Origin of the sequence: Rhodococcus sp. Q1, from assembly GCF_004153645.1 — a bacterium.
GTDB lineage: Bacteria > Actinomycetota > Actinomycetes > Mycobacteriales > Mycobacteriaceae > Rhodococcus > Rhodococcus gordoniae.
Window position 1 is genome coordinate 1 of sequence record NZ_SDMJ01000005.1, and the last position, 226,769, is coordinate 226,769.

Sequence of the window (226,769 nt, forward strand, 5' to 3'; positions counted from 1 at the left end):
TCCGTTACACAGCGGTGGTGCGTATCGCTGCGATCAATATGTGGTTGCGGAGCGCTTGCTTATGAAACAGGGCCTAGAGCCCCCTGGCGACCCGGTCCCCCTCGACGATCGCGGCGTGCAGGCGGCGTGGCGTCACCGCGTCGCCCACGCGGATCACCCTCGCGCCGCATTCCGAGAGCTCGTGCCACAGCTCGTCGACGGGATCCTGATGGGTGGCGACGACGACCGCGTCCACCGTGAGCCTCGTCTGCTCGCCGGTCGCGTGGTGGACCAGGGTGACCTCGGCGCCGTCCGGCAGGTCCACGACACCGCCGAGGGCGACGCCGGTGAGTCGTTCGATCCGCTTCTCCCGGGCGCGGCGCAACCAGCCGTCGAGCTCGAGCGTCGGACCGAGATCCTGGCCCACGACCATCCCCGGCGTGCATACCGTCACCGCACATCCCCTGTCGGCCAGCAACTCGGCGACCGAGGTGGCCTGGTGGAAGCCGAGATCGTCGACGACGAGGACGCGTCCGGAGGGTGCGGCACGACCGGTGAGCACGTCGCGCACGTCGCTCACCCGTGCCGACGCGCCCGCCCGGTCGGGCCTGCGGGGGCGCGCTCCCGTCGCGACGATCACGACGTCGGGTGCCAGCGCGTGCAGTGTCGTGGCATCGGCGGTCGCGCCGGTGCGGATGTCCACTCCCCTGCGGCGGCACTCGGCGTCGAGGTGGGTCACCGCACCCAGCAGTTCGGCGCGGTGCGGCGCGGCGGCGGCCTCGCGGACCTGGCCGCCGGTGCGCCGGCCCCGCTCGAACAGGACCACCGAATGCCCTTGTGCAGCAGCAGTCGCCGCTGCCTGCAATCCCGCGGGTCCGCCGCCGACCACGACGACCCGTTGCGGTACGGCGGGCGCGGCGGAACCGTCGGATTCGTACCCGGCGTGAGCATTGACCGCGCACGCGATGGGACGGTTGAGCCCGACCCGTCCGATGCAGTCCTGATTGCAGCCGATGCACGGCCGTATCTCGTCGTCGCGTCCGGAGAGCGTCTTGTTCGCGAAGTCCGGGTCGGCGATCTGTGCGCGCACCGCGCCGACGAGATCGCACACTCCGTCGGCGAGCGCGGCGCCGACCTGGTCGGGGCGGGTGAAGCGCCCGACCCCGACGACCGGCAGCGACACCGCTGCCCGGATGGCGTCGGGGACGAACAGCGAGTAGCCGTGAGGGGTGGACATCGGGGCTTCGATCAGATGCAACGTCTCGGTCGCGACGCCCACGGACGTGTTGAGGTAGTCGACGTCGCCACTCGCCTCGAGCATCCGCGCGACCTGCACGGCGTCGTCGATACCGACACCGCCGTCGGTGCCGTCGTGACCCGTCAGTCGCACGCCCACGACACGGTCGCGCCCGACTGCCCGTCTCACGGCGGAGACGACCTCGAGCAGCAGACGTGCCCGCCCGGCGAGATCCCCGCCGTAGCGGTCGGCGCGACGGTTCGTCGCGGGTGCGAGGAAGGCACGCAGGACGGATGCCTGGGAACACTGGATCTCGACGCCGTCGAAGCCGGTCTCGGCACAGCGGCGGGCGACGTCGGCGTAGCCCGCGACAAGGTCGGCGATGTCGGATCTCGTCATCGGGCGCGGGACCTCGCGGAAGAGTGGGTCGGGTTCGGGGCTCGGAGCCCACAACGGTTGCCCGGTGTACATCGAGGTGCCCTGCGCGCCGTTGTGGTTGAGCTGCGCGAGGATCCGCGTGCCGTGCCGGTGCACGGCGTCGGTGAGACGGCGGTAACCGGTGACGACATCCGGATCCCAGCCGCGGATCAGCTTCTCGTAGGGACGATCCGAGGGGTGCACGGTGTGCTCCTCGGTGACGATCATCGACGCGCCGCCGCGTGCTCTGGCCTCGTAGTACGCGATGTGCCGGTCGGTGACGGTGCCGTCGACCGAGAAGTTGGTCAGGTGCGCAGGGAAGACGATGCGATTGCGCAGGGTGACCGGACCGATCCGCAACGACGCGTGCGGAACGGTTCCGGCCCCCGTGCGCGACACCGTCAGACCTTCGAGTTGCCCTGGTCCACGGCCATCTGGCTGCCGGTGATCGTGGAGGCGCGATCGCTCGCGAGGAACAGGACGGCTTCGGAGATGTCGTCGGGATCGGCCGTCGGCTTGCCCTCGAGGATCGGAACGAAGTTCGGGCCCCACGAGGGATTCTTCTCGAACAGTTTCAGGACGCTGACGTCGGTGCCCATCGGGGTGTTCACGCCGTAGGGATGGATGGAGTTGACCCGGATGCGGTACGGGCCGAGTTCCTTGGCCGCCGCCTGGGTGACGCCGACGAGGCCGAACTTGGCTGCCGCGTAGTTGATCTGGCCGGGCATCGCCTTGAGACCGGAGACCGAACTGATGACGATGATCGATCCGCCGTTGCCGGCCTCGATCATGGCGGGGGTGGCGGCCTTGAGGGTTTTGAACACACCCGTCAGGTTGATGTCGATCAGTTCTTCGAACTGGTCGTCGGGCATCTCCCAGAAGCGGTTCCAGGTGCAGATGCCGGCGTTGGCGACGACCACGTCGAGCCGTCCGAACTGGGCGACACCCTCGTCGACGACGGCTTTCAACGCCGCGCTGTCGCGCACGTCCGCCACGCGGGCGAGGATCTTCCCACCGGCCTCCTCGACGAGCCGTACCGTCTCGCGGAGGTCGTCCGGGGTGGTCTGCTCGTAGGTGATGTATTCCGAGACCGGGCCCGCGATGTCGACGCCGATGACGGCTGCTCCCTCGCGGGCGAACCGGATGGCGTGGTTGCGGCCCTGCCCGCGTGCGATCCCGGTGATGAAGACGACCTTGCCGTCGAAATCTCCCATGTCGGCCCTTCCCGTCGACCCAGATTAGAACATGTTTCAGCGTGCCTCACGTTACAGCGTCACAGCCACCCGGTGTCCCTCCCGGATCGCGTCACGCATCGTCCTCGGGGCCACCCGATCCCCGATCGACCACACCCCCGGCCGCTCGGTCACTTCGCCCGGTAACAACGGTGCGCAATCGATCAGAACGGCATCCGAGACCGGCGCGGTCTCCCCGGACACACGGTCGACGAGCACGACCCCCTCGGCGTCGACCGAACCGACCCGGCACCCGAGATGTCTCGTCACGCCCGCCCGCTGCAGCCGGACGTCGAAGGCGACGAGATCGCCGGTCGGCGCGAGACGTGATCCCGCGACGAGGTCGCCGGTCGCGTAGTGGACCTCCACACCGTCCTCCACGAGCCGATCGACCACGGCGCTCGCCACCGGCCCACCCGGCGGATCCCACACCACCGCTCGCTGTGCCGTCGGCGGGCGGGTCCCCGACAGCACCTCCGCGGCGGTCGCGTAGTTCTCGGGCACGGTCACAGGGAAGGACGGTGGACGCGGAATCCCGCCCGTGGCCTGCACGACCACACGTCCGCGAGCGAGCGCGTCCTCGATATCGGCGTCGCCGGCCTCGGTGCCGGTACGGATGTCGACACCGGACTCGCGGCACTGCTGTTCGAGCCAGTCGACGAGCGCCGGGAAGTCGGGGCGGCCGGGCGAGACCACGGCGGCCGTGCCCCCGATCCGATTCGTCGCCTCGACCAGGACGACACGGTGACCGCGTGTCGCCGCCACCCGCGCCGCTTCCAGACCGGCGGGCCCGGCACCCACCACGAGCACGTCGCGAGCGGTGGCCACCGGCCCGAAGAATGCCCGGGTCTCGTCACCCACCTCCGGGTTCGCGATGCATCCCACGACCGGATTGTGGAAGTCGTCGACGAGGCACGCCTGGTTGCAGCGCACGCAGGGGCGTGGCCGGCGAGCACGACGGGCGGCTTCGACGAGGTCGGGGTCGGCGATCTGGGCGCGGGTCATCTCGACCAGATCACACGTACCGTCGTCGAGCGCGCGTTGCGCGTGCCCGACATCGACGATGCTGCCCTGCAACACGATCGGGACCGCGCTACCGGCTACCTCCCGAATACGCCGACACACTTCGACGTTGAAGCCCGCAGGGGTGTGCGTGTCGGGCCGGTACGACTCGGGGGAGAACAATCCGCCACGCACGACGGTGAGCAGGTCGATCGCCGGGGCGATCGCGGGAACGTATCCGGCGGCGAGGTCGGGAGTGATGCCCGCCCACGGCGCGTTCTCGTCGCACGAGAGTCGCAGCGCAAGAACACGATCCGTGCCCATCTGCGAGCGGACCGCGACGATCACCTCGCGGAGCAGGCGCAGCCGGTCGTCACCGTATCCGTCGGCGCGGTGGTTGGTGAGTCCCGAGAGGAACTGCCGCAGCAGCGAAGTCGGGCCGACGTCGAGTTCCACCCCGTCCAGGTCCGCGGCCACGGCGACGGCGACGGCCCGGGCGAAGGACTCGACGAGTTCGGTGATCTCGTGCTCGGTCATCTCGACGGGGAGTTCGCGTGTCGCCGGATCCGGTACGCGCGAGGGCGCCCACAGTGGTGCCCGGGTCCACGCGCTCGAACCCTGGAGCCCGCGATGACCGAGGCCCGCGAGCACGAGCGCGCCGTGCGGACGGCAGGCGTCGACGATCCGCCGGTATCCGGCTCCGCAGTGTCCGGCGAGCGGCGCGCGTTCGTACGGGTGGTCGAGCGAGTGCACCGACGCCGTCTCCGTCACGACGATCCCGCACCCACCCCGAGCACGTCGCGCGTAGTACGCGACGTGCCGGTCCGAGAACGACCGGCCGTCACCGAGATTCGTGACGTGCGGACCGAAGATCACCCTCGACGGAGCGGTGCGTCCGGCGAGGGTGATCGGTTCGGTGAGCGCGGGGCCCATGTCGTCGGCTGTGTCAGATGCCGAGGTCGCGGCGGAAACCGTCCGGCACGAACACATCGTCCGGGGTCAACTCGTGGATCGAGTTCTTGCCCAACCCCATCAAGGCGGAACCGATACCCCCGGACAGGATGTCGAGGACGTTCTCCACCCCGGCCTGACCGTTCGCGGCCAGACCCCACAGATACGCGCGGCCGATGAGCACCGCCTTCGCACCGAGCGCGATCGCCTTGACGACATCGCTGCCGCGGCGGATACCTCCGTCGAGCAGCACCTCGACGTCCGTGCCCACCGCCTCGGCGATCGCCGGCAGCGCCCGGATCGGCGCCGGGGTGCCGTCGAGATTGTTGCCACCGTGGTTGGACACCGAGATCGCGGTGACCCCCGCATCGACGGCGCGCTTGGCGTCGTCGACCCGCATCACGCCCTTGAGCATGAAGGGCGCATCACCCCACTGCTCGCGCAGCCACGCCACATCCTCCCAGGTCGGCAACGGGGTGGTCATCCACTCGCCGTAGGCACCGAAGAAGGTCGGGGCCCGGCCGCCGGGCGGGGTCAGATTCGGGGTGGTCAGATCCGGCACGGCGCCGGTCTTCGCCCATTCGAGCAGCCATTTGGGGCGGATGATGCCCTCGGGCGCGAACTTGACCATCGCCTCGAGGTTCATGCGTTCGGGGATGGCGGGGCTGCCCCAGTCGCGGCCGTTGGAGAACGACCAGTCCAGGGTCATGATCAGGCCCTTGGCACCGGCGGCGCGGGCGCGTTCCATGCGCTGGACGAGCACTTCGCGGCTGCCGACCCAGTACATCTGGAAGAAGGTCTTGTCGTTGACCGCCGCGACCTCCTCGACGGATTTGGACGCGAACGAACTCAATCCCATCGCGGTGCCGCGCGCCGCGGCGGCACGGGCGACGGCGACTTCACCGTCGGGGTGCACGGCCTGCACGCCCGTCGGGGAGATCATCACCGGCAGCGACACATCCTGGCCCAGGATGGTCGTGGCCATCTCCCGCTTGTCGGACAGTCCGGCCACGTGGGGGGCGAAACCGAGTTCGCGGAAGGCGGCGGTGTTGTCGTCGACGGTCAGGCCGGCCTCGGAGCCGGCGACGAGTGCGCCGTAGACGGACTTGGGCAGACGCTTACGCGCGCGTTGCTGCGCGACCGCGACGGTCTCGAACCACGGGTCGGTCGCCCAGGGGTTCTTCAGCCAGGAGGGCTTGGCCATGACGAATCTCCTCGGAAATCTACAGGCCTGCGAGCGGGTTCTCGTCGCAGAACTTGGCGGGGGGCTTGGTGAGCAGGGTCAACGGCACCGGCGCGGCCGGAGTGCGCCGCTCGGCGCGCTTGCCGGTACGCGAGTGGTCGACACTCGACTGCGGCACGGTGCGCTCGGCTTCGAGCGCCGATTGCCCGTAGCCCTGCACACATTCGGGATCGGGTCCGTCCATCGGCAGACCGGTGAAGAACTTCGCGGCCATGCACCCCCCGCGGCACGAGTCGTAGAAGTTGCACGAGCCGCACGCCCCGGCCGACTGCGGTTCGCGCAGTTCGCGGAACAGCTCGGAGTTCGTCCACACCGAGGAGAACCCCCCGTCGGTGAGGATGTTGCCGGCGAGGAAATTCTCGTGGATCGCGAACGGGCACGCGTAGACGTCGCCGACCGGATCGATCAGGCACACCACCCGGCCCGCGCCGCACAGGTTCAGCCCGGGCAGCGAGCCGCCGCCCTCGCCGCCGAAAGCCGACAGGTGGAAGAACGAGTCGCCGGTCAGCACGCCTTCGCCGTGGGCGACGAGCCAATCGTAGAGCTGCCGCTGCTGCTCGTGGGTGGGATGCAGATCGTCCCACACGTCCACCGCACGGCCCGACGGGCGCAACCGGGTGATGCGCAGGGTGGCACCGTACTTGTCGGCGAGGGCCTTGAACTCGTCGAGCTGGTCGACGTTCTGGCGCGTGACGACCACGGAGATCTTCGCGTCGCGGAAACCGGCCTCGGACAGGTTCTCGAGCGCGCGTACGGCCATGGCGAACGAACCCGGCCCGCGCACGGCGTCGTTGACCTCGGCGGTGGCGCCGTCGAGGGAGATCTGCACATCGACATAGTCGGAGGCGGCGAGTCGTTCGGCGACCTTGCGGTCGATGCGCACCCCGTTGGTGGAGAACTTCACGCCCACCTGGTGATCGGTGGCGTAATCCACCAGTTCCCAGAAGTCCGAGCGCACCGTCGGTTCGCCACCGCCGATGTTGACGTAGAAGACCTGCATGCGCTGCAACTCGTCGATGATCGCCTTGCACTGCTCGGTCGACAGTTCCCGCGGGTCGCGTCTACCGGACGAGGACAGGCAGTGCACACACGAGAGGTTGCACGCGTAGGTCAGCTCCCAGGTCAGGCAGATCGGGGCGTCGAGACCCTTTTCGAACTGGTCGACGAGACGACCGACCTTCGGAGGGGTGGGGGTGGTGGGCGGTTCGAGCAGCGAAGTCATGGGCTGGTCCTTCGGGCGTCGGGCAGAAACGAGCGGCGTCAGGCAGGAACGATCATGTGCGAGTCGGCCAGGGTGCCGAGAGCACGCACGTAGGGCCGCTCGGCACTCTCGTCGATCCCGTGCGCGCGCAACGCTTCCCGCACCGAGGTGTGGTCTCCGAGGGATCGGACGATCTCGACGATGACGGTGTTCTTCAGGAACGACAATTTGCGGGTGCCGAAGTGGTAGAGCAACGCCCCGAACGGTTCGGGGCGAAGCGCTACCTGCGGGTGGAGCCGCCAGCCGGCACCCGGATCGAACGTTGCTGTGCCCACAGCGTCGGGGGACACGTCGGTGGCTCCGGGCGCGGTCATGTCAGTACACGCCGCACATGCCGTCGATGGAGACCTCCTCGACGAGAGACTCCTCGATCAGATCGGATTCGATCACTGCGTTGTCACGATCGGACATGTTTCCTCCTCGGATCTTCTCTCTCCGGAATCGGAGCCCGGCTTCACAGCGGGCTTGCTTTGTGAGCCGCTTCACCACTGTAATGGCATCGAGTGCAGAATGTCACTACGGGGAGAGGAACAATGACGCGCAGCCGACGGAAACCGTCCGCTCGGGTAGGTCGCCGCCCGTCCACGTCGAAGGAGGAGCTCGCTGCTCTCGGCATCGAACTGTTCATGGAGGTCGGATTCGACGAGACGAGCATCGACGACATCGCCGAGGCCGCCGGCATCGCCCGCCGCACCTTCTTCCGGTACTTCCCGTCGAAGAACGAGCTGGCCTGGGGAAACTTCGACGAACACCTCGCCGGCATGCGCGCGAGCCTCGAGACGATTCCCGAGGACGTCCCGCTCTCCGACGCGCTGACCACCGCCCTGCACGACTTCAACACCTTCCCCGACAGCGAGGCCGAACGGCACCGGGCACGGATGGGTCTCATCCTGCACACGCCCGCACTGCAGGGCTATTCGTCGGTGATGTACCAGGGGTGGAGGCGGGTCGTCGCCGAGTTCGTCGCCCGCCGCATCGGAGCCGGACCCGACGACCACATTCCTCGCACCGTCGGCTACCTGGTGCTCGGCGTCGCGATCTCCGCCTACGAGGCGTGGCTCGACGAACCCGCATCGGATCTGCACGAATTCCTGGCCGTCGGGATGGGGACACTGACCGCAGGCCTCGACTACAGTGACCCCCACTCCCCTTTCACGCCTCCGAAAAAGGTTGCGAAACAATGACCCTGCTCGATTCGCTCGCTCCCTGCAGCCCGGGTCTGTGGACACACGACCATGTGACGGTCGAACGCGTCACCGCCGGGCCGCTGAACGTCCGGCGCGAGGACGACCGACTCCACGTCACGCATTCCCTCACGGCCGAGCAGATCAGCGAGCGACTCGTCGCCGAGGTGACCGCCTCGATCCAGGACGCCGCCTTCGGCCAGGACGAGTTCGAGCTGACGATGGTGGGACTCGTCCGCTCCACGGTGCCCGGCGCCCTCGACTCGTGGGTCACCTACTACCGCAACTCGCTCGACGAACTGCTCGACGGTACAGCCGATTTCGCGCCCATCCACGATCGTGCGGCCGAACTCGTGCGCGGGAGCGTGCTCGATCTGGGGTCGTGTTTCGGCTTCCTGCCGTTGCGGCTCGCTGCCGCCGGTACCGCGGTCACCGCCACCGACATCCTGCCCGGCACCATGCGCCTGCTCGATGCCGTCGCGCCGCGACTGGGTCTGCGCCTCGACACGCTCGTGTGCGACGCGGCGAACGTCCCGGTAGCCGACGACAGCGCCGACACCGTGACGGCCATCCATCTGCTCGAGCACGTCGACGACGCCGTGGGGGCCACGATCCTCGCCGAGGCGCTGCGGATCGCCAGGCAGCGGGTGGTCGTCGCGGTGCCGTTCGAGGACGAGGCGACGGCGTGCCACGGACACGTGCGCACCTTCGACCTGTCGGCGCTGGAGGAACTCGGACGCACCACGGGCCGGTCCTTCGAGGTGTTCGAATACCACGGTGGGTGGCTCGTCGTCGACTGATTCCGTCACCCATCCGCCTGCATCCCCGCGACGAATACCGGGTGTAGCCGGAAGGAGGTGGCACGATGAGCGAGAACGTCGAGAGCCACTTCAGCTGGACCTCACGTCGTGTCGTCCTCCCCCACTGCCCCGAGGACAGGAAGAAGGCCGGTTCGTCCGGCCTGGTGATGGACTGCCGGCCGATTCCCGAGCGACCGGACGTACGACTGCTCGTCTATCACGACGACACGGACGACTCCGATTACGACGCCGTAGCGATCGGGAAGACGGACGGCGCGAACGACATTCCGGTACTCACCACATCGGAGGAATGCCTTCTCGTCGCCGCGGCCCGGTCGAGGACCGACCCCGCGATCGTGCTTGCCGCACCGCCGGGCGACGATCGGGGTCGACGGATTCGGGAGGTCACCGGTCAGATTCTCCGAGGCGGGCCGCTCCTGTGCCTGCTGGTGTGCACCGGAGCGCTGTCGGTGCTGGTGCCGGTACATTCCTCCGTCCCGGACGACCGCTGACGAGAGGCCTCAGATGAGGCCTTGCTTGCTCGCCGCGTAGACCGCCTCCGCCCGGCGACTCACACCGAGCTTGCGCATGATGTTGCTGACGTGGAACTTCACGGTGGTGGCCGAGATGAACAGCTCCGCACCGATCTTCACGTTCGACAGGCCGGCGGCGAGGAGCTTCAGCACTTCGAGTTCGCGGCCGGTCAACTGTTCCGCGGAAGCGGCCTGCCCGTTGAGCGACCGCACCACCGCAGCCGCGCTGCGCGAGTCGAAGGCGCTCTCACCACGGGAGACGGCACGGATGGCGCGCACCAGTTCGGTGGTGTCGACGTCCTTGACGACGTAACCGCGAGCACCGGCGTGCACCGCCCGCACGACGAGTTGCTCGTCGAGGAAGGTGGTGAGCACGAGCAGCCCGATCCCCGGATGCGCGGAGGACAGCCGGCCGCACAATCCCAATCCCTCGAAATCCGATCCCGCCGAGAGCTTGAGGTCGAGCAGCACGATGTCGGGACGCATGCGGTCGACGAGCGCGAGAGCCTCCGCGTCCGTCGACGCCTCCCCCACCACTTCGAGATCCGGTTCGCGGTCGAGGATCGAGCGGAGTCCCTGGCGGAGGATCGCGTGGTCGTCGACGAGTGCGATACGCACCGTGCCGGGCCGAGCCCGGGGGGTTGCCTGCGGCGGCGTGACGGTCATGACGATTCTCCCACCTGTTGAACTACAGCGTTGTCCTGCAACGGGATCCGGGCTGCGATCCGCACTCCGCCGAGCCTGGAACGCCGCACCTCGAGAGCGCCACCGAGTTCCCGGGCGCGCGCTTGCATGTTCGCGAGGCCACGATGATTCCCGTCGAGGCCGTTGGCGGCCAGTCGCAGCATCACTCGCAGACGCGCCGGGTCGCCGTCGCCGTCGTCGGCCACGGAGAGCAGGACCGCGTCGCCTCCGTAGGCGAGCCGCAGCACCACACGACTCGCGTTGGCGTGGACCGCCGCGTTGAACAGTGCTTCGCCGGCGATCCGGAGCAGGGCGTGCTCGGCCTCACCGGTCAGCTCGACCGGCGTGCCGGCCATCCTCGTCCTCACCTCGAGTTCGCCCGGCATGTGGGCGACGCTGAGCTGTTCGAGCATCTCCGGCAACGACATGCGTTCGGCGTCCGACGGCCGGTTCAGCGCGTAGATCGCCGACCGCAACTGCTCGACGGCACCGCGCGTGAGCTCCTTGGCGAGGTCGAGCCGCTCGCTGCGTTCGGCGTCGGGGATGTCGCTGCGGCACACCTCTATCTGCATACCTGCGGAGAGCACGGCCTGGGTGACGCTGTCGTGGAGTTCGCGGGCGATGCGATGCCGTTCCTCGTCGAGCGCCTGGTTGCGGTGGGCGACGCCGAGCTGCCGCTGTGTGAGCGCGAGTTTCTCGAGGGTGTCCTCCAGTTCCTCGTTGCGGGCCTGCAGGTCGGCGGCGGAGCGGTTGGCTTCGCGGTAGGCCTGTTCGGCGCGCTCGAGGAGGAGTTGCCCGCGCTGGTAGAGCGCGGAGTTCTGCAATGCGACCGCCGTCTGGCTGGCGAGGATGGACAGGACGGCGCGGTCGGTGGTGTCGAGGGCACGGTGATCCGGCGTCCACGCGGCGATGGCGCCGACGACTCCCCCGCCCAGGACGATGGGTACGAACGCGTGGTGGTTCTCGACCAGCTCACGACGCTCGGCAGCACCCGTGCGCACGGCGTCGAGCAGCGCGACGACCTCGTCGGGCAGGGGCGGCCCCTCCACGTTGTCGACGAGGAAGGGAGTGGCGTCGGGGCCGAGCACGAGCCTGCGCGGACCGGCATCGGGCAGGACACCGTCGGCGAGGGCGAAGGCGACCCATGTCGCGCTCAGATGCGCGCGGGCGGCTTCGGCGACGGCGCAGATGAGCGTCTCCGGTCCCTCGACGGTGCGCACCAGAGCCCGGGAGATCAACTCGAGTGCGTGGACGACGCGTTCGAGGCGCTCGGCGGCGCCGCGGTACTGCGGATAGAAGGTCGACTTCCCGGAGCGGAGTCCGGTCAGTGCCGACAGGTCGGGAGCACTCACATCGCCGTCCGGAACAACTCGATCATCTGGTCGTGGGTCGCGGTGCGCGGATTCGTCGACATGCACGCGTCGCGCAGAGCGCCCTCGGCGAGTCGCGGGAGGTCTTCCTCACGCACGCCGAGTTGCCGCAGTCCACGCGGCACGCCCACCTGCCGGGCGAGTTCGTCGATGCGCGAGGCGACGGCCTCGACGGCGTCGGGTGCGGCGCCACGCGCCTCCTCCAGACCGAGGGTCGCCGCGACCTCGACGAACGGCCGGGGATCGTCGGCGCCGTTGAACCGGATGACGTGCGGCAGCAGCACCCCGTTGACGACCCCGTGCGGCAGGTCGAGCAGACCGCCGACCTGGTGACTCATCGCGTGGGCGGCGCCGAGGATCGCATTGGTGAACGCGAGCCCGGCCTCGAGACTCGCCTGGGCCATGGTGGCACGGGCAGGCATGAAGGTCGGGTCGTCGATCGTGCGCACGAGCGTGCCGGTGACCATGCCGACCGCGCGCAGTGCGTGATGGTCGGTGAGCGGGTTGTGGGCACGGGAGACGAACGCCTCGATGCCATGGGTGAGAGCGTCGAGTCCGGTGGCGGCGTTGAGGTCGGCGGGCATGGTGGTGAGCAGACGCGGATCGATGACCGTGAGGTCGGGGACGAGCGACCGCCCGATGATGGTGATCTTGCTGCCCCGCGCGGTGTCGGTGACCACGCAGAACTGGGAGACGTCGGCTCCCGTGCCGGACGTCGACGGCACCATGACCATCGGTGGGATGGGCAGCGGCGCGCGGTCGACTCCCTCGTAGTCGAGGATGTTGCCGCCGTTGGCGGCGAGGATCGCGACACCCTTCGCCGCGTCGATCACCGAGCCGCCACCCAGCGCGACGAGGACGTCGCAGCCGCGCGCCCGGTACAGCTCGTGGCCTGCCGCGACCTCGTGGTCCTTCGGGTTGGGGGTGAGACCGGCCCACACGGTGGGTTCGATCCCCTGCTCACGCAGGTGCTGCAGGAGCTCGTCGGCCCAGCCCGCCTCGATCAGCCCCGGATCGGTGACGAGCATGGGACGGACACCGCCCAGCCGGACGGCGGCGTGGGCCGCTTCGACGAGCGAACCCTCCCCGAAGACGATCTCGGGTGCGTGGAACTTGACCAGGGCGGGACCCGCACCGGAACGGCCGCCGTGAGGGGTCGCGTGAGCACAGGGAGAGGTCGTGTTCTGGTGTCCCGGCATGACGACGGCCACTGTTCGCTCCTGACGATCCGCGCACCTGCGTGATCCAGCTTACGGTGCGCGGGCTCTCGGGCGGAGCGGGCACGGGGCGCACCGGACCGATGGCGGGGTCGGCACCTGTCCGACAGGGTAGGTCACCGGCGTCCGCCTTGTCCGCGCCGAGTACGTCACTGCCCTCCGGTGTCGCCCATCACGGCGCCTTCGCGGCGGGGGTCGGCGCCCCCGATCCATCCCTCGTCCCGGCGCAGCAGCGCGCTCAGACCACTGGACTGCGGGGCGACGGACACTTCGTGACCCATGTCGCGGAGTTGCCGCACGAGCGGGTCGTTCGCTCCGTCGCCGGCCCCGTCGATCGCCGGATGTTCGCCACCCACCCCGGTGACGGGGGTGTTGGCGGCGCCGAACGACACGGCCGAAACGGCCTGCTGCGGGTCGAGTCCCCAGTCGAGGGTGTTCACGAGCGTCTTGACGACGAACTGGATGATCACCGAACCGCCCGGCGACCCGACCACCATGTGGATGTCGCCGCGACCGCCGTCGGGTGTGCGTTCGAAGACGAGCGTCGGGGCCATCGAACTCCGTGGCCGCTTGCCCGGTTCGACGCGGTTGGCGACCGGAAGACCTTCCTCGTCGACCGGTTCGGCCGAGAAGTCCGTGAGCTGATTGTCGAGCAGGAAGCCGTCGACCATGTGGAACGAGCCGAACGCCGATTCGATCGTGGTCGTCATCGATGCGACATTGCCGTAGCTGTCGGCGACCGAGATATGGCTGGTGCCGTATTCGGGACTCTGCGGCGGCATGCCGAGCGGGACCGGACCGAAGTCGCCGGGCCGCGCCTTCCCCATGCTCTTGCCGGGGTCGATCAGGGCTGCGCGTTCGGACAGGTAGTCCGGGTTCACCAGGGTGTCGAGCGAGCCGCCCGGCAGGGGGACGAAGTCGGCGTCGGCGACGTACTTGTCGCGATCGGCGTAGGCGAGTCGTTCGGCCTCGGAGATCAGGTGCACCGCCTCGGCGTCGGGCACGCCACCGTCGGTATCGACATCGTGCGGCGATATCGAGGCGAGATCGAAGTTCTCGAGGATGCCGAGCGTCGCGGCGACCGCCATACCTCCCGACGACGGATTGGGCATACCGCAGATCTCGTAGTTGCGATAGGGGGTGCACAGCGGTTGCCGTTCCTTCGCCTCGTAGGCGGCAAGGTCCTCGAGGGTCATCGTTCCGGGTGTACGCCCACCGGAGTCGGTGCCGGTGGCCTCGACGATGCCGGCCGCGATGTCGCCGGTGTAGAAGGCGTCGGCGCCACCGGTGGCGATCGCCGAGAGCGTCTTGGACATGGCGGGATTCGTGAGGGTTTCACCGGCCGGCTTGGGCGAGCCGTCGGACTGCAGGAAGTAGGCGCGGGCCTCGTCGTCGACCGCGAGTTGCGGGGCGGAATCGGCGATCGACTGCGCCAGGCGGTCGCTGATCACGATGCCCTGATCCGCGAGATCGATGGCGGGACGGAACAATTCGCCCCAGTCGGTGCGTCCGTGCTCCTCGTGGACCTTCTCGAGCATCCGTACGGCGCCGGGCACGCCGATCGACCGGCCGCTGGCACGGGCGTCGGGGCGGGGTTCGGTGCGGTCGGTGTCGCTGATCCAGCGCAGATAGTTCTCGGTCGCGGACATCGGGGCCGTCTCGCGACCGTCGTATGCCGTCACCTCGCCGGATTCGGCGTCGTAGTACACCAGGAAGGCTCCTCCGCCGATGCCCGACGACTGGGGTTCGACGAGACCGAGGACCATCTGGGCGGCGACGAGCGCGTCGGCGGCGGTCCCGCCGTCGCGCAGGACCTCGCACGCCGCCTCGGTGGAGACCGGGTTGGCCGTCGACACGGCATAGGAGGAGGTGGTCACCGGGGTCATACCGGCGCGATAACCGGTCGCGATCTCGGGATTCGTCGAGATGTCGCGATCCCCGGTCTCCGCCGGTTGCTGCGTGTCGGCGACCGGGGTGCCGTTCGGTTCCGCGGTGCAGGTCGCCGCTGCTGCGGTCTCCTGTACGTCGGCGGTGCCGTCGGGTTCCGTATCGCCGGATGCGGATGTACACGCGCCCAGGAGGGCGATCGAGACGGCCGTGGCGAAGGCCGCGCGGACACCGGACCGGACTCTCGAGGGCTGGACCATCCACCGACGGTAACCGGGCGTGTGAGTGCCCGTAGGGAATTCGACCGCGATCCGCTCACGTCCGCACACCGGACCCCTTGACACAGCCGTCGCCCGGGGAGCATCCTTTATTCAACCGGATGGTTGATAAACCGGAAGGTTCACGAAGCGGAGGCGATCGTGCACGACGACGAGACGGACGACACCGCGCTCGACCTGGCGTTCACCGCCCTGGCCGATCCGGCCCGCCGCCGCATCGTCGCCCGGCTCAGCCGGGGCCCGGCCACGGTCACCGAACTCGCGGAACCCTTCGAGATCACCACACAGGCGATCTCGAAACACATTCGGGTGCTCGAACACGCCGGTCTCGTCACGCGCACACGCGATGCCCAGCGCCGGCCCGTCCACCTGAATCCCGCGCGGTTGGAGATGCTGACCTCCTGGATCGACCGCTACCGGTTGGTGAAGGAGCAGCAGTTCCGCGATCTCGACGCCGCGCTGGCCCGGGAAGCGGCCGAACATCACCACAGGACCGAACACCATCACCGGGGCGCGTGACGCCCCGACACCGGAGGACTGTCATGAGCAACGCACTCACCCTCTCGGTCCCGGAAGGCGTCCCCTTCATCGACTACGAGCGGGAATTCGATTTCCCGGTCGCGGACGTCTTCCGCGCCCACAAGGATCCCGATCTCGTCGCCCGCTGGCTCGGCCCGCGAGCCATGGAGATCGAGATCGAGCAGTTCGACTTCCGTACCGGAGGCTCGTACCGCTACCGACACTCGGACGAGCGCGGAAGCTACCGCTTCGCCGGAGTCTTCCACACCGTGCGCGACAACGAGTTCGTCGTCCAGACCTTCGAATACCTCGGGTTCCCCGACGTGGTGAGCCTCGAGACACTCACCTTCGTCGACCTCGGCGACGGACGCTGCAAGCTCGTGGGGCATTCGGTGTACCCGAGCACGGAGGCCCGCGACGGGATGGCGCAATCGGGCATGGAGACGGGTCTGTCCGAGGGGTTCGAGCAACTCGACGAAGCCCTGGCGCAGGAGACCGCCTCGCGCTGAGCTCCCCGGACCCGGCCGCTCACCGCAGTGCGTGGCCGAGTTCGGCGGCCTTCGCGAGCAGTTCCGCACCGTCACGGGCGACGACCACCTCGTCGCACAGTTCGGCGTAGTCGGGCATCGCGCAGGTCGCCTGCGTCCAGTACCGCTCCGGTTCCGGCGTGATCCACGCGAGACGGTGCACCCGGCGACGGAGTTCCTCGAGCCGATCGACGCGCGGAGGCAGGCCGTTGCAGCGCCCGTCCCCCACCACCAGCACCGACGTCCGGCCGTCGATCGATCCGGAGTGCTCGGTGAGCAGTTCGTCGAACATCCTTCCGTAGTCGCTGCTCGCTTCGAGATCGACTGCGGGATGGGCGAGTACGGCGGCCAAGGCACCGTCGCCGTCGGCGGCGAGCAACTGTTTCGTCACGTCCACCGGACGATCGACGAAGGCGACCACCCGGCACCGATGCGCCCGCCCGTTCATCGCCTGGGCCAGCCGGAGCGTGAACGCGGTGACGGGGCGCACCGACAACGAGACGTCAGCGAGGACGAGCAGCCGCACCCGGTCGGGACGGGGCGCACGGACGACGAGCCTGAACGGCACCCCGTCGGTCCGCATCCCCGCCCGGGCGGTCCTGCGCATGTCGAGCCGTCCGCGGGTGCGCTCACGCGGATGGGGACGGACGGGACCGCGCATCCGGCGCAACACTTCATGGCACGCCAGCTCGATTTCGGCACGGTCGATGCCGGCGGTGTCGTGCGATTCGGGTGCCTCGACGCCTTCGATCCCCGGCACCGCGGCAGCGAGCGAGGCGACGAACGCTTCGACCGCGTCGACGAGGCGCGCGAGTTGCGATTCGGAGAGGGGTTCGTCGAGAACCTCTCCCCCGTACGTGCGGTGCGGGTCGTAGGCGTCGAGCCACGCGAGGATCGTCGCCGGATCGTCCCAGGACAGCGATCCGACGACCGCGGCCCCCGGTTCACCGGACAGATCGCCCACGGTCGTGGTCGCCGCGTTCTCGACGTCGACGGTGTAGGTGACGCCGCGACGACCCGAGTCCGCGCCCGTGTCCACCGACAGGTCGGCGTCGGAGGACGTCATCGACACATCGTCGTCGTCCTTGTGCGGGTTGAACCCTTTGCGGGCCTCCGGGGTGTCGAAGTGGTCGCCGACCTCGGCGGCGCGTTCGTTGTACTCGGCGTAGCGCGCGATGCTCGGATCGTCGCCGATCTCGAGCGCGGCCGGCAGCGACTCCGCGAACCGGGCCCGGGCAGGCCCGCCGCCGGTCGCGGCGATCGCGGCGTCGACAGCACCGAACAACTCGTCGAAGGCGCGCTCGAAACCGGCCCTCTCGTGCGGATACTTGGCGCACACCGCCCGCAGGCACGCGCGCAGTACGTCCCTTTCGCGGGCGGGAACCAGGTCGAGCACCCGGCGTACTTCGATGCTCTCGGCCGGCGACGCCGCGACACCGTGGCGGCGCAGGAGCATGCCGAACACCGCCGCCACCACGTCGAGCACGTAGCGGGGGCGACGCTCGTCGAGCGCGGTCACCCGTCCCACTCGGGATGTGTGCATCGCGGGGTCACCCCCGAAGTCCGCTACCCGCGGCGTCGCGACCGCCACCACCGCGTCCCCGGAAGACGGCGGTCGTGGTGTTCGCCGGGCGCGATGCGACCGTCACCCGTTCGTTCGACGGAACCGGTTCCGACGTCATCGGCTCTGCTGCAGCGGTTCCGGTTCCCCCATCGCCGAGTCGGGCCTTCACGAGGTCGACGTCGCCGGTGTACTTGAGCAGCGTCGCCAACAGCACGTCGCGCATGCCGCCCAGGGAATCCGGGTCGTCGGCGTCATGTCCCATCACCGTCGCCGCACGCGCGGCGTCGATGACCTCCGAGATCGACGGGCTCTTGCGCAGCGGCAGATCGCGCAGGGTCCGGGACAGGTCGACGATCCGGTGGGCCGTTCCCGGTCGTACGTCCGGCACCCGCGCGGTGACGATCTCGCGTTCCCGTTCGGGTGTCGGGTAGCCGACGTGGTAGTGCAGGCAGCGACGCTTGAGTGCCGGCGACAACTCGCGAGTGTCGTTGGAGGTCAGGATCACCCACGGTGTGGACCGGGCGGTGAACGTGCCGACCTCGGGGATCGTCACCTGCCGTTCGGCAAGCACCTCAAGCAGCAGCGCTTCCATGGATTCCTCGGTGCGGTCCACCTCGTCGACGAGCAGGACCACGGGCTCCTCGGAGAGCACGGCCTCGAGCAGCGGGCGGACCGACAGGAACGCCTCGGAGTACAGACCGAAATCCTGCTGCGCGAGGAAGTTCGACGCATCCGCGAGGTCGGTGTGGCCGGCGAGCAGTTCACCGATACGGTCGCGCAGCATCTGCACGTGCAGCAGTTGTCCGGCGTAGTCCCACTCGTACAGAGCGCGGCTGTCGTCGAGCCCTTCGTAGCACTGCAACCGCACCAGTTTCCGGCCACCGACCGCGGCGAGCGCCTTGGCCAGTTCGGTCTTGCCGACCCCGGCGGGCCCTTCGAGCAACAAGGGCCGCTCGAGTGCGGTGGCGAGATGCACGACGGTCGCGAATTCGTCGTCGGCGATGTAGTCGTGCCGGCGTAGCGCATCCTTCAGTTCGGCGCCCGAGGCGAACGGGGTCATCCGGAGTCTCCTTCTCTGGCGTGGTCGCGGCGGAGCAGGTGCTCCCGGGGCGCAGGGGTCGCCCCGGGAGCGCGGGTTCTCAGTAGGACCGGTTGATGCAGTGGTCGACCACCGGGATCATCGAGTCGACCGTGACCTCGCGGGGGTTGCCCGGGGTGCACCAGTCGCCCTGGATATGTTCGGAGATGGCCCGGACGGTCTTCTCGTCCCCGGTGATGACCTCGCCGCGACCGGCGTACTTGCCGGTGTTCATACGGTTCTTCTCGTACGAGTCGACTCGCACCTGGCCGAAGTTGTCGGGGATACCGACGTCCTTCGCGAGGCGGATCGCCGCGTCGACCGCGGCGTCGGCGGCCTGCACGGTGGTCATGTTGCGGGTGTCCACGCCCATCGCGCTTGCGATGCGGGCGTAGTGCTCGTACCGGGAGGGCAGGTTGTACTCCCATACCCGCGGCAGAGCGATCGCATTGTTGAGTCCGTGGTGGCTGTCGAAGAAGGCCGAGGTGGCGTGCGAGATCGAGTGCACGATGCCGAGGCCGCCGGAGTTGAAGGCCTGCGCGGCGATGTACTGGGCGTTCATCATACCTTCGCGGGCCTTGAGGTTGCGCGGCTCGAAGACCGCTTCGCGCAGGTGCTTCGCGACGAGTTCGATCGAGTACAGGGCGTTGCCGAGCGACGGGGCGAAGTCCAGTCGTGAGACGTACGGCTCGGAGCCGTGGGCGAGGACGTCGAAGCCGCAGTACGCGGTGAAGTGCTGGGGGCAGCTGTAGTAGAGCAGCGGGTCGTCGATCGCGAGGGTGACGATCGTGGCCTCGTCGAAGCCGACCCACTTGTGCGGGTGGTCCATGTCGGAGGTGTCGGTGATGACGTAGGCCCAGGACGTCTCGGAGCCGGTGCCGGCCGTGGTCGACACGGCGATGTGCGGCGGGTTCTCCTTGTTGGTGGATTTCGCGAAGCCCTCGAACTCGTTGATATTGCGACCGTCGTGGGCGATCACGACACGCGCGCCCTTCGCGGCGTCGTGACTCGAGCCACCACCGACGGAGATGATCGAGTCGCATTTCTCCTTCTGGTAGAGCGCCGCGGCTTCCATGACGTTGTAGTCCTTGGGATTGGACTCGACCTTGTCGTAGAGGACGACCTCGACACCCTGGTACTCGATCTTGCCGATCAGTTCCTCGATGATCCCGGAGCCACGCAGGCCGGTGGTCATCAGCAGCGTGCGCTCGAAACCGAGGTTCTTCGCCTCGACGCCGAGGATGTCGTGGGCGCCGACACCCATCAGCGCGCGGGGAAAGGGGTGGAACTCCTTGATCGGGAAGTCCCAGATCTGATTGAGCTCGATTGCCATGGTGTATCTCCTCGCAGAGGGGTTGTACCGGACCGGGAGTGTGATGTGGACCTCATCCGTGATTCACCATCGACCAGAGGCGAGAGAGGTGAAAGATACAGCGGCCGAAACCGTCCGGTCGCCGTGGGGTCACCACCCGTTCGGGTAGGGCGCCTCCCGCTGACCGGGTGGGCGCCACACCCACCCGAGCGGTGCCGGTACCGTTTTCCTCATCCCATACGCGCTGGTAACCTGAATTAGAACACGTTCTAGATTCGGTCGTGCGCGGCCATCTTGCAGGAGAGGACGAGAACCACCCATGACGACTGTCGAGGTGCCCCACGGCTCACGCTCGGTGATCCTCACCGTGTCCGCCGTCGTCCAGGAGACCGCCGATACGCGGTCGATCGTGTTCGCCGTCCCGGACGAGCTGCGCGACAAATTCGCCTACAAGCCCGGCCAGTTCCTCACCCTGCGCATCCCGAGCGAACAGACGGGCTCGGTGGCCCGCTGCTACTCGCTCGCGAGCTCGCCGTACACCGACGACGCCCCCAAGGTCACCGTCAAGCGCACTTCCGACGGTTACGGCTCCAATTGGCTGTGCGACAACATCGCGGCCGGACAGACCCTCGAGGTGCTCCCTCCCGCGGGTGTCTTCACTCCGAAGTCCCTCGATCACGACTTCCTGCTCTTCGGCGCCGGCAGCGGCATCACACCGGTGATCTCGATCCTCAAGTCCGCGCTCACGCAGGGCAGTGGCAAGGTCGTGCTCGTCTACGCCAACCGCGACGAGAAGTCCGTCATCTTCGCGGAGGAGCTGCGCGCGCTCGCGGAGAAGTACCCGACGCGCCTGACCGTCGTCCACTGGCTCGAATCCGTGCAGGGCCTGCCCACGGCCGACCAGCTCGCGGCGCTCGCGGTGCCCTACGAGTCGTACGAGGCGTTCATGTGTGGTCCCGGGCCGTTCATGGACACGGTCCACCAGGCACTGAACACCGTGGGCATGCCCCGCGCCCGTGTCCATGCCGAGGTCTTCAATTCGCTCTCGGGCGATCCCTTCGCCGACCAGGCACCGGTCGAGATCAGCGACGAGGAGGCGGCCGACGCCGCGACCGTCGAGGTCGAACTCGACGGCGTGGTCCACGAGCTGTCGTGGCCGCGCAAGCAGACCCTCGTCGACATCATGCTCGCGAAAGGTCTCGACGTGCCGTACTCCTGCCAGGAGGGCGAGTGCGGCTCGTGTGCGTGCACCGTGCTCGAGGGCAAGGTCGAGATGGAGAACTGCGACGTGCTCGATCCCGAGGACATCGAGGCGGGCTACATCCTGGGTTGCCAGGCCCGGCCGGTGACCGACCACCTCAAGATCGAGTTCTGAACCGGCAGGCTCACACCCCCGCGGAAGTGCCCGGCGCCGCAGAACGGACAGGCACGGGCACTTCCCGCATCCCGCTGGAGTCGGGCTTCGGCTTGCGCACGAGCACGCCGATCCCGGCCACGAGAGCCAGCACGGCGACGATCACGCCGTAGCCGACGGCAGTGGACGTCAGCCCGAACGATCCGGCCGCCACCCCGGCGGCCATCGCGGGCACCGAGAACGCGAAGTAGCAGACGACGAACGTCGTTGCGAAGATCCGGCCGCGTTCGTGAGGTCGGCCGAGCGAGCCGACCACGCCCATGGCCGCGACGAAGGTCGAACCCCAGCCCACACCGGCGACGGCAGTACCCGCGTAGTACACCGCGACCCGTCCCGTGAGGAGCGCGGTGATCACCGCGGTCAGTCCCGTCGCGAGCAGCACGGCCCCGAGGACCACGATGCGATGCGGGTCGCGGCGAGCCGTGGTGACTGCCGCAACGGTGCCCGCCGTGAACAGCGTGCCGATCGCCAGACCTGCGGCAAGGCGGTTGTCGATACCGAACACCGAATCGACGATCGACGGCCCCAGCGACATGTACAGCCCGCCGAGTGCCCACGCCGACATCAGGCTGGGCAGGATGAGCAGATAACGGCCCCGGACCTCGCGGGGCACCGACGCGCTCGGTACCAGGCTCCGCACAGCGTCGAGTCGCGACGGGAAACCCACCGACGGCGACGTCTCCGGCACGAAGACGAGCGCCATCGCCAGTACAACGGCGAGAACGCCGACCACCGCATAGCTCAGGACCGTGGGGAAGGGTGCGAACTGCACGAGCACGCCCGCTCCCGCCGCGCCGAGCGCGAGTCCGAGCGACGGCGCGGCGGTGTTGATCAGCGGACCGATGTGCCTGTTCGGCTGCATCTCGATCACGGCGGCGGCCAGCGCGCTCGTCGCCGCGCCCACCGCGAGCCCCTGCAGAATCCGCGCGAGCAGCAGCCACCCCACACCCGGGGAAGCGATGAACACGACCATGCTCACCGCGAGCAGCAGCAGGGCCGTCATGATGACGGGTCTGCGTCCGACGTGGTCGGACAGCGACCCCACCGTCACGAGGGCCGCGAGCAACGCGAGCACGTAGACCGCGAACACCACCGTCAGCATCGCGGCGGAGAATCCCCACATCTGCTGGTAGACGGGATACAGCGGTGACGGTGCCGACGACGACGCGGTGAGGGTGAACGCTCCCAGGCCGACCACGGCGAAACCGAACGAACGGATACGGCCATGGGGCTGCACGGGAGCAGTCATCGAACCTCCAGACAACGATCGGCGCGTTCCGCGCGGAAGTCGAACGATGCGCCCCCCGCGCGACTCAGGTGAACACCCCTTCACCAACATACTTCGCTCGACGAAGTATTCCTCGGGCACCTGACCGGAGACTCAGAGGGAGGTGGCGTCCTCGACGTCCTCGTCCCGCACGTCCTCGGGAGCGGCGAGCAGAGCGCGCCCCGCGGCGAAGACCGCCGCCGCCGGCGGCAGCTCGCCGGGTACACCGCTGCGGAACACGTCGACACGGCCCGAACCGGTGGCGGGTCGTCCGAGCGCATCGATCCGGCGCAGCGTCTGCCGCGCGACGGCCTCGGCGCTGTCGAACAGGCGCACCCCGGCCGGGAGATGCGCGGTGATGGTGTCGGCGACCAACGGATAGTGGGTGCAGCCGAGAACCACGCCCTGGACGTCCTGCGGGGTGCGTTCGGCCGCCGACGCGACCGCTGCGGCGACCGCCACCCGATCGCCTGCGTCGATGGCGTCGGCGAGTCCATGGCACGCCACGCCGACGACCTCGGCTCCGTTCGCGAACTGCTCGATCAGATTCGCCTGGTACCTGCTCGCCGTGGTCGCGGCGGTCGCCCAGATCGCCACCGAATCGCACGCCGCGGCCGCCGGCTTGACCGCGGGGACCGTGCCCACCACGGGCACCGACGGACCCAGATCGGCACGCACGTGTTCGAGAGCGGTCACCGAGGCGGTGTTGCACGGGAGCACGACGACCTCGGCGCCGCGATCGACGGCGCGGCGGGCGGTGGTGACGACCCGGTCGATCACCCAGTCGGACGACTTCGGCCCCCACGGAGCGCCTTCGGGATCCGTCGACAACATGAGGTCGAGGTCGGGACGCAACCGTCGCAGCCACGCGGACGTCGGCAACAGCCCCAGACCCGAGTCGATGAGCGCAACGATCACCCTACGAATCTAGCGGGTCGCGCCCGCCCGGCCCGACGGCGGCCGGGAGCGACCCGCAGGCCCACTCCCCTATGCGGCGGCTGCGAGCAGCTCGTCGATCGGGGTGCCCGCGGCGATCTTCGCGCGCGACTTCATGACCAGCGCGGGCAGTCCACCGCCCACGGCACCGACGAGTCTGCCGTCGCGCTCGTAATACGCGAGGAACTTGCGCCCGTCGTCGCGCACGACATGCACCGTGTCGCCGGCCGTGACCGCACCGAGTCCCTGGATCTTGATGTCGTACTGGTCGCTCCAGAAGTAGGGCACCTGTGCGGCCGCTCCGGCCTCGACGCCCATGATGGTCTTCGCGAGGACGGACGCCTGCTCGCCGGCATTCGTCCAGTGCTCGATGCGCCTACGTCCACCGGCCGGTACCTGCCACGACGCGACGTCGCCGACCGCCCACACGTGCGGGGTGGAGGTGCGGCCCGTGCCGTCGCACACGACCCCGTTGTCGACCTCGACACCCGATCCCTCGAGCCACTCGGTGGCCGGGATCGACCCGATGCCGAGCACCACGAGATCGACGTCGATCTCGCTGCCGTCGCCGAGGACCGCGGAGGTGACGCGCTCGTCGCCGCGGATCTCCGACAGGCCGACCCCGGCCCGCACGTCGACTCCCTCGGCGGTGTGCAGCCGGGTGACGAGAGCACCGACCTCGGTTCCGAGCACCGACGCGAGCGGGGTGGGCTGCGGCTCGACCAGTACGACCTCCACTCCGCGCGCCCGCAGGCTCGCCGCGACCTCGCACCCGATGAATCCGGCTCCGACCACCAGCGCGCGGGCACCCGGAACGATCGCCTCGCGCAGTGCTCGGCTGTCCTCGAGCGAACGCAGGACGTGGACGCCGGAGAGATCCGGGAGACCGGGGATACGGCGGGGCCGCAGGCCCGTGGCGACGACCAGTTCGTCGTATCCGAGTTCGGTTCCGTCGGTGAGCGTGAGGGTGCGCGCCACGGTGTCGACCGACCGGGCGGCGGCACCGAGCTGCAGCTCGATGCGGTTCTCGTCGAAGAACTCCCTCGGACGGAGGGTCGTGTCGTCGCGATCGCCGCGCAGGACCTCCTTCGACAGCGGCGGGCGGTCGTAGGGCAGGTGCGTCTCGTCGCCGACGAGCACGACGTCGCCCTCGTACCCGGCACGCCGCAGTTCCTCGGCGGTACGGACCGCCGCCAGACCCGCGCCTACGACGACGACGCGCTCCGGCGTACCCTCGGTCTCCCGCTCGTTCGACACCTTCGGCCATCCTTCGAATCGTCTGTGACACGAGTACCCGTGTCGTCCGGTAGTGATGTGTACCACCTGTGTGTCCCACGTTCTTACCAAACCGCGACGACGCGCGACAGACCTACGTCGGCCACTAGAGTTCGAGGCACCGTGAGGACAATGGGATCGAGCACGGAACACGACCGGTACACCTACTTGGGAGCCCTCATGACCAGCGACAGCGGCGCAGGTATCAGCCGCCTACAGTTCGGTGCCGGAACCTTCTCCGGCCCCGTCGACCCGCAGGGCCGCACCATCATCGCGGACGCCGTGGTCGCCAAGATCGCGGGACTCGCGACCCGCGAGATCAGCGGCGTGATCGAAGTGGGCGCCGGTACCGCCCGCGTGGTGGGCGCGTTGCGCGACCGCATCCCCGGTGCGCGCATCAACCACGGGCAGGGTGTGGCCGTCGAGGTCGGCGAACGCCAGGCCGCCATCGATATCGGCATCGTCGCCGAATACGGCGTGGCGCTGCACGAACTCGCCGTCGCCATCCGGCACAACGTCATCGCCGCCGTCGAGCGCATGACCGGCCTCGAGGTCACCGAGGTCAACATCACGGTCTTCGACGTCATGCTCCACGACGAGGCCGCAGCCCTCACCGACGACGTCAAACCCCGCGTGCAGTGAATCCCGGGTCCGCAGCGCAGGCGCACGCGTCCGACCTGGTCGCGGACGCCGCGCTGTCCGTTCCCGGCGTCGTGGGCCTGCACCGCGGCGCATTCGGGGAGGTCGCGACTTATCTTCCCGGGCGACGTGTCGAGGGTGTACGGCTCACGGATCAGGTCTGCGCGGTGCACATCGTCGTGCGGATCCCCGCCGATCTCCCGGCCGTCGCCGACGCCGTCCGCGTCCGGGTGTCCCCGCTGGTGACGGTGCCCGTCCAAGTGACGATCGAAGACGTCCACGCCGGTGAACGAGAAGGAGCACAATCGTGAACCACACCCCCGTCAGCAACACCGTCGTCGGACTCCTCGCCGGGCTGCTTCTCGCCCTCGCCGGGATCATCGGCGGGTTCAGCGGTCTGCTGTTCGCCGTGCTGCTCGGCGCGCTCGGTGCCGCGATCGGCGCCCACCGCGACGGCCACCTCGACCTCGGCGCCCTGCTGAGGAGCCGGGGCCGTGGCTGACCCCAGCGCGCCCGATCTCGGTACATCACCGGACGCCGTGCCCGCGGAGACCGCTTCCGGGACCGGGACGGTCCCTTCGGGCGAGCGTGGCAGCCTCGTCGTCAAGGACCGCGCGATCGAACGGATCGCCGCGGCCGCCGCGCTCGGCGTCCCCGGAGTGGTGCGACACAGCGGGGGTGGCATCCTCCGTCTCACCGGCCGCGATCTGCCCCGGGCGGACGTCACCACCGGTGCGAGGGCGGTCGCGGTGAATCTCTACATCGCAGCCGAATGGCCGTATGACGCGGCGATGCTCACCCGCCGGGTCCACGACGCGGTCGAACGTCAGCTGCGCGAACTGACGGGTCTGCGCGTCAGCGAACTCAACGTGCTCATCGTCGCCACGGCGCTCGTCGAGGACGGGGAGACCGACGAGTCGCAACCGCCCGTCGAATACCTGGAATCGGACATCGTCGCCGCGCGGACCACTCCGCACCCCGACCTCCCCATGGTCGCTCCCCTGCCGCCGCTGGCGTCGCCCGCGGCAGCACCGGCCGCCGCGATCGTCGCGATCGCGGCGCTCGCGCTGGCGTTCGTCGCCGCCCGGGAACTGCTCATCGTCAACGGGACGTATGCCGGTGCTCCGTGGCTGCGCAACTCCTTCGAATGGTTCGGCCGCCTGCACTGGCACACCTGGCTCGCCCCTGTCGCCGGTCTCTGCCTCGTCCTCGGGATCGTCCTGATCGTCGTCGCCCTCAAACCCCGACGGCGCACCCATGTTCCGCTGCAGGTCGCCGGTGCGGTACCCACGGTGTGGATGCGGCGCACCGACGTCGCCCGCATGTGCAGCGCGCACGCCTCCGCCCTCACCGGGGTACGCACCGCCCGCACCGTCGTCGATCGTCGCCGTGCCGTGGTTCGTATCGCGATCGAGGACGAGACCCCGGTCGCCGAGATCACCGCATCCGTGCGCGGCGCGGTCGCCCCGAACCTCGCGGCGCTCGCCGATCCCGTCGAACTCGTCGTGGAGGTGGCGCGGTGAAACTCCGTACCGTGCTGGCCAATCGGCTCGTCACCTTCGCGGCGGGACTCGCCCTCGCGGGCGCCGGCGCGTTCGCCCTGGCATGGGTGTGGCAGGTTCCCCTCGCCCGCGAACAACTCTCGCGGCTCGACCGTCCCCGGGTGACCGACGTTCCGGACCAGTCGTGGTGGACGCCGGCGCTGTGGTCGGTCTTCGCGGGTGGTCTCGTGCTCGGAATCGCGCTGCTCGCCGTCAACCTTTCGCGACGGCGCACGTCGACCGTGCAGCTCTACGACCAGGTCACCGACGCCACTCTCGGCGTGGAACTCGGCCCGGTCGCCGACGGGGTGGCGGCCGAACTCGCGGCCCTGCCCGGAGTGCGGGCAGCGCGCGGGCGAGCGGTCGTCGAACGCCACCTGCCGACGCTCTCGGTGGTGGTCCACGCCGACCCGACCATCGACGTCACCGAACTGACGGAAGCCGCCGAGGATGCCGCCCAGCGGGTCGCGCGGGCTCTCGGTGGGGCGCACGTGGCGACGCAGGTCCTGGTGCATCTCGACCCGGCTGTAGACGTCCACTGACTCCCTGCAGCCCGGGGCCGCTCAGCTTCGGGCCGCGTCCACGAGGTCGTGCTCGACGCGGTAGTCCACGCGCATCCGGTCCATCGCCATGTCGCGCACCGTGTAGGCCCGCTGCGTGGTGCGTTCGAGATCCGGGTAGCGGAGTTCCTCGACGCGGTTGGCGAGCGCGAGCAGCGGCCCGACGCGTCCGAGGACGTACTTGAGCGGGCTGTCGGGGATGTGCAGGGCGTCGGCGTCGGCGTCGCCGATGAACACCCGCTGCAGCGAGTGCATCACCGTGCGGGCGACCGGCGTCCGGATCGATGCGGCGCCGGGAAGCAGGTTCGCCAGCTCGGGGACGAGATACTGCTCGGTCAGTGCGGTGACGAACTCCCGGTCCTCGTCGCTGGGTCCGGGCGAGGTGAGCCGGTACAGGTCCTCGACCGCGATGTGGTCGCGTTCGGTGCGCAGGCCCAGTTCCTCGCCCATCCCGATCACGTGCCCGACATATCGCCACAGGTGGTAGATGTCGTCGAGTTCGCGGTCGGTGAAGCGCACCCCGAGGATCTGCATCGCTTCGACCGCGATGTGCCCGAACTCGGCCATCGTCAACGCCATGTAGGACTGCGGGATCGGCACTCCCCAGGCGTCCTCGTCCCACACTCCGCTCGCGAGGATGCCCTTGCGCACGTGGGCGTGGATCAGGCGCACCCGCACCGTGAACGCGAATCCTCCTCCGTCGCGGCGCATTCCACCGCGAGTGAGGACGTGCCGTAACCACTCCCCGACTTCGACCGACCGCACGGCCGGCCGACTCGCATAGCGACCCGTCAGTGCGAGCGGCTTTCCGGCGATGAAGTTCCCGGCACCGCGCAGCAGCGACGCGGCACCGAGCACCATGCCGAAGGTCGGAGTGTGCCGCACGAGCGCGTCGGCGGCGTTGTCGATGCGGTCGTGGTCGACCCATGCGGGTTCGTCGTCGAGGAAGGCGAACAACTCGCGCAGGGATTCGGGTGCGCCGGGGACCGCGTCGACGCCGTCGGCGAGCGCGACACGCACGGCGGCCGTCGCGGACGTCGAGCCGAAGTCGTCGTTCACCACCGCGTCGGCCAGGGGGTCCGCCTGCCACATGCCGTCGAGCCAGCGCTCGCCGAGATCGGCGTATCGGCGCACCGCAAGGTCGGCGTTGACGAGATCACGAGGGATGCGTCGCTCCATGAATCCATGGAAACACGAGGAATCCTCACTTACTATTCACTTTTCATGAGCTCCCCGCGCGGCACCAGAACCGCAGGCACAGCACCTCGACGGCGTCCTGTACAGCAGCGGAGTCACGACACCCGCAAGTTGCTCCTCACGTCTGCGTACGAGTTGCTCGAGCGCAGCCCCACCGGGCGGATCAGCACTACGGCACTCGCCGAGCACGCCCACGTGAGTATCGGGACGGTCTACCGGTACTTCCCCGACGTCGACGCCGTGCTCGACGAACTCCGCATGACCGCCGTCCACGCGATCACCACCTCGCTGTCCACCGCCATCGGGCGGGCGATGGGCCAGGAACCGGAGGAGGCCATGGTGACCGTCGTGGAGAGCCTCACCGCCGCGTTCGAGAAACACGCCGCGGTGCTCCGGGTGTCGTACACCTCGGAGGAGATCGAGTTCGGACTCGCGTGGGCCCAGGTCGAAGGTCCGCTGCGACCGCTGGGACGCATCATTCCGGCGCGACTGCGACCCGATCTCGACGACGCAGCACTCGACGATCTCGTGTTCATCGTGATGGGAGCGACGGCGAGCCTGTGCTCACGGATCGCGCTCCTACGCCCTCGGAGATCCGATCGGACCCGGATGGTCGCGGTGACGGCGCGGATGCTCCTCGCCGCGATCGAGAGCGCCTGACGCACGTCGTCTCGACCGGGAGAGCGCCGTGCGCCGCCTACCGATCGTGTCGTCCGCCGTGATCTTCGTCCTCGTCTCCGCCTGTGGCAGCGACACCGCCGACGAAGCGCCGTCCGCCACAGCGTCCGAAGCGACAGCGTACGTGGGGTGAAGAAGGTCGTCGGCGGATCGCCTCCGGTCCGGAAACGCCGAACGGCGCCACGCGCCGGAGCAGAAACGCCGAACGGCGCCCACCCCGGAGGGTGGACGCCGTTCGAGCGTCAGCGAGAACTAGCTCACTTGATGATCTTCGTGACGCGACCGGCGCCGACGGTGCGGCCACCCTCGCGGATCGCGAAGCGGAGGCCCTCGTCCATGGCGACCGGCTGGATCAGCTTGACGGACATCTCGGTGTTGTCACCGGGCATGACCATCTCGGTGCCCTCGGGGAGGGTCACAACGCCCGTCACGTCCGTGGTACGGAAGTAGAACTGCGGACGGTAGTTGTTGAAGAACGGCGTGTGGCGGCCGCCCTCCTCCTTGTTGAGGATGTAGGCCTGGCCCTCGAACTCCGTGTGGGGAGTCGTGGTGCCCGGCTTGACGACGACCTGGCCGCGCTCGACGTCCTCGCGCTTGATGCCGCGGACGAGGAGACCGACGTTGTCGCCGGCCTGGCCCTGGTCGAGCAGCTTGCGGAACATCTCGATGCCGGTGACCGTGGTCTTGGTCGAATCGGGGCGGATGCCGACGATCTCGACCTCTTCGTTGACGTTGATCACGCCACGCTCGATACGGCCGGTGACGACGGTGCCACGACCCGTGATGGTGAAGACGTCCTCGACGGGCATGAGGAACGGCTTCTCGGTCTCACGGACCGGGTCCGGGATGGAGTCGTCGACGGCCTGCATGAGGTCGACGATCGACTGAACCCACTTCTCGTCACCCTCGAGAGCCTTGAGAGCGGAGATCGGGACGACCGGAGCGTTCTCGTCGAACTCCTGCGAAGCGAGGAGCTCGCGCACCTCCATCTCGACGAGCTCGAGGATTTCCTCGTCGTCGACCATGTCGGCCTTGTTCAGGGCGACGAGGATGTAGGGAACGCCGACCTGGCGGGCGAGCAGCACGTGCTCGCGCGTCTGCGGCATCGGGCCGTCGGTGGCGGCCACGACCAGGATCGCACCGTCCATCTGGGCGGCACCGGTGATCATGTTCTTGATGTAGTCCGCGTGACCCGGGGCGTCGACGTGCGCGTAGTGGCGCTTCTCGGTCTGGTACTCGACGTGGGAGATGTTGATCGTGATACCACGAGCCTTCTCCTCAGGTGCCTTGTCGATCTGATCGAAAGCGAAGCTCTCGTTCAGGTCGGGGTACTTGTCGGCAAGCACCTTGGTGATCGCAGCCGTGGTGGTGGTCTTGCCGTGGTCGACGTGACCGATGGTGCCGATGTTCACGTGCGGCTTGGTCCGCTCGAACTTCGCCTTCGCCACTGGATGTCCTCCTGGACTGTTGTTGCTTGCAGTATGCAGCAGTGCGGTTTGTATTACTTGGTCGTGCAGGTGACCGAGGGATAACCCGAAGGCTACTCTCCGGTCGCCTTGGCGATGATTTCCTTCGAGACGTTCGAGGGAACCTCTGCGTAGGAATCGAACACCATGGAGAAGTTCGCGCGGCCCTGGGTCTTCGACCGAAGGTCGCCGATGTAACCGAACATCTCCGAGAGCGGAACCAGCGCCTTCACGACACGGGCACCACTGCGTTCCTCCATGGCCTGGATCTGGCCACGGCGGGAGTTCAGGTCGCCGATCACTTCACCCATGTAGTCCTCGGGCGTGGTGACCTCGACGGCCATGAGGGGCTCGAGGATCACCGGGGCGGCCTTGCGGGCCGCTTCCTTCAGTGCCTGCGAGCCGGCGATCTTGAACGCCATCTCGGACGAGTCGACGTCGTGGTACGCACCGTCGAGGAGGGTGACCTTCAGGTTCACCAGCGGGTAGCCGGCGAGCACGCCGTACTGCATGGCGTCCTGGGCACCCGCGTCGACCGACGGGATGTACTCGCGCGGGATGCGACCGCCGGTGACCTTGTTCTCGAACTCGTAGGTCGCGCCGTCCTCGCCGACGAACGGCGAGAGGCCGATGATGACCTTTGCGAACTGGCCCGAGCCACCGGTCTGCTTCTTGTGCGTGAACTCGAGCTTCTCGACCGGCTTGGTGATCGTCTCGCGGTACGCGACCTGCGGCTTGCCGACGTTGGCCTCGACCTTGAACTCGCGACGCATGCGGTCGACGAGGATGTCGAGGTGGAGCTCACCCATGCCGCCGATGACGGTCTGGCCGGTCTCGTCGTCGAGTTCGACGGAGAAGGTCGGGTCCTCTTCGGCGAGCTTCTGGATGGCCGTCGACAGCTTCTCCTGGTCGGCCTTCGACTTCGGCTCGATGGAGACCTGGATGACCGGGTCCGGGAAGGTCATGGACTCGAGCACGATCGGGGCGTCCTGCGCGCACAGGGTGTCGCCGGTCGTGGTGTCCTTCAGGCCGATCATCGCGTAGATGTGGCCGGCCACGGCCTCGTCGACCGGGTTCTCCTTGTTGGCGTGCATCTGGAACAGCTTGCCGATGCGCTCCTTCTTGCCCTTGGTCGAGTTGAGCACCTGGGTGCCCGAGTCGATCCGGCCGGAGTACACGCGGACGAAGGTCAGCTTGCCGAAGAAGGGGTGCGCGGCGATCTTGAAAGCGAGCGCGGAGAACGGCTCGTCCTTCGAGGGCTTACGACGCAACTCTTCTTCTTCGTTACCGACCTGGTGGCCGATGACCTCACCGATGTCGAGCGGGTTCGGCAGGTAGTCGATGACCGCGTCGAGCATGGGCTGGATGCCCTTGTTCTTGAACGCGGTGCCGCACAGCACCGGGTAGAGCTCGGAAGCGATGGTGAGCTTGCGGATCGCGCCCTTGATCTCGGCGACGGTCAGCTCTTCGCCACCGAAGTACTTCTCCATGAGCTCTTCGTCGGACTCGGCGACCGTCTCGAGCAGCTTCTCGCGGTACTCGGCAGCCTTGTCGGCGAGCTCCGCCGGGATCTCCTCGACCGTGGCCGCGGTGCCGATCTCGGTGGTGCCGCGCCAGGTGAGCGCCTTCATCTCGACGAGGTCGACGACACCGTCGAAGTTCTCCTCGGCGCCGATCGGGATCTGCAGGACGAGCGGCTTCGCACCGAGACGATCGATGATCGTCTGCACGGTGAAGAAGAAGTCCGCGCCCATCTTGTCCATCTTGTTGACGAAGCAGATGCGCGGCACGTCGTACTTGGCCGCCTGCCGCCAGACCTGCTCGGACTGGGGCTCGACACCCTCCTTGCCGTCGAACACGGCGACCGCGCCGTCGAGCACGCGCAGCGACCGCTCGACCTCGACCGTGAAGTCGACGTGGCCGGGGGTGTCGATGATGTTGATCTGGTTCTTGTTCCAGAAGCAGGTCACGGCTGCGGAGGTGATGGTGATACCCCGCTCCTTCTCCTGCTCCATCCAGTCGGTGGTCGAGGCACCGTCGTGGGTCTCACCGATCTTGTAGTTGACACCGGTGTAGAAGAGGATGCGCTCGGTGGTGGTGGTCTTGCCGGCATCGATGTGCGCCATGATGCCGATGTTGCGGACCTTGTTCAGGTCGGTCAGCACTTCCTGTGCCACAGGTAACCCCGCTCGTAGCTCGTGTCGGTCCTTGGGTGCGGACCACATGTTCTTGTGTTGTCAGCCGGCCTTTACGGGACCGACACAGTTGTGCGAGCAGCCGGCCGGGAGGTCCGTGATGACGGGCCTCCCGGCCGGCGTCGACTCACCAGCGGTAGTGCGCGAACGCCTTGTTGGCTTCAGCCATCTTGTGCGTGTCCTCGCGGCGCTTCACGGATGCGCCGAGGCCGTTGCTCGCGTCGAGGAGCTCGTTGGCGAGCCGCTCGACCATGGTCTTCTCGCGACGCTGACGCGAGAAGGTCACCAGCCAGCGCAGCGCGAGGGTGGTGGAACGGCCGGGACGAACCTCGACCGGCACCTGGTAGGTGGCGCCACCGACGCGGCGGCTGCGAACCTCGAGGGCGGGCTTGACGTTGTCGAGCGCGCGCTTGAGGGTGACGACCGGATCGGTGCCGGTCTTCTCGCGTGCCTGCTCGAGCGCCTGGTAGACGATGCGCTCGGCGGTGGACTTCTTGCCGTCCAGCAGGATCTTGTTGACCAGCTGGGTGACCAGCGGCGATCCGTAGACCGGATCGGCGATCAGCGGACGCTTGGGAGCGGGACCCTTACGTGGCATCAGCCCTTCTCCTTCTTCGCTCCGTAGCGGCTGCGGGCCTGCTTGCGGTTCTTGACACCCTGGGTGTCGAGCGAGCCGCGGATGATCTTGTAACGCACACCCGGGAGGTCCTTCACACGACCGCCACGCACGAGCACCATCGAGTGCTCCTGGAGGTTGTGGCCCTCACCGGGGATGTAGGCGGTGACCTCGACCTGGGAGGTCAGACGCACACGGGCGACCTTCCGGAGAGCCGAGTTCGGCTTCTTCGGGGTGGTGGTGTACACGCGAGTGCACACGCCGCGACGCTGGGGGCTGCCCTTGAGCGCCGCGCTCTTGACCTTGGCGGCCTTGTCGCGGCGGCCCTTACGGACCAGCTGATTGATGGTTGGCATTAACCGGCTTTCTTCGTTGTCTGAAGCTGCTCCCACGAGCAACCTCGGCTGTTCTGAAATTAGGGATCCATCGGTTGGGGCAAGAAAGCTGCTGCCCCTCACTCGCCCCTCGTGTGCACACGAGGTCGGGTGTGTCGCGTACCCCCACACAGGCAGCCGGGGGCTCGTTCCTGCAGATATCTACAGACCACGCGCACGGCACTACCTCGCATAGGCACACAGACCGGCCCGGGCATGCCGGACACGACCCACAACGATACCCGGCGGGCGCGCATGAGGTCAAAGCGAGGAGCGCACACCCTCCCGAGGATCCGCACACACCGTCAACTGCTGAGGTTCAGTGTGAGCCGAGCCAACGTAGCAGCAGCTTCGCAGGGGTCCACTCCTCCGGAGGTGTACTGCACCCACCAGCCGAAGATGCCGGTCGTCGACGCCCCCGAACTGACCCCGCACGACAGCGGATCGCCGGGCCGGCGCATCTGCAGGGCCCGACGACCTTCGACGGTCGTGTTCTCGACCTCGTATCCGAGCCCCTCACCGGCGGCGCGTTCGTGATCGAGGGAACCGGTCTCGAACCAGTTGAAGGTGATCTTCACGACTCCGGTGGGTCCTTCACCGTCCCATCGGCAGATTGCGCCGAAGAATCCTCGCAGGACGTAATCCGCTCCCACGGCTTCGGCGATCTTCTCGTCGGCGACCGCGTCGCACTCGGTGAGCAGCCGCGTGAACTCGGCACCCGCGCCGCCGCCGATCCCCTCCGGGACGGCTCGCCCGTCGACGGTGCGCGTGCACCCGGTGAGCAGGGCACCGGTGGCGAGGGCCGCCGTGAGCGCGGTGCCCCACCGGCGTGTGCGTCCCGCGATCACTTCTGCACCCTTTCCACGCTCGTGGTCGCGAGATCGCGGGCGACGACACACGCGTCGGCGACGGGCGTGAGGTTCGAGTACGACACCGACCAGTGGACGAAATCGCCACCGAACTCCACGCCGATCTCGCACAGCGTGGTCTGTCCCAGCTCGTTCTGGTACGACCCCATGAATCCGGCCCGTCCCCCGATCTCGACGTCGGCCGCGGGCCGGCCGATGAGATCGGAACCGGCACGTTCGCGTCCGATGGGACTTCCCCGGTACCAGGAGAAGCTCACACTGGGACCGCCGACGTAGACCTCCCATTCACAGCCCACCGAGTTGCGCGTCACCGTCGCGAACGTTCCGAGACCGAAGGCCGCGGCCACCTCGTCGTCGGACATCGCGCCGCACTCGTCGAACAACGGGCCGGGGTCGGTCACGGACGCGGTCGGCGAGGTCTCGGCCTGCCCGGCGTCGCCGGAGTCCCCGCACGCGACGACACCGAGACCGATGAGACCGGCCGTCGCCACGGCAGCCGCCGTCCTTCCGATACGCGGGAGAGGCATGGCGGGAAGACTACCGAGCCGGACCCTCCCGCGTGCGGCGACTCGAGGACTCCCGCAGCACCTCGTCGAGCTGCGCGGCCCAGTGCCGGACGATCTCACGCCGGCGGGCCGAGTCGTCCGTCAACACATCGGCCAGGCCGAGGCCGCGCGCGAGATCCAGTGTCGCCTGGACCATCCGGTGCACCACCGGGTCGGTGTCGTCGGCGGCGAGTTGCTCGACGGCCACCGCGTGCGAGACGCGTCCGAACTTCTCCTCGAGCGGCAGGAGCCTCTCGCGCAACGCCGGGTCGGCCGCCGCGGCCGTCCATACCTGCAGGGCCGCCTCGAACATGCTGCCGGTGCACTGGTCGACGATGCGCTCGACCACCGCCTCCGTGCGGCCGACGCCCGCGGGTACGTCGAACGGCTCCGTGCGGACCCGTTCGATGCGGCTGTCGAACATGAACTCGAGCGACGCGGTGATGAGATCCTCCCGGGTCGGGAAGTGGTGCTGGGTGGCCCCGCGCGACACCCCCGCCCGCTCCGCGACCACCCCCACTGTGGTTGCGGCCCAACCTGATTCGGCGAGGCAGTCGATCGTCGCTTCGAGCAGCCGCCGCCGCGTGGCGCGGCTGCGGTCCTGCTTCGGTTCTCGCCTCATCGGGCCTCCTCACCTGTCTGTCCCGTCAGGAATGATCTTTCGCCGAGCGGGTATTCGTGCGACCCCGGAACAGTACGCAAAGCTCATCATCCGTACACTCGTATAACAGGTCGGGGCGAAAGGGGGAGCACCACGTGGCGACCATCGTCAGGCGCGAGGACTACTTCGACGCCGCCCTGGCCATCCTGGCCACCAACGACCATGCCGGACTCAAGCAGGCACGCTTGTGCAGTCATCTCGAAGTGACGACCGGCTCGTTCTACAACTACTTCGAGAGCTGGGCGCAGTTCAAGACGGAGTTCCTGCAGCACTGGCTCGACAGCCAGACACTCCAGCACACCGCGGCGGCGCGCCTCGAGGGTTCCCTGCCCCGGCGGCTCCGGTTGCTCATCGACCTCGCGTGCGGCCTGCCCCACTCCGCCGAATCCGCCCTCCGCGGCTGGTCGCACAGCGATTCGGGAGTCCACGAGGTGCAGAGCAAGGTCGACGAGCTGCGCTACGCGGTGGTGGCCGAAGCGGTGGCCCAGTACATCGGTTCGAGGGAAGAGGCGGATCGGTTCGCGCGGTTGGCCCTGTACACCCTCGTCGGCTACCAGCAGACCGTGCCCCTGCAGGACGTGAGCTCGTTGCGGTGGTCGCTCGGCTACCTGCTGCGGACGCTGCTCCCACCGGACGAAGCAGACCGCCTCTTCTCCTCGAATTCCGTCTAGTACGACTTCGGCAGACCCAGTGAGTGCTGGGCCACGAAGTTGAGGATCATCTCCCGGCTGACCGGCGCCACGCGAGCGATGCGCGCGGCGCCGAGCATCGCCGCGAGTCCGTACTCCCGGGTCAGCCCGGCACCACCGTGCGTCTGGATCGCCTGATCCAGCGCGGCGATCGCGGCCTCCCCCGCGGCGTACTTGGCCATGTTCGCGGCCTCCGCGGCCCCGAGATCGTCGCCGTTGTCGTAGAGGACGGCGGCCTTCTGCATCATGAGCTTCGCGAGTTCGAGCTCGATCTTGCGCTGCGCCAAGGGGTGGGCGATGCCCTGGTGCGCGCCGATGGGTTGCTTCCAGACGGTGCGGTCGTCGGCATAGCGCACCGCGGCGTCGAGGGCGTACCGCCCCATGCCCACCGCCATCGCCGCACCCATGATCCGCTCGGGATTCAGGCCGGAGAACAGCTGCATGAGCGCGGCCTCGGGTTCACCGACGAGTGCGTCGGCGGGAAGCCGCACATCGTCGAGGAAGAGGGAGAACTGGTAGTCCGGCTCGAGGATGTCCATCTCCATCGGTGTCCTCGTGAAGCCCGCGGCGTCGGTAGGCACGATGAACAGGGCCGGGCGGAGCTTTCCGGTCTTCGCGTCCTCTGTACGGGACACCACGAGCACGGCGTCGGCCTGGTCGACCCCGGAGATGTACACCTTGCTGCCGGAGAGGATCCAGTCGTCACCGTCGCGACGAGCGATCGTGGTGATGTTGTGCGAGTTGGATCCGGCGTCGGCCTCGGTGATACCGAACGCCATGATGCGTGAGCCGTCGGCGAGTCCGGGCAGCCACTGCTGCTTCTGGGCGGCGGTGCCGTACTTGGAGATGATGGTGCCGCAAATGGCCGGCGAGACCACGACGAGCAGCAGTCCCGCCCCCTTGGCCGACAACTCCTCCTGCACCAGCGCGAGCTCGTAGATGCCGGCACCGCCTCCTCCGTACTCCTCCGGAAGATTCACACCGAGGAAGCCGAGCTTGGATGCCTCGGCCCACAATTCGGTGAGCGGCTCGTGGGCGCGCGACTTGGGGAGCACGTAGTCCACGTAGTTGTAGCGTGCGGCCAGAGCCGCCACCGCAGCGCGCAGTTCCTTCTGCTCGTCGGTCTCGATGATGCTCAAGGGAATGCCTTCCGGTCGTGTCGGGACACGCGCCGTGGTCGGTCGCGTGAGGGAACAGGTGGGTCAGGCGCCGTAACCCAGCCGCTTGGCGGCGAGTTCGGTGAGGATCTCGGTGGTGCCGCCACCGATGCCGAGGATGCGCATGTCCCGGTACTGCCGTTCGACCTCGGATTCGGCCATGTACCCGAGGCCGCCGAAGAGCTGCACGGCCTGGTGGGCGACCCATTCGCCGGCCTCGACCGAGGTGTTCTTGGCGAAGCACACCTCGGCGATCAGGTCGGTCTCACCGGCCACGGCCCGTTCGGTGACGTGCCGGGTGTAGACACGCGCGACGTCGATGCGACGCGCCATGTCGGACAGCGTGCGCTGCACGGCCTGTCGGGTGATCAGCGGCCGGCCGAAGGTTTCGCGGTCGCGGCACCACTCGATCGTCAGGTCCAGGCACCGCTGCGCACCCGAATAGGCCTGTGCGGCCAGAGCTATCCGCTCGGAGACGAAACCCTGTGCGATCTGCCAGAATCCGGTGTTCTCCGTGCCGACGAGGTTGGCGGCCGGGACGCGGACGTCGGCGAACGACAACTCGGCGGTGTCCGAGGCACGCCAGCCCATCTTGTCGAGCTTGCGCGAGACGGTGAAACCCGGTGTGCCCTTCTCGATCACGAGGAGCGAGACTCCCCCGGCCCCGGGCCCGCCGGTACGGACCGCGGTGACCACGAAATCGGCGCGGCACCCGGAGGTGATGTAGGTCTTGGCCCCGTTGACGACGTAGTGGTCACCGTCGCGCACCGCGGTGGTCGTCAGATGGCCGACATCCGAACCGCCGCCCGGTTCGGTGATCGCGAGGGACCCGACGAGTTCGCCTGCGAGGGTGGGTCGTACCCACCTGTCGATCTGCTCGGGGTCGCCCGCCGCGATGAGGTGCGGTAGCGCGATACCGCACGTGAACAGCGACGCGAACGCACCACCCGACGCGCCCGCTTCGTGGAATGCCTCGCAGACGGTCAGCGTGTCGGCGCCGTCGCCGCCGGAACCGCCGACCTCCTCGGGGAAGCCGGCACCGAGCAGGCCGATCTTCGCGGCCTCGGCGTGCAGTTCGCGGGGCAGTTCGCCGGCGCGCTCCCAGTCGTCGAGGTGGGGCAGGATCTCGCGCTTCACGAAACCGGTGACGGTTTCGCGCAGGGCGAGACGCTCGGGGGTGGTCCACATGTTCACGGTGTCTCCGAACTCACGTTGTCTCCGAGGGTGTTCCGGCAGTCGGGATCGACCTCAGGAGGTCGACGAGGTGGGTGCGCGCCCGGGGCCGGGGGCGCCGGCGAAGGCCTGTGCGAGACCGAGCCACTCCTCGGCGTCCGGGCCGTCGGCGACGAGAGCGGTGTCGTCGCGGTGGACGCGTTGGGTGACGAGCAGGCAGAAGTCGAGGGCCGGGCCGGTGACCGACTGCGTCGCATCGTCCGGTCCCCATTCCCAGCTCCCACCGTCCGGACTGGTGAGTACCACGCGGAACGGCTCGGCCGGGGGCGTCCGGTCGCGGATGACGTACGCGAAATCGCGCGTCCGCACACCCAGGTGCGCGATGTTCTTCAGACGCGCGGTGGGAGCGCGTGTGACGCCGAGGGTGTCCGCGACGTCTCCCCCGTGCGCCCAGGTCTCCATCAGTCGCGCCGTCGCCATCGAGGCAGGCGACATCGGCGGGCCGAACCACAGGATCTTCGTTCCGCGCGGCACCCCGGCGAGGGCGTCCCCGAGTTCGCGGCGAGTGTCGCGCCAGTCGGCGAGCAACTCCGCGGACGGCCTGCCCGCCTGCTCCTCGGCACCCACGTCGACGAACCCCAGCGGGTCGCCGAACGCCGCTTCGACCGTCTTCACGAAGGCGTCCGGGTCGCGGACGGCGGTGAGCGCCGCCCGGTCGGTCCACAGCAGATGGCCGATCTGGTGGGCGATGGTCCACCCGGCCGCGGGCGTGGGCAGTGTCCAGCTCTCCTCGGGCAGAGTCGCGACGAGCGCGTCGAGATCGTCGCCCTCCGCGCGCAGATCGTCGAGCACCGTGTGCAGATCGGACATGAGGCAAGCGTCACACGTCGCCCCTCTGAAATCAAGCACTTGTGATTGTTTTGGGACCGGCGCGCTCCTCGAACCCGTCGGACAGACTGACGGAATGGCCGACGACCACCGCACACGCACCGTCGCGCCTGTCGTCGCGGTCCTCACCGCGGTGCTGTCGATGCAGTTCGGGGCAGCGCTCGCCGCAACGCTGTTCGATCGGGTGGGCGCCCTCGGCACCGTGACCCTGCGCCTCCTCTTCGCAGCCGTCGTCCTCTGCGTGATCACCCGTCCTCGGCTACGGACGTGGAGGCCGGAACAATGGCGGGCGGTGGTGACACTGGGCGCGAGTCTCGCGCTCATGAACACGGCGTTCTACGGCGCGTTGACCCGGCTTCCCCTCGCCGCGACCGTCACCATCGAGTTCCTCGGCCCACTCGGACTGGCCGCATTCCTGTCCCGGCGCGTCCGGGACGCGCTGTGGGTGGTGCTCGCGCTGACCGGGGTGGTCCTGCTCGGCGTCGGTGACGGTGCCGGGCTGTCCACCGGACTCGATCCGGTCGGGGTCGCCTTCGCGCTGGTCGCCGCATCCGGTTGGGCGTGGTACATCGTGGCGGGATCCCGTGTGGCGACGACCCTGCCCGGGTCGGCCGGCACGGCCGGCGCCACGGCGATCGCCGCCGTCGTCGTCCTGCCGTTCGGCGCGGCGACGGCCGGCACGGAACTCCTCCGGCCCGACCTCGTACTCGCGGGTCTCGCCGTGGCGCTGCTGTCGTCGGCGATCCCGTACACCCTCGAGATCCGCGCACTACGCGACCTGTCGAAGGAAGTGTTCGCGATCCTCATCGCGCTCGAACCCGCCGCCGCGGCGCTCGCAGGGGTCGTGGTGCTCGGACAGCTCGTCGAACCCCTCGCCCTCGTGGGCATCGCGCTCGTCGTGATCGCCGGCATCGGCGCGCTGCGCACCTCGCGAACGTGACGTGGGCCTGCCCGGTACGCGTGGTCAGCGGATGCGCGTGATCATGCGGACCAGCTCCCCCGCGGGGCCGGGCAGGGCGCGCGGCGGCCGCCACACCGCGCGGAGCACCCGTTGCAGGTCGAGTCCGTCCACCGCGACCGCGACCAGACGGCCGGAGTCCAGATACTCCTCCACCGCAAGGGTGCTGAGCACGGCCGGTCCGGTACCGCCGAGCACACTGGTGCGGACCGCGGCGCCGCTCCCGAGCTCGAGCAGTGGTGCGGCCCGGTCGTACTCCTGCAGTGCGAGGTCGAGGGTGCGGCGCGTTCCGGATCCCTCCTCACGGACGACCAGTGGTGTCGCGGCGAGTTCGGTCACCGCGAGCGGGCGCCGTCGCCGTGCCCAGGGATGCCCCGGTGGGACGACCACGACGAGGCGGTCGCGTGCCACCGCGACGCTGTGCAGTCCGTCGGGGACGGTGGGTCCTTCGACGAAACCGACGTCGCATCCGCCCTCGGCGACGACATCGCAGACCCGCAGGGAGTTGTGGACCTGCAACTGGATCTGGACGTCGTGGCGGATCGCGCGAAAGGCGCCGAGCCATCGTGGGATGAGGTGCTCGGCGACCGTCATGGACGCCGCGACGACCAGTTCGGGCTGCTGCGCGACGCGCAATGCCGCAGCGGCGTCGAGCAGGCGTTCCGCATCGGCCAGGACTGCCCGCGCCCAGTGCGCGACCACCGTGCCCTCGGGGGTGAGCACCGAGCCCGTCCGTCCCCGCCGCACGAGGACCGCCCCGAGTTGCCGCTCGAGCCGCCGCAGCATGCGGGTCGCGTTGGGCTGGGCGAGACCGGCGGCGCGGGCGGCAGCGCCGAGCCCGCCCCGATCGTCGACCCCGACGAGCAGTTCCAGAGCAACGAGATCCGGCCAGGTGGTCATGCCCGAACGATATGCCTTTCCTTCTTCTCATATCCGATCGATATGACTTCATGCTCGATCGACGGCTGGCGCGGACACCGCGGCGACGGAAGAGTCGAGGCATGCTCACCGTCCACGCGCCCTCGTCCCGGCCGACCGTCGTCCCGGGTCTCCTGGTGGCCGCCGCAGGTGCCGTCGTCGCCTTCGCTGCAGCACACCTGATCCCGGGTGCGAGTCCACTGCTCGTCGCGATCGTCCTGGGTGTGGTGACGGCGAATGCGGGCCTTCCGGCACGGGTCGCCGGTGCGCTGGAGCCGGGTCTGGGCGCGGCGTCGAAACACCTGCTCCGAGTGGGGGTCGCACTCCTCGGGTTGCAGCTCGCGGTCTCCGATCTCGTCGGCCTCGGATGGGGCACGGCACTCGTCGCGGCGACCGTCGTCGTCGCGGGGATCGGAGGCTCGCTCGCCTTCGGGGCCTGGCTCGGTGTGGGCTGGACGCAGCGCCTGCTCATCGCGTGCGGTTTCTCGATCTGCGGTGCCGCGGCCGCGGCTGCGGTCGACGGCGTGATCGATTCGCGCAAGCGCGAACTCGTGACCACCGTCGCGCTGGTGGTCGTGTTCGGTACCGCGATGATCCCGCTCGTTCCGCTCGTCGCCGGGATGCTCGGGCTCGCCCCCGAGACGGCCGGCCTGTGGGCGGGCGCGGCGATCCACGAGGTTGCCCAGGTGGTCGCGACCGGCACCGCACTCGAGGCCACTGCCGGTGGGGTGCTCGCCGCGGCGGTGACGGTCAAGCTCGCCCGGGTGGCACTGCTGGCTCCGGTCGTGGCTGTCGTCGGGGTCGTCGCCCGCCGTCGCGGTGAGGGACGCCGCGACGGACGGACTCCCCCGATCGTGCCGATCTTCCTGCTGGGATTTCTCGCCTGCGTCGCGCTGCGCTCGGCCGGAGTGCTGGACCCGGTCGTCGTGGACGCGGCGCGGACGGTACAGAGCGCTTTGCTGACGGTCGCGATGTTCGCCCTGGGGGCGGGGGTGCGCCGGGAGGTGCTTCGCGGCGTGGGGTGGCGCCCGATCGCCCTCGCGGCGGCAGCAACCCTCTGGGTCGCGGTGATCGCGCTGGTCGGCGTGTGGTCGCTGGGTGGGCGTTGAGGATCGGCGGGCGATGAAGATCAGCGGGCGAGGAGGATCAGCACGGCCGACGAGATCGCGAGTACCACGACCGTGACGGTGACCGCGACGTTGCGCCACCAGAAGTAGGGGGCGCGACCTGCGATCAGTCCCCGTACGCGCGCACGGTGACCGGTCCGGGACGCGAGTAGCACCGCGAGTACGGGCACGAGGCAGACGAGCCCGATCGTCGCGACGACCGGGCCCGGGCCGGGAACGAATCGCATGAATCCGAGCACCACCGCGCCGAGCACCGAACCGGTACGCAGCCATGCCAGGCTCGTCCGTTCGGGCTGCAGCCCGGTGTCGCCGTGCCGCAGGTCGTCCGGCCTCACCGTGCTGCCCTTCTCACCGCACCGCCTTTCTCACCAGGCGATCGCGACGGCCAGCACGACGCCGGCCACCCCGAGGGCCGCCGCCAGCAGGTAGGCGGCCCACGGCACCGGGAGAGCACGACCCGTGCGCATCGCATGCTCGACACGGTGCCAGCGGATCAGCGCGAACACCATGAGCAGGGCGGCGAACCCGAGCAGGGTGCACGCCAGCACCGTGCGGAGCCCTCCCGAGACGATGCCGCCCCCGAAGGTCTCCAGTGCGACGGCCGCGGCGATGACACCCAGCGCGGTGCGCACCCACGCCAGGAAGGTGCGCTCGTTGGCCAGCGTGAAGCGAGGGTCGGGGTCGGTGCCGTCGCGCAGCGCCTTCGGGCGCCAGCCTTCGCGGGTCTCCACAGAGCGGACTCTATCCCGGACCGATCAGCCCACGACGAGATCCGACCCGCGTGCCGCCACGGGACGCGATTTCAGGGGCCGCTTCGCCGGTCCCTCGATCGGCACACCCTCGAGGTCGAACCGGCTGCCGTGGCACGGGCAGATGATGCGCTCGCCGTCGACGCCGCTGAGATTGCACCCCTGGTGGCTGCAGATCGCGATGAACGCGCGGAAGTGGCCCTCCGCGGGCTGGGTGACGACGAGCCTCTGCGATTCGAGCAGTACGCCCCCGCCGACCGGTACGTCCGCGACGGCAGCGACCACCTCCGCGTCGGGCCCGGGAGGAGCGGTCGTGGTGGGCGCCGGCGCTGCCGGTCGGTCCTCACCGGCGTCGCCGGACGATCCGCAGGCGGTCAGTGCCACGCCGGCCGTCACCACGCCCGCTCCGCCGATGAGTGTGCGGCGGGTCAGCGCCGTGCGGTCGAGACTGTCGCTGCTCATGCACATGTCCGTTCGGGTAGAGAACTGTTCTCCCGAGCCTAACGACGAACGTCCGGACGGGCCGCGACCTGCGTCACCCGCCACGTTCGCTACCGGCGCAGCGACGCGAGCAGCGGAAGGCGCCGGCGACGCCGGCCGAGTTCGACGAGGGCCTCACGGTCGGTGACCTTGACGCGTGGACGGCCCTGTGCGTGCCCGGCCCGTCGCTCGGCGGTGTCGATGGCCTTCCATCCGTCGAGGTCGACGCGATCGGGCCGGCGCTGCGCGAGCAACCGGTTCAGGGCATCGCGACCGCCGCGCGGGGCGGCGAGTGCCCCGGAGTCGAAGTCGGCCAGCAGCGCCGCGACGGTCTCCTTCGCGCAACCCTTGTTGGTGCCGATGACGCCGCTCGGTCCGCGCTTGGCCCACCCGGTGACATAGACACCGGTGTCGACGCGACCGCCGGTGTTGGGGACGACGCCGCGGGCGTCGTCGAAGGGCACACCCGGCACGGGGACACCGCGATAGCCGATCGATCGGAGCACGAGCGTGGCGGGCAGGTCCTCGAACCGGCCGGTGGGGTGGGCCGCGAGGCGCCCACCGTCGTCGACGAGTTCGGTGCGTTCGACCCGCACGCCGGTCACGTGGTCGTCGCCGAGCAGTTCGCTCGGTGCAGCGAGATACCGGAAGACGATGCGGCGGTGGCCCGGGCGGACGGGGCGTCCGGCGTACTCGCGGGCGAGTCGCACACGCAGCGCGGTCGCCGGATCCTCCTCCACGGCCCCGGCACTCACCGGATCGAGTTCGAGGTCCTCCTCGTCGACGACGACGTCGACGCCCGTGAGATCGCCGAGGGCGAGGAACTCCGGATTGCTGTACGCGGCCTGTGCCGGTCCGCGCCGCCCCAGCAGGACCACCTCACGGATGTTGCTCTTCCGCAGGGCCTTCAGCGCGTGATCGGCGATGTCGGTGCACGCCAGTTCGTCGACGTCCATCGTGAGGATCCGCGCGACATCGAGGGCCACGTTGCCGTTCCCGATGATCACGGCCCGTTCGCCGGAAAGGTCGAAGGCCTGGCCGGCGTGGTCGGGGTGCCCGTTGTACCAGGCGACGAACTCGGTGGCGGCGTGGCTGCCGGGCAGATCCTCGCCCGCGATCCCGAGTCGGCGGTCGGACGACGCACCGGTCGCATAGATCACCGCGTGATGGTGGTCGAGCAGCTCCGCGTGGGTGATGTCGCGACCGATCTCGGTGGCGAGGTGGAGGGCGAACTCCTCGCGCCGGAACGACCGTTCGAACGATTCGGTGACCGCTTTGGTCCCCGGGTGATCGGGAGCGACGCCGGCGCGCACGAGCCCGAAGGGGGTGGGGAGCCGGTCGAACATCTCGACCTCGACGTCGGACCGCTCGAGGAGTTCCTGGGCGGCATAGCAGGCCGCGGGACCGGCGCCGACGATCGCGACCCGCAACGTGCCGCGATCGCGCGGAGGCGCCGGGGTGGGCACGAGCGGTTGCCAGCCCTCCGGCATCGGATGGTTCTCGTACCAGGCCGCGTTGATCTCGGCGAACCGCGCCTGCGACGGACGGAGCTTGTCGTCGGGCAGGATCGCCTCGACCGGGCACGCGTCGGCGCACGCACCGCAGTCGATGCAGGTCTGCGGGTCGATGTGCAGCATCTCGGCGGTGGCGAACTCGGGCTCGTCCGGTGAGGGATGGATGCAGTTCACGGGGCAGACCGCGACGCAGCTCGCGTCGTTGCAGCAGGTCTGGGTGATCACGTAGGCCATGGGGGTCCTCGCCAGCCGGGCGGAGCGTCCGCGAAGTTCATGTAACGGTGCGTAACAGTTAACACGACTGTAGCGGGAGTCACCGCACGTTCGCAAGAGAACCTGCGACCGCCCGGCGAAACTGCGAGAATCGCACGATCGGACATCCGACCCGGGGGGACCACATGGCCACGTCGACACCGACCACCGATCTGCCTCGGACCCTGCCGCTGACGCCACTACCGGACGGCGCGGATCCCTACTCCACCGAGCGCACCGTCCGTACCGGCGACGTCGACACCGGCAAACGACTCCGGCTCGACGGCATCGCCCGTTATCTCCAGGACATCGGTACCGACAATCTCGCCGCCGTGGGGGCAGCCGATACCGACCCGCTGTGGATCGTCCGGCGCACGGTCGTCGACGTGCACCGCCCCGCCGAATACGGCCGGACACTCCGGTTGCGCCGCTGGTGCGACGCACTGTCGACGCGGTGGGCGAACGTGCGGGTCCGACTCGACGATCCCGGCGACGTGCCCGGCGGTCCGCTGATCGAGACCGCGGCGTTCTGGATCGACATCGGCCCCACCACCGGCGCACCCACCCGGATCAGCGACAGCCTGTTCGAGCACATGTCCCGATACGCGCAGGACACGCGCCTGAAGTGGAAGGCATGGCTGCCCGACCGCGCACCCGACGAGGTGGACGACGAACGCGTCTTTCCGCTGCGCGCCACCGATCTCGACCCGTTCGGGCACGTCAACAACGCCGTCTACTGGCACGGCGTCGAGGAGGTCCTGACCCTGCGGCCCGAGATCCCGGAGGCACCGTACCGTGCGGTCATCGAACATCTGCGTCCCGTGGCCGCCGGCGAGACCCTCACCCTGCGGACGACCCTGCAGGAGGACGGGCTGACGGTGTGGTTCACGGTCGCGGATCACACTCGCGCGGTCGCGTGGATCGGCCGGAATCCGGACGCTCTACGGTGGACTCCATGACCCGTACCCTGATCTTGCTGCGCCACGGCAAGTCCGCGTACCCGGACGATGTGGACGATCACGAGCGTCCCCTCTCCCCCCGCGGACGCCGCGAGGCCGGACTCGCCGGTCGCTGGATCCGGGCGAACCTGCCCGAGGTCGACGCCGTGCTGTGCTCCACCGCGACCCGTACGCGCAAGACACTCACCGAGGCCGCGGTCGAGGCTCCCGTGGAGTTCCGCGACAGCCTGTATCACGCCGACCCGAAGACCCTGGTCACCGAGATCCGGCGAACGGCCGACGACGTGCACACCCTGCTGGTCGTCGGGCACGAGCCGACGCTGTCCGCCACCGTCCTCGGGCTGATCACCGATCACGGCACCGACGCCGCCCATCAGGTCACCGAGAAGTTCCCCACCTCCGCGATCGCGGTACTCACCGTCAGCGGGTCGTGGGCCGAATTGTCGCGTGGCACGGCTGAACTCGTGGACTTCCACATTCCGCGCTGACGCGGTCCGGCCGACGCCGTCGGCACGCCGTACAGGCACGTCCTCACCGTTTCCCGTATCCGGGCCGACGGCCCCCGGGAACACCGCGCGATGCACGCGCCGAGAAGAAACGACGAAGGTCCCGCCCCCGAAGAGAAGAGGGCGGGACCTTCGTCGTCTACTACGGCAGCGAACTACCGATAGTCGTTGGAGTAACCGTAATCGTCCAGCGGCACTGCAGCACCGGTGTTCTGGCCGAAGCCGTCCGGCGAGTAGTACTGGTCGTCGTACGCCGGGATGGCGTACGCGGCCGCGCGGGCCTCCTCGGTCGGCTGGACCTCGATGTTCCGGTACTTGTTGATACCGGTACCGGCGGGGATCAGCTTGCCGATGATCACGTTCTCCTTGAGACCGATCAGCTTGTCCGAGCGGCAGTTGATCGCCGCATCGGTCAGCACTCGAGTGGTTTCCTGGAAGGACGCCGCCGACAGCCACGAGTCGGTGGCCAGCGAGGCCTTCGTGATGCCCATGAGGACCGGACGGCCGGCAGCCGGCTCGCCACCCTCCTGGACCACACGACGGTTCGCAGCCTCGAACTCGCTGCGCTCGACGAGCGAACCGGGCAGGAACTCCGTCGAGCCCGAATCGATGATCGTCACGCGACGCAGCATCTGGCGCACGATGACCTCGATGTGCTTGTCGTGGATCGACACGCCCTGGCTCCGGTAGACCTCCTGGACCTCGTGGACCAGGTGGACCTGAACCTGACGCGGGCCCATCACGCGCAGCACCTCGTGCGGATCGGCAGAGCCCTCGAGCAGCTGCTGACCGACCTCCACGTGGTCGCCGTCCGAGAGAACGCCCTCGGTGCCGTCGGCCTTGCGGATGACGTGCAGACGCTGACGCTTGGACAGCTTGTCGTACACGACCTCCTCGCCACCGTCGTCGGGGACGATCGTGATCTTGTAGAAGCGATCGTCGTCCTCGAGACGGATACGGCCGGAGACGTCGGCGATCGGGGCCTTGCCCTTCGGGACGCGGGCCTCGAACAGCTCCTGGACACGCGGCAGACCACCGGTGATGTCCTCACCGACGCCACCCTGGTGGAAGGTACGCATCGTCAGCTGCGTACCGGGCTCACCGATCGACTGGGCTGCGACGATACCGACGGCCTCGCCGATGTCGACGAGCTTGCCCGTCGCCATCGAACGGCCGTAGCAGGTCGCGCACACGCCGGTGCCGGTGTCGCAGGTCAGGACCGAGCGGACCTTGACCTTCTGGATGCCGGCCTCGAGCAGCGCCTCGATCGCCGGGTCGCCGAGGTCGGAACCACGCTCGACGACGACGTTGCCGTTCGCGTCGACCGCGTCCGTCGCCAGCGTACGGGCGTAGGTGCTGGTCTCGATGTGAGCGTCGCGCACGAGCTCGCCGGTCGGCTGACCGGTCGCGTCGCGGGCGAGCTCGGCGATGGTCATCTCGATGCCGCGCGGCGTGCCGCAGTCGACCTCGCGGACGATGACGTCCTGCGAGACGTCCACCAGACGACGGGTCAGGTAACCCGAGTCGGCGGTACGCAGAGCGGTATCGGCCAGACCCTTACGCGCGCCGTGCGTGTTGATGAAGTACTCGGCGACGGTCAGGCCCTCACGGAAGGAGGACTTGATCGGGCGCGGGATGAACTCGCCCTTCGGGTTCGTCACCAGACCCTTCATGCCTGCCAGCGAGCGGATCTGGGTCATGTTGCCCGCAGCGCCGGACTTGACGATCGTGGGGATCGGGTTGTCGTCCGGGTAGTGCGCCTCCATGACCTGACCGACCTCTTCGGTCGCTTCCTGCCACAGCTTGACGAGCGAATCGCGACGCTCGTCCTCCGAGAGCTTGCCTCGGTCGTACTGCCGCTGGATGGCATCGGCCTGGGTCTCGTACCGCTCGAGGATGTCCTTCTTCTCCGGCGGAACGAGCACGTCCGCCATCGAGATGGTGACACCCGAACGCGTGGCCCAGTAGAAGCCGGCGTCCTTGAGCTTGTCGACGGTCTGCGCGACGACGATCATCGGGTACCGCTCGGCCAGGTCGTTGATGATCGCGGCCTGGCGCTTCTTCGGCATGATGTCGTTGACGAACGCGTAGTTCGTCGGCAGCAGCTCGTTGAACAGCACGCGACCGAGGGTGGTCTGCGCGGTCCACGGCTCACCGTACTTCCAGCCCTCCGGGAACAGCTCGTTCTCGACGTCGCGCGGCGGACGCAGCTGGGTCAGACGCACCTTGATCGGAGCCTGGACCGACAGCACACCGCGGTCGACGGCCATCTGGGCCTCGGCCGGCGACGAGTAGACGCCCTGCTCGGGCTCGTCGGCGGTCGCGGCCGTGTAGGCACCGGGGGCGTCCTCGACCAGACGGGTCAGGTGGAACAGACCCGTCACCATGTCCAGACGCGGCATGGCGAGCGGGCGGCCCGATGCCGGCGACAGGATGTTGTTCGACGACAGCATCAGGATGCGGGCCTCGGCCTGCGCCTCCGCCGACAGCGGGAGGTGCACGGCCATCTGGTCGCCGTCGAAGTCGGCGTTGAAGGCCTCACACACGAGGGGGTGCAGCTGGATGGCCTTGCCCTCGACGAGCTGCGGCTCGAACGCCTGGATACCGAGGCGGTGCAGGGTGGGAGCACGGTTCAGCAGAACCGGGTGCTCGTTGATGACCTCTTCGAGGACGTCCCACACCTGCGGGCGCTGACGCTCGACCATGCGCTTCGCGGACTTGATGTTCTGCGCATGGTTGAGGTCGACGAGACGCTTCATCACGAACGGCTTGAACAGCTCGAGCGCCATGAGCTTCGGCAGACCGCACTGGTGCAGCTTGAGCTGCGGACCGACGACGATGACCGAACGGCCCGAGTAGTCGACGCGCTTGCCGAGCAGGTTCTGACGGAAGCGACCCTGCTTGCCCTTGAGCAGATCGGACAGCGACTTCAGCGGACGGTTACCGGGACCGGTGACCGGCCGGCCACGACGGCCGTTGTCGAACAGGGCGTCGACCGACTCCTGCAGCATCCGCTTCTCGTTGTTGACGATGATCTCGGGAGCGCCGAGGTCGATCAGTCGCTTGAGGCGGTTGTTGCGGTTGATGACGCGGCGGTACAGGTCGTTGAGGTCGGAGGTCGCGAAGCGGCCACCGTCGAGCTGCACCATCGGACGCAGTTCCGGCGGGATCACCGGCACGGCGTCGAGCACCATGCCCATGGGCGAGTTGCCGGACTGCTGGAACGCCGCCACGACCTTCAGTCGCTTGAGAGCACGCAGCTTCTTCTGGCCCTTGCCGCTGCGGATGGTCTCGCGCAGCGACTCGGCCTCGGCGTCGATGTCGAAGTTCTCGATGAGCTTCTGGATCGCCTCGGCACCCATGGCACCGGTGAAGTACTCGCCGTAGCGGTCCTGGAGCTCGCGGTAGATCATCTCGTCGACGATCAGATCCTTCGGCTTCAGCTTCGTGAAGGTCGTCCAGATCTCGTCGAGACGGTCGAGCTCGCGCTGCGCGCGGTCGCGGAGCTGACGCATCTCGCGCTCGCCGCCGTCCTTGACCTTGCGGCGGACGTCGGACTTGGCGCCCTCGGCCTCGAGTTCGGCGAGGTCGGCTTCGAGCTTCTGCGCCCGGGCCTCGAGGTCGGCGTCGCGCTGATCGGCGACCGACTTCTTCTCGACCTCCATCTCGGCTTCGAGAGTGGAGAGCTCGTTGTGGCGCAGCTCGTCGTCGACGGACGTGATGACGTACGCGGCGAAGTAGATGATCTTCTCGAGATCCTTCGGCGCGAGGTCGAGCAGGTAGCCGAGACGGCTCGGCACACCCTTGAAGTACCAGATGTGGGTCACCGGAGCGGCGAGCTCGATGTGACCCATGCGCTCGCGGCGGACCTTGGCGCGGGTCACCTCGACGCCGCAGCGCTCGCAGATGATGCCCTTGAAGCGGACACGCTTGTACTTGCCGCAGTAGCACTCCCAGTCCCGGGTGGGACCGAAGATCTTCTCGCAGAACAAGCCGTCCTTCTCGGGCTTGAGCGTGCGGTAGTTGATGGTCTCGGGCTTCTTGACCTCGCCGTACGACCAGTTACGGATGTCCTCGGCGGTGGCCAGGCCGATCCGGAGTTCATCGAAGAAGTTGACGTCGAGCACGTAACTTCCTTTCCCCTGTGCGGGTTGTATTGCTGCTAGTTGTCGCTATCGCTGCCGGGACCCGACGCGGTACGCCTCCGAAAGACCGGTTCGGCGTACCGCATCGGGTCGGCTCCTAGTTCGCGAGGTCGTCGACCGTGGCCGACTCGTTGCGGGAAAGGTTGATGCCCAGGTTGGCGGCCGCCCGCTCGAGGTCCTCGTCGTCGCCGTCGGCCATCGCGATGGCCGCGCCGTCGCTGGAGAGCACCTCCACGTTCAGGCACAGCGACTGGAGTTCCTTGAGGAGCACCTTGAACGACTCGGGGATACCCGGCTCGGGGATGTTCTCGCCCTTGACGATGGCCTCGTAGACCTTCACGCGGCCGACCACGTCGTCGGACTTGATCGTGAGCAGCTCCTGGAGCGTGTAGGCGGCACCGTAGGCCTGCATCGCCCAGCACTCCATCTCACCGAAGCGCTGACCACCGAACTGCGCCTTACCGCCGAGCGGCTGCTGCGTGATCATCGAGTACGGGCCGGTCGAACGCGCGTGGATCTTGTCGTCGACCAGGTGGTGCAGCTTGATGATGTACATGTAGCCGACCGACACCGGGTACGGGAACGGCTCGCCGGAGCGACCGTCGAACAGCGTCGCCTTGCCGTCGGGACCGACCATGACCTCGCCGTCGCGGTTCGGCAGCGTCGAGGACAGCAGACCCGTCAGCTCCTCCTCGCGGGCACCGTCGAACACCGGGGTGGCGATGTTGGTGTCGGGCTCGGCGGCGAGCATCTCCTCGGAGAGGTTCTGCGCCCACTCGGGACGGCTGCCGTCGCCGGCCACCTGGATCTGCCAGCCGGCCTTGCCGATCCAGCCGAGGTGCGTCTCGAGCACCTGACCGATGTTCATACGACGCGGAACACCGTGGGTGTTCAGGATGATGTCGACCGGGGTGCCGTCGGGCAGGAACGGCATGTCCTCCTGCGGGAGGATCTTGCCGATGACGCCCTTGTTGCCGTGGCGGCCGGCGAGCTTGTCGCCGTCCTGGATCTTGCGCTTCTGCGCCACGTACACGCGGACGAGCTCGTTGACGCCCGGAGGCAGATCGTCGTCGTCCTCGCGAGAGAACACGCGCACGCCGATGACCTTGCCGTTCTCGCCGTGGGGCACCTTCAGCGAGGTGTCGCGGACCTCGCGCGCCTTCTCACCGAAGATCGCGCGGAGCAGGCGCTCCTCGGGGGTCAGCTCGGTCTCGCCCTTCGGCGTGACCTTGCCGACGAGGATGTCGCCGTCGCGGACCTCGGCACCGATGCGGACGATGCCGCGCTCGTCGAGATCGGCGAGGACCTCGTCGGAGACGTTCGGGATGTCGCGGGTGATCTCCTCGGCACCGAGCTTGGTGTCGCGGGCATCGATCTCGTGCTCCTCGATGTGGATCGAGGTGAGCACGTCCTCCTCCACGAGGCGCTGCGACAGGATGATCGCGTCCTCGTAGTTGTGGCCCTCCCACGGCATGATCGCCACGAGCAGGTTCTTGCCGAGCGCCATCTCACCGTTCTCGGTGCAGGGGCCGTCGGCGAGGACCTGGCCGGACTCGACGCGCTGTCCCTCGTCCACGATCGGACGCTGGTTCGAGCAGGTGCCCTGGTTCGAACGGTCGAACTTGCGCAGACGGTAGGTCTTGCGGGTTCCGTCGTCGGCCATCACGGTGATGAAGTCGGCGGAGACCTCTTCGATCACGCCGCTCTTCTCGGTGACGATGACGTCGCCGGCGTCGACGGCGGCACGCAGCTCCATGCCCGTACCGACGATCGGCGACTCGCTGCGCACCAGCGGCACGGCCTGACGCTGCATGTTCGCGCCCATGAGGGCACGGTTGGCGTCGTCGTGCTCGAGGAACGGGATCATGGCGGTCGCGACCGACACCATCTGGCGCGGGGAGACGTCCATGTACTCGACCTGGTCGGCGGAGACGTACTCGATCTCGGCGCCCTTCTTACGGACGAGCACACGCTCGTCCGCGAAGCGGCTGTCGGAACCGATCGGCGAGTTGGCCTGCGCGATGAGGTAGCGGTCCTCCTCGTCGGCGGTGAGGTACTCGACCTCGTCGGTGACGACACCGTCGACAACCCTGCGGTAGGGCGTCTCGATGAAACCGAACGGGTTGACCCGCGCGTACACCGACAGCGAGCCGATCAGGCCGATGTTCGGGCCTTCCGGGGTCTCGATCGGGCACATGCGGCCGTAGTGGGACGGGTGGACGTCGCGGACCTCGAGGCCGGCGCGCTCACGCGACAGACCGCCGGGGCCCAGCGCCGACAGGCGACGCTTGTGGGTCAGGCCCGAGAGCGGGTTGTTCTGGTCCATGAACTGCGACAGCTGGGAGGTTCCGAAGAACTCCTTGATCGCGGCCACGACCGGACGGATGTTGATCAGGGTCTGCGGCGTGATCGCCTCGACGTCCTGGGTGGTCATGCGCTCACGGACCACGCGCTCCATGCGGGACAGGCCCACGCGGATCTGGTTCTGGATGAGCTCGCCGACCGTGCGCAGACGACGGTTGCCGAAGTGGTCGATGTCGTCGACCTCGACGGGAACCTCGACGCCGCCGGGGACGGTCATCTTGTTCTCGCCCGCGTGCAGGCGCACGAGGTACTCGATCGTGGCGACGATGTCTTCCTCGGTGAGGGTGGACGCCTCGATCGGCTGGCCCGTGTTCAGGCCGAGCTTCTTGTTGATCTTGTAACGGCCCACGCGCGCCAGGTCGTAGCGCTTGTCCTTGAAGAAGAGGTTCTCCAGCAGGGTCTGCGCGCTCTCCTTGGTCGGCGGCTCGCCCGGACGGAGCTTGCGGTAGATGTCGAGGAGCGCCTCGTCGGTGCCCGCCGTGTTGTCCTTCTCGAGCGTCGACATCATGATCTCGGAGAACCCGAAACGCTCGACGATCTGCTCGGTGGACCAGCCCAGCGCCTTGAGCAGCACGGTGACCGGCTGACGACGCTTGCGGTCGATACGCACACCGACGGTGTCGCGCTTGTCGACGTCGAACTCGAGCCAGGCACCGCGGCCCGGGATGACCTTGACGCTGTGCAGGTCCTTCTCGGTGCTCTTGTCGACGTTCTTGTCGAAATACACACCGGGCGAACGCACGAGCTGCGACACCACGACACGCTCGGTGCCGTTGATGATGAAGGTGCCCTTGTCGGTCATCATCGGGAAATCACCCATGAAGACCGTCTGGCTCTTGATCTCACCGGTGTTGTTGTTGATGAACTCGGCGGTGACGAACAGCGGAGCCGCGTACGTCATGTCCTTGTCCTTGCACTCCTCGACGGAGGCCTTGACCTCGTCGAAGCGCGGATCGGAGAAGGACAGGGACATCGAACCCGAGAAGTCCTCGATGGGCGAGAGCTCGTCGAGGATTTCTTCCAGGCCACCGACGACGTGACCGTCGCCGCGCTCGGCAGCCTTCGCGCGCCAGCGCTCCGAGCCGATCAACCATTCGAACGAATCGGTCTGTAGATCGAGGAGCCCGGGAACTTCGAGGGGTTCGCGAATCTTCGCGAACGACACCCTCGTCGGGGCTCCGGGGATTCCGGCTACTGCCTTGGTCTGGCTAGAGACTGCCAAGATGCGTCCTTCCAGCACCTCATGCGGGCCGCTCCAACCGGTGCGACCGCCGCTGTACCTGCTTCTTCATGTGGGGCGTTGTCGCTGGCCGCAACCCGATCGGAAACCCCACCGACACACCGGGACGGACTCGCCCGAACAGGCGAATTCCGACTCGGCGATCAGAAGGTGAACAGGAGGCAGCCAGCGCAAACAACCAACCTACACCTGAGTAGGTGTAATGTCCACAGGGGTGCCTGAAAGAAGCCTGGCAAACGACCGCGAGCGGCTCACGAGGAAGCCTTCAGTCGAACAGGCGTACCGATAGAGTGACCGCTCGCGTCGCCCGCGTCAAGACCGAGTATCCGGAACGATCCGCGCGTCGCGACCGGAGAGACCGCCCCCGACGACGGCGGTCCGCCGTCGTCATCACCGGTCGCGGATCTCCGAGACCAGCCATCGTCCGTCCGACTTCTCCATCCTCACCAGCAGCGGCGCGGCCGCGCTCCCCTGGGCGATGCCGTCGCCGGTGGCACTCACGTTGATGTACGCAGCCACCTCCGCGTGGGTGTCGTCGAGCATCGTCGCGCCGATGTGCTCGACCATCACCTCGGTGACGGTGCGGGTGTCGACCGCGGCCTTCGCGGTGACGTCGGCAGTCGAGTCGAACTCCTCGAGCCGCTCCGGGGTCAGCAGTTCCCGGATCTGCGCGAAGTCCTCGTCGATCGTCCGGTAGTCGTAGCCGTGCATCGTCTCGATCGCGACCTTCGCGGCCTCGGTGACCTCCTGCGTGGCCGCGGTGTCGACCCACGCCGCGTTGGAGACCTCGGCACCGGGACGGAAGGCGGCGACCGCGGCGACCGCGGCGAGCACGACCGCCACCGCACCGACGACGACCACCGGCCGCCACCCACCGGACCCGCCCTGCGGCGCGTCGATGTCCCCGGTGTCGCCGGCGGGACGATCGGGTGAGTTCGCCGGCTCGCGCGGGATCGCGGAACTCCCGGTCTCCGCCCTGACCTCGCTCTCGGTCCGGGGAACCGTCTTCTCCGGCTTCTCCAGGTTCACCTCGGCGGGCCGGACCGGTTCGGGCGACGAAGACGCCGCGTCCGAAGACACGATCGACCGGTCCGGGGCGTCCGAGCGCTCGTCGTCGGCGGGTGTCATCCGGGGTGGCCGGGACGATCCGGCGACCTTCGGCCGGCGGCGCGGGGGTCCGCTCGGGCCGGACTTCCGTCGCTGCGGGGGCACTACACGTTCTCCTTCGTCGACTTGCCGAACATCACGGGCCGGCCTCTCCCTCGGGTGCGGTCTCCGCGCCGGGGACCGGAGCGGGAGCCGAGGGCGTCGCACCGGGTGCCGGTCCCGACTCCATCTCGGCCGATGCGAGCGGTTCGATCGTCTCGGCCTTCCACACATCGCCGTCCTTGCGCAACGACACGAGCACCGGGACCTTGTTCGTCACGAAGTACTCGGGGGTCTCGGTGCGCACCGCGAGCACCACCAGCGCTTTTCCGAGATCGTCGTCGGTGTTGAGCTCGGTGAGCGTGCCGAACAGCACCTCCGCCGACATGCTCGTGCCGGTCTCCGCGACCCGCGCCCGGATGTCCTCCTCGGTCGCTGCCAGATCGTTGCGCAGGGCGTCGCCGGTGATCGACGACCGCATGTTCTCGAGGGACACATCGACAGCGTCGGCGTCGACACTGTTCAGATTGACGGCGGCCTGCATCGCTCCCGACAACGCGGCATCGCGCGTCTCGGCCGCCGCCCGATCCACCAGGAGCGCGTGCCCCCAGCCGTACCCGAACCACACCGCTGCCCCGAGGGCGACGGCGGCGAGCACGGAGACAGCCGCGAGAGCTGCTCTGCGTGCTCCGCCCGCACCTCGCGCATCCGCCGGCGACAGGTCGTCGGCAGACGGGGGCGGGGCGGGCGGAGCGTCGGAGGATCTTGGTGCACTCACTCCACAAACCTACTTACTGCTCACTTCGGGGTGACTCCGAGCAACGGCGCGAGCTGCGTCGCGATCGGATTCAGGTTGAGCTTGTCCGGGTCCTTCTTCGGTGTGAAATCCCAGGGCTGGATCGTGTTCGGATCGGCGAAGACGATGCGGTTCGCGCTCCGCACGCCGGTGACACTGCCCTGGGGTACCTCGCACGACGCGTTCGTGTCGAGCGGGAAATCCTGCTGGGTGTCGTCGAAGTTCGGATCCTGCGCGCGCATCTGCGCGAGGATCTCCTGCGTCCCCTCGTACCCGATGGTGCACGAAGGTGGATTGTTGGTCTCGAGCACGATGCCTTGCCGCACCGCGCCGTCGCCCGGAGCGACCGTACCGGCACTGGCTGCGACCGCAGGCAGGAACGCCAACAGCGGCTGCAGGGCGGTCGCTTGCGGTGCGGCCGTCTCCGCCACTGCGGCGAGGTTGGCGAGATCGGCCGTCAGACCCGGACCGGAACCCTCGATCAACTGCGAGAGCTGATCGCTCGCGTCGGTGCCGGTCTCGATGAGCCGCCGCAGATCGGGATCGCTGTCGCGGAGCTGAGCGGTCACCAGATCCAGGTCCGAGCTGAACTGCCGGATCGCCGACGACTGGTCGGACTGCGTGTTCAGCACCGTGAGGCTGTCGCGGATCAAGGTGACCGTCTGCGGCAGATATTCCGACCCCTTCTCGCTGAGACCGGCAAGCGCGTCGATGAGCACCTGCAGGTCGTCGCCTCGGCCGTCGAAGGCCGCTCCGAGTTCGGTGACGACCGTGCGCAGCGGTTCGAGCGGAACCGAGCGCACGAGGTCGTTCGTGCTCACGAGCAGATCCTCGACCGGCGTGGGCAGATCCTCCTCGGTGCCCACGATCACCGACCCGTCCGTGAGATACGGGCCCTCGTCGTTCGGCGGTTGCAGATCGACGTACTGTTCGCCGATCGCCGACCGGTTGGCCACCACCGGCCGTGCCGACGCGGGGATCTGCGGGCCGCCGTTGTCCAGCCGCAGCTCGACGTTGATGCCGTCGTCCGTGAGCGTGAGCGGCCCGACCCGGCCCACCGGCACGCCGCGGTAGGTGACCTCGGCGTTCGGGAAGACACCGCCGGCGCTCGGGAACCGCGCGTCGACGGAGTACTGGCCGAATCCCATCAGGTTGTCGAGACGCACGTACCGGGCGCCGACGAACACGACGCCGAGCAGCGCGATGATCACGAACAGCGCGAGCTGCACTTTCACCAGGCGCGATCTCACTGCCCACCCCCGAATCCGAGCTGATTCAGCACACCGTCCAGCGGCCCCGGCGGCGGGGTCTCGTCACCTTCGGTATTCGTGTCGGCGCCCGCTTCGGTGACCCCGGGGATCTCGATTCCGTCGGGCAGCGACACGCCCTCGGGCAGCCTCAGACCGCCCGGCAGCCTCGGGGTGGGAAGCACCGGCAACAACGACACCGTCGGCCAGCCGGGTGCCGGGCCGTTGCCGCCGTAATACGGGTTGGACGGATCGACCAGCGGCTTCGGGTTGCCGAAGGCGGGCTCACGGTAGACCGGTTCGCCCTGGCCCACGCCGAGCGCGGCCAGTGCATCGCCGATCTGCAGGTCGACCAGCAGGAAGAGGTTCACCGAGCTGCCCAGCGCGACCTTCTCGACGCCGTCCGGGAACGGCACCGTGGGCACGAAGGCGAGTGCCTCGACGAGGTCGTCGCCCGAGGCCGCGAGTTGCTGGAGAGTCGGCCGCAGCGCGAGCAGATCGGCGATCAGATCCTCCTTGGACCGATCGAGAACGTCGACACCCGCGGTGCCGAGCCGGTCGAGCTGACCGAGCAACTGGGTGAGCTGGGGCCGCTGCTGTTCGAGCACCTCGGTCGCGACCGGCAGCTCGTCGAGTACCGCGGCGATCTTCTCGTTCTGATCCGCGACCCGCACCGTCAGCTCGTCGAGACCGTCCAGTGCCCGCGTGATGTCGTCGCGCTGCTGCTCGAGGCCGGTGATGAGCGTTTCGGCCTGCTCGATGAGGCTGCGGGTGGTGCCTTCGCGCCCGTCGAAGGCCGTCGACAGCTCGCTGACGATCGGCGCGAGCTGACCCACACCGCCACCGTTGAGCAGCAGTGACAGCGCGCCGAGCACCGGTTCGAGTTCGGTCGCGTGCCGAGTCCGCTCGAGCGGGATCACGTCGCCGTCGGCGAGCCGGCCGGTGGGGGGCTCGTCCTCCGGCGGGGTGAGCTGAACGAACTTCTCGCCGAGCAGGCTCGATTGTTCGACGGTCGCGAAGGCGTTCGCCGGAAGGTCGACGCTCGAGTCGAGCACGATGCCGACATCGGCGGTCCATCCGAAATCGGATGCGACCGAGATGGATTCGACGCGCCCCACCGGAACGCCGTCGACCTTCACACTCGACTGCGGAACCAGGTCGAGCACATCGTCGAACTGGATCGACAGACGGATCGGGTCGCTGCCCACATCGGCGCCGCCGGGCAGCGGGATGTCGGACAACCCCCCGCACCCCGTGACCGTCACCGCGACCACGCACGCGGCCGCGCCGAATGCCGTTGCGCGACCCGCGCTCTTCGCGCCGCTCACCGATCTTCTCCCTGGAGGTCGAAACGGGGCGAGACCACGCCGGGCACCGTGCCCGGAGTGACCTGCCGCTGAATGTTCTCACCGCTGAGGATCCCGAACGGCAGGATCAGATCCGGGGACCGCTGGTCCTCGGTGATCTGCGTCGCGACATCGCGGCAACGGTCGATCAACGGCTGCATCTGCCGGCCGAGCTGCTCGAAACGTGGGTCTCCGGGCACGAGCTTCCCCAGGTCGATGAGCTTGCAGACCGCTCCCGCGGGATCCTGCAGGTCGGGCAGCACCAGCCGTGAGGCGAGCGCGCCCGCTTCGGCGTCGTACGAGTTGACGAGGTTGCTCACCGCCAGCGGGAGCAGCGTCAGCGAATCCACGAGTTCCTGGCGGCGGTTCGCCAAGGTCTCCGTGATCGGCACGAGCGCGTCGACATTATCCTTCACAGCAGCCTGGTTGTCGCGCACGAACGTCGCAACGTCGCCGAGCGTGACCGACAGGGTGTTCAGGGCCTCGCCGAGATTCTGCCGCTCCCCCGCCAGGAAACCCGACAGATCGGCGAGCTGGGCGTTGAACTGGCGAACCTGCTCGTCGTTGGCCGCGAGGGCACTGACGAAGATCTGCAGGTTCTCGATCGTCCCGTAGAGATCGTCGCGCGACTGGTCGAGCGTGCGCGCAGCAGCCGACAGGTTCTCGATGCTCTGGCCGAGCGCCTCGCCGTTGCCGGCAAGATTCTGCGCCCCGACCTCCACGAAGTCGGTGAGTGCGCCTTCGCGGTTCGCCCCGTTCGGGCCGAGCGCGCGCGACAGTTCGTCGATGCTCGCATAGAGCGCATCGACCTCCACCGGGGTGGCGGTGCGGTCGCGATCGATCACCGCGCCGCTGCTCATCGTGTCGCCACCGGTGTAAGCAGGGGTGAGCTGCACGTAGCGGTCGGCGACGACGGACGGCGTGATCTGCACGGCACGCGCGTCGGCGGGAATGTCGACCCCGCGATCGACCCGCAGCCCGACCTTCACGAGGTCGCCCTGCGGCTCCACGGACGTCACCTTCCCCACCTCGACGCCCAGCACCCGGACGTCGGAGCCCTCGTAGATGCCCACGGCCTTGTCGAAATAGGCAGTGATCTCGGTGGTGCCCAGCCGGGTGAACATCCACCACCCCGCTCCGGCCAGGGCCACCACGCCCGCGACGACGGCTGCGATCAGCGCGATGCGCCCGCGATTGCCGCGGGACTCGCCGTTCTCGGCGTGTGCCATCAGTTGCCCCCTTCCAGACGGCGACCGGGCTCGCGGTAACCGGGGATCTCGGGCAGGCCGGGCGGCGTGAGGTTCACGATGACCTGGTCGAACCACCGGCCGTTGCCGACGACGTTGGTGTAGACACGGACGAACGGTTCGTACAGTTGCATCGCCCGATCGAGGTTGTCGTTGTTCTCCTGGAGGACGTCGACGACACCGCGGAGTTGCTGCAGGGCGGGACCGATGGTCTCGCGGTTCTCCTCGACGAGTCCCGACAGTTCGGCCGACAGTCTCCTGGTGCCGTCGAGCAACTGCGAGATCGCCTGCTGACGGTTGTTGAGTTCCTCGACGAGCAGGGCACCGTCGGAGAGCAGCCGGGTGAACTCGGCATTGCGGTCGGCGAGCACCTTCGACACGTTGCCGGTCGCGTCGAGCAGCCTCTTCAACTCCTGATCGCGGCTCGAGACCGTCTCGGACAGGCGGCTGATGCCGTCGATCGAAGCCCGGATGTCGTCGGGTGTCTCCGAGAACGCCTCCGACAGGGTCTCGAAGCCGGTCGCCAGCTGTTCCGAGTCGATCTCACCGAGGGTCGTGGCCGCCGACGAGAACGCCTCGATCACGTCGTACGGCGCGACCGTCCGGTCGAGCGGGATCCGGTGATCGGGGTCGAGCACCTCCGTGCCCCGCGGGTCGAGTGCGAGATATTTCTGCCCGAGGATGGTCTTGATCTGGATCGAGGCGGACGTGTCGTTCCCGACCCACGCGTCCTGGACCTTGAACGAGACGATCACCCGGTCGCCTTCGAGGTCGACGCCGGTGACCTTGCCGACCTTCACGCCGGCGATGCGCACCTCGTTGGTGGGTTTGAGGCCCGCGGCCTCGCTGAACTCGGCCTTGTAGGTCGCGCCTGCCCCGATGATGGGTAGTTCGTCGAGGAAGAAAGCGGACAGTGTCCCCAGCAGCACCACGACGATGCCCAGGGCACCGGCGGCGGCCGGACTACGACGTGTGCTCATCGTCCCTGCAACTCCTGCATCCCGTCCTGCGAGCAACGCTTGGCCGCATTCGTGTAGATGGGTTGATTCACGGTCGGCAACCCTGTCGGCAGATTGAGGTACGGAACCGAGCCGGGACCTGCGATGACGTCGATACCGCACAGATAGAACTGGAACCACGAGCCGTAACTGGCGACGCGTGCGAGCTTGTCGAGCTTCACCGGCAGCGTCTCGAGGACACGGTCGAGCTCGCCGCGATTCGCGTTGAGGTTCGAGGCCACCTGATCGAGGGCCGTGATCGACTGCGCGATCGACGGGCGGGTGGGTTCGAGCACGTCGGATACCGCGTCCGTCAGCCCGGCCATCGACTGCACCGCCGAGCCCACAGTGGCCCGGTCGGCCGACAGGCCGCTGACCAGTGCCTGCGTGTTGACCAGCAGCGAATCGAGCTGCTCGTCGCGCTGGTCGATCGTGGCGAGGACGGTGTTGAGATTGTCGATCACCGCACCGATCACCCGATCCTTGTCGGCGATGGTGTTCGTCAGCGACGCGGTGCTGCGGACCAGGTCATCGACGGTGCCCGCCTCGCCCTGGAACACCTGGACGATCTGGAACGAGAGCTTGTTGACGTCGTCGGCGCTCAGGGTCTGGAACAACGGCCGGAAGCCGTCGAAGAGCGTCGTGAGATTCACCGCCGGTTTGGTGCGTTCGATCGGGATCGTCGCGCCGCCGGTGATCTTCTCGCCCTGCCGGCCCTCGCCCTGAGCGAGGGCGACGTACCGCTGGCCGACGAGATTGCGGAACCGGATGGTCGCGGTGGCACCGGCCGGGAGCCAGTCGCGCTCCTCGAGCGAGAAGGTGACCCGCGCCTGCCGTTCGTCGAAGACCGAGATCTCCTCGACCTGCCCCACACGGACACCCGCGATCCGGATGTCGTCGCCCGGGTTGAGCGAGGTGACGTCGGAGAAGATCGCGTGGAACTTCGTTCCGCCACCACCTCCGACACTCGCGATGGTCGCGGCGAGAACACCGGTCGCGAGGACGGTGACGACAGCGAACACGACGAGTTTGATCAGGGGTGCTGCCAGGCCTCTCACTGGAAGCTCACCTCCGTACCGCGGATCGCCGGAGCCCCGAGCCGGGTGGTCCAGGACGGTACGTCCTGGGGTTCGACGCCGGTGGCCTGTCCGTAGATCACGTCGAGCGTGTCCTGTTCCATACGCGAACCGGCGTACGAGACCGGAGTCGCGTCATTGTTCGAGGTGCCGATGATGTCGCCGACCGCGTCGGGCACGCCGGATCCTTCCGGAGCAGGGAAGAAGTCGACGGTCGCCGGGCCGGGATTACGCGACGGGACCTGGTAGGAACCGTCGTTGATCGAGCCGCCCGGATACTGCGGGAACTTGCGGCCGGGCGCGGTGACGTCGCCGTAACAGGCCGGTCCGCGATCGTCGAGGAGTCGTGGCTCGTCCTGGTTCGGCAGGTAGCGACCCTTGGGATTGGTGAACTGGATGTTCGCGCGCACTCCCGGGTAGGGGTCGTCCACGCCGAGCAGGTCGACAGCAGCCGGCTTCGCAGCGGCGAATTCTTCGAAGGTGCACGGGAAGGACGGCGAGTACCGTGCGAGGATCTGCAACGCTTCCTTCGAATCGGCGGACAGGGTGATGATCGAGCGGGAGTTCTGCTCGATGAAATCGGCCGTCTGCGACGACGCTCCCGTCGCGCTCGCGAGCAGGGTGCGGATCTGGTTCTGCTGTTCGACGACCGTGCCGCCCGTCGTGCGCAGGTTGTTCAGCGCCTCGACGAGATCGGGTGCGGCCTCGGAGTAGGTATGTGAGAAGTCGGCGAGTCCGCGCAGATCCTCCTGCAGGGTGGGCAGTTCGACGTTCACCTCGCGGAAGATCCGTTCGAGGTCGTCGACCGTCCGTCCCAGCTTCTCACCGCGACCGCTCAATCCCTGTGCCAGCGCACCGAGCGTGTTGGCGAGGTCCTGCGGCGGGACGGCCTCGAGGAGCGGGAGCAGCCCGTCGAGCACGTCGCCGAGTTCGACGGTGCGTTCGCTGGTGTCCTGCACCAGCACGTCGCCGTTCGTGACGGGGCGGTCCGGGTCGTCGGGCAGGATCAGCGAGACGTACCGCTCGCCGAAGAGGGTCTTCGGCAGCAGCTGGGCGGTCGCGTTCACCGGGATCAGGGCGGCCTTGTCGGGGTCGAGGGCGAGATGCGCGGTGACGTCGCCGCCTTCCGCGCTCGTTCCGCGGACCTCACCGACGAGCACACCGCGCGCCTTCACGTCCGCATTGAGCGGCAGCGCGTTTCCGATGCTGTCGGTGCGGAGATCGACCTCCACGACCTTCGTGAAGGTCTTGTTGTACATCGCAATCGTGACGTAGAGGAACAGCGCCAGCACCACGAAGAAGACGAGGCCCAGGGTGCGGCGACGCAACGGCGAAGTGGTCGTGTCGCTCATCCGGCAACCCTCACCGTGGTCGACGTGCCCCAGATCGCGAGGCTGAGGAAGAAGTCGAGAACGGCGATCGTGACGATCGCGGTGCGCACCGCGCGGCCCACGGCCACACCGACACCGGCGGGGCCGCCGCTGGCGTGGAAGCCGTAGTAGCAGTGGATGAGAATCACCACGAACGCGAAGACCAGCACTTTCGCGAACGAATAGAGCACGTCCTCGGGTGGGAGGAACAGATAGAAATAATGGTCGTACGAGCCGCTCGACTGGCCGTTGAACAGCGTGCTGATCGTGCGGGTCGCGAGGTAGGCGGCGAGGAGACCGATGATGTACAGCGGGATCACGGCGACGAAGCCGGCGATCATCCGGGAGGTCACCAGGAACGGCAGCGACGGCACGGCCATCACTTCGAGGGCGTCGATCTCCTCGCTGATCCTCATGGCGCCGAGCTGTGCCGTGAAGCCGCAGCCCACCGTCGCCGACAACGCGAGCGCCGCGACGATGGGGGCGAGCTCACGGGTGTTGACGTAGGCCGAGAGGAAGCCGGTGAGCACCGACGAACCGAGCTGTTCCAGCGCGGCGTAACCCTGCAGACCCACCACGACGCCGGTGAAGCCGGACATCATTGCGATGACGCCGATGGTGCCACCGATCACGGCGAGTGCACCGCTGCCGAAAGTGACCTCGGCGAGCAACCGCAGGACTTCCTTGCGGTAGTGGGTCAGGGTTCGCGGGGTCCATGCCACGGCACGCGCATAGAAGGACATCTGGTCGCCCGCGCGGTCGAGCATGTTCAGCGGTGCGCGCACCGCTCGGCGACCCCGGAGAAGAACGAGATCTCCGCGGCCTCTGGAGACTGTCATCTGGTCAGGATCCCTTCGCAGGAACGATCTGCAGGTACACCATCGTCAGGATCAGGTTCGCGAAGAAGAGCAGCAGGAACGTGATGACGACGGTCTGGTTCACGGCCTCCCCCACGCCTTTCGGCCCCGCACCGGGGTGCAGGCCCTTGTAGGACGCGACGACGCCGGCGATCAACCCGAAGATCGCGGCCTTGAGTTCGGCGACATAGAGGTCGGGTAGCTGTGCGAGGGCCGAGAAGGACGCGAGGTACGCGCCGGGCGTGCCTCCCTGCAGCACCACGTTGAAGAAGTAACCACCGGCGATGCCGATCACGGAGACGAGGCCGTTGAGCAGAAGCGCGACGAGAACCATCGCCAGTACTCGCGGGACGACGAGACGCTGGATGGGATTGATGCCCAGCACCTCCATGGCGTCGATCTCCTCGCGGATCGTCCGCGATCCGAGGTCGGCGGTGACCGCGGATCCGGCGGCGCCGGCGATCAGCAGGGCCGTCACGATCGGACTGCCCTGCTGGATGACCGCCAGCACACTCGCTGCGCCCGTGAACGATTCGGCGCCGAGCTGCTTGATCAGCGAACCGGTCTGCAACGACACGACAGCGCCGAACGGGATCGCGACGAGCGCGGTCGGAAGAATCGTCACGCTGGCGATGAACCACGCCTGCTCGATGAATTCCCGAAACTGGAACGGTCGGCGGAAAGTGTTCCGCACGACGTCGACGAACAGTTCGACGATGTTGCCGGCCTGGGTGAGTGCGCCGTGAACCGGCCGCACGAGCGAACTGCCCGCCCCCATCTGCTCTCCTACTTCTCCAGCCTGCGGCTGCACTACTTCTGTCGCCGTACCCCTGCTGATGAGGCTGTTGCTACCTCTGGACCTGCTGCTCGTACCCCTCTCCGGTGTAGGCGGGGATGACCTGGGTGTCGTCGTCGGCGTAGCCACGAGAGGTGTGTGGTGTGCCGTTGTGGTCGAGCGATTCGGCAATGGCCTGTTGGGCGGCCGGAGGCAGGGTGTGCAGGATCGAGCGCACCCGTTGCTGCCGACGCGCCACCGCCTGCCGCTCCGGCATCCCCGGAGTCGCCTGCATCTGCGGCACGATCCCCTCGATGTCGTCGACCCCACCGGCATGATGCCCGGCCTCCACGAGCGCCTGCTCGTGCGCCATCGTCGCCTCGTCCTTCTCCTCCGACATCCCGATCGGACCGATCATCGTGCCGTTGAGGAACTGCTTGACCACCGGCTCGTCCGAAGTGAGCAACACCTCACGCGGACCGAACATCACCAACTGCCGGCGGAACAACATCCCGATGTTGTCCGGCACCGTGCGCGCCAGATTGATGTTGTGCGACACGATCAGGATCGTCGCGTCGATCTCGGCGTTGATATCGATCAACGTCTGCGAGATGTAGGTGGTACGCACCGGATCGAGCCCCGAGTCCGGTTCGTCGACCAGGATGATCTCCGGATCGAGCACCAGCGCCCGCGCCAGCCCGGCGCGCTTGCGCATCCCCCCGGAGATCTCCCCGGGCAGCTTGTCCTCGGCGCCGAGCAGACCGACGAGCTCGAGCTTGCTCATCACGATCTGCCGGATCTCCGATTCGGTCTTCTTGGTGTGCTCGCGCAGCGGGAAGGCGACATTGTCGTAGAGATTCATCGACCCGAACAACGCACCGTCCTGGAACAGCACCCCGAACAGCTTGCGGATCTCGTAGAGCTCCTTGCTCGAGCACTGCAGGATGTCGGTGCCGTCGATGACGATCGATCCCTGCTCCGGACGCAGCAGACCGATCAGCGACTTGAGGAACACCGACTTACCGGTACCCGACGGGCCGAGCAGCGCGCTGACCTCACCGGCCGGCAGGGTCAACGTCACGTCCTGCCAGATGCGTTGCGAGCCGAAGGACTTGGTCAGTCCCTCGACGGAAACCTCGACTCCCACGATTACCTCCGCTATCCGATACCGTCGCCCCCTGTGTGGGCTGGGCCACTCTATCGCATGGATAGTGGTACCTGAGACAAGCGATCCTACTCATGAGTAAGGATCTCGTACAAGGGGTACACAAATCTCGCCTTACGCCGTGACCTGCAGGAACGCCGGGTGAAATACAGTTCGGATATACCGGACATATAGCTCGGAGTTCTTTTCCACGATATGCAGAAGGGCCGTTTCCGCGAAGCGAATTCGCGGAAACGGCCCTTGTGCGGAACCGTCCCGAGGAGCGCCGAACGCTCGACGGGGAAGTTCGGAAACCGTCCTACTTGACGGTGACCTTGGCGCCGGCCTCTTCGAGCTTGGCCTTGGCAGCGTCGGCAGCGTCCTTGGCGACCTTCTCGAGGATCGGCTTCGGAGCACCCTCGACGAGGTCCTTGGCTTCCTTCAGGCCCAGGCCGGAGACGATCTCGCGAACGACCTTGATGACCTGGATCTTCTTCTCGCCGGCACCCTCGAGGATGACGTCGAACTCGTCCTGCTCCTCAGCAGCCTCGGCAGCGGCAGCCGGAGCGCCGGCAGCGGCGACGGCGACCGGAGCAGCAGCGGTGACCTCGAAGGTCTCCTCGAATGCCTTCACGAACTCCGAGAGCTCGAGCAGGGTCAGTTCCTTGAACGCGTCGAGCAGCTCTTCGGTGGTGAGCTTCGCCATGGTGGCGGTCCTTCCTGATAAGTCCCATGTCGCTGATCCGCGACCCGATGGGATGGTGCGTACCGGAGCACGCGTGGATGTATCTTTCGCGGTGATGCAGATTCGCAGTGATGCGGATCAGCGTCAGGCGGCTTCTTCGCCCGCCTTCTTCTCCTGCAGAGCGGCCGCGAGGCGGGCCACCTGAGAAGCGGGGGCGTTGAACAGGCCTGCGGCCTTTGCCAAGTTGCCCTTCATCGCGCCGGCGAGCTTGGCCAACAGCACCTCGCGGGACTCGAGGTCCGCGATCTGGTTGACCTGCTCCACGGACAGCGCAGCGCCGTCCATGTAGCCGCCCTTGATGACGAGTGCCTTGTTGTCCTTCGCGAAGGTCTTGAGAGCCTTCGCAGCGTCCACCGGCTCGCCCTTGACGAACGCGATGGCGGTCGGACCGACGAACAGGTCGTCGAGACCCTCGACGCCCGCCTCAGCGGCGGCACGCTTGACCAGGGTGTTCTTGGCGACGGAGTAGGTGGCACCCTCTCCGAGAGCGCGACGCAGCTCGGTCAGACGTCCCACCGACAGACCACGGTATTCCGTGATCACGGCGGCCGTGGAGGTCTTGAACTGCTCGGTGATCTCCGCAACTGCGGAAACCTTCTCGGGCTTTGCCATACTTCGCCTCCTCTCAGTAACAGTCGTTTTCCCGGTGTCCCGACTGGGACGCCCCACCGGGGGACCGCAGTGGCCGGAAACGACGAACGCCCCGGCGCAGGGCACACGGGGCGTACAGGAGGAGGAACATCGATCGCGCGCGGAGCACGTTCGCGGTTCGCATCTTTCCTGACCTCGTCCTCCTGCGTGGGCCGCCGGACAACTCCGGACCTTCAACCGATCCGCACGCGGATTCGGTGACCAACGGTCTTGGGTAGAACATGATCGGGGTGAAGATCGGCACACGCCGAACTACCCGACCACTGTAGCGGACGAGCTCCTTCGAATGCAAAACGGCCGGCACAGCGATGCTGTGCCGGCCGTTCCGGATGCAAGATCTGCTGCCTGCAGGGCGAATTACTCCGCGGTCTCGAGGAGGTTGCGGGTGCGCTGCGGATCCACCGGGATGCCCGGGCCGGTGGTCGTAGCGATCGTGACCTTCTTGATGTAGCGGCCCTTCGCGCTGGACGGCTTGGCGCGGAGCACCTCGTCCAGAGCAGCAGCGTAGTTCTCGACCAGCTTGGTCTCGTCGAACGAGGCCTTGCCGATCACGAAGTGCAGGTTGGCGTTCTTGTCGACGCGGAAGCTGATCTTGCCACCCTTGATGTCGGTGACGGCCTTCGCGACGTCCGGGGTGACCGTACCCGTCTTCGGGTTCGGCATCAGACCACGGGGACCGAGGACGCGGGCGATACGACCGACCTTCGCCATCTGATCGGGAGTCGCGATGGCGGCGTCGAAGTCCAGCCAGCCGCCCTGGATGCGCTCGATCAGATCCTCGGCGCCGACCACATCGGCACCGGCGGCCTCTGCCTCGGCAGCCTTCTCGCCCACCGCGAAGACGATGACGCGAGCGGTCTTACCCGTGCCGTGCGGCAGGTTGACCGTGCCGCGCACCATCTGGTCCGCCTTACGGGGATCCACACCGAGTCGCATGGCGACCTCGACGGTGGCGTCGTAGTTCTTCGAGGTGGTCTCCTTCGCGAGCTTGGCAGCTGCGAGGGGGCTGTACAGGTTGTCCGAGTCGATCTTCTCGGCCGCGGCGAGGTATGCCTTGCTGCGCTTTGCCATGTTCTTTCCTAACTTCTCACCGACAGGTGAATGGTTCGGGCGTGGTAGCGGGCCTGGCCGGCCCTCCCACGAGTACTACTTGGGGTGGGACTCAGCCCTCGACCGTGATGCCCATCGACCGAGCGGTGCCGGCGATGATCTTCGCGGCGGCCTCGATGTCGTTGGCGTTCAGGTCTTCCTGCTTGGTCTTGGCGATCTCGCGCACCTGATCCATGGTCACCTTGGCGACCTTGGTCTTGTGCGGCTCGCCGGAGCCCTTCTGCACGCCCGCAGCCTTGAGCAGCAGCTTGGCGGCCGGAGGCGTCTTCAGCTTGAAGTCGAACGAGCGGTCCTCGTAGACCGTGATCTCGACCGGCACGACGTTTCCGCGCTGCGACTCGGTCGCGGCGTTGTACGCCTTGCAGAACTCCATGATGTTGACGCCGTGCTGGCCCAGTGCGGGGCCGACCGGCGGAGCCGGGTTGGCCGCGCCGGCCTGGATCTGGAGCTTGATGAGCCCGGCGATCTTCTTCTTCTTGGGGGGCATCTCTATTCCTAGTTTCTTGCTCGGTGTGGTTCTTGCGTACTGCTACTGCAAGTCTGTGCGCGCCGGATGCCGGCGCCGTCGGGTCCTGGGGACCGTCAGATCTTCGACACCTGGTTGAACGACAACTCCACGGGAGTCTCACGGCCGAAGATCGACACCAGGACCTTGAGCTTCTGCTGCTCGGCGTTGACCTCGCTGATGGAGGCGGGCAGCGTGGCGAACGGACCGTCCATCACGGTGACGGACTCGCCGACCTCGAAGTCCACCTCGATGGCGGGCTTCGCAGCGGCGGCGGGAGCCTGCTCGCCTGCGGCCGGGGCGCCTGCCGCCGGCTTCTTCTTCGCCTGCTGCGGAAGGAGGAACTTCACGACCTCCTTGATCGTCAGCGGCGACGGACGCGAGGTGGCTCCGACGAAACCGGTGACGCCGGGCGTGTTCCGGACGGCACCCCACGACTCGTCGTTGAGTTCCATCCGCACCAGGATGTAACCGGGCAGGACCTTGCGGTTGACCTGCTTGCGCTGGCCGTTCTTGATCTCGGTGACCTCTTCGGTCGGCACCTCGACCTGGAAGATGTACTCGGTGAGGTCGAGGTTCTGCACGCGGGTCTCGAGATTGGTCTTGACCTTGTTCTCGTAGCCGGCGTAGGAGTGCACGACGTACCAGTCGCCGGGCTCGCGCCGCAGCTGCTTCTCGAGGGCCTCGGCCGGGTCGACCTCGTCCTCGGCGGCGTCGGCTTCGGCGCCATCCGTTGCGTCGGATACATCGGCATCGGACTCGGCAGCAGTGTCGGACTCGGAGACCTCGGTGTCCGCATCCGCCGACTCGGCCGTCACGTCGTCAACCAAGGCCTCGTCCGAAACGTGCTCCTCGGCCGAAGCCTCGTACGAGTCGTTCTCGGGGGTGCTCACCGGGCACTTTCCTCTCGTCGATCACATTTTTCGTCTCGCGCGCGGACAGGCGCTAACCGAACAACCAGCTGACGCCCTGCACGAACGCCAGATCCAATCCGAAGATGAACGCCGTCATGACGGTCACGAACGCAATGACCACGAGCGTGTAGGTGGTCAACTGCTTGCGATTGGGCCAGATCACCTTGCGGAGCTCGGCGACGACCTCACGGAAGAAGCGCGCGAGACGCTTGAAGATGTTCTCGGACTTCGCGGCGGGACGATCGCTCACGGCCGTGGCCGCACGCGACGTCTTGTTCGTGGACACCGCGCTCGTCGTGGACGCCGAGGAACCGGCTGCACCACGACGGGTGACCCGCTTACCGGTAGGCCGAGCGACCGCGGAGGAACCGTCGGGGGTTGCGCCGGTAGCCGTTCCAGCGTCGCCGGGAGTGTTCCCTGCGGTGCCGCTGTGGCGCTGACCGCGCTCCTCGCTCACATCGTTCCTCTCGGTCGCTGGCAGTCCGGGGGCAGGGGCGACAGGACTTGAACCTGCAACCTGCGGTTTTGGAGACCGCTGCTCTGCCAATTGAGCTACGCCCCTCTGGTCGGACATCCACACTCGTACGAAGCGAGTGTCCGGAACCGACCCATCTGCGACCACATGACACGCGCGCTACTCCGTCGGGCCGTGACGGCCTTCGAAGAGCAGCGCGCTGCTATGCGATCCCAGAAGCCTAAGTGTACTGCATTGCCCCGGGACAAACCCAATCCGCTCGGCCGTCAGGCCAAACGGACCGTTGCCGTGGCCCGCCCGAAGATCTTCCGACCGTCGGACTTCGCCACGATAGCGACCACTGCTGTCTTGCTCTCCTCGTCCACCGACTTGATCCTGCCGGTGAACTCGATCTCGGCGGCCTTGTCGGCCTCCACATACACCGGGCTGGTGAAACGAACGTTGTATTCGGTCACCGCGCCGGGGTCTCCCAGCCACTCCGTGACGAAGCCGGCCGCGATGCCCATCGAGAGCATGCCGTGCCCGACGACATCACGCAAGCCGGCCAGTTCGGCCACCTTGTCGCTCCAGTGGATCGGGTTGGGATCACCCGACACACCTGCATAGTTGACCAGATTTCCGCGCGTGAGTGTGACGACCTTCGACGGAAGCTCGTCCCCCACCGCGACATCCGCGAAGCTACGGAGTGTCACTGTGCATCACCACATCCTTGACCGCGTGTGCGATGTTGTCGTCGACCTCGCCACCGGATCGGGCCACGAGCGTCGTCCAGGACGTGAGCACGAGGTTGTCGTACTGGTCCGTGATCACGTTCTTCGTGGTGATGATGTCGCTGCCGGCCGCCTGACGGAAATCGTCGAGGTAGACGTCGCAGAAGAGCCGGTCGCCGGCCTGGATCGGGCGGTGGTAGACCATCCGCTGATCGGTCTGCATGATCTGGCTCAGGTCGTATCCGGTGACGACCTCTTCGAACAGCTTCCGCTGCGCGATCATGCCGACGATGGACACGAAGGTCAGCGGGGCGATCACCCCGTCGTAACCCAGTCCGCGGGCAGCGTCGTCGTCGTGATGCGCCGGATGCGCATCGCGCACGGCCCGGGCGTACTCGCGGATCTTCTCGCGACCCACCTCGTAGTAGTCGTCCACCCGGTAGTGGTGCCCGACCATGGACTTGGCGTGCGCGGCGGCATCGAACGGGATCCCGGCCTGTTCGGTCGCGTCCACCGATTCCTGGTTCTCGAGTACGTTCGTCATACGCAAAACCTCCGCAATCCCGACGACGCCAACTGGCACGGTCGGTATTGCGGAGACCTTATGCGTCGACGTCGTTCCGACCGGCTACTTGGACTCGCGGTGCGACTGGTGCGTACCGCAGTTCGGGCAGAACTTCTTCAGTGCGAGCCGGTCGGGGTCGTTGCGACGGTTCTTCTTGGTGATGTAGTTGCGGTGCTTGCACACCTCGCAGGCCAAGGTGATCTTCGGCCGAACGTCAGTAGAGGAGGCCACGGGATGCCTTCTTTCGCGTCAATCCGATCAGTATCGATCAGGGTGGATCAATGAACTTTTGGTAGCGGTGACCGGACTTGAACCGGCGACGCAACGATTATGAGTCGTTTGCTCTACCAACTGAGCTACACCGCCTCGGTGCCGAGTGTCGCTACGAAGGCGGCACCTCAATCCAGCGAGCCCCCTGACGGAATCGAACCGTCGACCTTTTCCTTACCATGGAAACGCTCTGCCGACTGAGCTAAGGGGGCGTGGCCTCCGGAGCATCTCTGCTCGCTGCGGCCTCCAAAAGATTACACACACTCGGTCCCGGTGCAAAATCCGCAGGTAGAGACACATAAACGGGCACTGCTCGTCGGGCACTGCTCGTCGGGCACTGCTCGTCGGGCACTGCTCGTCGGGCACTGCCCGTCGGGCTGCGCCTGCCGAGTCCTTGCGTCGGTGGGCGTACACGCGTTCACCGCCGGCGGTGAACACCCGAAGGGTGGCCACCGAGGACGACGCGACGTCGAAGAGACCGGCATGCGAGACGACCCGGAAATGCAGAACGGCCCCGGTTCCGAAGAACCGGGGCCGTTCCGGTGGCAGGTGTAGGATTCGAACCTACGTAGGCGTAAGCCGACGGATTTACAGTCCGCTCCCATTGGCCGCTCGGGCAACCTGCCGGGTGCTATCGGGACCGCGTCCTCGATGCGTTTGGAAGAATACAACGCATACCCCCCCGAAACGCAAACCGAGTGGTCACAGCTCCGCGCGACCCGATAGCGTCGGGTGGACAGAACCCTTACAGATCGACCCGGAAGTGGAGTGAGACGTGGCTGATTCGTCGTTCGATGTGGTGAGCAAGGTCGACCGCCAGGAAGTGGACAATGCGCTGAACCAGGCGGCGAAGGAGATCGCCAACCGCTTCGATTTCCGGAACACCGGGGCGCACATCGAGTGGTCGGGCGACGAGGCGATCACGATCTCGGCCGAGACCGAGGACCGCGCGCTCGCGGCGCTGGAGGTCTTCAAGGAGAAGCTGATCCGTCGCGATCTGTCGCTGAAGTCGTTCGACGCCGGCGAGCCGGCGCAGTCCGGCAAGGTGTACAAGATCACCGGCACCCTGGTGCAGGGCATCAGTCAGGAGAACGCCAAGAAGATCTCCAAGCTGATCCGCGACGAGGGCCCGAAGGGCGTCAAGGCGCAGATCCAGGGCGAGGAGCTGCGCGTGACCAGCAAGAAGCGCGACGACCTGCAGGCCGTCATCGCTCTGCTCAAGAACGCCGACCTCGACATCGCCCTGCAGTTCGTCAACTACCGCTGACGCACTCCCGTCCTACGACTCCGCCCGCGACGATCGTCGCGGGCGGAGTCGTCCCGGTCGTGGAGTTCCCGGATCAGCGCATCCCCGCCATGCGTTCGAGACGCTCGATGCGATCGGCCATCGGCGGGTGGGTGGAGAACAACCGGCTCATCTTGTCGCCCGCCCGGAACGGCTCGGCGATCATCAGGTGCGACTGCGCCGCGAGTTTCGGTTCGGGCGGTAGCGGCGCGGCCTGCGTGCCGAGCGCGAGCTTCCGCAGCGCCGACGCGAGAGCCAGCGGATCACCCGTGAGCTCGGCGCCCGACTGGTCGGCCTGGTACTCGCGCGACCTCGACACGGCGAGTTTCACCACCGACGCCGCGATCGGGCCGAGCAGGGAAACCAGTAGCAGCGCCAGCGGATTCGCACCGCCCTCCCGGTTACCGAAGGCCGACGCGAAGAAAGCGAAGTTCGCCAGACCCGAGATGACGGCGGCCATCGCGCCGGCAACCGACGAGATGAGGATGTCGCGGTTGTAGACATGGGCGAGTTCGTGTCCGAGTACCGCGCGCAGTTCCCGCTCGTTCAGGATCTCGAGGATGCCCGTCGTGCAGCACACGGCGGCATTGCGAGGATTACGCCCCGTCGCGAACGCATTGGGAGCGTTGGTGGGACTGATGTACAGCCGCGGCATGGGCTGGTGCGCCGCGGTCGCCAACTCCCGCACGATCCGGTACATCGCCGGTGCCTGCACCTCGGTGACCGGCTGGGCGTGCATCGCCCGCAACGCGAGCTTGTCGCTGTTGAAGTACGCGTAGCCGTTCATGCCGACCGCGAGGACGATCGACATCAGCAGGACGGTCGAGTTCTGGAACAACGACCCGACGAACACGATCAGCGCGGACATTCCGACCAACAGACCGGCCGTCTTGAGACGGTTCGAGTATCCGTGCACGTCGCACCCCTTCCGCACCACGATTCCCCACTCGTTCGTCCAACGAACGAGCAGGCGGTGCGGTTCCCGCCCCGAAGGGGGCGGGAGTGCGCGACGGTCCGTCAGCCGACCCGGGCGACCGTGAAGTCCACGAGACGCCGCAGCGCCTCGTTCGCCGGGCCCTGCGGTAGGGCGTCGAGCTCGGCGTGAGCGCGGGCCGCGTAGGTCGCGAGGGTCGCTTTCGCCGCGTTCATGCCGGGCGAGCGGACGAGCAACTCGAGTGCTTCGGCGACCAGCGCTTCGTCCTCGATGGGACCGACGAGCAGTTCGCGGAGGCGATCCGCCTCGGGCCCGCTCTCCTGCAGCGCGTACAGCACCGGCAGGGTGTACACACCCTCGCGAAGATCGGTTCCCGGCGTCTTGCCCGACTCCGAGGTGTCCGACGCGATGTCGATGATGTCGTCGACGATCTGGAAGGCGGTGCCGACGGCGTCGCCGAGCCGTTCGAGACGCTCGACGTGTTCCGGAGCGGCTCCCGAGAACGTTCCCCCGAACCGCCCGCTGGCGGCGATCAGAGAACCGGTCTTCTCCCAGATCACCCGCAGGTAGTGCTCGATGGGGTCGTCGTTGGTACGCACGCCGATGGTCTCGCGCATCTGGCCGGTGACCAGCTCGGCGAAGGTCTCCGCGATGATCTGCACTGCCGACGGACCGAGAGTCGACACCAGCCGGGAGGCATGGGCGAACAGGTAGTCGCCGGCGAGGATCGCGACGCTGTTACCCCAGCGCACGTTGGCGCTCGGTGCTCCACGTCGCATCGTCGCCTCGTCCATGACGTCGTCGTGGTACAACGTCGCGAGGTGCACGAGTTCGACGACGGTCGCCGCCGTCACCACGGCAGGATCGGTCGGCTTCGGTCCGAGCTGTGCGGTGAGGATCGTGAACAGCGGCCGGAACCGCTTGCCGCCCGCCTTCGCCAGGTGCAGCGCGGCCTCCGTCAAGAAGTCCTCACCGTCGGACAATTCCTCGACCAGGAGTTTCTCGACGCTCGCGAGGCCGTCCCCGACAGTCGCGGCGAGGATCGGATCGCCGAGTTCCACACCGGCCACGACGGTGCTCGGCGTCGCGTCGGCCGAACCGGCGGTCCGAGCCGCCCCCTCAGTGCTCACGATGACGTACCCATCCTGTCTGTCGCCTCGACTTCACCGTAGTGAACCTAGCCGTTCGTTCCCCGATCCACCTCGTCGAGGCGGCAGATCGCGGCCTGAGAAGATGGAACGGTGGTGGCCGAACACTCCGCGCGAGATCCGCGGCAATCCCAGTCCTGCGTTCCCGACAGTACCGATGTTCTCGTCGTCGGTGCCGGTCCAGCCGGTTCCGCCGCTGCCGCATGGGCTGCCCGCGCCGGTCGAGACGTCCTGCTCGTCGATGCCGCGACCTTCCCTCGCGACAAGACCTGTGGCGACGGACTGACGCCGCGTGCCGTCGCCGAACTCGACCGACTCGGGCTGGGCGACTGGCTGCGCACCCGCACCGTCAACCGCGGTCTGCGCCTCGAAGGCTTCGGTGGACGCTTCGAACTCCCGTGGCCCGACTCGTCGTTCCCCACCGTGGGCAGTGCCGTGCCGCGCACCGAACTCGACGCGCGCATCCGGCAGGTCGCGCTCGACTCGGGAGCCCGCGCCGTGGACGGAACGAAAGCCGTCGACGCCGAACGCGACGGCGACCGGGTCTCGGCCGTGCTCTTCCGCACTGCCGATGGGCCGCGGACCGTCGCGTGCCGCACCCTGATCGTGGCCGACGGGGTGCGATCACCCCTCGGCAAGGTTCTCGGTCGCCGCTGGCACCGCGACACCACCTACGGCGTGGCCGCTCGCGCCTACGCCACCTCCCCGCGCAGCGACGATCCGTGGATCACCTCGCACCTCGAACTGCGCGACGACGCCGGGGCCGTCCAGCCGGGCTACGGCTGGGTGTTCCCGCTCGGCACCGGCGAGGTGAACCTGGGGGTGGGCACCCTCGCGACCGCCTCGCGACCGGCCAACGGATCGTTGCGCCCACTCATCGATCTGTACGCGCGGCAGCGCCGCGCCGAGTGGGAACTCGGCGAGGTGACGCGGGTGGCGTCGGCGCTGCTTCCCATGGGCGGAGCGGTGTCGGGAGTCGCGGGCAGGAACTGGGCGCTGATCGGCGATGCCGCGGCGTGCGTCAACCCGCTCAACGGCGAGGGCATCGATTACGGACTCGAAGGCGGTCGGCTGGTCGCCGGACTGCTCGACGCCGACGACCTCACCGACCTGTGGCCGACGACGTTGCGCTCCCATTACGGTCGCGCGTTCTCGACCGCACGTCGCCTCGCGAGCCTGCTCACGATCCCGAAGTTCCTGCCGACGACGGGCCCGGTCGCGATGCGGTCGCGGGCGATGATGTCGGTCGCGGTGCGGGTGATGGGCAATCTCGTCACCGACGAGGACGCCGATCTCGTCGCCCGCGTGTGGCGCACGAGCGGTCACCTCTCGATGCGATGGGATCGGCAACCACTCTTCGCCTGAGCAGTGCACGGCAGCGCTACCGCACTACAGCGGTACCGACGCGCGGCTACGTGCGCACCGCGCGGTGCAGCGCCGTGATGCCACCGGTGAGATTGCGCCACTTCACGTCGCTCCATCCCGCGGCCTCGATGCGCCGGGCGAGCTGTTCCTGATCGGGCCAGGCCCGGATCGATTCGGCGAGGTAGACGTAGGCGTCGGGATTGCTGCTGACCGCCCGCGCGACCCGTGGCAGCGTCCGCATCAGGTACTCCATGTACACCGTGCGCAGCGGTTCCCGCACGGGCGTGGAGAACTCGCACACCACCAGGCGCCCGCCCGGCTTGACCACGCGGGCGATCTCGCGCAGCCCCTCGTCCGGGTCGGCGACGTTGCGCAGTCCGAAGGAGATGGTCGCGGCGTCGAAGACCGCGTCGGCGAACGGCAGTCGCATCGCGTCGCCGGCGACCATCGGGACGTTGCGGAACTCGCCGGCGTGCAACATGCCCTTCGAGAAGTCGGTGGCGACGACCCACGCGCCGGAGCGTCCCAGTTCGACGGTGGACACCCCGGTGCCCGCGGCGAGGTCGAGTACGCGCTCGCCCGGCTTCAGATCGAGTGCCGCCCGGGTCGCGCGACGCCACCCGCGGTCCTGTCCGAACGACAGGACGGTGTTGGTCAGGTCGTAGCGTGCAGCCACCCCGTCGAACATGGACGCGACCTCACGCGGGTCCTTGTCGAGCGACGCGCGTGATCCCTGAGTTGTTGCCACGGCCGAAACGTTACCCGCTCCCCTGCCGGGCCTCGGCCGTCATGCCGCCCCGTGGAGAGAGTGCACGGGCAGGCCCTGAACGCGGTTGTAGTGTGCAAGAAGCTGCTCGCACACCACCGGCCAGGTGCGTCCGAGCACTCCACGGCGCGCCGCACGCCCGAATTCGTCCCGGACCCCGGGAGCGAGCAGCGCGTCGACGGCTCCGGGCAGCAACTCGGCGAACCGGTCCACGGGCAGGCGGTAACCGTTGCGGCAGTGGGCGACGAGGTCTCGGGGGCCACCTGCGTCCGGCACGATCGCCGGGACTCCGCTCGCCAGTGCTTCCTGCACGGCCTGGCAGAAGGTCTCGTGTTCGCCGGGGTGGACGAACACGTCGAGGCTCGCGTAGGCACGGGCCAGTTCCTCTCCCCCGAGCTGTCCGGTGAACACGGCCGACGGCAGGTGCCGTTCGAGCCGCGACCGTTCGGGACCGTCGCCGACCACGACGAGCTGCAACCGCGGGTCGTGGGCGAGGGTCGCGAGCCGTTCGACATGTTTCTCGGGCGCGAGGCGCCCCACGAAACCCACGATCGGGCGGCCCTCCGGCGCCCAGCGGGCGCGCAGATCCTCGTCCCGCCGGGACGGCGCGAAACGATCGGTGTCGATGCCCCGCGACCAGCGCTGCACGCGCGGGATGCCGTGGGCGACGAGGGCGTCCACAGCGGCGGTCGAGGGCGCGAGGGTGAGATCGCAACCGCGGTGCAGGCGCCGCGTCCATCGCCAGGACGCACGCGCCGCGAGGCCGAGCCCGTAGCTGGAGGCGAATCCGGCCACATCCGTCTGGTAGACCGCGACCGCCGGAACGTCGAGGCGTCCCGCGGCGGCGAGACCGCCGGCACCGAGCACGAACGGGGACGCGAGGTGCACCACGTCCGGTGCGAAATTCCGCAGGACCGGAAGGAGCTCCGGGCCGGGTACACCGATCGGGAGGGAGCTGATCCTCGGTACCCGCACGGCCGGTAGGCGGTGGACGGGTGTCCCGTGATGGTCGGACGGAGCGGGCGGACCACCGGCGACCGTGTCGGGCGCGACGACCAGCGCATCGTGGCCGGTGCGGTCGAGGTGCTCGAGGATGCGGAGCACCGAGTTGGTGACACCGTTGACGTTCGGAAGGAAGGATTCCGCGACGATGGCTACTCGCACCCCGCCAGCGTGGCGAGGTTCCGGGTCGAGCAGGTGCGCCCTCGGTGACCGGCGAGCGAAGTCGCGGCGAACGTTCCGTTCGTCACATCCGCAGCCGCCGATCCTGCCTTCCGCGAGCGGGAGCGGGAGCGACGCCGCCCTTCCGCCCGAGCCGGATCAGCAGGGGCGTGGCGATCATCCATGTGACGACGATCACGGATCCGGTGGGGATCAGTGCGACGCGGGCATCGCGTCCGGTCACTCGCACGAGATCGGGATCGCTGCGGGCGTACTCGACGGCGATCCGCTGACCGGCGGTCAACCCCGTCGGGTACAGGACCCCGAGTTCGGGATTGTGCGTGACGCCGTCGGGGGTGACGAAACTCACCGCCGAGCGGAGGGATCCGGCCGAGAGCACCTCCGCGACGGCCGTCCCGGTGTCGGACCGGATGGTGAGGTCGTTGCGGAGTGCGCCGAGGAACAGGATCACCGCGAGACCGGAGATCGCCACCGCGACGACGAGAACCGCGCGCCGCGCGCGCTCGGATCCGCTCACAGCTGCGCTCGCACCGCCGCGTGGAGTTCGCGCAGCCCTGCCCGGTCGGTGGTGACCTCGACGACGCGAACGCCTGCGGGCGGCGGCGCCGTATCGGCGAGGGCCAGAGCGAGTCCCTGCAGATCCACCCGCTCGTGCGGAATTCGGTAGGCCGCGCACAGCGCCGCGAGGTCCATGCCGTGCGGAGTGCCGAAGACACGCTCGAAGACACCCGCGTACTGCGGGTCGCCCTGTTCGAGCAGTTCGAAGATTCCGCCGCCGTCGTCGTTGGCGACGACGATGGTGAGATTCTGCGGACGCGGTTCGGACGGCCCGATGAGCAGACCCGACGCGTCGTGCAGGAAGGTCAGGTCGCCGAGCAGCGCGACGGTCCGTCCCTGCTCGTAGGCCAATGCGGCACCGAGCGCGGTGGACACGGTGCCGTCGATCCCCGCGACACCGCGGTTCGACAGCACCTTCACCTCCGGCTTCGGGTAGCCGACGAGCGCAGCGTCGCGCACCGGATTCGACGCGCCGAGCAGCAGCTGGTCGCCGGGCTTCAAGGCGTCCGTCACGATCGCGGCGACGTGCAGCCCGGTGGGCTTCGGATGCCCGTCGAGCTGGGCGCGCACGGCCTTGTCGGTGTGCGCCGACAGCTGGCGGCACCGTTCGAGCCACGCCTCGTCGGGTGTTCCCGACACCACCGCGCGGGTGCCGGTCGCGATGACGTTGCCCGAGACGTCGGGCCAGCGCGGACCGGTGGTCAGCGCGTACACCGCGACGGCGGGGTCGGCGAGCAGGTTCGACACCGGCCGGTGCAGTGTGGGCCGGCCGGTGATGATCGCCTGCCGCGGCTTCAGGTGCGGCAGCGCCATCGGATGCAGCGGAATGCCGTGCAGCGGGGCAGTGGGTTCGGCGACGGTCGGCAGCCCGGACAGTTCGGAGCGGAGCGCCGAGCCGTGACCGGAGATCACGACCGTGTCGGGGGTCAGGTCGATCTCGAGTGGGACGTCGAGAGTGGCGTGCACCGTCGTGGTCCAGGCCTTGCCGCCGGGACGTCCCTCGGGCACCGGGCCCTTCGCGTCGAGCTCGGGCACGAGCGGTTCGCGCAGCGGGATGTCGAAGTGGACCGGGCCCGCGTTGCCCGATCGGGTCCCCCGGGCAGCGGCGAGGACGCGCGACACCGCCGAACGCCACTGACTGTTCTGCTCGATGCCTTCGGCGAGACCGAGGCTGATGGTCGCGCGCACCTGGCTGCCGAACAATCCGAGCTGCTCGACGGTCTGGTTCGCGCCGGATCCGAGCAACTGGTAAGGACGGTTGGCGCTGAGCACGACCAGCGGCACGCGGGCGTAATTCGCCTCGAGCACGGCCGGCGCGAGGTTGGCCACGGCGGTACCCGAGGTCATGACGACGGGAACGGGACGACCCGAGGCCAGTGCCAGACCGATCGCGAGGAATCCGGCGGTGCGCTCGTCGATACGCATGTGCAGGCGCAGACGCCCCGCGCTGTCGGCGGCCTGGAGCGCGAAGGCGAGTGGCGCGTTGCGCGAGCCCGGGCACAGCACGACGTCCCGGACACCACCCCGGGCGAGTTCGTCGACGACAGCGGTGGCCTGGGCAGTGGACGGATTCACGAAGTCCAGGGTAATTGCGCCGCAAGTGTGGCCGGGGGCAGGTGCGGTCAGAATGGAGCGCGTGCGCACAGTCTTCGATCCCGCCGAGTCGAGCCCGGGCCGCTTCTATCGCCTTCTCACCGCGACAATCGTGCCGAGACCCATCGCGTGGGTGTCCACGGAGGCGGAGGACGGTGTGTTCAATCTCGCGCCGTACAGCTTCTTCACCGTCGCCAGTACCTCACCGCCGGTCGTGCAGTTCACCTCCGTGGGGCGTAAGGACAGTCTGCGGAACATCGAGCAGACGGGCGAGTTCGTGATCAACATCGCGACCGTGCCGTTGATGGAGAAGGTCAACGCCTCGTCGGCGGCGTTCCCGCACGATATCGACGAGTTCACGGAAGTGGGCCTGCACGCCGAGCCGAGCGAGCGGGTGCGGCCGCCGCGGGTCGCGGAGGCGCCCGCGTCGATCGAGTGCCGGCTGCACCGCGTGATCGAGATCGGCGACTCGTTCGTCGTGATGGGTGACGTGCTGGCCGTGACGGTCGATCCGGCGGTGCTGGCGGAGGACGGTGCACCCGACTTCGCGGCCCTCGGCGCGGTGAGTCGGCTGGGACGGGCGGAATGGGGACTGACACCCGAGGTGCGGAGACTCGAACGTCCCGGCACTCCCCGAGGTCGCTCCGAGCCGGAGCGAACATAGGTTAGGCTTCGCTGAACGATTGTCGGGATGCCGTGTGGCGCATCCGTACAACCCACGGAGGGTCGCATGGCGAAGACCACGGGAACCGCGCGGCGCAATCCGTACATCAAGCCGGCCTCCCGGCGCATGGTGCGCGCGCAGGTACTCGCCGCCGAACGGATCAGCCCGACCTTCGTCCGCATCACCGTGGGGGGCGAGGACGTCGACTCGATCGCACCCATGGGTTTCGACCACTGGTTCCGCATGTTCCTCCCCGCCCCGGGCCGGCAGGAACCGACTCTTCCCCGTGCGACCGACGACCGCTGGTGGCCCGAATATCAGGAACTGCCCGAGGAGCGCCGCCCGGTGCTGCGGAACTACACCATCCGCCGCGTGCGACCTGCGGGCGCGGGACTGTTCGGCACGACCTCCGAGATCGAGATCGACTTCGCGTCGCACGGGGATCTGGGTCCGGCATCGGCGTGGGCGGAACGGGCGAAGCCCGGCGACGAGATCGGCATCCTCGACGAGGGCATCAGCACTCTGCCCCTCGACGAAGCACGTTCGTGGCTGCTCGTCGGTGACGAGAGCGCGGTGCCCGCCGTCGCCGGCATCCTCGGGTCGATTCTCGCCGCCGATCCCCTCGCGGCCGTGGAGGTGTTCGTCGAAGTTCCGCACCCCGACGATCTCACCGCCCAGGACCTGCCGACGGGCGAGAACGTGCAGGTGCATCCGGTGATCAGAACGGATGCGCAGGCCGTCCCGGGCAGTCTGGTCGCCGATGCGGTGCGGGAGGCGGCCCCGTCGCCGGATTCCACCCATGCGTTCGTCGCGGGCGAGTCGTCGCTCGCGACCGGCGTGCGCCGCCATCTCGTGCGTGAGTGCGGCTGGGACCGGTCGGCGGTGACCTTCATCGGATATTGGAAGTACGGCGAGCCCGTCTACTGAAGGCCCGAATCCCCTCGAAACGACGAACGCCGCGGCACCGACCGGCGAACCGGTTCGGGACCGCGACGTTCTGGTGTCGCTGGTGTCGGCGGGTCAGCCCGCGTGCTTCTGGATGAGATCACCCAAGCGCGGCAGCGCCTCGACGACGTGCTTCTTGGCCGAGGGACGCAGCGAGTCGTAGACCTTCTTGACGCCGGCCTTCGACGTGCCGGCGATGCGCTCGTCCGTCACTCCGAGAAGAGCGTCGGCGACGACCTCGCCGCGGGCGACCAGGTAGTCCGAGAACGAACCGTTGCCTGCGTACTCCACCCAGAACGGCTGGAGCTTCTCGACGAATTCGGGCAGAAGACCTTCGACCGCGCCCGGCACGATGCCCGGGCCGACCTTCTTCACTGCTGCGTAGCCACCCTTGAGGGCGAGACCGGACGCACCCTTCTTGTCCGACACCTCAGCATCGATCAGGGCTTCGACGTCTGCCTTGACCGCCGGGAACTTGTCGGCGCCGAGGAGGGCATCGCCCAGAGCTGCAACCACTTTCACTGCCTCCGTAGATGTGACACTTGTGACCGTTGGGACGCGGGGAACGATATACGACGATTCCGCCGCATCACAGTCCGCGTCCGGCGAGCACCGTACGGCAACGCCGCAGCCGTTCGCACCACCACTCGACGCGGTCGGGATCGGCTCGCAGCGCATCGAGCATGTCCGGTTCGGGCGCGACGGGGACGACGTCGAGCGCGCCCTCGGACAGGTGCAGAGCGGGGGCGACATCGGCCTCGAAGAATCCTCCCGTGCCGAGTCCGCAGGCGTAGGGAAGCTCCGGCAGGGCCGCTGCCGCGGCGAGGCCGGTGGCGATGCCCACCGCGGAGTCGAGGGCACTCGAGACGACCACCTCGACGCCGTGACCGGCCAGTTCGCCGGCGAGCGCGACCAGACGTCGGACCCCGCCGAGCGGCGCGACCTTCACGATCGCGACGTCCGCTCCCCCGGCGTGCACGACACGCAGCGGGTCCTCGGCCCGGCGGATGCTCTCGTCCGCGGCGATGCGCACGCCGGGCAGGCGCCGGCGCACCTCGACGAGTTCGGGCACGGTCGCGCACGGCTGCTCGGCGTATTCGAGCGGGGCATCGGCGGTGAGCGCCGTGAGCGCTCGGACGGCCTCGTCCACGCTCCAGCCGCCGTTGGCGTCGATCCGCACGTTCGGTAGGTGTTCGCGCACGGCGCGGACGCGGGCGAGGTCCTGCGCGAGGTCCTGCCCCGGCTCCGCGACCTTCACCTTCGCGGTGCTCGCACCGGGGAAACGGGCGAGCACGTCCGCGACCCGCTCCGGGCCCACGGCGGGCACGGTGGCGTTCACGGCGATCCGGGAACGCCGCGCGGGCGGATACCCCTGCCAGGCGGCCTCGATCGCCGACTGCAACCAATATGCCGCCTCGTCGTCGCCGTACTCGGGGAACGGACCGAATTCTCCCCACCCCGCGGGTCCGCGCAGCAGCAGGACTTCGCGCTCGGTGATACCGCGGAAGCGGACACGCATGGGCAGCGAGACGACGGCGGCTCCGTCGAGGAGTTCGTCGGCGGACGGCAGCGGACGGGGGGTCACCGCTGGCCCGGCAGCAGCTGGATCATGAGGGCCTCGCAGTCGGCGAGGAGCGTGCCGTCGGTTTCGCGCAATTCGGCCGCACAGAAGATCTTGCGGCCCTCGACGCGCTCGACTCTCCCCTCGACGACGAGCTCGGTCCCGAGCGGCGTGATCTTGCGATAGTTGATGTGGAGATAGCCGGTGCGCGCGATGGGATGCCCCGAGGCGTGGACGACCATGCCGAACAGGTCGTCGAAGAGCAGCGGCAGGGTTCCACCGTGCGCCGCTCCGTTGCCGCCGCGGTGATAGAGCCGGAAGACGCCTCGGGAGCGGACCGATTCCTCGTCGAACTTTTCGATCTGCCAGGGCAGCATCAGCAGGCTGCCGCGACCCGGAAGGTCGGGATTGAAACCGGCCGGGGACCTGCCCTCGGGAACGCGATGGGGAGCGAGCAGATCACCGAGCGCCTCGGCCTGCTCGATCGCGCGGTCGATCACCTCGTCGGGTGCGTGGGTGGACACCGCCAGGTCCTGCAGCCGTCGCAGCGCTTCGACGAATCGACCGTAGTTCGGCCCCGCCTTCACCGGTTCGTAGACCGGGAATCCGCCGTGATGCTCGTAGTCGTCGCGGGGGTCGGTCTGCTCGCTCATGCCTGTGCACGTTATCGGGCCGCAGGTCGCGGCGGACCGGTGCCCGGCCCTTTATGGTGGCGAGGTGACCTTCGATCCAGAACTGTGGCGCCCGGTACCCGGGTTCGAGAACCTCACCGACATCACCTACCACCGACACGTCACGCAGGGCACCGTCCGCGTCGCGTTCGACCGCCCCGAGGTGCGCAACGCGTTCCGTCCGCACACGGTGGACGAGCTCTACCGCACACTCGACCACGCGCGGACCACCTCCGACGTCGGCGTCGTGCTGTTCACGGGCAACGGCCCGAGCCCGAAGGACGGCGGATGGGCGTTCTGCTCCGGCGGCGACCAGCGGATCCGCGGACGCAGCGGCTACCAGTACGCGAGCGGCGAGACCGCCGACACGGTCGACAAGGCCCGTGCCGGCCGCCTGCACATCCTCGAGGTCCAGCGACTGATCCGGTTCATGCCGAAGGTCGTCATCGCGCTGGTCAACGGCTGGGCCGCCGGTGGCGGGCACAGCCTGCACGTCACGTGCGACCTGACACTCGCCTCCCGCGAGCACGCCCGCTTCAAGCAGACCGACGCCGACGTGGGCAGCTTCGACGGCGGCTACGGCAGCGCCTACCTCGCCAAGATGGTCGGCCAGAAGTTCGCGCGCGAGATCTTCTTCCTCGGCGACACCTACACGGCCGAGGAGATGCACCACATGGGTGCGGTCAACAAGGTCGTCGACCACGACGAGCTCGAGAACGTCGCGCTGGAGTGGGCGCAGAAGATCAACGGCAAGTCGCCGCAGGCCCAGCGCATGCTCAAGTACGCCTTCAACCTGCAGGACGACGGTCTCGTCGGCCAGCAGTTGTTCGCGGGCGAGGCCACGCGTCTGGCGTACATGACGGACGAAGCGATCGAGGGTCGCGATGCCTTCCTCGAGAAGCGCGACCCGGATTGGTCGCCCTATCCGCATTACTACTGATCCTGACGCGGTGAATCGGGCTTCGCCCCTGCTACAGCAGGCGCACGGCCCGGTTCACCGCGTGAGGCGTGTGATCGTCAGACGCAGTCGCCGCAGAATGCCTGCTCGCCGTCACCCGTGGCGCGACGGCTGTGGTGCTGGACGAGGAAGCAGCCCATGCAGGTGAACTCGTCCGACTGCTTGGGCAGGACCTGGACCGAGAGCTCTTCCGCCGACAGCGCCGACAGGTCGGCGCCGGGCAGATCGAGGGTCTCGAGGATCTCGCCTTCGTCGGTGTCGGCGGCCGCGGTGGGCTTCAGGTCCAGCTCGTCCAGGGCAGTGCCACCGCCGCCCAGGATGTCGGTGGTGCGGGGAGCGTCGTAGTCGGTCGCCATGGCAGTTCTCCTCACTCGATGTCAGCGGTGCCGCGCAGCCACGGCGTGCGGCTGCGACGGACCCGCTGTGGCAGGCCGGCGCTGTCACGGGCCCGTTGCCGTCAGTAATGTCCCAACCGAAGCTTCGTCAAACACATATGTCCAGTTATGTTCGAACCGTGTGCTCTCGGGCACACTGTGGGTCATGACCGACCGCCAGAGTCCGCGAACCGCCCACACCCGCCCGCACGGCGTCTCCGACGCCACCGTCGAAGCGACCGGCAAACTGTCCGAGGCCCTCGAGACCGTCGAGCAGGCGCGGGGCCATCTCTACGCCTTCCACCAGCTGATGGGCCGCGCCGATCTGCTCACCGGCGACGCCGAGGAGCTGATGCGCAAGGCCGGGCACGACGACATCGCCGAGCGACTCGGCACCGAGATCATCGGACGCAACATCGCCGAGGGACGCTGGACCTTCCAGCTCGTCGAGGAGTTCGACGACGGCTACTGGTCGGATCTCCGGAATTTCGAGAAGCAGGTACGCGACGAACTCGTGCAGGGCCGCCGTCACCTGTTCGAAGCCGAGATGAAGGAGTCGCGGCGCACGCACGGCCGCCGGCATCACGAGGCCCGCCCGGCCGAGGAGCAGTGACGTGGAGATCCTCAGCAGCCGCACGATCCTCCGCCCGCGCGATTACGAGGCCGCCCTCGAGTTCTACGGCTCGACGCTCGGGCTGGCCGTCGCGCGGGAGTATCCCGGCGGAACGGTCTTCTTCGCGGGGCAGTCGCTCATCGAGATCGCCGCGCACGGTCGGCCCGACGACACCGGCGAGGTCTTCCACGGTGCCCTGTGGCTCCAGGTGCGCGACGTCCACGACGCGGAGGCCGAGCTCGCGCGCAAAGGTGTGCACATCGTCCGCGGCGCGAAACAGGAGCCGTGGGGGCTGCACGAGCTGTGGCTCGCGGATCCCGACGGGATTCCGATCGTCCTGGTGCACATCCCCGAGGACCATCCGCTGCGCCGCGACCTCCGCTGACGGATCGAGTTACCCGGCTGCGTCCGGAAGCAGTCCCGCAGCGCCGGTGATCTTGCACACAAGCCATGTGGTCTGCTCTCGACTCCGCGCATGGTCGGAGTCCGAAAGAACCACGGCGGCGCGACGACGCGACACAGAATTCACACCCCCGTCGCTGTACATTCACCTGCCCGCTACCCCACAATCGACAGACGTGACCGCAGAGTTCGTCGTGCTCCTGGTGGTGGTCGTCACTGCCCTCGCATTCGATTTCACCAACGGCTTCCACGACACCGGCAATGCCATGGCGACATCCATCGCCACCGGCGCCCTCAAACCGAAAATCGCGGTCACTTTGTCCGCGACCCTCAACCTCGTCGGCGCCTTCCTGTCCGTGGAAGTCGCCGCGACCGTCGCGAAGGGTGTCGTCGACCTCGACACCGTCGGCGGTAGCGATCTGTTGCTCATCGTCTTCGCCGGTCTGGTGGGCGCGATCCTCTGGAATATCGCGACCTGGCTGTTCGGCTTGCCGTCCAGTTCGTCGCACGCCCTGTTCGGCGGGCTCATCGGTGCCGCGCTCGCGTCGATCGGTGTCCAGGGTGTGGTGTGGGACGGCGTACTGGGCAAGGTCCTGCTCCCGGCTGTGCTCGCGCCCGTCATCGCCGCACTCGTGTCGACGGTGGGTATCTGGTCGATGCACCGCCTCACGCGTCCGGTCTCCATCGAGAACCGCGACCGGGGATTCCGGATGGGCCAGATCGGCACCGCCTCCCTGATGTCGCTCGCTCACGGCACCAACGACGCGCAGAAGACCATGGGCGTGATCTTCCTGGCCCTCGTGGCGCACGGCAGCATCACCGCCGACACCGAGATGCCGTTCTGGGTCAAGGTCGCGTGTGCCGTGGCGATCGCCCTGGGCACCTATCTCGGCGGTTGGCGCATCATCCGGACGCTGGGTAAGGGCCTCGTCGAGATCGCCCCGCCGCAGGGCCTGGCCGCCGAGTCGTCCTCGGCGGCGATCATCCTCACCTCGAGCCACTTCGGGCTGCCACTGTCGACCACGCATGTCGCCACGGGATCGATCCTGGGGACGGGCCTGGGAACCAAGGGCGCCGAGGTGCGCTGGTCGGTGGCACGGCGGATGGTCGTCGCGTGGCTGATCACCCTGCCGTGTGCCGCGGTCGTCGGAGCCGTCTGCTGGGCGATCGCTCATATGATCGGCGGGATGCCCGGTGTTCTCGTGGTCTTCGCCATCCTGTGCGGTCTGGCCCTGTTCATGTGGCTCCGCTCGCGCCGGCAGCCCATCGACGCCTCCAACGTCACCGCCGAGTGGGACGACTCGCTCGCCCCGACGCCGGGTGCCTCCGAAGCGGTCACCGGGGAAGGACGCTCGTGAACCTGCTGACGCACACCCTCGACTCGTTGTGGCAGGTGGTTCTCGTGGGCCTGCTCCTCGGCGCGGGCCTGCCCTGCCTCTTCGCGTTGGGGGTCCGCGCGCTCGACACCGGTCGCGGCAGCGACGGCACCCCGAATCCCGCGGCCAAGACCGCGGCCGTGCTGTGCTTCGCCGTGGTGGCCTGTGCAGTCCTGGCAGGAATCCTCCTGCTGGCCGACGACTTCCTCGCCGGAACGTTCGGCATCGACATCTTCTGATCGGAGTGACGGGTGGCCCTCCCGCCGTTTCTCGCTTCCATCGTCGAGTGGCTCCGCGCCGGTTACCCCGAAGGGGTGCCGGAGCAGGACTACGTACCCTTGTTCGCGCTGCTCGCGCGGCGCCTGTCCGACGAGGAGGTCGCCCAGGTCGCGGACACGCTGATCGAGGACGGCGACCTCTCGATCACCCGCATCGACATCGCAGTCCTGATCAGCAAGATCACCAACAACATGCCGTCGCCCGACGACGTGGACCGGGTCCGCCGCCAACTCGAGGCGGGCGGATGGGACACGACACAATACGATCTGTGACCACACTCGAGCTTCTTCCCGTCCCCGCCGGGGCCGCCGTCCGCTCCGTGCTGCCCGGCCTGCGGCGGATGCTCGACGGTGACGGACCGGCACTGCTCCCCGTCCCTGCCGGGGACGAACGGGAGACACTCCGGCTCACCGACGCGCTGCACCCGGGTGAGCCTGTCGCGGACGGCGTCGGCCTGGTGGTCGCAACCTCCGGCACGACCGGCACCCCGAAAGGCGCCCTGCTCTCCGCGGACGCACTGCGTGCGAGCGGCGACGCCACCCACGCCCGGCTGGGCGGAACGGGCTCGTGGCTGCTGGCGCTGCCCGCCCATCACATCGCGGGCATGCAGGTGCTGCTGCGCAGCCTCCTCGCGGGAACCGAACCCGTCGTCGTCGACGTGTCCGCCGGTTTCGATCCCGAGGTTCTGCCGGAAGCGGTGGACGCCGTACCGGGCCCTCGCAGGTACAGCTCGATGGTCCCCACCCAGCTGATCAAGGCTCTCGACCATCCCGACGCGACCGCGGCGCTCGCCCGCCTCGACGCGATCCTGCTGGGCGGTGCCGCGACTCCCGTGCCGGTCCTGGAACGCGCCCGTGCGGCCGGAATCACGGTGGTCCGTACCTACGGCATGAGCGAGACCTGCGGCGGCTGCGTCTACGACGGCGTGCCCCTCGACGGGGTGCAGGTGCGGGTCGACACCGACTCGCGCGTGTGGCTCGGCGGCGCGACCCTCGCCTCGGGTTACCGGAACCTGCCCGACCATCCGGCCTTTGCCGAACCCGGCTGGTTCCGCACCGACGACGCGGGCACGTTCGAGAACGGGGTCCTGCACATTCTGGGACGACTCGACGAAGCCATCTCGACCGGTGGTCTCACGGTGGTCCCGCAGGTGGTCGAGGCCGTACTCGTCGAGCACCCGGCCGTACGGGAGGTCGCGGTGGTGGGTCTGCCGGACACCCGGCTCGGTCAGCGCGTCGCGGCGGTCGTCGTGCCCGTTCCCGGCGCCGTACCGACGCTCGCGGAGCTCCGCGACCATGTCACGGCGACGCTGGACGCGACCGCCGCGCCGCGTGAGCTGCAGGTCGTGGACGCGCTGCCTCTGCGCGGACCGGGCAAGGTGGATCGCCGCGCCCTGGTGTCCCGCTTCTCCTGACCGGTGCGCGCGACTCGCCGAACCGGCCCGGGTGCGAAGATCGACCCATGGCAACGGCTGGTCAATGGCTCGAAGGCGCTCGTCCGCGCACCCTCCCCAACGCGATAGCGCCCGTCCTGGCAGGCACGGGCGCTGCGGCGTGGCTCGGCGAGGCCGTGTGGTGGAAGGCACTGCTCGCACTGATCGTCGCGCTCGGACTGATCATCGGCGTGAACTTCGCCAACGACTACTCCGACGGTATCCGCGGCACCGACGACGAGCGGGTCGGCCCGATGCGGCTGGTCGGCTCGGGCGCAGCGAGCCCCGGCGCCGTCAAGCGCGCGGCGTTCGTGTGCTTCGGTATCGCGGCGGTCGCGGGACTCGCCCTCGCTCTCACCACCGCGTGGTGGCTCGTCCTCGTCGGCGCGGTCTGCATCGCCGGTGCCTGGTACTACACCGGCGGAAAGAACCCCTACGGCTACAGCGGCTTCGGGGAGATCGGCGTGTTCGTCTTCTTCGGGCTCGTCGCGGTGCTGGGCACACAGTTCGTCCAGGCCGGGCGCATGGACCGGGTGGGCCTGGCGTGCGCGATCGCCGTCGGCTCGATCTCGACGGCCGTGCTGGTCACGAACAATCTCCGCGACATCGCCACGGACACGGAGACCGGCAAGCGGACCCTCGCGGTCAAGCTGGGCGACCCGAGGACCCGCACACTGCACCTGGTGCTGGTCGTCGTGCCGTTCGTGATGTCGCTCGTGCTGGTCGCGGCGACGCCCTGGGCGCTCGCCGGCTTCCTCGCCGCGCCGTTCGCGATCCGCGCGCACAAGCCGGTCCGGGCCGGTGCTCTCGGTCTCGCGCTGATTCCGGCGTTGAGCGATTCGGGTGTCGCGATGCTGGTGTGGGCGGTGGCCACCGCACCCGCGCTGGCCTTCGGCTGACCGTGACGCGGGCGCGGAGACGGGAGGTCAGTCCCCGTCGGGCACGACCAGTCCGAGGACGAAGTTGACGATCGCGATGATCACGCCGCCCCACAGGGCGGCCCAGAACCCGTCGATCGTGAGCCCGTACTCGGTGAATCCGCTCAGCCACGCGGTGAGCAGCAGCATCAACGCGTTGACGACCAGCAGGAACAACCCGAGGGTGAGAATCACCAGCGGCAGCGACAGCAGCTTCACCAGTGGTTTCACGAGTGCGTTGACGATCGTGAAGATGAGTGCGAGGACGACGAGGGTGACGACCTTGCGGGTCGTGTCGGATGTGCCCGCGGCATCGGTGTAATCGATCCCGTCGACCAGCTCGACCGCGAGCCACAATCCGACCGCGTTGATGATCAACCGCAGTATCAGAGAAATCATGGTGCCACTGTGGCACACGGCGTCCGGTCCCGGAACGGGCGAATCGGGCGCGCACGGGGCCACCCCTCCCCCTCAGGGGTCTCTCAGCGACGCTCGGTAGCGTCGACGAGCGTGCGTTCACGTCTTCTCCCCCTGTTCCTCGCCGTGGCCGGACTGCTCCTCGTGGGCACGGGTGCGGTGTTCGCCTGGACCGATCACCCCGAGCCGGCGGTCGCGGCCGCTGCGGACCAACCGGCCCCCTCGGCGGACGGCGTCGACGAGGCCCGGAGCAATCTGCAGCGGGCCGGACTGCCGTTGTCGGTGCTCGGCGGCGGGGTCGGGCAGCTGACGGAGGGCAGTACCCAGCTCGACGACGGCGCCCGGCAACTGTCGGACGGCCTCCGGCAGGCACGCGCCGGCGGTGAGCAGCTGGCCGACGGCCTCGGGCAGCTCGACGGCGGTGTCGACATGCTCGGCGACGGTGCTCGTCAGGTCAGCGGCGGCGTCGACGAGGTCGTCGACCGGCTCTCCGGTTTCGGAGAGATGCAAGGGGACGTGACCGCCCGGCTCACCTCCGTCGCCGCCACGCTCGGCGCGTCACCGGATCCGATCTCCCGGAACGCGGCCGCCCAGCTCCGCGGGCTCGTCGAGACCCTGGACACGCAGGGCCTCGGACCGGACACCCTCGACCAGCTCGGACAGTTGCGCGACGGCGCGCAGCAGCTCGCCTACGAACTCACCGATCCGAACGCGCAGTTCGTCGCGGGTATGGCGCAGGCGGCCGACGGGTCGAGGCAGCTACGCGACGGTCTCGTCCTCCTCGACGACGGCGGACGGGCCCTCACGGACGGCACCGGCCAGCTCGTCGACGGTGTCGGCCCGGTGGCCGATGTCGTCGGCGGCATCGCGGACAACGTCCGGTCGGCGACGGAAGCACTGCCGCGCACCGCGGCGGGTGATTCCGCGGCCACGCAGGCCACGGCCGTGCAGGCCGAAGCGGCGGCCGTGCCGGCCGATCGTCTCCGGTGGCCGTTCGCAATGATCGCGATCGGCACCCTCCTGCTCGTCGCGGCGACGGTCGTTCCGCTCGTCGCCGCCCGTCCCGTCGCTGTCGTGCCGGCGCAGGCCGGCCGGTAGCACCGTCCGGAAGTCGGCGTCAGGCGGCGTCGAGGTGCGTGTTCAGCAGTTGCCGTAGCTCGTCGCGCGGAATCCGCGATTCGACGAGAGCAGTGGTCGGTAGATCGTCGCTGCGCAGCAGCCCGAGCAGGATGTGCTCGGGACGGATGACGCGTTCGCGGCGTGCGATCGCCTCTCGCAACGCGAGTTCGAGTGATTTCTTCGCGGCCCGGTCGAACGGGAGGTGCCCGAAGCGGTGCGCGACGCCCCGGCGGTCGGCACTTCCCCGATCGAGCACTCCCTCACCGAAGGCGGCCTCGAGGCGGGTGCGAACCTCGTCGAGATCGATCCCGATCGCTTCGAGCGCCGCGGCGTCCTCGTCCCCCAGCGACGAGTCGGCGGTACGGGCGGCGCGTTCGGAGCGCAGTCCGTCGACCGTCAGGCCGGCCTCCGCGAGCAGTACCCGGAGCGGTTCGTCCGCGGTGACGGCGACCCCGATCAGAAGGTGTGACGCCTCGATCCGGGGGTCGTGCACACGGATCGCCTCTTGCTGGGCTGCCACGACGCCGGATCTGGCACCGTCGGCGAATCGTTCGAACATGTCGATCACCTGCGCTTCCGGGTGTGTTTCTGATGCACCGCCTGGCGGCTGACCCCGAGTTCGTCGGCGATGGCCTGCCAGGACCAGCCCCGCTCGCGGGCGTTCGCCACCTGGACCTCCTCGAGCCGTTCGAGCAGCCGGCGCAGGGCACGCACGGCGTGTAGACCCACTGCGGGATCGGAACTCGCGACGGCAGCGGCGAGGGTGGTGGCTTCACTCATATTGTCAATATAGGTTGACAATGGGGGTGCGTCAACGAAAATTGACAACCGCCAGGTACGCAGGTCGCAGAGGTTCTACCGGGGCCAACGGCCGGTAGCCGTGAACTTCTCCAGCACCGCGAGCGGCCCGGCGAGGTCCATCCCTTCGGCGGCGACCCACTCGTCGGAGAAGTAGGTGTCGGCGTAACGCTCACCGCCGTCGCACAGCAACGTCACGACACTGCCCTCGCGGCCCGCGGCGAGCATCTCGGCGATCAGGCCGAAGGCTCCCCACAGGTTCGTGCCCGTCGAGCCGCCCACGCGACGTCCGAGCGCGGCACTCGCGTGCCGCATGGCAGCGATCGATGCCGCATCGGGCACCCGCACCATCCGGTCGACGACCTCGGGCACGAAGGACGGCTCGACGCGCGGACGTCCGATCCCTTCGATGCGCGAGGACATCCCGGTGGTGTAGTCGGCCGATCCCGTCTCGTATCCGCCGAAGAACGCCGAGTTCTCCGGATCGACGACGGCCAACCGCGTCCGATGCCGGCGGTAGCGGATGTATCGGCCCAGGGTCGCGCTCGTGCCGCCGGTCCCGGCGCCGACGACGATCCACTCCGGCACGGGATGACGCTCGAGGCGCATCTGCGAGTAGATGCTCTCGGCGATGTTGTTGTTGCCGCGCCAGTCGGTGACCCGCTCGGCGTTCGTGAACTGGTCCATGAAGCATCCGCCGAGCTCGTCGGCGAGCCGCTGCGCCTCGGTGTAGATCTCCGGCGGCCGATCGATGTAGTGGCACCGGCCGCCCTGGGCCTCGATGAGCGCCACCTTCGCAGGCGACGTGCGACGCGGCACGACCGCCACGAAGTCGAGGCCGAGGAGGCGCGCGAAGTACGCCTCACTCACGGCCGTGGAACCGGACGATGCCTCGATGATCGGAGTTCCCTCTCGGATCCAGCCGTTGCACAGGGCATAGAGGAACAGCGAGCGCGCCAGACGATGCTTGAGGCTGCCCGTGATGTGCGTCGACTCGTCCTTGAGATAGAGAGCGATGCCCCAGTCCCCCGGGAGCGGATAGCGGAGGAGGTGGGTGTCGGCGCTGCGCTGGGCGTCGGCCTCGATGAGCCGGACGGCGTTGTCGACCCAGTCCCGGGCTGCGCTGCGGTCGACGACCGCTCCGGGCGTGGTCACCGCCCGTTCTCGCCGCGCATGCGCTTCTCGAGGTCGGCTCGGTCGGTGCGGCGACGCTCGTCGACCGCGGCGATGCCCTCGTTGACACGACGGCGGAGCGCGGAGAACAGCACGAGCGAGACGGGCAGCGCGATGAGCACGCCGAACAGGGCGGCGACGAGGAGCGGGATTTCCACCCCGAACGCACGGGGAACGTAGAGAATGAGCAGAGTGAGCACGACCACGAGGGCGAGCCGGGCCACCGAGTACAACGCGACGTCCCGGATCAGGGACCCGGTCCCCGTCCGGCGGCCGTCGGCCGTGGCGCCCCCGCCCCGAGGGTGTGGGGTGCGCTGGGAAGGGGTATCCGAGGGTTCGTTCCGGCGTTCGTCGTTCACCAGTCCAGGTTAACCGGCCGCCGGGACCACGAGTTCGGAGACGATTGCCGGAAGTCGGACATCCGTCCGTTTTGTCTATTACTTCCGCTTTACCAACCGTAGACCGTTCGAGCAACCAGGGGTGTCGGTGCCACCATGGGCTTGGACATCCCGATCGAACAACTCGATCGCGTCGAACAACTCGATCACGACAACCGGGAGGACATTCGCAATGAGCGCACCCACTTTCAACGGCGCGAAGGAATCCCTGCTGACCCCGGGTCAGGTGGCGGCCCTGTTCCATGTGGATCCCAAGACCGTCACCCGGTGGGCCCACGCCGGCCGACTGGGCTCGCTGCGGACCCCGGGCGGACACCGCCGCTTCCGTGAGTCGGAGGTCCTGGCACTCCTCCGCTCGCTCACCACCGAAGCAACGCGCTGATCGGAGCACGCACGACTCTTCGAGTCGGCACATCGCACTTCCGGCGTGCACCTACCGGGCCTCGTCCGCCCACTCGCGGAACCCACGTGCCGGACCCGGTTCCGCACACATAGACTGTGGACGAACCGTGCTGCGCGCGCCGCAGCCCGGAGGTGCACGGCGAGGGCGCATCCTCGTCCGGCACTGCCACGGTCAGGAGGTGCAACGTGCTCTATTTGTTGGCACTCATCGGTGCGGTGACCCTCGCCGTCCTGCTGTGGAAGGCGTACGGTCCCGCATCTCGTCCGCCGACCCGCGTGGTCGGCCCGGACGACGATCCCGACTTCCTGTGGAAGGTCGATCGCGAGGTGCACCGCCGCCGCAGCGGCGACGGCACGACCGAGTCCGATCAGGAGCGGGGCGACTGACCGCTCGCACTGCGGACCGAACCACCGGCCGAACCGTCGCGTCCCTGCGCGTCGCGCCACCGGCCTTCGTTCCGCTGGGCGCCGAAACCGTCTGCGATATCCGCGGCGAGTCCGAGGAGGGCACGCCGCGTTCTCCTGTGCACCCGCTCCAGGTCGATCTCCGCGCCTTCTTCGAGGTGGGGATCGAAAGGTAGGACGTGTACCGTGCGGCAACGCTGTTCGAAATGCCGCACCACGAGGTCGAGATCGACCTTGCCCGATCCCGGCCGCACCGCGTTGACCACGGCCACCGATCGCTCGACGAGTTCGCGGTAACCGTGTGCGTCGAGCCAGTCGAGCGTCGCCGAGGCGCTGCGGGCGCCGTCCACCGAACCCGAACTGATCACGACCAGCGTGTCGGCGTTCTCGAGGATCGCGCTCATGGCCGAGTGCATGAGTCCGGTCCCGCAATCCGTGAGCACGATGCTGTAGAACCGGTCGAGCAGGCCCAGCGTCCGCTCGTAGTCGCCGGCGCTGAACGCCTCGGAGACCGCCGGGTCGGTGTCCGAGGCGAGCACCTCGAGACGGTGCGTGTTCTGCGAGGTGTAGGCGCGGACGTCCGCATACGTCTCGAGCAGTGCCTGGTCGCGCAGCAGTGTGCGCACGGTGGCCGGAGTCTGGTCGGCCACCTTCTGGCTCAGCGTGCCCCGGTCCGGATTCGCGTCGACCGCGACGACCCGATCACCGCGCAGCTCTGCGAAGGTCGAGCCGAGGGTGACCGTCGTGGTCGTCTTCCCCACCCCGCCCTTGAGGCTCAGCAGGGCGATCCGATGGCAGCCGTACAACGGTGCACGGACCCGCTCGGCCAGCTCGTCCTTGCGTTGCTGCCGGAAACTCTCCCCGACGTGGACGCGACCACCGGTCGCCCGGTGGACCACCCGCCGCCAGCCCTTCCGCGGCGGGGCTGCGACCGGCCGTACCAACAGCGACGAATCCAGCGCTGTCGCATCCAGAGCGTTCCCGTCGAGCCCCCACGACTCGATACCGGACCCATCCACCGCGTTCTCCCCCCGTCGACTGTCACGGACGACGGGGGGACGATAGCAGCCTCAGTTGAGCCCGGCGTACGAGTGCAGGCCCGAGACCACCATGTTGATGATGAACAGGTTGAACAGCATCGCGACGAACCCGACGACGTTGATCCAGGCCGCACGGGTGTTACGCCATCCGGAGGTCGCGCGGGCGTGCAGATAGGCGGCGTAGACCACCCATGTGATGAACGAGACCGTCTCCTTCGGGTCCCATCCCCAGAACCGTCCCCATGCCGCCTCGGCCCAGATCGCACCGAGGATGATGCCGACACCGAAGAGCGGGAACCCGATGATCGTGGTGCGGTAGGCGAGCCGATCGAGGGTCTGGGCGTCCGGCAGACGCTCCGCGAGCGCTGCGAACACTCCGCTGTGCTCCTCGCCCTTCGGGAAGCGGATCCGCAGAAGGAACAGCAGACTCGCCACGCCCGAGACGAGGAAGATGCCGCTGCCGACACTGATGATCGTCACGTGGATCGGCAACCAGAACGACTGCAGGGCGGGAACCACGGGAGCAGCGTCGGCGTACAGCACCGTCGCCGCGAGGAACATGAGGATCAGGACGGGGGCCAGCAGGTAGACCCACATCGTGCGGTAGGCCGGCCTGCGCAGGACGACCAGGCCGAAGATCACAGCGGCGGCGCACGCCATCGCCACGAACTCGTACATGTTGCCCAGCGGGAACCGCTCGGTGGCCAGGCCGCGCAGCACGATGGAAGTGACCTGCAGTCCGGCGACCACGACGACCAGTGCGCGTCCCATGTTGCCGACACGCTGCGACAGGGTGCGCCCGGGGGTCTGGTCGATCCGTCCCGGTCCGGCAGGGGCCGATCGGGTGCCGGAGGCCACGAGTTCGCGTTCCCGCTGCGCCACCAGGTCGGCCCGGTGGGTCGCGTACTCGGCGACGAGCAGCACCAGCGCCAGCACGAGCACCGCGAACGCCGATTCGAAGGCCCAGTCGCTGTACCGCGCGAGGGTGTCGTTCTGTGTCATCAGTTCTTCTTCTCCTGTGCCGCCGGGGCGGAAGGTGCGTTGTCGCCGAGAAGGCGCTCGACCAGACGGTCGAACTCGTCTCCCCATCCGGCCTGATCGGTTCGTGCGAGGCCGCCGAGCTCTACTACGGTTCGTCGTTCACCGTCGATCACTGTACCGTCCGGGTACGCGCGTGCCCACACTCTGCGTCGTTTGACCAGCAGCGATACGAGCAGGCCGATCATCATGGAGATCGCCGCGACCAGCACCCACTGCTGAACCGGGTCGTGGGAGACCTGCAGGTTGACGAAGTCGGTGGCCTTGTCGAACCGCACCTCGGTGCCGTCGGCAAGTGTCACGCTCTCCCCCGGACGCAGGTTGACGCGGTCCTGTTTCACGAGGCGTCCCTGATTGATCAGTTCCTTGCTGAGCGAGAACAGCGACTGCGGGCTGCCGGTGTCGAGACCGGAGTCGCCCTTGTAGATGTCGATGGCGACGGCCGGGTCCGTCATCGCCGGGAAGATCGATGTGAGCAGTGTGCCGTGGAACGACGCCGTCGGCGCGAACAGTCCCTCGATGGCGATCTGGTTCTTCCGGCGCTCGTCGGCGTCGGGGAACATGCCGCCGGGCGGGTCGAAGCGCATCGCGCCGCTGCTGAGGAAGGTCGTCGCGTCGTCCGGTGCCCACTGCAGCGTCTCGGTACGGGTCTCACCGTTCGGCCAGGTGACCGTGAAGGTCGGAGCGTAGCCGTGGCCCTGCAGGTACACACGGTCGCTGCCGACGCGCAGCGGATGATTGACCTTCAACTGCGCGTCGCGCCAGGTGTTCGTGACGAGATCGTCGCCGTACTGGTACTCGATGTCGGAGGTGAACATCTCCGCCTGCCCGTTGTCGAGATAGTCGGCGGCGAAGGTGTGCACCCGTACGCACATCGGGTTCAGTCCGGTCCCGTCGAGCGTGAGACCGGCCCGGAAGGAGTCGAAGGACGCCGGTGATGTCGTGCAGAACTCCTGACCGTTCGCCACGAGGATGCGCTGACCCTCGTAGCCGAGAAGCTTGCCTGCGGCGACCGCGACGAGCAGTCCGACGAGGGAGATGTGGAAGACCAGGTTGCCGGCCTCGCGCAGATAGCCCTTCTCGGCGGAGAGGGTCATCTCGCCGTCGCGCTCCCGGGCACCGCCCTCGCGACGCGCGATCTTCCATCCGCGCAACTGCCCCTGGATGTGCTCGAGGACCGCCTCGGGGGTCTCGGCCACTGTGGTCTGCACATGATGCGGAAGACGCTTCAGGTTGCGGGGTGCGGGGACCGGCGGCGTCCGCAGGGCGCGCAGATGCTCGACGCAACGCGGCAGGATGCAGCCGACCAGCGAGACGAACAGCAGCACGTAGATCGCGGTGAACCAGAAGCTGCCGAAGACGTCGAACAGCTCGAGCCGGTCCATGATCGGGCCGAGGGCCGGACGTGCCGCGATGTACTCGTCGACCTTCTGGTTGTTGAGGCTGCGCTGCGGCAGGAGCGCGCCGGGGATCGCGGCGAGGGCGAGCAGGAACAACAGGACCAGGGCGGTCCGCATCGACGTCAGGCCGCGCCAGGTGTTCCGGACGAGCGCGGCGGCACGTCCGGCCGTGCTCTGCCGGGGCGGAGGCGAGGGTTGCGGGGCGGGCGTCGGGGTGTGTGTCGCGGTCATACGGGCAGAGTCACTTCCGAGATGAACGAGTCACGGATCCAGGACACGAACAGGTCCCATGCGCCGGTGACGAGAGCGATACCGACGGCCACGAGCATCAGGCCGCCGACGATTTGCACGGTACGCGCGTGCGTCCGCAGCCAGCCGACTCCCCGCAATGCCCGCGCCGAACCGAGGGCGAGCACGACGAACGGCAGTCCCAGGCCGAGGCAGTACGCGACGATCAACGCGACCCCACGGGCTGCGGTCGTACCCTCCGTACCCGCCGCGAGCGAGATCACCCCCGCGAGGGTGGGGCCGAGGCAGGGGGTCCACCCGAGCGCGAACACCGCGCCGAGCAGCGGCGCTCCTGCCAGATTGGAGATGCGGCGCGGGGTCGGCCGGGTGTCGCGCTGCAGAGCCGGCACGAGGCCGAGGAAGACCAGACCCATGACGATCGTGATCACACCACCGACCCGCATGAGCAGTTCACGGTTGACGGCGAGCGCGGAGATCGCACCGAAGATCGAGACCGTCGCGAGGACGAACACCACCGTGAAGCCCGCGACGAACAGTGCGGCAGCACCGGCGACCCGGAGCCGTCCGTCGCTGCGGAGCGTCGTCGTACGGGTACCGGCCTGCTCGGCGGTCACGGCCGGAGCCTCGGCTCCCACCACCCCGGCGAGATAGGACAGATAACCGGGAACGAGCGGTACCACACAGGGCGACGCGAAGGAGACGAGACCGGCGAGCAGGCACGCGCCCATCGCCAGCAGCAACGGACCCGACAGGGCCGCGTTCTGGAAGGTCTCGCCGATACCCGACGCCAGGATCGTCATCACCGCTCCGTCTCCGGCTCTGCCGCGACCCGCTCGACGACCGGCTGCAGGTCCTCGGCGAGCAACTCCGTCAGGTACACCGCGGCCACCCGGTGCTCCCGGTCGAGCACGACCGTCGTCGGCACCACCGAGGTCGGATAGTTCCGTCCGAGCGCGAGAAGCGAGCGCATCGGCGGGTCGTAGATCGACGGATAGCCGATCCGCTGATCGGTCACGAAGTCCTGGGCCTTGTCGCGCTGGCTGTCGCGCACGTTGATGCCGAGGAACTGCACCCCGAGATCCTTGGTGGCCTCGTAGACCCGTTCGAGATCGTCGGCTTCGCTGCGGCAGGGGGCGCACCACTGGCCCCACACGTTGAGCACGACCACCTGTCCCTCGTAATCGTCGAGGGAGAGGGTCTCGCCCTCGTTCATGAGGTCTTCCCCGGACAGTTCCCCGAGGGTGCCGCGCTCGGCCGGGGGGTCGTAGAAGATGCGGGTCTGCCCACCGGGCGAGACGAAGTCGAACGTTCCGCCGGTGGCGACGGCGTCGTCGCCGGTGGCACAGGAGGTGAGAAGAACGGCGCCGCAGAGCGCAACGACGGCCGCCCGGAGCACTCTTCTCATGCGCCGTGGACGTTGGGGTCGGAGGCGCCGGCCGGTTCGGAGTACACCAGGTCGACGAGGGTGTCGCCCTCGTAGACCAGGGAGGTCAGCGACGCGAGGCTGCACTGGCGGCGGCGCGGATCGTGCCACAGGCGCTCGCCCTCGAGGAACCGGCGCAGCGTCCACACCGGAAGCTGGTGACTCACGCACACCGCTTCGCGTCCCGCCGCGGCCACGCGCGCGGCGTTGACGGCGGCGAGCATGCGGTGGGCGATCTGCAGGTAGGGCTCCCCCCACGACGGCGTGAACGGATCGCGCAGCTTCCACCAGTGCCGGGGCCGGGCGAGCGCACCGTCGCCGACCGAGACCTTGAGGCCCTCGAAGTCGTTGGCCGCCTCGATGAGGTTCTCGTCGGTGCGGATCTGCAGTCCGTGCTTCTCCGCGATCGGAGCGGCCGTCTGCTGCGCCCGGTCGAGCGGCGATGCGACCACGTGCGCGATGTCGTGGTCGGCCAGCGAGGCCGCGACCGCTCGTGCCTGCGCTTCGCCGGTCACCGACAACCGGAATCCGGCCAGGCGACCGTAGAGGATGCCGGAGGGGTTGTGGACCTCTCCGTGGCGGAGCACGTGCACGATCGTGCGGGTCTCGGACGGGGCGGCGTCGGTCACGTCGATTGTTCCTCGAGGGGTGTGGAAGGGGCGGGAGTTCGTCGGCAGGGAACGCGGTGGGGTTACGGCGCGGTCGCCGCCGCAGCCGCGCGGGCGGCGTGCGGCAGGGCATCGGCGATCCGCGAGAACGCGTCGTCGTCGAGCGCGGACGAGACGAACCACGTCTCGAAGGCGCTCGGGGGCGCATAGACGCCACGCTGGAGCAGAGAGTGGAAGAAGGCCGGGAACCGCCAGGTCTGCGCAGCCTTGGCCTGGTCGTAGTTCGTCACCGGCTCATCGGTGAAGAAGACGCTCAGCAGAGTGCCGGCGTTCTGGATGCGGTGCGGCACACCTTCGGCGGCCAGAGCCTCGCCGAGCAGGCGACCGAGGGTCTCGGCGTTGCGGTCCAGTGCGGCGTAGACGTCGGCGTCGGCGGCCCGCAGGCTCGCGAGGCCGGCGGCGACGGCGACAGGATTACCGGAGAGGGTGCCGGCCTGGTAGACCGGGCCGCTCGGGGCGAGATGGGCCATCACGTCGGCGCGACCGCCGAAGGCCGCGGCAGGCAGACCACCGCTCATGACCTTGCCGAAGGTCATCAGGTCGCCGGAGACACCGTCGATGCCGTGCCAGCCGGTCGGGCTCGCGCGGAAGCCGGTCATCACCTCGTCCATGATCAGCAGCGCGCCGTGCTCGCGGGTGAGCTCGCGGAGGCCCTCGTTGAAGCCGGGCACCGGCGGAACCGTTCCCATGTTGCCGGCGGCAGCCTCGGTGATGACCGCCGCGATCTCGCCGGGGTTCGCTTCGAAGGCGTCGCGTACGGCGTCGAGGTCGTTGTAGGGGACGACGATGGTGTCACCGGCCTGGGCACCGGTGACCCCCGGTGAGGTGGGCAGACCGAAGGTCGCGAGACCGGAACCGGCGTCGGCGAGCAGGGCGTCGACGTGACCGTGATAACAGCCGGCGAACTTCACGATCTTCGATCGTCCGGTGAATCCGCGCGCGAGGCGGACCGCACTCATGGTCGCCTCGGTGCCGGAATTGACGAGCCGGACCTGCTCGACGGGCGCGATGCGAGCGACGATCTCCTCGGCGAGTTCGACCTCACCTTCGGTGGGTGCACCGAACGACAGACCGGCGACGGCGGTGGACCGGACCGCCTCGACGACGGCGGGATGAGCGTGCCCGAGAATCATCGGACCCCAGGAACACACCAGGTCGACATAGGTATTGCCGTCGACGTCGGTGAGCAGCGGACCCGATCCCGACGCGAAGAAGGGGGGATTGCCGCCGACCGATCCGAACGCGCGGACCGGAGAGTTGACGCCCCCCGGTGTCACCTTCGATGCCCGGTGGAAGAGTGCGGCGGATCGAGTGTCGTGGGTGGACGAAGCATCGGGGGTCGCAGTCACGACTTCCAGTGTCCGTAGTTTCGCGAGATTTGCCAAAAACACGGGTGATCAAACCTGATGTGTTTTTTCTCCCGTACCAGGAAAAAGGGACACCGTGAGTGACATGCCGCACCTATCGTCTGAGGCATGCCGACCACAGCCGAACATCTGCGCATTGCTCTCGACGGTGCGTGGCACGAAGCCCGCGAACGCGCACGCACGGATCTCGCGCACGAGAAGTTCGCACCGCACTACACCCCCGAGACCGACAAGGCCCGCGCCATCGCACTCGAGCAGATGCGCCTCCTGGCCGAGCACGGGTACGCCGCGGCAGGCTTCTCCGTCGAATCCGGCGGCATGGGCGACGCGGGCAGTGCGGTGGCCTCCATCGAGATGCTCGCGATGTCCGACCTGTCGCTGATGGTCAAGGCCGGCGTGCAGTGGGGGCTGTTCGGCGGTGCCATCGAGAACCTCGGCACCGAGCGGCACCACGAGAAGTACGTCAGACGACTCATCGATCTCGACGTCCTCGGCTGCTTCGCGATGACCGAGACCGGCCACGGCAGCGACGTCCAGTCGCTCGAGACCACGGCGACCTACGATCCGGACACCCAGGAGTTCGTGATCCACTCCCCCACCCCGTCGTCCCGCAAGGATTACATCGGTGGCGCAGCGCAGCACGCCCGGTTCGCGGCCGTCTTCGCCCAGCTCGTCACGCAGGGTGAGACGCACGGTGTGCACTGTTTCGTCGTCCCGATCCGCGACGAGGACGGCCACGACCTGCCGGGTGTGACGACCTCCGACTGCGGATACAAGGGCGGTCTGCCGGGTGTCGACAACGGCCGCATCGTCTTCGATCGGGTGCGCGTCCCGCGGGAGAACCTGCTCGACAAGTACGCGGACGTCGAACCGGACGGGACGTACGTCTCCGATATCGACAACCCGAGCCGGCGGTTCTTCACGATGCTCGGCACCCTCGTCCGCGGCCGGATCACCGTCGGCGGGTCGGCGGGGGCTGCCGCGCGGGTCGCGCTGTCCATCGCCACCCGCTACGCCGAGAAGCGTCGTCAGTTCGACGCCCCGGGGCGCGAGGACGAGGTTCCGATCATGGACTATCTCGTCCACCAGCGGCGCTTGCTCCCCCTGATCGCCCGCTCGTACGCGCTCGGTTTCGCGCAGAACGAGCTGCTCACGACGATGCACCGGTTGCAGTCGACGTCCTTGCAGGAACTCGACGCGCAGGAGCAGCGCGAACTCGAGGGCCGCGCGGCCGGTCTCAAGGTCGCCAACACCTGGCACGCGTCGCGGGCGATCCAGGAGTGCCGCGAGGCCTGCGGTGGTGCCGGGTACATGGCCGAGAACCGGCTCACGGCGCTGCGCGCGGATGTGGACGTGTTCACCACCTTCGAGGGCGACAACCACGTCCTGACCCAGCTGGTCGCGAAGGAACTGCTCACGGCCTACGCCGACGAGGTGCAGGGCATGAGCCCGGTGGAGTGGATGCGGTTCGCCGCCACCACGATCTCCGACATCGTCAAGAAGCGCACGGCGGCGCAGCAGATCATCCAGACGATCGTCGACACCCGCCAGGACAACGAGGAGGACGGCAGCCTCTTCGACCGTGGCACGCAGGTGACGATGTTCGAGGACCGTGAGCAGTACCTGCTGTCCACCGCCGCCCGGCGTCTGCAGGGCGCGATGAAGCGCGAGGACAATCCGTTCGACGCTTTCAACTTCGTACAGGACCACGTGCTGCACGCCGCCCGCGCGCACATCGACCGGGTCGTGCTCGAGGCGTTCGTCGCCGCGATCGAGGACTGCACGGACGAGACCGCCCGCGACCTGCTGTCGGAACTGTGCGATCTCTACGCGCTGACGATCATCGACGAGGACAAGGCGTGGTTCATGGAACACCGACTGCTGTCGGTCGAACGGGCCAAGGCGGTCACGCGCGGGATCAACGAGCGGTGCCGCAGCCTGCGCCCGCACGCGCTGACGCTCGTGGAGGGTCTGGGTGTGCCCGAGTACCTGCTCGGCTCGGCCATGCTCGAACGTGAGGGAGCGGTCGTTCCGCCTCAGGACGTCTCGGTCTGACCGGGATCGCCGACGAGCTCGCCGAGCCGAGCTCGAAGCTCGTCGGCGTCCTTCGCCCACGCTCGCACGAACGTCCCTCCGGTCAGGCGCAGTCCGACGGCCTTGCGTCCGCGTGGCACGTCGGACAGTTCGCCGAGGCTACGGGCGGTTTCCCATCGTTTCGGTTCCCCGCGGTCGGCGGGCGGCGGCAGCACCGCCTCGATCTCGGCGACCGGCAGTTCCTCGGTGCCCTGCCGCAGGGCCGTGGACGTGAGTTCGACGCTGACGTGCCGGCGGGCCGCCACGACCATGACGTAGGAGAAACCGGCGAGCACGATCGCGAGGATCGGCAACGCGGCCCAGTGCACGACCGGGCCGGTGAGCAGTTCGACGACGAGGGCCACCATGCAGAAGACCGGGCCGATGGCGACGGTGCGCCATCGCGCGCCGGGTTCGTGGAACAGCGGCTCGGCTGCCTCGGACGGGGACGGACCGGTCAAGCGGCGAACGCGCCGGGGATCACGAGCAGCACCGTGGTCACCAGGCCGAGGACGGCGATGAGAGCGATCAACACCAATTCGCGACGGCGCCCATAGGGCCGCGGTTCCAGCTGCATGACGTCCTTTTCGCTCGACGGGAAGGGCCTTCGGACCCACATGGTGAGCCCACCGTACTCTTCCGCCGCGCGCGACGAAACCGAGTGGTACGTCTATTCTTCCGGCAGCCGCAGGAAGAATCGGTTGGCGTCGCGCCGGTGCATCAGCACGATCGCTCCGACGGTCGCGACGGCTTGCAGAATGCCCACCACACCGAGTATCCAGCCCGCGCCACCCTCTCCGACGCCCACACCGAACACGGTGGGCAGGGTCGACAGCGACATGAACACACCGAGCAGGGTCAGTAGCATCCGGGCCCAGTTCTTGGCCTTCAGCAGCTGCCGGACCACCAGGTACAGCAGTCCGACGATCACCAGCCCGATGCCCGCGGTCAGCACGACCAGCACCGGGATTGCCGACTCCAGTTGCTCCGTCGTGATGCCCTCGACGGCCTGATCGGCGGCCATCGTGGACATGAGATCGAGCAGTTCGTCGCGTCGGCTCAGGAGATCGGCGAGACTTGCCGCCAAACTCACGACGGCGAGAGCGAGTACCCCACACCACAATTGGTAGGCGGTGGTGACGTCTCCGGGGACGGGACGGTTCGCCGCGGGACCGGGCCCGACGGGCGGAGCGGGAAAACTCATGACAGGCGACCCGCGACCTCGGCGGCCCAGTAGGTGAGGACGATGTCGGCGCCGGCACGCCGGATCCCCACCAGCGATTCGAGGATCGCGGCGTCGCGGTCGATCCAGCCCTTCTGCGCGGCCGCGCTGATCATCGAGTACTCCCCGGAGATCTGATAGGCGGCCACCGGGACGGGCGAACGGTCGGCGACCTCGCGCAGCACGTCGAGATACGACATCGCCGGCTTGACCATCACCATGTCGGCGCCCTCGGCGAGATCGAGATCCACCTCGTGCATCGACTCCCGGCGGTTCGCCGGATCCTGCTGGTAGGTGCGGCGGTCGCCTTCGAGGGACGAGCCGACGGCGTCGCGGAAGGGGCCGTAGAACGCCGAGGCGTACTTCGCGGAGTAGGCGAGCTGCCCGACTTCGGTGTGTCCGGCCTCGTCGAGAGCGGACCGGAGGAAACCGATCTGCCCGTCCATCATTCCGCTCGGCCCCAGCAGGTGGGCTCCGGCCTCGGCCTGCGCGACGGCCATCTCGGCGTAGCGCTCGAGCGTCGCGTCGTTGTCGACGACACCGGAACCTGTGAGCACGCCGCAGTGACCGTGGTCGGTGAACTCGTCGAGGCAGGTGTCGGCCATGATCACCGTGGAGTCGCCGAGTTCGCTGCGCAACGAACGCAGTGCGCGGTTGAGCACACCGTCGGGATCGCTCGCCGCGGAGCCGCGGGCGTCCTTGTCCTCGGGCCGGGGCACACCGAAGAGCATCAGTCCGCCGACACCGGCGGCCACGGCCTCGGTCGCGGCCTTGCGCAGCGAATCGGCGGTGTGCTGGTACACCCCGGGCATCGACACGATCTCGCGCGGTTCGTCGAGGCCGTCGGCCACGAACATCGGGAGCACGAGATGGCGGGGTTCGAGGGAGGTCTCTGCCACCAGCCGTCGGATGGCAGGGGTGCTGCGCAGCCGGCGGGGACGGATGTCGGGGAACATGGGGAGAACACCTTCCATACGGGTCGTGCGCGGTTCCGGTAGCGGTGACTACCGGAACCGCGCACGAGTCATCGGAACATCAGCGGCGGGCGCGGGACTTCTTCCGCGGCGGGGGCAATGCGCCCTCGGCACGGAGCCGGGCAGCGTGCTCGGCGAGCGCGTCGACCAGCGGACCGATCTGCGCGGTCTCGGGCTGCACGTCCACCCGCAGGCCGAACTCGATCGCGGTCTCGGCCGTCTTCGGGCCGATGCACGCGACGATCGTGCGGGCGTGCGGCTTGCCGGCGATACCCACGAGATTGCGGACGGTCGACGACGACGTGAAGCACACCGCGTCGAAACCACCGGTCTTGATCATCTCGCGGGTCGCGGCCGGCGGCGGAGCGGCACGCACGGTGCGGTAGGCGGTGACGTCGTCGATCTCCCAGCCCCGTTCGCGCAGGCCTTCGGCGAGGGTCTCGGTGGCGATGTCGGCGCGCGGCAACAGCACCCGGTTGACCGGGTCGAAGACGTCGTCGTACGGGGCGAACTCGGCGAGCAGGCCCAGGCTGGACTGTTCGCCGCTGGGCACGAGTTCGGGGATGATGCCGAACGAGCGCACCTTCGCGGCCGTGGCCTCACCGACACACGCGATCTTGACGCCGGAGAACGCCCGCGCGTCGAGACCGAACGCCTCGAACTTCTCCCACACCGCACGCACGGCGTTGGTGGAGGTGAACACCACCCACTGGTAGCGGCCGTCGACCAGACCCTTGACCGCACGTTCCATCTGGGCGGGGCTGCGCGGCGGCTCGACCGCGATCGTCGGCACCTCCATGGGGATCGCGCCGTGCGTGACGAGTCGTTCGCTCATCTCGCCGGCCTGATCCTTGGTGCGGGGCACGAGGACGGTCCAGCCGTACAGGGCGCGCGACTCCCACCACGACATCTTGTTGCGGTGCGAGACGACCTTGCCCACGGTGACGACGAGCGGCCCGACGAGTTCGGAGCCCGCGTCGTTCAGGGTCGCGAGCGTGGCCTCGACGGTGCGCTGCTGACGGGTGGTTCCACGCACGGTGATCGCTGCGGGGGTCTGCGGCGCGAGACCGTGCTCGACCAGCGCGCTGGCGGTCTCGGCGAGGTGACCGGAGGTCGCGTGGAGGACGAGGGGTCCGGGGGCTGCGGCGAGCGCGGCCCAGTCGACCTCTCCGCGCACGTCGACCTCGGTGTGGCACGAGCCGAGTGCCATGCCGGCGTAGCTCGGCACCGACGATCCGGCGGGCAGACCGGGGAGGACCTCGAAGACCACCTGGGTGCGGGCGACGGCGTTGACCTCGGCGATCACCGAGTCGGTCGTGAGGGGATCACCGGCGACGAGGCGCACCACGTCGTGTCCGGTCTTCGCCTCCGCGACGAGCGTCTTGGCCACCTCGGAGGGCTCGCCGAGTGCGGGACGGACCTCGGCGACGGGTTCACCGGTCTCCGGGTCGGCACCGTGGTCGGAACCGACGAGGGCAACGACACCCTTGTCGACATCGGGGTCGGTGAAGGCGATCGTGGCGCCCGCCAGCACGTCACGCGCGCGCACGGTGAGCAGCGCAGGATCGCCCGGCCCCGATCCCACGAACAGGATGCGCCCGGGGTTGTGCTTACGGACTCGGCTCATCGGTCATTCTCCAGTGCGGTCAAATCAGTGATAAGGGCAAATCGGGTGACGGTCACGGCTGGGTCAATCATCGGCAGGTCTCGTCTCGGGAACGATCCCGTGCTCGACCATGAGTTCGCGCGCACCGAGATCGAGCAGTTCGCGCGCGATACGACGGCCGAGTTCCTCGGCCGTCTCCGGCGCCCCCACCGCGCTCGCTCGCAGCACATCCGATCCGTCCAGGGCGGCGGCACACCCGCGCACCGACAACTCCTCGATCACGCGGCCGTCGTCGTCGAGGGATTCGACGACCTCGGCGATCGCCCCGACCGGTGCGGTGCATCCGGCTTCGAGTTCGGCGAGCAGCGACCGCTCGGCGACGACCGCGGCGCGGCTCGGGGCGTGGTCGAGACCCGCGAGCAGTTCGATCATCTCGGGATCGTCCGACCGGCACTCGACGGCGAGCGCACCCTGCGACGGCGCCGGCAGCATCTGCACCGGTTCGAGGGACTCGGTGACGCGGTCGAGGCGCCCGATGCGCGACAGTCCGGCGCGCGCGATGACGATCGCGTCGAGTTCTCCGGAGTCGACCTTGCCGATGCGGGTGTCGATGTTGCCGCGCAGCGGTTCGATCTGCAGTCCCAGTCCGAGCGCGGCGAGCTGTGCCCGCCGGCGCGGTGCCGAGGTGCCGACCTTCGAACCGGGCGGAAGTTCGCCGAGGACGAGTCCGTCGCGGGCGACGAGCGCGTCGCGCGGATCCTCCCGTTCGGGGACGGCCGCGATGACGAGGCGCGGGTCCTGGAAGGTGGGCAGGTCCTTGTAGGAGTGCACGGCGACGTCCACCTCACCGGCGAGCAGTGCCTCGCGCAGCTCGGCGGTGAACACGCCGACACCGATGCGCTGCACGGGGCCGGGGGTGACATCGCCCTTGGTGGTGATGATGACGAGCTCTGCCGGGCGACCGGCGGCGATGAGTGCGTCGCGCACGGTGCCGGCCTGGGTCGTGGCGAGCACGCTGCCACGGGTACCGATCCGCAGTGGGCGGTCCTGCCGAGCAACGTCGTCGCGGGAAACCGATGCGGCTTCGGTGCTCATGCGGTGCCGTCCTTTCGTGAGACCTGGAGTTCGGTGGTGACAGCGGGGTCCAGTGCGGCGGACAGATCCACCGCGAGGGTCGGATCGGTCAGCGAGCCCAGGTCCTTGGTGGGGGTCGCGACCGCCTCGGCCGAACCCGGCCTCAGCTCGAACAGCTCCCGCAGGGCCTCGGCGTACTGGTCGCCTCCCGGCGTCGACGCGAGCTGCTTGACGCGCACCGTCGGCGCGTGGAGGAGCTTGTCGACGACCCGACGCACCGTGCGGGCGACCTCACCGCGCTGGCCGTCGTCGAGATCGGGCAGTCGCGATTCGAGGCGCATCAGCTCGGCCTCGACCACTTCGGCGGCACGCTGACGCAGTGCCGTCACCGTGGGGGTGACCTCCGCGAGGCGCTGCGCGGTGAGGTACTGCGACAACTCGGCGGCGACGATCGTGCGGGCGGCGTCCGCGTCGTTCGCCGCGGCGCCGGCCGACGGGTCGCGCTGCAGCGACTCCATGTCGAAGACCTGCACGCCGGGAAGACCCGCGACGGCGGGATCGACGTCGCGCGGCAGGCCGAGATCGCAGATCGCGAGGGGGCGTTCGCCGCGCCCGGGCTGTGCGAGCGCACGGTGCGCGTCGGCGAGAGTGACGACGGCGCCCACGGCCCCGGTGCAGGTGACGGCGACATCGGCGCGGCTCAGTGCGGCCGCGAGGTCGTCGAACGCGACGACCTCGGCCTCGACACCGGCGGCCCGCGCGGTCTCGGCGAGTCGCTCGGCGCGATCGCGGGTGCGGTTGGCGACGACGATCGAGCCGATCTCCGCCCGGACGAGGTGTGCGACGGCGAGACCGCCCATGGCACCGGCCCCGATCACTGCGGCGGTGCGGCCCCGGAGGTCGCCGCCGAGGAAGTTCGCGGCCTTGTCGAGCGCAACGGAGACGACGGAGGCACCGGCGGCGTCGATGCCGGTCTCCGAGTGCACCCGCTTGCCGACACGCAGCGCCTGCTGGGCGAGTTCGTGCAGTGTGCGGCCTGCGGCCTGCTGGGCGTCGGCGGCGGCGTAGGCCGTGCGGATCTGCCCGAGGATCTGCTGTTCCCCCACGACCATCGAGTCGAGACCGCTCGCGACGGAGAAGAGGTGTTCGGCCGCCGCCTCGCTGTATCGGACGTAGGCGTGCTTGTGCAGTTCGGTGACGGGAAGACCCGAGTGCTCGGCGAGCAGATCGCTGACCGCGGCCAGCGCACCGTGGAAGGCGTCGACCACCGCGTAGATCTCCACCCTGTTGCAGGTGGAGACGATCATCGCTTCGGAGATCTTGTCCGACGCCAGCATCTTGTCGGTGAGCTTGGGACGGTCGGTGTCCGTGACCGCAACCTTCTCGAGCACCGGGACCGGTGCGCTCCTATGCGATATCCCGACGAGGAGAACACTCACGGTGCGATCACCGATCCGTTTCTGGTCGCGGCCGATCCCATCGGACCCGCCTTTCCTGTTGTGGTACGCCGTGCAGAGCTTCGGGTGGAGACCCGCGGGATGCCGGCGGGGCGGACGTCGCCGGCTGCCGGACGGACGTCGGCGCTCGCGGAACGGGCGGTCTCGTCGTTGCGCGTGCTGTTGAAGGACAGGACCTGCATCTCGACGGACAGGTCGACGCGGCGGATCTCGACATGCTCGGGCACCTCGAGTTCGACGGGCGCGAAGCTCAGGATGCTGCGCACCCCTGCGAGCACGAGCAGGTCGCACACCTGCTGCGCGGCGTCGTCGGGGGTGGCGACGACACCGATGGTCGCGCCGAGTTCGCGGGCGCCGCTCTCGAGATCGTCGACGGGCCGGACGACGAGGTCGCCCACACGGGTGCCCACCACGGCGGGATCGGAATCGAAGAGTCCGGCCATGGTGAAACCGCGGCGGTCGAAACCGGGATACCGGGCGAGCGCCCGTCCGAGATTGCCCACTCCCACGAGTACGACGCGGTGACCCCGGTCGAGCCCGAGGGCGGCTTCGATGCGGGACTGCAGGCGCAGGACGTCGTAGCCGACGCCGCGCACTCCGTTGGGCCCGAGGAAGGACAGATCCTTGCGCAGCTTGGCGGAACCGACCCCGGCCGCGGCCGCGAGTTCCTCACTGGAGACGATGAGCGTGCCCGCTTCCGCGAACGCACCGAGGACCCGGAGATAGGTCGCGAGACGCGTCACAGTAGCCTGGGGGATATCGCGGACCGGAGGGGTGGAAGTGGCACCCTCGCCGGACTCGGCGGTGCCGCGAGCGTCCTCGCCCTGCGGTGGGTGCAACTGCGTCACGGTACGTGGCTCCTCGTCCGGCCGGTGGATACACGCCTGGCCTCACGGTGATCCGGGAATTCGTTCACACCACGGTAACCGCTTGTGAAGCCATGCACAAAGTTGCTCGAAGCACCCCGAATGTGCTTCCCACCTGCTGTACGACGAGGGCCTGTCGCGTCAGCGAGCGAGATCGGCACGCAAGCGCGGCTCGTCGACCTCCCAGTAACTGTGTTCGCGTCCGTCGAGCAGGACGACGGGCAGGCGGTCCCCGAATTCGGCTCGCAGATCGGGATCGGTTGCGGCAGCAAGATCCACGTCGATGCAGGTGACCTCGACGCCGAGCTCCTCGGCGAGCGCCTCCAACTGTTCGCGTGCCGGCCCGCACGCGCCGCATCCGGCACGGACGAGAAGTGTCAGATGATGACGGCGCGCGGAACCGTCCGTTGCCGAAGACGAATGCTCACTCATACCTCCACTGTGCGGCACGGCCCGTCGAGATGAACGTCACACCCGGTCACGGGGGCGACGGCCTCCCCGTGACGAACGGCATCGCGGGCTAGGCTTGGCGCGGGTCGCCCGCGGACGCGCCGGGCACGACCCCGCCCGTTTCGACAGCCCCGCCCGTCACGACACCGGAGGTGCGAGTGCCAGGACGTTCGTTCCCCTACAGCTGGGGCATGGGTGAGACGTGGGCGCGCATCATCCGTCCCGGACGCCGGCTCTTCTCCCGCAAGTTCGGACCCAGCGAGGAAGAGGTCCGCGCCAATCTCGCAGGTGAGGCGAGCGCCGACGCCGCCCTCGCCCTGCAGGAATCCCGCGTCGAACCCGAGCCCTCGCCCGACACCACGCCCGTTCCGCGCGATCTGACCGCGGCGGCCTTCTTCGACGTCGACAACACGATGGTGCAGGGTGCGTCGATCATCCACTTCGCCCGCGGCCTCGTGGCACGGAACTATTTCGACAAGTCCGACCTGTTCGAGTTCGCCTGGCAGCAGGTCAAGTTCCGCCTGACCGGCAAGGAGAACATGAACGACGTCGCGTCCGGTCGCGACAAGGCCCTGTCGTTCGTGCAGGGCCGCTCCACCGAGGAGCTGCGCCGGCTCGGCGCGGAGATCTACGACGAGATCATCGCCGACAAGATCTGGCCGGGCACCCGCGCTCTCGCGCAGATGCACCTCGACGCCGGGCAGCAGGTATGGCTCGTGACCGCGACGCCGGTCGAACTGGCCGACGTCATCGCCGAACGCCTCGGCCTCACCGGTGCGCTGGGGACCGTCGCCGAGTCGGAGAACGGGGTGTTCACGGGCCGTCTGGTCGGCGACATCCTGCACGGTCTCGGCAAGGCGCACGCGGTACGCGCCCTCGCGATCCGTGAGGGTCTCAATCTCAAGCGGTGCACGGCATACTCCGACAGCCACAACGACGTGCCGATGCTGTCGGTGGCGGGCACGGCCGTCGCGATCAACCCCGATCCGGATCTGCGGCAGGTCGCCCGTACGCGCGGGTGGGAGATCCGCGATTTCCGGACGGCGCGCAAGGCCGCGAAGGTCGGGGTGCCGACGGCGCTCGGCCTCGGGGCCGCAGGTGGTGCGGTCGCGGTCCTCGTGGGCCGCCGCCGCGATCGAGCGGCATAGGCCGGAGGCGGCGGCACTCAGCCGAGGAAGACGTTGCGGCGACGCGTGAGCAGCTTGTAGAGGGTCTGCTGGATCGTCTCACGTACGTGGTCGGTGACCTCGAACAACACCATCGGATCTTCCGCCGCCGCGTCGTCGTACACGTCGGTGACGATCGGTGTGCCGAACTCGATGTACCACTTGGAGGGCAGCGGCACGATCCCCAGCGGTCCGAGCGCCGGGAACTGCGGGGTGATCGGGAAGTAGGGCAGGCCGAGCAGGCGGGCGAGCGAGGTGAGGTCGGCGAGATTCGGGTAGATCTCCTCCGAGCCGACGATCGAGCACGGCACGATGGGTGCCTGGGTGCGCAGTGCCGCCGACACGAAACCACCGCGTCCGAACCGCTGCAGTTTGTAGCGTTCCTTGAACGGTTTGCCGAGCCCTTTGTAGCCCTCGGGGAAGACCGCGACCACCTGGTCCTGGGCGAGCAGGCGTTCGGCGTCGGGATGGCACGCGAGGGTGTGGCCCGCCTTGCGGGCGACCGTCCCGACCACGGGCAGACCGAAGGCGAGGTCGGCGGCGAGCATCCGCAGCGGACGGTCGGCGTGGTCGTGCACGGCGACGGAGGTCATCAGCGCATCGACGGGGAGCGTGCCGGCGTGGTTGGCGACGACGAGCGCGCGGCCTTCGGCGGGGATGTTCTCGATGCCGCGGACCTCGACGCGGAACCACTTGTCGAACAGCGGGCGCAACACCGGCAGGACGACGTTGTCGGTGAAGTGCGGGTCGAAGCCGAAGTCGTCGACCTCGTAGTCGCCGGTCATGCGGCGGCGGACGAACTCGGCGGTAGCGGTGACCTGCTGTGCGAGGGTTCCGCGCAGGTCGTCGAGGAACTGATCGGTGCGGCTCCTCCGTTCGGGGGTGGACGGTGGCCCCATCGACGGATGGGGTGTGCGTGCGACCCGTTCGCCGGGACGGCGGTTGCCGGCGTGCAACGGGATGACCTTCGCGACCTCCGTCATCGCGTCTCCCTCGTCTCTCCGAGCACGGAGAGCGCCATCGACTCGGCCTTGTCCACCCATTCGGTCTTCACGAGGCGGGGGAGGGCGAGGCCCCGGGCGAAATCGTCGAGCGCTTCTCTCGTGGTCCAGCGTGGCTCGAATCCGAACTCGTCGCACATGCGCGTGGTGTCGAGTCCGCATCCGAAATGGAAATAGTCGAGTTCTTCCTTGGTGAACGAGTTCATCACGGAACCCATGAGTGCGTGCCCCACGGTACGGAACAGTGCGTAGGGCATCGGCACGATGACGCCCCCGGCCCGGCGCACGGCCTGGGTCATCATGACGATGCCCTCACCGGCGATGTTGTACGTCCCGGGTGGCCCGGCGACGACCGCGTGTTCGAGCGCACCGAGCGCGTCCTCCTCGTGGAGCAACTGGAGGCGCGCGTCGCGGCCGAGCACGTTCGGGACCAGCGAGGAGGTGAGATAACTCGATACCGAGCCGGGCAGCCGGTTCCCGACGGTGGGTGCGAGCCGGAGGATGGTGGTCGCGATGTCGCTGCGCCGCCGGGCGACTCCGCGCAGATACCCCTCGACCTCCAGCATGTCGCGGGCGAAGGCACCGGTGGGCCGGCGGCGGGCACTCATCTCCTCGGTGAACTTCGCGGGATCCTTGGCGCTCGAGCCGTAGACGACGGACGAGGACCGCAGCACGATCCTGCGCACCGACGGCGCCTTCTGGCACACCGCGAACAACTGCATCGCGCCGAGGACGTTCATGTCCTTCATCGCGGTGCGGCTGCCCGACTTCGGGGCCTTGGTGACGGCGGACGCGTGGACGACGGTGTCGACGTCCATGTTGCGGATGATCTTGCCGATGAGCGGATTGCGGATGTCGGCGAGCACGAACTCGGCCCGGCCCATGCGTCGGAGCATGTCCTTCGACGGTGACTGCGTGTCGACGCCGATCACCCGCTCGATATCCGGATTCTGGGCAAGCCTGGTGACGAGGAAACCACCCAGGAACCGACTTGCTCCGGTGACCAGCACGACTCGCGGACGTGCCGCCTCGTGCCCCTGCGAAACCACTCGTGAACCCCCTGCTGCACCACACGCGTCATCGGTCACATTCGCCCCGGCGCGGTATGCCGTCCCACAATACGGCCACTTCGCTGCCGTCGCACGACAGGTCGGTGAATTTTCGGGTGCCGGGATGCGGAGACGAACGATGCCCGTCACCATGGATGGTGACGGGCATCGGACAGGCGCAATGCTTACTTGCCGAGTTTACGACGCTGCACTCGAGTGCGGCGGAGCAGCTTGCGGTGCTTCTTCTTCGACATGCGCTTACGGCGCTTCTTGATCACAGATCCCATGTGGGCATCCCTCACGTTCCTTGTAGCGTTCCTGCGCACGCCGGTGACGTACGCCTGATGTATGTCGACGCTGGGCCTCGTGGCGACGAGTAACAGCGCCTCACGACACCGGCTGGCCGGTACGACGTCAAGCAATCCTACCGGGGCGGCCCACCGGCGTGAAACCGAGGTCCGCCCCGGGACGCGACTTCCCTCGCGCACCGGATCCGTTCGCCGAACCGCCGTCCCCGACGACGCGCCGACCGTCCCTTATCCGACGTCGAAATACGACGTCTCCAGATAGTCGTGGACGGCCTTCGCGTGCACGCGGAACGACCGTCCCACCCGCACTGCGGGTAGTTCGCCGCTGTGCACCAGCCTGTACACGGTCATCTTCGACACCCTCATGAGAGCTGCCACTTCGGCAACCGTCAGGAACTGGGTACCGGCGAGAACCGACTGTCCGTCTTGAGGTTGACCCTTCGACGGCGTGTTTCCTGAAACCATTACACACCTCCGGCACGCCCGCGCCGCCGGCTTCCCCTCCGGCGGAACAGACACGCACGTGCTGATTCGAGCTTAGCGTGACAAATGGTTCGTGTGCGACGATGCAGCCGGGGAATTTCCGGCGAGCGAGCCGTTCGTCGTCACGCTACGCCTCACCTGGGCCTCTGTCAGGCGGTCCCGGAGAGCCCTTCCCGGGCCACGGGCGACACCTGATCGGATGCCGCTCCGAGTTGCGCGGAACGACGCTTTGCGGCGTCGAGCGCCTCGTAGAAGGCAGTGCGCACCCCTCCACGCTCGAGTTCGCGGATCGCTGCTGCGGTGGTTCCTCCCGGCGAGGTGACCGCCGCGCGCAGGTCGGCGGCGTTGTCTCCGGAACGCGCGAGCATGGCCGCCGAACCGGTCATCGTCTGCACCACCAGGTCGGTGGCGACCGCTCGGGTCAGACCGAGCGCGACACCGGCATCGATCATCGCCTCCGCGACGAGGAAGAAGTAGGCGGGACCGGATCCGGACACCGCGGTGACCGCATCGATCTGCGACTCCGGGACCACCGAGACCGTCCCCACGCTCGCGAGGATCTCGCGGACCGTGTCGAGATGCTGCTGCTTGACGTACCGGCCCGCGGACAGCACGCTCGCACCCTCCCCGACCAGCATCGGGGTGTTCGGCATCACGCGCACGACGGGGAATCCCGCCGGGAGCTTGGTCTCGTAGCGGACCGTCGGGATGCCGGCCGCGAGCGACACCAGGATCTGTTCGTCGTCGTTCCCGGCGTCGACCGCCGCGAGGGCGGTGACGACGGCGTCCACATCGTTGGGCTTGACGGCCACGACGACCACGTCGGCGCCTTCCGCGGCGTCGGCGGTGCTGTCGGTGACCCGGATCGAGTAGGTCCGTGACAGTTCGTCACGTCGTTCCTCGAACTTCTCGGCGACCACGAGATCCTTGGTCGCGAAACCGTTCTTCAGCAGACCCGAGACCAGCGCCTCGCCGATCCTGCCGCCACCGATCACTGCGATTCTCGTCATGGGGACAGACTGCCACGACGGCTCGTGCGGTCCACACCACGGTGACGGTCGTGCGGTCACACCGCACGACCCGCCTGCCGGGACCGACCTCGGTGGAGTGCGTCAGCGCGGCATCATGGCCAGCTGACGCGACTGCACGACGACCTGACCGGTCGAGTCGACGACGGTGTGGTCCTCCTCGAACCAGGTGTTGCCGAGGACGCTGCTCTCGGCGATGACGCGCAGCCATCCCGGAGCCGGCACCCGGCGCAGATATGCGGTGAGCTGCACCGTCGGCGCCCACCCGAATCGGCCGAGGTTCATCGCCACGGGAGCCGACACGTCGCCGCACATGAGCGCGAACAGTACCGAGGTGTCGACGTCGGCCTCGTCGCCCGGTGACGGCCGCGTCCACATCGACACGAGCGGTTCGCCCTGCTCTCCGTCGAGGAAGCGCGCGGTGGAGGCGTCGATCCGGAGCCGGGAGGTGGAGGCGAACTTCACGATCTGCCCCATGGGGTGCTCGGGGGTGACGAGCACCGACCCGTCCGGCGGGTCGGCGGGCATGGTGGTCGCGCGGTGCGGCACCGTGTGGAACGGCTGCTCGGTGTCCGGTGCGCCGAGGGTGACGCTCGCCCGCACCGCCACGCGACCGGCCTGGGACAGCTCGACGTCCACGACACCGATCTGTTTGCCCTGCTTGCGCAGGACGGTGGTGAGCTCGACGTCGCCGGGATCGGGCGCGGAGACGAACGAGGCGCTGACGGCGAGGGGCTGGGTGAGGGGGTCGACGCCGGCGTCGAGCACAGACCTGCGGGCCACGGACGCGCAGACCGCGAGCAAGCAGCCGCCGTGCACCTTGGGTCCGATGGTCCACACCGGAGCGATGTGGGCTTGCCATGCGGCGGTGCCGTCGGGGTGGCCGCCCGGCACCCGGGTGACCGAAGTCAGGTCGCGGAAGGGCTGGTCGGTGGGGGTCACTGCTGCTCCTGGTGGTCGTTCGGGGCCGGATCGTCGCCGGTCGTGGGGAGATCGCCGGACCCGAACATGTGGGCGGCGAGATGCTGGTGGGCCAGTCGGCGCATGGCGGTGAGCACCGGTTCGTACAGCGCGGTCCCGAGCACGGCCGCCTCCACGGTGATCTCCCGGGAGTCCGTCGGCAGCAGCTCGAGGTCGAGCTCGGCGATGGCGCGGACGTGTCGGCCGTAGGCATCGATCCGGCGATGTCCCATCCGCAGACCGGCCGTCTCGAGTGCCGCGAGCGCATGTTCGAGTTGTGCCACGGCCGCGAACCGCGGGTCGTAGATCTGGCCGAGGTGTTCGAGCAGCCGACGGGCCCGGGGGTAGTCGGGACCCGTCGAGCCCTCGACGTAGGGAGGCAGCGCGGCAATGGCGTGGCCGAGTTCGACGAACAGGTCGTCGCGGGGGTTGTCGACGAGCTCCACGACGGTCTTGATCTTCTCGAGTGGCAGGCCCTGGGCGGCGAGAGCCCGGACGAGACCGAGGCGGCGGACGTGCCGGTCGTCGTAGGTCGCCGAGGTAGCGCTCGTCGCCACCCCGGGCATGAGCAGCCCTTCCCGCAGGTAGTACTTCACCGTCGGCAGCGGCATGCCGCAGCGCTCGGCGAGTTCCGAGATACGCACGGATCACCTCCCGTCCTCGACACCGGATACTACAACTATCCAGTTACGTGGATCCTGGTGAGCAGGTGTGGAGAGGACTTCCGCGCCGGAGCGACTCGGCAGGATGTTCGTGGCGGTTCGGCGGTTCCGCTCGCCGGCATCCCTCACCGCGGGTGCTGATCTCAGGCGTCGCCGTGTTCGCCGCCGGAATCGGTGCGCTCCGATTCGGGTATGCGCGCGATGTCCGTGTGCCGGGGACTCTCGGGACCGGCCGTGAGCGCGCGCGTCGCCGAACGATCCAGATGCGTCCGCGCGAAGGCCAGCGACCGGGCCAGCATCCCGGCACGCTCGGCACGTGTGCGCGCGCTCTGGGTGCTGATCTCGAGCACGACGTGACCCCCGAAATCGCTCGCCGCGATTCGGCGGCAGACCTCCGCGCACGGCTGCGTGCCCGTTCCTGGGACGAGGTGCTCGTCGAGCGAGGACCCCCTGCCGTCGGCGAGGTGGAGGTGGGCCAGCCCCTCCCCCATCCGATCCGCCAGTGCGAGAGCGTCTGCTCCTGCCGTCGCGGTGTGCGACAGGTCGAGCGTGTAATGCGCGAAACCGGTGTCGGTCGGGTCGAGCGACGGGCTGTAGGCAGAGACCGCGCGGCCCGGACCGCGTCTGCGCAGACGTTCGGCGCCGCGATCACGACCACCGAAGACGACGTCGGCCCTCATGGGATACATGTTCTCGACCGCGACCGCCACGCGACTGTCGGCCTCCAGTGCCGCGACCTGATCGGAGAAGCCCTCCGCATAGCGGCGCTGCCACCGGAAGGGTGGATGGACCACCACGGTCTCCGCCCCGAGGATCTCTGCGACACGCACCGAACGGTCGAGCTTGGCGGCGGGATCCGCTCCCCACACGCGCTGCGAGATCAGCAGGCACGGCACGTGCACGGCGAGCACCGGCACCCCGTACTCGCGGACGAGACGCTCCACCGAGGTGGGATCCTGGCTCACCGGTTCCGCCCACACCATCAGCTCGACCCCGTCGAAGCCGAGGTCGGCCGCGAACCGGAACGCCGCTTCGGTGTTCTCCGGGTAGACCGAAGCGGTGGACAGCCCTACCCGGATTCCCTGCGCGGTCGGCATCGGCTCACCCGCCGGGAAGCAGGAACAGGAGCGGCCCGAAGGACACGAAGGCTCCCACGGCGAGTGCGATGAGCTGGCTCGTGATGTCGTCGGTGCGCCGCAGTACGCGCACGAGCGCGACCAGGCCGACGATCACCAGCAGGGCGAGCGCGAAGGCGACCCAGGGCATGAGATCCCACAGACGCTCGAAGCCCTTGAACAGCAACCCACCCGCGACGATCGCCGCGACGCTCTCAACGATCAGCAACGCCCACTGCTTGAGGCTGCTGCCTTGATCCGCGTCGCCGGAACTCTTCCGTGCCGAGTCGACGGCCGCGGCGGCCGACGATCCCGTGCCTCGGGACTTCCGCGAACGCGTCGCCGGCGATGTCTTCTCCGCAGGCGCATCGGAGGTCCCGGCCGCAGCACCGATGGTGTCGGTCGAGTCGTCGAGGTCGGAGCCGGTGCCCTGCAGGTCGCTCGCAGGACCGGACAGCAGTCGCGGTTCCGCGACATCGGCCTTGCGCGCCGATACCGCCGGCGCACTCGCCTTCTCGGACTTCTTGTCGGGGACCGCCTCACCGGGCTGCGCACCCGTTGCGGCAACCGCGCCGAGATGCGCCCGCGCGCGGCGCGGAAGCGCTTCGGGACGAATGATCTCGGTCGGCGACTCGACCTTCGGCGGAGCCGACACGGACGCCTTCGATACGGTCGCATTCGCCTCGGGAGAGGGCGGTGTCTCGGCCGGAGGTGTCGTCGATCCGGTCTTCACGGGAGGTGTCTTCGCGGAAGCCTTCACCGGAGGCGTCTTCGCGGGAGCCGTCTTCGATTCGGCAGCGACCCGCGGCGTCACGGTGGTCTTCTCGACATCGGACAGCGCGAAGGTCGCCGTCTTCGGCGTCTCGGCCGTGCGGTCCACCGGTGTCGCCGGTTCGCGGGTCTCCGTCTCGGCGGGAGCGACCGGATCCGTCTGCTCGGCAGTCTTGTCGTCGGCTGCACGCGTGATCGGGATCTCACCCGTCAATTCGGCGACCGAGATGCCGCCGCTCGCACCTCGTCGGCGTCGTCCCCCGGCCCGCGTTCCCACCTTCTGGCCGTTACGCGCCAACAGCTCGGCCACGGAGATCTGGCCCGTGTCGTTGCTGCGATTCTCGCTCATCCGGTTGCCACCACCAGTTCGCCACCCATATCCGTATCGAGCTTCCGAAGAATCAGGCCTTCGCGCAACGCCCAGGGGCAGATCTGCAGCGTTTCCACTCCGAGGGCACGCATACTCGCCTCCGCGACGAGGGCGCCGGCGACGAGCTGCTCGGATCGGTCGGAACTGACCCCTTCGAGTTCTGCCCGGTCGGCCGTGGTCATTCGCGAGATGAAGGCGATGAGCTGACGCAGTCCGCTCGCCGTCAGGGTCCGTTGTACCCGCAGGCCCGCCGACGAAGGAGCCGCGCCCGTCAGGCGCGCCAGGGTCCGGAAGGTCTTGGACGTGCCCACGCACAGATCCGGGTCGCCCGCGCTGCTCAGGATCTTCGCCGGTTCGGCGAGTTCCGCGTCGAGCCAGTCGCGCAGAGCCGATATCCGGCGCTTCCCGGGCGGGTCCTCACGGAACCAGTCGCGTGTGAGTCGCCCGGCACCGAGCTGGAGGGAGTAGGCGATCTCGGGATCTTCGTCGCCGCCGAACGTGAGCTCGAGCGAGCCACCCCCGATGTCGAGATCGAGGATGTTTCCGGCGCTCCAGCCGTACCAGCGACGCACCGCCAGGAATGTCAGCCGGGCCTCGTCCTCACCGGAGAGCACGTCCAGCGACACCCCGGCTTCCCGGCGCACGCGTTGGAGGACCGCCTCGGAGTTCCCGGCGTCGCGCACCGCGGACGTGGCGAACGCCATGAGTTCCCCGCATCCCGACGTGCGGGCGATGCTGGCGAACTCGGCGGTGGTCTCGACGAGCCGGTCGGCGCCCCTGGTGGTGATGTCTCCGTTGTCGTCCGTGTTCTCGGACAGCCGCAGGGTGGCCTTCGTCGAACTCATCGGCGTGGGGTGCCCACCACGATGGGCGTCCACCACCAACAGGTGGACGGTGTTGCTTCCGACGTCGAGTACCCCTAAGCGCACATCAACACGGTACTGGGTCTACCGTCGGGACCTGTGACAGCAGGTATGTCCCATGCCCCACACAAACTCGACCCGGCCCCCGAAGTCCCTCTCGACTTCCCTCGGGAATGGGTGGAGTTCATCGACCCCGACAACGACGAACACGTCATCGCCGCAGACATGACATGGTTGCTCTCGCGGTGGACCTGCGTGTTCGGCACCCCGGCGTGCCAAGGCATCATCGCCGACCGGCCCGACGACGGGTGCTGTTCGCACGGCGCATTCCTGTCCGACGACGACGACCGCACGAAGCTCGCGAAGGCAGTGAAACACCTCACGCCGGCCGATTGGCAGTTCATGGACAAGGGCCTGGGCAAGAAGGGCTATCTCGAAGAGGACGAGATCGACGACGAGCCCGCCCTGCGCACCCGCCGTTACAAGGGCGCGTGCATCTTCCTCAACCGCCCCGGATTCGAGGGCGGCCAGGGATGCGCCCTCCACACCATGGCGTTGCGACGCGGCATCGAACCGCTCGAGATGAAGCCCGACGTGTGCTGGCAGCTCCCGATCCGGCGCACCCAGGACTGGGTCGAACGGCCCGACGGCACCGAGGTGCTGCGCACCGTCATCACCGAGTACGACCGGCGCGGCTGGGGCGAGGGCGGTCACGACCTCGACTGGTACTGCTCCGGCTCACCCGACGCACACGTCGGCGAGCGTCCGGTCTGGCAGTCGTACGCCCCCGAACTCACCGAACTCCTCGGAGCGGCGGCCTACGACGAGCTCGCGCGCCTGTGCCGGCGACGCCAGGGACTCGGCCTCGTCGCGATCCATCCCGCGACGTCGGCAGCACAAGCGGGAGACGGTCAGGCCTCGAGCTTGTAACCGAGGCCGCGCACCGTCACGAGGTGGCGCGGCTTGGCCGGGTCCTGCTCGATCTTCGAGCGCAGTCGCTTGACGTGGACGTCGAGGGTCTTGGTGTCGCCGACGTAGTCGGCGCCCCAGACCCGGTCGATGAGCTGGCCTCGGGTGAGCACCCGTCCCGAATTGCGCAGGAGGTATTCGAGCAGGTCGAATTCCTTGAGCGGCAGGGCGATCGGTTCTCCATCGACGTGGACGACATGACGGTCGACGTCCATCCGCACCGGGCCGGCCTCGAGCAGTCCGTCGTCCGGCGCGGTCTCGCTCTCGGTGTCGGCCCCACGCCGCAGGACCGCCCTGATCCGTGCGATGAGCTCGCGGGCCGAGTACGGCTTGGTGACGTAGTCGTCGGCACCGAGTTCGAGCCCGACGACCTTGTCGATCTCGCTGTCGCGGGCCGTGACCATGATGACCGGAACACCCGAGCGGGTCCGTAGTTGTTTGCACACGTCGGTGCCGCTCATTCCGGGGAGCATCAGATCGAGCAGGACGATATCGGCGCCCTGCCGGTCGAACTCGGCGAGGGCCGAGGGACCGTCGCCTGCGATCGTCGTCTCGAACCCTTCCTTGCGCAGCAGGAAGGCGAGCGGATCCGCCAACGATTCCTCGTCCTCGACGATCAGCACACGCGTCACGAACTGGTCCTCCGTCTGTTTCTCGATATCCGTCCGCCCGGGAGCCCGGGTGGGGTCTGTGTCACGATCCGACCGCCTTCTCGGTGCGTTCGACGGTCTCGTCGTCGCTGTCCTCGACATGGGCGGGAACGAGCAGGGTGAAGGTGGAGCCGGTGCCCGGCTTGCTCCACAGGGTGATCTCGCCGTGGTGGTTCGCGGCCACGTGCTTGACGATGGCCAGCCCGAGGCCGGTGCCCCCGGTGGCCCGCGAGCGGGCCTTGTCGACGCGGAAGAAACGCTCGAAGACCCGTTCCTGGTCTTCCTTCGCGATACCGATCCCCCGGTCGGTGACGGCCATCGCGACCTTGCCGTCGCGCAGCGACCTGCTGATCGACACCGGTGAGCCCGCCGGCGAATAGGCGATGGCGTTCTCGATGAGATTGGTCAGGGCGCTGACGAGCAGTGTCCGGTCGCCGAGCACCTCGTACCCGCTCGGCCGGTCGGTGCTGATCGTGATGGAGGCGTTCTCGGCGGTCAGGTGTGTCCGCTCGAGGGCTTCGGTGACCACGGTGTCGACGTCCACGACTTCGAGGTCGGGCAGTTTCTCGGCGCCCTGCAGCCTGGACAGGGCGATCAGCTCGGTCACCATGTTGCCCAGGCGGGTCGCCTCGCGTTGCACCCGCTCGCCGAAGTGGCGGACGGTGTCGGGATCGTCGACCGATTCGAGCAGTGCCTCCGCGAGCAGCGCCATCGCCCCGACCGGCGTCTTGAGTTCGTGGCTGATGTTGGCGACGAAATCGCGGCGAGTCGCTTCCATCCGGACCTGTTCGGAGTCGTCGAAGGCGTAGAGCACGACGAAGCGCGGGTCGCGGTCGAGGAGTGGCCGCACCGTGCACCGCACGGCGAGGCGGTCCCGTCCGAGCGAGGATTTCGTACCGAGGTCGAGTTCGAGAGGCTTGCGGCTCTCCAGAACCCGGGTGGCCGCGATCCAGGCACGATCGTCGATGAGACGGTTGCGTACGAGTCCGAGTTCCTCGGCCCTCGGATTGAACAGGATGACGTCGTGGAACTTGTCGACCACGGCGATCCCGGTCGACGACCCGTGGACGACGGCGTCGAGCACGTCGAGCATCGTGAGGTCGGCGTCGTCGCTGCCGTGCGCCCGGCGCTGCGCCAGCCTCCCGACGGCGACGGTGACGATCCCGCCGAGGACCGCCGCGACCACGGCCAGCATGACGGCCTGCGTAACACTCACACTTGGAATCGTAATGACACCGGTACCCCGCCGGACACCGGGTAGCCGGCATTTCCCGCACGTCACACCGCATTTTTCGGTTGTTCGAGCGTTGTTCACCGATTGTTCGCCCGGCACGGACGCAACCGACCCCGTCGCCGGCCGGCGACGGGGTCGGTTGTCGGTCCTGTCGGAACCGTTACTTGGCGCCCTGGTTCGCGACCGCGGCCGCTCCGGCAGCCGCGGCCTCGGGATCGAGGTACGTTCCGCCCGGGTTCAGCGGACGCAGGTTCTCGTCGAGGTCGTAGCGCAGCGGGATGCCCGTCGGGATGTTCAGGCCGGCGATGTCGTCGTCGGAGATCCCGTCGAGGTGCTTGACGAGTGCGCGCAGCGAGTTGCCGTGTGCGGTGACGAGCACGGTCTTGCCCGCGAGCAGGTCCTGGGAGATCGTCGACTCCCAGTACGGGATCAGACGGGTGACGACGTCCTTCAGGCACTCCGTGAGGGGAACCTCGTCGACGTCGGCGTAGCGCGGGTCGGCGTCCTGGCTGTACTTCGAACCCGGCTCGATCGGCGGCGGCGGGGTGTCGTAGCTGCGACGCCACAGCATGAACTGCTCCTCGCCGAACTCGTCCTTGATCTCGGACTTGTTCTTGCCCTGGAGCGCACCGTAGTGGCGCTCGTTGAGACGCCAGTCGCGGATGACGGGGATCCAGTGCCGGTCGGCGGCGTCGAGCGCGAAGTTGGCGGTGCTGATCGCGCGGCGCAGCAGGGAGGTGTAGGAGACGTCGGGAAGCACGTTGTGCTCGGCGAGGAGGGCACCGGCCCGCTTGCCCTCGGCGATCCCCTTGTCGGTCAGATGAACGTCCACCCAGCCGGTGAACAGGTTCATCGCATTCCATTCGCTCTCGCCGTGGCGGAGCAGAACAAGTGTTCCGATACTCATGGCCCAATCCTGACACGCGCGGATGGCGATTTCGCCACGGGCGCCCCCGATCGTCGGCTATATCCGACAACGTGCGTTGCCAGAAAGGCTGGTTCACAGTGCTCCGCGGTCCACGGGCATCGAAAACAGGTGTGGCTCCGATGCGGCGGGCACCGGAGCCACACCCCCGCAGATGTCAGGCGTTCAGTGCACGCAGATCCTTGCGGAGAATCTTGCCCGCAGAGGATTTCGGCACCGTGTCGATGAACTCCACCTGCCGGACCTTCTTGTGCGGCGCGACCCGCCCGGCCACGAACTCGATGACCTCGTCCTCGGTGATCGTCGAATCCTGCTGCCGGACGACGAAGGCCTTCGGGACCTCCTCACCCTCGTCGTCGCGGACCCCGATCACCGCGGCGTCCGCGATCTGCGGATGAGTGAGCAACAGCGCCTCGAGTTCGGCCGGCGGCACCTGGTAGCCCTTGTACTTGATGAGTTCCTTGAGCCTGTCGACGATCCGGACGGCGCCCTTCGCGTCGACGGTGGCGATATCACCGGTATGGAGGAAGCCGTCCTCGTCGAGGGTGTCGGACGTGGCCTCGGGGTTGCCGAGGTAGCCGACCATGACGTTCGGTCCCTTGCACCACAGTTCGCCGGGCGCCGAGACACCCTCATCGGTGGGGTACTCGACCTCCTCACCGGTCGCGGGATCGACGATCTTGCATTCCATGTTCGCGATCGTCGGACCGACCGAATCGAGTTCGGTGTCGTTGTCGTCGAAGGGGATTGCGTGCGACACCGGCGACATCTCCGACATGCCGTAGCCCTGCCGGACGTTGCAGCCGAGCCGGGCGGCGACGGCGCCGGCGAGCTCCTTGTCGAGCGGTGCGGCACCGGAGAACACCGTATGCACACTCGACAGGTCGTACCGGTCGACGAGGGGGTGCTTGGCGAGCGCGACCGCGACGGGCGGCGCGATGAACACGTACGTGCACTTGTGTTCCGAGATGTAGGTGAGGAAGTCGACGAGATCGAACTTCGGCATCGTCACCAGCGAGGCACGGTTGCAGAGGGCGGCGTTCAGCAGCACCGTCATGCCGTAGATGTGGAAGAAGGGCAGCAGTGCGAGCACGCGATCGTCGGCGCCGATCCCCATGCGCGGGTTGATCTGGGAGACGTTGGCCACGAGATTGCGGTGCGTGAGCATCACACCCTTGGGCCGGCCGGTCGTGCCCGAGGAGTACGGCAACACTGCGAGGTGAGTCGCCGGATCGAACTCGACGGCGGGGGCCGGTGCACCCTCGGTGAGCAGGTCGCGCAGGGAGGGATGCCCCTCGGCGCCGTCGAGCACGATGAGCAGCTCGTCGGGGATGCCGGCGGCCGCGGCGGCCTCCTTCGCCTGCGGCAGGAACAGGGAGACCGTGAACAGTGCGACGGCTCCCGAGTCGTCGAGCTGCTTCGAGATCTCACCGGCCGTGTAGAGGGCGTTGATCGTGGTCGCGGTGGCTCCGGACCGCAGGATGCCGTGGAAGACCGAGGCGAAGGCCGGCACGTTGGGCGCGAGCAGGCCGACCACCTTCCCGACACCGATGCCCCGGGCGGCCAGCGCCCCGGCCACGGCATCGATGTGGGCCACGAGCGTGCGGTAGTCCGTCACGGCGCCGGACGCGCCGTCGATCAGGGCGGGTCGCGCGAGGTCGGACTCGTCGAGCGAACCGAACAGGAAGTCGTAGACACTCGATGCCGGGATGTCGACGTCGGGAAAGGGACTACGGAAACTCATTCTCATCCTCCGAGCATTCTGTCCGGCACGCGGTGCCGACTTTCGGTCGAGGTCACACTACCGCAGTGATGTGAACCCGGTCACAGGCGTTGTGAGGATACCGGTTGCACCGGGCGCCGGGCCACGCCCGGCCTGCCGGGAGCGCACGAACCCCGCGTGCGACGAATCGCACGCGGGGTTCGGAAGCTGCTCGGGCTGCGCTCAGAGGTACTGACCGCACACCGGCCATGCACCGGCGCCCTGGCCGTCGAGGACGTTCTCGGCGACGCGGATCTGCTCCTCGCGCGAGGCGTTGTGGGCGTATCCGGAGCCGCCGTAACCCTCCCACGTGCTCTGCGAGAACTGCAGGCCGCCGTAGTAGCCGTTGCCGGTGTTGGTCGCCCAGTTTCCACCGCTCTCGCACTGTGCGACGGCATCCCAGTTGCCGGATGCGGCATTGGCGGTACCCGCACCCAGAGCGAACGGGGTCGCAACGAGTGCAGTGGAGGCAGCGAGGGTGCCCAGGGCGCGCTTGATCGTGAACTTTGCCATGTGGATGAATCCTTTCCGGCTGCTTGCGAGGCCCCCGACCCAGGGATCCGCCACACAGGCGGACGGTCGGTGCCGGCAACACGGTGCGGTGCTCGACGCACGCCCGGTTGCTCTCTCGCTCCACCCCTCGGCAGGTTGTGGATCCGACAATCCCGCGGGGGTGGAACGAGCGGCTGCGGGGCCGGTGTGTAACGCCCGTCGGTATCGGGCCTACATCGACCGTAAGGGTTCATCACGGCGAGGTCACGGACCGATTTTCCGGTACGGCCGTCCGAGAACTCCCGGGGGCATTCGGGAAATCCCCAGGTCGACTCGCAGGAACACACCGTTTCCCGGGCGTTTCCGGGACATCGCACTTGTGGCGATGGTCACACGATGTGCCCGTACAGACCTCTCGAACCGGGCATGTTCACGGCGCGATAACGACGCCCGAGTGGAGTGTCACCCGTTCGCTTCGCGCGGATCCTCGGGTTCGTCGTCGTCCGTCTCGGGGTCGAACGGCGTACCGGTCTCCCCCTCGATGAGGTGACGGAACGGCTCGAGATTGCGCAGCGGCTCTCCGCGCGAGACGCGCCACTCCCATTCACGCTTGATCGACGTGATGAACCCGATGCCGAGAATGATGTCGAAGTCGTGGTCGGCCGCCTCGAGCACCTGCCCGAGGACCGCGTCGATCTCCTCGGGGGTCACGGCGTGCGCGGCGATGCGTCCCACCAGGTAGATGTCGCCGACCTTGTCGAGGGTGTAGGCCACGCCGTAGAGGCGCCGATTGCGGCGCAGCAGATAGCGGTACACCGATTCGAAGTTCTCGTCCGGTTTGCGGCACACGAATGCCTCGACCCGCACACCGTGTCGTCCGACACTGAGCAAAGTGGTCGTCTCGAGCTTCTTCTCACCCGGAAGCTTGACGACGAAGTGCCCGCCCTCCTTGACAGAGAACTCGAGCCCGCGATCGCGCAGCGTCGATTCGATCGATTCGATGAGCCGGTCGCTCATGCGGTGACTCCCCTCGTCCGTCGCAACTTCCACACTCCCCGCTGCCGCCGCAGCGAATGCTCGCCGGTACCGAAGCCCCGGTTACGGCGCATCCCCGCCCGGCGGTAGCTGTCGAGCAGGCCTTCTGCGGTGTGTTCCCACGAGAAGGACTCCGCATGCACGGGCGCGGTCGCCGCGAATCGCGCGAGGCGATCGGGATCGCCCACCAGAGAACGCAGCGCGGTCGCCCAGTCGTCGATGCGGTGCCCGTCGACGAGCATGCCGGTCTCCCCGTCGCGCACCGCGACGCCGAGACCACCGACATTCGCGGCCAGCACGGGCGTGCCGCATGCCTGCGCTTCGATCGCGACGAGACCGAACGACTCCGAATAGCTCGGCACCGCAACGAGATCGGCGGCCCGGTAGACCTGGGCCAGACGGTCCGGGGGTTGCGGCGGGAGGAAGGTGACCCGCGACGCGATGCCCAGCGCGGATGCGAGTTCGATGAGCGCATCGGGCCGCTCGAGGCCGGTTCCGGACGGGCCTCCCACGACCAGCACCCGCAACGGCATGCCGGGGTCGTCGGCGAGTGCTCGCGCGGCGGCCTCGAGCAACACGTCGGGGGCCTTGAGCGGCTGGATACGGCCCACGAACGCCACAACGGTCTCACGCGGGTCGAGTCCGAGTTCTGCGCGAGCGGCCGCACGGTCGCCGGGCCGGTAGCGATTGAGGTCGGCGCCCGGGGCGACGACGTCGATCTTCGCGGGATCGGCCCCGTAGATACGTTCGAGCTGCCCTGCCTCGTCGGCGGTGTTGGCCACCAGCCGATCGGATTCCGCGACGACCTGTTGCTCCCCGATCTGCCGGGCTGCGGGTTCGGGGGTGTCGCCCGCGGCGAGCGACGCGTTCTTCACCGCGGCGAGGGTGTGGGCGGTGTGCACCAGCGGCACACCCCAGCGGTCGCGTGCGAGCCAGCCGACCTGCCCGGACAGCCAGTAGTGCGAGTGCACGAGGTCGTAGTAGCCCTGCGGGTGCCGCGCTTCCTCGCGCAGCACACCGGCGGCGAAGGCGCACAGCTGCGTCGGCAGATCGTGTTTGTCGAGCCCTTCGAACGGGCCGGCCTCGATGTTGCGGACGAGAACCCCGGGTGCGGCCTGCTGCACGGCCGGGTCTGCCGACGAGGTCGCGCGGGTGAAGATCTCGACTTCCACGCCGCGACGCGCGAGCTCGACAGCGGTCTGCAGGACGTACACGTTCATGCCGCCTGCGTCCCCGGTTCCGGGCTGCGCCAGCGGCGAGGTGTGGACCGAGATCACGGCCACGCGGTGCGGGCGGCTGGGCTGGGACGTCACCCCTCCATACTGCCCTGCTGCCGATCTTCGCGTGTCGTCGACTCCGCCGTCGCGGCCCGAGCGAACTCTCCGACCTCGGCGACGAACCGGTCCGGATCCTCGACGAACGGACCGTGGTCGACGCCCTCCCAGATCGAGGTCGTGACGCGGCGCAGCAGTGACGCCGCATGGTGCGCCGCGGAGACGTCGACGACCGAGTCGGCGTCGCCGTGCAGGAGGAGAACCGGCACCTCCAGGTCCGCGAGCAGGTCGTCGTTGCCCACCGCGCGATCGAACAGGGCGGCACGTACCCGCGGCGGGGTGGACAGACTCGCACCGAACAGCGCCTGCGACACCGCGCCCTTGCCCTCGCGGAGACCACCGCCCTCGACAGGACCGGTGAGCGCGTTGCCGAACGAGCCGAGTGCACGCACCGCCTCCTCGGGGTCCTCCGACATCGCAGCGGGGATCGCGGCGCGCATCGAGGCACCGACGCGTCCACCCTTCTCGCCGCGGCCGATGCTCGTGATGGCACCCACGAGAACCAGCCCCGCGACGGCTCCCGCGCCGTGCTCGGCGAGATAGTCGCAGATCACCAGGCCGCCGTACGACCAGCCGAGCAGCACCGCCGGGTTCGCCTCCGAGACGCTCTCGGCGGCAAGGACAGCGGCGAGATCACCGGCCCAGAGGGCACGGTCCGCGTATCCGGTCTCGGAAGCCTGCGAGTAACCGTGTCCGCGCAGGTCGACGGCGACCACCCGGAAGTCCCGGGCGAGCGCGTCCAGGACTCGGTCGCCCCAGCAGCGCGACGACTGCGCCCATCCGTGGACGAGCACGAGGACCGGTGCCGTGTCGGAGCCGAATACGCGATACACGAGGGAGGTGCCGTCGATGCCGGCCACTTCACGAACTGCCATGTGCGTCACTCTAACCGTGCCCGAATGTGGATCCCGCCCGCGCATGTGACCGCGAGGATGCCCGCGGCCACCGCCACGAGATATCCGGTGCCGGCATCGGCACGGTCGATGACCTGACCCACCAGCGCAGAACCCGCCGCGACGCCGACGCCGAGCCCCGCAACCGTCCACGTGATGCTCTCGGTGAGCCGTTCGGGCGGCACGATCTGCTGGGTCAGCGACGTCGCGACGATCATGATGGGCGAGATCGCGCATCCGGCAACGAAGTACAGCACGGTCAGTATCGGCACCGAGCCGGCGAGCAGCAGCGGGCACAGCAGAACCGCGAGAATGCCGGTGGCGACGAACAACTGACGGGTGGGGGCGCCCGGGCCCACCCGGGTACCGAAGATCAGGCCGCTCACCGCCGAACCGGTCGCGAACAACGCCAGCGTCAGGGTGGCGGATCCCGGGGCGCCCTGTTCCGCGGTGAACGCGACGGCCGCCACGTCGATCACCCCGAAGATCACACCCATCGCGACCATCACGACGACGATCGACAGGAGGACGGGCATGCGCAGGATGTTCGTCCTCGCACGACCTTCGACGTGCGGTCGCACGGGTGGCTCGGTGCCGCGCTGGGCCGAGAGGGCCACGGTGCCGACGAGCAACAGCACCGCACCGAGCAGCGGACCGGCCTCGGGGAAGACCGCCACGCTCAGGCCCACCGACAGCACCGGGCCGACGATGAAGCACACCTCGTCGACCACCGCTTCGAGCGCGAAGGCGGTGCGGAGCCGCGGGGTACCGCCGTAGAGCTGTGTCCATCGGGCCCGCACCATCGCACCGACCGTGGGCATGAGTCCTGCCGGGATCCCACAGACGAACAACCACACGGTGGGCACGTCGAGACGGACGCCCGCGAGCATCGCGAGGGTGGAGACCGCACTGACGAGGGCGGCCGCGGGCAGGATTCCGTGCTGGCCGTACCGGTCGACCGCGCGGGAGACGAGCGGGGTGAGTGCGGCGTACGACAGGGCGAACACCGCTGACAATGCGCCGCCCACCGCGTAGTTGCCCTCGAGTTGCGAGAACATCGTGACGATGCCGATCCCGACCATCGCGATCGGCAGGCGCGCCACGAATCCTGCCAGGCAGAACGCGGTTGCGCCCGGTGCTGCGAACAACTCGCGGTACGAGCCGCCTTTCTGTCCTGTCACGTACTTCTCGCGTTCTCGTCGATCCGATCGGTCCGGTCAACGTTATGGCCGGCCGGCCGCGCGGGCGCAGGTACCTCCCCCATCCTGGGCATCGAGGCCCGAATCCGCACGCTCCGTGACGGGAGCGGCCATTCTGGGTACATCCGGAGAACGGACCGGACGGATCGACGGAACGGAGCGGGCATGGCGGTGCGCGGACGGCTGGGACGATTCTCTCCGAACGAACTCTCCCCGAGAAACCTGTGGACCCGCTATCGCGCGTCGGGCGCCGATCTGCCTTTCGGGAATCCGCTCGCCGCCCACGGCGTCGCGATGGAGGGCTACTTCTGGCGTTTCACCCAGCCCGGAACCGGCCGCGTGGTCATCGCCCTGTGCGGAGTCAACCGTGCGGACGACTCGGCCGGGTCCGGTTCACAGTGGGCGACACTCGGCCTGGCCGCCCATCCGGGAGGTTTCCTGCGCACCGCCGCGCATCCGGTGGCCGCCGCCGATCCCGATCGGCTCGGCGCGTCGGCCGGCGATGTCTTCCGCGGCGACAGCGAGCGCGTGTGGATGGATCTCGGCGACGACGCCCGGCTCGACATCCGGTTGTCCGACCTGCGGCCCTGGCCGCGACGGCGCTTCGGCGCATCGAGCGTCTTCCACTCCGTCCCGGCCCTGAACCAGTACTGGCATTCCTGGTTGCTCGGCGGCCGGGCGGAGGGATACGCGATCCTCGGTGACGAGAAGTGGGAGCTGACCGGATCCCAGGTCTACGGTGAGAAGAACTGGGGTAAGGGCGGCTTCCCCGATTCGTGGTGGTGGGGACAGGCACAGGGATTCGCCGATCCGCAGGCATGCGTGGCCTTCGCCGGCGGGCAGGTGCACTCGGGTCCCCTGCGCACCGAGGTGACCGCGGTGGTCGTCGCGCTTCCGGACGGGCGCGTCGTGCGCCTGGGCAATCCCGTCACCTCGCCGGTACAGGCCACGGTCACCGACGAGAGCTGGCTGCTGCGCGGCCGCAACACCCGGTGGAGCGTGGAGATCTCGGGGAGTTCGCCGATCGGAGCCGCACACGTCCTGCCGGTCCCGCTGCCCGCGGAACGACGGAACGTGGCCGGCTCGATCGAACATCTGGGCGGCCACATGACCGTAACGGTCCGCGAGCGCGGAAGACTGGTATGGGCGGACGAATCCCATTCGGCCGCACTCGAACACGGCGGGCTCGGCCGGGCCCGGGCCGAACTCGATCGGCGGGGCGCCGCCGCGGACGCGACGGACGCCCCACCGATCGTGTGACGACGACGGAAATCCGTCAGCGTTCGGTGCGCTTCATCGCCGCGATCGGATCCGAGAACAACGAGCTGAGCGAGACGACACCCGCAGCGTGGGCCTGCACCCGATTACCGAATCCGGTGATCCGGATGTCCTTGCGTGGCAGGGTGGTCGAGGCGGCGAACGCACGGGCGACGCGCGGAACCGCGGCCGGGTACTCGGTGAAGGCCTGGCCGCCGAGGATGACCCGGTCGGGGTTGAACAGGTCACGGAGCATTCCGACGGTGCGGCCGAGCACGGTGGCGCGCTCGACGAGCAGACCGTGGGCGGCCTCGGATCCGTTCCGCGCGAGGCGGTAGAGCGACCCGATGGTGTCGTCACCGGCGGTGAGGATGCCCTCGGACACCGCGCGCTGCACGACCGCCCGATCGCTCACGGTCGCTTCGAGGCAGCCCGTGCCGCCGCACGAGCACCGCGCAGACGAACCGGTGGGGACATGCGTCACCGAGCCCGGACCGCCGGCCGGGGTGTGCACCTTCCCGTCGAAAGTGATTGCCACACCCACGGTCTCGCGGACGTAGAAGTACAGCCCGGTGCCCTTGACCTCGGGAGCGTCGCGATCGGGGGTCAGGAGCAGCTCGGAGGCGGCCATCGCCTCGACGTGCGCGGCCACCGAGACCGGCAGGCCCATGCCACCGCCGACGATCGTGCCGACGCGGGCGTCGACCCAGCCCAGTCGCGGATGCGTCACTACGGCGGTGTTCGAATCCACCCGACCGCCGAGTGCGACGCCGACCCACAGCGGGGTGCGGCGGTGCCACCGTCCCGCGAAAGCCTTGGCGCTCGCGGTGATCGACGCGAGCGCGGCGTCCTGGTGGCCGGCCGGGGTGGGAACCTCGACGGCGCCGATGATGCGACCGCGCAGGTCGGCCGCGACGATGCCGGTGGTGACGGCACCGATGTGGATGCCGACCGTCAGGTAACGCTCGTGGTCGACCTCGACGGGTACGCGCGGCCGGCCGACCGCACCCGGCTCGGTCAGGTCGGCGCGCTCGCGCAGCAGACCGGCCGAGAGCAGGGCCGAGACCTGACGATTGACGGTGGCGATGCTCGCCCCGGTGACCTTCGCGATCACGTCACGCGAGACCGGACCACGATTGGCGGCGACACGGAAGACCGACGCTCCGGTGCCGTCGGCGATACGCAGGTCGGGGGGAACGATCCTGACCTGGCTCGGCACGCGCGAGGTTCGAGACCGGACCACGGTCGCACGCGTGGCTCCGCGGACACCGGAGGCGACGGCACGAGGGGGCGCGGACGATCGGGAGGGAAGGGAAACGGACGGCGGAAGAGTGGGAACCGACACGGCGCTGATCCTTGGCTGCTGATCCGGACGTGATGACCGGAGAACGGGCGGGAGACGATCGACGCACCGAATCCCCGGCGTGGAAGCACGATCGGAGGACGGACCCGCCCGAACGAGGGGGAATCGGTGCGGAGTTACTTTCCGCAGCAGCGACAACAGAGTTCGCGCGCCAGAGGCAGCCGTGATCCCAGCGCGGCGGTCACATAGGTGACCGGCGGTGCGGAGGTGTGGCCGACTGACATGCCGATCAAACTATCGCCCGAACCGGGTCGTGTCCAATCCTCACCGCTCCGGTGGGGAATCCCTCCGCGCATCCCCGCGCACCCGGGCGGTCTCCGCCGACACCGGCGCGAGCAGCAACCCTTCCCACGCGTCGACGAGCGCCGCCAACTCTGCGGTGGTGGGTGATTCACCTGCACGGTGACATCGCGCGAGGGCACCGACGGTACCGGAATACACCAGCCGCAGACGCTGTCCGGCGATGTCGTCGGGCAGTTGCCCGAGCAGCGCCCGCAGCGCGGTGTCGGACCGGCGGCCGCTCTCGGTTCCCGTCGGTCCGGTGACCCGGAAGCATTCGGCGAACCGCTCGTGGTTCGAGAGCCGGTCGAGGAAGGCGACGTAGTGGTTGTTGCGGCCGAGCGTGCCCGCCAGTGGCCGGATGATCGCCCACAGCAGGTCGCGGACCGTGAGCGTGTCCCGCGTCCGAAGCATCTCGGCGACGAGCGCTTCACGCTGGGCGTTCACAGCGGGCAACCGATGGGAGAAGACCGCCTCGAGCAGTCCCTCCTTGGTCCCGAAGTAGTAGCCGATCACCGACGAGTTGTGCTGTCCGGCGGCCTTGCGGATGTCGGCGAGGGTGACTCCGTCGTAACCACCGCGGGCGAAGAGTCGCTCGGCGGCTTCGACGAGCCTGATCCGGGTTTGCTCTCCCGAGCTGTATCGACCGCGGGTGGTGGTCATATGCCGCAGGGTAGCCGCACGGAGGGGACTTCGCAGGGGAGGACTCGGCGGGCGGGGACGTACGGCGTCATCCGGTGCCCGACACTACGATTGCCCCATGAGCATCTCTCCCGATTCCCGCGTCGCCGTCGTCACCGGAGCGTCCTCCGGTATCGGCGAGGCGACCGCCCGTACGCTCGCCGCGCAGGGTTTCCATGTCGTGGTGGGCGCACGGCGCCTCGACCGCCTGCAGAAACTCGCCGACGAGATCGGCGGCACCGCGCTCGAGCTCGACGTCACCGACGAGGATTCGGTGGAGGCCTTCACCACGGTACTTCCCCGGGTGGATGTGCTGGTCAACAACGCCGGAGGCGCCAAGGGACTCGCGCCGGTCGCCGAGGCCGTCGAGGACGACTGGCGGTGGATGTGGGAGACCAACGTCGTCGGCACCATGCGCATCACCAAGGCGCTGATCCCCAAGCTCATCGCGTCGGGCGACGGCCTGATCGTCACCATCACCTCGGTCGCGGCCTTCGAGGCCTACGACAACGGCGCCGGTTACACCTCCGCCAAGCACGCGCAGGCCGTGCTGCACCGCACGTTGCGAGGCGAACTGCTCGGGCAGCCCGTCAGGCTCACCGAGATCGCTCCGGGCGCGGTCGAGACCGAGTTCTCGCTCGTGCGGTTCGAAGGCGACAAGGATCGTGCCGACAAGGTGTACGAGGGCATCACCCCGCTCGTCGCCCAGGACATCGCCGACATCATCGGATTCGTCGCGTCCCGCCCGTCGCACGTCAACCTCGACCAGATCGTCGTCAAGCCGCGCGACCAGGCGAGCGCAGGCCGCTTCCACCGCGTGACCGACTGAGTCCGCTGCGGTGGTGGGAGCGGCAGGAGCGTCACTCCCACCATCGTCGGTACCGTCACGGGATATGCGCCGACGACGCCTCGTGCCCGGACCGCTGCTCGGCGACGACGGAACACTCGCCGAGGCCGGCTGGAGCACCACGGAGACCCGCACCTACGACCGGCAGCGGGTCGCGGCGTCGCGGTTCCGCATCAAGGAATGGGATTACTACTGCGTCCTCTCCGACGGGGACGACGGACCGTTCGGAATCGCCCTGACCGTCGCCGACAACGGCTACGTGGGTCTGCTCGGGGTGAGCGTGCTCGACCTCGCCGGTCGTTCCGAGACCACCGAGAACGCCCTCGTTCCCTTCCCGCTCGGCCGGATGCGCCTGCCACAGAGCGCCGACCGCGGCGATGCCGTCGTCGGCCGTCGCGGCCTCCGGATCGAGTACCACCACGAAGGGCAGGCCCGGCGGCTGGTCGTCGACCATCCTCGCTTCGGAGGTGGGCGCGGCCTGTCCGGCGAATTGCTGCTCGCGCAGCCGCCCGACGACCGGATGGTCGTCGCGACACCCTTTCCCCGGGCGCCGAAGGCCTTCTACTACAACCAGAAGATCAACTGTCTGCCCGCGCAGGGCACGCTCACCGTCGGCGGACGGGAGCTGGTCTTCGACCCCGCCACCGCGTTCGGCGTGTTCGACTGGGGTCGCGGCGTATGGACCTACGACAACACCTGGTACTGGGGTTCCGCGTCGGGAATCCACGACGGGGTGCGCTTCGGATTCAACATCGGCCACGGATTCGGCGACACCACCGCGGCGAGCGAGAACATGCTCTTCCACGACGGTGTGGCGCACAAGCTCGACCGCGTGCACTTCCACCTGCCCCGCGACACCTACGACGGGGCGCCGTGGCGGTTCACCAGCAACGACGCGCGCTTCGAGATGGAGTTCGAGCCGATCCTCGACCGCGCGGCCGACGTGAACGCCCTGCTCGTGCGCTCCACGCAGCACCAGGTCTTCGGACGGTTCACCGGCAGCGCCGTGCTCGACGACGGCACCCGGCTCGAGGTCGAGAACCTGCTCGGCTTCGCGGAGCAGGTCCGCAACCGCTGGTGACCGGCGATCTGCCGCTCCGGTGTGCGCCCGGTCAGATCGCGCAGTTGACGGTGACGGGTTCGGGATGCAGACGAACCCCGAAGGCGTCCTCGACACCGTCGCGCACCCTGCGCGCCAGGGCCACGAGATCCGCCGTCGATGCCGTTCCCCGGTTGGTGAGCGCCAGCGTGTGCTTCGTCGACAGCCGCGCCGGCGCGTCGGCGGCGGGAAATCCCTTCCCGAAACCGGCTCGCTCGATCAGCCACCCGGCCGACAACTTGGTTCCGCCGTCCGCCGGGAACTGCGGGACCCGCACGTCCTCGCCCACCTTCGCCGCGATGGCCGCCAGCACGTCCGGCAACCGATCGTCGGGCACGACGGGATTGGTGAAGAACGACCCGGCGCTCCACGTGTCGGGATCGCCCGAGTCGAGCACCATGCCTTTGCTCCGGCGCAACCCGAGGACGTGCTCGCGCACCTGTGCCGTCGGCCTGCGCTCGCCTTCCTCCGCGCCGAGCGCCACCGCGAGCTCGCGGTACGCCAGCGGTGCGCTGGAGCCGTCGTCCCGCACGTCCAGTTCCACCTCGAGGACCACGGCCGTGTCGGTGTGCTTGAGGACGCTGGTCCGGTAGCCGAGACCGAGAGCTTCGGGCCCCACCCACGAATCCCGTCCGGTGCCGCGGTCGAGCAGACGAACGCGGCGCAGGATCGAGCCCACCTCGACGCCGTAGGCCCCGACGTTCTGCACCGGCGTCGCTCCCGCGGAGCCCGGGATGCCCGACAGGCATTCGAGCCCGCCGAGTCCGGCGTCCACGGTGGTCGCCACCACCGCGTCCCATTCGGCTCCCGCATCCACCCGGATGTGATCGTCGCGGAGGTCGACACCGGTGGTCGCGACGCGGACCACGACCCCGTCGAAGCCGTCGTCCCCGATGACGAGGTTGGAGCCGCCCGCGAGGAGCAGGAGCGGGACGCGCTGCTCGTCGAGCAGCCGCACGACCTCGATCAACGACGAGGTGGACGCGCATTCGACGAGATACCGGGCGGGGCCGCCGAGCCGGAGGGTCGTGAAATCCGACAGCGACACCTGTTCGGACACCGCGGCTCCCGTTTCGGCGAGCCGGGCCCTGGTACGTGGATCAAGCACCAGCAAACGGTAGCGTGCCCCGTATGGGCAGCCCTATCGACCACACTGCGAACTACTCGTCCCCGCCTGCCGCGGTCCACGCGACGTTCGTCGATCCGCAGTACTGGCAGACCCGGCTGCGTGAGGTCGGCGGTCCGGGCGCGGCGGTCGAGCGGGCCGACAGCGGCGACGGCACGATCGAACTCGATCTCCATCAGGCCATCCCTGCCGAGCACCTGCCGAGCATGGTCACGAGCATCCGCCCGGGCGATCTCGTCATCCGGCGACACGAGGCGTGGGGTGCATTCGCCGACGGTCGCGCCGAGGGCAGGTTCTCGGCGCACGTCGACGGGATGCCGGGTGAGGTCACCGGCGGGATGACGCTGATCGCCGACGGCGCGGGTTCGTCCGTCGTCGTCGAGGGCACCGTCGAAGTGAAGATCCCGTTCCTCGGCTCCAAGATCGAAGGGATGATCGTCGAGCAGCTGATCGAACTGTTCGACGCGGAGCGCACCTTCACCGAGCAGTGGTGCCGCGGCGATCATTCCGCCTGATCACCCCCCGCCGGGTCGTCCCACGGCGACCCGCGATTTCCGGACGGACCACCCGGCGCGGTAACCTGGCCGGTCGTGGCACGGCGTATCGATTACTCTGCCCGCTTCCCCTACCCACCGGAGCGGGTGTACGAGGCGCTCGCCGATCCCGGGCACTGGGAAGCGCGGATGACCGAGATGCGCAAGTACTCGGAGAACCACGTCCGCGAGTTCACGACCTCCGAATCGGGCATCGCGCTGGTGCTGCACCACGTCCTCCCCCGCTCCGACCTGCCGGAGATCGCCCGCACGGTGATCAAGAAGGACATGGTCATCACGCGCGAGGAGACCTACGGGCCGTTCACCGACCGCGCGACCGGCACCTACCGGGCGTCGATCCCCGGCGGCCCGGGCAGTCTGACGGGCACGATGGAACTCTTCGCCGACGACCACGGCGCCACGCTCCGCACCACCTCCGAGGCCAAGGTGCACATCCCGTTCGTCGGCGGCAAGCTCGAAGAACTCATCCTCACCAATCTCGTCGACGTGTTCCGCACCGAAGCGGCCATCACCGCCGACTGGCTCGCGCGACGGTAACCGAGTGCCGAATCGAGGACCCGTCGGTGTCGTCACGCGCGGCACCACCGGCATCAACCGGCTGCGCCGCAGCGACCGTTGGGCGATGCACGACCCCCACATCGCGAAGGCGCTGACGCACGCCGTCGACCCTCTGGTGGTCGATCTGGGTTACGGCGCCATGCCGGTGACGACCCTCGAACTGGCTACGCGACTGCGGCGGGTACGCGGCGATCTGCGTGTGATCGGCCTCGAGATCGATCCGGAACGGGTGGTTCCGGGCCGCGACGGCGTCGAGTTCGCCCGAGGCGGTTTCGAACTGGCGGGCCTGCGCCCGACCCTGGTGCGGGCGTTCAACGTGCTCCGGCAGTATCCGGAGGAGGCCGTCGAACCGGCATGGGCGCGTCTGCGGTCCGGTCTCGCTCCCGGAGGGCTGCTCATCGACGGCACGTGCGACGAGCTGGGCCGGCGTTGCGCGTGGGTGCTGCTCGACGAGTACGGCCCCCGATCGCTGACGTTGGCGTGGAGCCCGTTCCATGTGGACAGACCATCCGACCTCGCCGAACGGCTACCCAAGGCACTGATCCACCGGAACGTTCCGGGCGAGCCGATCCACGCGCTGCTCCGCGCGGCCGACCGAGCGTGGGCGACGAGCGCCCCGCACGCGGCGTTCGGACCGCGGATCCGGTGGCAGGCGACGCTCGAACTGTTGCGCGATCAGGGCTTCCCCGTGCGCCCTCCTCGTCGCCGCCTCCGCGACTGCGTCCTGACGGTGCCGTGGGACGCGGTCGCACCCACGGACGAACCTGCCGCATCCGAGCGAACCGGCCGAGGAACTGCGCTCGTCGCGGTCTGAGAACCGTCGCGGCCCCGGCCGTTCAGCCTGCGGCCAGGAGTGCCAGCTCGATCCGGTCGGCCACCGCAGCCGGCTGATTCGCCACCGCGGCGTGCAGCTGATCGGAGTCGACCCGCCCGAGCGCGAGGGCGTCGCCGACGAGTTCGTCGAGCACTTCCTGGGACACACCGCCCGCGGCCAGATCGACCGCGGTGCGTGCCGGCGTGGTGATCCGGAATGCGCCGGCGATCTCGCAGTCCTCGTCCGCCAGCGTCCGGTGATGGAGCGCGAGCCGGTTGCTCGGCACGGTGCGCTGGTCGGGAGTGGACAGGTGGAGGAAGCGGGGCTGCAGGTGCCCCATGCCGTGCAGGTCGGCGGCGCTCTGGTGCGAGACGACCGCTTCGCCCTCGTACCAGGTGCACCACTGGGCGAACTCGTCGAACTTGGTCCGCGGGCTGTCGCCGAGGCGGTACAACTCGGTCTCGACGCGGATCCACAGACCCGCCTCGATGCGATCCGCGAAGTCGTGCGCTGCTATCCCGTGGCCGACGGCCTGGCGTGCGGTGAAGAACCCGGCTTGCGTGGCGGCGAGGCGCCGCAGCGAGTCGTCGGCATCGGCCCGCCCGGTTGCGTCGTAACCTGAATCCGTCCACCCTGTCATGGCGCCCAGCGTAGCCGACGAATGTGGTACACCTCACATATTTTCCTCATCCTGCGGCCGTGTGTTCAGTCGATCCTCAGAGTTCTCCGGAAGAATCGACGCTCATGACGCAACGGAAGCGCAACCGCACCGTCACGATCGCCGTCGTTCTCGTCGCGGCGCTGGTCGCCGTCCTGGTGGGCGCGGAGGTCTACGTCCGCAACCGCGCGACCACCTGTCTCGCCCAATCCTTCGAGAGCGAGCTCGGTACCGGAGTCGACGTCGACCTGAGCTGGAAACCGGTACTGCTGCAACTGCTCGACCGGCGGGTACCCTCGGTGTCCCTCGACAGCGACGACACCGCCTTCGGCCCCGCCCAGCAGATGCAGGTGCACGCCGAGGTCGAGGATGTCGACCTGCGTGATTCCGCAGAGGGTGCCGGCACCATCGGCAGCTCGAGCGCCGATGTGTCGTGGCCCGTCTCCGGGATCCTCGCGACCGTGCAGAGCCAGTCGGTGGGAGCGCTCGTCACCGATGTCACGGCCGACGAGAACGCGGGCACCCTCACATTCACCGTCGGCGGGCAGGGTCTTGCGGAGTTCACCGCGCGGCCGGTGGTGAACGGCGGCGTGGTGACGGTCGAGACGACCGACGCGACGATCCTCGGCATCGGGCTCCCGACGGCCCTCGTCGACGGCGTCGTGGAGATCCTCACCTCGGGTCTGCAGCAGTACCCGCTGGGCATGCAGGCCACCGAAGTGGGCGTCACCGACTCGGGTGTCGAACTCCGCCTCGAAGGGGGCCGCTTCGTGCTGCCGGAGAACCCGCAGGGACAGCCGGGACAACAGCAAACGCAACAGCAGAGCAGCTGCGGCCTGCTGTCGTGACCGGCGAGGTCGGCCCTGTGGACCGTCCGGCCCTGCTCAGCCCTGCAGACCGTCCAGCACGGCGCGGCTGCCGGACAACCCGAGGCGTGTGGCACCGGCCTCGATCATCGCGACCGCGTCCTCGGCGGTGCGGATTCCCCCGCTGGCCTTGACGCCGAGCCGGCCGCCCACCGTCTCCGCCATGAGCGCGACCGCGTGGGTGGTGGCGCCGCCCGCGGGATGGAAGCCGGTGGAGGTCTTCACGAAGTTCGCCCCGGCCTTCTCCGCGGCGCGGCACACCTCCACGATCGCCTCGTCGGAGAGCACCGCGGACTCGATGATGACCTTGAGGACCGGGTCGAATCCGATCGATTCGCGCACCGTGAGGATGTCGGCGAGAACGGCGTTGTAGTCGCCGCTCACGGCAGCACCCACGTCGATCACCATGTCGATCTCGCGCGCACCCTCGTCCACGGCGAGTCGCGCCTCGGCGCCCTTGATGAGCGAATGGTGCTTGCCCGACGGGAATCCGACGACCGTCGCGACCGTGACCCCCTCGGCCCGCAGGGGCAGCATCGACGGCGACACGCACACCGCGTACACGCCGAGCTCGACAGCTTCGTCGACGAGGGCCCGCACGTCCTGCGAGGACGCTTCGGGTTTGAGGAGGGTGTGGTCGATCATCGACGCGACCTGCGCGCGGGTCAGCGGGGTTCCGGACATGAGTGCAGCTTCCCACACGACGGGCCCGACGGTTCGGCACCGCATGTCGTTCGGCCGCATGTTCTCCGGCACCGCACCCTGCCTTCGGTAATCCACTCGCGCAGGAGTCCTCCGGCCACCCACAATGATCGCGTGCTGATCCGTCGAGAGCTTCCTGCCGACATCCGTGCGATCGCGGACGTGCACCGCGCCGCCTTCGCTCCGTTCGCCGCGCCGGGCCACGAGCCGGTCGAGCCCGGTCTCGTCGCGTCGCTGCGCGCGAGCGACGCGTGGCTGCCACCCTTGTCGCTCGTCGCCGAGGACGGGGTGGGCGCGATCGTGGGGCACGTCGTCGCCACCCGTGGACACGTCGGCAGCACGCCCGCGTTGGGTCTGGGTCCGCTCGGTGTCCGACCCGACCTGCAACGTTCCGGTGTGGGCAGCGCACTCGTCCACGCCGTGCTCGGTGCGGCGGACGCCCTGGACGAGTCGCTCGTGCTCCTGCTCGGACATCCCGGCTACTACCCCCGTTTCGGTTTCGTGCCCGCCGCCGAACTCGGAATCTCCCCGGACGTCGAGGAGTGGGCCTCCCACTTCCAGGCCCGGGCGCTCACGGCACACGACCCCGCGCTTCGGGGCACCTTCCGGTATGCCGAACCGTTCTACGATCTCGAGGACCAGGGATGAACGACGAACGACGGGTCGAGCCCGAGAATCCGTGGACCGACTCCACCGAGACCGCCCGCACCTTCGACGCGGCGAGTGGTGATTTCGACGACCTCACCCCGACGGTGTGGGGCCCGGCCGGGCAGGCACTGGTCTTCCAGCTGGGCGTCTCCCCGGGCGAAGCGGTGCTCGACGCGTGCTGCGGAACGGGATCGTCCGCGCTTCCCGCCGCCGCGGCCGTCGGGCCCGACGGACTCGTCCACGGTGTCGACATCGCCGACGAGATGCTCGAACGCGGCCGCCTGAGCGCGGAACGCCGCGGCCTGAAGAACATCGAATTCGTCTGCGCGGACGCCTCGACGTGGGAACCGCCCTCGGACGTACCCGCTCCCGGCTACGACGTGCTGGCGGTCTCCTACGGGGTGTTCTTCCTCCCGGACATGGACCGCGCCTTCTGGCGCCTCGTCTCCCTCGTGCGGCAGGGCGGACGCGCCGGTGTGACGGTGTGGCGACGCGGGGCGATGGAGGAGTTCTCGTCGATCGTGTTCGACGTCGCGGCCCGCCACTCCTCCGAGCCGCGCGACCGCGGCGCTCTGCGCGATCGCATGCCGCTGCACCGGATCGACACTCCGCGGACTCTCGAGGCGTGGCTCACCGATGCCGGAACGGATTCCGTGGAGGTCCGCACCCTGTCGAATCTGCTTCCCGCGACCGACGAGCTGTGCTGGTCGCTCGTGACGGGTACGGGTCTGCGTGCGGCACTGACCGGGCTCGACTCCGAGCAGGTGGCGGCGGTACGGCACCGGATCGCCGACGAGGTCACGGCACGCGGCCTGCACACGATCGACGCCACCACTCTCGTGGCGACGGCCACGGTGCGGCGTCCTCCGGTCTCGGGCTGACGACCGGCGGACGCGCCCTGCGCAGCACCTGAGACAATCGGAGTCATGACGCTCGCCTCCTCCGCCGACGATCGACGTTACGTTCTGACCCTGGGCTGCCCGGACACCACCGGGATCGTCGCCCGCATCTCGACCTTTCTCGCGGAGGTCGGGGGTTCGATCGTCGAAGCGGCCTACCACGCCGACCAGGACACCGGCTGGTTCTTCACCCGTCAGGCCGTCCGGGCGTCGTCGATTCCGTTCGGCCTCGACGAACTGCGCGAGAAGTTCGCGGGCGTCGCAGCCGACATCGGTCCGCAGACCGAATGGACGCTCTCCGACACCGGCAAGCGCAAGCGCATCGTGCTGCTCGTCAGCAAGGAGGCGCATTGCCTGCACGACATCCTCGGGCGGGTCGCAGCAGGCGAACTCGACGCCGAGGTGTGCGCCGTCATCGGCAACCATCGCGATCTCGAACCGGTCGCGCAGCGGCACGGCATCGAGTTCCACTACGTGTCGTTCCCGAAGGATCCCGCCGAGCGCGGCCCGGCCTTCGAACAGGTGCGCAAGCTCGTCGACGCCTACGACCCGCACGCGGTGGTCCTCGCCCGCTTCATGCAGGTACTCCCGGAGGCGCTGTGCGAGCACTGGGCCGGGCGCGCGATCAACATCCACCACAGCTTCCTGCCCTCGTTCATCGGCGCACGGCCCTACCACCAGGCATTCACGCGTGGTGTGAAGCTCATCGGCGCGACCTGCCACTACGTCACCGCCGAACTCGACGCCGGGCCGATCATCGAGCAGGACGTCATCCGGGTCAGTCACAGCGACAGCGTCAGCGACATGGTCCGCCAGGGCCGCGACGTCGAGAAGCTGGTGCTCTCGCGCGGCCTGCGCTGGCACCTCGAAGATCGCGTGCTGGTGCACGACAGCAAGACCGTCGTCTTCCGGTAGAACACCGGCCGGCCCCGGCGAACCGACTCAGCCGACGGGCACTCCGGCTCGTTCGACGAGGTGCGCGAGCTCCTCGTCGAACCTGTCGATCGCTTCGACCGAGCTCATGTGCCCGATGCCGTCGAGCACCACGAGACGTTCGAGATTGCCCGCGCGCTCGAGTTCCTCGGCCAGGCGCCGAGCGTGTACGGGCGGGGTGAGACGGTCTGCCGAGCCGACGAGCACCGTCGTCGGCACGGTGAGATTCTGCAGGCCCTCCCGGATGTCGAGAGCGCTCAGTGCCCTGCCCCAGCCACCCCGCGTGCGCGGCGGGCACCCGAGCACGATCCGTTCGCAGAACGCCACCTCCGCGGCGCTCGCACCGGGCGAGAGAGCCACGTAACGCAGTGCCCGGGTCGTCACGGCGGACGACGCCAACGGGACCGTCGCGCCCATGAGCCGGCTCGCCACAGGTGCCGGTACCCGCGGGAAGCGTTGCGGCAGAGGCACGATTGCCGAGTCGGCGACCAGCCGGTCGGTGCCGGTGCTCGCGAGCAGCACACCCGCGACCGTGCGATCGACGTTGTCCGGGTACTTCTCGGCCCACGCGATGATGCTCATCCCGCCCATGCTGTGGCCGGTGAGAACTGCTTTCGAGCCGGGACGCACCACGGCGTCGAGAACCGCCTGGAGATCGTCGGCGAGTACGTCCGCTCCCAGCGACCGCGCCCCCGCCTCGCTGTCGCCGTGCCCACGCTGGTCGTACACCACGACACGGTAGTTCTCCGCGAACGCGTTGATCTGCGGCGTCCAGTAGGCGGCATTGCACGTCCAACCGTGACAGAACACCAGCACGGGGGCGTCCGCGTCGCCGTACGCGAGCACGTTGAGGCGAGCACCGTCCTCGGTGCGCACGTCGACAACCTCGGGTTCGATCTCCGGCTCCCGCAGCAGGGCGTGCGGCGCGACATCCTCGGCACGCACGACCGTCCGGCGACGCCGGCGAACGAGGACGGCGGTGGACGCCGCGGCGGCAAGGACGATCGATCCCGCGACGATCGACGCGGTCGGGGACGGCTTTCTCACGGGTGCAGATCTCCTGTCGGTCCGGTGGAGCGGCGCGGTGTCACAGGACGTGCGCGCGACGCAGCAGCAGGGTGGACGGGCCGCCGATCAGCCCCACCTCGTCGAGGAACTCGATCGTGCGGCGGGTGCCCTGACGGAGCCTGTCGTGATAGTGCTTGTTCTCCCGCGCGGCCTTCTTCGCTTCGTCGACGTCGAGTCCGGCCGCGGCGTACACCTGGTCGTTCACCAGACTGGTGACGACGAAGTAGGCGCTCACCCCGAGGTGGAGCCGAATCCATGCTCGTTCGAGGCGGCCGAGTCGCGCCGACCGCCTGCGGGTCTCCTCGCGGGCGTAACGGATGTGCCGCGACTCCTCCACGACGTGGATGTGACTCACCGTCCGGGTGATCGGCTGCACCCGTTCGTCGCGCAGGAAGTCGCGCTGCATCATGTCGAGGATCTCCTCGGCGAACAGGGTGCCGCCGTAGGCGAGAGCGCCGCGAGCCACAGCCTTGAACACCCGGCCCGTCTCGCGGATCCAGCGCCGGGGACGATAGGACGGGATCCCGTACCGCTGCGCCGACCGGGCGAACATGACCGAGTGCCGGCATTCGTCTGCGATCTCGGTGAGACCGAACTGCACGTAGGGGGTCGCCGGATCGCGCCGGTAGAGATCGCGGACGAGCATCTGCATGAGGATCATCTCGAACCAGATGCCGGTACCGGCGATGCTCGCGGCCTCGTGCTCGGTGAGGGTGATGCGCTGGTCCTCCGACATGCGTTCCCACAGGTCGGTGCCGTACAGGCTGCACCACTCCGGCGTCATGCCGTACTTGCCGTCCACGAGCGGTGCGTCCCAGTCGATCTCGAGCCCGGGATCGTAGGACAGCCGTGCCGACGAATCGAGCAGGCGTTGCGCGGTCTCCTGCCGGGCGTCCGCGGAATGCTCACCCGGCAGGCTGTCGTGCTTTCGCAGGAGCGTCATCGCCGACCACCTCGTCTCGGAAATTATCCGTTACCCGAAGTGTCATTATCTGGATCACACTTGTCAAGCGGGCCGCACGCGCATGCGCCCTACCACCGAGGACGCCGAACCTCCCCGGTCACCACCGAGGACGCTGAACCTCCTCGGTCACCACCGAGGACGCTGAACCTCCTCGACACGCGGACGGACGTCCACGAGGTACACGCACACCGCCACCACCGCGATGATGCCGAGCAGACCGACCGCGCCGAAGACGACGAGGACGAGCAGGGCGGCCACGAGGATGCCGAGCCAGATGGGCTTGCTCAGCTTGTCGACGGCCGGAAACGCCTCGGCGGGCTGACGCACCACGTGGAACAGCGCGAATCCCGCCCCGGCAATGGCGATGATCTGCAGCGCGAGGATGATCAGACCGGCAAGAGAATCGACATTCGTCACCTCCCCAGTCTACGAGAATCGGCCCCCGCGCGAGTTCGCGCAGGGGCCGATCGATCGCCGCAGGTCAGGAGCCGCTGGTCTTGCGCGGCGCCGCCTTCTTGGCAGGGGTCTTCTTGGCCGGAGCCTTCGCCGCGGGCGTCTTGGCGGGAGCCTTGGCCGGGGTCTTGGCCGGAGCCTTCGCCGCGGGTGTCTTGGCGGGAGCCTTGGCCGGGGCCTTCGCGGGGGCCTTGGCGGGGGTCACCGTGACCGGCTCGGCCGGGGTGGCCACCGATTCGACCTTCTCGGCGGCCTTGTCGGCCGCCTCGCGAACCTCACCGCGCGCCGACTCGACCCGTCCCGCGGTCTCGGAGCCCGCCTCCTCGGCACGCTCACCGAGTGCGACGACGCGCTCGGCGGCCTTGTCGCCGGCGCTCGACACGGCCTCGCTCACGTCGTCGCTCGCCTCCGAGATACGGCCGGCCGCACGACCCGCGAGCTTCGCGGCCTGCTCGCCGACCTCGCGGGTCCGGCGGGCCACCGTCCCGAGGGCTTCCTCCGTGAGATCGGCGGCGTCGCCGAGCACGGTTTCGGCGCGACCGATGCCGTCCTCGAGGCCCGGCTGGGTACGCAGGCGCTCGATGGTCTCCTCACCGCGCTCGGCGAGAGCGGTGTAGAGGTCGGAGGCCACCTTCAGGTACGCCTCGGCCACCTTGCGCAGTTCGTCGGAGCTGAAACGCTCACGCAGTTCCGCGATCTCCTCGGGCAGCTCCGCCGGAAGTTCGGCGAGACGCTCGCGGAGGGATTCGACGGTCTCGGTGAGATCGGCGGGCAGGGCCGCGAAGCGGTCGCGGGCGGTCTCGACCCGGTCGGCGACCTCGTTGCGGTTGGCTTCCGCACGACGACGCGCCTGGGCCACGAGGTCGGCGACGGCCTGGACGACGGCGTCGCCGGCACCGACTGCGGCGTAGAGGGAGGTTCGGATGCTGGTGGGATCGGTCATGGAGATTTCTCCTCGTCGAAGTCTGTCGGATGGTCGGGCCGGGCATCGCCGGCGTCCTGCCGGTTCTCTCGGCAGAACGAGTCGTAGATGTCGAGCAGGACCTGCTTCTGCCGTTCGGTGAGAACGGTGTCGACGAGCACCGCATCGCGCACGGCGCTCTCCGCTCGATGCTCGAGGATCCCCGCTCGTACGTAGAGAACCTCTGCCGAGAGCCGCAGCCCCTTGGCGATCTGGGCGAGCACTTCTGCGGACGGCTTGCGCAGGCCGCGTTCGACCTGGCTCAGGTACGGGTTGCTGACACCGGCCAGTTTCGACAACTGACGGAGTGAGACCTGAGCAGCCTCGCGCTGGGACCGGATGAATGCACCGATGTCCTGGGCGGCGTTGTTGACCACCCGTGCGGCGATATCCCCCGGCCCGGCACTGTCGTCCGGCGTGTCCGAGCCCTCGATCGGATCTGGTTCCGTGGACACGAGACCCACTCTACGGACAGGTGCTAGCTACAGCAAGCACTCTGCTAGCACGTGACGGGTGTCACGCGAACAGCAGTTCGGACACCGTGTAGATCGCGAGTCCGGCGAGCGAGCCGACCACCGTGCCGTTGATGCGGATGAACTGCAGGTCGCGCCCCACCGCGAGCTCGATCTTGCGGCTGGCTTCCTCCGCGTCCCAGCGCTCGACGGTCTCGCGGATGACGGAGGTGATCTCGTCGGCGTAGTTGGCCGCGACGAAGCGCACCGCGTCGAGCAACCAGCCGTCGATCTTGGTTCGCAATTCGGCGTCCTCGCGCACCCGGATACCGAACGCCATGACGTTCTCCGCGATCTTCGTGCGCAGCGTGCTGTTCGGGTCGTCCACCGAGTCCAGGATCATCCGCTTCGCCGTCCGCCAGGTGGCCGCGGCGAGCCCGGTGATCTCGTCCCGCCCCATGATCTCGGCCTTGACCTTCTCCGCCTTGGCGATGGTCACGGGATCGCTCTGCAGGTCGCGGGCGTAGTCGGCCAGGAACTTGTTGACCGCGAGGCGCACCTCGTGGTCGGGATTCGAACGGACCTTCCACGTGAACTCCACGAGTTCGCGGTGGATCTTCTCGCCGAGCAGCAGGTCGACGAACTTCGGCGACCACGACGGCGAGTCGCGGCTGATCACGCGATCGATGGTCTCCTGACTCCCGAGCGCCCACTGGTGCGCTCGTTCGGCGAGCATGTCGACGAGCGGAAGGTGCCGGTTCTCGGCGAGCAGCTCGGTGAGGACACGTCCGAGCGGCGGTCCCCACTCCGGTTCGGCGATGCGTTTGACGATGGTGTGGTCGATGATCTGCTGGATGTCGTCCTCGCGCAGGATCCCGACCACACCCCGCAGGACCGTCGACGTCTCCTTGGCGACCCGGGCGGCGTTGGCGGGTTCCGCGAGCCAGCTACCGACCCGCAACGGGATCTGCGCCGACTCGACCTTGGCGGACACCACCTCGGGGGCGAGGAAGTTGCTGCCGACGAACGAGCTCAGGTTGGCACCGAGCTGGTCCTTCTTCCGCTTGATGATCGCCGTGTGCGGGACGGGAATCCGCAACGGGTGCCGGAACAGGGCGGTCACGGCGAACCAGTCGGCGAGCGCGCCGACCATGCCGGCCTCGGACGCCGCCCGCACGTACCCCACCCACGCTCCGGCGCCGCGGGTTTCCTGCCACCGGCAGAAGAGATAGATGATCGCGGCAACGACGAGGAACCCGGTCGCGACCGCCTTCATACGGCGGAGGTCTCGGCGTTTGATCTCGTCATCGGTCGTCAGAAGCTGCACCCGATCGATTGTGCCGAAAGTCGGCACTCGGCGGACGGATCGGCCTCGAGTTCTGAAGGACGGAAGGCCGGATCGTAGACTGAGCCGACGATCGACACCGAACGGATGTGCCACACAGTGTCCAGCAGACCGCAGACGACTCCGAACCCGACCTCGACCGAGGTCGTCCCGCCCGTCAAGCAGGACGGCCGCAAACGGCGCTGGCACGAACACAAGATCGCTCGCCGGGAAGAGCTCGTGGACGGCACCATCAACGCGATCCGCTCCCGCGGACACGAGATCGGCATGGACGAGATCGCCGCCGAGATCGGCGTGTCGAAGACGGTGCTCTACCGGTACTTCACCGACAAGAGCGACCTGACGACCGCCACGATGCTGCGGTACGTCGAGACGGTTCTCGCCCCCCGGATCTACGCGGCGGTGGCCGAGGATCTCGACGAGTACGACCTCACCCGGGAGGCGATCACGGCGTACGTCGAGACCGTCGCCGACGATCCCGAGGTCTACCTGTACGTGATGAGCAACAGCGCGTCGGCGGGACGCGACGTGGTGGCCGATTCCGAGCGGATGATCGCCGAACTCGTCGCGACCGTCCTGGGCGAGCGACTGCGACTGCTCGGGATGGATTCGGGTGGCGCCGTGCCCTGGGCGTACGGAATCGTCGGCGGCATCCAGCTCGCGACGCACTGGTGGATCTCGAACAAGTCGATGACCACCGAAGACCTCATCGATTACCTGACGATGATGATCTGGGGTGGCATGACCGGCATCGCCGGTGTCGCCGGATCGCCCATGCGCTTCAAGTCGCAGCCGCATCCGCTCCTGCCGGAGTCGTCGCCCGCTCCCTGATCGACAGCTTTACTGTTACTCGAAGTAGCACGTATAGTGCGGGCATGAGCAACCATGCGGACGATCCGCACGACCAGGACGAGCCCGGTTACCGCGGCCCCGCCGAGGTTGCCGTGGGAGACCGCACGGTCGGCGTCGATGTCGAGATCTCCGGCCGGTTCGATCCGCTGCTCGGCCGGCACGTGTGGCGGGGCCGGATCCGTAAGCTCGCCGAGGCTCTCGGCGGAGACCCCTCCCCCACGCCGGGAACCACCGTGACCATCACGGTCCCGGGCGCGGCGGAGACTGCGACCGCCCGCATCTCGGAGATCGATCTGTGGGGCAGCCACATGGTCGACGGCATCTCACGTCCGCCGTACCCGCTGCCGACCGACGCGAACGGCGTCCATTCGAACGCCGACGCGAACGGCATCCATTCGAGCGCCGACGCGAACGGTGTCGATCCCACCTGAGGCTCGTCGCGTGTGACACGCTGGGCCGATGACGAAGGACGATGTGTTCCGGCCGGCCTCGATCGTCGAAGCCCTCCGGGCAGGGCCCGACACGCGCGTCGCCGCCATCGACACGAACGCCACGCCCGGTTTCGACGGCGACAAGGCTCTCGGCGAGCGTCTGCTCACCGAACGCGGCGCCGATCTCTCCGGACTCCAGGAGATGCTGTTCGCGGAGGGCCGGACCGGCGGTACCCGCTCGGTGCTGCTGATCCTGCAGGGCATGGACACCGCCGGGAAGGGCGGGATGGTGCGTCACGTCGTCGGTCACGTCGACCCGCAGGGCGTCGATCACACGGCCTTCGGTGTCCCGACCGCGGAGGAGAAGCGGCACCACTTCCTGTGGCGGATCTCGAAGGCACTCCCCCGCAACGGTCAGCTCGGCGTCTTCGACCGCTCACACTACGAGGACGTGCTCGTCGCCCGGGTGAGGTCGCTGGTGCCGGAGAGCGTCTGGCGCGGACGCTACGACGAGATCAACCGGTTCGAGAGCGAGATCGTCCGCGAGGGCACGACCATCGTGAAGGTGGCGATGTTCGTCTCGCTGGACGAGCAGAAGAAGCGCCTCGCCGAACGTCTCGAGCGCCGCGACAAGTATTGGAAGTACGACCCGAGCGACGTCTCGGAACGCGCCCTGTGGCCGCAGTACCAGCAGGCCTATCAGGACATGCTGGATCGGACGAACACCGACGAGGCGCCCTGGTACGTCATTCCGTGCGACCGCAAGTGGTACAGCCGCCTGGCGGTCACCGAACTGCTCATCGACGCGTTCGAGCGTCTCGACCTCGACTGGCCGGAGCCCACTTTCGACGTCGAAGCGGAGAAACGCCGACTCGCAGAGTCGTAGGATGACCGACTCGCACAGTCGCGAGGAGGCCGTGCGAGGCGTAGGGACGCGAGCCGGCTCTCACCGACTCGCGTCGCGTACGGCCTTCAGAACAGGTGCGGTGTGTCGTAGTGCCGCTTGTGGTCGCGGCGAACGGTTCCGGTGACCATGCCGAATGCCGCTCCGAGCGCGACGACCGCAGCGAGCGCCGCGACGATCGCCCAGCCCTCGAATCCGTAACCGGCCGCGACGATCGTCAGGGCGATCATCAGGACCGAGGCCAGCGCGAGCGCGTAGGCGCTCCACGCCACGAAGAGATTGAGTTTCACGACCGGCCTCCTTGGACGAGGTGTGTCCCTCTCGGTGCCGACGGTACCTTCAGGTGACGCACATCACAACCGGCTGGTGGCGTCCTTGCGCACTTCGTAGCGCATGACGGCGAATTCCCCGCTCTGCCCGATCTCGGTGAGACGCATCTCCACGTGCCGCGGGAGCAGTGGACGGCCGGATCCGATGGTCACCGGCGCGAACGAGACGACGAGTTCGTCGAGCAGGCCGTGCTCGGCGAACTGTCCGGCGAGGTCGCCGCCACCCACCATCCACAGGTCGCGGCCGTTCGCGGCTTCGGCCATCTCGGCGTAGACCTGCCGGACGTCCTTCTGCGTGAAACGGATGTCGCCGGGTTCGTCCCCCGCCCGGGCCACGGGCAGGTCGTCGCGATGCGTGAACACCCAGCAGGGCAGGTCGTACTCCCACTTGTCCGCACCGGCATGGTCGAGAACCCAGCGGTAGGTGGACGACCCCATCACGATGGCGCCGATACCGGCGATGAACTTCTCGTACCCGACGGGCCCGCCGTCCCCGGTCTCGCGGGTGAGCAGCCAGTCGAGCGAATGGTCCTCGGTCGCGAGAAATCCGTCCAGCGTGCTTGCGGTGTAGTAGATCATCCGGGTCATGGGCTGCTCCTGTTCCAGTCGAGTGGATCGCCGTGGTCGACGTCGAGGCCGGCCGCCCGCATCATGTGCCGGGCGAGTTGGCGGCGGTGCGCGGCGAAGGTGAGGACATGGGTGACCACTCCTGCGAGGACGAAGCTCTCGGGAGGGTCGCACAGGGCGTCGATGAGTACGTCACCCCAGGCGCCACGGCGATGGATGTCGCGGATCGTCTCCACCCATCGCGGTGCGACATCCTCGAAACGTGCTGCCAGCGAGCCGATTCCACTGCCCGATTCCACGGGTTGGTCGGCGCCGACCATCGACGCCAGCCAGACCTCCTTGGCGCGCACGAGGTTGCCGAGCACCCGCGACACGGACTCCTCGGGGCCGTCCCACCCGAGCACGACGAGGCCGGGGAACCGGATCCGCTCGCGTTCGTCGTCGTCGAGTTCCGCGGCACGGCCGAGGAGATAGCGGGTGTCCGCGAGGTCGTGCTGCACCATCTGCGCCAGCACCTCGGGCTCCGGGTGGGCGGGTGCCGCGGGCCGTTGCCCGTCCTCCTCGACCCAGAGATTGGTGGGCGGATGGAAGTGGACGCCGTTGGGGGCGGGGAGCCAGTGGTCGCTGCCACCGGTGCCGAGCACCCGGGCGGTCACGCTCGGGGGATACCCGTAGGCGCGGGCGAATGCGCGTCCGAACCCTTCGACGCTGTCGTAACCGGCGGCGAACGCCGCATCCGTGACCGACCTGCCGTGGCGCAACTGCCAGGCGGCGCGTTCGAGCATCACCCGGCGGCGCAACGCCACCGGCGACTCGCCGGTACCGACCGCGAAGGTGCGGCTGAAATGCCACGGCGAGGCGTAGGCGTGCTGCGCCATCCGTTCGAGTGTTGCGTTGTTCTCCTCGAGAACGGCGTCGAGCAGTTCCCGGAGTCGGTCACGGCCGAGGGTCATGCGTTCAGTGTCGCGTGCAGACCCCTGCCGCCGCCCGACCGTTCTTGCTCTCTCCCGGCCCCACCTCGGCGTCAGCCCGGCATGGTCTCGCCGCCGAGCGGGGCGAGCACTTCACCGCTGTAGTACGAGGACATCGTCTCCGACGCGAAGAACACGTAGGACGGGGCGATCTCGTCGGGCTGCGCGGCGCGCCCGAAGGGTGCCTGCTGCCCGAACTCGGACACCTTCTCGGCGTCCATGGTCGCCGGGATCAACGGGGTCCACACCGGTCCGGGCGCCACGCAGTTCACCCGGATCCGCCTGTCCTGCAGTGCCTGCGCGAGCGAATAGGTCAGCGCGATCACGGCACCCTTGGTGGCCGAGTAGTCGATGAGCGTCCTGTTGCCACGCAGCCCGTTGACCGAGGCAGTGTTGATGACGGACCCACCCGGCGTCAGGTGCGGCAGTGCCGCCTTCGTCACGTGGAAGAAGCTGTCGATGTTCACGGCGAAGGTGTGCCGCCACTGTTCCTCGCTCAACTCGGCGAGGTCGTCGACGGGCTGCTGGGTGCCCACGTTGTTGACGAGGATGTCGAGTCCGCCGAGTTGCTCGACCGTCTCGGCCACCACCGACCGGCAGTGCTGCGCATCGCCGAGGTCGCCGGCGATGACGTGGCACGTGCGGCCCTCGCGTCGCACGAGGTCGGCGGTGTGCTCGGCGTCGCGGTGTTCTTCGAGGTACGCGATCGCGACGTCGGCACCCTCCTTCGCGAAAGCGACCGCGACGGCACGTCCGATGCCGGAGTCGCCGCCCGTGACGAGTGCCTTGCGACCCGACAGCAACCCGCGTCCGACGTAGCCGCGCATCTCGTCGGCGGGACGCTCGGCCATGTCGTCGGTGTCACCGGGGTAATCGATGGTGTGGGGTTCTCGTTCGCGATCCTCGCTCATGGCCGCCGGATACCCACAGACCGTTGCGGTATTCACCGCCGGCATCGTTGTCCGGAGACCGGTATGCGCAGCTCTCGCCGCCCGCCCGGTCGTTTTTGCGAGCCTCCGAGCGGGTAACCCGGACTCATGGCCCACGAGACCCGGATGTGCGATGTGCACGATGCTCCGCTTCCCACGCCCCGCGGACCCATCTCCGCCGAGATCGTCGAACGTCTCGGCGGTCCGGTGGACGATACCCCGTGGAATGTGACGACCGACGGCGCGGAGGCCTACGGCGAGGACGTCCAACTCGCCCTGGCCGTTCTCTACGAGCTCCACTACCGCGGTTTCGCGGGTGTCGATCCCGCGTGGGAATGGGCACCGGGGCTCCTCGGGGTCCGGGCGCGCCTCGAGCGCGTCCTCCTCGATCGGTTGCGTGCCGACGTACCGGCCTCGGACGATCCGCAGAGCGTCCTCGAGGATCTGTGCTGCGAACCCGACGACTCGTGGGGTGTCTCCCACGAACTCGCCGCGAACGGCACGTGGGAGATGATGCGCGAGTTCTTCGTCCATCGCTCGATCTACCACCTCAAGGAGGCGGACCCGCACGCTCTCGCGATCCCCCGGTTGTCCGGTCGCGCGAAGGCCGCGCTGGTCGCCGTCGAGTTCGACGAGTACGGCGGCGGCCGTGCCGAGCGCATGCATTCGCGGCTGTTCGCCGACCTGCTGCTCGCTGCCGGCCTGAAGGACGACTATCTGGGATATCTCGACGTCGTCCCTGCCGTCACCCTCGCAACGGTGAACTTCATGTCGTTGTGCGGTCTGCACCGCGCGTACACACCGATGCTGGTCGGCATGTTCGCCGCCGCCGAGATCACCACCGCCCCGAGCGCCCGGCGCATGGTCGAGGCCCTCGAACGCCTGGATGCGGACGACGCCTGCATCCTGTTCTACTCCGAACACATCGAGGCCGACGCCGTCCACGAGCTCGTCCTGCGGCACGACGTGGTCGGTTACATGCTCGAACAGGACCCGGCTCGGGCACAGGACATCTCGTTCGGCGCGCAGGCCATCGAGTTCCTGGAGGGACGGCTCGGGAGTCATCTGCTGGGCAGCTGGGCCGCCGGCCGCAGTTCGCTCCTCACGTCGGCCGCGGCGCCGGCCTGATGGCCGGGCACGACGCAGCGGGGTGGAGCCTCGGGACGGTGCGTCCCGAGGCTCCACCTCCTTCGTGCCGGGATCCGGCTCAGTCGATGAGACCGGGTTCGTGTGTGGGGGTACCACCGGAGCCGCGGAGGCGGCGTCGACGGAGATTGACAGCGGACATCACGACGCCGACGACGATGAGCACGGCCGCGGCGACGGCACCGACGAGCACCCATCCTTCGAAGCCGTCGCCCGCCGCGTAGAGGACGAGAGCGACGACAGCGATCCCCGCGAGGATGCAGGCGTATCCGACCCAACCCGAAGCTCGGGAAGCAGTGGTGGGAGCGTGAGCTCGATTCGATGGTTTCGTCATGCTCGTGGATACCGCATCCGGTCGCCCGTGAAACCCAGGGCCGACAAGAGCGGGAACGGATGACTCTGCGCCGGAGAGTGTTACGACGGAATCCGCCGGTCGATCGGTCCGCGCTCGACGAGTGCGGCAAGGCGTTCCCGCGCGCTGCGCGGAGAGAGGACAGGACTGTCCGTGCCCGTCGCGCTGCGCATTCCGCGTACCGTCTCGGCCCACACTTCAGGACCGTCGTGTTTCGGCGACCACCCGAGTTCGTCCCGGGCCCTGGTGCAGTCGAGCAGGGGGCAGGAGTACGCGAGATCGATCCAGCCGCCCTGCACCGGTTGCAGCCGGAGGCGCCAGGTCGCTTCGGCGAGCACCGACAGCCCCCATCGCGGCACCGGAACCGTCGGGCAGTCGAACGGAGCGGCGAAATCCCGCGCTCCCACCGGAGTCGGCGCCGCCAGATTGAACGGACCGGGTACCCGACGTTCGAGGGCTGCGACCAGCGCGTCCGCGACATCGTCGGAGTGCACGGCCGGAATGGTGAGACCGTGGTCGATCGGAATGACCGGCAGGTGGTTCGTGATGCCGGCGGGCACGAACTCGGGCAGCACGTAACGTTCGAGGCCCGAGCCGGAGACCAGTTGCCCGATGAATCCCGGTCGGAAACGCGTGAGGACGGGAACGTTCGTACCCGTCTCGTAGTCGTCGAGGAACTTCTCCGCCGCGACCTTGTCGACGCTGTACACGCAGGTGGGCACCCCTTCACGACCCCACGACTCGTCCACTTCCCGGCCGTACGCACCGCCGGAGTAGACAGCGGCCGAGGACATGTGAACCACGTGCCGCACCCCGGCATCGGCAGCGGCCGTCAGTACGGCGCGGGTGCCGTCCACGGCGACCCGGCGGAGGTAGTCGCGACGGTGCGAGGGCTGGAATCCCCACGCGAGGTGGACGACGGCGTCGGCGCCCGCGAAGATCGGCGCCAGCACCCGTGCGGCGTCGGGATCCGCGAGGTCGACGGCACACCACGTCGCTGCCGCATACGGATCGCGCGCCGGAGGAGTCCGGCGCGCGATCGCGACGATATCGAGTTGTGCGGGATGAGCGGCCAGCCGGCGCAGAAGCGCCGTGCCTACATTTCCGCTCGCTCCGGTGACGACGATGCGTCGTGGCAGGCCGGTCCGTGATGTCGAGGCCATCGGGATCGTCGGTGCCGTCCGTGCCGTCCGTGTGTCCCGGTCAGCGGGCCGAGTCCGCTGCGTCCTTCTCCGTCTGCGCATCCGCGTTCGGGAGGGCACCCGAGGCGTTCTCCAGGTGTGCGCGGACGAACCACTGGAACTTCTCGAGCTGGCCGGTCTGGCCGATCAGGACGTCCTCGGTGATCGGATCGAGCTTGCCGACCTCGTCGATGGCCTTGCGGTTGTCGGTGATCAGCCCGTCGTAGACGAGATCGAGGGCGGCGAGGTGCGCCTGCGCGGTGTCGCGGCCGACCGAGTAGTCGTCCCACGTGCGGTTCTTCTCGATGGCACCCGGCGTCCCCTTGGGGGAACCACCGAGCGCGGCGATCCGCTCGGCAACTTCGTCCGCGTATCCGCGGACGAGCTCGACCTGCGGGTCGATCATCTCGTGGACGCCGATGAAGTTCGGGCCGACGACGTTCCAGTGGATGTGCTTCAGCGTGAGATGCAGGTCGTTGTAGGCACTCAGGCGCTCCTGGAGAATCTGCGCGGTGCGCGAACCGTCGGCATCGCTCAGGCCGGGAACCGTGTAGCTCGACTTCGACATATCTACCTCCAGAATGCTCGGGTGTGTCGGCAGACGGATACCCGGGACACAGTGAGATCCAAACATCCGGGCGTACTCGATGACCTTCGACCGGCGCGGGAGGACTTTCGTCCGAATTTCTCCTGTCACAAACGTTTGGAAACGGACCAACCCGGTTATTCGATCGCCGGGCTCCGAGACTTCCAGGTCTCGGACATGACATCTGAGGTGGCGACAATGATCATTCTGGGTCTGATTCTGTTGGTGGTGGGGTTCTTCACCGGTATCTCCATCCTCACCACACTCGGAGTGATACTCCTGGTGATCGGCGTGATCCTTGCGATCCTGGGCGCGACGGGCCGGGCCATCGGCGGACGCGCACACTGGTACTGACCCATTCGACAGTCCGTGCCGGGAGGAGACTCCCGGCACGAGACAGGACTCCGGATCCCGGGTGCTTCCGAGCACCCGGGATTCGTCGTTTCCGGCCTGTCCACCGCCGGGGGTTCCCCGCAGGCCGCCTCGGCCGGCCGACCGGCTCCCCGGAAACGGCATCCGGGCCGGCCCCGTACAGGGGCCGGCCCGCATTCTCGGTGTCGTCTCGGTCTCTCGGTGTCGTCTCAGTGATGTTCGGTATCGGTGCGCGCAGCTGCCGTCTTCGGTTTCCGGAGGGCGCGATGACTGGTGTCGCACAGGGGGTACAGGGCGCTGCGGTGGCAGCGGCATACGGCCACCACGAAGCGGTCCGACACCGTCTCGGCGCCGTCGTCGGCGACGATCCGGACCGGGCCCTCCACGAGGGTCGGACCGCCCCTCACCTGCCGCACCACACGTGCTTCGCATTCACCGTCCGCGGTGAGCCGTGTGATCTTCGGTGTACCACTCACATTCTCAACCCCTCGTGCGGGGACGGTCGGCACGCACGACCACCACTTCTTCGGTCAGAGCCCCGGGTTCCGCCAGCTGTGTCGAATACAGATATCCCGCGCGGTTGCGCAGAACCGGCCCGAAGGGGATCCGGTTGCGGGCCACCACGGACGCCTCGAGATCCGCATCCCGCAGACGGGACAGCGTCGCATCCACACCGGTGAACTCCGAGTGCACGATCAACGCGAATCCGCCGGGAGCGAGCAGCGAGGGAAGACTGTCGCACAACGGATCGAGAACGCAGCGTCCGTCGGCGCCGGCATCCCAGCGCGCGTCGCGGTTCTGCCCCTCACAGGGAACGTACGGCGGGTTCGACAGCACGACATCGAACGGACCGTGGAGCAACGCGTCGTCCAGGCTTCCCTGCCGGGCACGGATCGGCAGCCGGCGCGACCACGCGTTCAGGCGTGCGCTGAGCACCGCGCGTGGGTCGATGTCGAAGGCCGTCACCGAGGAAGCGCCGAGCAGGGCAGCGTTCACCGCCAGAAATCCTGTCCCGGTGCAGAAATCGAGTACATTCGCACCTTCGGCACCGCCTGCGTCCGCAAGCGCGCCGGCCAGCAGGTACGAATCCTCCTGGGGGCGGTACACCCCCGGAAGACGCCATACTCGCGGCGAATCCGATCCGTCCAGCGCCAGGGAAGCTGTCACGTCACACCACCTCGGTATCTCGAGCTCGACGGCATCTCCACCACACCGGGCGAAAACCCGGATCCGTCCGTTCGCGGGCGGATACCCGTGCTACTTCCGTGTGAAACACGCCACCGAGGCACACGTGACGTCCGGTGTCACGAGAACAGCATCCGGCGAGCCGCATTGCGCACACGACGCGTCACCGGAGCAGTGCGTTTCCCGTCCGCGAGCGCGGCATGCGCGGCGTTCCAGCCACCCATCCCGTGGACTCCGCCGCCGGGATGCGCGGCCGCACCCGCGAGATAGACACCGTCGACCGGAGTTCGCGGTCCGCCGAATCCGGGGGTGGGCCGAAGGAACAACTGCTGGTAGACCTGCGCGGTTCCACCGTTGACGGCGCCGCCGACGAGATTCGCGTCGGCCGCTTCGAGGTCCCCGGGCCGTTGGACGTGTCGTCCGACCACATGTGCGCCGAATCCCGGTGCGTAGGACTCGAGTTGCGCGTCGACACGCTCGGCGAGGCGGTCGGCTGACGCGTCGTCCGTGACACCGCGCGGCAGATGTGTGTAGGCCCAGCAGCTTTCGGTGCCCTCCGGCGACCGCGTGGCATCGGTCGTGGTCATCTGCCCGAACAACAGGAAGGGCGATTCGGGGACGACGCCGGTGGACAGATCGGCCGACCACCTGATCATCGCGTTCGTGTCGGCGCCGACGTGCACGGTGCCGGCTCCGCTCAGCGAGGGCGAACGCCACGGCACACGGCCGTCGAGGGCATAGTTCACCTTCACCACCGGGGTGTCCCATTCGAACTTGCGGAGGTCGTCGAGCACGCGCGAACCGACGGCGGCGGCCGGGAGGAGCCGCGTGTACAGGGCCGGAGCCGAGACGTCGGCAAGGACGGCGCGTCGCACCTTCACCCGGTCGCCGCCCGCGGTGCGCACGGCGGACACCTTCCCGCCCTGCACCTCGATGCCCACCACGGGCGAAGTGCACCGCACCTCCGCACCCGCCGAGGTGCCGCGCCGGACCAGTGCATCGGTGAGCGCCCCCGCGCCACCGACCGGCGCGGGGAAGCCGACGTCCTGCGCGAGCATCGTGAGCATGTACCCCATGACGCCGCTGCCGGGCGCTTCGGGCGGGGTGTCGGCGTGCATCGCATTGCCCAGGAGCAACAGCCGCGCCGCCGAGCCACCGAACAGTTCGGCGGACATCCGGGTGACGGGCAACGCGAGCATGCGTGCGTAGCGCAGCAGGTCCCCCGTCTTCATGGTCCGCATCAGGTCGACGGAGCCCCGGACGGGCGGGAAAGGCCCGAGGAGCAATTCGAGCAGTGGGCCGCGCACCTGCTTCCATTGTTCGAACAGGGCCAGCCACGCCGCACCGTCACCGGCGCAGCGGCGTTCGAGGTCCGCTGCCGTGTCCGCCGGATCCGGCGAGACGACGATCGCGTCCTCGTCGTGCGGTCCGAGCGGATGACCGAATGCCTTGGGCGATCGCGCCCACCGGAGTCCGTGTGCCTCCAGATCGAGGGCCCGGAAGGCAGGTGAGGCCACACCGAGGGGATAGAACGCACTGAACAGATCGGCGCGGAATCCGGGATGGAGCTCGGCGCTGCGTACCGCTCCGCCGGGTTCGGGTTGCTCTTCGAGCACGAGGACGTCCCATCCCGCGTCGGCGAGCACAGCGGCGGCCGTCAGGCCGTTCTGCCCGGCACCGATGACGACCGCATCGACCGTCGTGTCGCTCATTCGGTGGCGCCTTCGGCGAGCAGCACCAGTCGTCGCAGACATTCCTGGTTCCGCGGCAACACCAGTTCCTCCTGCACACGATCGGGGACGTGTGCGTACGGTCCTTCGACGACGTGTTCGGCCATTGCGATGCGGGTGCCGCCGTCCTGGGTGGGTTCGAGGGAGATCGCGATCTCGGCCTTACCGAACAGCCAGGCGCGTGCCCGCAGCACGAGTTCCCGTTCGGGCACCATCGCGCAGACCTCGGTGTGGTCGTCGAGCAGGAACGGCCACAGACCCACCGAGTGGTGGATCCGGGTTTCCGGGCGGGGCCAGGCGGGGTCGACCGCTCGGATGCGGGACGCACCCACCACCCATCCCGCGTACCGCCAGCCGTCCGCGAGGATCTCCCAGACCTTCGACGGTGTCACCGGTGCCTCGATCGTCGCGATCCTGGCCATGCCCACTCCTCATGTTCTGGACGACAGCTCGCTTGCGGCAGACGCATACCCCGCTACCGCAGGTGTCACACGAGATCGGGTGTCATCGCTGCTCGGAGGGGGTATCCGGACCGGCATGGAACCCGAGAACACGTCCGTGAACCCGTACGCCTTCGTCTTCGCCCCCTCTCCCCTGCTCACGGTCACGCTCGAGAAGGCGCCGGACGGAAGCACCGAACTGCACGTCCACCCGGGCGGCCAGGGCTTCTGGATCGGGCGCATGGCCGCGACTCTGGGAATGGACGTGCATCTGTGCGGGCCCTTCGGTGGTGAATCGGGGTCGATCCTCGCGGACATGATCAACCGGGAGGGGCTGACGGTGCATCCGGTGCAGACCGCATCGGCCAACGGTTCCTACATCCACGACCGTCGGGAAGGCGAGCGCAAGGAGATCGTGGAGATCGCCCCGCCGGCGCTCACCCGGCACGAGACCGACGACCTGTTCAGCGCGTCTCTGGCATCGGCGATGTGTGCGAAGGTCGCGATGCTGGGTGGACCGCACTGCGACGAAGCCGTGCCCACGGAGGTGTACGAACGGTTGTGCGCCGACCTGGGGGCGCTGGGCATACCGGTCGTGGCCGACCTGTCCGGCCCCACCCTCGGTGCTGCCCTCGAAGGCGGGGTGACGGTCCTGAAGGTGAGCCACGAGGATCTCATCGCGGACGGTCGTGCCGAGTCCGACGACCTCGACGATCTCATCGAGGCCATGCACCGTCTCCACGACGACGGTGCCGTCTCGGTGGTCGTCTCCCGGGCGGGCGACCCGGCGATCGCATTCGACGACGGGAACCTCTGGGAGGTGGAGGCCCCCTCGGTGCAGACGGTGGATCATCACGGCGCAGGCGATTCGATGACCGCAGGTATCGCGTCGGCCTATGCCGCGGGCGCGACGTTCGAGGACGCGTTGCGTCTCGGCGCCGCTGCGGGCGCGGTCAACGTCACGCGTCGCGGTCTGGCCACGGGGCATCGTTCCGCGGTCGAGAAGATGGCCGAGAAAGTACAGGTCCGGAAGTTGAAGGGGAAGCGTTCATGAGAGCACTGATCGTCAACGACGACGGCATCGACAGCCCCGGTCTCGCACTGCTCGCCCGCATCGCCGTCGAAGCGGGATTCGACGTGCAGGTGGCGGCGCCCCATGTCGAGCGCAGCGGTGCGAGTGCATCGTTGACCGCTCTCCAGGACGAAGGAAAACTCCTGTTGAGCCACCGCCCCCTCGACGGTCTTCCCGACGTGGAATCCTATGCGGTGGAAGCTTCTCCGGCTCTGATCACCTTCCTCGCCTCGTACGGCGCGTTCGGGACCGCGCCGGACATCGTGTTGTCCGGGATCAACCTGGGCCCCAACACCGGTCACGCCATCCTGCACTCGGGCACCGTGGGCGCGGCCCTCACCGCGGCGAGCCACGGAGCCCGGGCGGTCGCGATATCCCTCAACGGCACCGCTCCGTCCCAGTGGGAGACGGCCGAACTGGTGGCACGTCGGGCTCTGGAATGGGCGATCGAGAACGGCCGTCCTGGTGCGGTGCTGAACGTCAACATCCCCGACATCCCGGTCGGCGAACTCCGCGGACTGCGCAGTGCTCCGCTCGCCGAGTTCGGCGCCGTCCAGGCGGAGATCGGGGAGGTCGAGAACGACGGCGACATCTCACGTGCCGTGCCCGTCACCTTCCGGGCGGTCGAACTCGACGAATCCCACGACAGCGACGCCGTTCTCGTGTGCCGGGGGTGGGCGACCGCCACCGTGCTGACGATGCCCTTCGAGGTGGCGGACGCCGACCTCGGCGCTCTGGAGTTCGCCCACTCGGACAGTTCGCAGCAATAGGTCCGGAGCGCTCGGTCACGGAGGCCGTGACCGAGCGCTCCGGCCCGCGAAAGATGTCAGGCCACTGCGGAATTCGACGCGAAACCGGCGATCGGCGTCACCACGGACTTCTTTGCACGACCGGCCGATTCCGTCACCGACCGTACGAAGTCACCGGCCTCGGCGATCGCACGCCGGCTCTCGGGAAGACTGTCGGCGAAGATCGGGAACGCGTGCACCTGGTGTCGCCACACGTGCAGGTCGCAGTTCACCCCGGCCTCCCGTACGGCCCGCGCCATGGATTCGGCGTCGCTGCGCAGCAATTCGTCGTGGCCGGCGTGGATCATCACCGGCGGAAGCACACTGAGGTCGTTGTCCAGCGGGCATATCAGCGGCCCGGGCTCCCCGTCGACGGTCAGCCGGGTGTGGGTGCCCTCGATGTACCGTACGAGCGACTGCACGGCCGATCCCGGGAACATCGGGCAGGCCGACCGCATGTCGTGTTCGGCGCGCCGATCCGAGTCGAGATCGACGAGCGGGGAGAGTGCGACGATCCCCGCCGGGCGGGGTAGATCGGACTCCGCGATCGCCAGGGCGGTCATGAATGCCAGATACCCACCGGCGGAATCGCCCGCGATGACGATGTCCTCCCCCCGGTAACCCTTCTCGCGCAACCACTCGTAACCGCGTACGGCATCGTCCACCGCATGGGCGATGGGAGCATTCGGCAGCATCCGGTAGTCGACGCTGAGAACCGCGCCGTCCGCGCGATCCGACAGGCTCACGGCGAGTGAGCGGTGGGTGTTCAGGCCGCACATGAGAAACGCGCCACCGTGCAGGTACAGCACCGCGCGCTTGGTCGACCGTCCCTCCGCTCGGATCCACTCGGCACTACACGAGCCCAGGTCGACGTTCACGTACTGCGCTCCGGAGGGCTTGGGGAGCAAGGACGCAGCGCCGTCGACGACCGACAGGGGCCACGCGAGGTCCGGCCGGGCCATCCATGCCCCCACGACCGGCTTCGCGAGTGCACGTACCGCGCCCCGCACGACCCGCGAGCGCACGCTACCTCCACGATGGGTGCGGCTGATACCCCCACACTCACCGGCATCGTCGATCTCCGAAGACAGCACTGGAACCTCCTGTGGATCACCCCACGAAACTCGTCGATTTCTTTCGCCTTACTCAGCGTGGTACTGCGGTTTACCCACAGTTGTCCGGGATCGAAACACCCGACCGGGGCGACGAACCGGGAACCCGGGGGGCGACCGTACTCGGGTGAGGCCCGTTTACCTGCCCGGGCCGGGAGGTAACCAGCGCGTATGCCTACCGAGACCACGGTGTCCCTGTGGCGGGATCGCGCCCCGCAGACCACGACGTACGACGACTGGACGACCCGCCGCGAGCGCTACGACGTCGTGGTCGTCGGCGCCGGGATCACGGGTACCGTGACAGCTCTGCTTCTCGCGGAGCGCGGACTGCGCGTCGCGGTCGTCGAGGCCCGCGACATCGGGGCCGTGACCACCGGAAACACGACCGGCAAGGTGAGCGTCCTGCAAGGAACGCGCCTGTCGCAGATCGGCCGCAGGCATTCCGGCGCGATACGCCAGGGTTATGTGGACGGCACTCTCGCGGCGCAACGGTGGGTCGTCGACTTCTGCACGCAGCACGGACTCGACTTCGACCGCGCGGACGCCTACACCTACGCGCAGGACCCGTCGAACGCGAGCATGATCGACGCGGAGCACCACCACTGCCGCGCCGCCGGACTGCCGGCAGAACGGGTCGGCGAGATCCCGCTCCCCTTCGATGTGGCCGCCGCGGTCATGATCCCCGATCAGGTCCAGGTCGACCCCATGCCCCTCCTGGTCACGGCGGTCGACCGGGCACGCACGGCCGGGGCGGAGGTGTTCGTCGGGCGTCGCGTGAAGACCGTGGACACCGAGAACGTGGGATGCATCGTCCGGACCGACGACGGCGATGTCCGCGCCGATCGCGTGGTACTCGCGACCGGCATCCCCATCCTGGACCGCGGCGCGTTCTTCGCCCGCATGGAACCGGACCGCTCGTACTCCATCGCGGTCGAGGTGCCCGGCGGTCCTCCGGAGGGAATGTTCCTGTCCGCCGACAGTCCCACCAGGTCGCTCCGCACCGCCTCCGCGGCGGGCACGTCCGCGTCGGCGGATCGCCTGCTGCTCGTCGGCGGGAACGGGCACGTGGTGGGCCGGCACGATTCGGCCCGCACCGCCTACGACGACCTGCTGCGATGGAGCCAGCGGACGTTCCCCGGAGCCCGCGAGCTGTACCGCTGGTCGGCGCAGGACTACACGAACATGGACAGCCTGCCCGAGGTCGGGCCGATCCTGCCCGGCGCCGACAGGATCTGGGTGGCGACCGGCTTCGGCAAGTGGGGAATGACCGGCGGCGTCGCGGCGGCCCACATCATCGCGTCCCGGTTCTCGGAGTCGCCGGATCCCGAGGTCGAGGCGTGGGCTCCTGCCATGGCGGCCTGGCGCACCGAACTGGTGACCGGAGCGCCCACGGCCGCACGCCTCAACGCCACCGTCGCGCTGCACATGGCGAAGGGCTGGTGGCAGGCCGTGACGTCCTCGGGCTCGGAACCCGGGGAAGGACAGGGGCGGGTGGTGCGCAGCTGCGGGCGACCCGTCGGAATCTCCACGGTCGACGGTCGGACCCACCGCGTGAGCGCGGTCTGCCCGCACCTCGGCGGCATCCTGCGGTGGAACGACGCAGAGTCGTCATGGGACTGCCCGCTCCACGGCTCCCGGTTCGCCGCCGACGGCGGCCGGTTGGAGGGTCCGGCGACCGGCGACCTCTCCCCCAGGTGAAGCCGAGGGTGAAACCGGAGGTGAAAGCCCGCGTTTGGCTCCCGGACCGGCCGGGTATCCGACCGCACCGAGAAAGGATCACACGACCATGAATTCCGCCGATGGGGCACGACTGTCCGGACTGACCGTCGCAATTCTCGCGACGAACGGAGTCGAGGAGGTCGAGCTCGTCGAGCCGCGCCAGGCACTCGAGAGTGAGGGCGCCACCGTCCGGCTCGTCTCTATCGAGCAGGGCGAGATCCAGGCCATGGAGAAGGACGTCCACGCCGCGGGGAAGTACATCGTCGATCGCCTCGTCTCCGAGGTGTCTCCCGACGACTTCGACGGTCTGGTCCTTCCCGGGGGCACCACGAATCCCGACCACCTGCGGCAGGACGACAGTGCCGTCTCCTTCGTGCGGGAATTCGTCACGTCCGGGCGTCCCGTCGGCGTGATCTGTCACGGACCGTGGACGCTCGTCGAGGCCGACGTGGTGCGCGACCGCACGCTCACGTCGTATCCGAGCGTGCGGACCGACATCCGCAACGCCGGCGGAAACGTCGTCGATCAGGAGGTGGTCGTCGATCGCAACCTCGTGTCGAGCCGCAATCCGGGCGACCTGCCGGCCTTCTGCAAGGCTCTGATCGATCTCTTCGCCTCGCGCCGCGCAGGCTGAATCCCCGTCCGTTCCCGGGCTGCGACCACGGAGGTCGCAGTCGTTCCCCTCTGCCTTCCGAAAGGACCTCGACGATGCTCGAGCAGAACCCCGTTTCCGGCGCCACCATCTCGTCCTCCGCGGCTCTCCCCCAGGGTGTGCGATTCAGTACCGCAGAGATCAAGAAGCGTATCGACGAGATGTTCGACAACGCGTCGGTGCCGGTCGCGAGCGAGAGCTGACATCTCGGAAATCTGCTGTCGGAAGGCTCGCAGCCGCTCTCGCGGTTTGCGGTACCCGACCCACCTTGATAGCAAGAAGTGGTCGATTTCGAAATGTGGGGTTGGTTCGCCGTGAGGCATTGCACGAAGGCGGGATTATGAACGAGCCGCACTCCGACGATTTCGTCGTGGTCGCCAATCGCTTGCCGGTCGATCTGGAGACGCCTGCCGATGGCAGCCCACCGGTGTGGCGACGCAGCCCCGGTGGTCTGGTGACCGCGATGGAGACGGTCCTCCGTTCCAGCGGTGGCGCATGGGTCGGATGGCCCGGCACCCCCGACGTAGCGCTCGAGCCCTTCGAGGAGGACGGGCTCTCCCTGTATCCGGTCGAGCTGTCCGCGCAGGAAGTGGAGGAGTACTACGAGGGCTTCTCGAACGACACCCTGTGGCCTCTCTACCACGATGCACTCATCCCACCGACTTTCGATCGCCGCTGGTGGCGCACGTATCGCGACGTCAACAAGCGGTTCGCCGAGGCTGCGGCCCGCGCTGCGGCCCCCGGGGCGACGGTGTGGGTGCACGACTACCAGCTCCAGCTCGTCCCCAGGATGCTGCGCGACCTCCGGCCCGACCTCACCATCGGGTTCTTCCTCCACATCCCCTTCCCTCCCACCGAACTCTTCCTGCAGTTGCCGTGGCGCACGGCGATCGTCGACGGTTTGCTCGGTGCCGATCTCGTCGGCTTCCACCTTCCCGGTGGAGCACAGAACTTCGTCTATCTCGCGAACCGGCTCTTCGGGCTCCCGGCACCGCGCGGAACCTCGTCCGGCGGGACCGTCGATCTCGGCGACCGGAAGGTTCGTGTCGGCGCCTACCCGATCTCCATCGATTCTGCTCACCTCCGGGATCGCTCGCGCGAGAAGGCCATCCGCGATCGTGCTGCGGAGATCCGCAGGGATCTGGGCGATCCGGAGGTCATGCTGCTCGGCGTCGACCGTCTCGACTACACCAAGGGGATCGACGTCCGCCTCGAAGCACTGCACGAACTCTTCGCCGAGGGAACTCTCGATCCCGAGAAGGTCGTGATGGTGCAGTTGGCCACTCCGAGTCGTGAACGGTTGACGGCGTACGCGCAACTCCGCGACCAGGTGGAGCGCGAAGTGGGCCGGATCAACGGCGAGTTCGCACGTCTCGGATCACCGGTGGTCCACTATCTCCACTCCTCGGTCGACCGCGACGAGTTGCTCGCGATGTACACCGGCGCCGACGTCATGCTGGTCACTCCTCTGCGCGACGGCATGAACCTCGTCGCGAAAGAGTTCATCGCCTGCCACGGCGACGGTAGCGGCTCGTTGGTGCTCAGCGAATTCGCCGGAGCTGCAGCGGAACTGCGTCGCGCCCTCCTCGTCAACCCGCACGACCTCGAAGGAGTCAAGCGCGCGATCGTGGAGGCGATCGAGGAGGATCCCGCCGAACGCATGCGGCGCATGAAGACCATGCACGCCCACGTGATGGAGCACGACGTCGCCCGATGGTCGCGCACTTTCCTCGAGGATCTGCAGGCTGCCTCGGGTGCCCGCGTCGGCGTCTCCGGCAGTTGATCGCGGTCCCTCTCCGGTGCGTACCGGAGAGGGACCCATACCCGGCTCCCGGGCCCGAAGGGCCGCAGGACCTACCGACTCGGCTGCGGCACCTCGCACTCGACCTCGGGGTTGACGCCCACATAGTTGAGCGGCCCCGCCACGACCGTGACCGCCACCGTCGCAAGACTGCTGCAGTTCTGGTCCGAGTCGCCGAAGTAGCCGCGCTGACCGGCCGCCACCGCGCCGATGATCAACCAGACCAGGACCACGAGACTCAACAATCGCACGATCTCACCTCGATCCGTACCACACGCCGGACCGTCCGGCCGGGTAGCCATACCCGCGACGGAAACCGAACAAACGCACCGAGAACCACGATCCGGTCATACCGGATGTGCCGATGGGATTCCGGAAGGTTCCGGCGCGAACCCCGGGCCGAGAGATCGCGTGATCGCTTCATGCCCGATTGAGCGGTGCGGTCCGGGGTACTCGAAGGTCGAGTCGCACCCGGCACTGCGTCGGCCCGGTGCGCGCACGTGTGCCTTTCGACATGAGGAGAGCCGAACCATGACCCAGGATGTGGAGAAACGCTGGAACGACCCCCGCACGGCCCGTAAGGCGACGGGTTACGCGGTCGGCGTGATCGCAGTGGCACTCGCGCTGATGGGTGTCGCCATCCTCTGGGGTACGAATTCCGGGCAGGACTGCACGGATGCGGCCTTCGCGGTCTGCACCGATCCCGCCCGCCGGATCCTGGTCTTCGGCCCCACCCTCGTCCTGCTTCTCGGCGGACTCGGGGCACTGCTGACGGCCTACCGCACCTGGAAGCGTGGGGGGCGCTGGCCGATCTGGCAGGGCGCGGGATGGGCGCTTCTGGTCCTGATGGTCGCCTACGCCACCATCTCCGTCCGCGCCGTCATCTGAGCCCGCCCCGTCCCCTCCGACCACCGCAGACCACGACTCCCACGAGAACGAACTCGCTGGACAACAGCATATTTCGGTCCACTCCTCCCACCGTGACGGGTTTATCCCCCTTCCCGCACGGGAATACTGCTGTGGTGAAGATCGCGATGCTTGCGGGACAAGTGAATCCCCTGCTCGGTCATGCTGCGCCCGCGAGCGCGCCGCCCGGAGGACTGCATGTCCATCTCGACGGGCTGTCCTCTGCCCTCTCTGCGGCCGGCCACGAGGTCGTGGTGTACACGCGCCGCGAGGACAGCACCGGTCCCGACCGGATCTCGACCCCCGGCGGATACGAGGTGGTGCAGATACCGGCAGGGCCGCTGTCCCCGCTGCATCCCGACGAAACAGCTTCCGCTATGGGTGAATTCGGCACCTTCCTGGATCGGGAATGGCGCGTGCAGCCACCCGATATCACGCACGCCCACTACTGGCTGTCGGGTCTGGCCACCCAGCTCGCCACCCGGTCACTGGGCATTCCCACGGTCCAGACGTTCCACTCACTGGGCACGGTCGAACAACGGATCCGGGAGAAGCCTTCGACGGATACACACTCACGGGATCGAATCCGCTTGGAGCGACTCATCGCCCGAGGCGCGACACGCATGATCGCGACGAGCTCGGACGAAGTCTTCGAACTGGCACGCATGGGACTTCCGCGCACGCGCACCACGGTGGTCCCGAGTGGAGTGGACGCCGCACACTACTGCACCGCCGCCGCTCCCGACACCACCCGGACCCGCCGGCATCGGCTCGTCGCCGCCGGTCCTCTCGAACCGGGTTCCGGATTCGACACCGTCATCGACGCTCTGGCCGGTGTTCCCGATACCGAACTGGTCATCGCCGCACATCCCGCTCCCGCCTACGTGTCACGCCGATCCGACGAGCAGGAGAAGTCCCGTCTCACGAAGCTCGCGCGTGCGCGCGGAGTGCACGGACGCGTTCGGATCCGGCACGACGTCGGCCGGGACGAGATGCCCGCACTGCTCCGCTCCGCCGATGCCGTGGTGTCGACCCCCTGGCACGACCCGTCCGGGATGCTCGCCCTGCAGGCGATGGCATGTGGTCGTCCGGTGATCGCGTCGGCCTCCGGAGGAATGCTCGACACGGTTCTCGACGACGCCACGGGCATTCTCGTGCCCACCCGCTCCCCCGAGGCCGTCGCTGCGGCCGCGCGCCGGCTCCTCGCCGATGCCACGACGCGCGCAACCTTCGGGATCGCCGGACGCGACCGCGTACTGGCCCGATACACCTGGGATCGCGTGGCCGAGGACACCCTTCGGGCCTACGAGCGGTGCGTACCTGTCCGGCGCACTGCACACCGGACCGCACGGACCGGTGTGCAGTAGCGTCCGGCAGGACGCCGGAACGATCAGCGACGGTGGTCCTGATCGTTCCGGTGGGCGCCCGCACGGCCGGCGTCGTCGATCCGCCCCTCACCTGTGGGCACACCGTTCGGGACCTGGCCCGACGAACCGGCCGTGCGCGGAGTCGATTCCGCGCGGTGGCCGGCCGACCCGGCACGCTCTGCCGAACGGGGATCCAGCTCTTCTGCCCGGCGACGACGTTCGTCGAGTTCGGCCCGGGCGGCGTCGGCCGTGTGCCGCTCCTCTTCGGACCGGGCACGCAGACGCTCCGCTTCGGCCGCCTTCGCTTCGGCTTCCGCCGCGGCGCGACGGGCTTCCGCTTCCGTACGTTCGGCCGACGCGGCCCGCTGCTCGACTCCCGGCCTGTTCTCCTCGACGCTGCGACGCAGCCGCTCGGCTTCGGCGCGCCGACGCTCGGCCCGCCGGTTGCGGAGCGTCCACACCAGCACCGCAAGCAGCACCAACGCGACGACCACCGCTATCACCAGCAGAATCCAGTCGTTCGTGCCCATCTCGACCTCCTCGGGTTCATCAGCGGGTTCCCCGGGGTCGAAGCGACGAAACGGGCAGGTCGAGCCGAACGGCACAGGACGGACCGGCCTCGAACGGAACCGTTGCCGCCCGGGTGTCCCGAACGGCAACGGTATGGAGGGGCGTGGCGGATTGCGGGCCACGCCGTGTGGTCGACTCTCCCGACCTCTTACGTCACAGGAGCGACCGCAGCGAGCGCTGCTTCGCGTGTCCTACAGGCCTTGGCCGCGAGGTCCGCGTCGGCGATCCGGAGAAGCCGTTCCACGGGCCGCCCGCTCAGGAGAACCCAGCGGACGTTCAGAGCACGAGCACGTTCGTCGAGATCGTCGAAGACCGACAACCCGGCCGCACCGAAGAACTCGACGGCCGCGAGGTCCACGACCATACGGACCGCCTCTTCGAGCTGTCGGTGCGTGAATGCGTGCAGAGCGTGTGCGTTACGGATGTCGATCTCGCCTCGCACACCGACCCAGACCAGATCCGGTTCGATCCGCTGAGCGCTGAACTCCGCCCCGACGACCCGCTCTGCAGGGATATCGGATCTGATCGGCCGAGCCGACCATGCGGATGCGGCAGGATCTACCTGTGCGGCAATTCGCTGAGGAACTGTCATAGCACTTCCCAACATCGAAAATTTCAGGAAGCGCGACCGACGAGACAGGCACAGCCGGTGATCGATCGGAACCCTCCCGTTACGGGTGGCGCTTCCGGGTTCTCGGCTGTGTGCTCAACCTTCTTTCCCGACAGTAGTCCACCAACCGTCGGCGCTCAACAGGTCGATCGTGCATTTCGGGCGGATCGCCGGCACCTGCGCAGGTCACAGCAGATGGATTGAATTCGCGGTATCTGGGTAATCTCTCCGACGACGACCAGACAGACAGACACGACCCGCTCACCCCACCCCCGTACTGGAGACACAAGGCTCATGGCAAAATCCGCGTCGATCGAATCGGCACGCGACCACACTCCCCCGGTAGTCGAATTGCGAGTGGAAGCCCACCCCGATCAGCTCGCGGTCCTCCGCGCGGTAGCCGCCGCGATCGCGCTGCAGCACGACTTCGACCTCGATACCGTGGCGGACGTGAAGCTCGCTGTCGACGAAGCGGCCACGCGGCTGATCATGGGCGCGCCCGAGGACGCGATCCTGGCGTGCTCCTTCCGGGCGGCCCTCCCGCTACTGCACATCAGCCTGTCGGCACCGACGGAGGACGCCTCCGCTATCGGCCAGCCGCGCTCCTTCGGATGGCACGTGCTCAATTCGTTGACCGAGTCCATCTCGGTGACCAGCAACGATTCGCGCGCCACGATCGACATGTCCATCGCCGAAGGCAGCGCCGATCGGTGACGCGCAACACGGGTAGGTCGAGCGACGAATACGCCGACGTCACCGAAACTCTCAGAACACTCCTTGCGCTCGACGAGGACGACCCCGGTCGTATCCGCATTCGCGACGAAGTGGTCGCCCGGTGCCTTCCGCTCGCCGAGCACATCGCCCGTCGTTTCGACGGCCGCGGTGAGGCGTTCGAAGACCTCTTGCAGGTCGCGCGTCTGGGCCTGGTCAACGCAGTCGACCGCTTCGACCCCGAACGAGGTTCGGATTTCGTCTCTTTCGCGGTCCCCACGATCATGGGCGAGGTGCGTCGGCACTTTCGTGATGCCGGCTGGGCCGTTCGTGTGCCCAGGCGGATGAAGGAACTGCACCTGTCCCTGAGCAAGGCCACATCCGAGCTCTCCCAGCAGCTCGGCCGGGCGCCCACCGCCTCCGAACTCGCCGAGGAACTCGGCATCGAGCAGGAGGAGGTGCTGCAGGGTCTCGTCGCCGGCAACGCCTATCAGACGGTGTCGGTCGACCGGTCGTCCCCGTCCGGCGACGACGGGCTCACCCTCGCCGACACGCTGGGCGACTACGACGCCGCACTCGACGAGGTCGAGAACCACGAGGCGCTGAGACCACTGCTCGAGGCCCTTCCTGCAAGGGAGCGCACGGTCGTCCTGCTGCGCTTCTTCGGCAACATGACGCAGACGCAGATCGCCGAGCGAGTGGGTGTCTCGCAGATGCACGTGTCGCGTCTGCTCACGAAGACCCTCGCGCAGCTGCGCGAGCAACTCGGCGACAACTTCTGACGGGGTCGACGTCCCGGGTCTGCACCCGGGACGTCGACCGTCGCCCGAACGTGATGCTCAGAATGTCGAGGCGTCGATCACGAAGCGATAGCGCACGTCGCTGGCCACGACGCGGTCGTACGCCTCGTCGATCCGGTCCGCCGAGATCAGTTCGATCTCCGCACCGATGCCGTGTTCGGCGCAGAAGTCGAGCATCGCCTGCGTATCGGGAATGCCGCCGACATTCGATCCGGCCATCGCGCGATCGTTCATCGCCAGGGAGAATGCCCGCACCGACAGCGGCTTCTCCGGCAGCCCCAGGCCGACGAGGGTGCCGTGCAGCCGCAGCAACGACAGGTAGCGGTCGAGGTCGAGGTTGACCGAGACGGTGTTGAGGATCAGGTCGAACTTCCCGCGGAGCTCCGAGAACGTCTCCGGGACCTCGGTGGATCGATAGTCGACCGCACCGAATCGCAGGCCGTCCTCCCTCTTCGACAACGAATGGCCGAGCACGGTCACCTCCGCGCCCATCGCCGCCGCGATCTTCACACCGACGTGCCCGAGGCCGCCCATCCCGATGATCGCGACCCTGCTCCCCGGACCCGCGTTCCACCGCTTCAGCGGCGAGTACAGGGTGATCCCCGCGCACAGCAACGGTGCTGCGGCAGCCGGATCGAGCCCGTCCGGGATCCGCAGGACGAAATGTTCGGTGACGACGATGTGCGTCGAGTAGCCGCCCTGGGTGACGGTGCCGTCGCGGTCGACGGAGTTGTAGGTCCCCGTGGCACGAGCGGTGCAGTGTTGTTCGAAACCCGTTCGGCAGGGGTCGCATTCGCCGCACGAATCGACGAAGCAGCCCACGCCCACCCGGTCGCCGACGGCGTGGCGAGTGACCTCGGGACCGACCGCGGCCACGGTGCCGACGATCTCGTGCCCCGGCACGATCGGGTACTCGGTTCCGCCCCACTCGTTCCGCGCGGTGTGGATGTCCGAATGACAGATGCCGGCGAACTCGATGGCGATGAGCACGTCGAGCGGGCCGAGGGCACGCCGTTCGACGGTGGTCTTCGACAGAGGCGCATCGGGCGCGGTGGCGGCGTAGGCGGCGACGGTGGTCGTACCGGTGGTGGACGTCATCCCTCCACAACTACTCCACCTCACGACGACATGCACCCGCGGTAGTTCCCGCGGGTGCATGTCGTCGATACGGTTCCGCTCTCCGGCCCGGTGCGCCGCCCGGCGACCTAGTCGGCCTGGTGCGCCGCCCGGCGGCGCAGTCGGCGGGCTGCCGCGACGAGATTGCGCAGCGACGGTTCGAGCTGCCAGTGGTGACGGGTCTTGAGGCCGCCGTCCGGGTTGGCCCACAACCGGTCCAGTTCCACCGATTCGGCCGCTTCGGTGAGCAGCTCGTCCAGTTCGTCGATGTCCGGGATCCGCGCCGACCGCGACTCGTAGACGCCGGGGCCGACACCGTGGGACAGCGCGCGGTCCTTGATCGCCTCGAGCACCCAGCGGATCGAGCGCGTCGCCACGATCGCCGTGACGTCGGCATCGAGCCGTTCGATCGCGTCGACCACCGACGTCTGACCCGAGTAGGTCAGGTGCGTATGGATCTGCGTCTCCGGCTTCGCACCACCGGTCGCGAGACGGAAGGCATCGACCGCCCAGTCGAGGTACTCGGCGCGCCCGTCCTGCCGCAGCGGCAGCAGTTCCCGGATGGCCGGTTCGTCGACCTGGATGATCGCGATGCCCGCCCGCTCGAGATCGGCGATCTCGTCACGGATGGCCAGCGCGAGCTGATCGGCCGTCTCGTGGAGCGGTTGATCCTGACGCACGTACGAGCGCGCCAGCATCGTCACCGGGCCGGTGAGCATGCCCTTGACCGGCTTGTCGGTCAGCGACTGCGCGAACGCGATCCACTCGACCGTCATCGACTTCGGGCGCACGATGTCTCCGTAGAGGATCGGCGGACGCGTGCAGCGTGAACCGTAGGCCTGCACCCAACCGAAGTGCGTGGTGGCGAAGCCCTCCATCAACTCCGCGAAGTACTGCACCATGTCGTTGCGTTCGTGCTCGCCGTGGACGAGGACGTCGAGACCGATGTTCTCCTGCAGACGGATGGTGGACTCGATCTCCTCCTGGATCCGCTTGACGTACTCGTCGTACGACATGCGACCACGACCGAGTTCTGCTCGCGCCCTGCGGATCTCCGCGGTCTGCGGAAACGACCCGAGGGTGGTCGCCGGCACCGGCGGAAGATTCAGGCGCTCGCTCTGTGCGACCTGCCGCTCCTCGTACGGCGCGCGCACCCGATGGGCGGGTGTGACCGCATTGAGACGCGCACGCACGGTGTGCTTCTGCTTGAAGTGCACCGACACGGGCGGCTTGCGCCAACGCTCCTCTGCTCCGGTCGTGAGCGCCTTGGCGAGGGAGACCACCTCCCCCACCTTCTGCTTCGCGAAGGCGAGACGATCGGCCACGTCTCCGGGGATGTCGTACTCGACGAGCACGTCGTAGGGCACGTGCAGCAGCGAGCACGAGGTCGACACGACGAGATCCGGTGCGACGGCGGCGATCGACTTCAGGTACTCGAGCGTGCGGTGGCGGTCGGCCTTCCACACGTTGCGGCCGTCGACGACCCCGGCGTAGATGCGTTTGCGCTTCAACCCGGGAACGGCGGCCAGTTCGGCCGCGCCGATGCGTCCGTTGACGAGGTCCAGGCCGATCGCCTCGACCTTCGACGCGGCCAGGATCGGCAGCGCCTCACCGAGATGCCCGTACGGGCCGGTGACGAGCAGACGCGGCCGCAGCGGAGCGTGCGAGAGCACGTCGTAGGCCCGCGCGAGGGCTGCGAGCTCCTCTTCCCTGCGGTCCTCGGTGAACGACGGCTCGTCGAGCTGCACGCAGGTCGCGCCGGCCCGCGCGAGCTGCTCGAAGAGCTTCTCGTACTCGGGGAGCAGTGCATCGAGCAGGTCGAGGGTGCGGAAACCCTCCTTCGTCGAGGTCGGCGCGACCTTCGACAGCAACAGCAGCGAGACCGGGCCGAGCACCACCGGCCGCAGTTCGACGCCCTCGGCCTTCGCGCGCTCGAACTCGTCGAGCACTGCCGCCGAGTTCAACCCGAAGACGGTGTTCTCGTCGAGTTCGGGCTGGCGGTAGTGGTAGTTGCTGCCGAACCAGCGCACCAGCTCGAGCGGCGGGAAGTCCTCGCGTCCGCGGCAGAGTGTGAAGTACAGATCGAGCGGGTCGAGCTCGTCGACCAGCGGACGGAACCGCTCGGGCAGCGCCCCGAACAACAGGGCGTTGTCGAGGACGTGGTCGTAGTAGGAGAACGTGTTGCCGGGTACCTGGGTCAGACCCGTGGCTGCGAGCTCGCGCCAGGTGTTCTCCTGGAGCTCGCGAGCGACCGCGACGAGTTCGTCCCGCGTGCCCTCACCGTGCCAGTAGGCCTCGAGGGCGAACTTGAGCTCGCGGCGGGGACCGATGCGCGGGTACCCGAGGATGCTGGATCCGTATCCGTCGGCAGGAGTTGCCATGTCGGCGTCGACCTTTCCCTCATGCACACCGCGCCCGTGCACCGGTGACCAGTGCGGACACTGTCTCCGGGCACGGGCGCCGTGTGCGGTGGTGCTACCTGGCTAGCCGGCCTTCTTGACCGTGCGGCCGTTGTCGGCGTACTCGTAGAAGCCGGCGCCCGACTTCTTGCCGACGAGTCCCGCCTCGACCATGCGCTGCAGCAGCGGCGGTGCCGAGTACAGGGGCTCCTTGAACTCCTCGTACATGGAGTCGGCGATCGACTTGACGGTGTCCAGACCGACGAGGTCGGTCAGGGCGAGCGGACCCATCGGGTGGGCGCAGCCCAGGACCATCGTCTTGTCGATGTCCTCCTTGGTGGCGAAGCCGGACTCGACCATCCGGATCGCCGAGAGCAGGTACGGCACCAGCAGTGCGTTGGCGATGAAACCTGCGCGATCGGAGGACCGCACGACCTGCTTGCCCAGTACGTCGGCGGCGAAGGCCTCGGCGCGCTTGGAGACGGTGGGGCCGGTCTTCAGGGTGGTGACGAGCTCGACGAGCGGGAGCACCGGCACGGGGTTGAAGAAGTGCATGCCGATGACACGCTCGGGGGCGCGGGTGGCGATACCGAGCTTCATGATCGGGATCGACGAGGTGTTCGAGGCGAGCACCGCGTTGGGATCGGTGACGATCTTGTCGAGCTCGGCGAAGATCTCGCTCTTGACCTTCTCGTCCTCGACGACGGCCTCCACGACGAGCTGCCGATCGGCGAAGTCACCGAGATCGGAGGTGAAGCGCAGACGCCATGCGGCCTGCTCACGCTCCCGTTCGGTGATCTTGCCGCTGCTGACACCCCGGTCGAGCGACCGGAGGATGCGGGCGCGTCCTGCAGCCGCGAGTTCGCGGGTCTGCTCGAACACCAGTACGTCGACATGAGCGCGTGCGCACACCTCGGCGATACCTGCGCCCATGATGCCGGCGCCGATCACGCCGACGCGCTGAATCTTTTCGCTGGTCACGTCAGCTCCTTCTCGTTGTGGGGGTCGTGGCCGAGGGTCGTCGGTGCACGGGGAAACGCATCGAGGGTGTGCCCATCGGAGCATCGAACCGCTCCAGATGCGCACACACCCCGCGGCGAGACATGGGGACCTGTGGATCCCGCCGCGGGGTGGTGGCCTCTTCGGTGGCGCTTGTTCCTAGTGGAACTGGCCTTCCTCGGTGGAGCCCTTCAGGGCAGCCGTGGAGGTGTTGGGATCGACGGTGGTGGCGATGCTGTCGAAGTAGCCGGCACCGACCTCACGCTGGTGCTTGATGGCGGTGAAGCCGCGCTCCTTGGCCGCCTTGAACTCGCGCTCCTGCAGGTCGACGAAGGCCGTCATGCCCTCGCGGGCGTAGCCGTGGGCCAGGTCGAACATGCCGTAGTTGAGCGAGTGGAAGCCGGCGAGGGTGATGAACTGGAACTTGAAGCCCATCGCGCCGAGCTCCTTCTGGAACTTCGCGATGGTCGCGTCGTCCAGGTGAGCCTTCCAGTTGAAGGACGGCGAGCAGTTGTAGGCGAGCAGCTGATCCGGGAACTCGCTGCGAACGGCCTCGGCGAACTTCTTCGCGACCTCGAGGTCCGGCACGCCGGTCTCCATCCAGATGAGATCGGAGTACGGAGCGTAGGCCTTCGCACGGGCGATGCAGGGCTCGATGCCGTTCTTGACGCCGAAGAAGCCTTCGGCGGTGCGGGTGCCGTCGAGGAACTCGCGGTCGCGCTCGTCCACATCGGAGGTGATGAGGGTCGCGGCCTCGGCGTCGGTACGGGCGATGACGACCGTGGGGACGTCGGCGACGTCGGCCGCGAGGCGAGCCGAGGTCAGGGTGCGGATGTGCTGCTGCGTGGGGATGAGCACCTTGCCACCGAGGTGACCGCACTTCTTCTCCGACGCGAGCTGGTCCTCCCAGTGCGAACCGGCGACGCCGGCCGCGATCATGGCCTTCTGCAGCTCGTAGACGTTGAGGGCGCCACCGAAGCCGGCCTCACCGTCGGCGACGATCGGGGCGAGCCAGTTCTCGACGGAGGTGTCGCCCTCGACCTTGGCGATCTCGTCGGCGCGCAGCAGCGCGTTGTTGATGCGGCGCACGACCTGCGGAACCGAGTTCGCCGGGTACAGCGACTGGTCCGGGTAGGTGTGGCCCGAGAGGTTGGCATCGCCGGCGACCTGCCAGCCGGACAGGTAGATGGCCTTCAGGCCGGCGCGGACCTGCTGGACGGCCTGGTTACCCGTGAGGGCACCGAGCGAGTTGATGTAGTCCTCGTTGTTGACGAGATCCCACAGGATCTCGGAACCGCGGCGGGCGAGGGTGGCTTCCTCGACGACGGTGCCCTGCAGCTTGGCGACCTGCTCGGCGGTGTAGTTGCGGGTGACCCCCTTCCAGCGCGGATTGGTGTCCCAATCCTTCTGGATCTCTTCTGCAGTCCTCGGGGTGCCGGTGGTCGACATCAAATCTCCACTCTCTAGATCTGCCCCGCTCCGGATGAAGCAGTACGCCTGTACGACTTCACATCCTTTGCGTGCCGTTCGGATGTACAAGAACGACAATGGCACACTCCAAAAACCCCGTCTACCTGTTGCTAATGCCAATCTCGGTTATTTTCGAAGCAGGCATTGCAAATTTTGCTAATCGATGGCCGGTCCAACTACCCGAATCGGGCACAGGTTTATTACCCGCGAGTAGTAACTACCTCGGGTTTTGCCGCCCCCTCCCGTACGCCGACGTCGGGACGTAGTGCTCCGCCGAATCACCCACCGGCGGACAGATCGGACAGCCGCCTGTGACCGCCTTCACAAGAGGTGATCTGCCCTCGCGATGCCCATTGACCCCTCGAATCCCACCCGTAACATGTCTCCGGCCGGATCGGGGCCGGCGCGTCGCACTGCTCGGCCTGTCCGGCCCCGGTCGAACAGCCCCCGAACACGAGGAGTCGACATTCTCTCGAGTACGTCGCGGTCGATCATCGAAGCGACCCTGCCGGTGGTCGGAGCCGAGATCGGCACGATCTCACGTGTCTTCTACAACCGGCTCTTCCGTGCCGTCCCCTCCCTGCGGGACATCTTCAACCGCACCAACCAGGCCGACGGCGCCCAGCAACGGGCCCTCGCCGACTCGGTGGCCGCCTTCGCATCGCTGCTCGTCAGCCATGCGCCGACCGACATCGATCCGATCATGGAGCGGATCGCGGCCAAGCACGCCTCCCTCGGCGTGCGGGCCGTGCACTACGAGATCGTGCGAACCCACCTCTTCGCCGCGATAGCCGAGGTGCTCGGCGCGGCCGTCACACCGCAGGTCGCCGTGGCCTGGCACGAGGTGTACACGTTGATGGCGAATTCTCTGGTGGAGCAGGAGACGAAGCTGTACCGGCAGGCCGGCGTCGCGCCCGGCGACATCTGGCGCCGGGTGGTCGTCACCGAGCACGAATACGACGGTGCGCATGCGGCCACCCTCCACCTCCGCTCCGTCGACGGCGGGCCACTGCCGGCCTTCCTTCCGGGGCAGTACATCTCGGTGCGGGTCGCGCTCTCCGACGGGACCGAGCAGATCCGCCAGTACACGGTGTTCCCGGGCAGGACGAGCGGTGAGTGGGCGGTGACCGTCAAGCGCGTACCGGGCGGACTCGTCTCCCCGGTGCTGTGCGACGGCCTGCGGTCCGGCGACCGCCTCCTCGTGTCGCCGCCCTTCGGCAGCGTGGTGGTCGACTCGGGCAGCGAACCGCTGCTGCTCGTCTCGGCGGGCGTGGGCGTGACCATGACCGTCGCCGCGCTGCGCGACCTCCAGTCCCGCCACGACGGCCGGAGCGTCGACGTCGTCCACCTCGACCGCACCCCCTACGAGCAACCGCATCGGACCGAGATCCGGACCCTGGTCGACTCGCTGCCGAACGCCCGACTCCACGTGCGCTACACCGAATACGACGAGATCCGTAGCGGCGGACGAACCCCCCTGTCCGGCTTGGCGATTCCGGGCGACGCCCGCACCTACGTGTGCGGTCCGATCCCGTTCATGCGCGCGATCCGCACCGACCTCGTCGCCTCCGGTGTGGCTCCGGCGTCGATCCGGTTCGAGGCGTTCGCGCCCGGTTCGTGGTTCGGCCTCGAAGCGCCACCGGCCCCCGTCGATTAACATGCTGCAAACGTCACCTTGCGAAGGCTGCAAGGCAGTTCTACCCTGGGCGAATGGCCAAGACCTATGTAGGCGCCCGGCTGCGGCAGCTACGCACCGAGCGAGGACTCAGCCAAGCGGCGCTCGCCAAGACCCTCGAGATCTCCGCAAGCTATCTCAATCAGATCGAGCACGACGTCCGGCCCCTGACCGTGCCCGTCCTGCTCCGCATCAGCGAGGTCTTCGGGGTGGACGCCACCTTCTTCTCCTCGCAGGACGATACGCGCCTGATCGCCGAAATGCGGGAGGTCGCGCTCGACCGGGAGATGGGCATCGAGGCCGACGCCCAGGAGATCGCCGAGATGGTCGCCGCCCACCCCACCCTCGCGCGGGCGATGGTCAACCTGCACCGGCGCTTCCGCAACACCACCGCACAACTCGCCGTCGCCACCGAGGAGCGGTACAGCGACGGAAGCGGCAGCGGCGCGATCACGATGCCGCACGAAGAGGTACGCGACTACTTCTACCAGCGACAGAACTACCTGCACGATCTCGACACCGCCGCCGAGGAACTGGCCAACCGCATCCGTTTCCACCGCGGCGATGTCGGCGGCGAGATCGCCCGACGCCTGACCACGGCCCACGACGTGCAGATCGTCAAGCGCATCGACCTCGGCGAGAACATCCTGCACCGCTACGACCCCGAGACCCGCGTCCTCGAGGTCGCGCCGCAACTGTCCGGTGGCCAGCAGGTGTTCAAGCTGGCCATCGAACTCGCATATCTGGAGTGCGGAGAGCTCATCGACCGTCTCGTCGCGGAGGGCTCGTTCACCAGCGATCCCTCGCGAGCACTGGCCCGGCTGGGGCTCGCCAACTACTGGGCGGCCGCGTTGATCCTGCCGTACACGCAGTTCCACGAGATCGCCGAGGACTTCCGGTACGACGTCGAGCGCCTGTCGGCCTTCTACGGCGTCAGCTACGAGACGGTCGCGCACCGGCTCTCGACCCTGCAACGCCCGAAACTGCGGGGTGTCCCGTTCTCGTTCGTCCGCGTCGACCGCGCCGGGAACATGTCGAAGCGGCAGTCCGCCACCGGTTTCCACTTCTCCACGAGCGGCGGCACGTGCCCGCTGTGGAACGTCTACGAGACCTTCGCCTATCCCGGCAAGATCATGACGCAGATCGCGCAGATGCCCGACGGTCGTCGCTATCTGTGGGTCGCGCGCACCGTCGAACGTCGCGCCGCGCGGTACGGTCAGCCGTCGAAGACGTTCGCGATCGGGCTCGGGTGCGAACTGCGGCACGCGCATCGTCTCGTCTACGCCGACGGTCTCGACCTCGACGACTCCAATCCCGGTACGCCGATCGGCTCGGGTTGCCGCGTGTGCGAGCGGATGAACTGCCCGCAGCGCGCGTTCCCACCCCTCGGCAAGGAGATCGACATCAACGAGCACCGCTCGTCGGTCTCGCCGTATCTGGTGCGTTGAGCGTCGGTAGGCTCGTCGCATGGCACGCACCCCCGACGCGATAGGCGCGAAGGCACTCGAGTTCCTGTCCGAGTACCACCTCGCGACGCTCACGACCCTCCGCAAGGACGGCTCGCCGCACGTCGTCGCCGTCGGGTTCACGTGGGACGAGAAGGCCGGCCTCGCCCGCGTCATCACCTTCGAAGGTTCGCAGAAGACGCTCAACGTCGAGCGCGGCGGTTACGCCGTCGTCAGCCAGGTCGACGGCGGACGCTGGCTCACCCTCGAGGGACCGGCCCGCGTGACGCGCGAGCCCGCCGACGTCCGCGAAGGCGAGCGTCGCTACGCCGCCCGCTACCGCGAGCCCCGCGCCAATCCCCGCCGCGTCGTCATCGAAATCACGGTCGAGCGCGTGATGGGCTCGGTTCTCGAACCCTCCTGACCCATCCGCTACGGAATTCGCCATTCGCTACGGAAATAGCTGCAGCAGATGACGAAAGATGTAGCGAATGCGTTGTCCACAGGGCGACGACTCATCCACAGATCGATCGGAATCCGCGTCGTCCGCAGCTTTTCGGCGGCGGACGTGGGGCAGGGTGGTCACCATGCAGCCCCTCCTGCGCGCCGACGCCCTGACGACCGGCCTCAGCGACACCGAAATCCGCCGAGCCCTGCGCAACGGTGAACTCGAACGACTCGAACCCGGCGTGTACATCGCCGATGCCTCCCTCGACGACCTCGACCGCTACCGCATGCGCGTCCGGTCCGTCGGTGCGCGCCTGTCCGCCGACACCGTGACCAGCCACGAGTCCGCCGCCGTCCTGCACGGACTCGCCCTGTGGAAGCCGGACCTCACGCGGGTGCACGTCACCCGCGACAGGTCGGGTGGTGGACGCAGGACCGCAAGTCGCAACCTGCACGTCGCGCCACTCCCCGCCGACGACCGCTCCGAGGTGGACGGAGTTCCCTGCACGTCGATGGCCCGGACGGTCGTCGACCTCGCCTGCACGCTCGACTTCGACGAATCGGTGATCGCGGGTGACTCCGCCGCAGCCCGTCAGCCGGGGTTCGCGGAAGCTCTCGCCCGTTGCCTGGCCGAGTCGGGCCCTCGTACGGGCATCGCCGCGGCACGGCGGGTGGCAGCATTCGTCGACGGTCGCAGTGAAAGCCCTGGCGAGTCGCTCAGCCGGGTGCGCATGCAGGAGGTCGGCATGCCGTCGCCGATCCTGCAGCAGGAGATCAGAACTCCCAGCGGACTCTTCGTCGGGCGAGCCGACTTCTACTGGGAGGACGAAGGCGTCGTCGGTGAGTTCGACGGCATGGGCAAGTACGACGACGGCGGGATCGAAGCCGTCCGACGGGAGAAGCGACGTGAGGACGCGCTGCGCGATCTCGGCTTCGAGGTGGTGCGGTGGACGTGGCCGGAGCTGTTCCGATTCGACGTGGTCCGCGCCCGTTTCGATCGGGCCGTCGCCCGTGCCCGGAGGTAATCGCTACACCTTCAGCTGTCCGCTACAGCAATTGCCGTAGCGGATAGCGAAGTCCGTAGCCGATGCTTGTGCGCGCTGTGTAACACGCGCGAAATCTGCGTCACGAGAACGTGACCGGAAGATATTCCCGCGCAACAACTCCCTTCTACTGTGTGGCCTCACGGATACAGCGCTGTATACGCCGCCCGGATACACCGGGACCTCTCCCGCCACCTTCGAAGGAAGGGCTCTACATGTCTGTTGTCAGGTCCAGGCTCGCCACCCGCGCCATCGCGGCCCCCGCCGCACTCGTCGCAGTCGGACTCGTCCTGTCCGCCTGCGGAAGCCGCGCGGGTGACGAGGGCAGCACCGCCGCCGGTGCTGCGTCGTGCGTCGACACCTCGGGCGACACCGTCACGGTGGGCTCGCTCAACTCGCTGTCGGGCACGATGGCCATCTCCGAGGTCACGGTCCGCGACTCGATCGCACTGGCCGTCGAGGAGATCAACGCCGACGGAGGTGTCCTCGGCAAGCAGATCCGGATCGTCTCCGAGGACGGCGCGTCCGAGCCGACGGTGTTCGCGGAGAAGGCCGAGAAGCTCATCGGATCCGACTGCGTCGCAGCGGTGTTCGGAGGCTGGACGTCGTCGAGCCGCAAGGCGATGCTGCCGGTCTTCGAGGACCGCAATGCGCTGCTGTACTACCCCGTCCAGTACGAGGGTCTCGAATCGTCGTCGAACATCTTCTACACCGGCGCGACCACCAACCAGCAGATCGTGCCTGCCCTGGACTACCTGAAGGAGCAGGGCGTGAAGTCGCTCTACCTCGTCGGTAGCGACTACGTCTTCCCGCAGACCGCCAACCGCATCATCAAGGCCTATGCCGAGGCCAACGGCATCGAGATCAAGGGTGAGGACTACACCCCGCTCGGCTCCACCGACTTCTCCACCATCGTCAACAAGGTGCGCACCGCCGACGCCGACGCGGTGTTCAACACCCTCAACGGCGATTCCAACGTCGCGTTCTTCCGCGAGTACACCAACGCCGGCCTGAACGCGAAGGACATGCCGGTCGTCTCGGTGTCCATCGCCGAGGAGGAGGTGGGTGGCATCGGTGCGCAGAACATCGAGGGCCAGCTCACCGCATGGAACTACTACCAGACCGTCGACTCGCCCGAGAACACGTCCTTCGTCGAGGCGTACAAGGCGAAGTACGGCGCGAACAAGCCGACCTCCGATCCCATGGAAGCCGCTTACACGTCGGTCTTCCTGTGGAAGAACACGGTCGAGAAGGCCGGATCGTTCGAGGTCGACGACGTGATCGCCGCTGCCGACGGGGTGTCCTTCGAAGCACCCGAGGGCACCGTGACCATCGACGGCGACAACCACCACATCACCAAGACCGCCCGCATCGGTGAGATCCGCGGCGACGGGCTGATCCACACCGTGTGGGAGTCCGACGGTGCCATCGAGCCCGACCCGTACCTCGAGTCCTACGACTGGGCTTCGGGCCTGTCCGGTAACTGACAGCACGAGCCGACGAGGGAGACGACATGGATGTCCTTGTAGGACAGATCTTCACAGGATTGAGTATCGGATCGATCCTGTTGCTGGCAGCGCTGGGGCTGTCGCTGACGTTCGGCCAGATGGGCGTGATCAACATGGCCCACGGCGAATTCATCATGGCCGGCAGCTACACGGCGTTCGTCGTGCAGCAGGTGATCTCCTCGGCCGGGGTGTCCCTGTTCGTCTCCCTGCTCGTCGGCTTCCTGGTGGGCGGTGTGATGGGGGTGCTGCTCGAGGTCACCCTCATCCGCCGCATGTACCACCGCCCGCTCGACACCCTGCTCGTGACCTTCGGTGTGGGCCTGCTGCTCCAGCAGGCCGCCCGCGACATCTTCGGCGCCCCCGCCGTCAACGTCGTCGCACCGTCCTGGCTCTCCGGCGGGGTCGAGATCCTCGGGGCGGTGGTCCCCAAGACCCGCCTGTTCATCCTCGCCCTGGCCGTGATCTGTGTGATCGCGCTGATCGCGTCGTTGAAGTACACCCCGATGGGACGACGGATCCGCGCCGTGGTGCAGAATCGCGATCTCGCCGAGACCGTGGGCATCTCGTCCCGCCGCACCGACATCACCACCTTCTTCCTCGGCTCCGGCCTGGCCGGTCTCGCCGGTGTCGCCCTGACCCTGATCGGCTCCACCAGCCCGACCGTCGGGCAGTCGTACCTGATCGACGCCTTCCTCGTGGTCGTTATCGGCGGTCTCGGCCGGATCGAGGGCGCGGTGCTCGCGGCCGTCGCACTGGGCCTGCTCACTTCGTTCATCGAGTACTCCACGACCGCCTCGATCGCGAAGGTGATCGTGTTCGTGCTCATCGTGATCTTCCTGCAGGTCCGCCCGCAGGGCCTGTTCGCCGTCAAGACGAGGAGCCTGGTCTGATGCCTGCGATCTTCTCGACCCGCACCTTCACCCGCCCCGGACCCGCTCGTATCATCACCCGCCCCGGACCCGCCCGTACCGCAGCGGGTTTCGCGCTCGCCGCACTGATCCTGTTCGGCCTCGCCCCCGCGCTGCTCTCCGATTTCCGTCTCGGTCTGCTCGGGAAGTTCCTGTGTTTCGCGATCGTCGCCGTCGGCATCGGTCTGGCCTGGGGCCGAGGCGGCATGCTCACCCTCGGCCAGGGTGTGTTCTTCGGCCTCGGCGCCTACATCATGGCGATGCACCTGAAGATCGCCGACGCGCAGCTCCGCGGCGATTCGGTTCCGGACTTCATGCAGATCGCCGGCATCCGCGAGCTACCCGCCTACTGGGTGCCGTTCACCTCGCCCGCCGTGACGCTGCTGGCGATCCTGGTCGTGCCGGCCCTGGTCGCCGCCCTGCTCGGCTTCGGGGTGTTCGCCCGCCGCGTCAAGGGTGCCTACTTCGCGATCCTCTCCCAGGCCCTGGCCGCCGCCTTCGCGATCCTGCTGGTCGGTCAGCAATCCACCGGAGGATCCAACGGTCTCAACAGGTTCCGCACCTTCTTCGGCTACGACCTGTCCGACCCGGTGAACAAGCGGATGCTGTTCTTCATCGTCGCCGCGATCCTGCTGCTCGTCGTCGCCGCGACCCGCCAGCTCATGCAGTCCCGTTACGGTGAACTGCTCGTCGCGGTGCGCGACCAGGAAGAGCGCGTCCGTTTCCTGGGCTACGATCCCGCCCTGATCAAGGTCGTGGCCTACACCGTCGCCGCCTTCTTCGCCGGCATCGCCGGGGCGATGTTCGTGCCCATCGTCGGCATCATCTCCCCCGCCGACGTCGGCATCGTCCCGTCGATCGCGTTCCTCATCGGCGTGGCCATCGGCGGACGCAACACCCTGCTCGGCCCGGTCCTCGGCGCCATCGGCGTCGCCTGGGCACAGACCGCCCTGTCGGAGAACTTCCCCTCCGCCTGGACCTACGCCCAGGGCCTGCTGTTCATCGTCGTCGTCGGCTTCTTCCCCGCCGGCCTGGCCGGAGTGATCACCCTGCTGCGCCGGCGCCGCCGCACCACCCCTCCGGATCCGACATCCGAACCCGAACCCCAACCCGAACCCGCCGACCTTCCCGCGATGGAGCGCGCCCGATGAGCACACCCGTCTACGGCGGCAACGCCGGTATGAGCAGCGACTACCTCGAGATCCGCGACCTGCGTGTCACCTTCGACGGCTTCACCGCCGTCGACGGCGTGGACCTGACCCTCCTCCAAGGCGACCTGCGGTTCCTCATCGGCCCCAACGGTGCCGGCAAGACCACCCTCGTCGACGCCGTCACCGGCCTGGTGCCCGCGACCGGCTCGATCACCAAGTCCGGCGTCGAACTGCTCGGCAAGAAGACCCACAGGATCGCGCGGCTCGGCGTCGGCCGCACCTTCCAGACCGCCTCGGTCTTCGAGGAACTGTCGGTCCTGCAGAACCTCGACATCGCTGCCGGTGCCGGTCGCTCTCCCTGGCACCTGCTCCGCCGCCGCAGCGGCGTGCTGCCCGAGATCGAGGAAGCCCTCGAAACGATCGGCCTGACCGCCCACCGCGACACCCCCGCCGGGATCCTCGCCCACGGGCAGAAGCAGTGGCTCGAGATCGGCATGCTGCTCGTCCAGAACGCCGACGTCCTGCTCCTCGACGAACCCGTCGCCGGCATGAGCCACGACGAACGCGAGGAGACCGGGCAACTGCTGCGCCGCATCGGCGCCCAGCGCACCGTGGTCGTCGTCGAGCACGACATGGACTTCATGCGCGCCTTCGCCACCTCCGTCACCGTCCTCGCCCGCGGCAAGGTCATCGCCGACGGCACCGTCGACCAGGTCCAGAACGACCCGCAGGTCCAGCAGGTCTATCTCGGGACCGCCACCGCACCTCAGGAGGCATGATGCTCGAACTCGTCGACGTCCACGCCGGTTACGGCCGCACCGAGATCCTGCACGGACTCTCCCTCACCGTCCCGACCTGCAGGTCCGTCGCGGTCATGGGCCACAACGGCGCCGGCAAGACCACCCTGCTGCGCGCCGCCGTCGGCCTGCTGCCCGTCACGAAAGGAAAGATCCTCTTCGACGGTGAGGACATCACCTCGCTGCGACCGTCCGCCCGCGTCGCCCGGGGTCTGGCCTACGTCCCGCAAGGGCAGCAGTCCTTCGGCCAGCTCACCTGCCGTGAGAACCTGCAGGTCGTCGCGGACACCAGGCGCAACGGCCGCGCGCTCGTCGCCGACATGCTCGACTTGTTCCCCGCCCTCGTCCCGCTGCTCGACCGCCGGGCAGGGTTGCTCTCCGGCGGCCAGCGCCAGCAACTCGCCATCGCCCGCGCCCTGATCACCGAACCGCGCATGCTCGTCCTCGACGAGCCCACCGAGGGCATCCAGCCCTCGGTGGTCGCCGAGATCGAGAACACCATCGTCGAACTCGGCCGTAGCGGCGACCTCGGGGTGCTGCTCGTCGAACAGCACATCGGTTTCGCTCTCGACAACGCCCTGCACTACTACGTCCTCGAATCCGGGCGTATCACCTCCACCGGGGAAGGTGGTGTCGACGCCGCTGCCACCGTCCGCGCAGCAATGGCGATCTGATGGCCGCCGACACCCGCCGCGAACGCGTCTACACGGCGCTGCGTGCCCGTCTGATGTCCGGCACACTCTCCCCCGACGAACGGCTCAGCGAGGAACGGCTCGCCGAGCAGTACGGGGTGTCGCGCACTCCGGTGCGCGAGGCCCTCGCCCGGCTGGTGTCCGACGGGCTCGTCGAGCGTCGTGACCAGGGACTGTATCCCTACCGTCCGCGTTTCGACGACCTCGCCGACCTGTACGAGCTGCGCACCATCCTGGAGCTGCGCGGGATCCGCCGGGTGCTCGCGGACGAGTCGGTACGGCACGACCCCGACGTCCTCGGCCCCGAGCTCGACCACTGGTACGAGATTCGCAGCCATCCGCCCGAACCGGACGCCGGTTTCGTCACGCTGGACGAACGCTTCCACATGACGTTGCTCGCCGCCTCCGGCAATCGCGCCCTGTGCGACGCCCTGGCCTCGGTGAACGCCAAGGTGCGTCCGGTGCGGATGTTCGACTACCTGACCCCCGATCGCATCGCCGCCACCGTCGACGAGCACATCGCGGTCGCCGAACTCGTTCTCGCCGACAAGCTCGACGACGCCCACGACCTGCTGCTCACCCACATCGACACCTCGCGATCGGTGGTCGTGCGACGCGCCGAGGAGGCACGCACCTTCGCGCGGATGGCCCGCGCCGTCCGCGACTGACCCGCATCCGTGGAGCCCCGACCGTTCCGCGTGACCCGACGAGCTCGTTCGGGCACACTGGCGCTCATGACACCCCGCATCCAGCCCGGACGTTTCAAGGAACTCGGCCCGCTCAACTGGGTGACATGGAAGGCCCTGTCCGCTGCCGGGGGTACCTCGGACGCCCACCTGTTCAGCACGCTCGGCCGCACCGGGCGACTGTTCCGCGGATGGCTGCACTATGCGGGCATGCTCATGCCGTTCGGCCGCCTCGGCCGCTTCGAGTCGGAGATGGTCATCCTGCGGGTAGCGCATCTACGCGAGTGCGGTTACGAATTCGACCATCACACCCGTCTGGGCCGCCGCGCGGGGATCACCGACGAGGTGCGCGACCGTATCGTCGCCGGACCCGGCGCTCCGGACTGGCAGCCGAGGCACCGTACGCTTCTCGCCGCCGTCGACGAGCTCGTGACCACGAAGCAGCTGTCCGACGAGACGTGGTCGTCGCTCGCGCAGTACTACGACGACCGCAGGCTCATCGAATTCTGTCTGCTGGTCACGCAATACGACGCCCTCGCCACGACCATCGGTGTCCTGCAGATCGAACGCGACTTCTGATCCGTCCGCCCCTGCCGCACCCGGCCGGAGAGGACATCCCTAACAAGGCTGTTACACAACGTCACAACGGCGTCATTGCCGGTCCATAGCGTATACAGCCATGTCCACGACGATGTATACAGCTGCGGCGCCCGTCTCCCCGGCGAAGGTGTCCGCCACCGATCGCGTGCGTGCCGCGCTGCGCCGTATCGGCGAGGTGGAGCGCCCCGAAGTGTGGATCGCGCTGCGCGGCGCCGACGATCTCCTCGCCGAGGCCGCCGCCGTGGACGCCCGGGTCGCCGCCGGTGAGTCACTGCCGCTCGCCGGTCTGGTCGTCGCGGTCAAGGACAACGTGGACGTCGCCGGAATCCCCACCACCGCTGCATGTCCCGAGTTCGCGTACGTCCCCGAGGAGACCGCCTCGGGTGTCGAGCGCCTGATCGCCGCCGGCGCCGTCGTCCTGGGCAAGACCAACCTCGACCAGTTCGCCACCGGTCTCGTCGGGACCCGCAGCCCGTACGGGGCGGTGCGGTGCGCCTGGGATCCCGAGAAGGTCTCGGGCGGTTCGAGTTCGGGTTCGGCGGTCGCGGTGGCGCTCGGCATCGCCGACATCGGGCTGGGCACCGACACCGCCGGTTCGGGACGCGTCCCGGCCGCGCTGAACGGAATCGTCGGTGTCAAGGCCACCCTCGGCGTGATCCCGGCGCACGGCGTGGTGCCGGCGTGCGTCGACTACGACTGCCTCACGGTCTTCGCGCCGTCGCTCGACCTCGCGGCGACCGCGGTCCGGGTGATGGCCGGACCCGAATCCCGAGATACGCGCAGCAGGGCATGGCCCGCGGACGTGCGACTCGCCGCGTCGAACGCTCTGCGTGTCGCGGTGCCGCGCGCCGAGGATCTCGAGGCTCTGTGCGACGACTACCGCGACGCCTTCGCCCGCACGGTGGCGACGACGCGCGAGGCCGGCGCCGAAATCGTCGAGGTGGACATCTCTCCGCTGCTCGACGCGGCGCTGCTGCTGTACGACGGTGCCGTGGTGGCCCAGCGCTACGCCGCTGTCGGCGAGTTCCTGTCGACGGCGCCGGAGGGCGCCGATCCCACCGTCGCCGCGATCGTCGCCGACGCGAAGAAGCCCGCCGCGTACGAACTCGTCGAGGACCTCGACACCCTCACCCACGTCAAGGCGTTCGCAGCTGAACTGCTCACCGGGTTCGACGGGCTGCTGCTCCCGACGACGACGGAACACCCGACGATCGCTGCAGTGGAGGCCGATCCGATCGCCGTCAATCGACGGATGGGCACCTACACCAACTTCTGCAACCTACTGGACATGGCGGCGGTGGCCGTTCCGGGCGCACCCACGGCGGACGGCGATCCGTTCGGGGTCATGGTCGTGGTCCCGGCCTTCGCCGATCAGGTGGCAGTGGACGTCGCGGCCGCGCTGAACGGTGTGGATGCGCCGCGCGTCGTCGAGTCCGGTGTGGAACTCGCGGTCTTCGGAGCGCACCTTCGCGGTCAGCCACTGCACTTCCAGTTCGAGGAGCTCGGGGCGCGGTTCGTCGAGGAAGTGCACACCTCCGACGCGTACCGTCTCGCCGCGCTGAACACGACACCACCCAAGCCGGGACTGGTGCGGCACGCACCGGGCGAGGGCGCCGCGATCGCCGGCGAACTGTTCCGCCTGTCGGAGGCCGGCCTCGGACGCTTCCTCGCCGCGCTCCCCGCCCCGATGACGTTGACGAGTGTCGAACTGGCGGACGGGCGGTGGGTCGTCGGTTTCGGATGCACGCAGGACGCCGCGAAGGACGCGGTGGACATCACCGGGTTCGGTGGCTGGAAGGCCTACCGGGCGTCGTGATCTCGGTGAGCGGTCAACGGGGCGGCGGGTCGACCTTCACGCCGCTACCGTCGTGTTCGGGTCCGGCGTCGGGATGATCGGCGGGTAGGCGGTCGCGGAACCGCGCGGCCTCGCTGGGGGCGGGCCCACCCTGGGGATCCTGCGAGCGTCGGTACGGTCCGGGCTTGGGCCGGGGCTTGCCGCCCGGGAAGGCGAGCCGGGCGATGGTGCGGTGCACCATGAACCACTGCTTGCCGAGTCTGCCCGAGTTGTAGGGCAGTTCGTAGCGTTCGCAGATGTCCTTGACCTTCGGCGCGACCTCCGCGTAGCGGGTGCTCGGCATGTCGGGGAACAGATGGTGCTCCACCTGGTAGCCGAGATTGCCGCTCATGACGTGGAACAGCGGGGTGCCTTCGATGTTCGCGGCGCCGACGAGCTGCCGCACGTACCACCCTCCGCGCGACTCGTTCTCGACCTCCTTCTTCGAGAAGGTGTAGGTCTGGTCGGGGAAGTGTCCGCAGAAGATGATCGCGTGCGCCCACACGTTGCGGATGATGTTGGCCGTGACGTCGGCGAGCACGGTCGCGAGGAAGGTCTTCTCGACACCGGGCAGATACCGGTCGGCGAGATCGGCTGCGGTACGGAACTTTCCGGGGCGGCCCTTACCGATCGGCCCCGTGCTCGTCGAGCGCAGTCGCCGCCCCAGACGTGAGGTCTTCGGCTGGGGCAACCGGCCCTGCAGCGCGACCTGCGCGAGACCGAACAGCGCGGCGCTCACCAGCGGCCAGCCGACGTAGTCCTTGACGAACTGGGCCCGGGCCTTACCGGCGATGCCCTTCAGTTCCTCGAGCACCTGCCCGGCCGACTTCTCTCCGGCCCACAGCGCCTCGAGGTCGAGGTCGTGCAGCGCGACACCCCACTCGAACAGCACGGTGAGCAGCGCGTTGTAGACGGGCTGCGCGAGGTAGACGGGGTGCCACTTCTGGTGTGGGTCGATCCGCATGATCTCGTAGCCGAGGTCCTTGTCGAGACCGCGAATGTTGGTGAACGTGTGGTGGATGTAGTTGTGCGAGTGCTTCCACGCTTCCGCGGTGGAGGCGGTGTCCCAGTCCCACACCGACGAGTGGATGTCCGGATCGTTCATCCAGTCCCACTGGCCGTGCATGACGTTGTGGCCGATCTCCATGTTCTCGAGGATCTTCGCCAGGCCGAGGCAGGCCGTCCCGGCCACCCATGCGGGCTTCGACGACGACGCGAACAGCAGCACCCGCCCCGCCACGACCAGTTGACGCTGCGCCGCGATGACGTTCTTGATGTACTGCCGGTCCTTGTCGCCGAGGCTCGAGTACACCTCGTCGTGGATGGCGTCGAATTCCTTCGCGATCTGCTCGAGATCGTCGTCGCTCAGATGCGCGAGCGGACTCTGCAGTTCCCGCGACCCGGTATCGGCCCTGTCGGTGCTTCTCGTCACGACGCCCCCTGCTTCGAAGCCGGTTGCTTCACAGTTCGATTTCGATGTCGCCCTCCGCGGTGTGGATGCAGGTACGCACCGCCGCCCCGGTGGGCTCGCTCACCTCGTCGGTTCGCAGGTCCCGGAGTTGTCCGGATCTCAGTGTTCCGACGCATGTGTGGCAGATGCCGATACGACAGCCGTACGGCAACTTCAGGCCGGCGTTCTCCCCTGCGACCAGGATGGGTGTTCCGCCGTCGCACTCCACCTCCTTCTCGCTGTCGAGGAAGTGGATGGTGCCGCCTTCGCCGCTCCCGGCATTCCCGCCGATGATCGGCTGGAAACGTTCGAGGTGGAATCTTTCGGGATCGCCGTGTTCGTCCCAGTGTTCTTCGAGGGCGTCGAGCAGGTCGCGCGGACCCGAACAGAAGGCGTCGCGCTCGCGCCAATCGGGGCACAGTTCGTCGAGGTCGCCGGGAGTGATGCGGCCGCGTTCACCGCTGAGCCACACTTCGAGGCGCAGCCCGGGATGGCGGTCGTCGAGCTCGCGCAGGGCCGACGAGAAGATCACCTCGTCGGGGGTGCGGGCGGAATGCACGACCACGACGTCGTCGACGCGGTCGCGGTGGTCGAGGCTGCGCAGCATGCTCATGATCGGCGTGATCCCGCTGCCTGCGCTGACGAACAGCATCTTCCGGGGCAGCGGGTCGGGCAGTGTGAACACGCCCTCCACCTCGCCGAGCCGGACGATGTCGCCCGGTTCGAGCTTGCGGACCAGATACGGCGAGACCACACCGTTCTCGACGAGCTTGGGCGTGACGCTGATGAGGCCGTCGACCGGATCCGGGTCGGAGGTGAGCGAATACGCCCGCCAGTGGTAGACGCCGTCGATGATCACGCCGAGCCGCACGTACTGGCCGGGCTCGTGCCCCCGCCACTCGTAGGCCGGGCGGATGAGCACCGACGCGGCGTCGCCGCCCTCGGGGACGACCCGCTCGACACGGCCGCGCAGTTCGCGGGTCGTCCAGAGCGGGTTGATCATCTCGAGATAGTCGTCGGGCCGCAGAGGTGTGAACAGGTGCCGCACCGTGCGCAGCAACCATCTCCGAACCGGGTGCACGTGTGGGCGAGCGCCGCGTTCCGCCATGGCGACACACTACGCGTGCATACACGCCGCACGTGCGGATTCGCTTCCGTGTGGAAGCGGGGACAATCGTCAGCGCAGGATCGTCAGCTGCACCACAGAATCGGCGTTCGCGACGAGGCGGTGCACGATGCCCGCGTCGACGTGGACCGCGGTGCCCGGCAGCAGCGACACGGTCTCGTCGGCGGTGCTGAACGCGATGTCCCCGGTGACGGTCTGCACGAGGATCGGGGCGCCGGCCTTGTGGTCGTCCATCGTCTGCCCGGCGGTGAAGGACAGACGCACGACGGTGGCGCCGGTGACCGCCGCCAGCTTCTCGATCCGCGGGCCGCTCCCCTCGCCCGGGTTCGGCTGCGCGAGGCCCTCGATACGGGTGAGTCTGCCCTCGACCTGCTGTGCACTCATGACGCTTCCTTCTTCGTGGCGACGATGCCGATCGCATCCGAAGCGCCCGGCGGCGGGCGTCGGACTTCCGAGTACGGAGACGATCCGGTCGGCCGCTGCGCGGATCAGGGGCCGGCCGTGGCGTCCTTGCGACGACTATAGAGGATTCCCACCCGGCAGTAATGGCACCCTCATCCGAGAATTCCCCGGCAGGAGTCCGGAACGACGTCAGCCCGCGACGACGGTCGGGTCGTCACGGGCTGAGCCGGTACATCCGAGCGGGGATCCGCCCGCACGGAAGAAGGGGAAATGCGTGGCCTCGGGTCGGCCCCGCATCCTCAGAAGTTGATCATGTGTCCTGCGAGACCGTGGATGGCCTCCTGCAGCGCCTCGCTCAGCGTCGGGTGCGTGTGGACGTTGCGCGCGAGCTCGTTGACCGTCAGATCCCACTTCTGGGCCAGGGTCAGCTCGGGCAGCAGCTCCGAGACGTCGGGGCCGATGAGATGGCCACCGATGAGTTCACCGTGGGTCTTGTCGGCGATGAGCTTGACAAAGCCGGTGGGATCGCCCAGACCGTGTGCCTTGCCGTTGGCGGTGAACGGGAAGGTCGCGACCTTCACGTCGTAGCCCTCGGCCTTCGCCTGCTCCTCGGTGAGACCGAAGGAGGCGACCTGCGGCTGGCAGAAGGTCGCGCGCGGCATCATGCGGTAGTCGCCGAGCTCGAGGGTCTCGGCACCGCCGATGGTCTCGGCCGCGACCACGGCCTGCGCCTCCGCGACGTGCGCGAGCTGCAGCTTCGCGGTGACGTCGCCGATGGCATAGATGCCCTCGACATTGGTGCGCATGCGCTCGTCGATCGCGATGGCACCGCGGTCGGTGAGCTCGACGCCGGTGTTCTCGAGGCCGTAGCCCTCGACGCGCGGCGCGAAGCCGACCGACTGCAGCACCTTGTCGACCGTGACGGTCTCGACGTTGCCGGACTTGTTGTCCTTGATCTCGACGGTCACCTTCGAGCCGTCGTCCGAGATCTTCTGCACGGCGGCACCGGTCTTGATGGTGATGCCGAGCTTCTTGTACGCCTTGGCGATCTCCTTGGAGACGTCGGCGTCCTCGTTGGGCAGTGCGCGGTCGAGGAACTCGACGATGGTGACGTCGACCCCGTAGTTCTTCAGGACGTAGCCGAACTCCATGCCGATAGCGCCGGCGCCGACGATGACGATGGACTCGGGGAGGTCGCGGGTGAGGATCTGCTCCTCGTAGGTGACGACGTTCTCGCTGAGCTCGGTGCCCGGCAGCAGCTTGGTGACCGAGCCGGTGGCGATGATGACGTTGTCGAAGGTCACCTGTTCGGTGCCACCCTTGGTGAGGGCCACCTCGATGGTCTTGGCGTCGACGAACGAGCCCTTACCGTCGTATTCGGTGATCTTGTTCTTCTTCATGAGGAAGTGCACGCCCTTGGTGCGGCCGTCCGCGACCTTGCGGCTGCGGTCGTAGGCGGCACCGAAGTCGAAGGACACATCTCCCGAGATGCCGAAGGTCTTGGCCTCTTTGTTGAAGAGATGTGCCAGCTCGGCGTTGCGGAGAAGTGCCTTCGAGGGGATGCATCCCACGTTCAGGCAGACACCACCCCAGTACTTCTGCTCGATGATGGCGGTGCTCAGTCCCAGCTGTGCCGCGCGGATAGCAGCGACGTACCCACCGGGACCGGCTCCGAGGACAACGACGTCATAGTGTGAGGTCACGGATATACAGGGTAGTCCCGCCCGATTCCGGCGTCTGCCGATGGTCCGGTTACCGTCCGGTAGCTCCCGGATCCGGCGAGCGGGACCGTCACGGCGAGCAGCACGACGCACCAGCCGAGCGCCGACCACACCGGACGGTGCAGCGGCCACGCCGCATACGCGGGTACAGGCGCGGAGGCCGAGAGCAGCTCGCGAAACGCCCCCACGACGGCACTGACAGCGGTACCGAGGTGAAGGATCGTGCGTTCCGCGCCGGCGTCGACGCGCTCCTGTTCGGCATCGCGCCGACCCACCGACATCGGCCGCCGACTCTCGCGTTCGCGCCTGCACCACCGCTAATCTGGCGCGATCATGACTGCGACCGCGACAGCCGCCGAGCCCGTGCACATCAGCGTGCTGGGCCCGACCGTCGTGACGGTCGGCGACCGGACGGTGCCCACCGGTGGTCCCGGGGCCCGGGCGGTGCTCGCGCGACTGCTCGTCGCGGCAGGTCACGTCGTCTCGACCGACCTGCTGATCGAAGATCTGTGGTCCGGCAGTCCTCCCCCGAAGGCTCTGGCCGCGCTCCAGGTCCATGTCTCGAATCTGCGGCGCCTGCTCGAACCGTCGCGAGCTCCGCGCACACCGTCGTCGGTGATCGTCACCGCACCACCCGGTTACGCACTGCGGTTGCCGCACCGGGCCGTCGACGCGTGGCATTTCGACCGGCTCGTCACCGAGGCGCTGACCGTCGACGACAACAGCTCGCGCATCGGGATGCTGTCGCAGGCACTGGACCTGTGGAAGGGAGTGCCGTACCACGAGCACCTCGACGCCGACTGGGCGCGCAACGAGAGTGACCGGCTCGCGCAGGTCCACGCCACCGCCCTGGAGGCACGCGCCCACGCCCACCTCGACGACGGTCGCGCCGAACTCGCGGCCGACGGACTCGAACACCACGTCCAGAACAATCCCGGACGCGAGTTCGCCGTCCGGGTGCTGGCACTGGCCCGGTACCGCTGCGGCCGACAGGCCGAGGCCCTGGCCGCCCTGCACCGCACCCGCGAGTACCTGCTCGACGAGCTGGGCATCGATCCCTCGCCCGAACTACGACAACTCGAACACGACATCCTGAACCAGCGGGCGTCGCTGTCACCGGCGCGCACCGACACCCCGGCGACCGTTCCGCTGCGGGACGATCCGGAACCGGACGACGAGATCGTCGGTCGTGGAAACGAACTCGACCTCCTCGTGCAGGCGGCCCGGCGATCCGACACCGACGGTCTGCAGCTGGTGTGGATCTCCGGCGATGCCGGCGAAGGCAAGAGCGCCCTCGCCGGGGCGTTCGTGCGACGGATCGCGGATTCGGGCCGCTCCCCGGCCTGGGGATCGTGCCCCGAGATCGACGGAGCGCCGCCGGCCTGGCCGTGGACCGAGATCCTGCGCGAGCTCGGGCTTCCGGAGCCACCCGCATCGCCGTTCGAACTGAGCCGGGCACTCGAACGACAGCTGTCGCTGCCGGACCGACGAACCGTGCTCGTCCTCGACGACCTCCACCGCGCGGATGAACCCACGCTGCAGGTCCTACGGCACATCGCGGCCTCCGCCCGCAGGTCGGCGACCCTTGTCGTGGCCACCTTCCGTCCCGGCGAGACCACCGACGATCTGCACGCCACCTGGGCCGCGACCGCGGGGACACCGGGAACCCGGATCGTCCTCGGGGGCGTGGGCCGCGACGAGGCACGCACGATCGCGCGACGCCTCGGTGCGCCCGAACTCGACGAGACCACCCTCACGGACCTCCTCGGGCAGACGGACGGGAACCCGCTCTTCGTCGAGGAGTACTGCCGCCTGATCGCGTCGGAAGGGGTCGGCGCGCTGCGGGGCAACGTCCCCGAGGGTGTGCGGAACATCCTCGCGCGCCGCATCTCCCGGCTCCCCGAGCGGACCGTCGTCACTCTGCGCCGCGGTGCGGTGCTCGGACGCGACTTCGACCTGTCCATCCTGTGCGAGGTCGGTGACGACGACGAGGAGAGCATGATCGATGCGCTCGAACCCGCCGTGGTCACCGGAATCCTCGCCGAACCGGGACCCGATCGCCTCCGCTTCGGCCACGATCTCGTACGGGAGACCCTCTACGACGCGATACCCGCCATGCGGCGCAGGAGGATCCACGCCGCAGCCTTGGACGCGTTGGCGCGCCGGAACCCACCGGACCCCACGGCACTCGCGCATCACGCGATCGGTGCGGCCACGCCCGCGACCGCCGAACGATGCGCGGGGTACGTCGTCGAGGGGGCGCGTGCCGCCGAGCGGCAGTACTCCTTCCGGGACGCCTTCGAACTGTGGAGTGCCGCGCTGTCGCTGTGGGAGGACGCAGTCGACCCCCACGACCGGCTGTTGCTCGGGATTCTCGTCGGCCGGGTGGGCCCTCAGGCCCGTACCGGAGACATCGTCGGCGCTCGGGAGACGCGATTGCGCGCGGTGAGGATCGCCCGCTCGCTCGGTGACGGTGACGCCCTCGTACGTGCTCTCGTATCGTGGTCGGCACCGGTGGTGTGGACGATCCGGACCGACAGCGTGCCCGACTCCGAGATACTCGACGCGATCGACGTCGCGCTGGCCCGAGGCGGCGTCACCGCGAGCGACCGCGCCCTGCTCCTCGTGACCCGCGTCTTCGAACTCGAAGGACTCGATGACGCGGAATGCCTCGCCGCGGCGCTCGAAGCACGCTCGGCAGCAGAGGAATGCGGCGACCCGGTAATTCTCGTGCGCGCACTCAACGCCGTCGGCTATGTCGCCTTCGGCCCCGACCTCGTCCACGAGCGGCTGGGCAACGCCGCCCGACTGCTCGAGATCGCGACCGCGGTGGGCGACGAGGGATTCGTCTCGGTGGCGCACTTCCAGCGGTTCCTCGCCGCGACCGCCGAGACCGACTTCGGACAGGCCTACGAGAGCGCCGCCCTGGCAACACGATCCGCGGCCGGCCACCAGCTGGCACAGATGCTCGGGGTCCTCGCCATCTTCGAGGCGCTGATCGAGACGATGGCGGGCCGCCTCGAGAACGGATTGTGCCGCTACGACGAGATCTCGGCGGCGCTGCACGCCCAGGGCATGACGGTGGCACAGTGGATCGGCACGCTCGGTCGCATCGGCGTCGCCGTGGTACGCGACGACTTCTCCTCCCTCGTGGAGGAACTGGACGCCATCGAGACGGTCCGGCCCCACGCCATCCGGTTCCCCTTGATCCTTGCACTGCTCGACCGGGGCGACGACGACCGCGCCCGCCGGCTGTGGGAGACGAGCAGACCGTATGCGCGCGACTACTACTGGCTCGCCATGACGACCTTCCGCGCCCGTGCGGCCGCTCGTCTCGGGGAGGTCGACGCAGCGCGCGCACTGCACACCGAACTCCTCCCGTTCTCGGGCCGGATCGCAGGGCTGGATTCGGGCTCGTTCTATGCGGGTCCCGTGGATCTCGCGCTCGCCGAGACCGCGGAGGTCACGGGAGACACCGATGCGGCGACCCGGTGGCAGGCCGCCGCGTCGGAACTCGTCACACGAACAGCGGAGCGTCTGCGCGCCGGGCGGTCGGCGGCGCCGCATCCCGCCGAGAGCGATCGGTCGCCCGCGGGATGAGCACGCCGACCGCGGCGAACGGGAGTCCGCGCGGCAATCGAGTGCGAATGCGACGACGACACCGCCGGCGCCGGGACGGTACGGAAAGCGTGGAGTGATGCTCACGGACCGAGCACGCGGAGACGTTCTCGGTGACCACTTGGTGCGCACCGGCCCCTGGCGTGTGCTCGGCGCCAAGTGGGTTCCAAGTCCGGCCGCGCACGCTACCGGCATGACTTCCGCATCCCTCACCCCGCGCCTCACCACCGACGACGAGCTGCTCGGAATGCGCCTGGCGCACCGCGTGATCCTCCGTGACGTCACCCGACTCAGCGAACTGGCCGACCGGATGCTCGCAGATCCGTCGAGCTTCGACAGGGCCCGCTACGCGGCGACCGCCGACTACGTCGGCCTGTTCGTCGCGAGTCTCCACCACCATCACAACGTGGAGGACCTCGCGCTCTGGCCGTTGATCACCGCCTCGGCCGGACCCCACGTCGACTTCACCGAACTCACCGACGACCACGACGAACTCGACCCGCTCCTCGACGAGCTCGGCGAGTTCACCCGCGGGCTCCCCGAACCGGCGGCGGTGGCCGGTTTCGCGCGTACCTTCCGCATACTGAGCGACCTGCTCCACGAGCACATCGCGGACGAGGAGCGGTCCGTCTTCCCGCTCATCACCGGGCATGTCCCGTCCGAGGCGTGGCAGCGGTTCGAGAAGGACGCCCAGCGCGGCGGTAGGGCAGACTTCGACCTCACCCGCTTCTTCGCCGTGATGACCGAGGAGGAGACCGCACGGGTACGCGGGGAACTGCCTCTCGCGGTGCGGTTGATGGCCGCCGTGTTCTCCCGCCGGCAACGACGGCGTGAGCGCGCGGTGTTCGGCCGGCCCGACCGTTCCCCGATCGGATGATGGCGTGGGTCATCCGGTTCGGGCATGATGTCGCCGTGCGTGTTCCCCGTCGAGATCAACCCGCGCGGCGCGAGGCCGCTCGGGTGTTCGACACGGGAGAACCCACATGGAATACAACGCGATGATCGAAATCGACGCCGACCTCGATCGCCTGACCGACGCCGAGACCGTCGACCTCATCGAACCGATCGTCCCGCATCACGGGGCGGTGGGGCGCAGCGACAACGGCCGCGCCCAGCTCGTCATCACCGTCGACGCCGTCGACGCGATCCACGCCCTGCGGTTCGTGCGCGACCTGATGCAGGCCTCGTACCCGTCCTACCGCGTGAACGCGGTGGACGTGATGCCCACCGGGGCGTTCGACGCGTTCTACGGATTCGGCGACTGTTTCGCCTGACGTGAGAGCCCGGTGAGGGTCCGCGCCGCGCGGACCCTCACTTCCGGCGTCCGAACCTCCGCATGGCGAGCAGGTACCGGGGGATCGACCGGAGCGGAACCCGCACCGGCCAGTCGTCGGGGCGGAAGTAGGCCTCCGTGCCGCCGTCGACCACCACGACGCTTCCCGTCATGAAGTCCGCCGCCGGGGACAGCATGAACTCGACCCACTGCGCGATCTCCTCGGGCTTCCCGAAGCCGCCGAGCGGAACGGGGAAGCTTTCGACCGCCTTCCCGAGGGGACTGTCGAGCTGCGCGTCGAGCAGTGGGGTGGAGATCGCTCCCGGTGCGAGGACGTTGAGGCGGATACCCGCTCCTGCCCACTCGGGGGTTACCGCAGCCCGGCGCGCCCACCGGGTCACGGCGATCTTCGACGCCGCGTAGGTGAACGGCGGACCCGTCTGCGGGATGCGCGTGGCGCGGGCGACGCCCTTGTCCATGTCGCCGGCGAGGAACGCCTTCACCGCCGAGTTCGGCACGCCGGGCGTCGTCGTCGTCGAGTTGGACCCGAACACCACGACCTTGCTGTTGCCGGAGGCGACCAGCGCCGGCCGCCAGCCGACGAGCAGGTCGATCACGCCCCGCACGTTGACCTGCGCGACGATCTTCTCCTTGCCCGGGGTGGGACCCAGCCCCGCGGCGAGTACGGCGCCGTCGAGACGGCCGCCCGCCAGCTCGAGCGTCGTGCGGACTGCATCGGAGCGGCCCTGGGGGGTGGACAGATCCGCCGTGACCTCGGTGTCCTTCAGGTCGATGCCGATCACCGTGTGCCCGGCAGCCCGTAACCGTTCCGCGCTCGCCCTGCCCATTCCCGACGCGGCACCCGTCACCGCATATACCGCCATGTACCCCTCCATCGTTCGATTCGGGGCACGCTACAGCGCGGCGACCGCCTCGCGCAGCAGGGTGACGTACCGAGCGAGACCGGTCGCATCGACCACCTCCGGGGAGGTCGTCACCGAGAGGGTCACCGCCTCGCCGATCCCGTGCACGCCGTGCGTGAGGGCCTGCACCGGCGACAAGCCGGGGAAGCCGGAGGTGAACCGCACCCGGCCGCCACCGAGTTCCAGGTCGGCCCGGCCGCGGTCGACACTCGAGACGACGGTGTTGCCGGTGACGGTGGGCGGGACGACGGACAGGTCGAGGCGGTCGGTGCCGAAGCGCAGCAGCGGTGCCGGGACGTGATCGTCGGTGCGGGCGCGTACCGCCATCGCGGGGTGGCGCGCGCGGATCCGCTGCGACGCCAGGTCGGCGGCGATCGCCACGGCACGCTCGTGCGGGTCGCGGATGGTGCAGTGCAGGTCGACTCCGACGTTGCGGTAACTGTTGCGGGAGGTCGCGGTGGGCACCGCGACCGGTACTTCCGCGGACAGTTCGCCGACACCGAGGAAGTCCGACAGGGCGGCACCGATCACGGTGAGCGCACCGACGGTGACGGTGCCGACGCGGCGCAGGTCTGCGGTGTCGACCACGACTGTGCGCACCGCCCGGCGCGGTCCGGGCGCGGTGTTCACGGCCACCAGCGGCCTCCCCGGGGCGGGTTGCGGAACCGACGGGTCGGCGAGTTGCCGTTGCGCTTCGACCGCCCGTCGCCCGTCGGCGATCACCCGCGGGATCGACAGAGGCAGCCGCAGGAGAGCGCGCGCGAGCATCCCGGCCGGCGAGGGGGCACGCGGCGGGGTCGTGGGTGTGGCGATGCCCGACAACAGGTCCCGGGCCAGCGCGGACGTGCGCACCCCGTCGGCGAAGGCGTGCGACATCTGCAGGACGACGACGAGCGCGGGACCGTTTCCGCGCGGAGCATCGGCGACCTGCTGGAAGATGTGCAAGCGCCACGGTGAGACGGTGACGTCGACGCGGGTCGCGACGAGCCCGGACAGCACGTCGAGCACCTGCCCGTAGCTGCCGGATTCGTGGACGACGAACCGATCCTCGGTGGGCGCGTGCGCTGTCCAGTAGGGATAGTCGAGACCCGCGGGTACCTCGACCATCCGCACCTGGAGCTCCCCCATCGCCGCCACCCGTGACCGGAGGTCGGCGAGCACCTCGGCGACCGGAACCGCGGGGGCGTCGAAACAGTAGAGGGCGAACAGGTCGCCCGGGATTCGGTCGCCGAGCCATTCTCGGCGCGCGTCCGACGGATGCATCTGCACGAGGTCACAGTCTGCCTGCCGCCCGCGGCAGGTGCGGGGCGGGTATGAATGGGTCATGAGCGACGACACGACCGATCCGTACCTGTGGCTCGAGGACGTCACCGGCGAGAAACAACTCGACTGGGTGCGTGCCCGGAACGACCGAACGGTCGAGACGTACACCCGCACCGGCGGCTTCACCGACCTCGAATCCCGCATCCGCGAGGTGCTCGACACCGACGCCCGCATTCCGTACGCCCGTCGGCGGGGTGAGTACCTCTACAACTACTGGCGGGACGCCGAGCATGTGCGCGGCCTGTGGCGTCGCACGACGATGGAGCAGTATCTGCGCGACGAACCCGACTGGGACGTCCTCGTCGACCTCGACGCCGTCGCCGAGGAGGAGGGTGAGAACTGGGTGTGGTCGGGAGCCCAGGTGCTGCGGCCCGACCAGACCCGCGCGCTCATCAGCCTGTCGCGCGGTGGTGCCGATGCGAGCGTGATCCGCGAGTTCGACCTCGTCGAGCGGCGATTCCTCTCGGGCCCGGACAGTTTCGAACTGCCCGAGGCGAAGACCGACATCGGGTGGATCGATGCCGACACCGTCTATGTCGGAAGCGATTTCGGCGACGGGTCGCTCACCGACTCGGGCTACCCGCGTCTCGCGAAGAAATGGCGTCGCGGCACGCCGATCGAGCAGGCCGAGACGGTCTTCGAGGGTGAGCGCAGCGATGTCGCCGTCTCCGCGTGGTACGACGACACTCCCGGATACGAACGCACCTTCGTCGACCGCGCGATCGACTTCTACCGGGCGCACCGGTTCGAACTCACCGCGGACCGCGGACTCGTCCGGCTCGACGTTCCCGACGACGCGCGGGTGAGCGTCTACCGCGACCACCTGCTCGTGCGTACCCGATCCGACTGGCTCGGATATCCCGCCGGCACGCTGCTCGCGGCGGACTATCCGGCATTCCTAGCCGGTTCGCGCGAGATGACGGTGCTGTTCGCCCCGGACGAGCACACCTCGCTCGAGCAGTACGCGTGGACGAAGAACCACCTGCTCGTCGTCACACTGCGCGACGTGCAGACCCGCGTGCGGGTGCTCACGCCCGGTGACGACGGCTGGGCCGACGAGGAACTGCCGGGCGTCCCCGACGCCACGTCGACCTCGATCATCGACGTCGATCCGCGCACCGGCGACGACTTCTTCCTCAACTCCAGCGGATTCACGATCCCGGCGACCCTGTTGTCCGGGACGGTCGGCGGCGCGGTGGAGGCGATCAAGCAGGCGCCGTCGTTCTTCGACGCCGAGGGCATCACGGTCGAGCAGCACTTCGCGACGTCCGACGACGGCACACAGGTGCCCTACTTCGTGGTCGGCAGCAACACCGGAACCCCTTCGCCCACACTGTTGTACGGATACGGCGGGTTCGAGAACTCGATGGTGCCGGCCTACAGCGGTGGCGTGGGGCGGGCATGGCTCGAGAAGGGCTACACCTACGTCATCGCCAACATCCGCGGCGGTGGCGAGTACGGCCCCACCTGGCACACCCAGGCACTGAAGGAGAACCGTTACAAGGTCTTCGAGGACTTCGCCGCGGTCGCGAAGGATCTCGTCGCGCGCGGGATCACGACAGCGGCGCAGCTCGGCACCCAGGGCGGCAGCAACGGCGGGTTGCTCATGGGCGTGATGCTCACGCGCTATCCCGAACTGTTCGGGGCGATCGTGTGCCAGGTGCCGCTGCTCGACATGAAGCGTTATCACCTGCTGCTCGCCGGAGCATCGTGGATGGCCGAGTACGGCGACCCCGACAACCCCGCGGAGTGGGAGTTCCTGTCGAAGTACTCGCCGTACCAGAACACCGATCCCGACGCCGCCTACCCGCCGATCCTCGTCACCACGTCGACGCGGGACGACCGGGTGCATCCCGGGCACGCGCGCAAGATGGTCGCGCGTTTGGAGGAACAGGGACACGACGTCTCGTACTACGAGAACATCGAAGGTGGTCACGGCGGCGCGGCCGACAACGCCCAGGCGGCGTTCAAGTCGGCGCTGACGTTCACCTTCCTGGCCGACAAGCTCGCGAACCGGTGACCTTCGGGGAGGTCGTGTGCGTTTTCGTCGAAAAAGACGCACACGACCTCCCTCATCTCGCGGGGCCGGTGGACTCGCGGACGACGAGCTGGGTCGGGAGTACGAGTCCGTCGGCCACCGCGACCCGCTCGTAGGCCTGCCGGGCGAGCATCTCCATGGCTCGCGCCCCGGCGTCCTCGGTGCGTTCGGCGAGCGTCGTGAGCGACGGCTGACACAGGTCGGACCCGAAGATGTTGTCGAAACCGACCACGCTCACGTGCCCGGGCACGGACACCCCGCGTTCGCGCAGCCGGCGCAGCACCCCGATCGCGAGCATGTCGTTGTGGCACACCACCGCGGTGACGCCGGCTGCCACGGCAGCGTCGGCCGCGGCGGCACCGCCTCCGAGCGTCGGCGAGTACGGGCCGAAGCGACGCACCACGATGTCGTGGGCTTGTGCCGCCGCCTGCAGACCGGCCCACCGTCGCGCTCCCGACCACGACTCGGGCGGGCCGCCGAGGAACAGCAGCGAGCGGTGCCCGAGCGACGCGAGATGGTCGACGATCTGACGTGTTCCCGTCTCGTAATCGGCCACGACGCAGGAAATTCCGCGGATCGCGCGGTTGACCAGGGTCACGGCGTCGAGTTCCGCGACGCGCCGGAGCTCGTCGTCGGGCATGCGCGCGGCCGCCAGGACGAAGCCGTCGACCGCCGGCCCCAACCGCCGGATGATGTGCGCTTCGGTGACCGCGCTCTCCTGCGTGTCGGCGAGGACGAGGGTCCGGCCGGAGGCGACGGCGGCGCGCTCGGCCCCCTTGATCACGCCGGAGAAGAAGGGGTTCGTGATGTCGGGGACGAGCAGCGCCAGGGTGTTGGTGCGTCCCGATTCGAGGGCACGGGCCGCGGGGTTGGGGGCGTAGCCGAGCCGGTCGGCGACCTCGAGGATGTGATCGCGGGTGACGACGTTGACCCGGCCCGGGTCGGTGAAGGCGCGGGAGACCGTGGACGCCGCGACCCCTGCCTCGCGGGCCACATCGGTGATGGTGGCGCGTTTCCGGGAACGCGGGGCAGCCGACATGCGGACAGTATGGCAAAAAAATGGCAAACGATTGCCGTGTGCTGCGCCACACCCCTACCGTCCCTGTATCCGATACTGAAGACCCACCCCCCGAGGCACCCGATGACCGAAAACACCACCGTGCAGCGCACGCCCCGCAAGGCGGCACTCGCCGCCTGGAGCGGCAGCGCACTGGAGTACTACGACCTGGCGATCTACGGCACCGCCGCTGCACTCGTCTTCCCCGAGATCTTCTTCCCCGAGGGGAACCAGGCGGTCGCGACCGTCGCATCGCTCGCGACCTTCGGCGTCGCCTACGTCGCCCGCCCCTTCGGTTCCGTCCTGATGGGCCACATCGGCGACCGCTTCGGCCGCAAACTGATCCTCGTCGGCACGCTGCTGCTGATGGGTGTCTCGACATTCCTCATCGGTTGCCTGCCGACCTACGGCCAGGTCGGCATGATCGCGCCGATCCTGCTGGTCGTGCTGCGACTGCTCCAGGGATTGTCCGCCGCGGGCGAGCAGGCCGGCGCGAACTCCATGTCGTTCGAACACGCCCCCGACGACAGGCGCGGCTTCTTCACCAGCTGGACGCTGAGCGGCACGCAGGGCGGCCAGGTGCTCGCACCGCTGATGTTCCTGCCCGTGATCGCCCTGCTGTCCGAGGAGCAGCTGCAGTCGTGGGGCTGGCGCGTGCCCTTCTGGATCAGCGCCGTGATCGTGCTGATCGGCTTCCTCATCCGCCGCAGCCTCGACGAGACCCCCGAGTTCCACGCCGAGAAGGCGCACGACGAGGCACCCAAGGCGCCGCTGGCCGTGCTCTTCCGCCATCACTGGACCAGCGTCCTGCGGGTCTTCTTCGCGGCCTTCATCGCCATGGTGAACACGGCCTTCCAGGTCTTCGCCCTCAACTTCGCCACGGCCGACGAGTACGGCATCGGCATCAGCGACACCACGATGCTGTGGCTGGCGATCGTCGCCAACATCATCGCCGTGGGCACCATCCCCCTGTGGGCCGTGCTGTCCGACCGCATCGGCCGCAAACCGGTCTTCGTCTCCGGTCTGATCGGCAGCGCCGTGATGGTGACGGCCTTCCTGTGGTCGATCTCGCGGGGCGACGTGCCGCTCGTGCTCGTCACCGGCATCCTGCTCGCCGGCGTGATCTACAGCATGCCGAACGCGGTGTGGCCCGCCACCTACGCCGAGTACTTCCCCACCAGCGTCCGCCTGTCGGGCATGGCGATCGGCACCCAGTTCGGCTTCGCCCTCGCCGGTTTCACCCCGGCCATCGCCGGTTCGCTCATGGACGGCAACGCCGACAACTGGTACCGCGTGGCCCTGTTCTGCGTCGGCGCCGTCGTCATCTCGCTGGTCGCGGTGGCCACCGGACCGTCCGGAACCCACAAGGTCCCCACCCGTGAGATCGGCCTGCTCCCCCACGACCGGAACACCGCGCCGGTTCCCGCCGGAGCCGCATCATGAGTGCACGTCCCACCATCGCCGTGCTCAACGGGCCCAATCTCGATCTGCTCGGCACGCGCGACCCCCGTCTCTACGGCACCGCGACACTGGCGGACATCGAGAAATCGTGTCGCCGCACCGCCGACGACCTGGGCTTCGACATCGACTTCCGGCAGACCAACCACGAGGGCGTCCTGATCGATTCGATCCACGACCTACGCGAATCGGCGGCAGGCTTCGTCGTCAACGCCGCGGCCTACACGCACACCTCGGTTGCGCTGCACGACGCGCTGGCCATCGTCGCGGCACCGATCGTGGAAGTGCACCTGACCAACATCCACGCCCGCGAAGAATTCCGGCACCGCTCGTTCGTCGCTCCCGTCGCGAAGGCCGTGATCGCCGGATGCGGCCCCGACGGATACGCGTTCGCCATCCGTCACCTGGCCGCGCTTGCACTCGATACCGAACAGAAGGACCGTTCCCGATGACCACCGCCGCGCCCGCACGCACATCCTTCCTGCTGGGCCTGTTCGGCGCCGGGATCGGCGGTTCGCTCACCCCGGCCATGCAGGAACGAGAGGGCTTCGCCTCGGGTGTGAACCTGACCTACCGCCTCGTCGACGCCGAGCGTCTCGGCTACGGTGTCGACAACCTGGCCGAGATGCTCGACTGGGCACAGCGATTCGGTTTCGACGGGCTCAACATCACGCATCCGTTCAAGCAGGTCGTCATCCCGCTGCTCGACGAGTTGTCCGACGACGCCCACGATCTCGGGGCCGTCAACACCGTGGTCTTCCGAGACGGGCGCGCGATCGGCCGCAACACCGACTGGTCCGGTTGGGGACGCGCCTTCCGCCGGCGCCTGCCCGACGCCGTCTCCGACCGCGCCGTGCTGGTCGGGGCCGGTGGTGCCGGGTCGGCCGTCGGGTACGCGCTGCTCGAACAGGGCTCCGCGCACGTGTCCATCGTCGACGTCGACGTCGAGAAGGCGCAGGCCTGCGCGACCCGCCTCGCCAAACGGTTCGGCGACGACCGGGTCGCCGCGACCACCGACCTCGCCGGGGCCCTGGCCTCGGCGCAGGGCCTGGTCAACGCGACCCCCACGGGCATGACCGGTCATCCCGGGCTTCCCGTTCCCGCCGAACTCGTCCGCGAGGACCTGTGGGTCTCCGACGTCGTGTACTTCCCACTCGAGACCGAACTGATCCACCTCGCCCGCTCCCGCGGCTGCCGCGTCGTGCCCGGTGGTGGCATGGCCGTCTTCCAGGCCGTGGGTGCCTTCGAGTACTTCACGGGCGTCGAACCCGACGCCGAACGCATGGTCCGACACTTCGAGGAGCTGACCAGCTGATGCGCCGCGGAATCGCCACCGTCTCGCTCTCCGGTGTTCTCGCCGACAAACTCGACGCGATCGCCGCTGCAGGATTCGACGGAATCGAGATCTTCGACAACGACCTCATCGCGTCGCCGCTGTCCCCCACCGAGGTGGCCCACCGCTGCGCCGATCTCGGTCTGTCGATCGATCTGTTCCAGCCGATCCGCGACATCGAGGGCGTCGACCCGCGGCGGTTCCCCGACGTCCTGTACCGCGTCCGCCGCAAGCTCGAGGTGATGAACGAACTCGGCGCGACGACCTTCCTGGCGTGCTCGAACGCGCTCCCGAACGCGATCGACGACCCGGAGCTGTCCGCCGAGCAGCTGCGTATCGTCGGCGAGCTCGCCGCCTCGCACGGGGTCACCTTCGCCTACGAGGCCCTCGCCTGGGGACGGCACGTCAACCGGGTCGGACAGGCGTGGAATCTCGTCGACCGCGCCGACCACCCGGCGGTGACGCTGGCCGTGGACACCTTCCACATGCTCGCGCGCGGCGACGACGGACGCGCCCTGGCCGGAGTCCCGGGCGAGCGCATCGGTTTCCTGCAGGTCGCCGACGCCCCGGTGCTCGAGATGAATGTCCTCGAATGGAGCCGCCACTTCCGCTGCTTCCCGGGGCAGGGCATGCTCGACGTGTCCGGGGTCGTCGCGGCCGTGCTCGACGCCGGCTACGACGGCCCGCTGTCGCTCGAGGTCTTCAGCGACGTGGTGCGCGAAGCGGATCCGCATGTGACCGCGCGCGACGCGATGCGGTCGCTGCTGTTCCTCGAGGACCGGCTCGGTGCGCGGCTCACCGGCCCCGCACGCGAGAAGGTGACGGTCGCGCCGCCGGTGCCGGCGCGCACCGATGCGGCGTTCGTCGAACTCGCCGACCCCGACCGCACCGACTACCCGGCACTGCTCACCGGACTCGGATTCCACATCGCCGGCCGGCACCGCAGCAAGCCCGTCGTGTGGTGGCGCAACGGCGGCGCGAACGTCGTCCTCAACGAAGCGCCCGCGCCGGGCCCTGCCGCGACCGCGCTGGGGCTCGTCGCGCCCGACGTCGCCGCGGTGGCCGAACGCGCCGCCAGCCTGTTGTGGCCCGCGGTCGACCGCACCCGCGGGGAGGGTGAAGCGGGCCTGCCGGGCATCACCTCCCCCTCCGGCCTGCACGTCTTCGTCAGTGCCGAGGCGGGGCAGACCGACGACTGGCACAACGACTTCGTGGCCGACGACGCCCCGGGCACTTTCGTGTCCGACGACGCCGCAGTCACTCCCCCGGCGGACGAGGGATGGCTCGGTCTCGACCACGTCGACGTGACGGTGGCCGCGGACGATCTGAACCAGGAGCTGTCGTTCTTCCGCACCCTGTTCGGGCTGCGCCCGGAGGACCCCGAGGAGTACATCCAGCCGCTGGGCCGCCTGCGTATCCGCGCCCTGCGTGCGGAGAAGGGGGACCTGCGGGTCGCGTTGAACGTCTCCGAGACCGGTGCGGCGCCACAGCCGCACGGCGTGACCCAGCTGGCCTTCGCCACGGCAGACGTCGTCGACTCGGTGCGCCACGCGCGTGCGCGCGGTGTGGAGTTCCTGCGACCACCCGCGAACTACTACGCCGACCTCGATGCGCGGTTCGCGCTCGACCCCGGGCTGCTCGCCGCCCTGCAGAGCAACGGCCTGCTCTACGACCGCAACGACGACGGAGGTGAATTCCTGCACGCCTACACGCTCCCGGTGCAGGGTGGATTCCAGGTCGAACTCCTCGAACGGCGCGGCGGCTACACCGGATACGGCTCCCCGAACGCCCACGTCCGGCTCGCCGCGGCCGCCCGCGCGGGATCAGCGGTCACGTAACCACGCCACGATCGTCGCGACGGTGTCGTCGTTGTCGCGGATCCAGCCGTTGTGGCCCAGGGGCCGCGGATTGTGCCATCGGGTGATCTCGGTGGACGGCAGCTTCTCGAGCAGGTGCTGCGCGGACGCGACGGGGGTGAGTTCGTCGCCGTCGATCGTGATCGACAGGACGGGGAGCGTGAGCCGCCCGATCCGTTCCTCGTAGTCGATGTCCGCGCCGGCCGGTTCGAACCGGCCGGTGCGGGCCAATCGTGCCCAGTCGGAGATCAGGGCGCGCGACTGCCGGCCGAAGCCGGCGACGTCGATCCGGTCGCCGGGCCAGAACCCGGCGACCGCGGCGGTCAGCGACATCGCCGTCGATCCGAGCCACAGCCCCGGGCCGCGGACGCCGCCGTGGTGCCGGTAGTAGGGCGTGCCCGACGCGACGAGGATCAGCCCGCCGAGCCGTCCGCGGATGCGCGCGGCGTAGAGCGCGCCGAGCTGCCCGCCCATGGAGTGACCGAGCAGGTAGGGCGTCGAGTCGGGGAAACGTTCCCGCACCACCTCGAAGACGGCGGGGAAATGCGTCGCGACGATCTCGTGGTAGCCGTACGTGCTGTCCGGTCCCGGCCTCGGACGGCTGTCGCCCTGACCGGCGAGCTCACAGACAGCCGCGTCGAATCCGTGCTCGGTGATCGCCTGCGCGAAGGGCTCGTAGTAACCGGCGGGGATACCGAGGCCCGGGACGACGACCACGACGGCGCGGGAGGCGTCGCGGCGTGTCTCGTGTTCGTGGTCGGGTCCCGCGAAGAGGCGCACCGGCGCCGTGGTGCCGCCGGGAAGCTGGATCGGTACGGTCTCCACCGGCTCAGACTAGGCCGATCCGGACGCGGCGGTTGCCGGTTTCCTCCTCCACCCCGAGTCCGGAATTCAGGGTGGGGATGGGGGTCGTGCCCGGATGTGCTCGGGCCCGGTCGCGGCAGACGATCGAAATGTCCGATCCAGCACCCCTTCGGAGGATCCCATGCGTACCCCTTCCGCTCGCTCCCGTCTCGCGACCGCCGCCGTCCTGTCGATGGGCACTGCCGCGTTCCTTCTCGGAACAAGCACTGCCGCAGCACAACCCGCGCCCGGCGTCGTGGGCATGAGCGAGCAGGACGCGGTCGAGATGCTCGCCGCGAACGATGTGCCGTACACGATCGTCAACCGGTCCGGTTCCGTCGGCGGCGACTGCACGGTGACCGCTCAGCGAGACCGGGGGTACCGGACCGTCGTCGAGTACGAATACGACAGCGACGACAACGAGTTCGACCGTGTCGAGCGTCAGGTGTGGCGAGGGGTAGGTCTGGCGGTCGTGTGCCGCTGACCCGCCTCGAAGGTCGGTCCAGCCCGAAAATACTGTCCCGCAGACCATCTCGAGTATCCTCGCGGCTTCCGAGCACGCCGGGCGACGAGTTGTCCAGGATGATTCCAGCACTCTCCGGCGAGAGTCCGGTCGACCCCGAGTCGAAGATCAGGGTGAAGATCCGGGCCGTTCCCGGATGTGGCGGGATCGTCTCGGCGACAGGATGAATGCATGAACTTCGAGAACCGGACCCCCCGCCCCTTCACCCGCTCCTCGTCCCAGCGCATGCTCGGTGGCGTGTGCGCAGGACTGGCCGAGTACTTCGGCATCGACCTCAACCTCGTGCGCGCAGGCGCACTCCTCACAGCCTTCGTCACGGGTGGCACCGCCGTACTGCTCTACCTCGCATTGTGGATGATCGTCCCCGAACACTGATCGACATCCCGGCCCGAAGAACATGCGACCCCCGATGGACATCATCGGGGGTCGCATGTTGTGCAGGTGGCAGCGGCAGTCGCGAACCACTACGACTGGGCGCTGCCCAGCAGAGCGCTGCCGCTGTCGAGCAGGGTGCCCAGAAGTTCGGTGCCGCCGAGCAGTTCGAGGGCGGAGCCGATGAGTTCGATGATCTCCATGAGAATCTCCTTCGTCCGATCGCATATCGAACGGATTTCGTCCGATCGCTTTACGCCCACCCGGAAATCCGACCGGATTCCATCGGGCTCGAATAGATTCTGGTCACATTCGTCGAGCTTTCGCGACCCGAGAATGCAAAAAACTGGTGTGACGACTTTCACACTCGCAGATTCACCCGAAGAGTCCCCGTAAATCAGCAGTTCAGAGTACTCGCATAAGAATATGGAACGTTCGTACCGATCGATTCGCTTCGGATTCGATATTTCCGATCGACCCGTTTCATCCCGTTCCCGAACAGTTATGGGCGAGTTGCCCGGTCCACCGGAAATATGCCACCGAACGGAAATGCCCGGCTCGACAGAGGTCGAACCGGGCATTCGGCGAGTCGCGGAAGGACCCCTACAGTCCGACCGCCTCGGACAGCACCGGCCACGAGTTGCGCAGATCGTCCTCCCAGTAGTCCCACGAATGCGTGCCCGCCGGGCGGATGTCGATGTGGGCGGGAATGTCCAGTTCCCCGAGGCGCTGTGCCATCCGCTGCGTGCAGTGATGGACGGCTGCCTCGATGCTGCCGCCGACGACCACCTGACCGACGAGTCCGATCGGGTCGTTGTTCACCGACCGGGCCCCGAGCCGCTCGTACTCACCGGGCAGACCCGAGCCCGACGAGATGTACACGTCGATCCCGCGAAGTTTCTCCGCGTGGAGGTACGGATCGTTCTCGATCCATCCCGCGTCCCCCACCGGGCCCCACATGTTCTCGGGATCGCCGCCCTTGACCCGCACGACGGCCTGCACGTACGACTGCCCGAGCGGCGTGCTCGTCTCGGCGCACCCGCTGTACGCCCCGACCGCCTCGTACAACTCGGGCGCTGCCGTCGCGAGGCCGAGAACCGACGTACCCGACATGGACACGCCTGCGATGGCGTTGCGGCCCGACGTCCCGAACTGCGCGTCGACGACCGGCGGGAGTTCGCGCGTCAGGAAGGTCGTCCACTTGTTGCGGCCGAGCACGGGATCGTCGTTCTGCCAGTCGGTGTAGTAGCTGTACCCACCCAGGAGGGGCGTGACGACGTTGATGTTCTTGTCGGAGAAGAAGTCCTCGATGTCGGTCTGCCTCTCCCAGGTGGCGATCCCCTGACCGCCTCCCGAGCCGTTGAGCAGATAGAGCGTGGGACGGGGTTTGCTTGCGTCGGCGGGTGTCCGGACCCGGAGCGGGATCACCTTGTCCATCGACGGCGAGTAGACGTTCGCGATCACGGTGCGGTCGCTTTCGCGCTCGACGGAGGTCAACTCCCCCACCGGCTGTTCGCCGGCCTCTCCCGGCCGCGCGACGGCGCCTCCAGCAGTCGCGAGCACCATCGACGTTGCCACCGCCATCGTGAGCAGTACCCGTCGCAACCGGGACGACCGCATGTTCTCTCCCCTCGTGGATCCGTCTACCTGCACACTGCCGTCCGGCGCCGGATCGGCACGAACCGCCGGAACCGGATGCAGTGGCACTTTCGGGACATTCATCGTGTGCCGAGTCCGTTTCGTAACGGATTTGTCATCGTTCGGTACGAGCGGCCGGAACGATTGGGGAAGAGCACGAGGCCCGACCCCACCGGAGTGGGATCGGGCCTCGCGTGGCTCTACGGGCGGATCGGAAGTCCTTTCCGCCCGGAGGGGCGGATCAGAAGTCCATGCCGCCCGGAGGGGCGGATCAGAAGTCCATGCCGCCCATGCCGCCGGTGGGGTCGCCCGCGGGAGCGGCGGCCTTCTCCGGCTTGTCGGCGACGACGGCCTCGGTGGTCAGGAACAGGGCCGCGATCGACGCAGCGTTCTGCAGCGCCGAGCGGGTGACCTTGACCGGGTCGTTGATGCCCGCTTCGAGCAGGTCCTCGTAGTCGCCGGTCGCAGCGTTGAGGCCGTGGCCGGCCTCGAGGTTGCGGACCTTCTCGGCGACGACGCCGGGCTCGAGGCCGGCGTTGAAGGCGATCTGCTTCAGCGGCGCCTCGAGGGCGACCTTGACGATGTTGGCACCCGTGGCCTCGTCGCCCTCGAGCTTGAGGTCGTCGAGAACCGGGGCGGCCTGCAGCAGAGCCACGCCACCACCGGCGACGATGCCCTCCTCGACGGCAGCCTTCGCGTTGCGGACGGCGTCCTCGATGCGGTGCTTGCGCTCCTTGAGCTCGACCTCGGTCGCGGCACCGGCCTTGATGACGGCGACGCCGCCGGCCAGCTTCGCGAGGCGCTCCTGCAGCTTCTCGCGGTCGTAGTCCGAATCCGACGCCTCGATCTCGGCGCGGATCTGGTTGACGCGACCGGCGATGGCGTCGGGATCGCCCGCGCCCTCGACGATGGTGGTCTCGTCCTTGGTGACGACGACCTTGCGGGCCTGGCCGAGCAGCTCGATGCCGGCGGTCTCGAGGGAGAGGCCGACCTCTTCGCTGACGACCTCGCCACCGGTGAGGATGGCGATGTCGGCGAGCTGGGCCTTGCGGCGGTCGCCGAAGCCCGGGGCCTTGACGGCGACCGACTTGAAGGTGCCGCGGATCTTGTTGAGGACCAGGGTGGACAGAGCCTCACCCTCGACGTCCTCGGCGATGATCAGCAGCGGCTTGCCCGACTGGATGACCTTCTCGAGCAGCGGCAGCAGGTCCTTGACCGTGGAGATCTTGGAGCTGACGAGCAGGATGTAGGGATCCTCGAGCACGGCCTCCTGACGCTCTGCGTCGGTGGCGAAGTAGAGGGAGATGTAGCCCTTGTCGAAGCGCATACCCTCGGTCAGCTCGAGCTGGAGGCCGAAGGTGTTCGACTCCTCGACGGTGATGACACCTTCCTTGCCCACCTTGTCGATGGCCTCGGCGATGAGCTCACCGATCGCGGGATCGCCGGCGGAGATGCCCGCGGTGGCAGCGATCTGCTCCTTGGTCTCGACCTCCTTGGCGGTGTCGAGCAGCTTGGCGGTGACGGCCTCGACGGCCTTCTCGATGCCGCGCTTCAGGCCGAGGGGGTTGGCACCCGCGGCAACGTTGCGCAGACCCTCGCGGACGAGCGCCTGGGCGAGCACGGTAGCGGTGGTGGTGCCGTCACCCGCGACGTCGTCGGTCTTCTTGGCAACTTCCTTGACCAGCTCGGCGCCGATCTTCTCGTACGGATCCTCGAGCTCGATCTCCTTGGCGATGGAGACACCGTCGTTGGTGATCGTGGGGGCGCCCCACTTCTTCTCGAGAACGACGTTGCGACCCTTGGGGCCCAACGTCACCTTGACTGCGTCGGCGAGGCTGTTGAGGCCACGCTCGAGGCCGCGACGGGCCTCTTCGTCGAACGCGATGATCTTGGCCATTGCGAAGTGATCCTCCGGGTATGGGGTGACACCGGAGCGATCGCTCGTCGGATCGCTCCATGTACGCCTTCGGCCGGAAGCAGTGCCCGCGACGGACGACCAGGGGTGTCGAAAACCCGGTCTCACCCTACCGACCTGGCACTCACGTGTTGCGAGTGCTAAGTGCATTCTTAGCACTCGGGGGTGGCGAGTGCAAGATTACCGGCACCCGCCACCCCCGTCACGAAATCCGCGGAAGAGCTACTACGCCCTCACTCACCGCGGCGTCGAACCGACACCCACGGCGCACCACTGCCCCGTTGCCGTGTTGACCGCGAACGACTGGGCGCCGACGCACGTGACGCCGGTGGTGTCGGCCGTCGCGCCCGAACCCCAGCCGGCCACCGACAGGGTCGTCGCCGGACCTTGGGCCCACGAGTGGCTCAATCCCCCGCCGAGCGCATACGCGAACGAACGACCGCCGTCTCGGGCAGCGCTGAGCGCCGTGCCGAAGCCCGTCGCATGGGCTTCGGCTGCGCCGGCCGACTCGGCCACGGACACCGCGGTGCCGCTGTCGGCCGCATACGCCCGAGCGAACGCACCCTCGGCCGTCGCGCCGCAACTGGCGGTATCGGACACGAGGATGTCGTTGGCAGACGGAGGCGACACGCAGGTCACCGGCGCGGCCGTGGCGGTACCGCCACCGAAGAGCGCGGCCGAGGCCACACCGACGGCGACGAGTACACCTGCCCGGAACGAACGGCGCGCGGTGAGAACGGAACGGAAGGAACGAATGGACAAGAACGGCTCCTCTGCACTGGAGTGCCTCTACGCGAAAGGCTGCGTCTGCGCTGAACGGGGCGAGCGCCCCGGCGGTAGGGTACCGATCACATCCGTCTCACGCGACACCACGTGTCACAGGCCGGCGAGAAGTCCGGGAAGATCTGCGACCGAGTCGACGACGTGGTCGGGACGATCGACGGCCAGGTCCAGAACCGATTGCCGGAACTTGCCGGTGCGCACCAGGATTCCCGTCATCCCGAGGCGCTGACCGGGCACGACCTCCCCGGCGAGATCGTCCCCGACGACCACCATCCGATCGGGTTCGACGCCCATCCGCTCCGACGCCACGAGGAAGCCGCGCAGCGACGGCTTGCCCACCGCCACCACCGACCGTCCGGTGAGTTCCTCGAGTCCCGCCAGGTAGACACCGGTGTCGATCCGCAGCCCGTCGGCCGCCTGCCAGGCGAGCGCCCGGTGCATCGCGACCACCGGGACGTCCTCGAGCATCAGTTCGGCGACGCGACTCATCGCCCGATGCGTGAAGGCATCTCCCGCTCCACCGAGGATCACCACCTCCGGATCGTCCGCGTCCAGGACGAGACCGTCGAGATCCGCTGCGATGTCGCCCTCGTTGAGGACCCAGCAGCGCAGACCCGGATAGGTCTGCCGGACATGGTCGACGGTGAGGGACACCGCCGTGACGATCTCGTCCGGCGCCACTTCCATCCCCAGATCCGTGAGCCGCTGCGCGATCTCGGCACACGTACGCGAGGTGGTGTTGGTGAGGAAGGCGCGGCGGACGCCGTCGGCACGCAAGCGTGCCAGGACGTCCGCCGCGCCCGGGACGGGCTGCCACTCGGTGACGAGCACACCCTCGATATCGAACAACACCCCGTCCACATGCGTCATGCGTCGAGCCTATCCGCGCGGTGACTCGCGGAGAAACGCTCGGCCTACACGCTGCCGGCGAGACGCTCGGCGAGCAGGCGGGTGAAGCGTGCCGGGTCCTCGACCTCGCCACCCTCGGCGATCAGCGCCATGCCGTGGAGCAGTTCGGCGACGTCGGCGAGGGTGGTGTCGTCCGGGCGTTGCTCCCGGGCGGCGCGCAGACCCGACACGAGCGGATGGCCGGGGTTGAGCTCGAGGATCCTCTTGACCCGCGGCACCGGCTGGCCCGACGCCTTGTACATCCGCTCGAGGGCGGGCGACATGCTGAAGGTGTCGCCGACGATGCACGCCGGGGAGGTCGTCAGGCGCGACGACAGGCGCACGTCCTTGACGTGCTCGTCGAGGGTCTCCTTCATCCACGACAGCAGGTCGCCGAACTCCTTCTCCTTCTCCTCGCGCTCGGCTTCGGCGATCTTCTTCTCGTCCTCCGTCCCGAGATCGACGTCGCCCTTGGCGATGGACTGGAAGCGCTTGCCCTCGAACTCCGGAACGGAGGTCACCCACATCTCGTCCACCGGGTCGGTCAGGAGCAGGACCTCGATGCCCTTGTCCCGGAACGCCTCCATGTGCGGGGAGTTCTCGAGCAGGTGCCGCGACTCGCCGGTCAGGTAGTAGATCTCGTCCTGGCCGTCCTTCATGCGCTCGACATATTCGGCGAGCGTGGTCTGCTCCTCCTCGCTCGCGGTGGAATCGAAGGACGAGATCGCCAGCAGCGTGTCGCGGTTGTCGGTGTCGGAGATCAGGCCTTCCTTGACGACCCGGCCGAACTCGCGCCAGAACGTCCGGTACTTGTCCCGGTCGTTCGCAGCCATGTCCTTGACGGTCGAGAGCACCTTCTTCGTCAGGCGGCGCCGGATGGCCCGGATCTGCCGGTCCTGCTGCAGGATCTCACGAGAGACGTTGAGCGACAGGTCCTGCGCATCGACGACACCCTTGACGAAACGCAGGTACTCGGGGACGAGATCCTCGCAGTCGTCCATGATGAACACGCGCTTGACGTACAGCTGCACCCCGGTCCGCCGTTCGCGCGCGAACAGGTCGAAGGGCGCGTGTTCCGGGATGAACAGCAGCGCCTGGTACTCGAAGGTGCCCTCGGCCTTGAGCGGGATGACCTCGAGCGGCTCGTCCCAGGCGTGGGCGATGTGCTTGTAGAAGTCCGTGTACTCCTCCTCGGAGACCTCGTCCTTCGAGCGTGCCCACAACGCCTTCTGCGAGTTGAGGGTCTTGGTCTCGAAGGTGACCTCGTCGGTGCCGTCCTCCGTCTTCGTGGTGCGCGAGACCTCCATGCGGATGGGCCAGGCGATGAAATCCGAGTACTTCTTGACGATCTCCTCGAGCTTCCACTGCGAGGTGTAGTCGAAGAGGTGGTCCTCGGCGTCCTCGGGCTTGAGATGCAGGATCACCGAGGTGCCCTGCGGAGCGTCGTCGACCTCGGCGATGGTGTAGGTGGATTCGCCGCTGGACTCCCAGCGTGTACCGGTCTTCTCCCCCGCCTTGCGCGTGACGAGGGTGACCTTGTCGGCGACCATGAACGACGAGTAGAAGCCGATACCGAACTGACCGATCAGCTCCTCGGAGGCCGCGGCGTCCTTGGCCTCGCGCAACTTCTGACGGAGTTCGCCGGTACCGGACTTCGCGAGGGTGCCGATGAGATCGACCACCTCCTCGCGGTTCATGCCGATGCCGTTGTCGCGCACGGTCAGGGTGCGCGCGTCCTTGTCGACCTCGAGCTCGATGTGCAGGTCGGAGGTGTCGACCTCGAGATCCTTGTCGCGGAACGACTCCAGCCGGAGCTTGTCCAGGGCGTCCGACGCGTTGGAGATCAACTCGCGCAGGAAGGTGTCCTTGTTCGAGTAGATCGAGTGGATCATCAGATCCAGCAACTGTCGCGTCTCGGCCTGGAATTCACGCTGTTCGACGTTCGTACTCATTCCGGGTTCCCTTTCCACAAGCAGAACTTCCCCGGAAATAGTAAGCCGTTCGCGAACCCGGCCCGTTCGCGCTTCCGGGTCCATGATGGAGGTGCAGGCTTCGTCGTTCACAGGAGGTTGCGATGACGGTTCGTCGGACGGTGGTCGTCGGTGCGGGAATCGTGGGCTTGTCCACCGCATGGTTCCTGCAGGAGCGCGGCATCGAGGTCACGGTGCTCGACCGGGTCGGGGTGGCGGGCGACTCCTCGTGGGGCAACGCCGGGTGGCTCGCGCCGGCACTGACCTTGCCGCTGCCCGAGCCGGCAGTGCTGCGCTACGGGCTGCGGTCGATGTTCCGGCCGTCGTCGCCGGTGTACGTGCCGCCTACGACCGATCTGCGGCTGTTGCGTTTCCTCGCCGACTTCGCCCGCCACTGCACGACGCGGCGCTGGACGTCGTCGATGGAGATCTTCGCGCGCGCCAATCGCCTCGCCCTGGGTGCCTACGACGATCTCGCCCGCGGTTCCGGGGGCACGATCGTCACCGAGCCGACGCGAATGGCCGATCCGTTCCTGGCGGCGTTCACCTCGGACGACGACCGTCGCGTGCTGGTCGAGGAGTTCGAACACGCGCGCACCGCCGGCAGCGAGATCGACTTCGACCTGCTCGACACCGACACGCTGCATTCGCTCGAACCGCTGCTCGGGGACGCGGTGCGGGTGGGTATCCGCATCCGGGGACAACGGTTCATCGACCCGCCTCGGTTCGTTGCCTCGCTGGCGCACGCCGTGCGCGCACGGGGCGCGGAGATCGTCACGGGCGCCGACGTGGAGGAGGTGCGCGACACCGGTCGCGGGGTGGACGTCGTCGTCGCCGGCGGGGACCCGCGTTCGGCGGATGCCGTGGTGCTCGCGAACGGGGCGTGGCTGGGAGCGCTCGCCCGGTCGTTCGGTGTGCGCACACAGGTGCAGGCCGGTCGCGGCTACAGCTTCAGCGTGCGACCTCCGAGCATTCCGAAGAACCCGGTCTATTTCCCCGCGCAGCGGGTGGCGTGCACACCCCTCCACGACAGGTTCCGTGTTGCGGGAATGATGGAGTTCCGCAGCCCCGACGCCCCACTCGACCCGCGGCGCATCCGGGCGATCGTCGACGCGACACGTCCGCTGCTGCGCGAGGTCGACTGGGACGGGCGTACCGAGGAGTGGGTGGGCTCGCGGCCGTGTACGGCGGACGGGCTCCCGCTGATCGGCCGTACCCGCTCGGATCGGGTGTACGTCGCCGGCGGGCACGGGATGTGGGGCGTGGCGCTCGGCCCCCTCACCGGCAGGCTGCTCGCCGGATCGATGACCGGTGAGCCGGATCCCTTGCTCAGGGCGTTCGATCCGCTGCGCTGACCGGACCGGTTCCGAGCCGGTCGCGCACGCGGTCGAACCAGTCGAGGACCGCCCGTTCGTAGAGGATGCCGAAATCGAGTGTCGCTCCGGCGTGCGGCGGGAGGATGTCCGCAGCCGCCTCCCGTTCGTAATCGGCGAGTTGCTCCTCGTGTCTGCGTCGATGGTCGGCGAGCATCGCGGCGAGGCGCTCGGGCGGGAGGTGATCGCCGAAGGCGACGGTCAGCAGCAGCGGGTGCCTGATGTTCTCGTCGCCCGGTTCGCGGTCGATCCATTCGGCGAAGGCCCGGCGCCCGGCGTCGGTCAACAGGAAGGGCTTGCGGTCGCGCGGCCCCTTCTCACCCGCCTCGATCAGGCCCTGCCGTTCCATCGTGGCCAGTTCCCGGTAGACCTGGCTCGTCGTCAGCGACCAGAACTTGCCGATGCGGGTCTGCGCGGTGGATACCAGGTCCCAGCCCGTTTTGGGGCCTTCGTGGAGGAACCCGAGCAGTGACGCGGCGGTGGCGTTGAGGGGTCGTCCGGTCATGGCCGGTTCCTTTCTCGATCCGGGCACCGAAAACACTTGACATTCCACTGTGGCATATCCACCCTGGAACCAGGCGACATTCCATTGTGGAAGATCCCGGAGGGCACCATGGAACACACATCCCCCGCCGCCCCGACCCGTACCGGCACCGCGGGCCCACCGCTCCGCATCTCCGACGCCGAGCGCGAGACGATCGTCGAGCGACTGGGGCACCACCTCACCGCCGGACGGTTGACCATCACCGAGTTCGACGAGCGCGTCGCCCTGGTCTACCGCGCCACGACACGGGACGACGCCGGCGCCGTCCTCGCCGACCTGCCGCCCACGCCTGCTCCCACCCCGCCCCGGCCCGCCGGGAACACAGTCACACGTCTGCGCCTGCCGCTCCACCAACGCATCGAGTGGGGCGCCTGGGCGGCGGTGGGATCGATCAATCTCGCGGTGTGGGCGCTGGTGTCGCTGGGCACCATGTCGCCGATCTATTTCTGGCCGATCTGGGTCGTCGTTCCGTGGGGC

The 226,769-nt window shown here is 68.4% G+C and carries 232 protein-coding genes and 4 tRNA genes (1 of these 236 running past the window's edge); 84 read left to right on the forward strand and 152 right to left on the reverse strand.

Annotated elements, in window-relative coordinates:
• Positions 1-73 precede the first annotated feature (73 nt).
• The 7 genes from EQ874_RS15615 to mftA are packed head-to-tail and all read right to left on the reverse strand — an operon-like array spanning position 74 to position 7,733.
• Positions 74-2,032, reverse strand: a complete 1,959-nt coding sequence (locus EQ874_RS15615; protein ID WP_129977320.1) for a mycofactocin system FadH/OYE family oxidoreductase 2 — start codon at positions 2,030-2,032, stop codon at positions 74-76.
• Positions 2,033-2,034: 2 nt separating this feature from the next.
• Positions 2,035-2,847 carry a mycofactocin-coupled SDR family oxidoreductase gene (locus EQ874_RS15620; RefSeq protein WP_064062537.1) on the reverse strand — a complete coding sequence of 271 codons (813 nt, stop codon included), beginning with the start codon at positions 2,845-2,847 and terminating at the stop codon, positions 2,035-2,037.
• 51 nt (positions 2,848-2,898) lie between these two features.
• Positions 2,899-4,800, reverse strand: coding sequence for a mycofactocin system FadH/OYE family oxidoreductase 1 (locus EQ874_RS15625; RefSeq protein ID WP_129977321.1), 1,902 nt, complete (start codon positions 4,798-4,800; stop codon positions 2,899-2,901).
• A gap of 13 nt (positions 4,801-4,813) precedes the next feature.
• Complete coding sequence (gene mftD / locus EQ874_RS15630) at positions 4,814-6,022, reverse strand: pre-mycofactocin synthase MftD (RefSeq protein ID WP_016932566.1); 1,209 nt, start codon at positions 6,020-6,022, stop codon at positions 4,814-4,816.
• A 19-nt stretch (positions 6,023-6,041) separates the two neighbouring features.
• Positions 6,042-7,283: a mycofactocin radical SAM maturase gene (gene mftC, locus EQ874_RS15635; RefSeq protein ID WP_129977322.1), complete on the reverse strand. Its 1,242-nt coding sequence runs from the start codon at positions 7,281-7,283 to the stop codon at positions 6,042-6,044.
• 38 nt (positions 7,284-7,321) lie between these two features.
• The gene (gene mftB / locus EQ874_RS15640; protein WP_064062539.1) at positions 7,322-7,636 is read right to left on the reverse strand and encodes a mycofactocin biosynthesis chaperone MftB; all 315 of its coding nucleotides are present in this window, start codon (positions 7,634-7,636) and stop codon (positions 7,322-7,324) included.
• Position 7,637: 1 nt separating this feature from the next.
• A complete protein-coding gene (gene mftA, locus EQ874_RS15645; protein ID WP_006553546.1) occupies positions 7,638-7,733 on the reverse strand; it encodes a mycofactocin precursor MftA in 96 nt (31 codons plus the stop codon).
• A 122-nt stretch (positions 7,734-7,855) separates the two neighbouring features.
• On the opposite strand from mftA, the gene mftR reads away from it, so the two are divergent.
• The 3 genes from mftR to EQ874_RS15660 all read left to right on the forward strand — a co-directional run bounded on the left by mftR (position 7,856) and on the right by EQ874_RS15660 (position 9,818).
• The gene (mftR, locus tag EQ874_RS15650) at positions 7,856-8,506 is read left to right on the forward strand and encodes a mycofactocin system transcriptional regulator (protein WP_064062540.1); all 651 of its coding nucleotides are present in this window, start codon (positions 7,856-7,858) and stop codon (positions 8,504-8,506) included.
• Positions 8,503-9,306, forward strand: a complete 804-nt coding sequence (gene mftM / locus EQ874_RS15655) for a mycofactocin oligosaccharide methyltransferase MftM (protein WP_129977323.1) — start codon at positions 8,503-8,505, stop codon at positions 9,304-9,306. Before mftR ends, mftM begins: the two co-directional genes overlap by 4 nt.
• 65 nt (positions 9,307-9,371) lie before the next feature.
• Positions 9,372-9,818 carry a hypothetical protein gene (locus tag EQ874_RS15660; protein ID WP_016932571.1) on the forward strand — a complete coding sequence of 149 codons (447 nt, stop codon included), beginning with the start codon at positions 9,372-9,374 and terminating at the stop codon, positions 9,816-9,818.
• Between the two features lie 9 nt (positions 9,819-9,827).
• Here the strand turns inward: EQ874_RS15660 and EQ874_RS15665 are convergent, their stop codons facing one another.
• The 4 genes from EQ874_RS15665 to ggt all read right to left on the reverse strand — a co-directional run bounded on the left by EQ874_RS15665 (position 9,828) and on the right by ggt (position 15,257).
• Positions 9,828-10,505 (reverse strand): response regulator transcription factor, encoded by a 678-nt coding sequence (locus EQ874_RS15665; RefSeq protein ID WP_129977324.1) that lies wholly within the window; start codon positions 10,503-10,505, stop codon positions 9,828-9,830.
• Positions 10,502-11,875: a histidine kinase gene (locus EQ874_RS15670; protein ID WP_016933913.1), complete on the reverse strand. Its 1,374-nt coding sequence runs from the start codon at positions 11,873-11,875 to the stop codon at positions 10,502-10,504. The genes EQ874_RS15665 and EQ874_RS15670 overlap by 4 nt, the downstream gene beginning before the upstream one ends.
• The gene (locus tag EQ874_RS15675; RefSeq protein ID WP_129977325.1) at positions 11,872-13,104 is read right to left on the reverse strand and encodes an iron-containing alcohol dehydrogenase; all 1,233 of its coding nucleotides are present in this window, start codon (positions 13,102-13,104) and stop codon (positions 11,872-11,874) included. The genes EQ874_RS15670 and EQ874_RS15675 overlap by 4 nt, the downstream gene beginning before the upstream one ends.
• A 155-nt stretch (positions 13,105-13,259) precedes the next feature.
• Entirely contained in the window at positions 13,260-15,257 is a 1,998-nt protein-coding gene (gene ggt, locus EQ874_RS15680) for a gamma-glutamyltransferase (RefSeq protein WP_129977326.1), read from the reverse strand.
• Positions 15,258-15,416: 159 nt separating this feature from the next.
• On the opposite strand from ggt, the gene EQ874_RS15685 reads away from it, so the two are divergent.
• Together EQ874_RS15685 and EQ874_RS15690 are read left to right on the forward strand one after the other, a co-directional pair.
• The gene (locus tag EQ874_RS15685; protein ID WP_129977327.1) at positions 15,417-15,794 is read left to right on the forward strand and encodes a metalloregulator ArsR/SmtB family transcription factor; all 378 of its coding nucleotides are present in this window, start codon (positions 15,417-15,419) and stop codon (positions 15,792-15,794) included.
• A 23-nt stretch (positions 15,795-15,817) separates the two neighbouring features.
• Positions 15,818-16,303 carry an SRPBCC family protein gene (locus EQ874_RS15690; RefSeq protein ID WP_129977328.1) on the forward strand — a complete coding sequence of 162 codons (486 nt, stop codon included), beginning with the start codon at positions 15,818-15,820 and terminating at the stop codon, positions 16,301-16,303.
• 19 nt (positions 16,304-16,322) lie between these two features.
• Here EQ874_RS15690 and EQ874_RS15695 read toward each other — a convergent pair whose 3' ends face one another.
• The 3 genes from EQ874_RS15695 to mdo all read right to left on the reverse strand — a co-directional run bounded on the left by EQ874_RS15695 (position 16,323) and on the right by mdo (position 20,296).
• Positions 16,323-17,864, reverse strand: a complete 1,542-nt coding sequence (locus EQ874_RS15695) for a VWA domain-containing protein (protein WP_064062768.1) — start codon at positions 17,862-17,864, stop codon at positions 16,323-16,325.
• Between the two features lie 7 nt (positions 17,865-17,871).
• Complete coding sequence (locus EQ874_RS15700) at positions 17,872-18,945, reverse strand: MoxR family ATPase (protein WP_064062547.1); 1,074 nt, start codon at positions 18,943-18,945, stop codon at positions 17,872-17,874.
• A 79-nt stretch (positions 18,946-19,024) separates the two neighbouring features.
• A complete protein-coding gene (mdo, locus tag EQ874_RS15705; RefSeq protein ID WP_064062548.1) occupies positions 19,025-20,296 on the reverse strand; it encodes an NDMA-dependent methanol dehydrogenase in 1,272 nt (423 codons plus the stop codon).
• Between the two features lie 298 nt (positions 20,297-20,594).
• On the opposite strand from mdo, the gene EQ874_RS15710 reads away from it, so the two are divergent.
• Positions 20,595-21,650 (forward strand): ferredoxin--NADP reductase, encoded by a 1,056-nt coding sequence (locus EQ874_RS15710; RefSeq protein WP_064062549.1) that lies wholly within the window; start codon positions 20,595-20,597, stop codon positions 21,648-21,650.
• 10 nt (positions 21,651-21,660) lie between these two features.
• Here the strand turns inward: EQ874_RS15710 and EQ874_RS15715 are convergent, their stop codons facing one another.
• The 3 genes from EQ874_RS15715 to EQ874_RS15725 form a co-directional block, all read right to left on the reverse strand.
• Entirely contained in the window at positions 21,661-22,938 is a 1,278-nt protein-coding gene (locus EQ874_RS15715; protein WP_064062550.1) for an MFS transporter, read from the reverse strand.
• 132 nt (positions 22,939-23,070) lie between these two features.
• Positions 23,071-23,874 carry an aspartate/glutamate racemase family protein gene (locus tag EQ874_RS15720; RefSeq protein WP_064062551.1) on the reverse strand — a complete coding sequence of 268 codons (804 nt, stop codon included), beginning with the start codon at positions 23,872-23,874 and terminating at the stop codon, positions 23,071-23,073.
• Positions 23,875-23,943: 69 nt separating this feature from the next.
• Entirely contained in the window at positions 23,944-25,149 is a 1,206-nt protein-coding gene (locus EQ874_RS15725) for an FAD-dependent oxidoreductase (protein ID WP_129977329.1), read from the reverse strand.
• A gap of 198 nt (positions 25,150-25,347) precedes the next feature.
• On the opposite strand from EQ874_RS15725, the gene EQ874_RS15730 reads away from it, so the two are divergent.
• The 5 genes from EQ874_RS15730 to EQ874_RS15750 are packed head-to-tail and all read left to right on the forward strand — an operon-like array spanning position 25,348 to position 27,889.
• On the forward strand, positions 25,348-25,809 hold the full coding sequence (locus tag EQ874_RS15730) for an Asp23/Gls24 family envelope stress response protein (protein ID WP_026002842.1): 462 nt from the start codon (positions 25,348-25,350) through the stop codon (positions 25,807-25,809).
• On the forward strand, positions 25,806-26,117 hold the full coding sequence (locus tag EQ874_RS15735) for a hypothetical protein (RefSeq protein WP_016932143.1): 312 nt from the start codon (positions 25,806-25,808) through the stop codon (positions 26,115-26,117). Before EQ874_RS15730 ends, EQ874_RS15735 begins: the two co-directional genes overlap by 4 nt.
• Positions 26,114-26,308 carry a hypothetical protein gene (locus EQ874_RS15740; RefSeq protein WP_006552248.1) on the forward strand — a complete coding sequence of 65 codons (195 nt, stop codon included), beginning with the start codon at positions 26,114-26,116 and terminating at the stop codon, positions 26,306-26,308. Before EQ874_RS15735 ends, EQ874_RS15740 begins: the two co-directional genes overlap by 4 nt.
• Entirely contained in the window at positions 26,301-27,329 is a 1,029-nt protein-coding gene (locus EQ874_RS15745) for an Asp23/Gls24 family envelope stress response protein (RefSeq protein ID WP_129977330.1), read from the forward strand. Before EQ874_RS15740 ends, EQ874_RS15745 begins: the two co-directional genes overlap by 8 nt.
• Positions 27,326-27,889: a hypothetical protein gene (locus EQ874_RS15750; RefSeq protein WP_064062555.1), complete on the forward strand. Its 564-nt coding sequence runs from the start codon at positions 27,326-27,328 to the stop codon at positions 27,887-27,889. The genes EQ874_RS15745 and EQ874_RS15750 overlap by 4 nt, the downstream gene beginning before the upstream one ends.
• A 21-nt stretch (positions 27,890-27,910) precedes the next feature.
• Here the strand turns inward: EQ874_RS15750 and EQ874_RS15755 are convergent, their stop codons facing one another.
• A complete protein-coding gene (locus EQ874_RS15755) occupies positions 27,911-29,086 on the reverse strand; it encodes an oxygenase MpaB family protein (RefSeq protein ID WP_129977332.1) in 1,176 nt (391 codons plus the stop codon).
• 129 nt (positions 29,087-29,215) lie between these two features.
• Between EQ874_RS15755 and EQ874_RS15760 the strand changes: the two genes are divergently transcribed.
• Positions 29,216-29,764: a TetR/AcrR family transcriptional regulator gene (locus EQ874_RS15760; RefSeq protein WP_207213557.1), complete on the forward strand. Its 549-nt coding sequence runs from the start codon at positions 29,216-29,218 to the stop codon at positions 29,762-29,764.
• A gap of 275 nt (positions 29,765-30,039) precedes the next feature.
• Here the strand turns inward: EQ874_RS15760 and tuf are convergent, their stop codons facing one another.
• The 7 genes from tuf to EQ874_RS15795 all read right to left on the reverse strand — a co-directional run bounded on the left by tuf (position 30,040) and on the right by EQ874_RS15795 (position 36,469).
• On the reverse strand, positions 30,040-31,230 hold the full coding sequence (tuf, locus tag EQ874_RS15765) for an elongation factor Tu (RefSeq protein WP_016932148.1): 1,191 nt from the start codon (positions 31,228-31,230) through the stop codon (positions 30,040-30,042).
• Positions 31,231-31,322: 92 nt separating this feature from the next.
• Positions 31,323-33,425, reverse strand: coding sequence for an elongation factor G (fusA, locus tag EQ874_RS15770; protein WP_016932149.1), 2,103 nt, complete (start codon positions 33,423-33,425; stop codon positions 31,323-31,325).
• Between the two features lie 145 nt (positions 33,426-33,570).
• A complete protein-coding gene (rpsG, locus tag EQ874_RS15775) occupies positions 33,571-34,041 on the reverse strand; it encodes a 30S ribosomal protein S7 (RefSeq protein WP_006552257.1) in 471 nt (156 codons plus the stop codon).
• Entirely contained in the window at positions 34,041-34,415 is a 375-nt protein-coding gene (gene rpsL, locus EQ874_RS15780; RefSeq protein ID WP_006552258.1) for a 30S ribosomal protein S12, read from the reverse strand. The genes rpsG and rpsL overlap by 1 nt, the downstream gene beginning before the upstream one ends.
• A gap of 323 nt (positions 34,416-34,738) precedes the next feature.
• On the reverse strand, positions 34,739-35,281 hold the full coding sequence (locus tag EQ874_RS15785; protein WP_129977335.1) for a DUF3558 domain-containing protein: 543 nt from the start codon (positions 35,279-35,281) through the stop codon (positions 34,739-34,741).
• Positions 35,278-35,793, reverse strand: a complete 516-nt coding sequence (locus tag EQ874_RS15790; protein WP_016932151.1) for a DUF3558 domain-containing protein — start codon at positions 35,791-35,793, stop codon at positions 35,278-35,280. Before EQ874_RS15790 ends, EQ874_RS15785 begins: the two co-directional genes overlap by 4 nt.
• A 46-nt stretch (positions 35,794-35,839) precedes the next feature.
• The gene (locus EQ874_RS15795) at positions 35,840-36,469 is read right to left on the reverse strand and encodes a TetR/AcrR family transcriptional regulator (protein WP_115311493.1); all 630 of its coding nucleotides are present in this window, start codon (positions 36,467-36,469) and stop codon (positions 35,840-35,842) included.
• A 134-nt stretch (positions 36,470-36,603) separates the two neighbouring features.
• Between EQ874_RS15795 and EQ874_RS15800 the strand changes: the two genes are divergently transcribed.
• Positions 36,604-37,179 (forward strand): TetR/AcrR family transcriptional regulator, encoded by a 576-nt coding sequence (locus EQ874_RS15800; protein WP_016932153.1) that lies wholly within the window; start codon positions 36,604-36,606, stop codon positions 37,177-37,179.
• On the opposite strand, the gene EQ874_RS15805 is transcribed toward EQ874_RS15800, so the two are convergent.
• The 3 genes from EQ874_RS15805 to EQ874_RS15815 form a co-directional block, all read right to left on the reverse strand.
• Entirely contained in the window at positions 37,176-38,336 is a 1,161-nt protein-coding gene (locus tag EQ874_RS15805) for an acyl-CoA dehydrogenase (protein ID WP_129977336.1), read from the reverse strand. The two genes, EQ874_RS15800 and EQ874_RS15805, sit on opposite strands and share 4 nt — an antisense overlap.
• A gap of 63 nt (positions 38,337-38,399) precedes the next feature.
• Entirely contained in the window at positions 38,400-39,548 is a 1,149-nt protein-coding gene (locus tag EQ874_RS15810) for an acyl-CoA dehydrogenase family protein (protein WP_129977338.1), read from the reverse strand.
• 54 nt (positions 39,549-39,602) lie between these two features.
• On the reverse strand, positions 39,603-40,397 hold the full coding sequence (locus EQ874_RS15815; RefSeq protein ID WP_129977339.1) for a TIGR03084 family metal-binding protein: 795 nt from the start codon (positions 40,395-40,397) through the stop codon (positions 39,603-39,605).
• 94 nt (positions 40,398-40,491) lie between these two features.
• Between EQ874_RS15815 and EQ874_RS15820 the strand changes: the two genes are divergently transcribed.
• Positions 40,492-41,355, forward strand: coding sequence for an EamA family transporter (locus EQ874_RS15820; protein ID WP_129977341.1), 864 nt, complete (start codon positions 40,492-40,494; stop codon positions 41,353-41,355).
• A gap of 24 nt (positions 41,356-41,379) precedes the next feature.
• Here EQ874_RS15820 and EQ874_RS15825 read toward each other — a convergent pair whose 3' ends face one another.
• Positions 41,380-42,273 carry a LysR family transcriptional regulator gene (locus tag EQ874_RS15825; protein ID WP_016932158.1) on the reverse strand — a complete coding sequence of 298 codons (894 nt, stop codon included), beginning with the start codon at positions 42,271-42,273 and terminating at the stop codon, positions 41,380-41,382.
• A 101-nt stretch (positions 42,274-42,374) separates the two neighbouring features.
• On the opposite strand from EQ874_RS15825, the gene EQ874_RS15830 reads away from it, so the two are divergent.
• Positions 42,375-43,400, forward strand: a complete 1,026-nt coding sequence (locus EQ874_RS15830; protein ID WP_129977343.1) for a putative sulfate exporter family transporter — start codon at positions 42,375-42,377, stop codon at positions 43,398-43,400.
• 20 nt (positions 43,401-43,420) lie between these two features.
• Here the strand turns inward: EQ874_RS15830 and EQ874_RS15835 are convergent, their stop codons facing one another.
• From EQ874_RS15835 to EQ874_RS15850, 4 genes are all read right to left on the reverse strand, one after another.
• On the reverse strand, positions 43,421-43,753 hold the full coding sequence (locus EQ874_RS15835) for a DUF202 domain-containing protein (protein ID WP_064062565.1): 333 nt from the start codon (positions 43,751-43,753) through the stop codon (positions 43,421-43,423).
• A 30-nt stretch (positions 43,754-43,783) separates the two neighbouring features.
• Positions 43,784-44,149 (reverse strand): DUF202 domain-containing protein, encoded by a 366-nt coding sequence (locus tag EQ874_RS15840; protein ID WP_129977344.1) that lies wholly within the window; start codon positions 44,147-44,149, stop codon positions 43,784-43,786.
• Positions 44,150-44,173: 24 nt separating this feature from the next.
• A complete protein-coding gene (locus EQ874_RS15845) occupies positions 44,174-44,629 on the reverse strand; it encodes a Rieske (2Fe-2S) protein (protein ID WP_129977346.1) in 456 nt (151 codons plus the stop codon).
• 89 nt (positions 44,630-44,718) lie between these two features.
• The gene (locus tag EQ874_RS15850; protein WP_129977347.1) at positions 44,719-46,395 is read right to left on the reverse strand and encodes an FAD-dependent oxidoreductase; all 1,677 of its coding nucleotides are present in this window, start codon (positions 46,393-46,395) and stop codon (positions 44,719-44,721) included.
• Positions 46,396-46,559: 164 nt separating this feature from the next.
• Here EQ874_RS15850 and EQ874_RS15855 point away from each other — a divergent pair, with 164 nt between their 5' ends.
• On the forward strand, positions 46,560-47,372 hold the full coding sequence (locus EQ874_RS15855) for an acyl-ACP thioesterase domain-containing protein (RefSeq protein WP_129977349.1): 813 nt from the start codon (positions 46,560-46,562) through the stop codon (positions 47,370-47,372).
• Positions 47,369-47,860 carry a histidine phosphatase family protein gene (locus EQ874_RS15860; protein WP_016934673.1) on the forward strand — a complete coding sequence of 164 codons (492 nt, stop codon included), beginning with the start codon at positions 47,369-47,371 and terminating at the stop codon, positions 47,858-47,860. Before EQ874_RS15855 ends, EQ874_RS15860 begins: the two co-directional genes overlap by 4 nt.
• 173 nt (positions 47,861-48,033) lie before the next feature.
• On the opposite strand, the gene EQ874_RS15865 is transcribed toward EQ874_RS15860, so the two are convergent.
• The 26 genes from EQ874_RS15865 to EQ874_RS15990 form a co-directional block, all read right to left on the reverse strand.
• Positions 48,034-52,005, reverse strand: coding sequence for a DNA-directed RNA polymerase subunit beta' (locus EQ874_RS15865; protein ID WP_129977351.1), 3,972 nt, complete (start codon positions 52,003-52,005; stop codon positions 48,034-48,036).
• 115 nt (positions 52,006-52,120) lie between these two features.
• Complete coding sequence (locus EQ874_RS15870) at positions 52,121-55,627, reverse strand: DNA-directed RNA polymerase subunit beta (protein WP_026003030.1); 3,507 nt, start codon at positions 55,625-55,627, stop codon at positions 52,121-52,123.
• A gap of 390 nt (positions 55,628-56,017) precedes the next feature.
• Positions 56,018-56,755, reverse strand: a complete 738-nt coding sequence (locus tag EQ874_RS15875) for a hypothetical protein (RefSeq protein WP_242496779.1) — start codon at positions 56,753-56,755, stop codon at positions 56,018-56,020.
• Between the two features lie 115 nt (positions 56,756-56,870).
• Positions 56,871-57,431: a hypothetical protein gene (locus EQ874_RS15880; RefSeq protein WP_064062572.1), complete on the reverse strand. Its 561-nt coding sequence runs from the start codon at positions 57,429-57,431 to the stop codon at positions 56,871-56,873.
• A 140-nt stretch (positions 57,432-57,571) separates the two neighbouring features.
• The gene (locus EQ874_RS15885; protein WP_129977354.1) at positions 57,572-58,819 is read right to left on the reverse strand and encodes an MlaD family protein; all 1,248 of its coding nucleotides are present in this window, start codon (positions 58,817-58,819) and stop codon (positions 57,572-57,574) included.
• On the reverse strand, positions 58,816-60,144 hold the full coding sequence (locus tag EQ874_RS15890) for an MCE family protein (protein ID WP_129977355.1): 1,329 nt from the start codon (positions 60,142-60,144) through the stop codon (positions 58,816-58,818). The genes EQ874_RS15885 and EQ874_RS15890 overlap by 4 nt, the downstream gene beginning before the upstream one ends.
• Positions 60,141-61,391, reverse strand: coding sequence for an MCE family protein (locus EQ874_RS15895; RefSeq protein WP_064062575.1), 1,251 nt, complete (start codon positions 61,389-61,391; stop codon positions 60,141-60,143). Before EQ874_RS15895 ends, EQ874_RS15890 begins: the two co-directional genes overlap by 4 nt.
• A complete protein-coding gene (locus tag EQ874_RS15900; RefSeq protein WP_129977356.1) occupies positions 61,391-62,389 on the reverse strand; it encodes an MCE family protein in 999 nt (332 codons plus the stop codon). The genes EQ874_RS15895 and EQ874_RS15900 overlap by 1 nt, the downstream gene beginning before the upstream one ends.
• The gene (locus EQ874_RS15905) at positions 62,386-63,465 is read right to left on the reverse strand and encodes an MCE family protein (protein ID WP_129977358.1); all 1,080 of its coding nucleotides are present in this window, start codon (positions 63,463-63,465) and stop codon (positions 62,386-62,388) included. Before EQ874_RS15905 ends, EQ874_RS15900 begins: the two co-directional genes overlap by 4 nt.
• Positions 63,462-64,835 carry an MCE family protein gene (locus EQ874_RS15910; protein WP_129977360.1) on the reverse strand — a complete coding sequence of 458 codons (1,374 nt, stop codon included), beginning with the start codon at positions 64,833-64,835 and terminating at the stop codon, positions 63,462-63,464. Before EQ874_RS15910 ends, EQ874_RS15905 begins: the two co-directional genes overlap by 4 nt.
• Positions 64,832-65,692: an ABC transporter permease gene (locus EQ874_RS15915; protein ID WP_064062579.1), complete on the reverse strand. Its 861-nt coding sequence runs from the start codon at positions 65,690-65,692 to the stop codon at positions 64,832-64,834. Before EQ874_RS15915 ends, EQ874_RS15910 begins: the two co-directional genes overlap by 4 nt.
• A gap of 4 nt (positions 65,693-65,696) precedes the next feature.
• On the reverse strand, positions 65,697-66,488 hold the full coding sequence (locus tag EQ874_RS15920; RefSeq protein WP_006552286.1) for an ABC transporter permease: 792 nt from the start codon (positions 66,486-66,488) through the stop codon (positions 65,697-65,699).
• A 70-nt stretch (positions 66,489-66,558) separates the two neighbouring features.
• Positions 66,559-67,635, reverse strand: coding sequence for an ABC transporter ATP-binding protein (locus EQ874_RS15925; protein ID WP_129977362.1), 1,077 nt, complete (start codon positions 67,633-67,635; stop codon positions 66,559-66,561).
• Between the two features lie 313 nt (positions 67,636-67,948).
• The gene (rplL, locus tag EQ874_RS15930; RefSeq protein WP_016932673.1) at positions 67,949-68,335 is read right to left on the reverse strand and encodes a 50S ribosomal protein L7/L12; all 387 of its coding nucleotides are present in this window, start codon (positions 68,333-68,335) and stop codon (positions 67,949-67,951) included.
• A gap of 123 nt (positions 68,336-68,458) precedes the next feature.
• Positions 68,459-68,986: a 50S ribosomal protein L10 gene (gene rplJ, locus EQ874_RS15935; protein WP_016932672.1), complete on the reverse strand. Its 528-nt coding sequence runs from the start codon at positions 68,984-68,986 to the stop codon at positions 68,459-68,461.
• Positions 68,987-69,382: 396 nt separating this feature from the next.
• Entirely contained in the window at positions 69,383-70,096 is a 714-nt protein-coding gene (gene rplA, locus EQ874_RS15940; protein WP_016932671.1) for a 50S ribosomal protein L1, read from the reverse strand.
• 91 nt (positions 70,097-70,187) lie between these two features.
• The gene (rplK, locus tag EQ874_RS15945) at positions 70,188-70,622 is read right to left on the reverse strand and encodes a 50S ribosomal protein L11 (protein WP_016932670.1); all 435 of its coding nucleotides are present in this window, start codon (positions 70,620-70,622) and stop codon (positions 70,188-70,190) included.
• 95 nt (positions 70,623-70,717) lie between these two features.
• Entirely contained in the window at positions 70,718-71,533 is an 816-nt protein-coding gene (gene nusG, locus EQ874_RS15950; RefSeq protein ID WP_129977363.1) for a transcription termination/antitermination protein NusG, read from the reverse strand.
• Positions 71,534-71,585: 52 nt separating this feature from the next.
• Positions 71,586-72,011, reverse strand: a complete 426-nt coding sequence (secE, locus tag EQ874_RS15955) for a preprotein translocase subunit SecE (protein WP_064062582.1) — start codon at positions 72,009-72,011, stop codon at positions 71,586-71,588.
• Between the two features lie 32 nt (positions 72,012-72,043).
• Positions 72,044-72,116 (reverse strand) — tRNA-Trp (locus EQ874_RS15960).
• Between the two features lie 179 nt (positions 72,117-72,295).
• The gene (hadB, locus tag EQ874_RS15965; protein ID WP_016932668.1) at positions 72,296-72,721 is read right to left on the reverse strand and encodes a (3R)-hydroxyacyl-ACP dehydratase subunit HadB; all 426 of its coding nucleotides are present in this window, start codon (positions 72,719-72,721) and stop codon (positions 72,296-72,298) included.
• Positions 72,708-73,283, reverse strand: coding sequence for a (3R)-hydroxyacyl-ACP dehydratase subunit HadA (gene hadA / locus EQ874_RS15970; RefSeq protein WP_016932667.1), 576 nt, complete (start codon positions 73,281-73,283; stop codon positions 72,708-72,710). Before hadA ends, hadB begins: the two co-directional genes overlap by 14 nt.
• An 84-nt stretch (positions 73,284-73,367) precedes the next feature.
• Positions 73,368-73,535, reverse strand: coding sequence for a 50S ribosomal protein L33 (rpmG, locus tag EQ874_RS15975; RefSeq protein ID WP_016932666.1), 168 nt, complete (start codon positions 73,533-73,535; stop codon positions 73,368-73,370).
• A gap of 59 nt (positions 73,536-73,594) precedes the next feature.
• Positions 73,595-73,670 (reverse strand) — tRNA-Met (locus tag EQ874_RS15980).
• Between the two features lie 43 nt (positions 73,671-73,713).
• Positions 73,714-73,786: transfer RNA gene (locus EQ874_RS15985), tRNA-Thr, on the reverse strand.
• A 331-nt stretch (positions 73,787-74,117) separates the two neighbouring features.
• Positions 74,118-74,200 (reverse strand) — tRNA-Tyr (locus EQ874_RS15990).
• Between the two features lie 149 nt (positions 74,201-74,349).
• Between EQ874_RS15990 and EQ874_RS15995 the strand changes: the two genes are divergently transcribed.
• The gene (locus tag EQ874_RS15995) at positions 74,350-74,841 is read left to right on the forward strand and encodes a YajQ family cyclic di-GMP-binding protein (protein ID WP_064062583.1); all 492 of its coding nucleotides are present in this window, start codon (positions 74,350-74,352) and stop codon (positions 74,839-74,841) included.
• Between the two features lie 73 nt (positions 74,842-74,914).
• Here the strand turns inward: EQ874_RS15995 and htpX are convergent, their stop codons facing one another.
• Together htpX and EQ874_RS16005 are read right to left on the reverse strand one after the other, a co-directional pair.
• The gene (gene htpX / locus EQ874_RS16000; RefSeq protein ID WP_064062769.1) at positions 74,915-75,775 is read right to left on the reverse strand and encodes a zinc metalloprotease HtpX; all 861 of its coding nucleotides are present in this window, start codon (positions 75,773-75,775) and stop codon (positions 74,915-74,917) included.
• A gap of 101 nt (positions 75,776-75,876) precedes the next feature.
• Complete coding sequence (locus tag EQ874_RS16005; RefSeq protein ID WP_064062584.1) at positions 75,877-76,923, reverse strand: polyprenyl synthetase family protein; 1,047 nt, start codon at positions 76,921-76,923, stop codon at positions 75,877-75,879.
• Between the two features lie 111 nt (positions 76,924-77,034).
• On the opposite strand from EQ874_RS16005, the gene EQ874_RS16010 reads away from it, so the two are divergent.
• On the forward strand, positions 77,035-78,306 hold the full coding sequence (locus tag EQ874_RS16010; protein ID WP_064062585.1) for a geranylgeranyl reductase family protein: 1,272 nt from the start codon (positions 77,035-77,037) through the stop codon (positions 78,304-78,306).
• 46 nt (positions 78,307-78,352) lie between these two features.
• On the opposite strand, the gene EQ874_RS16015 is transcribed toward EQ874_RS16010, so the two are convergent.
• The 4 genes from EQ874_RS16015 to menD all read right to left on the reverse strand — a co-directional run bounded on the left by EQ874_RS16015 (position 78,353) and on the right by menD (position 82,387).
• A complete protein-coding gene (locus EQ874_RS16015; protein ID WP_026002958.1) occupies positions 78,353-79,054 on the reverse strand; it encodes a demethylmenaquinone methyltransferase in 702 nt (233 codons plus the stop codon).
• Between the two features lie 39 nt (positions 79,055-79,093).
• Positions 79,094-80,236 (reverse strand): glycosyltransferase family 1 protein, encoded by a 1,143-nt coding sequence (locus tag EQ874_RS16020; protein ID WP_064062586.1) that lies wholly within the window; start codon positions 80,234-80,236, stop codon positions 79,094-79,096.
• An 82-nt stretch (positions 80,237-80,318) separates the two neighbouring features.
• On the reverse strand, positions 80,319-80,771 hold the full coding sequence (locus EQ874_RS16025) for a DUF3592 domain-containing protein (protein WP_064062587.1): 453 nt from the start codon (positions 80,769-80,771) through the stop codon (positions 80,319-80,321).
• Entirely contained in the window at positions 80,768-82,387 is a 1,620-nt protein-coding gene (menD, locus tag EQ874_RS16030; RefSeq protein ID WP_129977365.1) for a 2-succinyl-5-enolpyruvyl-6-hydroxy-3-cyclohexene-1-carboxylic-acid synthase, read from the reverse strand. The genes EQ874_RS16025 and menD overlap by 4 nt, the downstream gene beginning before the upstream one ends.
• 52 nt (positions 82,388-82,439) lie before the next feature.
• On the opposite strand from menD, the gene EQ874_RS16035 reads away from it, so the two are divergent.
• Positions 82,440-83,069, forward strand: coding sequence for a flavin reductase family protein (locus tag EQ874_RS16035; RefSeq protein WP_084421375.1), 630 nt, complete (start codon positions 82,440-82,442; stop codon positions 83,067-83,069).
• Between the two features lie 66 nt (positions 83,070-83,135).
• Complete coding sequence (locus EQ874_RS16040) at positions 83,136-83,996, forward strand: siderophore-interacting protein (protein ID WP_165369263.1); 861 nt, start codon at positions 83,136-83,138, stop codon at positions 83,994-83,996.
• Positions 83,997-84,089: 93 nt separating this feature from the next.
• Here EQ874_RS16040 and EQ874_RS16045 read toward each other — a convergent pair whose 3' ends face one another.
• From EQ874_RS16045 to EQ874_RS16055, 3 genes are all read right to left on the reverse strand, one after another.
• On the reverse strand, positions 84,090-84,530 hold the full coding sequence (locus EQ874_RS16045) for a hypothetical protein (protein WP_016933854.1): 441 nt from the start codon (positions 84,528-84,530) through the stop codon (positions 84,090-84,092).
• A 73-nt stretch (positions 84,531-84,603) separates the two neighbouring features.
• The gene (locus EQ874_RS16050) at positions 84,604-85,599 is read right to left on the reverse strand and encodes an o-succinylbenzoate synthase (RefSeq protein ID WP_129977369.1); all 996 of its coding nucleotides are present in this window, start codon (positions 85,597-85,599) and stop codon (positions 84,604-84,606) included.
• Positions 85,596-86,228, reverse strand: coding sequence for a PaaI family thioesterase (locus EQ874_RS16055; RefSeq protein ID WP_129977370.1), 633 nt, complete (start codon positions 86,226-86,228; stop codon positions 85,596-85,598). Before EQ874_RS16055 ends, EQ874_RS16050 begins: the two co-directional genes overlap by 4 nt.
• A 64-nt stretch (positions 86,229-86,292) precedes the next feature.
• Between EQ874_RS16055 and EQ874_RS16060 the strand changes: the two genes are divergently transcribed.
• The gene (locus tag EQ874_RS16060) at positions 86,293-87,186 is read left to right on the forward strand and encodes a 1,4-dihydroxy-2-naphthoyl-CoA synthase (RefSeq protein WP_016933851.1); all 894 of its coding nucleotides are present in this window, start codon (positions 86,293-86,295) and stop codon (positions 87,184-87,186) included.
• Between the two features lie 77 nt (positions 87,187-87,263).
• On the opposite strand, the gene EQ874_RS16065 is transcribed toward EQ874_RS16060, so the two are convergent.
• Positions 87,264-87,560: a DUF4193 domain-containing protein gene (locus EQ874_RS16065; protein WP_016933850.1), complete on the reverse strand. Its 297-nt coding sequence runs from the start codon at positions 87,558-87,560 to the stop codon at positions 87,264-87,266.
• Between the two features lie 184 nt (positions 87,561-87,744).
• On the opposite strand from EQ874_RS16065, the gene EQ874_RS16070 reads away from it, so the two are divergent.
• The 7 genes from EQ874_RS16070 to EQ874_RS16100 all read left to right on the forward strand — a co-directional run bounded on the left by EQ874_RS16070 (position 87,745) and on the right by EQ874_RS16100 (position 92,579).
• Positions 87,745-88,191, forward strand: coding sequence for a hypothetical protein (locus tag EQ874_RS16070; protein WP_242496781.1), 447 nt, complete (start codon positions 87,745-87,747; stop codon positions 88,189-88,191).
• A gap of 1 nt (position 88,192) precedes the next feature.
• Positions 88,193-88,576: a VOC family protein gene (locus tag EQ874_RS16075; RefSeq protein ID WP_129977374.1), complete on the forward strand. Its 384-nt coding sequence runs from the start codon at positions 88,193-88,195 to the stop codon at positions 88,574-88,576.
• A gap of 193 nt (positions 88,577-88,769) precedes the next feature.
• Entirely contained in the window at positions 88,770-89,951 is a 1,182-nt protein-coding gene (locus EQ874_RS16080) for an inorganic phosphate transporter (RefSeq protein WP_064062593.1), read from the forward strand.
• A complete protein-coding gene (locus tag EQ874_RS16085; RefSeq protein WP_064062594.1) occupies positions 89,948-90,208 on the forward strand; it encodes a hypothetical protein in 261 nt (86 codons plus the stop codon). Before EQ874_RS16080 ends, EQ874_RS16085 begins: the two co-directional genes overlap by 4 nt.
• Before the next feature lie 12 nt (positions 90,209-90,220).
• The gene (locus EQ874_RS16090) at positions 90,221-90,520 is read left to right on the forward strand and encodes a DUF3349 domain-containing protein (RefSeq protein ID WP_016934446.1); all 300 of its coding nucleotides are present in this window, start codon (positions 90,221-90,223) and stop codon (positions 90,518-90,520) included.
• Positions 90,517-91,662 carry an o-succinylbenzoate--CoA ligase gene (gene menE / locus EQ874_RS16095; RefSeq protein ID WP_129977375.1) on the forward strand — a complete coding sequence of 382 codons (1,146 nt, stop codon included), beginning with the start codon at positions 90,517-90,519 and terminating at the stop codon, positions 91,660-91,662. The genes EQ874_RS16090 and menE overlap by 4 nt, the downstream gene beginning before the upstream one ends.
• 47 nt (positions 91,663-91,709) lie before the next feature.
• Entirely contained in the window at positions 91,710-92,579 is an 870-nt protein-coding gene (locus tag EQ874_RS16100) for a 1,4-dihydroxy-2-naphthoate polyprenyltransferase (protein WP_129977376.1), read from the forward strand.
• A 27-nt stretch (positions 92,580-92,606) separates the two neighbouring features.
• On the opposite strand, the gene EQ874_RS16105 is transcribed toward EQ874_RS16100, so the two are convergent.
• Positions 92,607-92,996, reverse strand: a complete 390-nt coding sequence (locus EQ874_RS16105; RefSeq protein ID WP_064062597.1) for a phage holin family protein — start codon at positions 92,994-92,996, stop codon at positions 92,607-92,609.
• Between the two features lie 111 nt (positions 92,997-93,107).
• On the opposite strand from EQ874_RS16105, the gene EQ874_RS16110 reads away from it, so the two are divergent.
• Complete coding sequence (locus EQ874_RS16110; RefSeq protein WP_129977377.1) at positions 93,108-94,112, forward strand: hypothetical protein; 1,005 nt, start codon at positions 93,108-93,110, stop codon at positions 94,110-94,112.
• 19 nt (positions 94,113-94,131) lie between these two features.
• Here EQ874_RS16110 and EQ874_RS16115 read toward each other — a convergent pair whose 3' ends face one another.
• The 4 genes from EQ874_RS16115 to EQ874_RS16130 all read right to left on the reverse strand — a co-directional run bounded on the left by EQ874_RS16115 (position 94,132) and on the right by EQ874_RS16130 (position 96,466).
• The gene (locus tag EQ874_RS16115) at positions 94,132-94,692 is read right to left on the reverse strand and encodes a Clp protease N-terminal domain-containing protein (protein WP_207213560.1); all 561 of its coding nucleotides are present in this window, start codon (positions 94,690-94,692) and stop codon (positions 94,132-94,134) included.
• Positions 94,693-94,697: 5 nt separating this feature from the next.
• Positions 94,698-94,913, reverse strand: a complete 216-nt coding sequence (locus EQ874_RS16120) for a helix-turn-helix domain-containing protein (protein ID WP_129977379.1) — start codon at positions 94,911-94,913, stop codon at positions 94,698-94,700.
• A gap of 75 nt (positions 94,914-94,988) precedes the next feature.
• Entirely contained in the window at positions 94,989-96,086 is a 1,098-nt protein-coding gene (locus EQ874_RS16125) for a PLP-dependent cysteine synthase family protein (protein ID WP_064062599.1), read from the reverse strand.
• The gene (locus EQ874_RS16130) at positions 96,083-96,466 is read right to left on the reverse strand and encodes a DUF4229 domain-containing protein (RefSeq protein WP_129977380.1); all 384 of its coding nucleotides are present in this window, start codon (positions 96,464-96,466) and stop codon (positions 96,083-96,085) included. The genes EQ874_RS16125 and EQ874_RS16130 overlap by 4 nt, the downstream gene beginning before the upstream one ends.
• 208 nt (positions 96,467-96,674) lie before the next feature.
• On the opposite strand from EQ874_RS16130, the gene EQ874_RS16135 reads away from it, so the two are divergent.
• Together EQ874_RS16135 and EQ874_RS16140 are read left to right on the forward strand one after the other, a co-directional pair.
• Positions 96,675-96,884: a BldC family transcriptional regulator gene (locus EQ874_RS16135; protein ID WP_006552323.1), complete on the forward strand. Its 210-nt coding sequence runs from the start codon at positions 96,675-96,677 to the stop codon at positions 96,882-96,884.
• 206 nt (positions 96,885-97,090) lie between these two features.
• The gene (locus tag EQ874_RS16140) at positions 97,091-97,291 is read left to right on the forward strand and encodes a hypothetical protein (RefSeq protein ID WP_016932633.1); all 201 of its coding nucleotides are present in this window, start codon (positions 97,091-97,093) and stop codon (positions 97,289-97,291) included.
• Here the strand turns inward: EQ874_RS16140 and EQ874_RS16145 are convergent.
• The 7 genes from EQ874_RS16145 to hemL form a co-directional block, all read right to left on the reverse strand.
• Entirely contained in the window at positions 97,273-98,328 is a 1,056-nt protein-coding gene (locus EQ874_RS16145) for a MinD/ParA family protein (protein WP_064062601.1), read from the reverse strand. The genes EQ874_RS16140 and EQ874_RS16145 overlap by 19 nt on opposite strands.
• A 51-nt stretch (positions 98,329-98,379) precedes the next feature.
• Entirely contained in the window at positions 98,380-99,351 is a 972-nt protein-coding gene (ccsB, locus tag EQ874_RS16150) for a c-type cytochrome biogenesis protein CcsB (RefSeq protein WP_129977381.1), read from the reverse strand.
• On the reverse strand, positions 99,351-101,018 hold the full coding sequence (locus tag EQ874_RS16155) for a cytochrome c biogenesis protein ResB (RefSeq protein WP_016932636.1): 1,668 nt from the start codon (positions 101,016-101,018) through the stop codon (positions 99,351-99,353). Before EQ874_RS16155 ends, ccsB begins: the two co-directional genes overlap by 1 nt.
• Positions 101,015-101,836, reverse strand: coding sequence for a cytochrome c biogenesis CcdA family protein (locus tag EQ874_RS16160; protein ID WP_129977382.1), 822 nt, complete (start codon positions 101,834-101,836; stop codon positions 101,015-101,017). Before EQ874_RS16160 ends, EQ874_RS16155 begins: the two co-directional genes overlap by 4 nt.
• On the reverse strand, positions 101,836-102,441 hold the full coding sequence (locus tag EQ874_RS16165; RefSeq protein WP_026002952.1) for a TlpA disulfide reductase family protein: 606 nt from the start codon (positions 102,439-102,441) through the stop codon (positions 101,836-101,838). Before EQ874_RS16165 ends, EQ874_RS16160 begins: the two co-directional genes overlap by 1 nt.
• Positions 102,438-103,088: a histidine phosphatase family protein gene (locus EQ874_RS16170; RefSeq protein ID WP_016932639.1), complete on the reverse strand. Its 651-nt coding sequence runs from the start codon at positions 103,086-103,088 to the stop codon at positions 102,438-102,440. Before EQ874_RS16170 ends, EQ874_RS16165 begins: the two co-directional genes overlap by 4 nt.
• Before the next feature lie 62 nt (positions 103,089-103,150).
• Positions 103,151-104,476, reverse strand: coding sequence for a glutamate-1-semialdehyde 2,1-aminomutase (gene hemL / locus EQ874_RS16175; protein WP_129977383.1), 1,326 nt, complete (start codon positions 104,474-104,476; stop codon positions 103,151-103,153).
• A 126-nt stretch (positions 104,477-104,602) separates the two neighbouring features.
• On the opposite strand from hemL, the gene EQ874_RS16180 reads away from it, so the two are divergent.
• Entirely contained in the window at positions 104,603-106,549 is a 1,947-nt protein-coding gene (locus tag EQ874_RS16180) for an acyl-CoA dehydrogenase (protein WP_129977384.1), read from the forward strand.
• Here the strand turns inward: EQ874_RS16180 and EQ874_RS16185 are convergent.
• From EQ874_RS16185 to EQ874_RS16220, 8 genes are all read right to left on the reverse strand, one after another.
• The gene (locus tag EQ874_RS16185) at positions 106,531-107,028 is read right to left on the reverse strand and encodes a hypothetical protein (RefSeq protein ID WP_016932642.1); all 498 of its coding nucleotides are present in this window, start codon (positions 107,026-107,028) and stop codon (positions 106,531-106,533) included. The two genes, EQ874_RS16180 and EQ874_RS16185, sit on opposite strands and share 19 nt — an antisense overlap.
• 209 nt (positions 107,029-107,237) lie before the next feature.
• Positions 107,238-107,771 (reverse strand): hypothetical protein, encoded by a 534-nt coding sequence (locus tag EQ874_RS16190; protein ID WP_016932644.1) that lies wholly within the window; start codon positions 107,769-107,771, stop codon positions 107,238-107,240.
• Complete coding sequence (hemB, locus tag EQ874_RS16195) at positions 107,768-108,745, reverse strand: porphobilinogen synthase (protein WP_064062771.1); 978 nt, start codon at positions 108,743-108,745, stop codon at positions 107,768-107,770. Before hemB ends, EQ874_RS16190 begins: the two co-directional genes overlap by 4 nt.
• 79 nt (positions 108,746-108,824) lie before the next feature.
• A complete protein-coding gene (locus EQ874_RS16200; protein ID WP_064062606.1) occupies positions 108,825-110,390 on the reverse strand; it encodes a bifunctional uroporphyrinogen-III C-methyltransferase/uroporphyrinogen-III synthase in 1,566 nt (521 codons plus the stop codon).
• Between the two features lie 63 nt (positions 110,391-110,453).
• Positions 110,454-111,464: a hydroxymethylbilane synthase gene (gene hemC, locus EQ874_RS16205; RefSeq protein ID WP_016934688.1), complete on the reverse strand. Its 1,011-nt coding sequence runs from the start codon at positions 111,462-111,464 to the stop codon at positions 110,454-110,456.
• Complete coding sequence (locus tag EQ874_RS16210; protein WP_129977385.1) at positions 111,461-112,882, reverse strand: glutamyl-tRNA reductase; 1,422 nt, start codon at positions 112,880-112,882, stop codon at positions 111,461-111,463. Before EQ874_RS16210 ends, hemC begins: the two co-directional genes overlap by 4 nt.
• Positions 112,879-113,748 (reverse strand): redox-sensing transcriptional repressor Rex, encoded by an 870-nt coding sequence (locus tag EQ874_RS16215; RefSeq protein WP_084421384.1) that lies wholly within the window; start codon positions 113,746-113,748, stop codon positions 112,879-112,881. The genes EQ874_RS16210 and EQ874_RS16215 overlap by 4 nt, the downstream gene beginning before the upstream one ends.
• A 159-nt stretch (positions 113,749-113,907) precedes the next feature.
• Positions 113,908-114,198, reverse strand: a complete 291-nt coding sequence (locus EQ874_RS16220) for a glutaredoxin family protein (protein WP_016935629.1) — start codon at positions 114,196-114,198, stop codon at positions 113,908-113,910.
• 209 nt (positions 114,199-114,407) lie between these two features.
• Between EQ874_RS16220 and EQ874_RS16225 the strand changes: the two genes are divergently transcribed.
• Entirely contained in the window at positions 114,408-115,364 is a 957-nt protein-coding gene (locus tag EQ874_RS16225) for an HAD-IB family hydrolase (protein ID WP_064062608.1), read from the forward strand.
• A 17-nt stretch (positions 115,365-115,381) separates the two neighbouring features.
• On the opposite strand, the gene EQ874_RS16230 is transcribed toward EQ874_RS16225, so the two are convergent.
• The 10 genes from EQ874_RS16230 to EQ874_RS16275 form a co-directional block, all read right to left on the reverse strand.
• Complete coding sequence (locus tag EQ874_RS16230; RefSeq protein WP_129977386.1) at positions 115,382-116,365, reverse strand: lysophospholipid acyltransferase family protein; 984 nt, start codon at positions 116,363-116,365, stop codon at positions 115,382-115,384.
• On the reverse strand, positions 116,362-117,393 hold the full coding sequence (locus EQ874_RS16235) for an NAD-dependent epimerase/dehydratase family protein (protein ID WP_129977580.1): 1,032 nt from the start codon (positions 117,391-117,393) through the stop codon (positions 116,362-116,364). The genes EQ874_RS16230 and EQ874_RS16235 overlap by 4 nt, the downstream gene beginning before the upstream one ends.
• Positions 117,394-117,617: 224 nt before the next feature.
• Positions 117,618-117,719: an AURKAIP1/COX24 domain-containing protein gene (locus EQ874_RS16240; protein ID WP_003402602.1), complete on the reverse strand. Its 102-nt coding sequence runs from the start codon at positions 117,717-117,719 to the stop codon at positions 117,618-117,620.
• 249 nt (positions 117,720-117,968) lie between these two features.
• Entirely contained in the window at positions 117,969-118,205 is a 237-nt protein-coding gene (locus EQ874_RS16245; protein WP_006552345.1) for a helix-turn-helix domain-containing protein, read from the reverse strand.
• 167 nt (positions 118,206-118,372) lie between these two features.
• Positions 118,373-119,233, reverse strand: a complete 861-nt coding sequence (proC, locus tag EQ874_RS16250; RefSeq protein WP_016933934.1) for a pyrroline-5-carboxylate reductase — start codon at positions 119,231-119,233, stop codon at positions 118,373-118,375.
• A gap of 102 nt (positions 119,234-119,335) precedes the next feature.
• Positions 119,336-120,145 carry a thioesterase family protein gene (locus EQ874_RS16255; protein WP_242496794.1) on the reverse strand — a complete coding sequence of 270 codons (810 nt, stop codon included), beginning with the start codon at positions 120,143-120,145 and terminating at the stop codon, positions 119,336-119,338.
• Positions 120,146-120,189: 44 nt separating this feature from the next.
• Positions 120,190-120,855 (reverse strand): MerR family transcriptional regulator, encoded by a 666-nt coding sequence (locus EQ874_RS16260; RefSeq protein ID WP_129977387.1) that lies wholly within the window; start codon positions 120,853-120,855, stop codon positions 120,190-120,192.
• 161 nt (positions 120,856-121,016) lie between these two features.
• Positions 121,017-121,970 carry a sugar phosphate isomerase/epimerase gene (locus tag EQ874_RS16265; protein WP_129977388.1) on the reverse strand — a complete coding sequence of 318 codons (954 nt, stop codon included), beginning with the start codon at positions 121,968-121,970 and terminating at the stop codon, positions 121,017-121,019.
• A gap of 4 nt (positions 121,971-121,974) precedes the next feature.
• On the reverse strand, positions 121,975-123,108 hold the full coding sequence (locus EQ874_RS16270; protein ID WP_129977389.1) for a hypothetical protein: 1,134 nt from the start codon (positions 123,106-123,108) through the stop codon (positions 121,975-121,977).
• Entirely contained in the window at positions 123,105-124,058 is a 954-nt protein-coding gene (locus tag EQ874_RS16275; protein ID WP_081494135.1) for a Ppx/GppA phosphatase family protein, read from the reverse strand. The genes EQ874_RS16270 and EQ874_RS16275 overlap by 4 nt, the downstream gene beginning before the upstream one ends.
• Before the next feature lie 45 nt (positions 124,059-124,103).
• Between EQ874_RS16275 and EQ874_RS16280 the strand changes: the two genes are divergently transcribed.
• Positions 124,104-124,922, forward strand: coding sequence for a hypothetical protein (locus EQ874_RS16280; protein WP_064062614.1), 819 nt, complete (start codon positions 124,104-124,106; stop codon positions 124,920-124,922).
• On the opposite strand, the gene EQ874_RS16285 is transcribed toward EQ874_RS16280, so the two are convergent.
• From EQ874_RS16285 to EQ874_RS16325, 9 genes are all read right to left on the reverse strand, one after another.
• Positions 124,904-125,593, reverse strand: a complete 690-nt coding sequence (locus EQ874_RS16285; RefSeq protein ID WP_016933291.1) for a response regulator transcription factor — start codon at positions 125,591-125,593, stop codon at positions 124,904-124,906. The genes EQ874_RS16280 and EQ874_RS16285 overlap by 19 nt on opposite strands.
• A 61-nt stretch (positions 125,594-125,654) precedes the next feature.
• Positions 125,655-126,827 carry an ATP-binding protein gene (locus EQ874_RS16290; protein WP_026003098.1) on the reverse strand — a complete coding sequence of 391 codons (1,173 nt, stop codon included), beginning with the start codon at positions 126,825-126,827 and terminating at the stop codon, positions 125,655-125,657.
• Positions 126,828-127,005: 178 nt separating this feature from the next.
• Entirely contained in the window at positions 127,006-127,752 is a 747-nt protein-coding gene (locus EQ874_RS16295) for a phosphoglyceromutase (protein WP_016933293.1), read from the reverse strand.
• 175 nt (positions 127,753-127,927) lie between these two features.
• Positions 127,928-129,514, reverse strand: a complete 1,587-nt coding sequence (locus EQ874_RS16300) for an AMP-binding protein (RefSeq protein WP_016933294.1) — start codon at positions 129,512-129,514, stop codon at positions 127,928-127,930.
• Positions 129,515-129,715: 201 nt separating this feature from the next.
• Positions 129,716-130,045, reverse strand: coding sequence for a transglycosylase family protein (locus tag EQ874_RS16305; RefSeq protein ID WP_026003099.1), 330 nt, complete (start codon positions 130,043-130,045; stop codon positions 129,716-129,718).
• Between the two features lie 441 nt (positions 130,046-130,486).
• The gene (locus EQ874_RS16310; protein ID WP_016933296.1) at positions 130,487-131,041 is read right to left on the reverse strand and encodes a YbjN domain-containing protein; all 555 of its coding nucleotides are present in this window, start codon (positions 131,039-131,041) and stop codon (positions 130,487-130,489) included.
• On the reverse strand, positions 131,038-132,372 hold the full coding sequence (gene mshA / locus EQ874_RS16315) for a D-inositol-3-phosphate glycosyltransferase (protein ID WP_129977390.1): 1,335 nt from the start codon (positions 132,370-132,372) through the stop codon (positions 131,038-131,040). Before mshA ends, EQ874_RS16310 begins: the two co-directional genes overlap by 4 nt.
• A complete protein-coding gene (locus tag EQ874_RS16320) occupies positions 132,369-133,268 on the reverse strand; it encodes an alpha/beta hydrolase (protein ID WP_064062618.1) in 900 nt (299 codons plus the stop codon). Before EQ874_RS16320 ends, mshA begins: the two co-directional genes overlap by 4 nt.
• A 5-nt stretch (positions 133,269-133,273) precedes the next feature.
• The gene (locus EQ874_RS16325; protein ID WP_129977392.1) at positions 133,274-134,467 is read right to left on the reverse strand and encodes an MFS transporter; all 1,194 of its coding nucleotides are present in this window, start codon (positions 134,465-134,467) and stop codon (positions 133,274-133,276) included.
• A gap of 183 nt (positions 134,468-134,650) precedes the next feature.
• On the opposite strand from EQ874_RS16325, the gene EQ874_RS16330 reads away from it, so the two are divergent.
• Complete coding sequence (locus tag EQ874_RS16330; RefSeq protein WP_129977393.1) at positions 134,651-135,745, forward strand: tocopherol cyclase family protein; 1,095 nt, start codon at positions 134,651-134,653, stop codon at positions 135,743-135,745.
• Between the two features lie 16 nt (positions 135,746-135,761).
• Here the strand turns inward: EQ874_RS16330 and EQ874_RS16335 are convergent, their stop codons facing one another.
• Together EQ874_RS16335 and EQ874_RS16340 are read right to left on the reverse strand one after the other, a co-directional pair.
• Positions 135,762-136,961, reverse strand: a complete 1,200-nt coding sequence (locus EQ874_RS16335) for an ROK family transcriptional regulator (protein ID WP_242496782.1) — start codon at positions 136,959-136,961, stop codon at positions 135,762-135,764.
• Between the two features lie 408 nt (positions 136,962-137,369).
• A complete protein-coding gene (locus EQ874_RS16340; RefSeq protein ID WP_016933511.1) occupies positions 137,370-138,047 on the reverse strand; it encodes a TetR/AcrR family transcriptional regulator in 678 nt (225 codons plus the stop codon).
• Positions 138,048-138,144: 97 nt separating this feature from the next.
• Here EQ874_RS16340 and EQ874_RS16345 point away from each other — a divergent pair, with 97 nt between their 5' ends.
• Entirely contained in the window at positions 138,145-138,894 is a 750-nt protein-coding gene (locus EQ874_RS16345; protein WP_016933512.1) for an SDR family NAD(P)-dependent oxidoreductase, read from the forward strand.
• Between the two features lie 64 nt (positions 138,895-138,958).
• Positions 138,959-139,993, forward strand: coding sequence for a DUF2804 domain-containing protein (locus tag EQ874_RS16350; protein ID WP_129977397.1), 1,035 nt, complete (start codon positions 138,959-138,961; stop codon positions 139,991-139,993).
• Between the two features lie 31 nt (positions 139,994-140,024).
• Here the strand turns inward: EQ874_RS16350 and EQ874_RS16355 are convergent, their stop codons facing one another.
• Complete coding sequence (locus EQ874_RS16355) at positions 140,025-141,119, reverse strand: UDP-N-acetylmuramate dehydrogenase (RefSeq protein WP_129977398.1); 1,095 nt, start codon at positions 141,117-141,119, stop codon at positions 140,025-140,027.
• A gap of 23 nt (positions 141,120-141,142) precedes the next feature.
• Here EQ874_RS16355 and EQ874_RS16360 point away from each other — a divergent pair, with 23 nt between their 5' ends.
• The 3 genes from EQ874_RS16360 (at position 141,143) to EQ874_RS16370 (ending at position 143,063) form a co-directional block, all read left to right on the forward strand.
• Positions 141,143-141,652, forward strand: a complete 510-nt coding sequence (locus EQ874_RS16360; protein ID WP_129977399.1) for a DUF2505 domain-containing protein — start codon at positions 141,143-141,145, stop codon at positions 141,650-141,652.
• Positions 141,653-141,727: 75 nt separating this feature from the next.
• Positions 141,728-142,228 (forward strand): DUF2505 domain-containing protein, encoded by a 501-nt coding sequence (locus EQ874_RS16365; protein WP_026003148.1) that lies wholly within the window; start codon positions 141,728-141,730, stop codon positions 142,226-142,228.
• Between the two features lie 4 nt (positions 142,229-142,232).
• Entirely contained in the window at positions 142,233-143,063 is an 831-nt protein-coding gene (locus EQ874_RS16370) for a hypothetical protein (RefSeq protein ID WP_016933517.1), read from the forward strand.
• A gap of 22 nt (positions 143,064-143,085) precedes the next feature.
• On the opposite strand, the gene EQ874_RS16375 is transcribed toward EQ874_RS16370, so the two are convergent.
• Positions 143,086-143,703 (reverse strand): type IV toxin-antitoxin system AbiEi family antitoxin, encoded by a 618-nt coding sequence (locus tag EQ874_RS16375; RefSeq protein ID WP_129977401.1) that lies wholly within the window; start codon positions 143,701-143,703, stop codon positions 143,086-143,088.
• 104 nt (positions 143,704-143,807) lie between these two features.
• Here EQ874_RS16375 and EQ874_RS16380 point away from each other — a divergent pair, with 104 nt between their 5' ends.
• The gene (locus tag EQ874_RS16380; protein ID WP_129977403.1) at positions 143,808-144,569 is read left to right on the forward strand and encodes a DUF2993 domain-containing protein; all 762 of its coding nucleotides are present in this window, start codon (positions 143,808-143,810) and stop codon (positions 144,567-144,569) included.
• Positions 144,570-144,605: 36 nt separating this feature from the next.
• Here the strand turns inward: EQ874_RS16380 and deoC are convergent, their stop codons facing one another.
• Positions 144,606-145,271, reverse strand: coding sequence for a deoxyribose-phosphate aldolase (gene deoC / locus EQ874_RS16385; RefSeq protein ID WP_129977404.1), 666 nt, complete (start codon positions 145,269-145,271; stop codon positions 144,606-144,608).
• A 132-nt stretch (positions 145,272-145,403) separates the two neighbouring features.
• On the opposite strand from deoC, the gene EQ874_RS16390 reads away from it, so the two are divergent.
• The 3 genes from EQ874_RS16390 to purU are packed head-to-tail and all read left to right on the forward strand — an operon-like array spanning position 145,404 to position 147,751.
• The gene (locus tag EQ874_RS16390) at positions 145,404-145,937 is read left to right on the forward strand and encodes an N-acetyltransferase (RefSeq protein ID WP_129977406.1); all 534 of its coding nucleotides are present in this window, start codon (positions 145,404-145,406) and stop codon (positions 145,935-145,937) included.
• Positions 145,934-146,818, forward strand: coding sequence for a class I SAM-dependent methyltransferase (locus EQ874_RS16395; protein ID WP_129977407.1), 885 nt, complete (start codon positions 145,934-145,936; stop codon positions 146,816-146,818). The genes EQ874_RS16390 and EQ874_RS16395 overlap by 4 nt, the downstream gene beginning before the upstream one ends.
• A 45-nt stretch (positions 146,819-146,863) precedes the next feature.
• Positions 146,864-147,751 carry a formyltetrahydrofolate deformylase gene (gene purU / locus EQ874_RS16400; RefSeq protein ID WP_016935297.1) on the forward strand — a complete coding sequence of 296 codons (888 nt, stop codon included), beginning with the start codon at positions 146,864-146,866 and terminating at the stop codon, positions 147,749-147,751.
• Positions 147,752-147,778: 27 nt separating this feature from the next.
• Here the strand turns inward: purU and EQ874_RS16405 are convergent, their stop codons facing one another.
• The 6 genes from EQ874_RS16405 to EQ874_RS16430 form a co-directional block, all read right to left on the reverse strand.
• On the reverse strand, positions 147,779-148,816 hold the full coding sequence (locus EQ874_RS16405; RefSeq protein ID WP_129977409.1) for an alpha/beta hydrolase: 1,038 nt from the start codon (positions 148,814-148,816) through the stop codon (positions 147,779-147,781).
• A gap of 40 nt (positions 148,817-148,856) precedes the next feature.
• Positions 148,857-149,780 (reverse strand): diiron oxygenase, encoded by a 924-nt coding sequence (locus EQ874_RS16410; protein ID WP_129977411.1) that lies wholly within the window; start codon positions 149,778-149,780, stop codon positions 148,857-148,859.
• A gap of 147 nt (positions 149,781-149,927) precedes the next feature.
• Positions 149,928-150,218: a DUF2516 family protein gene (locus EQ874_RS16415; RefSeq protein ID WP_016934518.1), complete on the reverse strand. Its 291-nt coding sequence runs from the start codon at positions 150,216-150,218 to the stop codon at positions 149,928-149,930.
• 64 nt (positions 150,219-150,282) lie between these two features.
• Entirely contained in the window at positions 150,283-151,197 is a 915-nt protein-coding gene (locus tag EQ874_RS16420; RefSeq protein ID WP_129977413.1) for a heparin-binding hemagglutinin, read from the reverse strand.
• Positions 151,194-151,670: a helix-turn-helix transcriptional regulator gene (locus EQ874_RS16425; protein ID WP_026003373.1), complete on the reverse strand. Its 477-nt coding sequence runs from the start codon at positions 151,668-151,670 to the stop codon at positions 151,194-151,196. The genes EQ874_RS16420 and EQ874_RS16425 overlap by 4 nt, the downstream gene beginning before the upstream one ends.
• Positions 151,671-151,731: 61 nt before the next feature.
• The gene (locus EQ874_RS16430; RefSeq protein WP_207213569.1) at positions 151,732-153,003 is read right to left on the reverse strand and encodes a DUF445 family protein; all 1,272 of its coding nucleotides are present in this window, start codon (positions 153,001-153,003) and stop codon (positions 151,732-151,734) included.
• Between the two features lie 96 nt (positions 153,004-153,099).
• On the opposite strand from EQ874_RS16430, the gene EQ874_RS16435 reads away from it, so the two are divergent.
• Genes EQ874_RS16435 through EQ874_RS16445 form a run of 3 tightly spaced genes read left to right on the forward strand, consistent with a single transcriptional unit; the run spans position 153,100 to position 155,181 of the window.
• Positions 153,100-153,843 (forward strand): TetR/AcrR family transcriptional regulator, encoded by a 744-nt coding sequence (locus EQ874_RS16435; protein WP_115311496.1) that lies wholly within the window; start codon positions 153,100-153,102, stop codon positions 153,841-153,843.
• A 44-nt stretch (positions 153,844-153,887) separates the two neighbouring features.
• Entirely contained in the window at positions 153,888-154,295 is a 408-nt protein-coding gene (locus EQ874_RS16440) for a DUF4873 domain-containing protein (RefSeq protein ID WP_129977416.1), read from the forward strand.
• A gap of 28 nt (positions 154,296-154,323) precedes the next feature.
• Positions 154,324-155,181 (forward strand): polyphosphate kinase 2 family protein, encoded by an 858-nt coding sequence (locus EQ874_RS16445; RefSeq protein ID WP_129977418.1) that lies wholly within the window; start codon positions 154,324-154,326, stop codon positions 155,179-155,181.
• Between the two features lie 86 nt (positions 155,182-155,267).
• Here the strand turns inward: EQ874_RS16445 and EQ874_RS16450 are convergent, their stop codons facing one another.
• The 4 genes from EQ874_RS16450 to EQ874_RS16465 form a co-directional block, all read right to left on the reverse strand.
• The gene (locus EQ874_RS16450) at positions 155,268-155,489 is read right to left on the reverse strand and encodes a hypothetical protein (RefSeq protein WP_016932924.1); all 222 of its coding nucleotides are present in this window, start codon (positions 155,487-155,489) and stop codon (positions 155,268-155,270) included.
• A gap of 63 nt (positions 155,490-155,552) precedes the next feature.
• Positions 155,553-156,116 carry a dihydrofolate reductase family protein gene (locus EQ874_RS16455; protein ID WP_129977419.1) on the reverse strand — a complete coding sequence of 188 codons (564 nt, stop codon included), beginning with the start codon at positions 156,114-156,116 and terminating at the stop codon, positions 155,553-155,555.
• The gene (locus tag EQ874_RS16460) at positions 156,113-157,048 is read right to left on the reverse strand and encodes a helix-turn-helix transcriptional regulator (RefSeq protein ID WP_129977421.1); all 936 of its coding nucleotides are present in this window, start codon (positions 157,046-157,048) and stop codon (positions 156,113-156,115) included. Before EQ874_RS16460 ends, EQ874_RS16455 begins: the two co-directional genes overlap by 4 nt.
• A gap of 71 nt (positions 157,049-157,119) precedes the next feature.
• Positions 157,120-157,977 (reverse strand): SDR family oxidoreductase, encoded by an 858-nt coding sequence (locus tag EQ874_RS16465; protein WP_129977423.1) that lies wholly within the window; start codon positions 157,975-157,977, stop codon positions 157,120-157,122.
• Positions 157,978-158,103: 126 nt separating this feature from the next.
• Between EQ874_RS16465 and EQ874_RS16470 the strand changes: the two genes are divergently transcribed.
• Entirely contained in the window at positions 158,104-159,123 is a 1,020-nt protein-coding gene (locus EQ874_RS16470; RefSeq protein WP_129977424.1) for an iron-containing redox enzyme family protein, read from the forward strand.
• 79 nt (positions 159,124-159,202) lie between these two features.
• Here EQ874_RS16470 and EQ874_RS16475 read toward each other — a convergent pair whose 3' ends face one another.
• From EQ874_RS16475 to EQ874_RS16485, 3 genes are all read right to left on the reverse strand, one after another.
• Positions 159,203-159,475, reverse strand: a complete 273-nt coding sequence (locus EQ874_RS16475; protein ID WP_129977426.1) for a hypothetical protein — start codon at positions 159,473-159,475, stop codon at positions 159,203-159,205.
• A gap of 80 nt (positions 159,476-159,555) precedes the next feature.
• Positions 159,556-160,656 carry an NAD-dependent epimerase/dehydratase family protein gene (locus EQ874_RS16480; RefSeq protein ID WP_207213561.1) on the reverse strand — a complete coding sequence of 367 codons (1,101 nt, stop codon included), beginning with the start codon at positions 160,654-160,656 and terminating at the stop codon, positions 159,556-159,558.
• 40 nt (positions 160,657-160,696) lie between these two features.
• Complete coding sequence (locus tag EQ874_RS16485) at positions 160,697-161,242, reverse strand: DNA starvation/stationary phase protection protein (protein WP_016932917.1); 546 nt, start codon at positions 161,240-161,242, stop codon at positions 160,697-160,699.
• Positions 161,243-161,458: 216 nt separating this feature from the next.
• Between EQ874_RS16485 and EQ874_RS22920 the strand changes: the two genes are divergently transcribed.
• Positions 161,459-161,614: a DUF6131 family protein gene (locus EQ874_RS22920; protein ID WP_006552398.1), complete on the forward strand. Its 156-nt coding sequence runs from the start codon at positions 161,459-161,461 to the stop codon at positions 161,612-161,614.
• 227 nt (positions 161,615-161,841) lie between these two features.
• On the opposite strand, the gene EQ874_RS16490 is transcribed toward EQ874_RS22920, so the two are convergent.
• From EQ874_RS16490 to EQ874_RS16505, 4 genes are all read right to left on the reverse strand, one after another.
• Positions 161,842-162,108 carry a CDGSH iron-sulfur domain-containing protein gene (locus tag EQ874_RS16490; protein WP_129977428.1) on the reverse strand — a complete coding sequence of 89 codons (267 nt, stop codon included), beginning with the start codon at positions 162,106-162,108 and terminating at the stop codon, positions 161,842-161,844.
• Between the two features lie 4 nt (positions 162,109-162,112).
• Complete coding sequence (locus EQ874_RS16495; protein ID WP_129977582.1) at positions 162,113-162,739, reverse strand: HemK2/MTQ2 family protein methyltransferase; 627 nt, start codon at positions 162,737-162,739, stop codon at positions 162,113-162,115.
• A gap of 197 nt (positions 162,740-162,936) precedes the next feature.
• Positions 162,937-164,529 (reverse strand): NAD(P)/FAD-dependent oxidoreductase, encoded by a 1,593-nt coding sequence (locus EQ874_RS16500; RefSeq protein ID WP_129977430.1) that lies wholly within the window; start codon positions 164,527-164,529, stop codon positions 162,937-162,939.
• Entirely contained in the window at positions 164,526-164,969 is a 444-nt protein-coding gene (locus EQ874_RS16505) for an SRPBCC family protein (protein WP_129977431.1), read from the reverse strand. The genes EQ874_RS16500 and EQ874_RS16505 overlap by 4 nt, the downstream gene beginning before the upstream one ends.
• 115 nt (positions 164,970-165,084) lie before the next feature.
• Between EQ874_RS16505 and EQ874_RS16510 the strand changes: the two genes are divergently transcribed.
• Positions 165,085-166,041 (forward strand): PfkB family carbohydrate kinase, encoded by a 957-nt coding sequence (locus tag EQ874_RS16510; RefSeq protein WP_129977432.1) that lies wholly within the window; start codon positions 165,085-165,087, stop codon positions 166,039-166,041.
• Positions 166,038-166,829: a 5'/3'-nucleotidase SurE gene (locus EQ874_RS16515; protein ID WP_129977434.1), complete on the forward strand. Its 792-nt coding sequence runs from the start codon at positions 166,038-166,040 to the stop codon at positions 166,827-166,829. Before EQ874_RS16510 ends, EQ874_RS16515 begins: the two co-directional genes overlap by 4 nt.
• A gap of 56 nt (positions 166,830-166,885) precedes the next feature.
• Here EQ874_RS16515 and EQ874_RS16520 read toward each other — a convergent pair whose 3' ends face one another.
• On the reverse strand, positions 166,886-167,941 hold the full coding sequence (locus EQ874_RS16520; protein WP_129977436.1) for an alpha/beta hydrolase: 1,056 nt from the start codon (positions 167,939-167,941) through the stop codon (positions 166,886-166,888).
• A gap of 189 nt (positions 167,942-168,130) precedes the next feature.
• On the opposite strand from EQ874_RS16520, the gene EQ874_RS16525 reads away from it, so the two are divergent.
• The 4 genes from EQ874_RS16525 (at position 168,131) to EQ874_RS16535 (ending at position 172,113) form a co-directional block, all read left to right on the forward strand.
• Positions 168,131-169,657: an FAD-dependent oxidoreductase gene (locus EQ874_RS16525; protein WP_129977437.1), complete on the forward strand. Its 1,527-nt coding sequence runs from the start codon at positions 168,131-168,133 to the stop codon at positions 169,655-169,657.
• 88 nt (positions 169,658-169,745) lie between these two features.
• The gene (locus tag EQ874_RS16530) at positions 169,746-170,312 is read left to right on the forward strand and encodes a type 1 glutamine amidotransferase domain-containing protein (protein WP_129977439.1); all 567 of its coding nucleotides are present in this window, start codon (positions 169,746-169,748) and stop codon (positions 170,310-170,312) included.
• 74 nt (positions 170,313-170,386) lie between these two features.
• Complete coding sequence (locus EQ874_RS22925) at positions 170,387-170,533, forward strand: hypothetical protein (RefSeq protein ID WP_165369264.1); 147 nt, start codon at positions 170,387-170,389, stop codon at positions 170,531-170,533.
• A 137-nt stretch (positions 170,534-170,670) separates the two neighbouring features.
• The gene (locus EQ874_RS16535; RefSeq protein WP_129977441.1) at positions 170,671-172,113 is read left to right on the forward strand and encodes a trehalose-6-phosphate synthase; all 1,443 of its coding nucleotides are present in this window, start codon (positions 170,671-170,673) and stop codon (positions 172,111-172,113) included.
• A gap of 71 nt (positions 172,114-172,184) precedes the next feature.
• Here EQ874_RS16535 and EQ874_RS16540 read toward each other — a convergent pair whose 3' ends face one another.
• The gene (locus tag EQ874_RS16540) at positions 172,185-172,433 is read right to left on the reverse strand and encodes a hypothetical protein (RefSeq protein WP_129977442.1); all 249 of its coding nucleotides are present in this window, start codon (positions 172,431-172,433) and stop codon (positions 172,185-172,187) included.
• 229 nt (positions 172,434-172,662) lie between these two features.
• Between EQ874_RS16540 and EQ874_RS16545 the strand changes: the two genes are divergently transcribed.
• Together EQ874_RS16545 and EQ874_RS16550 are read left to right on the forward strand one after the other, a co-directional pair.
• Positions 172,663-173,019 carry a hypothetical protein gene (locus EQ874_RS16545; RefSeq protein ID WP_016931990.1) on the forward strand — a complete coding sequence of 119 codons (357 nt, stop codon included), beginning with the start codon at positions 172,663-172,665 and terminating at the stop codon, positions 173,017-173,019.
• 134 nt (positions 173,020-173,153) lie between these two features.
• Positions 173,154-174,404 carry a glycosyltransferase gene (locus EQ874_RS16550; protein ID WP_242496783.1) on the forward strand — a complete coding sequence of 417 codons (1,251 nt, stop codon included), beginning with the start codon at positions 173,154-173,156 and terminating at the stop codon, positions 174,402-174,404.
• A 23-nt stretch (positions 174,405-174,427) separates the two neighbouring features.
• Here EQ874_RS16550 and EQ874_RS16555 read toward each other — a convergent pair whose 3' ends face one another.
• Complete coding sequence (locus tag EQ874_RS16555) at positions 174,428-174,934, reverse strand: hypothetical protein (protein WP_129977446.1); 507 nt, start codon at positions 174,932-174,934, stop codon at positions 174,428-174,430.
• 188 nt (positions 174,935-175,122) lie between these two features.
• Positions 175,123-175,566 carry an STAS domain-containing protein gene (locus EQ874_RS16560; protein ID WP_129977448.1) on the reverse strand — a complete coding sequence of 148 codons (444 nt, stop codon included), beginning with the start codon at positions 175,564-175,566 and terminating at the stop codon, positions 175,123-175,125.
• Between the two features lie 312 nt (positions 175,567-175,878).
• On the opposite strand from EQ874_RS16560, the gene EQ874_RS16565 reads away from it, so the two are divergent.
• Together EQ874_RS16565 and EQ874_RS16570 are read left to right on the forward strand one after the other, a co-directional pair.
• Positions 175,879-176,298, forward strand: a complete 420-nt coding sequence (locus EQ874_RS16565; protein WP_026002807.1) for an ATP-binding protein — start codon at positions 175,879-175,881, stop codon at positions 176,296-176,298.
• Positions 176,295-177,077: a SigB/SigF/SigG family RNA polymerase sigma factor gene (locus EQ874_RS16570; RefSeq protein WP_016931985.1), complete on the forward strand. Its 783-nt coding sequence runs from the start codon at positions 176,295-176,297 to the stop codon at positions 177,075-177,077. Before EQ874_RS16565 ends, EQ874_RS16570 begins: the two co-directional genes overlap by 4 nt.
• Positions 177,078-177,134: 57 nt before the next feature.
• Here the strand turns inward: EQ874_RS16570 and EQ874_RS16575 are convergent, their stop codons facing one another.
• The 4 genes from EQ874_RS16575 to aceA form a co-directional block, all read right to left on the reverse strand.
• Positions 177,135-178,193: an NAD(P)-dependent alcohol dehydrogenase gene (locus EQ874_RS16575; protein ID WP_129977450.1), complete on the reverse strand. Its 1,059-nt coding sequence runs from the start codon at positions 178,191-178,193 to the stop codon at positions 177,135-177,137.
• 107 nt (positions 178,194-178,300) lie between these two features.
• A complete protein-coding gene (metE, locus tag EQ874_RS16580) occupies positions 178,301-180,592 on the reverse strand; it encodes a 5-methyltetrahydropteroyltriglutamate--homocysteine S-methyltransferase (RefSeq protein WP_129977452.1) in 2,292 nt (763 codons plus the stop codon).
• A 102-nt stretch (positions 180,593-180,694) separates the two neighbouring features.
• Complete coding sequence (locus EQ874_RS16585; RefSeq protein WP_016931982.1) at positions 180,695-181,591, reverse strand: 3-hydroxybutyryl-CoA dehydrogenase; 897 nt, start codon at positions 181,589-181,591, stop codon at positions 180,695-180,697.
• Positions 181,592-181,768: 177 nt separating this feature from the next.
• Positions 181,769-183,058, reverse strand: a complete 1,290-nt coding sequence (gene aceA, locus EQ874_RS16590; RefSeq protein WP_016931981.1) for an isocitrate lyase — start codon at positions 183,056-183,058, stop codon at positions 181,769-181,771.
• Positions 183,059-183,590: 532 nt separating this feature from the next.
• Between aceA and EQ874_RS16595 the strand changes: the two genes are divergently transcribed.
• The 12 genes from EQ874_RS16595 to atzF all read left to right on the forward strand — a co-directional run bounded on the left by EQ874_RS16595 (position 183,591) and on the right by atzF (position 195,847).
• The gene (locus EQ874_RS16595) at positions 183,591-184,736 is read left to right on the forward strand and encodes a globin domain-containing protein (protein ID WP_242496784.1); all 1,146 of its coding nucleotides are present in this window, start codon (positions 183,591-183,593) and stop codon (positions 184,734-184,736) included.
• A 53-nt stretch (positions 184,737-184,789) separates the two neighbouring features.
• Positions 184,790-186,202 (forward strand): acetate metabolism transcriptional regulator RamB, encoded by a 1,413-nt coding sequence (gene ramB / locus EQ874_RS16600; RefSeq protein WP_016931979.1) that lies wholly within the window; start codon positions 184,790-184,792, stop codon positions 186,200-186,202.
• 19 nt (positions 186,203-186,221) lie between these two features.
• Positions 186,222-186,623, forward strand: coding sequence for a PPOX class F420-dependent oxidoreductase (locus EQ874_RS16605; RefSeq protein WP_129977453.1), 402 nt, complete (start codon positions 186,222-186,224; stop codon positions 186,621-186,623).
• A gap of 163 nt (positions 186,624-186,786) precedes the next feature.
• Positions 186,787-187,671: a type IV toxin-antitoxin system AbiEi family antitoxin domain-containing protein gene (locus EQ874_RS16610; protein WP_129977455.1), complete on the forward strand. Its 885-nt coding sequence runs from the start codon at positions 186,787-186,789 to the stop codon at positions 187,669-187,671.
• 233 nt (positions 187,672-187,904) lie between these two features.
• The gene (urtA, locus tag EQ874_RS16615) at positions 187,905-189,176 is read left to right on the forward strand and encodes an urea ABC transporter substrate-binding protein (protein WP_129977457.1); all 1,272 of its coding nucleotides are present in this window, start codon (positions 187,905-187,907) and stop codon (positions 189,174-189,176) included.
• A gap of 26 nt (positions 189,177-189,202) precedes the next feature.
• Complete coding sequence (urtB, locus tag EQ874_RS16620; protein WP_129977458.1) at positions 189,203-190,087, forward strand: urea ABC transporter permease subunit UrtB; 885 nt, start codon at positions 189,203-189,205, stop codon at positions 190,085-190,087.
• The gene (gene urtC, locus EQ874_RS16625; protein ID WP_242496785.1) at positions 190,087-191,256 is read left to right on the forward strand and encodes an urea ABC transporter permease subunit UrtC; all 1,170 of its coding nucleotides are present in this window, start codon (positions 190,087-190,089) and stop codon (positions 191,254-191,256) included. Before urtB ends, urtC begins: the two co-directional genes overlap by 1 nt.
• Positions 191,253-192,035, forward strand: coding sequence for an urea ABC transporter ATP-binding protein UrtD (urtD, locus tag EQ874_RS16630; protein ID WP_129977459.1), 783 nt, complete (start codon positions 191,253-191,255; stop codon positions 192,033-192,035). Before urtC ends, urtD begins: the two co-directional genes overlap by 4 nt.
• Positions 192,035-192,727 (forward strand): urea ABC transporter ATP-binding subunit UrtE, encoded by a 693-nt coding sequence (gene urtE, locus EQ874_RS16635; protein WP_129977585.1) that lies wholly within the window; start codon positions 192,035-192,037, stop codon positions 192,725-192,727. The genes urtD and urtE overlap by 1 nt, the downstream gene beginning before the upstream one ends.
• The gene (locus EQ874_RS16640; RefSeq protein WP_129977460.1) at positions 192,727-193,413 is read left to right on the forward strand and encodes a GntR family transcriptional regulator; all 687 of its coding nucleotides are present in this window, start codon (positions 192,727-192,729) and stop codon (positions 193,411-193,413) included. Before urtE ends, EQ874_RS16640 begins: the two co-directional genes overlap by 1 nt.
• Positions 193,414-193,479: 66 nt before the next feature.
• Positions 193,480-194,010, forward strand: coding sequence for a carboxymuconolactone decarboxylase family protein (locus EQ874_RS16645; protein WP_129977461.1), 531 nt, complete (start codon positions 193,480-193,482; stop codon positions 194,008-194,010).
• Between the two features lie 112 nt (positions 194,011-194,122).
• The gene (gene atzF, locus EQ874_RS16650) at positions 194,123-195,847 is read left to right on the forward strand and encodes an allophanate hydrolase (protein ID WP_129977586.1); all 1,725 of its coding nucleotides are present in this window, start codon (positions 194,123-194,125) and stop codon (positions 195,845-195,847) included.
• A gap of 13 nt (positions 195,848-195,860) precedes the next feature.
• Here atzF and EQ874_RS16655 read toward each other — a convergent pair whose 3' ends face one another.
• The 4 genes from EQ874_RS16655 to lpdA form a co-directional block, all read right to left on the reverse strand.
• Positions 195,861-197,297, reverse strand: a complete 1,437-nt coding sequence (locus EQ874_RS16655; protein WP_129977462.1) for an acyl-CoA desaturase — start codon at positions 197,295-197,297, stop codon at positions 195,861-195,863.
• Positions 197,298-197,325: 28 nt separating this feature from the next.
• Positions 197,326-198,423, reverse strand: a complete 1,098-nt coding sequence (locus tag EQ874_RS16660; RefSeq protein WP_129977463.1) for a ferredoxin reductase — start codon at positions 198,421-198,423, stop codon at positions 197,326-197,328.
• A 69-nt stretch (positions 198,424-198,492) separates the two neighbouring features.
• On the reverse strand, positions 198,493-198,825 hold the full coding sequence (locus EQ874_RS16665) for a cupin (RefSeq protein ID WP_129977464.1): 333 nt from the start codon (positions 198,823-198,825) through the stop codon (positions 198,493-198,495).
• 317 nt (positions 198,826-199,142) lie between these two features.
• Positions 199,143-200,546, reverse strand: coding sequence for a dihydrolipoyl dehydrogenase (gene lpdA / locus EQ874_RS16670; protein ID WP_129977465.1), 1,404 nt, complete (start codon positions 200,544-200,546; stop codon positions 199,143-199,145).
• A 351-nt stretch (positions 200,547-200,897) separates the two neighbouring features.
• On the opposite strand from lpdA, the gene EQ874_RS16685 reads away from it, so the two are divergent.
• The 3 genes from EQ874_RS16685 (at position 200,898) to EQ874_RS16695 (ending at position 205,456) form a co-directional block, all read left to right on the forward strand.
• Complete coding sequence (locus EQ874_RS16685; RefSeq protein ID WP_129977466.1) at positions 200,898-204,164, forward strand: BTAD domain-containing putative transcriptional regulator; 3,267 nt, start codon at positions 200,898-200,900, stop codon at positions 204,162-204,164.
• A gap of 211 nt (positions 204,165-204,375) precedes the next feature.
• The gene (locus EQ874_RS16690) at positions 204,376-205,059 is read left to right on the forward strand and encodes a hemerythrin domain-containing protein (RefSeq protein WP_129977467.1); all 684 of its coding nucleotides are present in this window, start codon (positions 204,376-204,378) and stop codon (positions 205,057-205,059) included.
• 106 nt (positions 205,060-205,165) lie between these two features.
• Positions 205,166-205,456 (forward strand): hypothetical protein, encoded by a 291-nt coding sequence (locus tag EQ874_RS16695; protein ID WP_129977468.1) that lies wholly within the window; start codon positions 205,166-205,168, stop codon positions 205,454-205,456.
• Positions 205,457-205,493: 37 nt separating this feature from the next.
• Here the strand turns inward: EQ874_RS16695 and EQ874_RS16700 are convergent, their stop codons facing one another.
• Positions 205,494-206,339 (reverse strand): SDR family oxidoreductase, encoded by an 846-nt coding sequence (locus tag EQ874_RS16700; RefSeq protein WP_129977469.1) that lies wholly within the window; start codon positions 206,337-206,339, stop codon positions 205,494-205,496.
• Positions 206,340-206,369: 30 nt separating this feature from the next.
• A complete protein-coding gene (locus tag EQ874_RS16705) occupies positions 206,370-207,704 on the reverse strand; it encodes a wax ester/triacylglycerol synthase domain-containing protein (protein ID WP_129977470.1) in 1,335 nt (444 codons plus the stop codon).
• Between EQ874_RS16705 and EQ874_RS16710 the strand changes: the two genes are divergently transcribed.
• Complete coding sequence (locus tag EQ874_RS16710; RefSeq protein WP_129977471.1) at positions 207,703-209,721, forward strand: prolyl oligopeptidase family serine peptidase; 2,019 nt, start codon at positions 207,703-207,705, stop codon at positions 209,719-209,721. The genes EQ874_RS16705 and EQ874_RS16710 overlap by 2 nt on opposite strands.
• 52 nt (positions 209,722-209,773) lie before the next feature.
• On the opposite strand, the gene EQ874_RS16715 is transcribed toward EQ874_RS16710, so the two are convergent.
• Positions 209,774-210,778 carry a LacI family DNA-binding transcriptional regulator gene (locus tag EQ874_RS16715; protein ID WP_064062647.1) on the reverse strand — a complete coding sequence of 335 codons (1,005 nt, stop codon included), beginning with the start codon at positions 210,776-210,778 and terminating at the stop codon, positions 209,774-209,776.
• A gap of 102 nt (positions 210,779-210,880) precedes the next feature.
• On the opposite strand from EQ874_RS16715, the gene EQ874_RS16720 reads away from it, so the two are divergent.
• From EQ874_RS16720 to EQ874_RS16735, 4 genes are read left to right on the forward strand one after another with little or no spacing between them, the layout of a single operon-like run.
• The gene (locus EQ874_RS16720) at positions 210,881-212,239 is read left to right on the forward strand and encodes an MFS transporter (RefSeq protein ID WP_129977472.1); all 1,359 of its coding nucleotides are present in this window, start codon (positions 210,881-210,883) and stop codon (positions 212,237-212,239) included.
• Entirely contained in the window at positions 212,236-212,706 is a 471-nt protein-coding gene (aroQ, locus tag EQ874_RS16725) for a type II 3-dehydroquinate dehydratase (protein ID WP_064062649.1), read from the forward strand. Before EQ874_RS16720 ends, aroQ begins: the two co-directional genes overlap by 4 nt.
• A complete protein-coding gene (locus EQ874_RS16730) occupies positions 212,703-213,569 on the forward strand; it encodes a shikimate dehydrogenase (RefSeq protein WP_129977473.1) in 867 nt (288 codons plus the stop codon). The genes aroQ and EQ874_RS16730 overlap by 4 nt, the downstream gene beginning before the upstream one ends.
• Positions 213,569-215,425: a sugar phosphate isomerase/epimerase and 4-hydroxyphenylpyruvate domain-containing protein gene (locus EQ874_RS16735; protein ID WP_129977474.1), complete on the forward strand. Its 1,857-nt coding sequence runs from the start codon at positions 213,569-213,571 to the stop codon at positions 215,423-215,425. Before EQ874_RS16730 ends, EQ874_RS16735 begins: the two co-directional genes overlap by 1 nt.
• On the opposite strand, the gene EQ874_RS16740 is transcribed toward EQ874_RS16735, so the two are convergent.
• A complete protein-coding gene (locus EQ874_RS16740) occupies positions 215,411-216,268 on the reverse strand; it encodes an alpha/beta fold hydrolase (protein WP_064062652.1) in 858 nt (285 codons plus the stop codon). The two genes, EQ874_RS16735 and EQ874_RS16740, sit on opposite strands and share 15 nt — an antisense overlap.
• 160 nt (positions 216,269-216,428) lie before the next feature.
• Here EQ874_RS16740 and EQ874_RS16745 point away from each other — a divergent pair, with 160 nt between their 5' ends.
• Both EQ874_RS16745 and EQ874_RS16750 read left to right on the forward strand, forming a co-directional pair.
• Positions 216,429-216,770: a PASTA domain-containing protein gene (locus EQ874_RS16745; protein WP_064062653.1), complete on the forward strand. Its 342-nt coding sequence runs from the start codon at positions 216,429-216,431 to the stop codon at positions 216,768-216,770.
• A gap of 210 nt (positions 216,771-216,980) precedes the next feature.
• Complete coding sequence (locus tag EQ874_RS16750) at positions 216,981-217,184, forward strand: PspC domain-containing protein (protein WP_064062654.1); 204 nt, start codon at positions 216,981-216,983, stop codon at positions 217,182-217,184.
• 600 nt (positions 217,185-217,784) lie between these two features.
• On the opposite strand, the gene EQ874_RS16755 is transcribed toward EQ874_RS16750, so the two are convergent.
• The 5 genes from EQ874_RS16755 to htpG form a co-directional block, all read right to left on the reverse strand.
• The gene (locus tag EQ874_RS16755; RefSeq protein ID WP_129977475.1) at positions 217,785-218,801 is read right to left on the reverse strand and encodes an alpha/beta hydrolase family protein; all 1,017 of its coding nucleotides are present in this window, start codon (positions 218,799-218,801) and stop codon (positions 217,785-217,787) included.
• Positions 218,802-219,090: 289 nt separating this feature from the next.
• On the reverse strand, positions 219,091-220,716 hold the full coding sequence (groL, locus tag EQ874_RS16760; protein WP_016932760.1) for a chaperonin GroEL: 1,626 nt from the start codon (positions 220,714-220,716) through the stop codon (positions 219,091-219,093).
• A 255-nt stretch (positions 220,717-220,971) separates the two neighbouring features.
• A complete protein-coding gene (locus EQ874_RS16765) occupies positions 220,972-221,496 on the reverse strand; it encodes a DUF6764 family protein (protein ID WP_129977476.1) in 525 nt (174 codons plus the stop codon).
• A gap of 114 nt (positions 221,497-221,610) precedes the next feature.
• Positions 221,611-222,387 carry an HAD-IIA family hydrolase gene (locus tag EQ874_RS16770; RefSeq protein ID WP_064062655.1) on the reverse strand — a complete coding sequence of 259 codons (777 nt, stop codon included), beginning with the start codon at positions 222,385-222,387 and terminating at the stop codon, positions 221,611-221,613.
• A gap of 44 nt (positions 222,388-222,431) precedes the next feature.
• Positions 222,432-224,357: a molecular chaperone HtpG gene (gene htpG / locus EQ874_RS16775; RefSeq protein WP_129977477.1), complete on the reverse strand. Its 1,926-nt coding sequence runs from the start codon at positions 224,355-224,357 to the stop codon at positions 222,432-222,434.
• Positions 224,358-224,479: 122 nt separating this feature from the next.
• Here htpG and EQ874_RS16780 point away from each other — a divergent pair, with 122 nt between their 5' ends.
• A complete protein-coding gene (locus EQ874_RS16780; protein WP_129977478.1) occupies positions 224,480-225,730 on the forward strand; it encodes an FAD-dependent oxidoreductase in 1,251 nt (416 codons plus the stop codon).
• On the opposite strand, the gene EQ874_RS16785 is transcribed toward EQ874_RS16780, so the two are convergent.
• Positions 225,705-226,253, reverse strand: a complete 549-nt coding sequence (locus EQ874_RS16785) for a helix-turn-helix transcriptional regulator (RefSeq protein ID WP_129977479.1) — start codon at positions 226,251-226,253, stop codon at positions 225,705-225,707. The genes EQ874_RS16780 and EQ874_RS16785 overlap by 26 nt on opposite strands.
• A gap of 108 nt (positions 226,254-226,361) precedes the next feature.
• Between EQ874_RS16785 and EQ874_RS16790 the strand changes: the two genes are divergently transcribed.
• On the forward strand, positions 226,362-226,769 hold the 5' portion of the coding sequence (locus EQ874_RS16790) for a DUF1707 domain-containing protein (protein WP_129977480.1). 111 nt of this gene lie beyond the right edge of the window; the window shows 408 of its 519 coding nt (coding positions 1-408); its start codon is at positions 226,362-226,364; the stop codon falls past the right edge of the window.

What these genes read in the sequence shown, in the direction of transcription:
- metE (WP_129977452.1), bottom strand. Translation starts at nt 180,592, where the DNA reads ATGGCAACTCCTGCCGACGGATACGGATCCAGCATCCTCGGGTACCCG.
- EQ874_RS16350 (WP_129977397.1), top strand. Translation starts at nt 138,959, where the DNA reads ATGCGCCGACGACGCCTCGTGCCCGGACCGCTGCTCGGCGACGACGGA.
- rplJ (WP_016932672.1), bottom strand. Translation starts at nt 68,986, where the DNA reads ATGGCAAAGCCCGAGAAGGTTTCCGCAGTTGCGGAGATCACCGAGCAG.
- EQ874_RS16560 (WP_129977448.1), bottom strand. Translation starts at nt 175,566, where the DNA reads ATGACAGTTCCTCAGCGAATTGCCGCACAGGTAGATCCTGCCGCATCC.
- EQ874_RS16770 (WP_064062655.1), bottom strand. Translation starts at nt 222,387, where the DNA reads ATGACGCATGTGGACGGGGTGTTGTTCGATATCGAGGGTGTGCTCGTC.
- EQ874_RS16645 (WP_129977461.1), top strand. Translation starts at nt 193,480, where the DNA reads ATGACACCCCGCATCCAGCCCGGACGTTTCAAGGAACTCGGCCCGCTC.
- urtB (WP_129977458.1), top strand. Translation starts at nt 189,203, where the DNA reads ATGGATGTCCTTGTAGGACAGATCTTCACAGGATTGAGTATCGGATCG.
- EQ874_RS15625 (WP_129977321.1), bottom strand. Translation starts at nt 4,800, where the DNA reads ATGGGCCCCGCGCTCACCGAACCGATCACCCTCGCCGGACGCACCGCT.
- ramB (WP_016931979.1), top strand. Translation starts at nt 184,790, where the DNA reads ATGGCCAAGACCTATGTAGGCGCCCGGCTGCGGCAGCTACGCACCGAG.
- EQ874_RS16070 (WP_242496781.1), top strand. Translation starts at nt 87,745, where the DNA reads ATGACCGACCGCCAGAGTCCGCGAACCGCCCACACCCGCCCGCACGGC.
- EQ874_RS16320 (WP_064062618.1), bottom strand. Translation starts at nt 133,268, where the DNA reads ATGGCAGTTCGTGAAGTGGCCGGCATCGACGGCACCTCCCTCGTGTAT.
- EQ874_RS16100 (WP_129977376.1), top strand. Translation starts at nt 91,710, where the DNA reads ATGGCAACGGCTGGTCAATGGCTCGAAGGCGCTCGTCCGCGCACCCTC.
- EQ874_RS16710 (WP_129977471.1), top strand. Translation starts at nt 207,703, where the DNA reads ATGAGCGACGACACGACCGATCCGTACCTGTGGCTCGAGGACGTCACC.
- EQ874_RS16525 (WP_129977437.1), top strand. Translation starts at nt 168,131, where the DNA reads ATGCCTACCGAGACCACGGTGTCCCTGTGGCGGGATCGCGCCCCGCAG.
- EQ874_RS16685 (WP_129977466.1), top strand. Translation starts at nt 200,898, where the DNA reads ATGACTGCGACCGCGACAGCCGCCGAGCCCGTGCACATCAGCGTGCTG.
- EQ874_RS16460 (WP_129977421.1), bottom strand. Translation starts at nt 157,048, where the DNA reads ATGACCCTCGGCCGTGACCGACTCCGGGAACTGCTCGACGCCGTTCTC.
- EQ874_RS16040 (WP_165369263.1), top strand. Translation starts at nt 83,136, where the DNA reads ATGGCGAAGACCACGGGAACCGCGCGGCGCAATCCGTACATCAAGCCG.
- EQ874_RS15700 (WP_064062547.1), bottom strand. Translation starts at nt 18,945, where the DNA reads ATGACCCCGTTCGCCTCGGGCGCCGAACTGAAGGATGCGCTACGCCGG.
- EQ874_RS15895 (WP_064062575.1), bottom strand. Translation starts at nt 61,391, where the DNA reads ATGGCACACGCCGAGAACGGCGAGTCCCGCGGCAATCGCGGGCGCATC.
- EQ874_RS16230 (WP_129977386.1), bottom strand. Translation starts at nt 116,365, where the DNA reads ATGACGGAGGTCGCGAAGGTCATCCCGTTGCACGCCGGCAACCGCCGT.
- EQ874_RS16345 (WP_016933512.1), top strand. Translation starts at nt 138,145, where the DNA reads ATGAGCATCTCTCCCGATTCCCGCGTCGCCGTCGTCACCGGAGCGTCC.
- EQ874_RS15850 (WP_129977347.1), bottom strand. Translation starts at nt 46,395, where the DNA reads ATGGCCTACGTGATCACCCAGACCTGCTGCAACGACGCGAGCTGCGTC.
- EQ874_RS16535 (WP_129977441.1), top strand. Translation starts at nt 170,671, where the DNA reads ATGAACGAGCCGCACTCCGACGATTTCGTCGTGGTCGCCAATCGCTTG.
- EQ874_RS15825 (WP_016932158.1), bottom strand. Translation starts at nt 42,273, where the DNA reads ATGACCACCTGGCCGGATCTCGTTGCTCTGGAACTGCTCGTCGGGGTC.
- EQ874_RS16305 (WP_026003099.1), bottom strand. Translation starts at nt 130,045, where the DNA reads ATGGCAAAGTTCACGATCAAGCGCGCCCTGGGCACCCTCGCTGCCTCC.
- EQ874_RS16180 (WP_129977384.1), top strand. Translation starts at nt 104,603, where the DNA reads ATGCCGACCACAGCCGAACATCTGCGCATTGCTCTCGACGGTGCGTGG.
- EQ874_RS16340 (WP_016933511.1), bottom strand. Translation starts at nt 138,047, where the DNA reads ATGACCACCACCCGCGGTCGATACAGCTCGGGAGAGCAAACCCGGATC.
- EQ874_RS16610 (WP_129977455.1), top strand. Translation starts at nt 186,787, where the DNA reads ATGCAGCCCCTCCTGCGCGCCGACGCCCTGACGACCGGCCTCAGCGAC.
- EQ874_RS16245 (WP_006552345.1), bottom strand. Translation starts at nt 118,205, where the DNA reads ATGGTTTCAGGAAACACGCCGTCGAAGGGTCAACCTCAAGACGGACAG.
- EQ874_RS16200 (WP_064062606.1), bottom strand. Translation starts at nt 110,390, where the DNA reads ATGAGCCGAGTCCGTAAGCACAACCCCGGGCGCATCCTGTTCGTGGGA.
- EQ874_RS15620 (WP_064062537.1), bottom strand. Translation starts at nt 2,847, where the DNA reads ATGGGAGATTTCGACGGCAAGGTCGTCTTCATCACCGGGATCGCACGC.
- EQ874_RS16035 (WP_084421375.1), top strand. Translation starts at nt 82,440, where the DNA reads ATGGAGCGCGTGCGCACAGTCTTCGATCCCGCCGAGTCGAGCCCGGGC.
- EQ874_RS16640 (WP_129977460.1), top strand. Translation starts at nt 192,727, where the DNA reads ATGGCCGCCGACACCCGCCGCGAACGCGTCTACACGGCGCTGCGTGCC.
- urtC (WP_242496785.1), top strand. Translation starts at nt 190,087, where the DNA reads ATGCCTGCGATCTTCTCGACCCGCACCTTCACCCGCCCCGGACCCGCT.
- EQ874_RS16720 (WP_129977472.1), top strand. Translation starts at nt 210,881, where the DNA reads ATGACCGAAAACACCACCGTGCAGCGCACGCCCCGCAAGGCGGCACTC.
- EQ874_RS16540 (WP_129977442.1), bottom strand. Translation starts at nt 172,433, where the DNA reads ATGGCTACCCGGCCGGACGGTCCGGCGTGTGGTACGGATCGAGGTGAG.
- EQ874_RS15920 (WP_006552286.1), bottom strand. Translation starts at nt 66,488, where the DNA reads ATGGGGGCGGGCAGTTCGCTCGTGCGGCCGGTTCACGGCGCACTCACC.
- atzF (WP_129977586.1), top strand. Translation starts at nt 194,123, where the DNA reads ATGTATACAGCTGCGGCGCCCGTCTCCCCGGCGAAGGTGTCCGCCACC.
- EQ874_RS16475 (WP_129977426.1), bottom strand. Translation starts at nt 159,475, where the DNA reads ATGACGAAACCATCGAATCGAGCTCACGCTCCCACCACTGCTTCCCGA.
- EQ874_RS15815 (WP_129977339.1), bottom strand. Translation starts at nt 40,397, where the DNA reads ATGTCCGATCTGCACACGGTGCTCGACGATCTGCGCGCGGAGGGCGAC.
- EQ874_RS16660 (WP_129977463.1), bottom strand. Translation starts at nt 198,423, where the DNA reads ATGGCGGAACGCGGCGCTCGCCCACACGTGCACCCGGTTCGGAGATGG.
- EQ874_RS15660 (WP_016932571.1), top strand. Translation starts at nt 9,372, where the DNA reads ATGAGCGAGAACGTCGAGAGCCACTTCAGCTGGACCTCACGTCGTGTC.
- EQ874_RS16605 (WP_129977453.1), top strand. Translation starts at nt 186,222, where the DNA reads ATGGCACGCACCCCCGACGCGATAGGCGCGAAGGCACTCGAGTTCCTG.
- mftB (WP_064062539.1), bottom strand. Translation starts at nt 7,636, where the DNA reads ATGACCGCGCCCGGAGCCACCGACGTGTCCCCCGACGCTGTGGGCACA.
- EQ874_RS16445 (WP_129977418.1), top strand. Translation starts at nt 154,324, where the DNA reads ATGACGAAGGACGATGTGTTCCGGCCGGCCTCGATCGTCGAAGCCCTC.
- EQ874_RS16265 (WP_129977388.1), bottom strand. Translation starts at nt 121,970, where the DNA reads ATGCCGACCGCGCAGGGAATCCGGGTAGGGCTGTCCACCGCTTCGGTC.
- EQ874_RS15665 (WP_129977324.1), bottom strand. Translation starts at nt 10,505, where the DNA reads ATGACCGTCACGCCGCCGCAGGCAACCCCCCGGGCTCGGCCCGGCACG.
- urtD (WP_129977459.1), top strand. Translation starts at nt 191,253, where the DNA reads ATGAGCACACCCGTCTACGGCGGCAACGCCGGTATGAGCAGCGACTAC.
- EQ874_RS16435 (WP_115311496.1), top strand. Translation starts at nt 153,100, where the DNA reads ATGTGCCACACAGTGTCCAGCAGACCGCAGACGACTCCGAACCCGACC.
- mftC (WP_129977322.1), bottom strand. Translation starts at nt 7,283, where the DNA reads ATGACTTCGCTGCTCGAACCGCCCACCACCCCCACCCCTCCGAAGGTC.
- EQ874_RS16280 (WP_064062614.1), top strand. Translation starts at nt 124,104, where the DNA reads ATGTCCCATGCCCCACACAAACTCGACCCGGCCCCCGAAGTCCCTCTC.
- EQ874_RS16120 (WP_129977379.1), bottom strand. Translation starts at nt 94,913, where the DNA reads ATGAGTGAAGCCACCACCCTCGCCGCTGCCGTCGCGAGTTCCGATCCC.
- EQ874_RS16515 (WP_129977434.1), top strand. Translation starts at nt 166,038, where the DNA reads ATGAGAGCACTGATCGTCAACGACGACGGCATCGACAGCCCCGGTCTC.
- EQ874_RS16530 (WP_129977439.1), top strand. Translation starts at nt 169,746, where the DNA reads ATGAATTCCGCCGATGGGGCACGACTGTCCGGACTGACCGTCGCAATT.
- mftD (WP_016932566.1), bottom strand. Translation starts at nt 6,022, where the DNA reads ATGGCCAAGCCCTCCTGGCTGAAGAACCCCTGGGCGACCGACCCGTGG.
- EQ874_RS16750 (WP_064062654.1), top strand. Translation starts at nt 216,981, where the DNA reads ATGAACTTCGAGAACCGGACCCCCCGCCCCTTCACCCGCTCCTCGTCC.
- aroQ (WP_064062649.1), top strand. Translation starts at nt 212,236, where the DNA reads ATGAGTGCACGTCCCACCATCGCCGTGCTCAACGGGCCCAATCTCGAT.
- EQ874_RS16545 (WP_016931990.1), top strand. Translation starts at nt 172,663, where the DNA reads ATGACCCAGGATGTGGAGAAACGCTGGAACGACCCCCGCACGGCCCGT.
- EQ874_RS16155 (WP_016932636.1), bottom strand. Translation starts at nt 101,018, where the DNA reads ATGACCGCGACACACACCCCGACGCCCGCCCCGCAACCCTCGCCTCCG.
- EQ874_RS16295 (WP_016933293.1), bottom strand. Translation starts at nt 127,752, where the DNA reads ATGAGTATCGGAACACTTGTTCTGCTCCGCCACGGCGAGAGCGAATGG.
- EQ874_RS15830 (WP_129977343.1), top strand. Translation starts at nt 42,375, where the DNA reads ATGCTCACCGTCCACGCGCCCTCGTCCCGGCCGACCGTCGTCCCGGGT.
- EQ874_RS16480 (WP_207213561.1), bottom strand. Translation starts at nt 160,656, where the DNA reads ATGGCCTCGACATCACGGACCGGCCTGCCACGACGCATCGTCGTCACC.
- proC (WP_016933934.1), bottom strand. Translation starts at nt 119,233, where the DNA reads ATGACGAGAATCGCAGTGATCGGTGGCGGCAGGATCGGCGAGGCGCTG.
- deoC (WP_129977404.1), bottom strand. Translation starts at nt 145,271, where the DNA reads ATGTCCGGAACCCCGCTGACCCGCGCGCAGGTCGCGTCGATGATCGAC.
- EQ874_RS16360 (WP_129977399.1), top strand. Translation starts at nt 141,143, where the DNA reads ATGGGCAGCCCTATCGACCACACTGCGAACTACTCGTCCCCGCCTGCC.
- EQ874_RS15715 (WP_064062550.1), bottom strand. Translation starts at nt 22,938, where the DNA reads ATGACTGCTCCCGTGCAGCCCCATGGCCGTATCCGTTCGTTCGGTTTC.
- EQ874_RS15900 (WP_129977356.1), bottom strand. Translation starts at nt 62,389, where the DNA reads ATGAGCACACGTCGTAGTCCGGCCGCCGCCGGTGCCCTGGGCATCGTC.
- EQ874_RS16575 (WP_129977450.1), bottom strand. Translation starts at nt 178,193, where the DNA reads ATGACGTCCACCACCGGTACGACCACCGTCGCCGCCTACGCCGCCACC.
- EQ874_RS15915 (WP_064062579.1), bottom strand. Translation starts at nt 65,692, where the DNA reads ATGACAGTCTCCAGAGGCCGCGGAGATCTCGTTCTTCTCCGGGGTCGC.
- aceA (WP_016931981.1), bottom strand. Translation starts at nt 183,058, where the DNA reads ATGTCGACCACCGGCACCCCGAGGACTGCAGAAGAGATCCAGAAGGAT.
- EQ874_RS16780 (WP_129977478.1), top strand. Translation starts at nt 224,480, where the DNA reads ATGACGGTTCGTCGGACGGTGGTCGTCGGTGCGGGAATCGTGGGCTTG.
- EQ874_RS16690 (WP_129977467.1), top strand. Translation starts at nt 204,376, where the DNA reads ATGACTTCCGCATCCCTCACCCCGCGCCTCACCACCGACGACGAGCTG.
- EQ874_RS16380 (WP_129977403.1), top strand. Translation starts at nt 143,808, where the DNA reads ATGACGCAACGGAAGCGCAACCGCACCGTCACGATCGCCGTCGTTCTC.
- EQ874_RS16505 (WP_129977431.1), bottom strand. Translation starts at nt 164,969, where the DNA reads ATGGCCAGGATCGCGACGATCGAGGCACCGGTGACACCGTCGAAGGTC.
- EQ874_RS16330 (WP_129977393.1), top strand. Translation starts at nt 134,651, where the DNA reads ATGGCGGTGCGCGGACGGCTGGGACGATTCTCTCCGAACGAACTCTCC.
- EQ874_RS16745 (WP_064062653.1), top strand. Translation starts at nt 216,429, where the DNA reads ATGCGTACCCCTTCCGCTCGCTCCCGTCTCGCGACCGCCGCCGTCCTG.
- EQ874_RS15845 (WP_129977346.1), bottom strand. Translation starts at nt 44,629, where the DNA reads ATGAGCAGCGACAGTCTCGACCGCACGGCGCTGACCCGCCGCACACTC.
- rpsL (WP_006552258.1), bottom strand. Translation starts at nt 34,415, where the DNA reads ATGCCAACCATCAATCAGCTGGTCCGTAAGGGCCGCCGCGACAAGGCC.
- EQ874_RS16755 (WP_129977475.1), bottom strand. Translation starts at nt 218,801, where the DNA reads ATGCGGTCGTCCCGGTTGCGACGGGTACTGCTCACGATGGCGGTGGCA.
- EQ874_RS16055 (WP_129977370.1), bottom strand. Translation starts at nt 86,228, where the DNA reads ATGAGCGAGCAGACCGACCCCCGCGACGACTACGAGCATCACGGCGGA.
- EQ874_RS16420 (WP_129977413.1), bottom strand. Translation starts at nt 151,197, where the DNA reads ATGACCGATCCCACCAGCATCCGAACCTCCCTCTACGCCGCAGTCGGT.
- EQ874_RS16510 (WP_129977432.1), top strand. Translation starts at nt 165,085, where the DNA reads ATGGAACCCGAGAACACGTCCGTGAACCCGTACGCCTTCGTCTTCGCC.
- ccsB (WP_129977381.1), bottom strand. Translation starts at nt 99,351, where the DNA reads ATGACACAGAACGACACCCTCGCGCGGTACAGCGACTGGGCCTTCGAA.
- EQ874_RS15730 (WP_026002842.1), top strand. Translation starts at nt 25,348, where the DNA reads ATGACCAGCGACAGCGGCGCAGGTATCAGCCGCCTACAGTTCGGTGCC.
- EQ874_RS16375 (WP_129977401.1), bottom strand. Translation starts at nt 143,703, where the DNA reads ATGACAGGGTGGACGGATTCAGGTTACGACGCAACCGGGCGGGCCGAT.
- EQ874_RS16225 (WP_064062608.1), top strand. Translation starts at nt 114,408, where the DNA reads ATGGGTGAGACGTGGGCGCGCATCATCCGTCCCGGACGCCGGCTCTTC.
- rplL (WP_016932673.1), bottom strand. Translation starts at nt 68,335, where the DNA reads ATGGCGAAGCTCACCACCGAAGAGCTGCTCGACGCGTTCAAGGAACTG.
- rplK (WP_016932670.1), bottom strand. Translation starts at nt 70,622, where the DNA reads ATGCCCCCCAAGAAGAAGAAGATCGCCGGGCTCATCAAGCTCCAGATC.
- EQ874_RS16105 (WP_064062597.1), bottom strand. Translation starts at nt 92,996, where the DNA reads ATGATTTCTCTGATACTGCGGTTGATCATCAACGCGGTCGGATTGTGG.
- EQ874_RS16190 (WP_016932644.1), bottom strand. Translation starts at nt 107,771, where the DNA reads ATGAGTTTTCCCGCTCCGCCCGTCGGGCCCGGTCCCGCGGCGAACCGT.
- EQ874_RS16465 (WP_129977423.1), bottom strand. Translation starts at nt 157,977, where the DNA reads ATGAGCGAGGATCGCGAACGAGAACCCCACACCATCGATTACCCCGGT.
- mftM (WP_129977323.1), top strand. Translation starts at nt 8,503, where the DNA reads ATGACCCTGCTCGATTCGCTCGCTCCCTGCAGCCCGGGTCTGTGGACA.
- EQ874_RS22925 (WP_165369264.1), top strand. Translation starts at nt 170,387, where the DNA reads ATGCTCGAGCAGAACCCCGTTTCCGGCGCCACCATCTCGTCCTCCGCG.
- EQ874_RS16555 (WP_129977446.1), bottom strand. Translation starts at nt 174,934, where the DNA reads ATGGGCACGAACGACTGGATTCTGCTGGTGATAGCGGTGGTCGTCGCG.
- EQ874_RS16455 (WP_129977419.1), bottom strand. Translation starts at nt 156,116, where the DNA reads ATGACCCGGATGATCTACTACACCGCAAGCACGCTGGACGGATTTCTC.
- EQ874_RS16695 (WP_129977468.1), top strand. Translation starts at nt 205,166, where the DNA reads ATGGAATACAACGCGATGATCGAAATCGACGCCGACCTCGATCGCCTG.
- EQ874_RS16470 (WP_129977424.1), top strand. Translation starts at nt 158,104, where the DNA reads ATGGCCCACGAGACCCGGATGTGCGATGTGCACGATGCTCCGCTTCCC.
- EQ874_RS16700 (WP_129977469.1), bottom strand. Translation starts at nt 206,339, where the DNA reads ATGGCGGTATATGCGGTGACGGGTGCCGCGTCGGGAATGGGCAGGGCG.
- EQ874_RS15795 (WP_115311493.1), bottom strand. Translation starts at nt 36,469, where the DNA reads ATGAGGCGAGAACCGAAGCAGGACCGCAGCCGCGCCACGCGGCGGCGG.
- EQ874_RS15820 (WP_129977341.1), top strand. Translation starts at nt 40,492, where the DNA reads ATGGCCGACGACCACCGCACACGCACCGTCGCGCCTGTCGTCGCGGTC.
- EQ874_RS15860 (WP_016934673.1), top strand. Translation starts at nt 47,369, where the DNA reads ATGACCCGTACCCTGATCTTGCTGCGCCACGGCAAGTCCGCGTACCCG.
- EQ874_RS16115 (WP_207213560.1), bottom strand. Translation starts at nt 94,692, where the DNA reads ATGTTCGAACGATTCGCCGACGGTGCCAGATCCGGCGTCGTGGCAGCC.
- urtE (WP_129977585.1), top strand. Translation starts at nt 192,035, where the DNA reads ATGCTCGAACTCGTCGACGTCCACGCCGGTTACGGCCGCACCGAGATC.
- EQ874_RS15855 (WP_129977349.1), top strand. Translation starts at nt 46,560, where the DNA reads ATGGCCACGTCGACACCGACCACCGATCTGCCTCGGACCCTGCCGCTG.
- EQ874_RS16705 (WP_129977470.1), bottom strand. Translation starts at nt 207,704, where the DNA reads ATGACCCATTCATACCCGCCCCGCACCTGCCGCGGGCGGCAGGCAGAC.
- htpG (WP_129977477.1), bottom strand. Translation starts at nt 224,357, where the DNA reads ATGAGTACGAACGTCGAACAGCGTGAATTCCAGGCCGAGACGCGACAG.
- EQ874_RS16160 (WP_129977382.1), bottom strand. Translation starts at nt 101,836, where the DNA reads ATGACGATCCTGGCGTCGGGTATCGGCGAGACCTTCCAGAACGCGGCC.
- EQ874_RS16735 (WP_129977474.1), top strand. Translation starts at nt 213,569, where the DNA reads ATGCGCCGCGGAATCGCCACCGTCTCGCTCTCCGGTGTTCTCGCCGAC.
- EQ874_RS16395 (WP_129977407.1), top strand. Translation starts at nt 145,934, where the DNA reads ATGAACGACGAACGACGGGTCGAGCCCGAGAATCCGTGGACCGACTCC.
- EQ874_RS16270 (WP_129977389.1), bottom strand. Translation starts at nt 123,108, where the DNA reads ATGAGCGAGAATCGCAGCAACGACACGGGCCAGATCTCCGTGGCCGAG.
- EQ874_RS16220 (WP_016935629.1), bottom strand. Translation starts at nt 114,198, where the DNA reads ATGAGTGAGCATTCGTCTTCGGCAACGGACGGTTCCGCGCGCCGTCAT.
- EQ874_RS16440 (WP_129977416.1), top strand. Translation starts at nt 153,888, where the DNA reads ATGAGCAACCATGCGGACGATCCGCACGACCAGGACGAGCCCGGTTAC.
- hemC (WP_016934688.1), bottom strand. Translation starts at nt 111,464, where the DNA reads ATGAGCACCGAAGCCGCATCGGTTTCCCGCGACGACGTTGCTCGGCAG.
- groL (WP_016932760.1), bottom strand. Translation starts at nt 220,716, where the DNA reads ATGGCCAAGATCATCGCGTTCGACGAAGAGGCCCGTCGCGGCCTCGAG.
- mdo (WP_064062548.1), bottom strand. Translation starts at nt 20,296, where the DNA reads ATGGCAATCGAGCTCAATCAGATCTGGGACTTCCCGATCAAGGAGTTC.
- EQ874_RS15695 (WP_064062768.1), bottom strand. Translation starts at nt 17,864, where the DNA reads ATGCACACATCCCGAGTGGGACGGGTGACCGCGCTCGACGAGCGTCGC.
- EQ874_RS16135 (WP_006552323.1), top strand. Translation starts at nt 96,675, where the DNA reads ATGAGCGCACCCACTTTCAACGGCGCGAAGGAATCCCTGCTGACCCCG.
- EQ874_RS16240 (WP_003402602.1), bottom strand. Translation starts at nt 117,719, where the DNA reads ATGGGATCTGTGATCAAGAAGCGCCGTAAGCGCATGTCGAAGAAGAAG.
- EQ874_RS15755 (WP_129977332.1), bottom strand. Translation starts at nt 29,086, where the DNA reads ATGGAGCGACGCATCCCTCGTGATCTCGTCAACGCCGACCTTGCGGTG.
- hemB (WP_064062771.1), bottom strand. Translation starts at nt 108,745, where the DNA reads ATGTTCCCCGACATCCGTCCCCGCCGGCTGCGCAGCACCCCTGCCATC.
- EQ874_RS22920 (WP_006552398.1), top strand. Translation starts at nt 161,459, where the DNA reads ATGATCATTCTGGGTCTGATTCTGTTGGTGGTGGGGTTCTTCACCGGT.
- EQ874_RS15910 (WP_129977360.1), bottom strand. Translation starts at nt 64,835, where the DNA reads ATGAGCGACACGACCACTTCGCCGTTGCGTCGCCGCACCCTGGGCCTC.
- EQ874_RS15875 (WP_242496779.1), bottom strand. Translation starts at nt 56,755, where the DNA reads ATGACACCCGCCGACGACGAGCGCTCGGACGCCCCGGACCGGTCGATC.
- mftA (WP_006553546.1), bottom strand. Translation starts at nt 7,733, where the DNA reads ATGTCCGATCGTGACAACGCAGTGATCGAATCCGATCTGATCGAGGAG.
- rplA (WP_016932671.1), bottom strand. Translation starts at nt 70,096, where the DNA reads ATGGCAAAGCGCAGCAAGGCATACCTCGCCGCGGCCGAGAAGATCGAC.
- EQ874_RS16310 (WP_016933296.1), bottom strand. Translation starts at nt 131,041, where the DNA reads ATGAGCGACCGGCTCATCGAATCGATCGAATCGACGCTGCGCGATCGC.
- EQ874_RS16300 (WP_016933294.1), bottom strand. Translation starts at nt 129,514, where the DNA reads ATGAGTTTCCGTAGTCCCTTTCCCGACGTCGACATCCCGGCATCGAGT.
- EQ874_RS15710 (WP_064062549.1), top strand. Translation starts at nt 20,595, where the DNA reads ATGACGACTGTCGAGGTGCCCCACGGCTCACGCTCGGTGATCCTCACC.
- purU (WP_016935297.1), top strand. Translation starts at nt 146,864, where the DNA reads ATGACGCTCGCCTCCTCCGCCGACGATCGACGTTACGTTCTGACCCTG.
- ggt (WP_129977326.1), bottom strand. Translation starts at nt 15,257, where the DNA reads ATGGTCCAGCCCTCGAGAGTCCGGTCCGGTGTCCGCGCGGCCTTCGCC.
- EQ874_RS16500 (WP_129977430.1), bottom strand. Translation starts at nt 164,529, where the DNA reads ATGAGCGACACGACGGTCGATGCGGTCGTCATCGGTGCCGGGCAGAAC.
- EQ874_RS16785 (WP_129977479.1), bottom strand. Translation starts at nt 226,253, where the DNA reads ATGACCGGACGACCCCTCAACGCCACCGCCGCGTCACTGCTCGGGTTC.
- EQ874_RS16065 (WP_016933850.1), bottom strand. Translation starts at nt 87,560, where the DNA reads ATGGCGACCGACTACGACGCTCCCCGCACCACCGACATCCTGGGCGGC.
- urtA (WP_129977457.1), top strand. Translation starts at nt 187,905, where the DNA reads ATGTCTGTTGTCAGGTCCAGGCTCGCCACCCGCGCCATCGCGGCCCCC.
- EQ874_RS16730 (WP_129977473.1), top strand. Translation starts at nt 212,703, where the DNA reads ATGACCACCGCCGCGCCCGCACGCACATCCTTCCTGCTGGGCCTGTTC.
- EQ874_RS16665 (WP_129977464.1), bottom strand. Translation starts at nt 198,825, where the DNA reads ATGAGTGCACAGCAGGTCGAGGGCAGACTCACCCGTATCGAGGGCCTC.
- rpsG (WP_006552257.1), bottom strand. Translation starts at nt 34,041, where the DNA reads ATGCCACGTAAGGGTCCCGCTCCCAAGCGTCCGCTGATCGCCGATCCG.
- EQ874_RS16410 (WP_129977411.1), bottom strand. Translation starts at nt 149,780, where the DNA reads ATGACGCTCCTGCGAAAGCACGACAGCCTGCCGGGTGAGCATTCCGCG.
- hadA (WP_016932667.1), bottom strand. Translation starts at nt 73,283, where the DNA reads ATGACGAACGTACTCGAGAACCAGGAATCGGTGGACGCGACCGAACAG.
- EQ874_RS16485 (WP_016932917.1), bottom strand. Translation starts at nt 161,242, where the DNA reads ATGTCGAAGTCGAGCTACACGGTTCCCGGCCTGAGCGATGCCGACGGT.
- EQ874_RS16165 (WP_026002952.1), bottom strand. Translation starts at nt 102,441, where the DNA reads ATGAGAAGAGTGCTCCGGGCGGCCGTCGTTGCGCTCTGCGGCGCCGTT.
- EQ874_RS16715 (WP_064062647.1), bottom strand. Translation starts at nt 210,778, where the DNA reads ATGTCGGCTGCCCCGCGTTCCCGGAAACGCGCCACCATCACCGATGTG.
- EQ874_RS15690 (WP_129977328.1), top strand. Translation starts at nt 15,818, where the DNA reads ATGAGCAACGCACTCACCCTCTCGGTCCCGGAAGGCGTCCCCTTCATC.
- mftR (WP_064062540.1), top strand. Translation starts at nt 7,856, where the DNA reads ATGACGCGCAGCCGACGGAAACCGTCCGCTCGGGTAGGTCGCCGCCCG.
- EQ874_RS16565 (WP_026002807.1), top strand. Translation starts at nt 175,879, where the DNA reads ATGGCAAAATCCGCGTCGATCGAATCGGCACGCGACCACACTCCCCCG.